Raw genomic sequence first — 227809 nt, forward strand, 5'->3', positions numbered from 1 at the left:
TGACCGGTAACAGTCATACTTGGGATTGACCTTCCTCTTGCGTCGATCGAAGCGTTGACGTACCGGGCAGGGCTTCCGATTTCAACACTCCAGAAGCCACGGGTTATCTAATAAGTCCCTAAAGCTTCAACGCGGAACCAAAAATGCTCTGGCCCTTCAATCGCTTCAAAAATTCTCAGGCCCCGTCGCGCGGCACCATTGAAGCCATCTATGGCATGATCGTGGCGCAGGCGCGACAACCGGACTTTTACGAAAGCCTCAACGTGCGCGATACGGTTAATGGCCGGCTGGATATGGTCATTCTCCATATGTGGCTGGTGCTGCGCCGTTTGCGGTCGGTGGAGGGGAGCGAACAGCTGGCGCAGGCCCTGTTCGATCATTTCTGCACCGATATGGACGACAATTTGCGTGAAATGGGGGTCGGCGATCTAACCGTGCCGAAAAAGATGCAGGCCTTTGGCGAGGCTTTCTATGGTCGATCCACCGCCTATGACATGGCGTTTGAGGCCGGGGACGAGGAGCTGACCAAGGCGCTGATGCGCAATGTCCTCAACGGTGAATTCCCGGACAGCGCCCGCGTCCTTGCAAACTATGTGCGGGAGGTCAGTGCGGCTCTCAATGCCGCGGAGCCCAAGGCTCTTTACTCGGGGGCGTGGACGTTTCCCAAGCCGATGCTTAATTCTTAAGTGTCGATAGCATGAGCAAAGCGGGCGAGATGACTGACAAGATGATTCCCTGGAGCTTCCTATTTGCGGTGGCTCAGCTGCCCGAGCAGGGCTCACATCAGACTTTGGAAACCTCGGCCGAGCAGCGTGCCGCGATCGCAGTCCTCGGGGACCTGCCTGCGGTGATGAAAGCGAGGGCCGAACTGAATTTGGCCCATGCGCCGGGTGGCCAGGTTCACGTCACCGGGCGCGTGCAGGGGCGTGTAGAACAGATCTGTGTGGTCACCCTCGATCCGGTCGAGAACGATGTCGATGAGCCGATTGATATCATGTTCGCGCCGCCCTCGCAGATCCCGGTGAGCGCGAAGGTCGTGCAGTCGGAAGAAGGGGAAGAGTTCGAGATTCCCGATCCGCCGGAGCCCATCGTCAACGGCTTTATCGATCTCGGCGTGTTGGCGACCGAGTTCCTGTTTCTAGGACTAGATCCCTATCCACGGAAGCCTGGGGCGGAGTTTGTCCCGCCGGAAGTTCCCGTGGACCCGGAGGAACACCCCTTCGCTGCCCTGAAGGCGCTTAAGGAGGCCGACCCAGGCTCCAAGGCCAAGAAGCCAAGGAAGAAGTGAAGAAACCGGGTATAGGGCCACTGACCGAACCGCTCCGCCCGGTCAAGGCGTTGTGTCAGACAACGAAAACGCTATTGTCGCTGCCCGGCTGGGGGCCGGTACCGTGTTTTGGTCCGCCTTTGCCTCAGGCCCAACCCGCGGTTCTTTAAGGCCGCAAAAATCAGGTTTCCAGGACGCCCATGCCGCAAAAGGTTCGAATCGCGCTTGACGCCATGGGCGGCGATTTCGGTGCGTCGGTGGTTGTCCCGGGGGCGGCACTGGCGCTGACGCGGCATCAGGATGTGGAATTCCTGCTGTTCGGCGATAGCACCCTGATCAATGCCCAGCTGGAGCAGCATCCGGCCTTGAAGGCGATTTCACGGGTGGTTCACGCGGACATCGCCATCAGCATGGATGAAAAGCCAAGTCAGGCGCTGCGGCGCGGCCGCAAGAAGTCCTCCATGTGGCTGGCGATCGATGCGGTCAAGAATGGCGAGGCGGATGTTGCCGTCTCGGCCGGCAACACCGGTGCACTCATGGCCATGGCCAGACTCAACCTGCGGATGCTGCCGGGAATCGATCGCCCGGCCATCGCCGCGGTGTGGCCGACGGTGCGCGGTGAATCGGTGGTGCTCGATGTCGGCGCGTCCATCGGCGGCGACGCACGCCATCTCGCGTCGCTTGCGGTCATGGGCGGTGCGATGGCCCAGGTGCTGTTCGATCTTGAGCGTCCGAGCGTCGGTCTGCTGAATATCGGCGTCGAGGAAGTGAAGGGCGTCGAGGAGGTTCGCGAGGCTGCGGATCTGCTCCGTGCCATGAACCTGCCTCAGCTTGATTTCATCGGTTTCGTCGAGGGCGACGGCATCGGCAAAGGTGCCGCCGACGTCATCGTGACCGAGGGCTTCACCGGCAATATCGCGTTGAAGACTGCTGAGGGCACCGCGCGTCAGATCGCGGAATATCTGCGCAGTGCGATGAGCCGGACCTGGCGCTCGAAGCTCGGTTATCTTTTTGCGCGCGGCGCCTTTAATGCGTTGCGCGACAAGATGGACCCTCGCAAGGTCAATGGTGGTGTTTTTCTGGGACTGAACGGTGTGGTCATCAAGAGTCATGGTGGCACCGACGCGGAAGGCTTCGCCTCTGCTGTCGATGTGGGTTACGACATGGTTCGCTACGATCTCCTGCCAAAAATCAATCATACACTTAACCGCGACGGCAACGCACTTTCCAAGGTGCCGAGCGCGCAGGAGGCTGTCTCGTGACTGTGATGCGTTCGGTTGTGCTTGGCTACGGCGCTTATCTGCCGGAGCGCATCCTGACCAATGCCGAATTGGCGACGATGGTCGACACCTCGGATGATTGGATTGTCCAGCGTACCGGCATCCAGCAGCGCCATATGGCGGCGGAGGGAGAGTTCACTTCGCACCTTGGTCTGAAGGCGGCACAGGCCGCGATCGCCAAAGCGGGGATCGATACACAGTCGATCGATCTGATCGTGCTCGCGACATCGACGCCGGACAACACCTTTCCGGCAACCGCGGTGGCGATCCAGAACGGGCTCGGCATCAACCATGGCGCCGCCTTTGACCTTCAGGCCGTCTGCTCGGGTTTTATTTTCGCACTTGCCACTGCGGACAACTTTCTCAGGAACGGCGCCTTCAAGCGTGCGCTGGTGATCGGCGCCGAAACCTTCTCGCGCATTCTGGACTGGAACGATCGCGGCACCTGTGTGCTGTTCGGCGACGGAGCCGGCGCGGTGGTGCTGGAAGCCCAGCCGCAGGCGGGAACTTCAGCCGATCGCGGCATCCTTACAACTCATCTGCGCTCTGACGGGCGCCACAAGGATAAGTTGTTTGTGGACGGCGGACCATCGACGACTCAGACCGTGGGGCATCTGCGGATGGAAGGGCGCGAAGTGTTCAAGCATGCGGTGGGCATGATCACCGACGTGATCGTCGATGCGTTCGAGGCAACGGGTACAACCGCAGAAGACATCGACTGGCTGGTTCCGCACCAGGCCAACAAGCGCATCATCGATGCATCTGCGAAGAAGTTGCATATTGCGCCGCAGAAGGTCGTGCTGACTGTTGATCGCCATGGCAACACGTCGGCGGCGTCGATTCCACTTGCGCTTGCAGCGGCCGCTGACGACGGACGCATTAAGCGGAATGATCTCGTGATGCTCGAGGCGATGGGTGGCGGCTTTACTTGGGGCTCCGCGCTATTGCGCTGGTAGGCATTTGTCTAAAATGCCGACCGTATTTTAGCTATAAACTTCATGCCGTTGCATTGATGAGCAAGGTTGACCCTCGCTCACTAAGCTCATAATTTCAGACTAGATTTTTTTCGCCGTGAGCGGGGCGGGCGATGACCGGAACCGGAAAGACAGTCACACGTGTGGACCTGTGCGAAGCCGTCTACCAGAAGGTAGGGCTGTCGCGCACGGAATCCTCTGCGTTCGTCGAATTGGTGTTGAAGGAAATCACTGACTGCCTTGAGAAGGGCGAGACAGTGAAGCTTTCATCGTTCGGTTCGTTTATGGTGCGTAAGAAGGGCCAGCGAATCGGCCGCAATCCAAAGACGGGAACGGAAGTTCCCATTTCTCCGCGTCGCGTGATGGTGTTCAAGCCTTCGGCAATCCTGAAGCAGCGGATCAACGGCAATCACAGCGCCGAAAGCGCCAATGGTTCCGACGACTGACTGAGCGGGACGGCCCTCAGCAAGGAGCATGCATTTGGACAAAGCGCCGGATGCATTTCGGACGATCAGCGAAGTCGCCGATGACCTCGACGTGCCGCAGCACGTCCTGCGTTTCTGGGAAACCCGGTTCAACCAGATCAAGCCGATGAAGCGGAGCGGCGGTCGCCGCTACTACCGCCCCGACGACGTCAACCTGTTGCGCGGGATTCGCCGGCTGCTGTACGGCGAGGGTTATACAATCCGTGGTGTGCAGCGCATCCTGCGCGAGCATGGCGTTAAATCTGTGCAGAACTTGACTGATGCATCGGAGCGGCCTCCCGCGCTGTTCGACGGACCGGCTCTTGTCGAGACGCTCCACGACGAGACAGCGCCCGAGGAGATGGACGGCGTTGAGGATGATGCGGTCCATGACGACGAGGATGGTGACGAAGAGGCCGGTCACGAGTCATTCCCGTCCACGTTCTCAGCTCTTGATCGCGGGGCCCGGCTGCGCGACGCTGCGGTCCTCCATGGCCCGGTATTGCCCAGCCCTGTCATTGCCAAACCTGTGCAGCCCAGCCCGTTGGGCAGCGGGCCGTCCGGCGCTGAGGCTTATGCCCCGCCAAGCATCCGAAACAGCAACAATGGCATTGGCGGTGTGAAGCCGTCCGATCGCGGCAAGCTGCAGGCCGCACTCGATGACCTGATCGGGGCGCGAGCTCTGATCGACGAGGTTCTGAAGGAGGGGTAGGGCTTAAGGGGCGGCGGATACACCCGGTCCCTTGATGGGGCAGGCGGCGTTCCGGATGAGGTTCTCTTGAAAAATCAATGGTCGGAGCGAGAGGATTCGAACCTCCGACCCCTAGTCCCCCAGACTAGTGCGCTAACCGGGCTGCGCTACGCTCCGAACCGTGCCAGACGGCACCGCTGCTGTACCGTCGTTCGCTCGTTCGCGCAAGGAGGCTGGCGCCCGGTTTTCTCGGTCTGTACACGGGACTCAGAAGGTCTCAATCCAGGTCCAATCGCTTACGCTTGTCCCAATTTCGAGGGGGCCGGATCAGAAAGCGTCATATCCTCAAGCCGGGCGGCATGGGTGATTTCGCTCAGCCGGTGGTGGAACTCCGGCGACGCCATATCGCAACTGAGCTCATCAAGGCCGTGCTTGTTCGCCAGGGAATTGATGATGTCGAGTTCCAGATCGAAGATGACGATCTCGGTGTTCTTCAGCTTCAAGACGCATTCGCTCCCCAAGCCTACACGGATTGGCCAGGCAGCAAATCAACGGGTATGGATTCACTTCGCAACGACCGACCGAGTGTTTTTTACACCAGGTTGACGACATTCCATCCCACAAATTGGATCACGCGCGATACTATTTTGGACCACGCGCGATACTTTTATCGAGCGAAGTACGGACCACAAACAAAGCTGGGCGTGATCGGGCTGCAGGACGTTCTGATTTCTTCAGTTCTAGATTATTGATTTCATGCGTCCCGACTTTCTTTTAACTTCGGGTTTTAAAAAACGCGCGGCAATCTGATTGCCGTTCAGCCGAACCATCTGACACCGGCGATAGGCCAGACCGGTTGACGACAACAGCAGAAAAAACTCCCTGATATCCAATCCGGCGACCGGATCCTTGATGATTAAAAGTACGCCGGAGGCGGACACGTCCTTCATCAGGCACTCGCGACGCCAAGTGCCATCAATCGCCATGATGTGGACGCCAATGCCGCTTTCAAAATCGACGCGCGTACAAACTCGCCGCTCGCTGCCCATTTCTACACCTTTCGCGGTGCTGGCTGCATCAACAAGGCCGGCAATTTTGCCGGGTACAGCAATTTCAACAACAAACTTCGCTAATTAATTTGGCGCCCACTCATTGATCGACGCCATGAGTTCGCACTTAAAGAGCCGCACTTAAAAATTTAATGGATTTATTCTACCGAAGGATATTGAAAATTCATTAAAGGCGGTGACGATATTTATTTCGCCTCCTGCAAAAAAAAACTAGCGCAGTTTTCCCCGCGCGGCAGTCGGCAAGATGCCGATAATCTCGTCACCGCGAACCATCACCACCTCGTCAGCCATGTTGACGACAACACACACGTGATTGGGCACGATGCGCACCACATCACCCACGGCTGGCCGGCTGTTGGTTGTCGACAGGTCCAGAAAACCGTGTTCTTCGGCAAAACGCGCGATCTTCGCTTCCGGATGTTCAAGGATCAGTCCGTAGCCATCGAGACCGCCGGAATCGGCGGTGAGAGTCTTGGAGCCGGCGTCGAGAATACCTCGCTCCGGTGCGGCACGGCTGACGACGGTGGAATAGACATGCAAAGCGCAGTCGTCCCATGTGGCAACGCCCGCGGCGACCTGCATGCGATCATTGTAAATGTAAGTGCCAGGCCGATGCTCCGTCGCGCCGTCGAGCTTTCCAACGTTCTTTAAATTTGGTGAGCCACCGGTCGATACAATTTCCGGATGAAGTCCGAGTTGCCGGACGCCGCTCAAGGCGTCGTTATAAAATTGTTGCGCCTCCTGCCATCCTGCCTCGGTCGGATACAGCATGAAGCCTGCGAAGGAGAGACCAGGTGTATTGGAGATCTGTCTGGCAAGACCGATCGCCTCTGCCGGTGTTTCGACGCCCGCGCGCTTGCGGCCGGTATCGCATTCGATCACGACAGGGAGAGGGCGTCCTGCGGCGATGCCTGCGTTCGATAATCCCGCGATCACGACAGGATTGTCCGCTGCCACGGTCACATTCGTCTTTGCCAGCAAGGCGCCAAGGCGAGCGATTTTTTCCTCGCCGATCAAGTTGTAGCTGATCAGGATGTTGTCGAGGCCGGCTTCCGCCATCACTTCGGCTTCGCCAAGCTTTTGGCACGTAATGCCCTGAGCGCCGGCCTGCATTTGAAGTTTCGCGAGGAAGGGACTCTTATGCGTCTTGATATGCGGCCGATTGGCGACGCCGGCCGTGTCACAGATGGCCTGGATGCGCGCGATATTCCGTTCGACGCGGTCCATATCGATGACAAGTGCAGGCGTGCCGTATTCTTTGGCGATTTTTGCGGCGAGCGGGGTGGTCACAACGTCTCCGTATCTCTCATGACATCAGCGGCTTGCGATCCTCGCCACGAGAGCGAGCCTAGCTTTATTCGCTAGTGGATTGAAGCCCGCTCCGGCCGGCTTCGGCATACGTCGTCCTAAATTCCACCTTCATTCTGAGCCGATCATGCCAAGGAGTTCGACGGCTCTTTAAAAGTGAAGAACCGCTCTTAACTCTATGTGGCCTGTGGATGGTGCAGGCCTTGGCAAATATGAGGCACAGATGTTTTCGTTTGGATCGGTCGGAAAAGGTGTGACAGCAGCGGCTGTTCTGGGATTGTCACTGGTTGCCACCGAATCTATGGCGCAGTCTTCGCAGCCATTCGCAGGAATGTCAGGCGTCTGGTCGGGAAGGGGCACGATTTCGCTGGAAGGCGGAGCCCGCGAAGCCATTCGTTGCCGGGCGACTTATGCAGTGAGAGGTGATGGCAACGGCTTGCAGCAAACCCTGCGTTGCGCGAGTGACAGCTATAAAATCGAGCTCTCAAGCAACGTCGTCGCAAGCGGCGGGCGACTGTCCGGGACCTGGAGCGAAGCGACGCGCAATATCAGCGGTGAGCTTCAAGGGACTGCATCGGGCGGCCGTTTCCAAGTGACTGTCAGCGCAGGGACATTTTCCGCGAATTTGAGTTTAACAACGCGTGGCAGTTCGCAGACTGTTGTGATCCGCTCCGATAGCAGCGAGTTCAGGGGGGCCAATATCACGCTGACCCGCACGTAAGCGCCCACGCCTGAGAGGCGATAGCCAGCGGATGCCGCCGATTGGTTGCGACAGGCCAATCGGTGGCGATCGTGAGGCGAGCAGTCGCGTTGATGAAGAAATATCTATAGAATTCAGTGATATAACAGCGGTTAGTTGTCTTGACGGTCCTCCGTCCGGGCTGTAACCGGGTGGCAGATGAAGGCAATCGACACCTACACCATTCGGACAACGCTGCTGGCGTTCCTGATGGTTCTCGTCTCCTTGACGGGGATCATCTGGGTGACGCAGGCTTTGCGCGGCATCGATTTGATGACCGGGCAGGGGCAGTCCGTCCTGGTGTTTCTTGGCGTCACGGGATTGGCCATTCCGCTCCTCGCCATGATCATCGCGCCGATCGCGTTGCTCATCGCGGTGATGCATTCGCTGAACAGGTTTGCGACGGATTCCGAAATCATCGTGATGAACGCTGCCGGATTATCACCGGTGCAGTTTCTTCGGCCGTTTCTGATTGCGACGTGCGCGGTGAGTGTGCTGGTCGCGGCGCTTTCGATCTACATCGCACCAGAGTGCCTGCGCGCGCTGAGGAAATGGCAGACCGAGATCGGCGCGGATGTCCTCACCAACATTCTTCGGCCGGGTGAATTCACGAAGCTGGGTCCGCTGACCATTCGCGTCGATGGCCGGCAGCCCGGCGGCGTTCTGATGGGTATATTTATCGATGACCAGCGAAATCCGGCCGAGCGAATAGATATCCTTGCCGATCGTGGAACCGTCCAAAAAAATGACAGGGGATCATTCCTGGTTTTGCAGGATGGCAATCTCCAGCGTTTTGAAGCCGGAAAGCGTGATCCTGCACTGGTCGCGTTCAAGAGCTATGCGTTCGATCTGTCGCAATTCTCGAACATGGCCCAGAACATCACATACAGTGCGCGCGAACGCTCCTTTGGTGAACTTCTCTCACCGCCGCTGGACGATCCGATGTATCAGCAGAGGCCAGGGGAGTTTCGCACGGAGCTGCACGACAGAATTATCGCGCCGATTTACCCGTTCGTCTTCGTGCTTATGGCGTTTGCAGCCCTTGGCGCTCCCCGTACGAACAGACAGAATCGCAATTTCGCGATCGCAGTGCTGATCGTCGGTATTCTGGTCGTGCGTATCGCGGGTTTTGGTTTTTCGACGGTGTCGGCAAAGGTGCCTACGGCGATCATGGGGCAGTACGCCATGCTCGCGCTTATTTGTGCCGGGAGCTTCTGGCTGATCGCGCGGGGCGTGATCATCGATGCCCCCTCCGGTCTTTTCGCGAGGGCGCAACGCTTGCTCAATCGCTTAGTGCCCGCGCGAGCGCAGGCGTCCTAGTGTCCCGATTCCGAAGTTCGCGCAGGCTTGTGGCTTGCTTCGATGCGAACTTCGGAATCAAAGAGGCACTAGCAAGCCTATAATTCTAGTGCCGCTTTAGATTTGAAGTTCTTCATCGCGCTTGCGGCTTCACTTGGAAGAACTTCAAATCCGCGGCACTAGATCGACGGCTTGTCGCTTCTGACGATCGAATGATGATCGTCTTATTCGTGATAATTATACGCCGTGAAACCTGCGCTCTGGACCAGTTGGTCGCGCTCAGCCGCAGTGAAGTCTTCCTTGACCATTTCTGCAACGAGTTCCTCGAAGCTGATCTTGGGTGACCAGCCAAGTTTCTCGCGCGCCTTCGTGGCATCGCCGAGCAAGCTTTCGACTTCCGCGGGCCGGAAATAACGCGGATCAACGGCGACAACGAGCTTGCCGTTGTTGTAGCCCTTTTCATCGATGCCTTTGCCCTTCCACGTGATATCGATGTCGAGCATACGTGCGGCCACCTCGACGAACTGGCGAACGCTGTATTGCACACCGGTTGCGATGACGAAATCTTCGGGGCGATCCTGCTGCAGCATCAGCCACTGCATCTCGATGTAGTCCTTGGCGTGCCCCCAATCGCGCAGGGCGTCGAGATTGCCAAGATAGAGAGTGTCCTGCAGCCCTAGCTTGATGCGGGCCAGCGCACGCGTGATCTTTCGCGTCACGAAGGTCTCGCCGCGCCTTGGTGACTCGTGATTGAACAGGATGCCGTTGCAGGCATAGAAGCCGTAGGCCTCACGGTAATTGACCGTGATCCAGTAAGCGTAAAGCTTCGCGACTGCATAAGGACTGCGGGGATGAAAGGGCGTTGTTTCCTTCTGTGGGGTTTCCTGCACCAGTCCATACAACTCGGAGGTCGAGGCCTGGTAGAATTTGGCCTTGTCCTTCAGCTTGAGAATCCGCATGGCCTCCAATAGCCGCAGCGTTCCCAGCGCATCAGAGTTCGCTGTGTATTCCGGCTCTTCAAATGACACTGCCACGTGGCTTTGGGCCGCGAGGTTATAGATTTCGTCTGGTGCGACGTCCTCCATGATCCGGATGAGCGAGGAGGAGTCGGTCAAATCGCCATGATGAAGCACGAAGTGCCGATGCTTCACCTCGGGGCCTTCGTAAATGTGGTCGATGCGATCGGTATTGAAAAGCGATGTGCGGCGTTTGATGCCATGCACCTCGTATCCCTTGGCGAGCAGAAATTCAGCCAGATACGATCCGTCTTGTCCGGTTACGCCGGTAATAAGTGCCTTCATTCGGTTCGACTCCAAGGGCAGCAGCTACGCCGGGGTGTGCGGCGAGGACTGATGATCGCCGGGAGGATAGTTTAGGCCACCCCTAACGGCTCGGGCCGGTGAAGGCAAGCTGCCGAACCCGTTCAGAAATCGCAAGAAAATGAGGCAAGCTTGCTACGTCTTACCGAACAAAACCGCATTTGGCACGTTACAGGACATTGGCGCCAATCCTTCTTCCTCCTAACGATTGGGTGTGGATTTGCTGCGACGCAAGAGCCTCTCCATTGGATTAGGGATATTTGCGGCGGTAGCCGCGGGAAGTCTTGTTGCCGGCCAGACGCCTCAAGGGCCGGCAACTCAGAATAAGCCGGGCGAGGTCCGGGATGCGGCGACAGAAACGACTGGGAGCGTTTCGCCATCCGCACAGACCCCGAAGTCTATAGAAGCGGCTACTCCTTCGGACGCAGCCAAGCCTCCGTCCTCGGACCAAAACTCCTCAAGCACGCCGCAGCCGTCAGAGACGACACCGCCGCCACTTTCACCGGCGGAGCAAAAAGCCGCGGACGCAAAAGCTGCGTTCGATCGGCTGATGGCCGAAGCCGGCGCTTTGAAAGCCAGTTACGAGGACTACAAGCGAGGCCGAAGCAAAACGCCGGTGTCGTTGTCCGCCTTCCGAAGCATGGAATTGAGGCTGATGATGGCAGCCGCCGCAGATCCCGCAAATACCCAGGCGCAGGCCATGGCTGGCGCCATGCGGATGGCGCAGTTCGAGATCCTCAGGCCCTCAGTGCAAATCGCCGCTATCGCCAATCGCCAACTCTATGCACATGCGATGGGCGAGCGGATGCGGGACGACGGCATGAAGGTCGAGGTCTCCGGACGGGACAACAGTACTGTCCGCTTCGTATCGCCGAATATGACAAGGCCAATGGCGATGCAGTTAGCCGACAGCGCGAAGATTCCTGAACAAGCGAAGTCTCTCCAGTTTAGCCGCGTGGTGTTCAGTAATGGCCGGCGCTCGTGGACATACAACGTTCGCAGAGAGCGATTCCGCTAAGATTTTTCTCGAAAGATAGAGCTCACAAAAAAAGCCGACCCGAAGGCCGGCTTTTCAATAGCATGTGTTTGTCGCTTACGCTTCGAGAACTGCAACGATCTCAAGCGTCCGCGGATTCACCACCACGATCTGTTCGTTGACGACGAAGAATTCATATCCGCGCCAATCAGGGTAAATCGTGACGACTTCAGCCGGGAGCGTATGGAATTCAACGCCGCTCCGCGGAACGCGGGTGCCAACCGAAATCGAGAAGTTGACGTTCGTCACCGACTTTACGTTCTGTTTAGTGATGACGCTTCGAACCTGGGTGCGTTGCTCGGTTGTGAGCTTGCCACCCGAGGCTGCCTGTCCCGTGGTCGTTCCGCTCTTTGCGTTATTGTCGGTTGCGTTCTTTTCGGTCTTCATGCCGTCTTTCGAACGATCCATCGTGCTGTCGGAGCGGCTCTTCTGATCGCCGCGCATATTATCCTGAGCACTCTTGTCCGGAGCGTTCTTGCCGGTCGCCCGCTCGTTGTCCTGAGCACTCTTGCCGGTTGCCTTTTCGCCCGGCTTCATTTGATCGGCCTGAGAGTCCCGCATACCACCCTCGGACTTCATGCCACTTTCCGAACCGCTGCGGCTCGGGGCTTGGCCTGTGGTCTCTCCGCGGTTCATCTGACCAGCGCCTGACGGCGCGCTAGGCGACGCAGATGGAGCTGATTGCGACGCGCCTCCTGCGCTTGGTGCGTTACCTGGCGATTGAGCCGTCGCGAAACCTGTCGCGCTGATCAACGCAGCCGTCGCAACTGAAATAAGAAGCTTCTTCCTCATTCTGTCCTCCTCGATGTCTGCCCGAACATCAACGAGAAGTGACCTCTGCCGTTCCGCAAACGTCAGTGTTTATTCGCAAAGGTCAGCGTTTATTTACTGAACGCTTGTTCATTGAGGAACAGAGAAAATCGAATTGCGCAAGCTATGTGGCGACGCTCGTTCGCGCGTGTCGTTGGCTGTATTGATAAGCGTGCACGGCCGCGAACATCGCCCACATCGCCCCTAACATCATCCAGAAATGACGCCAGTGATCGACGTCGATGATGAAGGCTTCGGCAACGGTGCCAAGGAACGCGGAGAACAGTGCAAGATACGTTCGTTGCCAGGGAACGCGGACGAAGATCAGTTTGAACCCACGAATCACAGTCATGAAGACGAGCGCCGGAAAGCAGATGCCTGCGATCCATCCGCCCGACATGAAGGCGTTCAGAAACGAATTGTGCGTATCTTCCGGGAAGTATTTCGTGAATTGAAGCGGGCCAATTCCAAGAGGCATCTCAAGAGCCATCTGGAAGCCGAGGACATGCCGTCCAAATCGTCCGAATCGCCCACTGTCGTAGGTTTGATTGAAGCTCGCGCGCTCCTTAAACAGATCGCCGATCGAGCTGAACGACAACAGAACCACCATCAACGAGGCCGCAATGACAACCCCGATAATCGCCATCGTCACGATACGCTGACGTTCTTTCGTCGATGGACTGGTGAGATACATCAAGATCAGCATGAAGGCCGAGCAAAGGACAAGCTGGCCCCAGGATGCACGTGAGAAGGCCAGCAGCACGGCAAGGCTGATGATGCCCAACGCCAGCACGCTGCGAATTGATTTCCACAAGGGCTCAGTTACGACAACCTGAAGCGTAAACATCGCGGGCAGGATGAGAAAGGCGGCGAGCACGTTTGGATCTTTGAAGGTGCCACGCGCTCGGCTGTAGAGGGTCAACAGGTCATCGCCGCCCGGCACCAGATGAAAATATCCTGCGACGCCTGAGGCTGATGCGATGACTGCTCCGACGATTAGGCCGCGGCGAAGGTACTCCAGCCTCTCGGCGGTGTCTTCGGATAGCACCATCGCGAAGAACAACACGGTGATCGCCATATACCAGGACGTCAGGATCCAGTTCATGATCGGCTGGTTTTCCAACAAATACGCAGCGCAGATGGTGTAGCCGAGATTTGTCAGAAACAGCAGGATTAGAAGCGGGATGAAAACAGGTCGCATCCGCAATCCCGTTGCGAAGAAGAAGATCAGCGCAGCGAGCGTTACAAGTTCGTAGGGGCTTGGTTCGATGAAGACGATCGCGCCACCTGCGCCGACGGCCCACATCAATCCGCGTTGAATCGAAGCGATGCGCGGCGGCGTCGCCGAGGTCGGGAGAGCATAATCTGCCGCGGCGGTTACCATGTGAACCGGGATCCTCTTCGCGTTAGTACGCGTTTTCACCCTTGATCAGGGCAAACGGAGTCTTGAAGAGGATGTAGAGATCGAAGAACACCGACCAGTTCTCGATGTAGTAGAGATCAAACTCGACGCGCTTTTGAATCTTCTCTTCGCTGTCCACTTCGCCACGCCAGCCGTTGATCTGAGCCCAGCCGGTGATGCCAGGCTTGACGCGATGGCGCGCGAAGTAGCCATCCACGGCTTCGTCGAACAGGCGGCTTTGTAGTTTGCCCTGCACGGCGTGCGGCCGGGGGCCGACGAGCGAAAGATTGCCCTTGAACACCACGTTGAAAAGCTGCGGCAGCTCATCAAGGCTGGATTTACGGATGAACCGTCCGACGCGCGTCACGCGCTTGTCGCCTTTGGTGACGACCTTGGACGCCAAAGGATCGGCCTGATCATGATAGAGCGAGCGAAACTTGAAGACGTCGATGCGTTCGTTGTTGAAACCGTAGCGCTTCTGCAGGAACAGCACAGGGCCGGGGCTGTCGAGCCTAACAGCGAGCGCGATCAGCGCCATAATCGGCGAAACGAGGAGAAGGATAATCGCGCCGACCACACGATCGAACACCGACTTCATCACCATGTCCCAGTCGGTGATCGGCTGTTCGAAGACGTCGAGGGTCGGTACCTCGCCGAGATAGGAATAGGAGCGGGGACGGAAGCGCAGCTTGTTGGTATGCGCGGAGAGCCGAATATCGACCGGCAGTACCCAAAGCTTCTTCAGCATTTCGAGAATGCGGGTTTCCGCTGAAATCGGCAGCGCGAACAGCACCAGATCGATGCGGGTGCGGCGGGCGAATTCGGGAATGTCGTCGATCTTGCCGAGCTTCGGCGCACCGGCACATGTATCCATCGCCCGCGAGTCGTTGCGGTCATCGAACACGCCCAGTATCTGAATGTCGGAATCACTCTGCGCGTTAAGGGCACGGATCAGATTCTCGCCATTCTCGTCCGAGCCGACAATAATTGTCCGCCGGTCGAGACGCCCATCGCGAGCCCAGCCTCGAACGAGCGAACGTAGCACCAGGCGCTCCGCGATCAGAGCAGCGAGGCCCGCAACGAAAAACGCAGCAAGCCAGACGCGCGAGACCGCGTCACCCACTTTTGCGAAAAATGATGCGCCGATGAACAGAAGGAAGACGAAGGACCAGGATGATATGATCCGAGTGAATTGGCGAAGCTGGCCGCGAAACACCTGCAGGTCGTAAATCTCGGCGGCCTGGAAGCTGATCACGGCGACCAGCGCAATCAAAAGGATGGCCTCGATGTACTCCCAAGAGAAGGAGAACCCGTCGAGCGGCCGCACGTATGTCAGATACAGTATGATGCCGATGGTGCTCAGCAAGAGAAAGTCAACGGCGCGGACCGCACCTGTGATAACGATGCTTGAATAAGCGCTTGGAACTTTCCGGTTGGCGACCGCGAGAGCCGCCGGGGAAAGTCTCTTGCGGCGTTCCACGCGTGGACCGCCATCAGCGGTGCTCGCGGCTGCTGCCGCAGCGGCTGCATTCATCATCGAGCGAGCGTCAATCGGTTCCACGAACGAACTTCCGTTGTTGCACGTCAGGTAGCGACGGAGTGGGGAACGTGAAGTCCCACTGCGCATGCCTTAGCGAACAAATCGGAAGATTTGGTTATCGTTGGTAAAGACCGGTTAACGCGAATTAAACGCGTCCCGATATCCGCTCATGACGCCGTCGACCATGGCGTTTTGTGAAAAATGCATGAAGACTCGTTCCCGCAGTTCCCTCGCGCGCTCGCGGGTCGCATTCATATCGGAGAGGGCCGTTTCCACAGCGTCAGCGATTGCGCCTGCGTCATTCGGGACAAACAGTCCGGAACTGAGAGGGCCGAATATCTCCGGGATGCCGCCGACATTGGCGGCGAGCATTGGGATGCCTGCGGCCGCAGCTTCGATCACCACATAGGGCATCGAATCGCCGCGGGATGGAACAATCAAGAGTTTACCCTTCGAGAATCCAAACCGGGCCTTGACGTGTCCAATGAAGCGGATCGCGTCTTCCAGCTTCAGCTTCTTGATCAGAGCTTTCAGCTTGTCGGTTTCTTCACCGTCCCCGGCAAGAGTGAGGGTCACAGATTTGCCGCGAGAGCGCAGCCGGCCGACAGCCTGGATCAAGAGGTCTGCGCCTTTGATCTCGCGGAACTCGCCGACGTAGACGAGATCGGTCGCATCTTCCACCGGCGTCACAGGATCGAATTCCGCCGCGGTGACACCATTGAACACGCAACGAACGAGTCCCTTGGTTGGCTTGCCGATCACGCGCTCATAGGTGTCGCGGGCAAAGGCGCTCTCAAACAGAAACAGTTCGGTCCGATCCATCAAAGCCCGCTCCATTTTTGCATAGAGCGCGCCCTTCAAGGTATTCGGCGGATAGTGCAGGGAGCCGCCATGGGGCGTGTAAACGCGGATTGTGTTCTTGGATTTTCCTCTGAGACGCACAAAGACGCCGGCTTTTGCGCCGTGTCCGTGCAGCACATCGAGATTGAGGGACTGAGCGATCTTCGCGAACTGCATCGCGGCCGTGGTGTCGGCGGGATGGGGCTCGCGCCGAATCGCAAGCCGATGAACGCCGAGTTTTAATTTCGGCGCCATCTCCTTGAGGGCAGCCTCGGCACGTTCTCCGCCGGTGAGGCTATCGGTTAGAATTCCGACCTCATGCCCCCGCTCAACCTGTCCGATGGCGAGATCAACGATGTGGCGAAAGATACCGCCGACGGGCGCGCGGACAGCATGAAGAATGCGCAGCGGAGAGCTCGCCGTCTCAGGCATCAGAACCACCGTTCGGTCACAACAACCGTATCGCCGGGTTTGAGGACTGTGCCGGGTGGCACGGTGGCGCGCTGGGTGCCAGCTTCGCCGGTGCGCGTGAGCTGGACGTCATTACGCTGGGCGCGGGGTGTGAAACCTCCGGCGATGGCAACTGCGCTCTCAACCGTCATGTTCGGAACGAAGGGATATTGCCCGGGCGCGGTGACCTCTCCAAGGATGAAGAAGGGGCGATAGCTTTCGACTTCGGCTGCGACGTAGGGTTCGCGCAGATAGCCTTTTTTAAGCTGAGCTGTAACCGCCGCGGCCAGTTCCGCAGGCGTCAATCCGCGCGCGCGGACCGCGCCGATCAACGGCATGGTGATCGAGCCGCCGGCACCAACCGTGTAGGTGTTGGTCAGGCCTTCCTGGCCATAGACGACAATACGCAGCCGATCTCCGGCATCCAGGCGATACGGCTCATCTTGCGGTGCATAGGCATAGGAGGCAGGGACTGCGACCTCGCGCGGCGGCTGATAGCCGCCGTAGGCAAGGGAATCCAAGCTGGTGGCGGGAGCAGTTGCTACCGGGCCAGGAGTCCTCATACAGCCCGACACCGCGAGCGCGAGGAGGAAAGAGAGAAATAGCGCTCGACTGCGCTGCATGGGGCAATCCAAGGTAAGTACGATTCCGATTAACTACTTTCATGGTTAACAAAGCGTAACGCCGCGTGTCCGGGCGTCGGAATCTTGCCTTAATTAACCGGGCAGCAACCTTAATGGACTGTAATCGCCTCCATCGATTGGGTTTTTAAGTCCGTGCAGTAAGTGGTCGGTGGAGAGAGTTGCATGCGTTTCGCGTTTCCGCGTGGATGGGTGAGCAAGACCTGGTCGAAGACCGTTGCGACCGTCGCTCCGCCCGTCGAGCCCGCTCCGGCGCCGCGACCGGCCCCTTCATCGGAAATAGGTGACATCGATCTGCGTGCCATTTGGCGGGAACTGGTGCGCAAGCGGGCTTGGGTGGTTGTTCCGACCGGGCTCGCGCTGGTGCTCTCGTTGATCGCCGTCAACATGATCACGCCGCGCTATAAGTCAGAGGCGCGCATCCTCATCGACGGTCGCGAGAACGTCTTCCTGCGCCCTAACGGTGAACGCAACGAGGAGCGGGGCAGCGTCGACGCCGAAGCCGTCACCAGCCAGGTTCAGTTGCTGTTGTCGCGCGACCTTGCGCGTGAAGTCATCAAGAAGAACAAGCTTGGCGACCTGGCCGAGTTTGATCCCGTCTTGCACGGCATCTCGCCGCTGCGGACGCTGCTGTCGCTGTTCGGCATCGCCAGGGATCCGTTCAACATGACCCCCGAGGAGCGGGTGCTTCAGGCGTATTCCGAGCGATTGACCGTGTATGCCGTCGAAAAATCGCGCGTCATTGTCGTGGAATTCCAGTCGCGCGATCCGGACCTTGCGGCCCGCGTGGCGAATTCTGTCGCTGATGAATATCTTATCTTTCAGCAAGCCGCCCGGCAGGATCAGGCGAAGTCTGCGTCGCAGTGGTTGCAGGGCGAGATTGAAGGCTTGCGCAAGAAGGTCGCGGAAGCCGAAGCCCGTGTCGAGGAATTCCGCGCGAAGTCCAATCTCTTCATTGGCACCAACAGCACGACATTGTCGAACCAACAACTGGGTGAGCTGAATTCTCAGGTCAACAACGCGCGCGCCTTGAAGTCGGATGCCGAATCGAAGGCGCGGTCGATCCGTGAGATGCTGCAGAGCGGCCGCCCCATTGAGGCTTCCGAAGTTCTGAATTCCGAACTGGTTCGCCGTCTGTCCGAGCAGCGGGTGACGTTGCGGGCGCAGCTTGCAGAGCAGTCCTCGACGCTGCTCGACGGCCATCCACGCATCAAGGAATTGAAAGCCCAGATCGCGGACATCGATCGCCAGATCCGGGAAGAGGCGAGCAAGATTTCCCGCTCACTCGAAAATGACGCGAAAATCGCCAATGCCCGTGTCGATGGTCTGAACGGAAGTCTTGACCAATTGAAGCGTCAGGCGACGTCGACCAATGGTCAGGACGTGCAGTTGCGCGCGCTTGAACGCGAAGCCAAGGCACAGCGTGACCTTCTGGAATCCTATCTGGCTAAATACCGTGAGGCGACGACCCGCGAGAACATCGATGCCGCGCCTGCGGACGGTCGCATCATTTCGCGCGCTATTATCTCGAACACGCCGGCGTTTCCGAAGAAGCTGCCGATCGTACTGATCGCGACGCTGGCCACGTTCATGCTCAGCGCGGGCTATATCGCGACCGGCGAGCTGCTGCGCATGACGGCACCACGTGTCATGGGCGAGCGCACAGCGCCTGTGTCTTTGCAGGAGACACCGTCTCGGGCGCCCGTACCAGCGCCTGGAATCACCGGCGAGATTGAACGGGTGGCCAGTTCGCTGCGGGCCGGAGGCGACGCGTCACGAAAGATCACGGTGATCGGCGCACATCAGAATGAGGGCGTCACGTTGACCGCCTTGACGCTGGCGCGCCTGCTTGCCCGCGGCTCCAAGGTTGTTCTGGTGGATATGGCGATGGCCTCGCCGACCCTGAGGGCGATGTCGTCCGATCCTGCCGCTCCGGGCCTGACGGACCTTATGCAGGGTGCGGCATCGTTTGGGCAGATCATCACCAAGGATCGGATGTCAGGCGCTCATCTGGTCGGCGCAGGGCGCGACGTGGGACAGCGGTCACTGCTGCAGCTACCACGCGTAAACCTCGCCATCGATGCGTTGCTGCGTGCCTACGATCATGTGGTGCTTGATGCCGGCACGGCGTCGGATCTGCCGGCTACGCTCATCGCATCACAGGCTCACGCCGTCATCATTCCGGATCCTGCCATTACGACAGACGCTCGGGATACGATGCGTAAGCAACTGCTGGCTTCGGGGTTCGTCGATGTGACGATCTTGAAAGCCGCCGTGCAATCGGCTGACGTCGCGGCTTCCAGCGATCGCATCGCTGCCGCGTAAGACGACTGGAGAAGTTTTAACGATGGATGGCGTTGCGCAACAGCTGCGCCATCTGCATCAGCGCCGGATTGTGCTTCACAAGGCGCTTGGCATGCGTGAGTGACGACATGCCCAAGGCGGCCAGCTTGCCACGCGCTGTCAATGGAATGAAGCTGTCGAAGATCGGCTCGTCTTCCTTGCAATACGTCATCTTGTAGTCGTCGGAGCCGACGCCGAAGTCGAGCGAGCTGTAGCCGAGGTCGCCGTAATAATCGATCATGTCCCGCAGCAGGATCAGGCCCGGGCTGTAACGAGCGTTCTCCGAGATCGTATACGTGTTGAACATAGTCGAGAAACGCTGGCCATCGGCCACGCATGCGAAAATCGAAATGATTTCGCTGTCGCATTCCAGCGCGTGTGTCGCGATGGCGCGTTCACCGTTTGGCAGATTCCTCAAGCAGGCCTCGCGAATGAAGGCTTGCGTAGCAGGATCTGCAAAGACGTTTGGAAGTTTGGAAAGCGCCATGCGCTGCGGCTTGATGATGAAGAAACCATCCAGCAGGCGGTTGATCTCGTCGTCGGAGGTTGCCACGAAATAGCGATAGCCGGGCAGAGCCTGAAGCTTGCGCTCTTTGTTCCGCAGACGGCGCCGGGTCGAAGTGCTCACGCGGTCCTCGGGCTTGCAGCCAGGCACCATCGTCATCATCGGACAACGGTTCGTCGATGGCTGTCCGCCGAAGAGCCCGAAGGGATTGGCAACGCCCTGCCATTGTTGCGGTTGTTGGGTGAAGGCAAGCACGTCAACGCGATTGCCGATCCCCGCAATCAGGGCGTCGATATCAGCCTTGGTTGCGGATGCCGCGAAGTCGCGCTGCCACAGGCCCATGTTGAACGTCGGATGCTTGCCACCGATAAAGCGCGCGACGAGTGCGCCGTTTTCACGACCCACCGTGAGCGGCAGAAGCAGCAGCGGCTGGTCGTGTTCGCCATAGGCAACGACGATGAATGGAGCAGAGCCTTCGTCCTGCCCAACGGTTCTCTGCCAGGCATCAAGCAGCTCGAAACGCTGATAGGGGGTCGAGAGGACATCCGGGCCTTCGAACTTGCGCCAGACCGCTTCGGCCCCCGCCATGTCGCGGATGACATCGACGCGGGCAATACGAGGGCCGCCGGAGCGCGACTGGCCATGTTCGGTTTGGCTTTGAAGCGCGGCAGCCATGGTCATCAGGGACCTTAATTTGTGATCTAAACCGGTCGATTGCGGTTTGGGCCGACCTTATTCAAACAAATGTCAATAAAGAGTAATGACAATGGTTTGCTGCGGATGATGGCGGGTAAGGATTAATGGTGCTGTCTTGGAAGCGAGCGCTGGCAAATTCCGCGCTGGAAGTCGCCTATTTCAGCGGTTTGGCTCGTGTCGCGGAGCGGAGAGCGCAGGGCTCGGGCGTTATTCTTAAATTCGAACATGTGCGGCCATCGTGCCGTGATGCGTTCCAGCCGTTGCGCAACCACGAAATCTCGCCTGAATTCCTTGATCGCGCCATCGATGTCTTGAAGCGCCGGGACTTTGACTTTCTGTCTATGGACGAGGTCGCGGAACGCGCCGCCTATCGAGGCGGGGCGCGGCGTTTCATTGCCCTGACGTTCGATGGGGCTTATTGCGATTTCATGACATCGGCCTATCCGGTCTTGTCGCGCCATCGCGTTCCGTTTGCACTGTATGTGCCGACCGGATTCGTTGATGGCATCGGTCAGGCGTGGTGGCTTGCCTTGCGCGATGTCATCGCGAAGACCACGCGGATTGCATTGGTCATGGATGGCGTCGAAAGGCGGTTCAGCGTTCCGGATCGTGCCGGCAAGTACGAACTCTATGCCGGATTGCATGCGTGGTTGTTGTCGTTGCCGCCGAATGACCTTGCGGTCGCGATAAACGATCTGTGCCGGCGTTACAGCGTCGATCTTTCTGCAGTCTCGAAAGACATCACCATGACGTGGCAGAGCCTCGCGGTGCTGGCGCGCGATCCGCTGGCGACCATCGGCTGCGCGACGGTGAACTATCCCAATCTGCGGCAGACCAAAGGGACCGCGGTGTTGCGGGAAATGGCCATGGGGCGGAAGGTCCTGGAAACGGCACTCGGGGTGCCATGCCGGCACTTCGCCTATCCCTTCGGAGACGCTGATACCTTCACACCGCGGGATGTGATGCTGGCGCGGGAAGCAGGATTCGCGACAGCCGTCTCCTCGAAGGCAGGCCTCATTGGCCGCGACGGCCAATCGGACTTGATGCAGTTACCTCGCATCGCCTGGGACGGGCAGCGAACGTCGCTCCGTGCTCTGCACGCGGTTCTTTCTGGCATCAGCATACGTCGCGGAAAGGCGCAGGCGGTGGAACCCGCAATTAATTACGGCTGAGGATCGGGCCGCGACATCCATGAAATCAGCGGCATGGCGGGAAGGACCCAGCCGAGTCCGGCCACCACATAGAAAATCGCCTGCGCGAGCTTTGAGGACGCCAGTAATGGGATCTGCGCAATCGCCATTCCGGTCAGCGACCAAATGACCACCAGCACGAGAAGTCCAACAGTTCCAATGAGTTTGCGGGTGCGGATTGTCATAACAGGATTGTGCTGGTGGTGGCTGGAGCGCGGCTTGCGCGATAAAGTGCCGGGACTATAAGGTCCGCGCGAATTCATTCAAGGCTGTGTTTTAAATGCTCTCTGCTGTGATCGATCGACCGGAAAAGCCCGTGGCAAGTCTGCGCGGGGTGCGCATTTGGCTGGTCTGCGTGGCCGCACTCATCGTGTGCACGCTGCTGGTTGGCGGCGCGACGCGTTTGACCGAATCCGGTCTATCGATCGTCGAGTGGAAGCCGGTCACGGGTATGATTCCGCCACTGACGGACGCGCAGTGGACCCAGCAATTCGAAGCCTACAAGACCATTCCGCAGTACCGCGAAATGAACGCGGGCATGTCGCTGTCCGAATTCAAGACGATCTTCTTTTGGGAGTGGGGCCATCGGCTGCTGGGACGGCTGATCGGTGCCGCCTTCCTGTTTCCGTTTCTCTGGTTTCTCTGGAAGGGCGCCTTTAACAGCGCCGAGGGATTGAAGCGCAGGCTCTGGATCATCTTCGCCATGGGCGGGCTGCAAGGGGCCGTCGGATGGTGGATGGTGAAATCGGGACTCACTGACCGTGTCTCGGTCTCGCAATACCGGCTCGCCTTACACTTCATGCTGGCGCTGTTCATTTTCTCAGCCATTGTCTGGACGCTGCGGCGTCTGGCGAAGCCTGAGGCCATCGTTGCGTCTGCCCGAGTGAAATTCACGAGCCGTCTGTTACTCGTACTGGTTTTCCTTCAGCTCTATTTCGGAGCGCTGGTGGCGGGGCTCCGCGCCGGCAAGGTGTTCAACACTTGGCCGCTGATCGACGGGGGCTTGATCCCGTCAGCCGAGCGATTGTTCTTCGAGCAGCCCTGGTGGCGCAATTTCTTCGATAACACGCTGACGGTTCAGTTCACTCACCGCATGATCGCCTACACGCTACTCGTGGTCGCGGCCGTGCATGCCATCGATGCGGTTCGTTCGCGTGCGAGTTCTGCTGTGGTGAGCGGCGCGGTGTGGCTGGCCGTCGCAATGATCGTGCAAGCATCGCTCGGCATCATCACGCTGCTCAATCAGGTGCCGATCGATCTCGGGCTGTCGCATCAGGCCATGGCAATCGTGGTCCTGACAATGGCGCTGTTTCAGACGGAGCGGCTCGGTGTGAGACTGCCGGCGACCACGTCGGCCAAGCTCAGCCTCGTGGTCAGCAATCCGAATTAAGTCGAGTTATTCTAAAGTATTGACACAAGCCAGAAATGCCCGATTTACGGGCATTATTCTTAGTTCGGCGGCTCTTCACAACTTAGTGCGTGGCGCACCCGCTTTCACTGCGCGAGGCCGGGGATTAGAACCACCACATTCCGAAGGGTGACGATTTCGAGTCCCGTTATGTCGAACGCATTTGTCCAAGCCGCTGTCATTCTGTTGCGCGAAGGGCTGGAAGCCATGCTCGTGATCGCTGCGCTGGCGGGCTACCTGCGCAAGGTCGGCGGCGGGCATCGTATCGCCGCGCTCTATGGCGGTGCGCTTGCGGCGGTTGGCTTCAGCCTCATCGCGGCCTGGCTGTTCGCGGTCTGGAATTCCGGCGAGCACAGCGACGTGCTGGAAGGATTCATCATTCTGGTTGCGGCCGGCCTGATGCTCTATGTCAGCGGCTGGCTGATGGTGAAGCAGGATCCGCGCGGCTGGCAGGATTATCTGGCCGCGAAGGCGAACAACGCGCTCGCGCAGGACACCTCGTGGGCAGTCGCTATGCTGGCGTTCTTTGCAGTCTTCCGTGAAGGCGCCGAGACGGTGCTGTTCATCAACGCGCTCGCCGCCACATCCGGCGGTTGGAGCGTCGGGCTGTTTGCAGGCCTTGGGGCTGCAACGCTTGGCCTGGTCGTGCTGTTCTACTTCATCAATCTGATTGCGAAGCGCATTCCGCTGCGGCCGCTGTTCATCATCACGTCGGCCTTCCTGTTCGCGATGGGCATCAAGTTCATCGGCGAGGCGATCCAGGAATTCCAGGAGCAGAGCATCGTGCCGTTCACCGAACTGAAGAGCTTCGGATGGCTCGGTTCTATTGGTCTCAATCCCACCGTCGAGGCGCTGTCGGCGCAGTTGCTGGTGATCCTGTTTGCGCTCGCGACCTTCTCGATCTTCCAGCGCAATGCGCGCCTGAGCCGCGAGGACAAGGCGTCGGCGTCACTCCGCGCTTCGAAATCCTGAATTTTTAAAAAAGTCCATTTGCTCTCTAAACTAAAAACGCGGCGCCAATCCCCGGCGCCGCGTTTGCTTTTGATATATTAGAAGCCGTTAGGACTTCATCGCCTGATCGAGATCGGCGATCAGATCTTCCTTGTCTTCGAGGCCGACCGACAGCCGCACCACGTCAACGCCTGCACCGGCCTGCGCCTTTTGTGCGTCGCTGAGCTGGCTGTGCGTGGTCGACGCCGGATGAATGATCAGCGAACGGGTGTCGCCGACATTGGCAAGGTGCGAGAACAGCTTCACGTTCGACACGAGATTGATGCCTGCGTCGTAGCCGCCCTTGAGGCCGAACGTGAACACCGCGCCTGCGCCCTTGGGCGAGTATTTGCGGGCGAGGTTATGATAGCGATCTCCCGGCAGACCGGCGTAGTTGACCCAGGCGACGGCGGGATGCGTCGACAGGAATTCGGCAACGGCCTTCGCGTTGTCGGAGTGCCGCTGTACGCGCAGCGACAAGGTTTCGATACCGGTCAGGATCAGGAAAGAATTGAACGGCGAGATTGCAGCACCAATGTCGCGCAAGCCGAGCACGCGGGCTGCGATGGCGAAGGCGAAGTTGCCGAAGGTCTCTTGCAACTTGATGCCATGATACTCGGGGCGTGGCTCGCTCAGCGCCGGATAGCGGCCGTCGCGCGACCAGTCGAACGTTCCGGCATCAACGAGAATGCCGCCCAGCGAGTTGCCGTGGCCGCCGAGGAACTTGGTCAGCGAGTGCACGACGATGTCGGCGCCGTGATTGATCGGCTGAATGAGATACGGCGAGGCGAGGGTGTTGTCGACGATCAGTGGGACGCCGGCATTGCGGGCAATGGTTGCGATGGCTTCGATGTCGGTAACGGTGCCGCCCGGATTGGCGATCGACTCGATGAAGATCGCCTTGGTCTTTGGCGTCACCGCGCGCTGGAAGCTCTGTACGTCGTCGGTGTCGGCCCACACCACATTCCAGCCGAAATTCTTGAAGGCATGGTTGAACTGGTTGATCGAGCCGCCGTATAGGCGCCGCGCCGCGATGAATTCATCGCCCGGCTGCAACAACGTGTGGAACACCAGCATCTGCGCGGCGTGACCGGACGCGCACGCGACCGCTGCCGTGCCGCCTTCAAGCGCCGCGACGCGCTCTTCCAGGACAGCGGTCGTCGGGTTGGTGATGCGGGTGTAGATGTTACCGAAGGATTGCAGGCCGAACAGGGACGCGGCGTGATCCGCATCATTAAAGACATAAGATGCGGTCTGATAGATCGGTGTGGTGCGTGCGCCGGTGGTCGGATCCGGTTGTGCGCCGGCATGAATAGAGAGCGTGGAAAATCCCGGTAGACGGTCAGTCATGTGAAATCCTTCATTCAGTGCCGTGAACCGGCACTCCACTAGATTGGAATCCTGCGGGTGCGCGTTGGATCAGTCAAGCGTTCAGCGGTGGTCGGCGTTAACACGAAAAGAAATTGGCCGGCTTCGTTGCAACCGTAACAAACGTGCTCCGAAATTACGACGTTATGAAACGTCGTTCTTGTCTTTCGCGACACGATCCGCCGCCGCGGTCGCGCCGCCGCTGACGCTCGCACGATTCAATGACAACCGCATGCTGCTTGTCGGAATCGGCGCACGTTTCGAACTCAGGGTGCGCGAGTTCACGCCCATCCACTGAATTTCGGATGTCAGGCGGCCATATTCGATTTTCGGGCAGCGATTCATCACCACCTTGATGCCGGCGGCTTCTGCTCTGGCTGCGGCCTCGTTGTTACGCACGCCGAGCTGCATCCAGATCACCTTCGGCAATGTCGGAAGCTGCAAGACCTCGTCAACGACCGGGCCCGCGTGATCGGAGTTGCGGAAGATGTCGACCATGTCGACCGGACGTCCGATCTCTTTCAGCGAACCGACGAAAGGTTTGCCGACCAGGCTTTTGCCGACCTGTCCCGGATTGATCGGAATCATGTCGTAGCCGCGCTCGGCAAGATATTTGAACGCGAAGTAGCTCGGGCGAACGTTGACCGGGGAGGCGCCGACCATGGCGATGGTTTTGACCCCGGTGAGAATGCCGCGGATGTAGGCGTCGTCGTATGAGTCGTGATTCATCTTAGGTTTCCGCCGGCGTTACCGGTCTTCCCACTTGGGTGTGCGCTTCTCGATGAAGGCGCCGATGCCTTCCTGGGCGTCGCGCGCCAGCATGTTTTCGGTCATCACCTGTGCCGTATAAAGATAGGCATCCGCAAGGCTCATTTCGGCCTGCCGGTAGAATGCCTCTTTGCCGACCTTGAGGGTGTAGGCCGATTTAATCGCGATTTTCTTCGCAAGATCGATGGCTGCCTGCCGCACCTCGCCGGCGGGGACGACGTCGTTGACGAGGCCAAGCGCCTCGGCCCGCTGTGCAGAAACCGGCTCGCCGGTCAGTAGCATGTGCATTGCGTGCTTGCGTGGGATGTTTCGTGACAGCGCGACCATCGGCGTGGAGCAGAACAGTCCGATATCGATGCCGGGTGTGGCGAATGTTGCTTGCTCGGAGGCCACCGCAAGATCGCACGTCGCAACCAGTTGGCAACCAGCGGCAGTGGCGAGACCCTGTACGGCGGCGACGACTGGTTTAGGGAGACGCACGATAGTCTGCATCATCGTGCTGCACGCCGTCATGATCTGCGCGAAATAAGCACGCCCATTGTCGGCGTCGCTACGGCGTGCGGTCAGCTCCTTGAGATCATGCCCCGAGGAAAACGCAGGCCCAACCGCAGCAATAACGACGGCGCGGATCGAATTGTCATCGCGGATCGCATCGAGTTGCGCCTGTATTGAGGCGAGCATCTCTTCCGACAGCGCGTTACGGGATTTGGGCGAGTCCAGTGTCAGCACGGCAATGCCGTCGATGGTTTCCCGCAAAAGGGGCGATGATTGAACCGGTGTCGCCGTTGCAGCCTGGATCGTCATGGCGATGTCCGTCGTTGCCTGAGAAGTTCACATTGCGCCGTTTGTAGGCGAGGGGGACGCCTATGTGAAATCTGTTTCCACTTTTGCTGATCGTCCTGTGTGTTACAAGGCCGTCATATAAGGGATGAGGCAGGGCAGACCACCCATGAATAAAGCTAAAATGACCGTGGCGGAGCTCCAGGCGTTCCTCCACAAGGAATTTCCGCAGGCTTTCGCCAGCGGTGAAATCCTGATCGAGAGCGCGGACGGGGCAACCAGTTTGCTGCGCCAGCCCTACAATGCGCGGATGCTTCGGCCGGGTGGAACGGTTTCAGGCCCTACGTTGATGGCTCTGGCTGATTTCGCCATGTACGTGGTGCTGCTGTCGGCAATCGGCCCCGTCGGGCTTGCGGTGACCACCAGTCTCAACATCAATTTCCTTCGAAAAGGGCAGCCGGGGCAGGACATCGTCGCCGCCGCCAAGCTCATGAAGCTTGGCAAGCGCCTTGCCGTCGGTGAAGTGATGCTGCTGTCGGGCACATCTCCGGACCCGATTGCACACGTGACGGCGACCTATTCCATTCCGAATGCTCAGTGATTTCGAAGGTACCAAAATACCATATTTATAAGATATTGATTTTTAACATCTATTTCTTGTGATGGGGCGTTGACGTGCGTCGCCCGGTTATTTAGAAACCGCAGCAGCTTTGGCGATTTGCGCCGAACATCAATTTCACGGATCTCTCACATGAAGACGTTTTCGGCCAAGCCAGCCGAGGTCAACAAGAAGTGGGTGCTGATCGACGCCAAGGGTCTGGTCGTCGGCCGTCTCGCTACTTTGGTTGCCATGCGTTTGCGCGGCAAGCACCTCCCGACTTACACCCCTCACGTTGATTGCGGTGACAACGTCATCATCATCAACGCTGCTGATGTCGTCCTCACCGGACGCAAGCGCGAGAACAAGGTTTACTACAAGCACACCGGCTTCATCGGTGGCATCAAGGAGCGCACTGCAAAGTCGATCCTGGAAGGCCGCTTCCCGGAGCGCGTTGTCGAGAAGGCTGTCGAGCGCATGATTCCGCGCGGACCGCTGGGCCGCGTCCAGATGGGCAACCTGCGTGTCTATGGTGGTGCCGAGCATCCGCATGAAGCACAGCAGCCCGAAGTCGTGGATGTTGCATCGATGAACCGTAAGAACACGAGGGTCGCATAATGTCCGATACCATGCAGTCCCTCGATCAGTTGTCGTCGCTCAAGACCGCGACCGCTGAAGGTCCCAAGTACGTCAAGAAGGTCGACAAGCTCGGCCGCGCTTATGCCACCGGCAAGCGCAAGGACGCGGTTGCCCGCGTTTGGATCAAGCCGGGCTCCGGCAAGATTGTCGTCAACTCGCGCGAAGTCGAAACCTATTTCGCTCGCCCGGTGTTGCGCATGATGATCCAGCAGCCGATCGTCGCTGCTGCTCGTCAGGACCAGTACGACGTTTACTGCACCGTTGCAGGCGGCGGTCTCTCCGGTCAGGCTGGTGCTGTGCGTCACGGCATTTCGAAGGCTCTCACGAACTTCGAACCTGAACTGCGCGGCGTCCTCAAGAAGGGCGGCTTCCTGACCCGCGACTCGCGTGTCGTTGAACGTAAGAAGTACGGCAAGGCCAAGGCCCGTCGCTCCTTCCAGTTCTCGAAGCGTTAATCGCAACGATCAAATTATCTGCAACTGCAGATTGGTTTCAAAGGGCGCCTCTTGGGGCGCCCTTTTTGCTGGTGTGCCGAATCCAAGGTTCGCCTCATCGCGCAGCGCGCTCCCCCGCGAACTTTATGATTCTAGTGTGATTTTAGAAGTTCGTTGAAAGGGTTCGCGGGAAAGTAGAGCGAGCACCATACGAGTTCCAGAAGGCGCGGAATTGCGGATAATTTTTTGCGAAAATTGTGTGACGGGCGCAAACGGAGTCCCAAGATACCGTCGCTAGCGTTTGATCGGCTGAGGGGGCTATTCCAGCTCCGTCTTTTTTTAAGAGCGCTACATTTAAGATGCCCGCTGGATCACATCTGTCGCTGGATATTTCCACGCTGTATCTCATTGCCACGCTAGCCGCCGCGCTTCTCGGGCTCATGCTGCTATTCTTCTGGCGGCAAGAGAAGATTCCGGCACTCGGATGGTGGGGCGCAGCCTATCTGTTAGGGGCGACCTCCATTGCGTTATGGATCGCGAGCGGAGATCAACTTGGCAAAGGGCTGTCGCTTGCGGTGAGCGCAGTCGGCTTCTTTGCCTGCGGCCTGGTCTGGGACGCGGCGCGTGTCTTTCACGGCCGCTCCCCGAATTGGATCGTGATCCTCGCTGGTCCGGCGCTTTGGGTTGGAGCGATGATCGCGCTCGATCCGCTCGATCCGGAACGGCGTATGATGCTGAGTGCGGGCATCGTCGCGGTCTATACGGCACTGACCGCGAGCGAGCTCTGGCGAGAGCGCCGCAAGAATTTGCGGGCGCGCTGGCCGGCGATCATCATCCCGCTCTTGCACGGCGCGGTGCTGGTGATGCCGATCGTGCTCGGGGACATGATGCGAGCCACCGGTGCCGCGATCAGCGTGGGCTGGGTCGCGGTCTTCGCAGGAGAACTGGTACTCTATGCCATCGGCACGGTATTCATCATCTTCATGCTGGTGTCAGAGCGGACTGTCAGTGCGCACAAGACCGCAGCTTCGATCGATCCGCTTACGGGCTTGCTGAACCGTCGCGGTTTTGGTGAGGCGACGTCGCGCATGATCGAGCGCGAAGCCAAAGCTGGCCGTCCTGTGACCGTGATGATTTTCGACATCGACCATTTCAAGTCGGTCAATGACCGCTTCGGTCACGCAGCCGGTGACGATATCCTGAAAGTATTTTCGCACTGCATCGTCACGTCCTTGCGTATCACCGATCTCGTTGGCCGGGTTGGCGGCGAGGAGTTCGCCGCGCTTCTGCCGTGCTCCATGGACGAAGCACTGCTTGCCGCAGAGCGCGTGCGCGAAGCGTTCGAAGCATCCGGCGTGTGCGTCGATGACGACCCGTTGGCAACGACCGTGAGTATCGGTGTCGCGGGTGGTCCCGCAAATACTGAACTCGAAGTGCTGATGGCATCAGCCGATACGGCGCTCTATCAGGCCAAGCGTGGTGGACGTAACCGCGTGGAGGCGGCTGCAGAACAACGTCCGCTGTCGCTCGGAGAGTCGCGTCGCAAGATGGCTGGTGCGTCGCACCATGCCATCCACCCAACCCCCGCCATGGAAATCCGCATCTGACGTTGCGGATCGCGTGAGAGGAGGGCTGCATCAAACGTCGATGCGGCCCGCAAAAGCGCGGCTGGTTCTTTTTTGGAAATCGACTAAAGCTCCCGCCGCAAAAGGATCCAGGGCGGGGAGTTCATGCTCGGTGCAATCTATGCGGCCTTGGCCGCGCTCACGTTCGCCATGAACAACACAGCGATGCGCCGAGGCGTGCTGACCGGCTCGGTCACGCAGGCCATGGCCATCACGGTGCCGTTGGGGGGAGTGGGCTTCGTGATCATGGCGGCTGTCACGGGCCAGCTCGGCTCTCTGTCCTCGTTTCCCCCCATCGCTTTGTCCTGGCTTATCGCTCAGGGCTGTCTGCATTTCCTGCTTGGACGGTACTTCAACTATCAAGCCAACAAGCTGGTCGGCGTGAACATCTCCGCGCCAGTGGTTCAGCTTCAAGTCCTGGTGACGATGTTGCTGGCCGTTGTGCTGATGAGGGAGCCCTTCACGGTGCTCCAATTGTTCGGCACGATCTTGATGCTGGCCGGGTCGTTCGCGACACAATTGCACTCGACGTTCGGAAAACGCGTTGTGCGCTCGGACAAAGCGGTGGCCATGGAGGCCGCGCCTGGTTCGGACAAGCCTATGTTCAAGCCGCAATACCTTCCGGGATTCTTAACCGCATTGGGTGCTGCCACATGCTACGGCATTTCACCGCTGATGGTGCGCATGGCGTTTGAAAGCATGCCGGTGAAGAGCCCCATGGCCGGAGGCGTGATCGCCTACACCGCGGCGACCATTGTGCTGTGCTTCCTGGTCCTGCCTTCGGCATCGATCCGCAAGGATGTTCTTTCGCTGAACCGCAACAATGCGATGTGGTTTGTGGGCTCAGCTATTCTCGTCGCGATGTCGCAGGGCTTTGTCTATGCGTCGCTCGCAATTGCGCCGCTCATGGTGGTGACGCCCATCCTGCAATTGTCACTGGTCTTTCGGTTGTTCCTGTCGCAGATGGTCAATCGCGAGGTTGAAGTGTTGAACACCGCCGTTGTCGTCGGAGCTTTCGTGACGATTATCGGCTCCGTCGTCGTTTCGCTGGACACCAACTATGTGCTGTCGCTGGTGGATCTGACGGGCCGCGTTGCCGACGTTCTGCGTTTCCGGCTCGACTGAATCCAGGGCGTTGCAATTCGCGCTAACGAACTGATCGCGCTTATACGCGCCTCAGACGAAGGACAGTTCTTCCGCTGACTCCAGAATTCGCCGCAGCTGGGTGAGGGCGCGCCGCAGATCGTTGTCGGTCTTCGGATGGCCGAGACAGATACGCACACCCAACGTACCGCGGTCCACCTGCTGCAATGCGCCAGGTGGGGCGAGCGTGATACCCGCCTGTGCGGCCTGAGCAACGAGAGCAATCAGAGTGCGTCCGGCAGGGATCGGCAGCCAGCGATGGAAGCCGGGGGTATCCGAGACAATGGGAAGCCAATTGCCCAGCACTTCGTCGGCAATCGCATTGCGGCGAACGGCTTCTGCACGCTTGAGCTGAACCTGGCGTTGCAGATCGCCGCTGTGAATGAGCCGAACGACCACTTCCGCCATGATGGGAGAAGCCATCCAACCGGTGGCACGCACCGCATTGATACAGCGATCGCGGAATTGATCCGGTGCAATCATCGCGGCAATGCGCAGGCCCGGTGCAAGGCACTTGGCGAAGCTGGTGACGTAGAAACTCCGCTCAGGCACCATCGATGAAATCGGCTTGGGCGGCGTCGTGAACAGGAATGCGTAAGCGTCGTCCTCCAGCAGGAAGCCGTCGTGCTTGCGAATGATGTCCGCGATTTCCTGACGGCGCTCGTTCGGCATCACCGTGCCCGTCGGGGTCTGCAGGGTGGGTGTGACAAACAACGCCCGTGCACCCGTCTCGGTAAACGCCCGGTCCAATGCATCTGGCAACAAGCCGTGTCGATCGCCGGCGACGCCGTGCAGCTGATAGCCGTTGAGCGCGGACAGCGCGATCATGCCCGAATAGCTGAAACGTTCGGTTAGCACCGTGTCATGCGGTGCTGCTACCATGTTCAGTGCGATGGAGAGCGCGTGCTGACCGCCGTGCGTGATGAACAGATGATCCACATCGGTCGTGATGCCGAGCTGAGCGAGCCATTCGGCCATCACGTTGCGATGATAGGGAAGTCCCTGATGGGGCAAATAGCCGAGCAGCGGCTTCAATGCACCGTCGGCAACGACTTCTTCCAGAACGGAAGCGATCAGCTCATCTTCGCCGGTGGACGGCGGCACGTTCAACGCGAGATTGACGGTCGTTGCTGCGGGGCCGCCATTGGCGGTTTGCGCGTGATGGCGTCGCCGCTGCACGAATGTCCCGCGTCCGACTTCTCCCGAAATGAGGCCGCGCGTTTCAGCCTCCGCATAGGCGCGTGAAATCGTCCCGACACTCAGCCCAAGCTGCGCGGCCATGTCTCGTTGCGGCAGCAGACGTGTGCCCGGCTTCAACGCACCGGATTCGATATCGCTCTCGAGCGACTGCACGAACGCGAGGTAACGCGGACCTGCAGCGTCGGCGAGAACCGGAATCCATTCTTTCGATGTGGTGTCTTGAGACACGGAAAATCCTCAAATCGGGTTGGTCACCGAATAGTACAATTATGACATTGTTGCAATCGTCTGATGCTTTCGAGCGATGAAAACCGAAGAAAATCCCAAAAATCATCTGAATTTGCCCTGATTTTCCAAATTGCTGCGGTGCAATCAGAGAATTTTGCCTAATTGAACTATAATAAGTTTGACAATGCTTCGGTCTTTGATTTTATCGCGCTCAATCGCTGAGCACTAAGGAGCCTGCATTGATTTACGAAATTCGCATCTACGAAGCCGCTGAAGGCAAAGCCGAAGCGATGAGGGCCCGGTTCAAGACCGAGGTGGTTCCAAGGCTCCCCAAGCATGGCATTGAACTGCTCGGCGTGTTCGAAGCGCCTGCCGAAGACGGCCGGATGACTTACATGACCCGCTTCAAGACTGAAGAGGATCGGACCAAGGCGTGGGCCGCTTTCGGTGCCGATGAGGAATGGCGCGCCATCAAGGCCGCAAGTGAAACCAACGGGCCTCTGCTGAAGAACCAGACCGTATCGGTTCTCTCGCCCAAGGTCGCCGGGTTGCTTCTCGGATAATTCGTTGTCGTCTCAGGGCGGCGGGGGCCGCGCTGAGACATGTGTCACACGTGGAAGGCAGAGCATTATGAAGCCAGCCCCTTTCGAATATGTCAGGCCGGAGACCATCGCAGAGGCCTGCGCACTGCTCGCAGCCGATGAGGATGCGCGCATCATCGCGGGCGGGCAGACCCTGATCCCGATGCTGGCAATGCGGCTCGCGCGGCCGGCAAAGCTTGTCGATATCTATCGCTTGCCTGACTTGAACGGCATTCGCACTAAAGGCGGCTTTGTCGTCATCGGTGCGACGACGCGTCAGGTGCAGGTGGAGAACAGCGCAACGACACGCAACGCTCTCCCGCTGCTGGCGAAGGCGCTGCCGTGGGTCGGCCATCCGCCGACACGTAACCGCGGTACCGTTGGCGGCTCAGTGTCCAATGCCGACCCGTCGGCGGAAATTCCGCTTGTTGCTGTCACGCTCGGCGCGGACATCGAGATCACGAATCCCGATGGTGTCTCCACGATGCCGGCCGATGATTTCTTCATCGGTCCGATGCTCACTTCTGTCATGCCCGGCGATTGCGTCAGCGCCGTGCGTTTCCCGGTCTGGTCGCACGCGAAAGTCGGAACGGGTTTCCACGAAGTCAGCGCACGCAAATCCGACTTCGCCTTTGTTGCTGCTGCTGCACAGGTTGCCCTCGATGACGACGGGCGCTGCCTTGATGTCGCGCTTGGCATCGGTGGCGTCGGCGATCGCGCGATCCGTCTCGATGTGTCCGGGCTGATTGGCGGCAAGCTCGACAAGGCGTCGATCGTTGATGCCGTTCGCGAGGCGACGACGGTGCTGGAACCAACATCAGATCTGCATGCGTCGGCGGAGTACCGCATGCGTGTTGCCAATGTTCTCGGAAGCCGTGCGCTTGAAGATGCAATTGCCGACGCGAAGTCGCCGGCGGCTCGGAGCGCTGCCGGAGTCGTGCAATGAAAGTGAATCTCAAAGTGAATGGCCGTTCCCGGACGGTCGATGTCGAACCGCGCAAGACCTTGCTGGATACTCTGCGCGAAGATCTCTCACTGGTTGGAAGCCACACAGGCTGCGAGCATGGCGTTTGTGGCGCGTGCACCATTCTGCTCGACGGTGCTCCGGTGCGCGCCTGCTTGATGTTTGCGGCTCAATCCGATGGATATGAGATCACCACCATCGAGGGGTTGGCGCCTGCGCCCGGTGAACTTAGCGTGATCCAGGATGCGTTCTGCGAAACCCATGGCCTGCAGTGCGGCTACTGTACGCCCGGCATGATCCTGACCGCTCATGCGTTGCTTGAGCGGGAGGAAAACCCCACCCGCGATGACATTGTCGAAGCCATCTCTGGCAACATCTGCCGTTGCACTGGATATGGACAGATCGTCGAAGCGATCGAATTCGCAGCCGATCGTCTGCGCAAGGCTAACGCGCCGCGACACCTCAAGGGATCGCACGCCAACGAGCCGGTGAAAGATCCGAACGCGAAAGCCGATGCGCCACAGCAGGGCGTCCTTGAAGCCGCGGAAACGGACACGCCCCACGGAGGACGCCCATGAGCGGTGAGCCGACAACCCTGAAATTCGTCTCTTCCAACCGGCGCGTTCGTGAAGACCGGCGCTTTGTCGCCGGCCATGGCAAATATGTCGCGGACATCACACTCGACGGTCTGCTGCATGTAGCCCTGGTGCCGTCGCAGTATCCGGCTGCGAAGATCAAGTCGATCGACACCAGCGCTGCGTTGAAGATGCCGGGCGTGGTTTACGCGCTGACCGGTGAAGAGCTCGCCAAGGCTGTCGATCCCCTGATGAACGGTCTCGATACGCCGAAGGTGCGGCGCTATCCGTTGGCTGTGAACCAGGTGCGCTATTCCGGCGAGTGGGTCGTGGCTGTGGTCGCGGAAACCCGCGCTCAGGCCGAAGACGCGACGGAAAAGGTCAAGGTTGAGTACGAACCCGTTCCGTATGTCATCGACGCTGAAGAGGCGATCACCGACGCAAGCCCCAAAGTTCATCCCGAGCACGGCACCAATGTGCTGCTCGACAAGCTGTTCGTCTGGGGCGAGGTCGACAAGCACTTCGCCGAAAGCCCGCGGCATCTGTCGTTCCGCGTGGTCTGGGGCCGCAATTCGACTGTGCCGATTGAGACATTCGGCGTGGTTGCGAAGTGGGATCCGTGGAGCGAAATGCTTGACGTCTGGGCCTCGATCCAGATGCCGAAGTATCCGGACCAGATCTCGCGCGCGCTTCGTATTCCGACCAACAATGTCCGCGTGCATCAAGACGTCGATGTCGGCGGCAGCTACGGCGTCAAGCGCGGCATCAAGCACACCGTGCTTGCTTCGCACCTCGCACGCATTCTCGGTCGCCCGGTTCGTCTGATCGAAGACCGTCTCGAAAACATGCGGGCAGGGGATGCCCATGGACCCGAGCGCATCTTCGACGTCGATATCGCGTTCAACGACGACGGCATCGTCAAGTCGATGAAGATGCGGGCGTTGGACAATGTCGGCGGTTATGCCGGCCGTTCGCCCTTCCAGCTCGGCAAGCCGATCGGTGCCATCGTCGGTCCCTACAAGATCGAGAGCGTGCAGTATCGCGCCATGGCGACGATGTCGAACAAGGCGGCGCAGGAGGCTGTGCGCGGCTTTGGCCAGGCGCCGACCAACTACGCGATCGAAACTGCCATCGACAAGGTGGCGGCTGCGGTCGGTCTCGACCGCCTCGAAGTCCGCCGCCGCAACTTCATCCGTAAGGAAGAATTCCCTTATCTGATCCCGAGCGGAACGCACTACGACAGCGGCGACTATCACACCGTCGTCGACAAGGTGCTCGCCACGGCGGATTACAAGGCAATGGTGAAGGAGCGCGATGCGTTGCGCGCATCGGGCATGATGGCGGGCATCGGTATTGCCGCCTGCCTTGAGCCGAGCGGCGGTAACTCGTCGTTCGAGCCATTGCTCAACGAGAAGAACACGACGTCCACGTGGATGGAGTCTATCCGCATCAATGTGGATGGCGTCGGATTCGTGACTGTGACCATTCACACGACGTCAGCCGGACAGGGCCATGAGACCCTTGCTTCGACGGTCGTCGGCGAAGTGCTTGAGATCGATCCCGACAAGATCCGGGTCGTGCGTCCGGATTCTTTGGCGAGCTTGCCGGGGAATACTCCGGTCGGTAGCCGGATGGCGATCATGATGGGCGGTGCGTGCTATCACGCTGCCCTCAAGCTCAAAGCCAAGCTGATGAAGATCGGCGCGCACCAATTTGGGCTCGGCGAAAACGACGTCGAGTATGCGGCCGGCGGCATCACCGATCCCAAGTCGAAGAAGTCGTTGTCCTGGGCTGACCTTGTGAACATCGGACACCGCCATTTTCATGCGTTGCCCGAAGGCATGGAGCCCGGCCTCGAGACGACGCATGTGATGCAGGTGCCGACAGGCGCCAAGCTGCCGGAGAACGGCCGCGTACAGATGTATCCATGCCATTCGTTCGAGTTTCACCTCGTTCTGTTGGCATTCGATCCGCAGATCGCGAAGCCTGAGATTCGGCGCTACATCATCGGGCACGACTGCGGCACGGTGATCAATCCTCACATCGTCAAGGGCATGACACTGGGTGGTATCGCCCACGGCATCGGCGCGGCGCTGTTGGAAGAGTTCGCCTATGACAGCGAGGGTCAGCTCCTGACCCAGAGCTTCATGGACTACCTGCTGCCGTCGTCGCACGAAGTCCCGCACGTCGAGATCGTGCACCACTGCACGCCGTCACCATTCACGGTGTTCGGCCAAAAGGGGTCGGGTGAAAGCGGTTACCTCGGCTCGCCTGCAGCGATTTCCGGCGCGATCAACGACGCAGTGTCGCCTCTCAACATCTCGTTCTCGAAGCTTCCAATCCGTATCGCGGCGATCAGTGATGCCATCGCTGCGGCACAAGAGACCAAGTAAGGACCAAGAATGATTATCGATTGCCACGCCCACCTTGTGCCTCCCAGCCTGCTTGACGCGATCCGCGCGGAGAAGGCAAAGTTTCCGTCGATCCGCCTGATCGAGGAAGGCGGCAGCATCGGCTTCTCGTTCGCCGGCAACAAGCCGACGCGCCCTGTGTCGAAGCCTCTCAGCGATATCGCTGGCCGTCTGCAGTGGATGGACACCAACAAGATCGAAAAGCAGGTCGTTGGTGGCTGGCTTGACATGTTCGCCAATGAGATTCCGGCGGAAGAAGGCACGCAATGGGCGCGGCTGATCAACACCCATCTGGCTCAGGCCGCGAAGGAACAGCCTCGCTTCATTCCGCTCGCGACCGTTCCGCTGCAGGACGGTGCGCGCGCAGCTGAAGTGCTGCGTGAGGCGCACGGTCAGGGCTTCAAGGGTGTGATGATCGGAACACAGCCGAAGGGCAAGGGCGGCGTGCTCGACGATCCGACGCTCACTCCATTCTGGGAAGCCGCCAACGAGCTCGGTTCGATCATCTTCATCCACCCGGTGTTCGAGAGCGGAGATGACCGCGTGCACGATTACGGCATGGCGAACGCCGTCGGCCGTATCACCGACACGCTGATCGCAATGTCGCGCCTGATCTATGCAGGCCACGTTACCCGCTATTCGGGCATGAAGGTTGTTGCGGGCATCGGCGGCGCCGCGCTGCCTTATGTGATCGGTCGTCTGCGCCGCAACTACTCGCTCGACAAAGAGAAGCTGGGCGATCCGGATGCCGCGCTCGCTGCAATGTACTACGACACCATCGTTCAGGATACGCGCGCGCTGCGCTACCTCGCGGATGTGGTCGGCGCGGACCGCATCATGATGGGGTCGGACATGCCGTTCCCGATCGGGGATCTCGCTCCGCTGAACATCGTCAAGGAAACCTCGTTCTCTGATAGCGAGCGCGCCTCCATCAATGGTGGTCTCGCGAAGCAACTGTTCGGTCTCTAAGGAGGCGACATGAAACTCGATATTGGCGGCAGCGAAACAGTTCCTGCGTCTGTGCAGCAGCTCTGGGTTGCGCTTAACGATCCCGCTGTGCTGACCCGGTGTATCCCGGGCTGCAAGACGATGACGGAAACCGCTCCGGACGCGTACAAGGTCGAGATGCAGCTCCGCGTGGCTGCAGTCGGCGGCTCGTTCGAAGGCGAAATCGCCTTGTCCGACAAGGACGCCCCGAAGTCGTGCAACATCAAAGTGTCCGGAGCGGGAACGCTCGGACATGGCACCGGTACGGCCCGTTTCGACATTGAGCCGGACGGCGAGGGTGCCAAGCTGATCTACAAGGGCAATGGTGAGATCGGCGGCCTGGTCGCGGGTGTCGGCCAGCGCATCCTGTCCAGCGTGTCCAAGCATCTGATCGGCCGGTTCTTCGTCGCACTTCGCAAGGAGTTCGAAGTACCGGTGCACGGCGCAGCGGAGTAAGCATGACCGTGTCGTCATCTCGCGTCGAACGAATTGAAGTTGAGCCGGGTGTGCGGCTGGCGGTGGAGGCTGCTCCGCCGTCGAGCAAGCCTGTCGTGATGCTGAGCAATTCGATCGGCGCCAGCATGACGATGTGGGACGAGTTCGTCGAACGCATGTCCGACAAGGTTCGTATCGTTCGATACGATACGCGCGGTCATGGGCAGTCGGATGTTCCCAAGGGGCCTTACTCGATCGATCAGCTCGGTCAGGATGCCGAAGCCATTCTCGCAGCGCTCGATATCCAGAGCGCCGTGTTCTGCGGCCTGTCGCTCGGCGGTCTGACAGGGATGTGGCTTGGTGCCGCACGTTCAAAGCGTGTCGCCGGGTTGATCCTTGCCAACACTGCGGCCAATTTCCCTCCCGCAACGATGTGGCAGGAGCGAGCGGCTGCGGTGCGTACCAACGGCATGCAATCACTGGTTGGAGCCACACTCGATCGTTGGTTCACCAAGTCCTATCACACAAGTCATCCAGATCGTCTCGCCGAACTCGGGCGGATGGTTGGAGCAACGCCGGCGGAAGGCTATGCCGGATGTTGCGAAGTGTTGGCTGCGGCCGATCTCAAGCCACGCCTAGCTAATGTCGCTTGTCCTGTTCGCGTGATTTGCGGGCAGCATGATCCGTCAACCCCTCCGGCGCGCGGCGAAGAGATTGTGGCTTCGATCGCAGGTAGCGACATGGTGGTTCTTGATGCGGCTCACATCTCATCGGTTGAAGCGCCGGACGCTTTTGCCGAAGCGGTGACCCAGTTCCTTTCCCGCGCGTTAAGCGCGGCAACATGATCATCGGGAGGAGACGTACTGTGAAAAAAATTGCATTCGCATTGGGACTGCTTTCTGCAGCCATCACCGCGTCGCCGCTGGCCGCGCAGGATTTGCCGAAGATCTCGATCGTCGTGTTCGGCGCACCTTCGCTCGGTGCGTTCCTGCCGCCCATCATCAAGGCGCAGAAGCTCGATGAAAAAAACGGGATCTCCGTCGATTTTCAGGAGCGGACGCCAGACGCCTATACGGCGCAATTCAACTCAGGCGAATTCCAGGTCGGCGGCAGCGCTTCGCTACTCACTGTCGGCCTTGCGGATGTTCGCGGCGTCAAAGTGACGTATCTCTTCAATCTGTTCGACTTCTGGGGCGCAGTCGTGACGTCGCGCCCGGAGGTCAAGACGCTCAAGGACCTTGAAGGCAAGGACCTTGCCGCAGCGAAGGGTACGACGAATTATGTGATGTTCGACTGGTTTGCCCGGCAGCTTCGTGCGGACACCAGCAAGTTCTCCGTCATCAACACCGCAACGCCGGGCCTTGTCGGCTATGCGCTTGCTGACCGCGCGACAGCTGTACAGCTCTGGGAGCCGGCCTACACGACGCTCCATGCCAAGAAGCCCACCATCCGGCTGCTGGATCTGAATATCACCGAGAGCTGGAAGAAATTCACGGGCAGCACCAACATTCCGTATCTCGGTGTGGCCGCTCACGTGGCGTGGGCTGAGAAGAACAAGGACCTCATTCCAAAGCTTTACACGGCCTACAAGCAGGCAGCCGAGTGGGTGGCCAAGAACCCGGACGACGCAGCCAAGCTGATTGCCGCCAAGGGCACGGAGGATGACCGCAAGGCGATTGCGGAACTCATCCGAGCCAATGATCGCCTCGGCATGAATCTGCGCACCGCGGCCGAGGTGAGCAAGGAAATCAAGTCTGTCTATGAAGCTGGAAAGTCGATTGCCTTCCTGCCGTCGGATCCAGCTGCGTCAACGATTTACGAAGGGCCGATGAAATGACGGCATCCGCAACACAAAGCGCGTCGGGAATTGCGAGTTTCGGTGCCGGCGCATTGCGCAAGGCGGCGACTTACGTGCTGCCTTTCGCGGTTCTCGCCGGATTGTGGCAGTTCGCGTCGCTGTTTTTTCCGCCGTTCCTATTTCCATCGCTGGTGGACGTCTTCTGGCGTTTCCTGAGCATCGTGACGGACTGGTCTCAATTCGTCGACGTCTTCGCGACCGTCATGCGAATTCTCGCAGGCCTCGCCGGTGCCTTCATCATCGGAGCGGCTCTCGCTGTGATCATGGCGAAGTCGCGCGCGGCGAATGACTTCCTGTCGCCGATCCTGACGCTGTTTCAGGGCATCCCGGCGCTGTCGTGGGTGGTGTTTGCGATCATCTGGTTCCACGGCATTGAGCCGCGCATCTTCTTCATTATGGTGATGACGACGCTTCCTGCATTTGCATTCCAGGTGCTAGGCGCGCTGCAGGCGATGTCGCGCGATCTGACCGAAATGGTGATGAGCTTCCGGCCCACCCGATACAAGCTGTTCAAGTCGATGATTTTCCCGGCGGTGCTGCCGGACATTCTCACGGCCTGGAAGGTCAACCTCGGTAATGCCTCGCGCGTGGTCGTGGTCGCTGAACTCGTCGGCGCCACTGGTGGCGTGGGCTATCAGCTTCTCCAGCAGCAGCAGGTCTTCGATATGGCCGGCGCGCTCGCGTGGACGCTGCAACTGGTGGTCTTCGTGCTGATCGTGCAGGCCATCCTGACGTTCATCGAGAACATTGCCTTCCGCTATCGTGCTGTTTCGGAGCGAACGCTATGACCAACGACACCCCGAAGGCTGCGATCAGCCTCGAGAAGGTCTCCAAGATTTTCGGCAAGGCCAAGTCGGAAGGATCGTATGTCGCGGTCGACAAGCTGAACCTTCAGGTGGCGCAGGGGCAGATGCTTGCGCTGCTCGGCAAGACCGGTTGCGGCAAGTCGACGATCTTCAACATGATCGCGGGCTTGACCGAGCCGACCGAAGGGAAGGTGACCGTCGATGGACGTGATCCGTTCCGCGAGTTCGATGCGTTTCGCGGCAAGATGGCGATCGTGTTTCAGAACGACCGGTTGTTGCCATGGCGCACCGCCATCGAGAATGTCGAGCTCGGTCTTGAGATTCTGAACATGTCGGCCGACGAGCGCAGGGCGCATGCCCAACGTTGGCTCGAGACGCTTGGTCTGCGTGGTCACGAAAACGATTACCCGCATGCACTGTCTGGCGGCATGCGGCAGCGTGTTTCCATCGCGCGCGCTTTCGCGACCAACGCTAACATCCTGCTGTGCGACGAGCCGTTTTCGGCGCTCGATGAAATGACCGGCAAGAAGCTGCGCGCGGAATTCGTCAAGCTGGTGAAGGAAAACGGCAAGACAGCTGTCTTCATTACCCACTCGATCAACGAGGCGCTGGAGATCGGAGATCGGATTGTCGTGCTAAAGCGGCCGGCAAATATCGCCGTCGACATTCCGCTGACGGCAACGACGACAGCCGAAAACAAGGAAGTGATCCGCGGGCAGATTCAGGGCGTCCTGGCTGCCTGAGACCAAACAAGACCAAAGAATACTTTAGGGGAGTGAAATCATGACGATCAAGATGACACGCCGCGGCGCAATTGCGGCGGGGATGACTGGTGCTGCTATGGCGGCAACGGGATTTGAGGCAGCGACCGCGCAACAGACAGCAAAAACCTTTGTGCTGGTGCATGGCGCCTGGCACGGGGGATGGTGCTGGCGTCGCGTGTCCGACTTGCTGGAAAAGCAGGGGCACAAGGCGTTCGCGCCCACGCTCACCGGGCTCGGCGAGCGCTCCCATCTTCTGACCAAGGATGTCAACGTCAGCACACATGTCACCGACATTGTGAATGTGTTGACGTTTGAAGATCTCAAGGACGTGGTGCTCGTCGGCCACTCCTACGGTGGACTGGTCATCAGCGGTGTTGCCGAGCAGGCCGGTGACCGGATTTCCTCGATCATCTTCCTCGATGCGTTCCTGCCGGAGAACGGCGACAGCTTTCTTGAGAAATCATCTCCTGGATTCAAGTCGGCGATTGAAGCAGCCCTTGGCCGCAACGAAGCGTCCTTCAAGGCGCCTCCGGCGGCGGCGTTCGGTGTCGTCGATGAGAAAGATCAGGCCTGGGTGAACTCGAAAACCACACCGCAGCCGATCGGTACTTATGGCGAGAAGGCGACCTATACCGGGGGCCGGGACAAGATTGCCAAGAAGGCCTATATCCGCGCCGAGGGATATAAGAGCCCGACCTTTGATGCCAACGTCGCCAAGGTGAAGAGCAAGTCGGATTGGAAGCTCGCTGAATTGCAAGTCGGGCACGATGTGATGGTCATTGCGCCGGAACAACTCGTGACGTTGCTGCAGCAGTTCGCGTAGGACGCTCCGACAAGGTTATCCCGACCGCTTCTGATTGGCGTTGGCAACCGCTGCAGCTGCGGTCCGGTTTTCAACGCCAAGCTTCGCGTAGATCTGCTCAAGATGCTTATCCACCGTCCTCGGGCTGAGCCCGAGGATCTGGGCAATGTCGCGGTTGGTTTTCCCCTTGCTGAGCCAGGACAGCACTTCACCCTCGCGGCTTGTCAGTCCCAGTTCCTGACTGAACTCGGCTGGCGATGCCGAACTGGTATCGCGCGCGAGTCTTAGAAGGAATTCATTGGTTCCGAGTCTGCCCATATATTGCAGGCGAAGCTGCTGATTTTCAGAAGAGGCGAGTGTCTCCGGCGGCTTGGTTTTGGTCTGGCCGCCGGCAGTCTGCTCCAGCCATTCGCGCCATGGTCGCGGCAGGGAGAAGTTGTCTCCCGAGCTGTCGGCAGATTGATCCTGCGCCAGAAGCTTTTGTGCCTGCGGCGTGGACCACATGATCTCTCCGGTCCGGTTGACGGCAAAGAGAGAACGCCCCGAGACATCGAGTGCGGCCCGCGCGCTTTGTGTGAGTCTCGCGTTCGCAAGATGTACCTTGATGCGCGCGAGCATTTCGGCGACCACGATTGGCTTGGTGACATAATCGACGCCACCGGCTTCAAGACCGCGAATGATATGCTCGGTGTCCGCGAGCCCCGTCATGAAGATCACTGGCACGTGGTCGAGGCCGGACGCGCGCTTCAGCCGCCGGCAGGTTTCGAATCCGTCGATCCCGGGCATGACGGCGTCGAGAAGAATGATGTCCGGAGTGATCTGCTCCACAATGCGCATTGCGGATGCTCCATCGAGCGCAACCATGACTGTCATGCCGGCATTGTCGAGCGCATCGGTCAAGAGCCGCAACGTATCAGGCGAATCGTCGACAACGAGCGCAACATCGCGCTTCTTTGAATCATTGCTCATGTGGCTCGAGTATTTTCAGCGTGGAGAGATATTGATTGAAATCAAACTGATCGATGAGCGCGCGCATGCGCGTAACGAAGGCGGCTTGCTCAGGATAATCGACGCTGAGCTGGTCGAGCTTTTGATGAATGGCTTTCACGTGCCCCATCTGTCCAAGGTCGATCAACTCAGCGACGTCATGAGCTGACGGGTATGCGCTCTTTCCGGGCGTCCAGACCGGCTCCGGACTGTCTTCGCTGGCATACTGCCATTCGATTTTCAGCAACTGGCCAATTTGTTCAAGCAGACGGGGGACATCGACAGGCTTCATCAGATAGCCGTCGTGATAAGGCTCGGCCAGCGGCATGCGATGCGCCTCGATAGCGCTTGCGGACACCATCAGGATGCGTGCCTGATGGTGGCCGGCAGCGCGCAGCGTCTTTGCCACTGTCCAGCCATCCATGCCGGCCATTGAAATATCCAGAAGAAAGAGATCTGGCTGGCAATGTTGTGCGAGCGTCAGGCAGGACGGGCCATTCTCCGCGCTGAGCATGATGAAGCCGAGCGGCGCCAGAATTTCGCGCATCAGTTCGCGTTGGGTTGGGTCATCGTCGGTGACAAGAATGGTCTTTCGCGGCCCGTGATAGCCAAACACGGGTTCTGCAATCGGCGCGATCCGCTTCGGATTCGTGACCTCCGACAACAGCAGCTTGACGCGGAGCGTGCTGCCTTTGCCGACGGTGCTGGACACCTTGATGTCGCCGCCCATGACGCCAGCCAGCAAGCGGCTAATGGTCAGGCCCAGTCCCGTCCCGGTGTGGGGCTGTGCCTCGCCCAGCGCACCGCGCTCGAACGGTGCAAAGATACGTTCGAGGTCATCCGGTTGGATTCCGGGACCGGTATCGGAGATCTCAAATTCCGCCACGGGGCTGCGATAGTGCATGACGAAGCGCACGCTGCCACGCGATGTGAACTTGATGGCGTTGGACAGAAGATTGATCAGGATCTGGCGGAGGCGCTTTTCATCAGTATAGACGACGGGTGGAAGGTTGCCGCGGCGCTGGAAAACGAACTCGATGTTCTTTGCTGCGGCTTGCAGGCGGAACATGCCGACCAGCTGATCGAGAAATTCACTGAGACGAACTTCGTCGCGCGAGAGATAAAGCCGTCCAGCTTCAATTTTCGAGATGTCGAGAATTCCGTCGATGAGGCCCGACAAGTGATCGGCGCTTCGCCGCATGACGCGGACTTGGTCGCGCGGCTTGTTCGGCAGGTTGGCATCCTGTTCAAGAAGCTGCGCATAGCCGCTGATGGCGTTGAGTGGCGAGCGAAGCTCATGGCTTAAACCCACCACGTATCGGCTCTTCGCCAGATTGGCGGCTTCGGCGACTTCCTTAGCCCGCTGCAGTTCCGCGTCGGTACGTTTGTGTGCGTCGATTTCCTGAATGAGGAGAGCGGTCTGTCGCTTTGTTTCGGCTTCAGCCGCGTGGCGGCTCTGCCGTGCAAGCACGAACAACCACGCCACAACGCCAATAATGATCGAGAGCGCAAAGAATACTTTCCACAGCACATCGGAAAGCGCGGCCTGATCGAATCTGATCGCGGCGGATGTCTGAAGATAGATCAGACCGAGCGTTAGTCCAACCAGCCCGGCGGAAACGGCGAACACGCCGAGATAATGCCCAAGCTGGGAGTTGAGGCGCGCATAAACGGTGTCGGGAAGCAGCTTGCCCAGCGTCTCTGCAAATTGTGCCGGCGCGCGCGCATGAGGTTTGCAGAGGTCGTGACATCGTGCGTCCAGGGAGCAGCACAGCGAGCAGATCGGGCCGGAATAGGCGGGGCATGACGCCATATCCTCAGGCTCGAATGAATGCTCACAGATGCAGCACTTGATGGTCTCCAGGTTTTGCCAGCTGCGCTTCGGCTTTCGCGCGATGTAGTATTTCCCCTTGGTGGCGTATGCGATGGCAGGCGCAGCGATGAATGCCGTCAGGAGCGCCACGAACGGCGCCAGCGCTTTCGCTGTCGTACCGAAGAATCCGTAGAATGCGCTGATCGACACAATGGTCGAAATGGCCATGGCGCCGACGCCGACGGGATTGATGTCGTAGAGATGCGCGCGCTTGAACTCCATTGTGGGCGGCCGCAGACCAAGTGGCTTGTTGACGATCAGGTCGGCGACCAGTGCGCCGACCCAGGCGATCGCAACGTTCGAGTAAAGCGCTAATGTTTGTTCGAGCGCCTTGTAGACGCCGATCTCCATCAGCAACAAAGCAACCAGCACGTTGAAGACCAGCCATACCACGCGGCCCGGGTGGCTATGAGTGAGGCGCGAGAAGAAGTTCGACCATGCGATGGAGCCCGCATAGGCATTGGTGACATTGATCTTCAACTGCGAGAGAATGACGAACGTGCCGGTCAGCGCGAGCGCGAGATCGGGTTGGGCAAGTACATACCGGAAAGCTTCCAGGTACATGTGAGACGGCTCAGCCGCATATTCTGGCGAGACGCCGTGCTTGAGCGCGAAGTAGGCAAGGAAAGAACCCGCCAGCAGCTTGACCGTGCCGGGGATGATCCATCCGGGGCCAGCGCTGATCATGGCGATCCACCATGATCGCTTCGATGTCCGGCGGTCGCGTGGAAGAAAGCGCAGGAAGTCGACCTGTTCGCCGATCTGCGCCACCAGTGAGAACACCACAGCCGCTGCAGTCCCGAACAGCAGGAGATCAAGCTGCCCTGACGGATCTCCGTGTTCGCCGGCAAACGCGCGCCATTCAGCAAACGATCCGGGGCTTTTGATCGCAATGGCTGCAAAGGGAAGGATGTGAAGGAGGATCCAGAACGGCTGAGTCCAGAGCTGGAAGCGGCTGATGAGCGTGATGCCGTGCGTCACCAGAGGAATAATGACGATGGCGCCGACCAGATAACCAATGGGACGGGGCAGGCCAAAGCACAGCTCCAGCGCCATGGCGAGGATAACTGCCTCGATGGCGAAGAATATGAAAGTAAAAGAGGCATAGATCAGCGAGGTGATCGTCGACCCGATATAGCCAAAGCCTGCACCGCGCGTGAGCAGGTCGATATCGACGCCATATCTGGCGGCGTAATAGGCAATGGGCAGACCACAGCAAAAGATAATCACACTGACGACTAAAATAGCGGCAGTGGCGTTGGTCACGCCGTAGTTCAGCGTGATGGTGCCGCCGATGGCTTCCAGTGCAAGAAATGAGATCGCGCCGAGCGCGGTGTTCGCCACGCGAGACGCGGACCAGCGCCGCGCGCTCTTGGCTGTAAACCGAAGTGCGTAGTCCTCAAGGGTTTGGTTCGCAACCCATTGATTATACTGACGCCTGACACGGTCTATGCGCTGACGACCGACCAAACCCGCACCTCCCGAGCATTCGTTAGAGCCGATTCAAAATCTACGTCGCGCTTTTGCGGTGCCGTATGCGCGATTTCGCGTATGCGTGCGTTGCACAAACCGGGCCATCCTCGACCCACCAAACCGTTGTTCAACGAAAAGGGGTGGCTATGTCGGACAAAAACGATCGAGGATTACAATCTCCATTCAGGCGTAAGATGTTGATGGGCATGGCGGCGTTGCCCGCGCTGTCGCTGATGTCGCGTCCATCATTCGGCGCGGGGCCGGCGACGTCCGCCGTCAACACGACCGGACTTGCCGTGACCGACACCGAAGTCACGGTCGGCATTCTGCACTCGGCGACCGGCACCATGGCGATTTCCGAGACCGGATCGATCGAAGCGGAAAAGCTCGCGATCGAGCAGATCAATGCCGCCGGCGGCGTGCTCGGGCGCAAAATCAAGTTCATTCAGGAAGACGGCGCCAGCGACTGGCCGACCTTCGCTGAAAAGGCGAAGAAGCTGCTGGTCAACGACAAGGTCGCCGCCATCATGGGCTGCTGGACCTCGGCCTCCCGCAAAGCCGTGCTGCCAGTCGTCGAGCAGTACAACGGCATGCTCTACTACCCGACCTTCTATGAAGGCCTCGAGCAGTCGAAGAACGTGATCTACACTGGTCAGGAAGCAACGCAGCAGATTCTTGCTGGCCTGAACTGGATCACGAAAGAGAAGGGTGCCAAGTCCTTCTACTTTATCGGATCGGATTACATCTGGCCGCGCACGTCGAACAAGATCGCGCGGAAGCACATCGAGAACTTCCTCAAGCTCAAGGTTGTCGGCGAAGAGTACTTCCCGCTCGGCCATACGCAGTTCAACTCGGTCATCAACAAGATCAAGCTGACCAAGCCGGACGTGATCTTCACCGACGTCGTGGGTGGCTCGAACGTGGCCTTCTACAAGCAGCTCAAGGCCGCCGGTATCGATCTGTCGAAGCAGACCCTGCTCACCATCTCGGTGACGGAAGACGAAATCGACGGCATTGGCGGAGAAAACATCGCGGGCGCCTACGCCTGCATGAAGTACTTCGAGTCGCTGAAGAACGACAACAACGCGAAATTCGTTCCTGCCTTCCAGAAGATGTGGGGCGAGAAGACCGTGATCGGAGACGTCACCCAGGCTGCTTACCTCGGCCCGTGGCTGTGGAAACTGACGGTCGAAAAGGCCCAGAGCTTCGATGTCGATAAAATTGCAGCGGCTTCACCTGGCGTTGAGTTCAAGGAGGCTCCGGAAGGTTACGTCCGGATCCACGAGAACCATCACCTCTGGTCGAAGACTCGCGTCGGTCGGGCTCGTCTCGATGGCCAGTTCGACGTGATTTACGAGACCGCTGACTTGGTCGAGCCGGATCCGTTCCCCAAGGGCTATCAATGATCGCGCATTCCTAGCGCACTTTCCCAGACAGAGCTCCCTGGCGGCGGCCATCAAAAGCCGCGCTCAAGACCCCGCGCCGCACTTGGTTTTGCGGCGCGGGATCCTTTCCCTGACGGAGGACGGATCGATGTTCGGCGACTATTCGATTGGTGATCTGGGCGCAATCTTCGCGATGCAGGGCTTCGCGGGACTGATCCTGTTTTCTGTGTACGTGCTGATGGCGTTGGGTCTGGCGATCATCTTCGGACAGATGGGCGTCATCAACATGGCTCACGGCGAGTTCATGATCCTGGGCGCCTACGTCACCTGGATGACGTCGAATTTCTTCCAGGCACATCTGCCGTCCTTGTTCGGAGGCTACTTCTTCGTTGCGATGATCCTGGCCTTTATAGCGTCAGGGGCGCTGGGGATGCTGGTCGAGTGGGGACTGATCAGACATCTCTACAAGCGGCCTCTGGATACGCTGCTCGCAACCTGGGGGCTGAGTCTCATCCTTCAGCAGGCCTATCGTTCGATCTTCGGCGCTCGCGAAGTCGGCGTCGAACTGCCGCAGTGGATGCTCGGATCGCTGCACGTCACCGACACGATCGAAGTGCAGATCAACGGCATCTTCGTGATGTGTCTGACCGTGCTCATCACGCTTGGAGTTTCCTACATCCTTTATTGGTCACGCTTTGGCCGGCAGGTTCGCGCGGTCGTGCAGAACCGCATCATGGCAGGTGCTGTCGGCATCAACACCGAGAAGGTGGACCGTTTCACCTTCGGTCTTGGCTGCGGCATTGCCGGTGTCGCCGGCAGCGCGTTCACCATGATCGGCTCCACGGGGCCGACATCGGGTCAGCTCTACATCGTCGATACGTTCCTGGTCGTCGTGTTCGGCGGCGCTGCAAGTCTGCTCGGCACCATCGCTTCGGCTTTCAGCATCTCGCAAACCCAGTCGACGCTGGAGTTCTTCCTGTCGGGATCGATGGCCAAGGTTATCACGCTGCTGTCCATCGTCGCGATCCTGATGGTTCGTCCGCAGGGCCTGTTCGCCCTCAAGGTCCGCAAGTGAGAGGGGCAGAAGCCATGATTAACAACACGCGCTTCGCAACCAAGTCAGAGCTGTTAGGCATCGCCGCACTCGCCTTGCTGCTGGTTGTCATCCTTCCGCTGACGCTCGACGTCTTCAGGTTGAACCTGGTGGCCAAATATCTGACCTACGCCTTCGTCGCACTGGGACTGGTGATCTGCTGGGGTTACGGCGGAATTCTCAGCCTCGGGCAGGGCGTGTTCTTCGGCCTCGGCGGCTACTGCATGGCGATGTTTCTCAAGCTCGAGGCATCGAGCGTCGAGAACACCAAGATCCAGTCGACGCCCGGCATTCCAGACTTCATGGACTGGAATCAGATCACGTCGCTGCCCTTCTTTTGGAAACCGTTCCATAGTCTGACGTTTACGATCATTGCGATCCTCGTAGTACCGGCTGTGTTCGCCTTCATCCTCGGTGCCGCGATGTTCAAACGCCGCGTCGGCGGCACGTATTTCGCCATCATCACGCAGGCGATCGCCGCGATCATGACCATCCTGATCATTGGTCAGCAGGGCTACACCGGCGGCATCAACGGTATGACGGATCTCCGCACCCTCAAGGGATGGGATATCCGGCCGGATCACGCCAAGGTCATTCTGTATTTCTTCGAAGTGGCTTGTCTGTTCGGATGCATCGCCATCGCGCAGTTCATTCGTCATTCGAAGCTGGGCCGCATTCTGGTGGCGATGCGCGAGAAGGAAGATCGGGTTCGGTTCTCAGGTTACAGCGTCGCGAACTTCAAGATCTTCGCCTTCTGCATCGCCGCCGTCTTCGCTGCGATCGGCGGCGCGATGTTCACGCTTGAGGTCGGGTTCATGTCGCCGTCCTTCGTCGGCATCGTGCCGTCGATCGAAATGGTGATCTACACGGCGGTTGGTGGTCGGCTGTCGATCCTCGGCGCCGTCTACGGCACGCTGCTGGTGAACTTCGCCAAGACAAGCTTCTCGGAATCCTTCCCGGAACTGTGGCTGTTCGGTCTCGGGGCCTTGTTCATCGCCGTCGTCCTCGCATTCCCAAATGGGCTCGCTGGGATCTGGCGCGATCACGTCCAGACTTACATCGACCGCTTCATTGCTGCCCGCAAGCCGAAGTCGAACGGCAAGAGCGGTTGGACCGGCGGCTCGGTCGCCGACGGCGCACCGGCAGAGTAGGAGGACTGAGATGCTTGTTGGTCATCAACCCCAAGACTTTCTGCTCGCAGTCGAAGGCCTCACGGTCTCCTTCGACGGGTTCAAGGCGGTCAACGACCTGTCGTTCTATGTGGATGAAAACGAAATCCGCGTCATCATCGGTCCCAACGGGGCCGGCAAGACCACGGTGCTCGATCTCATCTGCGGGAAGACGAAGGCGACGTCCGGTTCAATTCAGTTTCGCGGACAGGAGCTGACCAAGCTGAAGGAGAACCAGATCGTCCAGGCCGGTGTCGGCCGCAAATTCCAGACGCCATCGATCTACGACGATCTGACGGTGTTCGAGAACCTGGAGATCTCCTATCCGCGCGGACGCACCGTCTTTGGTGCGCTGACCTTCCAACGCGATGCTGCCGTACGTGAGCGGGTGGAGGAGGTCGCTGAGACGATCTTCCTGAAGGACAGGCTGAACATGAACGCCGAACTGCTCAGCCATGGGCAAAAGCAATGGCTCGAGATCGGCATGCTGCTCATTCAGGACCCGGATCTGTTGATGCTGGATGAGCCCGTTGCCGGCATGAGCGTCAGCGAGCGCGTCAAGACGGCGGAGCTGCTCAATCGCATCATCAAGGATCGTTCCGTGCTCGTCATCGAGCACGACATGAAGTTCGTCGAGGACATCGCGCACAAGGTCACTGTTCTGCATCAGGGCCAAATCCTGTCGGAAGGTTCGATGGATAAGGTGAAGAACGACCCCAAGGTCATCGAAGTCTATCTCGGTCACTGAGCCAAAAGGGAATACGCAATGCTGGCGATCTCCGATCTTCACGTCGCTTACGGTCAGAGCGAAGTTCTCCATGGCCTCAATGTCTCCGTGGCGCCCAATGAGATCGTTGCCATCATGGGTCGCAACGGTATGGGCAAGACCACGCTGATGAAGTCGCTCATGGGGATCGTCCCTACCAAGAGCGGTTCGGTGGCGATGGAAGGCACTGAGCTGAGCAAGCTTAAGAGCTATGAGCGCGTGGCCAAAGGGCTCGCTTATGTGCCGCAGGGCCGTATGATCTTTTCGACCATGACGGTGAAGGAGAACATCGAAACCGGCCTTGTTACGACGAAGGACAAGGAAGTGCCCGGCGACATCTATGAGCTGTTTCCTGTGTTGCTTGAGATGAAGGGCCGGCGCGGCGGCAATCTGTCCGGCGGTCAGCAGCAACAGCTTGCCATTGCGCGGGCTTTAGCCACCAAGCCGAAGGTTCTGCTGCTCGACGAGCCGACTGAAGGCATTCAGCCGTCGATTATTCGTGAGATGGCGCGCACGCTGAAACGCATTCGCGATGAGCGCGGTCTCTCAATCATAGTCTCTGAGCAAGTGCTCAGCTTCGCCCTCGACGTCGCCGATCGGGTTCTCGTCATCGAGAACGGCGAGATCGTCCAAGATGCGCCGCGCGAAGGCATCGATGCCGACCAGGTCGCGAAATATCTGTCGGTCTAAATCGTCAACACATCACGTCACTGTAACCAAGGGGAGAGCTTTTAAATGCCAGATACACTGATCAAGGTCGACCTGTCTCAGTCGGCTTATGAAAACGATAAGGTCCACAACCGCTGGCATCCTGACATTCCGATGGTCGAATGGGTTAATCCCGGCGACGATTTCATTATCGAGACTTATGACTGGACGGGCGGGTTCATCAAGAACAACGACTCCGCTGATGACGTTCGTGACATCGATCTTTCGATCGTCCACTTCCTGTCCGGTCCGATTGGCGTGAAGGGCGCGGAGCCCGGCGATCTGCTGGTCGTCGATCTGCTGGACGTCGGTCCAATGAAAGAGAGCCTGTGGGGCTTCAATGGCTTCTTCTCGAAGAAGAACGGCGGCGGATTCCTAACCGATCATTTCCCGCTGGCGCAGAAGTCGATCTGGGACTTCAAGGGCATGTACACGTCCTCGCGCCATATCCCGGGCGTCAACTTCGCCGGTCTGATCCATCCCGGCCTGATCGGCTGTCTGCCCGATCCCAAGCTGCTCTCCACCTGGAACGAGCGTGAGACGGCGTTGATTGCGACGAACCCGACGCGTGTTCCGGGCCTCGCCAATCCTCCGTTCGGGCCGACTGCGCATATGGGCCGGCTGAAGGGTGACGCGAAGGCAAAAGCAGCTTCTGAGGGCGCACGCACGGTGCCGCCGCGCGAGCATGGCGGCAACTGCGACATCAAGGATCTGTCGCGTGGCTCGAAGATCTACTTCCCGGTCTATGTGCCGGGTGGCGGTCTCTCGATGGGCGATCTCCACTTCAGCCAGGGCGATGGCGAAATCACCTTCTGCGGCGCAATCGAAATGGCCGGATGGCTCCACATCAAGGTGGATATCATCAAGGATGGTGTCTCGAAGTACGGCATCAAGAACCCGGTCTTCAAACCGTCGCCGGTGACGCCGAACTACAAGGACTATCTGATCTTCGAGGGCATCTCGGTCGACGAGCAGGGCAAGCAGCACTACCTCGATGTGCACATCGCTTATCGCCAGGCTTGTCTGAATGCGATCGAGTATCTCAAGAAGTTCGGATACTCGGGCGCGCAGGCTTACTCGATCCTCGGCACTGCGCCGGTTCAGGGGCATATCTCGGGCGTCGTCGACGTGCCGAACGCCTGCGCCACGCTGTGGCTGCCAACGGAGATCTTCGACTTCGACATCATGCCGTCGTCGGCAGGCCCGATCAAACACATCAAGGGCGGCATCGACATGCCGCTGTCTCCAGACAAGTGAGCGGGGGCGGCACGGGGCGGCGGTCTGCCGCCTCGTGCAAATTTGTTCGGCAAGCGCAGGGAGAGCATCGATGCCGGTTTACGAATATTTGTGTAACGACTGTGGGCCATTCACCGACATGCGGCCGATGTCCGAGTGCGACGATCCGCAGGATTGTCCGCAGTGTGCTGTGGAATCGCCGCGGGTCATTCTGACAGCGCCACATTTCGCCTGCATGCCGGCGGATCGACGCAAGGCGCACGCCACCAACGAGCGAAGTTCCAACGCGCCGAAGACGCTCAACGAATACAAAGCATCGCACGGCCCGGGATGCGGCTGCTGCTCGGGTAAGGCCTCACGCCTCGTCACCAAGACGCGCAGCGGCGCGAAGGGTTTCCCAACCGCGCGCCCCTGGATGATCAGCCACTAACGCGCAATCCCGAACATTCATCGAGAGGTTGTTCGTCGAAAATCGACGGCACGTTACAAATCAAAAGAAAGGCCAATCGCAATGCTTCACGGTGATATTTCCAGCAGCAACGACACAGTCGGCGTCGCCGTCGTCAACTACAAAATGCCGCGCCTGCATACCAAGGCCGAGGTACTCGATAACGCCCGCAAGATCGCCGACATGCTGGTGGGCATGAAGGCCGGCCTGCCGGGCATGGACCTCGTGATTTTCCCGGAATACTCCACCCAGGGCATCATGTACGACTCGAAAGAGATGTACGAGACGGCGTCGGCGATCCCGGGCCCCGAGACCGAGATCTTCGCTGAAGCGTGTCGCAAGGCCAAAGTCTGGGGCGTGTTCTCGCTCACCGGCGAGCGTCACGAGGAGCACCCGCACAAGGCACCCTACAACACCTTGATCCTGATGAACGACAAGGGTGAGATCGTTCAAAAATACCGCAAGATCATGCCGTGGGTGCCGATCGAGGGATGGTATCCGGGCAATTGCACATATGTGTCCGATGGCCCGAAGGGCATGAAGATTTCACTGATCATCTGCGACGACGGCAACTTTCCGGAAATCTGGCGTGATTGCGCCATGAAGGGCGCCGAGCTGATTGTACGCTGCCAGGGCTATATGTATCCGGCCAAGGAACAGCAGATCCTCATTTCCAAAGCGATGGCCTGGGCCAACAATGTCTATGTTGCTGTCGCCAATGCCGCCGGCTTTGACGGCGTCTATTCCTACTTCGGTCACTCCGCGATCATCGGCTTCGACGGTCGCACCCTGGGCGAAACCGGCGAGGAGGAATACGGCATCCAGTATGCCCAGCTATCGAAGAATCTGATCCGCGACGCGCGCCGTACCGGCCAGTCGCAAAACCACCTCTTCAAGCTGGTTCATCGCGGCTACACCGGCATGATCAATTCCGGCGAAACCGCGCGCGGCGTCGCGGCCTGTCCCTACGATTTCTACAAGAACTGGATCGCCGATCCTGAAGGCACCCGCGAAATGGTTGAGGCGATGACCCGTCCGACCGCGGGGACTGACGAATGCCCGATCGAAGGCATCCCGAATGAGTTAACGGCAACTAATTACTAGACGGTTGTCTGCTCTTTGCAGAGGCAGCAACGGACACGCCACCCAAAACAAAAGCCGCCGAACTTCGGCGGCTTTTTCTTCTGAGCGATACTTACGCGTCAGGCCAGCACTGAATTGTGTGGCGCGGTCCCGTCTGCCACTTCCTTGAGGCGACGTAGCTTGGCAGCCTCGAAGCCGTGCATTCCGGTCTGCCACTGAAATCCAACCACCAAGCCTTTTGTCGGTTGTAGCAGCCCGAGCGAACTGAACAGCGTGAGCGGCAACCATACCGCGAACTGTAGCCAGTAGGGCGGTGCATAGGCAGTCTCGACCGCGAGGATCAGCGGCACGATGATGTGTCCGACCACAACGATCACGAGATAGGCCGGGAAGTCGTCGGCGCGGTGATGGTGAAACTCTTCGTTACATACCTCGCAATGGTCCGCGACCTTCAGGAACTTGCCGAACAGATGTCCCTTGCCGCAGTTCGGGCACTTGCAGAGAAAGCCGCGCCACAGCGCTTGTGAGAGGGAAACTCGATCCTGGTTGTTCATGGCTGGCCTCCTTGACTGCCTGATGTCCATACAATAATTGTTTGTATGGAAACATCAAAGGAAAGTCGGGAAATTGCATGGATTGGATCCCTACAATCTCGGACGATGCAGGCCCGGTGTACCGGCAGATTTCCGATGCCATTGAAGCCGATGTTGCAAGCGGCCGGTTAAGGCGCGGCCAGCAATTGCCGACCCACCGCGCGCTGGCGCAGGCGCTCGGCATCGATCTCACGACGGTCACGCGCGCTTACAGCGACGCCAGGCATCGCGGCTTTATCGATGCGCGTGTGGGGCAGGGCACGTTCGTCTCCGAGACCACGACACGCGCAACGGCGGACGTCCCTCTGGCAGTCAAAATCGATCTGTCGATGAATGTGCCGCCGCAGCCGGTGGAGGCCAGTCTGGATGTGCGGATCGAGCGCGCGCTGACATCGATTCACAGACACGCCGGGATCTCTTCGTTCTTGAACTATCAGCAGCCGGGCGGCAGCGAAGAAGATCAGCATGCCGTTGCCAACTGGTTGCGCGCGCGCATGCCAAATGTCGCATCTGATCAGCTCGTCATTTATCCCGGCAGCCAGTCTGCCATCTTCAATATTTTGTTGTCCTTCGTCTCTCCGGGCGATGTCGTTCTCACGGAGGCAGTGACCTTTCCCGGCATGAAATCCGCGGCGGAAAAGCTCGGCGTTCGTCTTGTCGGCGTTGCCATGGACGGGCAGGGCATCTTGCCTGACGCGCTGTCAAAGGCCTGCAAACATCACAAACCAAAGGCCGTGTATCTCACGCCGACAATGCATAACCCCACAACCGCGACCATGAGCCGCGAGCGGCGGAAAGAGATTGCGGATGTTCTGCGCAAGGCCGGCACGTTTCTGATCGAGGACGATGCCTACGGCGCGCTCGAACCGTCGTTGCCGTTGCTGGCGGAGATGTTACCCAACCAGACGTTCCTCACCATCAGCCTGTCGAAATGCATCGCGCCGGCGCTGCGCGTTTCATTCCTTCTCGCGCCTGACACATCCGCAGCGCAGACGCTCAGGCACAGCCTGCAGGCAACGTCGCAAATGGCGCCGCCTCTCATGAGCGCTCTTGTGATGGAATGGCTTCGCACTGGTACGGCTGATCAGGTTATCGCGGCGATTAGGAACGAAGCCATCGGACGCCAGCAACTCGCAGCGCGAATTCTGAAAGATTATTCTTTCTCAGCCCATCCGAAAGGACATCATCTGTGGCTGCCGTTGCCCAGTCACTGGAACAGACTGGATTTCGTCAGCGAGTTGTTTCGGCAGGGCCTTGCGGTCGTCAGCAGTGAGGCGTTTGCCGTGGATCAGCGGCCGCCGCATGCTGTCCGTATTTGTCTTGGTGCGGCCCGTAACCGGGCAGAGCTTGGCACGGCGCTCCAGTTGCTCGTAAAAACACTTGGCATGCCGTCGGCCGCGAAGCAGGTCGTTTAGTTCCGGACCGCCTGTTATATCGTGTCACGATAAGTCTGTTACCGACCCCGATCGTCTCTGCGATCGTTGAAGGTGTTGCGCGAACTCAACAGCTCACCTAAATCCGGGGAGATTTCCGTTTAGTCCAAGTCAGTACCGTCCAGTCCAAGACGCCTCTTATGGTGGCTGGTACCCGGAGGTATCTGAGGATGGGCTACGGAAAATCATGCATAAAACAATTCTCGCCAGCGTTTCCATTGCCGCGCTCGGTGTTTCAACCGCGATGGCTGCTGACCTCAGCGCCATGCCGACCAAGGCTCCAAACTTCGTCGCGGCGCCTTCTTGGACAGGCTTTTATGTTGGTCTGAACGCTGGTTATGCGTGGGGCAATTCTGAAGGGACGGCCATTGAAACCAGCACGTTCAGCCGAGCGAATGGTTGGGGTTCGATGGCGATTCCGTCCCTCAAGCCGGAAGGATTCATCGGTGGCGGTCAGATCGGCTACAACTGGCAGAGCGGTTCATGGGTGTTGGGTGCCGAAGCTGATTTCAGCGGGATGAGCGCGAAGACCGATCAGAGCGTCAATCCTTTCTTTTCCGGCAAGTCCTTCTCTTCTGCCTCATATTCCAGCAAGTACGATTGGCTCGCCACCGCGCGGCTGCGCGCGGGCGTGACTCTCGCGCAGAACTGGCTGGTCTATGTGACCGGCGGTTTGGCGGTGACACGTGTGAGCGATTCCATTGCGGGAGCACCGCACGGGGCGGGAGCGTTGGACCTGCTGCTCCCCTATGCCGATTCAAAAACGCTCGTCGGCGGCACGGTCGGTGCTGGCGTGGAGTATGCGTTCGCACAGAACTGGTCCGTGAAGGCCGAATATCTTTACGCGAAATTCGAGAATACGACGCCGACCCTCACAGATACATCAAATTACGGCGCTGTCGGACCGATCGCGAGCTTCAAACATGATCTCAGCACGGCAAGGGCGGGGATCAATTACCGGTTCTAGCGAAGAGCCTACCAGTCGTTTGGCCAAGTGTTGTTCTTCGTCAAAGCCCGGCTTCATGCCGGGCTTTTTCATGTGGATGGGTTGATCAGTGCGTTCACCATCGGGCGTGTTGCGGAAATTCAACAACGCAACCAAATCCGGGAAGAGTTCCGTTTAAGACAAGTTAGTGCGCTATAGGCCAAGACGACTCTTTTGGTGGCTGATACTCGCAGGTATGTGAAGGTAGGGGCCACGAAAATCATGCTTAAAGCAATTCTCGCCAGCGCTTCCATTGCGGCGCTCGGTGTTTCAACGGCGATGGCTGCTGACCTTAACGCCATGCCAACCAAGGCTCCCGCCTTCGTGGCGGCGTCCTCTTGGACTGGCGCCTACGTGGGTCTCAATGCCGGTTACGGCTGGGGCAATTCGGATGGGGCGCCCTTAGGTAACGACCTTAATCCTCCGTTCATCGCTAATGTTCCTTCGCTCCGCCCCAAGGGCTTCATCGGCGGCGGACAGATTGGATATAACTGGCAGAGTGGTCCTTGGGTGCTGGGTGCCGAGCTTGACTTCAGCGGGATGGACGCCAAGGCCGAGCAAAGCGTCAATCCGTTTTTTATCGGCAAGGGCTCCGCGACATATACCACCAAGTACGACTGGCTGCTGACCGCGCGCGCGCGCGCAGGCATCACGTTCGCACAGAACTGGCTGCTGTATGTCACGGGCGGTCTGGCTGTGACCCAGGTGAAAGAGACCATTGCGGGCGGCAATGTGTTCGGCGGTGACTTCACCGTGTGGTCCGGTTCGAAGACGCTTGTGGGTGGCACGGTCGGTGGCGGCCTGGAATATGCTTTCGCACCAAACTGGTCGATGAAAGCCGAATATCTCTACGCAAAATTCGAGGACTCATCGCCATCGATGTCCTATTCATCGCCGCCTCCCCTTGCGGGGTTTGGAGCACGTGATGGCTTCGGGACGATCGCGAAGTTTAATCACGACCTCAATATCGTCAGGATTGGCGTGAACTATAAATTCGGCGGATAAATCGCCGCCCAACAATGCAGAAAGCTCCGGATGAATTATCCGGGGCTTTTTTGATTCAGCAACGCCGCCACATCATCAAGGCTTTCAACGCTGACGATCTCATCGGGATCCAGTGACCGGCCGATCCGCGCCTCAAGCGCCAGGATCAGGCGCAGGTGCGCGAGGCTGTCCCATTGCTCCGTTGAGCCCAATCGCGCGTCATCAGATAGGCTTGCGATGTCGATATTGATGGCATCTGCCAGAAGGGCTCTGGCCTGTTCACGTTCGGTCATGATGACTGCTTCGTTTTCAACGCGCGCCACTCGTCGCGCAACAATCCAAATTGAAATTGATCGAGCCGCGATCCATCGGCGACCGATCGGCACTGGCCGCGCAGTGTGCCTTCATGACGCCAGCCCTGCGCCTTGTAGTTAAAGATGGCAGGGAAGTTACGGGCAAGTGGCATGCCGCACGCTTTCTCCATCCCGCGTTGCTCGAAGAAATGGTTAAGCAATGCGTGGCGGACTTCGTTGACGACGCCTTTGCCCCACCAGCTTTTCTCGCCGATCACGATGTTGAAGGTGACGTGGAGATGCGTCTGGTCCGCATCGACCATGAAGAAGCCGATTTGGATTTTACTTTCCTTATCGAAAATACCGATCAGGTATCGCGTCGTGTTGTCTGACGTCGCAATGTAGTTCGCCAGGTCCTGCCACGTCATGCGCGTCACAGGCGCATTGAGCGGTCCCATCACTTCGGGATCTTTGGCCCAGCCAATCCAGCGCTCGGACGCATCAGAAGGCTTGAGGCTGCGAAGATTGAAACGCTCGGTCTGGAGTTCGACCGGCCGGCCTTTAGCGGGACCCATCAGGCATTTCCTTCATCAGCATGCGACGGACGGCATCGCGGCTGATCTTGCCGCGAGCGTTCTGCGGCAACTCGTCGACGATAAACCATTTCTCCGGGACGGCTTCACGACGCAATCGTTCCCGGCACCAATTCCGAAGATGATCGGCGTCGGTATGATCCGCGAGCTTGACAGCCACAGCAACGATTTCGCCACCGATCGGGTCAGCTATAGCAAACGCACAGGCTCGGGCAACGGCTGGATGGGCTTCGAGCAATCGGTCAATTTCAGCCGGCTGCACCTTGAATCCGGCGCGGTTGATTTCGTCCTTGAGGCGGCCGATCAGGTGGGTACTTCCATTCTCGCCAATGAGGCCATGATCGCCTGTTTTGTACCAGCCGCGATCCATGGCTGCTGCGGTCAGGTCATTGCGACCGAAGTAGCCGGACATCAGGGCAGGAGACTGCAGCACCAGTTCGCCTTCGCCCGTAGCCGTAATGGATCCATCTGCCTTCACGACGGCAACTGTGCCGCCCCAGGGCTTTCCTATCAGCCCGTCGACAATGCCATCGGTGCGTGAGGACGCGCCGGAAATCCAGTTGGTGGCTTCGGTGATGCCGTAGCAATTGACGACATCTGCGCGAGACCAGCGTGCGATGTCTGACCACAGATCCGCCGGTAGCGGTGCGGAGCCGACGTGCAGTCGCACGAGTGATTGCCCCGACGGCGGCGAGCTGAACTTCAACGCTATGCGCCACAGCGCAGGCACAGAGCTCATGAACGTGATCCGCTCGCCGTCGACGATGCTGCCGAGGTTTTTTGTCAGCGCCAGTCCGGGCGGATGGAGCACAATCTCGCCACCAGAGAGGAGCGGGGTCAGTGCGTTTCCAATCAGGCCGTGACCGAAGTGCGTGGGCAACGTCACAAGGGTTCGCGCCAACGTTGCGTTGCCGATGGCCTCGACATTCAAGGCAAGGCGCGCCTTCAGGGCCCCAAAGCTGAGGACCACACCTTTCGGATCGCCAGTGGTGCCGGATGTAAACAAGATCAAAGCGGGATCTGTTGCGTTGATGTCCGCAGCCATCGGAAACGCCGATCCGTGGTGCGAGATATCCGCAAGCTTCAAGATATCGACCGGCAGGTCAGGCGATAGGTCCTCGCTGTCTGCGAGAAGCGCCACCGGGTTGACCAAAGCGAGCACCGTTCGAAGTTCGGGATCGGTCAGTGTGCTGTCGAGGCAGACAGCGGTTGCTCCGAGCTGCCATGTCGCCAAGAGATCTGCAAAGAAGCGCGCGCTGCCGCCATGAACAATCGCAACCCTCGAGTTGCGGCCGATGCCCATCTTCGCGAGGAACGCCGCGCGGTGCCCAATCTCCTGCACAAGCCGAGGCGCATCCCACCGGACGCCTTTTCCAAGGTCGTTAATGCTGCCGAGCTGAGTGGATGGCAGAAGCATTCAATGGCTTTCGTGAGCAGGGAATGACCGACTGGCGGAATGAGGCGAGGGCTAGGGTGTATATAACGGCTGAGACGTATTTGATTAATTCGAAGCACGTCTGCCCACAATATCAGCGCAAGCCTGATTGAATTGTAAGCAATTTGATCAATGCGGTCTCTTCACGCGGTATCTGCGCGCGGCTTTGGGCTCGCCACCCGCCAAAATGCCCCGCTAGGGAACTGGAATAGACATTGCATAGCAGCAATTGAGGGCTGCCATGGCTGGGGGCTCGTCAATTTCAGCTGGGAGTTTCAAGCATGATCGATCGTCGCAAGTTTCTTATCGGTGCGGGCATTGCGACCGTCGCGGCCCCGTCCATTCTCCGTGCGGACGAGCCGGTCGTCATCAAGATGGGTGCACTCAAGCTCATTCATTCGATTGCGCCTTACTTCTACGATAAATTCACGCCGGCAGGGTATCGCGTCGACATCATTCCGTTCGAAAGCCCGACCGAGGGCAAGAACGCCGTCGTCACCAAAACCGTCGACTTCGGCATGTTCGGAATTGCAGCAGCAACGCTCGGTGCCGCAGCCGGTGAGCCGATCGTCGTGATCGCCAGCGCGTGCAACCGCGGCATGGCGGTCGTGGCGGGCAAGGACGCCAACATCAACTCGATCAAGGACCTAAAGGGCAAGAAACTGGCTATCTGGCCGGGATCAACGCAGGAAGTCTTTATTCTCGAGCGCCTGCGGATGGAGGGCATGTCGCTCAAGGACGTGACGCCGGTACGCGTGTCGTTTAGCGAAATGCATCTCGCGCTCTCGCGCGGCGATATCGACGCCTATGTCGGCGCCGAGCCAGGCCCCGGTGTGAGCCTCGCTTCGGGCATCGGCAAGATCGTCGAATATCCTTACGGCACCGCCATGGGATCGCTGAATATGGTGTTCGGCGCGCATCGCGATACGCTTGCGAACAATCCGAAGATCACCGCGGTGATCCTGGATATTCATCGCCAGGCCTCCGAATACGCCATGAAGAATCCCGATCAGATGGCGGCGATGGCGGTCGCCAAGCTCGGCCAGAAGAAAGAGGCGATCGAGAAATCCGTTCCGAATGTCGAGCTCACTTGGAAATTTGGCGACGAGGAAATCAAGCAATCGAAGACCTACGCCGAGCACATGCTTGAGCTCAAGCAGATCAAGCAGCTGCCCGACTTCGCGAATTTCTTCGATACGAGCTTTGTCAAGAAGATGGAGAAGCAAGCTTGAGCGCAGTGCTCGACACGCCACTTGAGCCGGTAACGGCGAAGGCTTCGACGAAGCCAGCGTGGATGGCTTCTATCTGGCAGCGGTCCAAAGGACCGCTGCTGGCAATCGTGTTTCCGCTTGTCATGCTGATCATCTGGCATTTCGCCACCTATGGGCGGAAGTACAGCTTGATCCCTCCGCCGAGCGAAGTTGCTCTCGCGATGTACGACCTCGCATTCGGCGGCATCAATGATGACGCTTACAGCGGGACGTTGCTAACCCATCTATTCGCATCGGTCGGCCGTGTTTACGGCGGCTTTGCCATCGCGGTCGCCGTGGCGATCCCGCTTGGGTTGATGATCGGGCGAATTACCCTCGTGCGTGGATTGCTTGATCCGACATTGCAGATCCTGCGGCCAATCCCGGTCACGGCGTGGCTACCGCTGGCGATGATCATGTTTGGCCTCGGGCCTCGCTCAGCATTCTTCCTTGTCTGCCTGGGCGCGTTCTATCCGGTGCTGGTCAACACCATCTTCGGCGTGCGGTCCGTCGATCCGCGATTGTTCGAGGCGGCGAGCATGCTCGGCTGTCAGGGCACCGCGCAGTTCTTCCGTGTCGTGCTGCCGGCGAGCCTGCCCGCGATCTTTACTGGCCTGCGGCTCGGGCTTGGCTTCGCATGGGTGGTGATCGTTGTCGGTGAAATGACGGGCGTGCAGACCGGGCTCGGTGCCATCATCATGGAAGCGCGGCAGCTGTCGCGGACTGAAATCGTCATCTCCGGTATGATCATCATCGGCATCGCAGGTTTCCTGTCCGACCGCGTGGTGGTCTGGCTGGGGCAACGTCTTCTTCGTTGGAGTCCGAACTTTGTCTAAGGCACCGGTTCCCATTCTCGATATTCGCGGCGTCAACAAGCAGTTCGAAATGCAGGGGCAGCGCATCGATGCCTTGCGTGATGCCAACCTCCGCGTCAACAAGGGTGAGTTCGTTTGCTTGATCGGAGCGTCAGGCTGCGGAAAGTCGACGCTGCTGCGCATCGTTGCCGGATTCGAGACGCCGACCCAGGGCGATGCCTTGATGTGGGATATGCCGATCGTGGGGCCGGGGCCCCAGCGCGGCATGGTATTTCAGGATTATGGGCTGTTTCCGTGGCTGACCGTTCGCGGCAACATCGCATTCGGGCCGACGTCGCGCGGACGTCCTTCGGAGGAGGTTCGTGAAACAGTCGAGCGTTTCATTGCGCTGGTCGGCCTGCAACGCTTCGCAGACGCTTATCCGCATCAACTGTCGGGTGGCATGAAGCAACGCGTGGCTATCGCACGCGTGCTGGCCAATGACGCCGAAGTTGTTTTGATGGACGAACCCTTCGGTGCGCTCGACGCGATGACGCGCGACCGCCTTCAGGACGAATTGCTGGACATCTGGCAGCGGACCGGTTTGACGGTGCTCTTTGTTACGCACTCGATCGAGGAAGCGATCTTTTTGGCCGACAGGATCGTCATCATGTCACCGGGGCCGGGGCGTATCGACAGCGAAATGCAGATCACGTTGCCGCGGCCCCGCGATGTGGTCTCATCGGATTTCAATGATATCCGCCGCGAATTGTCGCTTCGGCTGCACAGTCATCACGGGCGCAAGGCAGCTTAACGGAGGCTTTCGGCTTCATGAAAAGCGGTTCGGCTTATCGCTCCGTAGAACGGCCGAACCGTCCATTCATGCCGAGCCAAAAAGCACTCAGCATTTCGTGCATCCAGCGCATGTAGCGGTGTCGCGTCATGTGATTTGCCCTCGGACAAATCGTGGGCCGACTCGTTGCTGAACGCCAGTCCGATTTCCATGCATCGGGTGCGCACGAATTAGGCAGTCGCACAATGCGAAGGCTGTGCCGATATCGATCGCCCTGTCATGAAGCGTGAAATCGCGATGTTTTTGGGTGTTCATCGTGTGGCACGCCTCGTGCATCTCTTAGGACGAGTTGGCTGCTAGGGTTCCGATGTTGCGCAACGCAATGTGCTGGTCCGAGAGCGGCCGCTTGTGGGGGAGACATCCCCACGGGTGCACGGCGGGATAAAAGCCCGGGAGACCTCGTTAGCCAAGGGATTGGCGGAGCGATGGTCTGTCGCCATTCCCTTTTTGTAAGTTTTACAAGAGGGATCGGCATGAACACCTTCAAATCCTTTGTACGTTCTTTAGCCTTCGCATCAGCGCTAGCTGTTGCCGCGTTATCGGCAGCTGATGCCGCGCCGAAGAAAGACTTCAAGGTCGCTTGGTCGATCTATGTCGGCTGGATGCCGTGGGGCTATGCCGCGGACAATGGCATCGTCAAGAAGTGGGCCGACAAGTACGGCATCACCATCGAAGTGAAGCAATTCAACGACTACGTTGAATCGATCAACCAGTACACCGCTGGCGCCTATGACGCGGTGACCATCACCAACATGGACGCGCTGTCGATTCCGGCCGCGGGCGGCGTGGACACCACGGCTGTCATCGTGGGCGACTTCTCCAACGGCAATGATGCGGTGATCCTGAAAGGTGGTTCGGATCTCGCGGCTATCAAGGGCCAGAAAGTAAATCTCGTCGAATTCTCTGTCTCTCATTACCTGCTGGCGCGTGCGCTTGAGAGCAAGAAGATGGCGGAGAAGGACGTCAAGGTCGTCAATACCTCTGACGCGGACATGGCTGCGGCTTACAAAACGCCTGAAGTCACTGCGGTTGTGACCTGGAATCCCATCGTGTCGGAAATTCTCGCATCTCCCGACGCCAAGAAGGTCTTTGATTCCTCGCAAGTCCCGGGAGAGATCATCGACCTGATGGTGGCGAACACGGCTGTGATTAAGGAGAATCCAAATTTCGCCAAGGCTCTCGTTGGCATCTGGTACGAGACGATCGCGAAGATGAATGCCGCCGGCGCTGAGGGGAAGGCCGCAAAGGAAGCCATGGCTAAAGCGTCGGGCACCGATCTCGCCGGCTTCGAGAGTCAGCTCGCATCGACTCGTCTGTTTGACAAAGCGACCGACGCGGAAGCTTTCACAAAGGGCAAGACCGTCGGTACCACGATGGATCACGTGCGGAAATTCCTGTTCGAGAAGGAGCTCCTGGGTAAAGGCGCGAAATCGGCTGATGCGGTCGGTATCGAACTGGGCGACAAGTCGGTGCTCGGCGACAAGGCCAACGTGAAGCTGCGTTTCGATCCGACCTACATGGATGCCGCAGCCGCCGAAAAGCTTTGACGCAATCCACATAAGCCGTCGAACAGGAGCAGAGCCGTGCGCCTCGTGAATATCCGGCCGGGCAGGCAGACCAGATTTTATCTGGCCGCGCTGCCGTTCATATTGCTGGCGGTCGCTTATTTCGCGGGATCGAGCGCACGGCTTGCGGAAAATCCAAATGACAAGTTGCTGCCTGCACTGCCTAACATGGTGCAGGCGGTTAAGCAGATGGCCTTTCAGGTGGACACGCGGACCGGGACCTATCTGATGGCTTCCGATACGCTCGCAAGCCTTGGCCGATTGGGCTCCGCGCTGGCGATCTCGACGGCGGCGGCGTTGGTCCTCGGGATTGTGATTGGGCTGTTGCCGATCGCGAACGGACTGCTCGGTCCGTTCGTTTCGGTGATGTCCATGGTCCCGCCATTGGCGTTGTTGCCTATCCTCTTCATTGTGATGGGGCTCGGTGAAAATTCGAAGATCGCCTTGATCGTGATCGGGACGTTGCCCTGCATTATTCGTGATCTTGCCATGAAGGTGCAGGAGCTGCCGCGCGAGCAGTTGATCAAGGCACAAACGCTCGGTGCATCGACGTGGCAAATGGCAATCCGCGTGGTGACGCCGCAGATCTTGCCGCGATTGCTGGATTCCCTGCGGCTTCAGCTCGGGCCGGCATGGCTGTTTCTGATCGCGGCCGAAGCCATCGCTTCGGACTCGGGGCTGGGTTACCGGATCTTCCTGGTTCGCCGCTACCTCGCGATGGATGTGATCATTCCTTACGTCGTCTGGATCACTCTGCTGGCCTTCCTGATGGATACGGCCTTGCGTGTTCTGCAACGCAAGATGTTTCCATGGTTTGCTTCCGTGAGGGCGGAATGAGCGAGATCCTCTTCGATAACGTCTGGAAAGAGTACGGCGATCACATCGTGCTGGAGCAGATCTCGCTTTCGGTGGCGTCGCGGGCATTTGTTGCGCTTGTCGGGCCCTCGGGGTGTGGAAAAACAACTTTCCTGCGCATGCTGCTCGGTGAAGAAAGTCCGACGCGCGGCCGCATCCTTGTTGACGGCGTGCCGCTGATCCCGGAGCCAGATGCCGACCGGGGTGTGGTCTTCCAACGCTATTCAGTCTTCCCGCATTTGACCGTCCTGCAGAACGTGGTGCTGGGGCGCGAGCTGCAGCATGCAAAGTTCATGGGCAGGTTGTTCGGCACTGCACGTCGCGCTGCGGCTGACGAGGCGATGGCCTTGCTCGCGGAAGTGGGCCTTGCAGGCCATGAAAGCAAATATCCGGCTGCGCTTTCAGGTGGGATGCAGCAGCGCTTGGCGCTGGCCCAGGCCATCATGCGCAAGCCGAAGATATTGCTGCTCGATGAGCCTTTCGGCGCGCTCGACCCAGGGATCCGGGCTGACATCCATGTGCTGATGAAACGGCTTTGGAATGAGACCGAGCTGACTGTCGTGATGGTCACGCATGATCTGAGTGAGGCGTTTCGTCTGGCAACCCGTGTGGTTGCCTTCGAGCGGGATCGAAACCGACCGGAAGAGCGTGAGCGCTATGGCGCATCCATTTCGCGCGATCTGGAGATCTATCCGCGCCGCGTCGCCGACGCGAAACAATCCGCAACATTTCGCTCTGGCCGGGACGACCCGGCTGAACAGGGAGCATGAGCCGGGACGACCCGGCGCTTGTCTGAGAAAGGGCAAACCATGATCCTGACCGTAGAGCAGCAGGCCGAAGTCGCGGCCAACAGAAAGCGCTACGACGAGTTGAAGGCTGCGGGGCAGGGGCAGGCACCCCGCGCGCTGCCGCAGCCGACCGCGCGTGATGGCGCGCTTATTCCGGCAGATGCGGTCGTTCACCGCGAGATCATTCCCGGCGGCTGGTATTGGACCACGCGCCTCGATCGTGGAGAAGTTATTCGGCTTGTGAATACGCATGGGAATTCCTGCGTCAGCCTGCTGGCGTGGAATCGAGCCGACACGAGTGAGCGGCTGAACCATGCCGACACCATCAAGATCCAATGGGCAGCGGGCTTGCGCAAAGGCCGCGTCGTTCTCTCAGATATGGGGCGCGTGCTGTTCAGCGTGATCGAGGAGACGACGGGCGGCGCGCATGATGCCGTCACCGGCGCGTCGACCGCGGCAACCAATCAGCAACGCTATGGAGACAAGCCGCTCCGCAATACCCGAGACAACTTTCTTCTCGCAGCGGGCAAGCTTGGTCTCGACCGGCGGGACGTTCATCCATGCCTGAGTTTCTTCGCGCCGGTCGGCGTCGACACCAAGGGACGATTTGTGTGGCACGAAGACCAGCGTCATCCGGGCGACTTCATCGATCTGCGCGCAGAGATGGACCTGGTGATCGCTCTGTCCAACTGTCCGCACCCTCTTGATCCCTTGCTAACCTACAATCCTGGCGACGTGGAGATCATTCGCTATCGGGCCGAGGCGGCGGGCGATGGCGATCTATGCCGCACGGCCAGCGCGGAATCCATGCGCGCGTTCGAGAACAATGCGTTTTATCTCAACTCCAGCGTGGCGCGGTGAGCACAATGACCGTTCATTCCAATCCCGGACGCATTGTGTTTGACGCCGAAATCCCTTCGAACGCGCCATGGTCGGCGATCATCCGCAAGGGCCAGACGCTGCGGATCATCGACAGCCATGGCCAGCAGGCCGTCGATACGTTGTTCTACTGTGCTGACGACTATCAGGAGCGTTACAGCGGACAGGATACGCTACGCGCTCAGGGTTCAGCCTATGTCAGCACCGGCACGCGCATCATGTCCAACGAAGGGCGTGTCATGGTGCGCGTCACGGCGGACAGCTGCGGACTGCACGATACCTGCGCAGGTGCGTGTTCCTGCGAAAGCAATACGGTTCGCTTCGGTCATCAGACGAAGTATCAGCATGCCTGCCGGGAGAATTTCCTGATCGAAGCCGCCAAGCACGGCTTGTCCAAACGGGACATCGTTCCGAACCTGAATTTCTTCATGAACGTTCCGATCGACACGTCCGGCAACTTCACCGTGGTGGATGGTGTCTCCAAGCCCGGAGACTACGTCGAGATGGTCGCGGAAATGGACGTGCTCTGTCTGATTTCCAATTGCCCGCAGATCAACAACCCCTGCAACGGCTTCTTTCCGACGCCGATCCAGGTGGTGATCTTCGACCCGCAAGAGGGATGATGCCATGTTCAAAAAGGTCCTGATTGCCAATCGCGGCGAGATCGCCGGGCGGATTGGCAAGACGCTCCGCCGTATGGGTATTGCATCGGTTGCCGTCTATTCGGACGCGGATCGGTTCACGAGACCCGTTCTCGACGCAGATGAGGCGGTCCGCGTTGGCCCCGCGCCGGCGGCGGAGAGCTATCTCAACATCGATGCCATCATTGCCGCTTGTCTTCAGACAGGCGCTCAGGCAGTGCATCCCGGTTACGGCTTTCTATCGGAAAACCGTCTCTTCGCCGAGAAGCTTGCCCAGCACGGTATCGCCTTTATCGGTCCGCGGCCGGAGCATCTCGATGCGTTCGGGTTGAAGCACAAGGCGCGCGAGATTGCCCAACTCAGTCACGTTCCGCTGCTGCCAGGCTCGGGGTTGCTGGACACGATTGAGCAAGCACTGCCGGTGGCCGAGACTGTCGGCTATCCGCTAATGCTGAAGAGCACCGCGGGCGGCGGCGGGATCGGCATGCAGCTGTGCTACGACGCCGATGCGCTCCGTGAGCGTTTCGAGACGGTGCAGCGCACGGCGCGCGCGAGCTTTGGCGATGCGCGAGTTTATCTCGAACGTTTTGTGGCCGAGGCGCGGCATATCGAAGTTCAGATCTTTGGCGACGGCAAAGGCAACGTGATTGCCTTGGGCGAGCGCGACTGCTCGCTCCAGCGGCGAAACCAGAAGGTCATCGAGGAAACGCCGGCTCCCGGTCTCAGCGAAGAGATGCGCAAACGGCTCCATGAGTCTGCTGTCGCACTGGGAAAGAGTGTTGCTTACGAATCCGCCGGCACCGTGGAATTCATCTATGACGTCGAGCGGGCCGACTTCTATTTCCTAGAAGTCAACACACGCCTTCAAGTCGAACATCCCGTCACCGAGTCGGTCTTTGGTGTCGACCTCGTTGAGTGGATGATCCGGCAGGCGGCCGGCGAGGAGGTTCTGGCCAGCCAGCGCGATCTCAAGCCGAAAGGTGCTGCCATCGAGGTGCGGGTTTATGCCGAGAATCCCAACGCGGGCTTCCGGCCGAGTGCGGGACGATTAACCCATGTTGCGTTTCCTGACGATGTGCGGGTCGATGGTTGGATTGAAACCGGTGTCGAGGTGACGCCGTTCTATGACCCCATGCTGGTCAAGCTGATCGTCGCAGCCGACACACGCGATAATGCCATCGATAAGCTTGTTGGTGTGCTCGATAAAACCAGCATCGCTGGCATTGAGACAAATCTAGACTACGTTCACGCCATCGCAGACTCCGACGTGTTTCGCAGCGGTCGCGTGGCGACTAACGTACTGGCGAATTTCTCGTTCTCGCCGCGAACGATCGACGTGCTGGCGCCCGGCGCGCAATCCGGACTTCAGGAACTGCCGGGACGACTGCATCTGTGGCACGTCGGCGTTCCGCCGAGTGGACCGATGGATGAGCGATCTTTCCGTTTGGCCAATATCGTTGTCGGCAACGCGGAAACCACAGCCGCACTGGAGCTGACCGTTAACGGGCCAACGTTGCGTTTCAATACGAACGCAACGATCGGGCTTGCGGGGGCTCGGATGTCCGCCAAGCTGGACGGAGTGCCGGTGGCGCATCATGCACCGGTGACGGTACGCGCCGGTCAGACCCTCACCATCGGCAAGATCGAAGGGGGCGGACAGCGCTGTTATCTCGCTGTGCGGGGCGGCTTTGATGCGCCGGAGATCCTTGGTTCGAGGGCGGTATTTACCCTCGGCGCGTTCGGCGGACATGCCACCGGTGCGCTCAAGGCGGGAGAGGTGCTGCATGTCGGCAGTGAAACCGTACAGTTGCAAGGGCCTCGCGCTCTCATAGAAGCGGAGACGCCTGCGCTGCCCCGTGAATGGGAGATTGGCGTCGTTTATGGCCCGCACGGTGCCCCTGACTTCTTTCGCGATGAAGACATCGAGGCGTTGTTCAGCGCGGACTATGAGGTGCACTTCAACAGCGCGCGCACAGGGGTTCGGTTGATTGGACCGAAGCCACTCTGGGCGCGGTCCGACGGCGGCGAGGCAGGGCTGCATCCTTCCAATATCCACGATAATGCCTATGCCATCGGCGCGATCGATTTTACAGGCGATATGCCGATCATTCTGGGTCCTGATGGACCAAGTCTCGGCGGTTTCGTTTGTCCTGCGGTCGTGGCGCGTGATGAGCTTTGGAAAACCGGGCAGCTCAGACCGGGCGACAAGGTGCGCTTTGTCGCGGCTACGCGGGATAAGGATCCAGTCGCCGGACCATTGCCGCTGAAGACGAGTGTCGACCTCGGTGCTGCGATTGTCGGGCGCTATGACGATGGGCCCATTCCTGTCGTTTACCGCCGCGCGGGTGATGACAATCTGTTGGTTGAATATGGGCCGATGGAGCTTGATATCGCCTTGCGGCTGCGCGTGCATGTCCTCGCTGAAGCAGTCGCCAGCGCAAAGTTGCCGGGGTTGATCGATCTCACGCCGGGCATCCGTTCGTTGCAAATTCACTACGACAGTACAGTGCTTTCACGGCGGAAGCTGCTTGATGTTCTGCGGGAGCTTGAACGTAGCCTCCCGCCCATTGATGCGTTGAAGGTGCCAAGTCGCATCGTGCACTTGCCGTTGTCCTGGAACGATCCGCAGGCCGTTCTGGCGATGCAGAAGTATCAGGAACTGGTGCGCCCGGATGCGCCCTGGTGCCCGTCGAACATCGAGTTCATTCGGCGCATCAACGGTCTCGATAGCGAAGACGATGTGAAGCGGATCGTTTTCGATGCGAGCTATCTCGTGCTCGGTCTTGGCGACGTCTATCTTGGCGCGCCGGTTGCGACACCCGTCGATCCACGCCACCGGCTGGTCACCACCAAATACAACCCGGCGCGCACCTGGACGCCTGAGAATGCCGTCGGCATCGGTGGCGCTTACATGTGCATCTATGGCATGGAAGGGCCGGGCGGATATCAGCTGTTCGGCCGCACTATTCAGGTGTGGAATACATGGCGAACCACGCCTGTGTTCAAACCGGGCCACCCGTGGCTCCTGCGCTTTTTCGATGAAATTCGATTTTTCCCCGTCAGCGCCGAAGAGTTGCTGGAGGCGCGCGCTGCGTTCCCGCATGGCGGATATCCGGTGAAGATTGAAGAGACCGAATTTTCATATGCGGACTACGCGAGTGGTCTGCTTCGCAACCGGGACAGCATCGCGGCCTTCAAGAGCCGGCAGCAAGCCGCTTTCGAGGCGGAACGGCAACGCTGGAAAGACCTGAAGATCGACGAAGTTGTCGATGATCTCGATAGCGCGGCAGCGGCTCCCGCAGATATTCCCGATGGAAACACCGGCGTGTTTTCAGAAGTGCCGGGAAACGTCTGGAAGGTGTTGGTGGCAGAGGGAACGACTGTGGCGGCAGGCGATGCGCTGGCCATCATCGAGTCGATGAAAATGGAGATCAGTGTCCAGTCGCCGATCGCGGGTCGTGTTGCATCAATCCGCGTGAAGCCGGGACAGACGCTGCGCGCAGGGGATATCGTCGCGCTGATCGAGTAGGTCGGTGTAATCCCTCGAAAGGCAGAGCGCTCGTTTTCCGAGGCGCGACGTTTCTATGGGCGTCGCGCTTCGATGGTCTCTGTCGACACCTTTCCACTGGCGTCCGATTGACTGTTTTTTGTTGTTTGAATGACGATCGAATTCCCGGAGATTTTGACGTCACCCTGCCATCGATCGCCCAAGGTCACTTCACGTACGGTCGTCAAGTTCAGACGGTCATAGACCTTTCCGTCGGGGTCAAAAGCCTTTCCTGGTGCGAGATCCAAGATATGCAACGTATAGAAAGTGCCTGAACCACCACCATTGTAGCTGGTGACGACAATAAGCAGCTTGTTGGCCGTCGATCCGATGTAGTTGTACGCGGATGCCTCCGAGCCGTTGGCAACATCCTTGTTGGCTTTCTTTTGCTCGATCCATTTGCCGGATTTGTTGATGTCTTCGTAGTAGCGATTGCTGCCGATTGCGGCTTTCAGATCGACGGTAACAAGGATGCTCATGCCGTCCGCGATGTCGCCGTCTCCCAAGTCGCGGAAGATTTCGGGAGGAATGGGCTTGCCATCCAGCGTGAATGACTGCCGAACTTCGTTGATTGCTGCGTTCGCCGATTGAGGCGTTGTTGCTGGTTCCGCCTGTGCAAACGACAACATGAACCAGCTTGCAAGCGCGATTGCGGACAGGCGAGGCATCTGACGAAACTCCAATTGTTGTGGGGCGGCGATCCCGGGCGAAGGCATACATGACGGCCGGTGTTCGCGCAGCACTTTCGGCGCCCGCAGGAGTCCAATAAGGCGCAAATTCTGGGACTTCCCTCCAGTCCAAGCCGAAGTACCGTCCTGTCCAAGAATGCGGTGCAGCGTGACGCTATCATGATCCCGGCGACCAGTACTCGCGGATGTTCGCGACGTCTCGTCTGATTTGGAATTGCGCGCGGCCCATGACGGCATTCAGTTTTTCGACCGATGAATTCCCAGAGCACGAGAGAATTGCCGCCTGGCGGGAAATGTTTGGGGCAAAGCTCGTGAAGTTGGATATGGAGCCGCCTAAGGATCAGCCGTTCCAGGGACGTGTTACGATGAAGGTGTTACCTGATCTCGCCTTCGGAGTATTTGCGAGCACAGCCAATCGGGTCACGCGAACACCTGGCCTGATTGCCGACGGTGGTGACGATATCATGATTGGCGTAGCGCTGAATGGCACCGCCGCAGTATCGCAAGCCGGTCACGATGAAATCATCATCGGAAAGGGGGATGCAGTCGTCTGGTCCAATTCATCGGTCGGCCATAGTTTTTACAATGCGCCGGTTGAATTGCTGTCGGTGGCTGTTCCACGCTACGTTCTCGAACGAAATCGCATTCCCCCGGATCGGATGACCTTCGCATCCATTGCGCGTGATTCAGCTGCTTTGAGGCTGTTGACGAATTATGTGCAGGTTCTGCTGCGCGAACCCATTCCTCCGGAAACGCAAGCCATCGTCACGTCTCACATTCATGAGTTGATGGCGATCATTGTTGGGCGTGGCTCTGAGCACGATCCCAAACTCCGCAAGGGGAGCCTGCGGGCGATCCGCATGCAGGCGATCAAATCCGATATCGCCGCCAATGTGCGCAATCGACAGTTGACGATCAACGTCATTGCGGCACGACACGGGATTTCGGCGAGGTATGTCCGCGAATTATTCGCCGGCGAGAATACGACATTCACCGACTATGTGCTGGGTCTGCGGCTCACGCACGCGCACCAGCTTTTGACGGATCCACGGTTTGCTGATCACAACATCAGTGCGATCGCATTTGAATCGGGTTTCGGCGATGTGTCCCACTTCAACCACACATTCCGGGATCGCTATCAGTCGACGCCGACCGTCGTGCGGATCGCTGCGCTGAAGACGTGAGGACGCGATTGCAGCGTCAAATCTTTGCAGAAGAACAGCAAAGGAAATGCCTGCTCCGTCTCGCTAACGATCTGTTTACCATTCCAGCCATAGCATTCGTGTTATGTCCACTGCACGCATCAACGATTCCAAGACTCAACTCAGCGCTCTCGAAGCGGCTGCCGTGACAGCTCGTGCAGGCTTTGCCTGCATGTTCTCCACCTCCGATGAATACGAAAATGCATTGATCGCCGCGCGGCGTGCCGAAGGTCGCTATCAGGCGCCATTCGACTGGCAGCCGGTGGCGCTGATTGGTGCCGTGTTCATTCTGTCCGGATTGGTGCTGATAGCTCTGTCCTAAACCCCCGTGATGGTCTTAACGGCCAGCAAGGCTGATGAGCAGGGCGCTTAGGCGCCCTTTTTCTTTTCCTCTGTCTGCTTTTGCGCTACAGCCCTTTTGACTCACAAAAAGGCGGAAACACCATGATCACTGAAATTGCACAGATCGAGATCAAGCCGGGCAGCGAGAAGGATTTCGAGGCCGCCATCGTCAAGGCCGAGCCAATTTTCAAACGCTGCAAAGGCTGGAAGAGCTTCGAACTGCATCGCTCGATCGAAAAGCCGTCGCGTTACCGCCTGCACATCAAGTGGGAAACACTGGAAAATCACACGGTCGATTTCCGCGAGTCGGCGAATTTTACCGAATGGCGGGCGCTCGTCGGACCTTACTTTGCATCGCCTCCCGAAGTCGAGCACACCAATACGACGGTCAATTTCTAAATTCTGCGGAACGGCATTTAAGGAAAAGGCGCCTAATTCAGGCGCCTTTTTCGTTTCTAGCCGGCGGTTCTGCCGCTCACGCCACCATGAATTCCTGCGGCTTCTCTTCCTCGTGGCGGGCATAGTCGATAATGACCTTGACGATCGCCATCAGGGGAAGCGCGAGTGCTAATCCCCAGAGTCCGAACACCACACCCAGCAAGATCTGGACTGCGAACAACGTTGCGGGCGGGATATCGAGCGCCTGCCGCTGAATGATCGGGGTCAGGATATAGCTTTCGAGCGCATGGACGCCGAGAAAGAGCACGCAAGCGCTGGCGGCGGCGACCCAGCCGGATGCGAGGCTCGCCAGCACGATGATCAGGCCGCCGATCAACGCGCCAACCGTTGGAATGAAGGCCAGCAGGCCTGCTTGAATGCCCAGAATAAACGAGCTCTGAATGCCGATGACGGAGAGGCCGATCCAGGTCACCAGAAACACCGCAGCCATAGTGATCATCTGGGCGATCAGCCAACGTTCGAGGGTGTCGCCGATCCGGTCCACCACAGCGGTAACAGTGGCGCGGTGACGCACCGGGGCCATGTGCAGCAGCCCCTTTCGATAGACGCTCGGCTGCGCCGCGAACGTAAGACCGAGAAACAAGACGATGAAGAAGTTGCCGACGACGCTGACGGTCCCGAGCAGCAGTTTAAGCGTCTGGCTGACGATGGCGCCGCCGCTGGAAGCCAGGGCGCCTGCGCTCGGGAGATTGCGTGGCGTCGATGAAGACGCCGGCGCGGTCGTCTCCGAAGGTGTTGCGGTTGCATTCGCCGGAGTAGCCGGGGCCGGCGTCGTGCTGCCAAGCTCGAGATAGCTGGTGTCGACGCCATGCTTTTCGAGAAAGGCTTTGACGTTCACCAACTGAGACTTGAGGGTGTTGCTCAAGACAGTCGCCTGCTGCGCGATGGTCGATCCGCCAAGGAAAACCACACCGCTCAGCAGACCAGCGAGAATGACGCAGACGAGGGCCAGCCGAAGCGGATGCGGTCCGCCGATCACCCGCTGCAGCAGGTTGGTCATGGCATTGAGCGCGACGCCCAGCAGGATGCCTGAAAAGATCAGAAATAGCGTCGCTGCGAAGAACCAGGCGAACACCAGAAGGGCCGTAAAAGCCACGACACCGATGCCGCCCACGGCGATCGACCATGCCAGATCGGTGCGGGTCTGAACCCGGTTCTCGGGAAGTGTCACAATCGGCCCCTGTCGCTAACGACGATGAAGCACTCTTCACTGAAACAGAGGGCGGGATCAAGAGAGGATCATGCCCCAAGTCCCTGACCCGCCTCGCTTTGCCGCGGCTTCGAGGAAGCGGCTTTCAGACATGCGGCAACAAAAAAGGCGTCCCGGGAGGGACGCCTTTGAGATTTCGATGCAACGCGCCGTCAGGCGCGGGACATCATTGCGAATAGTACATTTCGAACTCGACCGGATGCGGGGTCATTTCGAACCGCTCGACTTCCGTCATCTTCAGCTCGATGAAGCTGTCGATGAAGTCGTCATCGAACACGCCGCCAGCCTTCAAGAATGCGCGATCCTTGTCGAGGTTTTCGAGCGCTTCACGGAGCGAGCCGCAAACGGTCGGGATCTGCTTCAGCTCTTCCTTCGGAAGATCGTACAGGTCCTTGTCCATCGCCGGGCCCGGATCGATCTTGTTCTTGATGCCGTCAAGACCAGCCATCAGCATCGCGGCGAAGCCGAGATACGGATTGGACATCGGATCGGGGAAGCGAACCTCGACGCGCTTGGCCTTCGGGTTGGTGGTGTAAGGAATGCGGCACGAGGCCGAACGGTTGCGCGCGGAGTAGGCGAGCAACACCGGCGCTTCGTAGCCCGGGACGAGACGCTTGTAGGAGTTCGTCGACGGGTTGGTGAAGGCGTTGATGGCCTTGGCGTGCTTGATGATACCGCCGATGTAGTGGAGGCAGGTTTCGGAGAGATCGGCGTACTTGTTGCCGGCGAAGGTCGGCTTGCCGTCCTTCCAGATCGACTGGTGCACGTGCATGCCCGAGCCGTTGTCGCCGTAGACCGGCTTCGGCATGAAAGTAGCGGTCTTGCCATAGATGTGCGCGACCTGATGGATGCAGTACTTATAAACCTGCATCTGGTCGGCCATATGGGTCAGGGTGTCGAACTTCATGCCGAGTTCGTGCTGGGCGGAAGCCACTTCGTGGTGGTGCTTCTCGACCTTGACGCCCATGCGGGCCATGGCGCCGAGCATTTCCGAGCGCATGTCCTGCACCGAGTCCTGCGGAGGCACGGGGAAGTAGCCGCCCTTGGTGCGGATGCGGTGGCCGAGGTTGCCGCCTTCATACTCGGTGTCCGAATTGGTCGGCAGTTCTGACGAGTCGAGCTTGAAGCCCGTGTTGTAAGGGGTGGTCTGGAAGCGCACGTCGTCGAACACGAAGAATTCCGCTTCGGGGCCGACGAAAACAGTGTCGCCCACGCCCATGGACTTCACCATGGCTTCGGCCTTCTTGGCGATGCCGCGCGGATCGCGGTTGTAGGGCTCGCCGGTGCTCGGCTCGAGAATGTCGCAAACGATGACCATGGTCGTTTCCGCAAAGAACGGGTCGATCGTCGCCGTCGTCGGATCTGGCATCAGCGTCATGTCGGATTCATTGATCGCCTTCCAGCCGGCGATCGAAGAGCCGTCGAACATGGTACCTTCGGCGAAAATGTCCTCGTCGATCATCGACACGTCGAAGGTGACGTGCTGCCACTTGCCGCGCGGATCGGTGAAACGCAGGTCGACGTACTTTACATCATTGTCCTTGATGGATTTGAGGACGTCCTTAGCGGTCTTCATGAATACCCCTTTTTGTCTTCTAGGTCTGGTCGTTGGTCGTTCGTGGTCGAGTTCTCGCCGTTATCTGGCGAGGCGCCCTTGCCCGTGGGCAAGGGCAGAGGATGGTCTGTGATTAAATGGCGTCGAGCCCGGATTCTCCGGTTCTGATGCGGATGGCTTCTTCGATATTCGAGACAAAGATTTTTCCGTCGCCGATACGGCCGGTCTGGGCGGCGCGTCGGATCGCATCGATCGCCTTTTCGATCAGATCGTCACCGACAACGATCTCGATCTTCACCTTGGGAAGGAAGTCCACAATGTATTCCGCTCCACGGTAGAGCTCAGCATGGCCCTTCTGACGGCCAAAGCCCTTCGCCTCGGTGACGGTAATGCCCTGGATTCCAACTTCCTGGAGCGCTTCCTTTACCTCGTCGAGTTTGAATGGCTTGATGATGGCCTCGATCTTTTTCACTGAACGTCTCCCGGCACTACGGCTGGCTGCACTTTTACTTCGGTTTGCGCGTTGATGCGCGGCTCAAGTGGTGTCGTCTAGGCGATTAACGTCTCAATGTGATTTCTCAACAGGTCAATCGCCGTCAAACAGGATGATCGCCGTGTGCGCCTTTATTTCGTTCGCGATCACAGCCTATCCATTTCAATCCCGTAAAAGCAGGGTCCATGCCAATTTTTAACGCGACAAGATTAGGTAGCGTTGTCAGATCGTTAAATCGACAAGGTGCCATCATTGATGAGGTCTGCTGAAAGGCAACGGTCCATAAAATAGGCAAATGGGCAAATAATAGGCAGGCAAGTTGCCTCAGGATGAGGCGAACCGAACAGGTAATCGGCATGGACGTTCTGACCGTCGAAGAAATGTACCGGGCCGACCAACTGACGATCGAGGGCGGCACCAGTGGCTTTGCCTTGATGGAGCAAGCAGGCCGCGCTGTCGCTGAGGTGGCCGATGCCATTGCCGAGGCAGGACCGATCCTGGTGGTGGCTGGTCGCGGCAACAATGGTGGCGACGGCTTCGTCGCGGCCAGCGAGCTGGTTACCCGCGGTCGCGAAGTCTCCGTCATTCTGCTCTGCGATCGGAATACGTTGAAGGGCGACGCGGCGCTTGCGGCGGAGCAATGGCAAGGCGTGGTTCTGCCCTGCGACCCCGCCGCCATCGGCAAGCCGGCCTTGATCGTCGACGCCCTGTTCGGCGCGGGTCTCAACCGTGTGGTGAAGGGCGATCCTCACGTGATGATTGAGGCGATGAACGCAAGTGGCGTTCCAATCCTCAGTGTTGACCTGCCGAGCGGCGTCAACGGCGATACGGGGGAGATCATGGGTGTCGCGGTCGAGGCCGCGGCCACCGTGACGTTCTTCCGTCGCAAGCCTGGGCACCTGCTGCTGCCGGGGCGGGTTCGGTGCGGTGAGGTCCACGTCGTGGACATCGGAATTGGAGACGGCGTACTCGATGACATCGCGCCGCGGACTTTCGAGAACGTCCCGGACCTGTGGGCCGACGTCTTTCCAGTCCCGCAGATCGACGGCCATAAGTATGCGCGCGGGCATGCGGTGGTAATGTCCGGCGATATGGCCTCGACCGGTGCGGCCCGTCTGTCGGCGCGCGGAGCGCTGCGAGCCGGGGCTGGACTTGTGACATTGGTCTCGCCGCATGATGCGCTTGCGGTCAATGCCGCGGCTTTGACGGCGGTCATGGTTCGCGCCGTCGATACACCGGAGCAATTCAAGGACTTCCTCGCGGACAAGAGGCTCAATGTCTGTGTGATCGGGCCGGGTGCCGGCGTAGGCCTGCGGACACGCGCATTTGTCGAAACAGTGGTGGGAGCCGGCCGGGTTGCCGTTCTGGATGCCGATGCATTGACGAGCTTTGCGGACGATCCGGAATCTCTCTTCCGAGCGATCAAGCAAAGCGATGATCCGCGGATTATCCTGACGCCCCATGAGGGAGAGTTCGCTCGACTCTTCAAAGTGTTGCCGGAAGGATGTTCGACGAAGCTCGAACGCGCCCGGTTTGCCGCCCGGCAGTCCGGCGGCGTTGTCCTGCTAAAAGGCGCGGACACAGTGGTGGCTTCGCCCGATGGCCGCGCGGCCATCACCGCCAACGCACCGCCCTGGCTCGCAACCGCCGGTGCCGGCGATGTGTTGGCCGGAATGATCGCGGGGATGCTGGCACAAGGCGTGCCGGCGTTCGAGGCAGCCTGCATCGGAGCGTGGATGCATGGTGAGGCGGCGCAGGAGTTCGGCCCGGGATTGATCGCCGAGGATCTTCCCGATGCTCTGCCTGCGGTGTTGCGCAATCTCTACGACGAGCTGGATATCGCTTACTAACGTCATTCGACCGCGTACCAGCGAACCAAGCGAGGCGCGGCCCAGTCGATCGGGATCGCTTCCATCAACCATCGCCCACCGTGTTCAGCGGCGAAGGCGATCCGCTGGGTTTGACCGGGCGTCAGAAGCAGGGTGTCGAGCCAGAACGGCTTCCAACCGTCGTCGAGACGGTCGAGCAGGCGGAAGTGATGGCCTTGCAGGCGGAATGTCACCGGTGCGGGCGTCGGATTGGTGATAGCCAGGACTGCGGTCCGCCCGCGCTTGACGCGGCAGGCGGGAGCCGACGTCGCCGCAAAGTCGGCCGGTGTGCTCCACGCTTTGGGATCGAGCGAGACATCCGAGCGGACCGCACCTTGAAGGTCGAGGCGTGCGGGCAGGCCGTTGGAAGGCAGAGGTCCGGCGGCGGGCAGCGGCGCCGGGCGAAGCGGGGCATCCTTCGAGACAGCAAGCCGGGCGATCGGTGTCGCGGCCGTTCCGTCGTGAAGCATGATCGACGAACTGGTGCCCGGCGTACCGGTCGCATCGATGAAAACGTCCACACGTGAACCGGGGGGCAGCACCACCTGACCATCCCGCGCGACGAACGGTTCAGCCGGTTGGCCGTCGATGGCCATGACGCGCACATCCAGATTTTCGACCTTGAGACCGATGGGCGCCCGCGGGCAGCCATTGATGAACCGCAGCCGTAGCCGTTCGTTCGCCCTGACAGTGAGATCGAGGTTTGGGCGGCCGTTGACGGTATAGGCCACGGTGGTGTCGTGGGTGGATGTGCCGGGCGCGATCGCACCGCCATCACGTCGCACGCGCCAGCTCTCGATCAGCAGCACCTCGTCGCGATCGACCGCGACCTTTTCGGCCTCATCGACGATCAGCGCGGAGGCCGGAGACGGGAGATCCTTGCCGTCGCCGAGTAGGAGAGGCCCCACCATGAACGTGCCGGCATGGCGCAGCGGAACGATCAGGTTAGCGCGTCCGCCTACCGGGATGGCTGCCTGTGCAGCCAGGGGAGCGGTCGCCTGCACGCCGTCGATACCGGCCCAGCTCAGGGCAGCTGGGGCGGAAACCTCATTCGCAAAAGCGACTTGCAGTTCGTCGTTACGTTTGAATCGCAGAATCGATCCTGGTGACCCGGCATCGAATGCCCAGATCGGGCTGGCAGACAGATTCGGCGCAAGATTCGCCGTTCCAGCGTAAAGACGAAGCGAAAGCGAGGGGCGGCCCTGAGCGGCGGCGGGAAGCCGTAGCGCCGATGTGACGGCGAGGCCGCCCAGTCCAGCCAGGAAAATTCGCCTGTGGGCCGAAAACAGTGGATTTGTCATGCGTTATGCCGATCACCTTCTATCCAGGATGTCCAGCGGACGTCTGGTCGCTGTGCGCTTAAGATCGCGTTGCAAAAGCCATTTTTTTGCTGCGAACCGGCCGCCCCATGCTATAAGCCCGCCGCTCGCGGCTGTGCCGCCTGACGATGAGCGCTGCGCGGGCGTGGCGGAACTGGTAGACGCGCTGGGTTTAGGTTCCAGTGACGAAAGTTGTGGGGGTTCGAGTCCCTCCGCCCGCACCAGCGCGATCTTCGTCTGCGCAAGAGATTTTGGAGGGAGCGTGCCATTGCCGGAACGCTTTCGCCGCACCACAGGCGTATGCTGAACGGCATCGTCCAATACATTGACAACGACCCGGCCGCCGGCCGGGCGAGACCGGAAGAAGATTGACGCCATGCAGGTCACCGAAACCCTTTCCGAGGGATTGAAGCACGAATTTCAGGTCAGCGTTCCAGCATCCGATATCGATGCCAAGGTCGATGCTCGTCTTGTCGATATGAAAGACAAGGTTCGCATGAACGGATTTCGTCCCGGCAAGGTTCCTGTCTCCCATCTCAAGAAGGTCTACGGCCGTTCGGTGGCCGCTGAGACGGTTGAGCAGCTGATCCGCGATACCAACGCGGGAATCTTCTCCGAGCGCGGCTTCCGCTTGGCGTCGGAGCCGAAGGTCACCATGCCGACGGAAGCGACGGAAATCGAAGCGATCCTCGAGGGCAAGTCCGATCTCAAGTACTCGGTCGCGATCGAAGTCGTGCCACCGATTGAGCTTGCCGATTTCAAGACCTTCAATGTCGAGAAGCCGGTTGCTGAAGTGACCGACGCTGACGTCGATGAAGCGCTGAAGCGTATCGCCGACCAGAGCCGTCCGTATGCGGACAAGGGCGAGGGCGCGAAGGCAGAATCCGGCGACCGCGTCACCGTGGCCTTCAAGGGTACGATTGATGGCGTGCCGTTCGACGGCGGCACCGGCGAGGGCATCCAGGTTGTGATCGGTTCGGGCACATTCATCCCGGGCTTCGAAGATCAGCTGATCGGCATTGCGTCTGGTGAGACCCGCACCGTCAAGGCGTCGTTCCCGAAGAACTATGCAGCTCCGAACCTCGCCGGCAAGGACGCGGAATTCGAGACCACCGCGAGTCTCATTGAAGCTCCGCAGGAGTCGAAGGTCGACGACGAGTTCGCCAAGACCCTCGGCATGGAATCGCTCGACAAGCTGAAGGAAGCGATGCGAGAGCGCCTCGTGATCGAATTCTCCGGCGCGTCGCGTCAGCGCGTGAAGCGCATCCTGCTCGATCGTCTCGACGAAACGCATCGCTTCGATCCGCCGCCGTCGCTGGTCGAGGAAGAGTTCAACCTGATGTGGAACTCGATCAAGGCGGAAATGGATTCCACCGGCAAGACATTTGCCGATGAGGACACCACCGAGGAAGCCGCGAAGGAAGAGTATCGCAAGATCGCCGACCGCCGCGTGCGCCTGGGTCTCGTACTCTCCGAGATCGGCGAAAAGAACAAGATCACCGTCACCGACGACGAAGTGAGCCGTGCGCTGATCGACCGTGCGCGTCAGTCGCCGGGCCGCGAAAAGGAAGTCTGGGACTTCTATCGCAACAACCCGCAAGCGCTCGCCCAGCTTCGCGCGCCGATTTACGAAGACAAGGTCGTCGACTTCATTCTTGAACTCGCCACCGTGACCGAGAAGAAGGTCTCGCGCGAGGACCTGATGAAGGAAGAGGACGATAAGACGGCCGCCTGATCCCTCAGGGGTTGAGCCCGCGTTAACGATACGATCCAAATGGGCGAAGCGGTGCGGCCGCTTCGCTTTCCGGGGCTGCTCGAATCAGCTTCAACTGATGCGACTTTAAGGCCCTGCGGGGATTGGGTTTGCCGGTCTTGTGATGGGGCCGCTGGCTCATATCTGTAGGGCCCATACGTTTTGCATCACAAGGCGTCCGTTTCCGCCAACCTTCAGGTGATAAATGCGCGATCCCGTTGAAACCTATATGAACCTCGTGCCGATGGTGGTCGAGCAGACCAACCGCGGCGAGCGGGCCTACGATATCTTTTCGCGTCTTCTGAAAGAGCGCATCATCTTCGTGACCGGTCCGGTCGAAGACGGCATGTCGACGCTCGTCGTCGCGCAGCTTCTGTTCCTCGAGGCCGAGAATCCGAAGAAGGAAATCTCGATGTACATCAACTCGCCCGGCGGCGTGGTGACATCGGGCCTCGCAATCTACGACACGATGCAGTTCATCCGTCCGCCGGTGCACACGCTGTGCACGGGGCAGGCTGCATCGATGGGCTCACTTTTGCTTGCCGCAGGTGAGAAGGACAATCGGTTCTCATTGCCGAATTCACGCATCATGGTTCACCAGCCCTCCGGCGGTTTCCAGGGCCAGGCGACCGACATCATGCTGCACGCTCAGGAAATCCTGAACCTGAAGAAGCGTCTCAACGAGATCTACGTCAAGCACACAGGCCAGACGTACAAAGCGATCGAGGATGCGCTCGAGCGTGACAAGTTCCTGACCGCCGACATGGCGAAGGAATTCGGCATTGTCGACAAGGTCATCGACAAGCGTACTGAGGACGCGACGCCGAAGGCGCTGTAAAAGCTCTGCCTCGACGCAAGTATTTCAAAGCGAACGCCGGTCCGGCGTTCGCTTTTTTTGTTAGCGTGGGCGGTCGGTGATCAGTCGCGGTAATATGGGACCATTCTAGCGTCCCGAATCCAAAGTCCGCCTCATCGTGCGCGTTGTCGCGATTGGAACACGTCGTGTACTATCTGCGCGCATGGCGGGCGGGAGATTTCAGAATGGGAATTTTGATGCGTGCGTGCGGCCTGGTTTGGGTCGCCGGCTTCATGCTCGCGGTTTCGGCCCACGCTTATGCCAATAATGTTTTGATCACCGAAGACGAAGCCAGATTGCCCCCACCGAAAGAGTCCTCGGACAAAACCCGCGGCATCACGCGCGGGCCACGCATCGAGCATCTCGCGGAGGGAAGCCCTGCGCGCGCTCCAATCCATTTCCGGGTGAAGTTTCAGTCGTTCGGAGGCGCGAAGATCGATATCGAGAGCTTGAAGGTGACGTACGTGAAGAATCCGGCTGTCGATCTCACACAGCGATTGAAACCGTTTACTGAAGCTTCGGGCATCGACATGCCGAACGCAGTGCTGCCGGCCGGCGATCATGTCTTGCGTATCGATCTCAAGGATTCGGACGGACGTGCAGCGGCGACCAGCTTCACACTGAAGATCGTGCCGTGAATGAACATCGCTCAGTGTGCACACTCTGCGTGACCTGCGACTACGATCTTCGGTGATCAAATGCATAGCTGGCATTTGGTACCGGAAATATCGTTGGCGGTCTGATCCCTGAAGATTATCGATAACAATGAATCAGGATGGCGTTTCAAAATGTGACTGGCATCTCGTATGTCGGGACAAACGTGCCGGAGAGGCGCAACCTCGACGCGGCGCGCGCATTGTCCAGGCTGTGGAGCGGTTCGCGTGCCGGGCTGAGAGGGGCGGTAAGCTGTTCCACAGGGTTAATCGGGGGTTCCGCGGGCCAGGAACACGTGTCATTCGCGCAACGCTGCAATGAATTCGCCCGGGTCTGGCCGTGAAAATGCACGAAATTCGGCTAGTATCCGGAAGTTTAATATCCCCCCGATTAGCGAATTCTTGATAGTCGGATGGCACCATGATTGGCTAGGCTATGTAAGGTTACGGTGATCGCGGGATTCGGCAGGCCTGCGATTCGTATGACAACTGAGGTGACAGGTCTTTTCTGGTACGGTTTTTGCTCCTATCTACACGTCATGCCGGCGTGTGTCGGGATGGGGCAATCCCTGGATAAGATCTGCTGCGGACGGAGACAGGAATGAGCAAGGTCGGTACGAGCGATTCCAAGAACACTCTTTATTGCTCGTTCTGCGGGAAGAGCCAGCATGAAGTCCGCAAACTTATCGCGGGCCCGACGGTCTTCATTTGCGATGAATGCGTTGAGTTGTGCATGGACATCATCCGTGAGGAAAATAAATCCTCGCTGGTGAAGTCGCGCGACGGCATTCCTACGCCAAAGGAAATCTGCAAGGTTCTTGATGATTACGTGATCGGTCAGCAGCACGCCAAGAAGGTGCTCTCGGTCGCGGTTCACAATCACTACAAGCGCCTCAACCATCAGACCAAGCACAACGACGTCGAGCTCGCGAAGTCGAACATCCTGCTGATCGGTCCGACTGGTTCGGGTAAGACGCTGCTTGCGCAGACGCTAGCGCGCATCCTCGATGTGCCGTTCACGATGGCGGACGCAACGACGCTCACTGAAGCGGGCTACGTCGGCGAAGATGTCGAGAACATCATTCTGAAGCTGTTGCAGGCGGCCGACTACAATGTTGAGCGCGCTCAACGCGGCATCGTCTACATCGACGAAATCGACAAGATCTCGCGCAAGTCCGACAACCCGTCGATCACGCGCGACGTGTCGGGTGAGGGCGTGCAGCAGGCTTTGCTGAAGATCATGGAAGGCACCGTTGCCTCGGTTCCTCCGCAGGGCGGCCGCAAGCATCCGCAGCAGGAATTCCTGCAGGTGGATACGACCAACATCCTCTTCATCTGCGGTGGCGCGTTCTCCGGCCTCGAGAAGATCATCTCGTCGCGCGGTCGGACCACGTCGATCGGCTTCGCCGCCCAAGTGCTTGCTCCCGAAGATCGCCGCACTGGCGAAATTTTCCGGGAAGTCGAGCCCGAGGATCTGTTGAAGTATGGCTTGATACCTGAGTTCGTCGGACGTCTGCCAGTGGTTGCAACGCTGGAAGACCTCGACGAGGCATCGCTCAAGAAGATTCTGGTCGAACCAAAGAACGCGCTGGTGAAGCAGTACCAGCGGCTGTTCGAAATGGAGAACATCGAGCTGACATTCGCCGATGAAGCGCTTGGCGCGGTGGCTCGCAAGGCCATCGAGCGCAAGACCGGTGCACGCGGCTTGCGTTCGATCCTCGAAAGCATCCTCTTGGAGACCATGTTCGATCTTCCAGGCCTCGAAGGGGTTGAAGAAGTTGTGATCTCCCGTGAAGTCGTCGAGGCGACGGCCCGTCCGCTGTACATTTATGCGGATCGGTCAGACCGCGCCTCAGAAACCAGCGCCAGCGCCTGATTTCAGTCGCTGGAAGGTGAGAGGTTCCGTTCAAAAGGCTGCCGGATTAAACCGGCAGCCTTTTGTTTTTGAGGAAGTTGTGGGTTGGAATAAGCCTACAACCACTGGGGTTTTCCGTTCACTTGACACCCCGCTAAGCCATCGCCACCTAATGTCAGGCTGCGGAGCTTGGCCTTCGAGATTCGCTGCAAATCTACCCGGGCAGGTGAGAGGCCGCGTTAGCGGCCGTTGGCTCAAAAGAGCTCTTTCCTTTCCGGCACACACGGCACCTTGTGGTGGTTGCGTCTGAACGGCGGACTGCGTGCAAGGGGGCGCAACATAAGGAATATGGGCATGACTGCCTCAAAGCCTCGTCCAACCATCGTTCACGGCGAAAGCCATTCCTACCCAGTATTGCCGCTTCGCGACATCGTCGTTTTCCCGCACATGATCGTGCCGCTGTTCGTCGGCCGCGAGAAATCGATCAAGGCGCTCGAAGAGGTGATGAAGAACGATGCTCTGATTTTCCTCGCGACGCAGAAGAACGCGTCCGATGACGATCCGACACCGGATTCCATTTATGAGATCGGCACGCTCGCAAGCGTGTTGCAGCTCCTGAAGCTGCCTGACGGCACCGTCAAGGTGCTGGTCGAAGGTCTGGAGCGCGCCAAGGCTGACAAGTATTCCGATCGGACTGACTTCTATGAAGCCAGCGCGGTTGCGCTCGCCGATGTCGATGCCAGCAGCGTCGAAGCGGAAGCCTTGTCGCGTTCGGTCGTCTCCGACTTCGAAAGCTACGTGAAGCTGAACAAGAAGATTTCCGCCGAAGTGGTGGGTGTCGTTCAGCAGATCACGGATTTCGCGAAGCTGGCGGATACCATCGCCTCGCACCTCGCCGTGAAGATTTCCGATCGCCAGGCGATCCTGGAAACGCTGTCCGTCTCCCAACGCCTTGAGAAGGTGATGGGCCTGATGGAGAGCGAGATCTCTGTGCTGCAGGTCGAGAAGAAGATCCGCTCGCGCGTCAAGCGCCAGATGGAGAAGACCCAGCGCGAGTATTACCTGAACGAGCAGATGAAGGCGATCCAGAAGGAGCTCGGCGACGACGAAGGTCGCGACGAGTTGGCTGATCTGGAAGAGAAAATCGCCAAGACCAAGCTCTCGAAGGAAGCTCGCGAGAAGGCTCAGCATGAATTGAAGAAGCTGCGGCAGATGTCTCCGATGTCCGCCGAAGCAACGGTCGTGCGCAACTACCTCGACTGGCTGTTGTCGATCCCATGGGGCAAGAAGTCCAAGGTCAAGAAGGACCTCGTTGCCGCGCAGGAAGTTCTCGACAGCGATCACTACGGGCTTGAGAAGGTCAAGGATCGCATCGTCGAGTATCTCGCCGTGCAGTCCCGTGCCAACAAGCTGACCGGTCCGATTCTGTGCCTCGTTGGCCCTCCGGGCGTCGGCAAGACCTCGCTCGGCAAGTCGATCGCGAAGGCGACCGGACGTGAGTTCGTGCGCGTGTCGCTGGGTGGTGTGCGTGACGAAGCGGAAATCCGTGGTCACCGCCGCACCTACATCGGCTCGATGCCTGGCAAGATCATCCAGTCGATGCGGAAGGCGAAGACGTCGAACCCGCTGTTCCTGCTCGACGAGATCGACAAGATGGGGTCCGATTTCCGTGGCGATCCGTCGTCGGCTTTGCTCGAGGTCCTCGACCCTGAGCAGAACGCGACGTTCAACGATCACTACCTGGAGATCGACTACGACCTGTCGAACGTGATGTTCATCACGACCGCGAATACGCTGAATATTCCCGGCCCGCTGATGGACCGCATGGAGATCATCCGGATCGCCGGCTACACGGAGAACGAGAAGGTTGAGATTTCGCGCAAGCACCTCATCCCGAGCGCAATCTCCAAGCACGGTTTGAACTCGAAGGAGTTCTCGATCGATGACGGTGCGCTGTTGCTGATGATCCGCCGCTACACCCGTGAAGCGGGTGTGCGTAACCTCGAGCGTGAACTTTCGACGCTGGCCCGCAAGGCCGTGAAGGAGTTGATGATCTCGAAGAAGAAGTCGGTGAAGGTGACGGAGGAAGTCCTTGAGGAATTCCTCGGCGTGCCGAAGTATCGCTTCGGCGAGATCGAGCAGGACGATCAGGTCGGTGTCGTGACCGGTCTGGCGTGGACGGATGTCGGCGGCGAGTTGCTCACCATTGAAAGTGTCATGATGCCCGGCAAGGGCCGCATGACCGTGACGGGCAACCTGCGCGACGTGATGAAGGAGTCGATCTCGGCTGCTGCATCTTACGTCCGCTCACGGGCGATCACTTACGGCGTTGAACCGCCGCTGTTCGATCGTCGTGACATCCACGTGCACGTGCCGGAAGGCGCGACGCCGAAGGATGGACCGTCGGCCGGTGTTGCGATGGCAACCACCATCGTCTCGGTGCTGACGGGCATTCCGATCCGGCATGATGTCGCCATGACCGGCGAGATCACGCTGCGGGGCCGCGTGCTGCCGATCGGCGGTCTGAAGGAGAAGCTGCTTGCTGCTGCCCGTGGCGGCATCAAGACGGTCTTCATTCCTGAGGACAACGCCAAGGACCTGACGGAGATTTCCGACGCCATCAAGGGCGGTTTGGAGATCATCCCGGTCTCGCGAATGGACGACGTCTTGTCCAAGGCGTTGGTGCGGGCTCCGACACCGATCGTCTGGGAAGAGGATACGGCCGTGCCGACCAAGTCCGACACGTCGGACGAGGGTTCGGGGCTGACCGCGCACTGACGCGAACAAGAGAGTGAACGGAAACGGCGCCTTCGGGCGCCGTTTTTGTTTGGATCTTTCGAGCGATTGGCCGCGATCGACACGCTAATCGAAGAAACCGTTCGCCGCGCGATATAGCGGGGATGGGTTCGCGGTCACAAGAACCACGTTGAAGCCGGCTGCGCCATCCTCGTGCCAGACGGCCACGAAAACCTGGGCAGGAGGTTCGTCGTCTCCCGGGCGCGTGTAGGTTCTCACCATGGATTTGTCCACAAGGCGGCTTTCAGGAAGCAGGGCGTTATTGCCGCCTTCCGAGACATTGCTCCATCCACGTTTGCGAAGCTGCGTATCGAAGAAGGCCTGGATCTCCGGCACTGACTTCCAACCCTGGGTTTCTGGATAGGCTGTTCCCACCTCACGGTGCACCCAGAGAGTGCCGGTGACGTGGGCGTAGCCGAGGGATGAATATTGCTTCTCCCGCCAGAAGTCGCCGCCGCTTTCCTGGGGGGTAACCGGAATCCGCAAGTCGATGTAGTGAGGCAGGGTCATCCATACCGCAATCGCTGCGGCAATGAGGAGCGGGGTGGCGACTGCGAGTGCAAGCGCAAACCACTTTTTCATAGGCGTTCTCGAAACGGGAAAGTCCGTCCCGGTTTGACGCGATGAAATTGAAAGTGGTTCAAGGGGATGGTAGGCGGTGAGAGATTCGAACTCCCGACCCTCTCGGTGTAAACGAGATGCTCTAACCAGCTGAGCTAACCGCCCTCCAGAGCTTGTATTTGCACTGCCGCGCAAATCTGCGCAAGCCTTAATACGGTTTGTCACGGCTCCGCCATTTTAGCGAACTAGACATCCCCGCCCGGCATTGCGGCGGGCAGCTTTCAAGTGTCTTCAGTGAGCATGGTTGTGTCCGATGAAGTATTTCCTGTGCCGTTTCGTTCCGCCTGCGCCCGATTTCATCAGGACCATGACACCGGACCAGAAGTCACTCATGAAAGAGCACGGGGAGTTCCTGCAGCGCTTGCTGGAAAAAGGAAATCTTGTTGCGCATGGACCGGTCGCTGATCCGGCCGGCGGATGGGGCATGTCCCTGTTCGTCGCAAATGATGACCAGAATGCCGAGGACGTTCAGGCAACCGTTTCCGATGATCCCATGATCAAGGCCGGCATCGGCGCCAGGTACGATGTGCTGCCCATGCTTCAGTTGCGCATGCGCGCCTGAGAAGAAATTTTCAGCCAGGGGTGCTGTCATCCAGCCGATGCTGGCAGCGGCGTGGTCGGCTTTGGCGTGCGGTTGATCAGAAGTTTGGTCAGATAGCGTCGGCTGGGGTTTTCAATCAGCCGGAACGAGACGCGGCCGAGGATCAGGACCAGCAGCGAAGCCCCGAGTGCCAACGACACCTGCGCGGGGAGGCCGATGGATTTCGAGATGCTCGAAATCAGGATCATGCCGACAGCGTAGTGAAAGAGGTAGATCGAGTAGCTGCACTCGCCGACCCAGACCAGCGGTTTCGCCTGTAGAATGTTGATACGCCCGTTCTTCGCGATCAGCAGCCAGAATGTCGCGATGAAGAGAAGCGCAATGCCGCTTGCGACCACCGGATTTCGGCTGATGATCGCGTAGTGAGTGCTGCTGATGCAGATCGGGATGAACACAGCCACGAGCAGCGCGAAGGCGAGCTGCTGTGAAATCCGGTTTTGATACAGCTCGTAGAATAAGGCGCCGGCCGCAAACCACGGCATGAACTCAGGCACTAAAGCTATGTCGTAGAGTTCTCCAGCGTGCAGGGAAAAAAGCCTGATCAAGAACCAGATGCAGCAGTCCACCAACGCGAAGATCGTCAGATTGCGCGCGAAGTTCTTGCCTGAAAGCCCCCAGAACAGGAGGGCCGCAATCAAATAGAAGCGAATTTCCACCACCAGCGACCAGTAAACCCCCGTTACGAAATCGACGTGGGGAAACGCGCCGGACCACAGAACGGTCGGCGTCAATGTCAGTGAAGGGAGGAAGTTCGGCCACATCTGCCGGCGCGTAAGAGCAAAGGGCGCATCAGACCAATTGAGTAAGAAGAACGTGACCACCGCGGAGAACAGCAGCGCAGGCCATATGCGCACGAACCGGCGCAGCAGAAATTCAAGCGGCGAGCCGGACTTCTCCAGCGTCAACGCAATGACGAATCCCGAGATGATGAAGAACAGCTCAACGCCGAGATAGCCGTACTTGAATAACGGAACACCGGTGAAGGTCTCTCCGTAGGGATAGAGGTGCGATTTATAGTAGGCGGATTCGAGATGGTAGAAATAGTGAAAGCCCATCACCAACAGGATGGCGACACCCCTCAAGCCGTCCAAGGCATCTAACCGTTTGTCAGTCATTACGCGTCCAGCGCAGCTACCAGCACCGGGTGTAATCTAGCATCGCGATCGGGAAAGTTAAGCGATGCGGACCTTTATGGGGCGACGTTGTCCCATTCCGTAGTTGCAGAGCGGACATCTGCGGGGTGAGCGATACCAGGTTTCAGGCCGGCGATGGCTTCGGGGAGAGTATGGCTGAAGATGCCTGTTTTCAGGCCAGCCAGCGTGCGGACCATTTCGCGTCTCAGATAAGGGATGACCTTCAAGTGGTTGAAAGACACATCCCTCAGTGCCGAAAACGTGAGTGAATCGGACTGAAAGAATGGCGTCATGATCGCACTCGCCATTTGATAGAAGCGGACATGGCCGCGCCGCGTTTTCGCGTATGCCGACAACGCAATATCAAGATCATCGTTGTCTGCAAGGGCGTCGTTCAGAGCCAATGCATCGAGCAATCCATTGTTGGCGCCTTGGCCAAGCTGAGGCGATGTCGCATGAGCGGAATCGCCCACAAGGACGACAGGGCCCTTGAACGGACGCCGGGCTGTAAAATGTGTGTAGCTCGCCAGCGTGAGGTCGTCGGGACCGGCAAGCCGCGTGATAGCCGGCGTCAGTTCAGGCCAGAGTGCAATGACACACTCGCGCCAGTGCTCGAAGTTTTCCCGCCAAGTCTGATACTCGGCTGGCTTCAGGCTCCAGAACAACGCGGCAAGAGGTGGTCCTTCGCTGGTGACACGGCCAATCGGCAGATAACCGACCATCTCCCTTGCTGCGACATAGCGCTGGGACAGGGAGCCGGGTGCAATGCCGATGTCGGGGATACTTGCCCAGACCGCGCCGTAGGTGAACTGATGCGCCGCATCGGGAGTGACAAGTGCGCGCAGCGCGGAATTTGCTCCCGAGGCATCGACGACAAGATCAAAGGTGCCGTTGATGACGCCCGCGCTGGTTTTCAGCTTGACCCTTGAGTCCGATTGCAGTTCGAAGCCGCTAATCTGTCGTCCCGTTTCAAGGGCCGCGCCACTGGTCTTGAAGTTCTCCCAGAGCACACCGTGCAGCAACGCACGGTGGACCGCGATGGCGTAATAGGCCGGGTCGAGGTCTGCATAGGCGAGATCAAAGATCTGTGTGCCTTTGTCGGTCGCGCCATACAAGCGCTCGATGCGGTGCCCGAGCGCTTCGATGGTGTGCCGCAGGCCCATCCGTTCCAGTACGGCGAGGCCTGTCGGCTGCAGCATCAGGCCTGAGCCGAGCGGCAGTGACGTGGAGAACCGTTCGAAGACGACAACGTTGTGCCCGGCCATCTTGAGCATCGCCGCAGTTGCGAGCCCAGCCACACCGGCGCCGACAACTGCAATATCAATCGATCGGCGCATGCACGTCCGCACTATAAGGGATTGGACCGCATGTCCGCGAGATCACGCGCGCTCTTCCCAGACCATCGCCAGGTGCACGATGGTCCGCACCGCAGCTTCCATGTCCTGGACACTGACCCATTCCAGCCGGGAATGAAACGCGTGCTCGCCGGCGAAGATGTTCGGGCAGGGCAGCCCCATGAAGGACAATCGTGAGCCGTCAGTTCCGCCGCGAATGCTGCTTTTGATAGGCGAGAGCCCGGCGCGGCGGATCGCTTCGATCGCGTTGTCGACGACCTCGGGATTCCGATCGAGAACCACCTTCATGTTGCGGTACTGCTGCTTGACCTCGAACTTGTAGGACGACCGCGGAAAGTCGGTCATGACATTCCGGACGATCTGCTCGAGCAGAGCTTCCTTTTGCTTGAGACCTTCTTCTGTGAAGTCGCGCACGATCAGCGCCAGCGTCGCGCTGTCGAGGCCGCCGTTCAGACCGGTCGGGTGCAGGAAGCCCTCGCGCCCTTCGGTCGTTTCAGGGGCGAGATCTTTCGGCAGACGATCGATGATGCGCGCTGCGATCTTGAGCGCATGCTCCATCTGGCCTTTAGCAAATCCGGGGTGAACGCTGACGCCCTGGATGGTGATGATGGCGGCATCCGCGGAAAAGGTCTCGTCCTCCAGATGACCGGCGCTTTCGCCATCCATGGTGTAGCCGAATTGGGCGCCGAGCTTCTTCAGGTCGACCTTGTCGGCGCCGCGGCCGATTTCCTCGTCAGGCGTGAAAAGGATCTTGATGGTGCCATGCCTGATCTGTGGGTTGGCGAGCAGGAACTGAGCGGCATCCATGATCTCTGCCACGCCCGCCTTGTTGTCGGCGCCGAGCAGGGTGGTGCCGTCGGTCGTGACGATGTCATTGCCGATCTGGTCGGCGAGGGCCGGATTGTCGGCGGCGCGGATGATTTGGGATGGATCGGCCGGCAGCACGATGTCGCCGCCCTGATAGTTGCGGACGATCTGTGGCTTCACATCCTTGCCGGTGCAGTCCGGCGAAGTGTCCATATGCGAGCAGAAGCAGATGACCGGAACAGTCTTGTCGGTCGTGGCCGGGATCGTCGCATAGACATAGCCATGCTCGTCCATGTGGGCGTCCTTCAATCCGAGGTCCTGCAGCTCCTTGGCGAGAAGGCGGCCCAGGTCCTTCTGCTTGGCCGTGGAGGGGCAGGTGGGCGATTCCGGATCGGATTGGGTGTCGATGCGGACGTAGCGCAGGAAGCGGTCGGTGACGCTGTGTGTGAATGTGATGGAGCTCATGGGGACATCATGCTGACGGACAGAGATATTTTCGCGCGGCCGGCCGAGTCCGACGTTGCGATCTATAGGCAGCCTATCCTCGGCGTCTGAAGCAGGCCACAAATGAAAACGCCACCCCGACCATGAAGGCCGGGATGGCGCAAATCAGGAAAGCCTTGGATCGAAACGATCAGACCGCTTCCTTCAGCTCCTTGGCGGCGCGGAAGGCGACCTTCTTGCTGGCCTTGATTTGGATCTGTTCGCCGGTGGCGGGGTTGCGGCCCATGCGGGCAGCGCGCTTGCGGACCTGGAGGATGCCGAGGCCGACGATGCGGATGCGCTCGCCCTTCTTCAGGTGCTTGGTGATTCGGGTCACGAGGTCGGTCAGAATCGCCTCGGAGGCCTTCTTCGACAATTCATGATCTTCAGCGAGCGCGGCGGCAAGGTGCTTGAGGGTGACAGTAGCTGGGGTAGCTGCGGCTTTTTTCGCCATATTTGGCTCTCCTCGGTGGTGCTGGCTCAAGAAAATACGATGTATCAGGGCTTAGTTGATTCTGACGCTATCTGACTACGCTGTTTTGCCCGTAAACAGCCGGTTAATCGCATCAACAGGTAAAAAGCAGCCAATGTGCAAGGTGTTTCGCAACGTCCTTGACTTGGAATGTTCAGCCCTTTAAGTCCCACCACCTGCACGGATCACATCCGATCTGCGCGGGAGTAGCTCAGTTGGTTAGAGCGCCGGCCTGTCACGCCGGAGGTCGCGGGTTCGAGCCCCGTCTCTCGCGCCACTTACGCGATCATCCCCAAAATTCAGAGACTTAGGATCGGAACTCGCCAGCGGGCGATCGGGCATTGAGCCATGTTCCGCGTTCAAGCGGGCTTCCCTCCCATTGCCCCTTTCAGGTTCGGCGGACACTCCTGTAAAGCTACGGGGCGCCGCGCCCCGCGTTCGGGCGCGCCCAATGAGAATCAGCTTCAGGCGAGGGACGACCGTATGTCGACGAATAAGACCAACAGAACCTACAGGCTTGCGGTGATCCCGGGAGACGGGATCGGCAAGGAAGTCGTCCCGGAAGGACTGCGCGTGCTGGAGGCGGCGGCGAAGAAGTTCAACTTCAACCTGCAGCTTGATGAATTCGACTTTGCCTCCTGCGATTACTACCAAAAGCACGGCAAGATGATGCCGGACGATTGGAAGGCCCAGATCGGCGGCCATGACGCGATCTTTTTCGGCGCGGTCGGTATGCCGTCGATTCTGCCCGACCACATCTCGCTATGGGGCTCGCTGATCCAGTTTCGAAGGGAGTTCGACCAGTACGTGAACCTGCGGCCGGTTCGCCTGATGCCGGGCGTCAAGTCGCCGTTGGCCGGGCGCAAGCCGGGCGATATCGATTTCTTCGTGGTCCGTGAAAATACCGAGGGTGAGTACTCCTCAATCGGCGGCCGGATGTTCCCAGGCACCGAGCGCGAGGCTGTGATTCAGGAAACCGTGATGTCGCGGGTCGGTGTGGATCGGATCCTGAAATTCGCATTCGAACTGGCCCAAAGCCGCCCGAAAAAGCACCTGACCTCGGCAACCAAGTCGAACGGTATTTCCATCACAATGCCGTACTGGGATGAGCGCGTGGAGGAGATGGCCAAGAACTATCCCGGCGTGAAGTGGGACAAGTACCATATCGATATTCTGGCCGCGAACTTCGTGCTGCATCCCGACTGGTTCGATGTCGTCGTCGGCTCGAACCTGTTCGGCGACATCCTCTCCGACCTGGGCCCGGCCTGCACCGGCACCATCGGCATAGCCCCCTCGGGAAGTCTCAATCCGGAACGGAAGTTTCCGTCGCTGTTCGAGCCGGTTCATGGCTCGGCGCCGGACATCGCCGGGAAGGGAATCGCTAACCCTGTGGGGCAGATCTGGTCTGCGGCGATGATGCTTGATCATCTCGGGGAGCCGGAAGCCGGCAAGGCGATCGTCACTGCGATCGAAACGATCTTGGCGCAAGAAAAACTGCGGACGCGAGATCTCGGCGGTCAGGCCGATACGGTGGGTTGCGGTACCGAGATCGCACGCGCCTTGTCGTAACGGTGGATGCAGTTTTCGCTTGGTTTTACGGGTTCCGGCACAACGCCGGGACCCGTTCCCTTTTCATCACCTGGAAGTCACTCTCTCCGTGCAGGATGCCGCTCGACGGAAGAGGGATAGCGGCTATGCAGGGATGTTGAGGGCGCAAAAACGTTAGAATAGCTTGGCTTGCCCTTGCTGTTGCGCTGCGCTATGCCCTCAGAACCATTCCAAACTGGCGCGAATCTTCGCAAGCCGATTGGACAGGATTGAGGGTCGCCGATGGGCGGAATCTTACAGAACTATCTGCCACTTGTGGTGTTTATTGGGGTAGCGACCGTCATAGGTCTCGCATTGCTGGTGGCGCCTTTCCTCGTCGCCTACCAACAGCCCGACCCTGAGAAACTTTCAGCCTACGAATGTGGCTTCAATGCATTCGACGATGCGCGCATGAAGTTCGATGTGCGTTTTTATCTGGTCGCCATCCTTTTCATCATCTTCGATCTTGAGGTCGCGTTCCTATTTCCATGGGCGGTCGCATTCGGAAAGCTCGGCGCGGCCGGCTTCTGGTCGATGATGGTATTCCTCGGCGTGCTGACGATCGGATTTGCTTACGAGTGGAAGAAGGGAGCCCTGGAATGGGATTGAGCCCCGTGCTGCAGCCTGCTGTTTCGCAGCCATCCACAGGAATCATCGATCCGCGTACCGGTCAGCCGATCGGCGCGGACGACAAGTTTTTCCTCGAAGTGAACCACGAGCTGTCCGACAAGGGCTTCTTCGTCGCCGCCGCCGATGACCTGATCACCTGGGCCCGCACCGGTTCGCTGATGTGGATGACCTTCGGCCTCGCATGCTGCGCCGTCGAGATGATGCAGGTGTCGATGCCGCGCTACGACGTTGAGCGATTCGGCTTCGCGCCGCGCGCGTCGCCGCGCCAGTCGGACGTCATGATCGTCGCCGGCACCCTGACCAACAAGATGGCGCCCGCGCTTCGCAAGGTCTACGACCAGATGCCGGAGCCGCGTTACGTCATCTCGATGGGCTCGTGCGCCAATGGCGGCGGCTACTATCACTATTCGTATTCGGTGGTGCGCGGCTGCGATCGCATCGTGCCCGTCGATATCTATGTCCCGGGCTGTCCGCCCACGGCGGAAGCGCTGCTGTACGGCGTCCTGCTGTTGCAGAAGAAAATCCGGCGCACCGGAACGATTGAACGGTAATCCTCATGGATGACGCGAAACTCGACGCTCTCGGTCAAACGATTGTTGCCGCCTTGCCCGGCGCGGCACTCGGCCATGCCGTTGCGTTCAACCAGCTGACCATCAACGTCAATATCGAGAAGATCGTCGAGATCGTGCGCACGCTGCGCGATGATCAGCGGTTTCGCTTCGTGAATTTCACGGATGTGACCGCGGTGGATTACCCCGGCCGCGAGAACCGTTTTGACGTGATCTATCACTTCCTGTCACCGATCCTGAATGCACGCGTTCGGCTGCGCGGGGAAGCGAACGAGACCACGCAGGTGCCGTCGATCATCGATGTGTTTCCGGGCTCTGACTGGTTTGAGCGCGAGACCTACGATCTCTATGGCGTGATCTTCACCGGGCATCCGGACATGCGCCGCCTGCTGACCGACTACGGCTTCGAAGGTCATCCGCTGCGCAAAGACTTCCCGACGACCGGTTTCGTCGAGGTCCGCTACGACGACCAGGAAAAGCGTGTTGTGTACGAGCCGGTCCGGCTCAATCAGGAATTCCGCAAGTTCGATTTCCTCTCGCCATGGGAAGGCGCGGATTACCCGCTCCCGGGTGACGAGAAAGCGAAAGCCGACGCGAAGCCTGCGCCGAAGGTGGGTGGCTGATGAACGAAGCACCGGGAATGCGCAATTTTACGATCAACTTCGGACCGCAGCATCCGGCGGCGCACGGCGTGTTGCGCCTCGTGCTGGAGCTGGACGGCGAAGTGGTTGAACGCGTCGATCCGCATATCGGCCTGCTTCACCGCGGCACCGAAAAGCTGATCGAGCAAAAGACCTATCTGCAGGCGATTCCTTACTTTGATCGGCTCGACTACGTCGCGCCGATGAATCAGGAACATGCGTTCTGCCTCGCGGCCGAAAAGCTGCTTGGCATCTCGGTGCCGCGCCGCGGACAGCTGATCCGCGTGCTCTACTGCGAAATCGGCCGCATCCTGTCGCACATCCTCAACGTTACCACGCAGGCGATGGACGTCGGTGCTCTGACGCCGCCGCTGTGGGGCTTTGAAGAGCGCGAAAAGCTGATGGTGTTTTATGAGCGCGCCTCGGGTTCGCGCATGCACGCCGCGTTCTTCCGCGTCGGCGGCGTCCACCAGGACCTGCCGCCGCAACTCATCGACGACATTGAAGCGTGGTGCGATCCGTTCCTCCAAGTGGTGGACGATCTGGAAACGCTGCTCACAGACAACCGCATCTTCAAGCAGCGCAACGTCGATATCGGCGTCGTGACGCTGGAGCAGGCGTGGGAGTGGGGCTTCTCGGGCGTGATGGTTCGCGGCTCGGGCGCTTCATGGGATCTGCGCAAGGCGCAGCCTTACGAGTGCTACGACGAGATGGAATTCGATATCCCAATCGGCAAGAACGGCGACTGTTACGACCGCTACTGCATCCGCATGGAAGAGATGCGTCAGTCGGTCCGCATCATGAAACAGTGCATCCAGAAGCTGCGCGAACCGGAAGCGCAGGGCCCGGTTTCGTTTCAGGACAACAAGATCGTCCCGCCGAAGCGCGGTGAGATGAAGCGTTCGATGGAAGCGCTCATCCATCACTTCAAGCTCTACACCGAAGGTGTTCACGTTCCGGCCGGCGAAGTTTATGCGGCTGTCGAGGCGCCGAAGGGTGAGTTTGGCGTGTTCCTTGTCTCCGACGGCAGCAACAAGCCATACAAGTGCAAGATCCGCGCGCCGGGCTTTGCCCATCTGCAGGCAATGGACTTCATCTGCAAGGGCCACCTGCTGGCTGACGTGTCGGCCATTCTCGGTTCGCTCGATATCGTGTTCGGCGAGGTGGATCGCTGATGCCTCAGCCGCCTATCCAGTTTGACCGTGTCACCGGTGACATGCGCGGGGCAACGCCCTGGGAGCGCACCATCGGTTTCGCGCTGTTGGCTGGATCGAAGGTTGGCGCCTACATCTCGCATCGCGGTTACAACACATGCGCCAACATGTTGAAGACGTTGCTTCCCGAGCGTGACATCAACGTCATGCTCAGTCCGGACGCGGCGTTTTCGTTCCCGTATGGCGACGGTTACTGGAGCAAGCTGCTCAACCGTACGTTCAAGTACGAAGATGAGCTTGAGCTGCTTCTGCTTGATTCAAAAGACGTCGACTACACGCTGATCGATTGCGGCGCCAACTACGGCTACTGGTCGGTGATGGTGTCGAGCAAGCGCTTCGGATCGCATAAGTCGATCGCCATGGAGCCCTCGTCGAGGAATTTTCCGCGTCTTGCGCATAACGCCAAGATCAACGGCAGCCGCTTCTACCCGATCAATGCTGCAATTGGTTCGGTGCGGGGGACGGCCCGTCTGTCCGGAACTCGCCATGAGGCCTTCAGTATCGCAGACGCGCCGGATGCCGGCGGCGAGGAAGTCGCAGTGCTCGCGCTCGACAATCTGATCGAGGACGGCAGAATCCCGGCGCAAGGCAAATACATCGTCAAGCTCGACGTCGAAGGCGTCGAGATCGATGCGATGAAGGGCGGCAAGCGTCTCCTCGAAACCGACTCCGTGGTGATTTGCGAGGAGCACGGCAACGATCCGACCCACGCCGTCTCGCGTTACATTCTTGAACACACGCCGATGAAGGCGATCATTCATGATCCGGCAACGGATCGCTTCGAGCCGCTGACGCAGCTTTCGACGCTCGACCGCATCAAGGTCGCGTCGCACGTCGGTTACAATGTCTTCGCTACGTCAAGTGCGTTCTGGGAACAGCGCATCTACGGCTTGAATTCTGGCAACACGCGCCGCGCAATGGCGCAATGAAAGATTGAGAGACGTCTCCGATGGCTGTTCGCCGTTTGGCTCCGAAAGAAAAGCAACCTGCCAGCTTCACGTTCACTGAGGAGAACCTCGCGTGGGCGAAGAAGCAGATCGAGAAGTATCCGCCGGGCCGTCAGGCTTCGGCTGTGATTCCGGTCTTGTGGCGAGTGCAGGAGCAGCATGACGGCTGGGTGTCAGAAGTTGCGATCCGCGCCGTCGCTGACCTGCTTGGCATGCCTTATATCCGCGTGCTTGAGATCGCGACCTTCTACACGATGTTCCAGCTCGAGCCGGTCGGCAAAAAAGCGCACGTGCAGGTTTGCGGCACCACGCCGTGTATGCTGCGCGGCTCCAAGGACCTGATCGAGGTCTGCAAGCACCGCATCCATCACGATCCTTTCCACGTCTCGGACGACGGCAATTTCAGCTGGGAAGAGGTCGAGTGCCTCGGCGCATGCGTCAACGCACCGATGGTCATGATCTGGAAGGACACCTACGAGGATCTGACGCCCGAGACCCTGAACAAGGTGCTCGATGGTTTCGCGTCGGGTAATCCGCCGAAGCCTGGTCCGCAGGACGGTCGGCAGTACGCAGCACCCGCTGGCGGACCGCGCGTGCTGAAGAAGCAACCGGGAGGCGCATAATGACGGGCGAAGTTCTTCGTTACATCGTTCTGCACGCAGCCGGTGCGGCGGCGTTCATCTTTATTCTCAACTACTACATCCTCAAGACAGAGCTTCAGTCTGCGGTGTTCTGGGCCATCGGGTTCGGCGCTATGGCAGCCGGGCTCGCTTACCAGCAATCCAAACGCTGATCCTCGGGACGCGACCAACATGCTCGACGACAAGGACCGCATCTTCCGCAACCTCTACGGCCTCGACGACTGGGGCCTCGAGGGCGCGCGCCGTCGGGGGGCCTGGGATGGCACCAAGGCGATCATCGACAAGGGCCGCGACTGGATCATCAATGAGATGAAGGCGTCGGGCCTGCGCGGCCGCGGCGGGGCAGGTTTTCCGACCGGCATGAAATGGTCGTTCATGCCGAAGGACAACGCGGACGGACGCCCGAGCTACCTGGTGGTCAACGCCGACGAGTCCGAGCCCGGCACCTGTAAGGACCGCGAGATCATGCGGCATGATCCGCATCTGCTCGTGGAAGGCTGCCTGATCGCCAGCGCCGCCATGGGCGCGCATGTTTGCTACGTCTATGTTCGCGGCGAATTCATCCGCGAGCGTGAGCATCTTCAGGCTGCGGTCGATCAGGCTTACGAAGCCAAGCTGATCGGCAAGGACAACATCCACGGCTATCCGTTTGATCTTTATGTCCATCACGGCGCCGGCGCTTACATCTGCGGTGAAGAGACCGCGCTGCTTGAGAGCCTGGAAGGCAAGAAAGGCCAACCGCGGCTGAAGCCGCCATTCCCGGCCAACGTCGGTCTCTATGGTTGCCCGACCACCGTGAACAACGTCGAGTCGATCGCGGTTGCGCCAGATATTCTGCGCCGCGGCGCGGCCTGGTTCGCCAGTATCGGCCGTGCCAACAACGTCGGTACCAAGCTCTACGGCATCTCCGGTCACGTCAACACGCCTTGCGTCGTCGAAGACGCGATGAGCATTCCGTTCAAGGAACTCATCGAGAAACACGGCGGCGGCATTCGCGGCGGCTGGGATAATCTTCTGGCGATCATCCCGGGTGGCGCCTCGTGCCCGCTGATTCCGGCCGCGGATTGCGAAGAGCTGATCATGGATTTCGACGGCACCCGAGCCGTGAAGTCGAGCTTCGGCACCGCCGGTGTGATCGTGATGGACAAGTCGACTGACGTCGTCGCCGCCATCGCCCGCATCAGCTACTTCTTCAAGCATGAGAGCTGCGGCCAATGCACGCCGTGCCGCGAAGGCACCGGCTGGATGTGGCGCGTTCTCAGCCGCATGGTGGAAGGCCGCGCGCATCGTCGCGAGATCGACATGCTGCTCGAAGTGACCAAGCAGGTGGAAGGCCACACGATCTGTGCGTTGGGCGACGCTGCGGCCTGGCCGGTTCAAGGCCTCGTCCGTGCCTTCCGGCCGGAGATTGAACGGCGCATCGATGCGTTCTCACGCAATGCGGACAGGGATGACATGGGCATTCTCGATCCCGCTCACATGGTCGCTGCGGCGGAGTGAATGCGATGACCAAGATTCTGATCGACGGAAAAGAAATCGACGTCCCGGCGGAGTACACGCTGATCCAGGCGTGCGAAGCGGCGGGCGCTGAAATTCCGCGCTTCTGCTATCATGAGCGGCTGTCCATCGCGGGCAACTGCCGCATGTGCCTGGTCGAGGTGGCTGGCTCGCCGAAGCCGGTCGCGAGCTGCGCATGGGGCGTGCGTGACTGCCGTCCGGGTCCGAACGGCGAATTGCCGTCGGTCAAGACCAATTCTCCGATGGTCAAGAAGGCACGCGAAGGCGTGATGGAGTTCCTGCTCATCAACCATCCGCTCGATTGCCCGATCTGCGACCAGGGCGGCGAGTGCGATCTGCAGGACCAGGCGATGGGCTATGGTGTCGACACCAGCCGCTTCGCCGAAAACAAGCGCGCCGTTGAAGACAAGTACATCGGTGCGCTGGTCAAGACCTCGATGACCCGCTGCATCCAGTGCACCCGCTGCGTGCGCTTCACCACGGAAATCTGCGGCGTGCCTGAGATGGGCCTGACGGGGCGCGGCGAGGACGTTGAGATCACCACGTATCTCGAAAGCGCGCTGACCTCGGAACTGCAGGGCAATCTTGTCGATATCTGCCCGGTCGGTGCGCTGACCTCGAAACCATATGCTTTCGCTGCGCGTCCCTGGGAGCTCGGCAAGACCCAGTCCATCGACGTGATGGATGCGGTCGGCTCAGCGATCCGCGTCGATACCCGTGGCCGTGAAGTGATGCGCATCCTGCCGCGCGTCAACGAGGCGGTGAACGAAGAGTGGATTTCGGACAAAACGCGGCATGTGGTCGACGGCCTGCGGACACAGCGCCTGGATCGCCCCTACATCCGCGAGAACGGCAAGCTGCGCGCAGCGAGCTGGAATGAAGCCTTTGCCGCGATCGTCGCGAAGACCGCTTCGCTGAACGGCAAGCGGATCGGCGCGATTGCGGGTGATCTGGCTGCGGTCGAAGACATGTTCGCAGTGAAGGAACTGCTGGCGAAGTTCGGCTCGACGAACACAGCTATGCAGAACGGCGGCGCTTTCGATCCGAAGGCGGGCCGCGCGTCCTACATCTTCAATCCGACCATTGCCGGCATCGAGCAGGCTGATGCACTCTTGATCGTGGGTTCCAACCCGCGCAAGGAAGCGACCGTCCTCAACGCGCGTATCCGCAAGCGTTGGCGTACCGGTCAGCTCAAGATCGCGGTGATCGGCGAGAAGGCCAATCTCACTTACGATTACGACTATCTGGGCGCAGGCACCGACACGCTGAGCGACCTCGCTGCTGGCAAGCATTCGTTTGCCGACGTGCTGAAGAACGCCAAGCACCCGATCGTGCTGGTCGGCGCAGGCGCAAATTCGCGTCACGACGGCGCAGCTGTGCTGTCGATGGCGGCGAAGCTCGCGTCCGATTTCGGTGCGATCAAGGATGGCTGGAACGGCTTCGGCGTGCTGCACAATGCGGCATCGCAGGTCGGCGCGCTCGATATCGGCTTTGTGCCGGGTGAGGGCGGCCTGAACGTCACCGAAATGACCACGTTCGGCACGCTGGATGTGCTATTCTCCCTCGGCGCGGATGAGATCAAGGTGCCGGACAGCACGTTCGTGGTCTACATCGGCACCCACGGTGACCGTGGCGCGCATCGCGCGGACGTCATCCTGCCTGGCGCGGCCTACACCGAGAAGTCGGGCATTTACGTCAACACCGAAGGCCGGGTGCAGATGGCCAACCGCGCCGCGTTCCCGCCGGGCGAAGCCCGCGAGGACTGGGCGATCATCCGTGCATTGTCCGAGGCTCTGGGCAAGAAGCTGCCTTACGACTCGCTCAGTGCGGTGCGTCAGGCGATGTTCAAGACGGCACCGCACCTGATGCGGATCGATCAGATCGAGGCAGGCGACGTTGCAGGCGTTAAGACCCTTGCGGCGCGCGGCGGAACGGTCGAGAAGGCTGCGTTCAAGAGCCCGGTCGAGGACTTCTACCTGACCAACCCGATCGCACGCGCGTCCGCCATCATGGCTGAATGTTCGCGACTGGCGTCCGGGCAAATTCTGACGGCGGCGGAGTGAGCGTGATCCGATGACCGAATTCTTCGCAAGCACCTTCTGGACGGGCTTCCTGTGGCCATTGATCATCATGGTCGCGCAGAGCCTGTTGCTGCTCGTCGTGCTGCTGATCGCGATCGCCTACATCCTGCTGGCCGATCGCAAGATCTGGGCGGCGGTACAGATCCGTCGCGGCCCTAACGTGGTCGGCCCGTGGGGCCTGCTGCAATCCTTCGCGGACTTGCTGAAGTTCGTGCTGAAGGAACCGATCATCCCGGCCGGCGCAAACAAGGGTGTATTCCTGCTGGCGCCCCTGGTGAGCTGCGTGCTCGCGCTTGCGGCGTGGGCGGTGATCCCGGTCAACCTCAACTGGGTGATCGCGGACATCAACGTCGGCATCCTCTACATCTTCGCAATCTCTTCGCTGTCGATCTACGGCATCATCATGGCCGGCTGGTCGTCGAACTCGAAGTATCCGTTCCTCGCCGCACTCCGCTCGGCGGCGCAGATGGTCTCCTACGAAGTCTCCATCGGCTTCGTGATCATCACCGTTCTGCTTTGCGTCGGCTCGCTGAACCTGACCTCGGTCGTCGAAGCGCAGCACACGCGGGGACTGGCGAGCCTGATCGGCTTGCCGTGGCTGACGTTCCTGAATTGGTACTGGCTGCCGCTGCTGCCGATGTTCGTGGTCTTCTACGTCTCGGCCCTGGCGGAAACCAACCGTCCGCCGTTCGATCTCGTCGAAGCGGAATCCGAACTGGTCGCCGGCTTCATGGTCGAGTACGGATCGACGCCGTACCTGCTGTTCATGCTTGGTGAATACGTCGCCATCGCCACGATGTGCGCACTCGGCGCGATCCTGTTCATGGGCGGCTGGCTGCCGCCGGTGGATCTGCCGCCGTTCAACTGGGTGCCGGGCGTCATCTGGTTCGTGCTGAAATTGTTCTTCATGTTCTTCCTGTTCGCGATGGCGAAGGCGATCGTGCCTCGCTACCGCTACGACCAGCTGATGCGGCTGGGCTGGAAGGTTTTTCTCCCACTATCGCTGGTGATGGTCGTGATCGTTGCCAGCGTGCTGCAATTCGCGGGGCTTGCACCGAAATGAGGACGTCATGGGAATAGCAAGCACAGCCAATTCGCTTCTGCTCAAAGAGTTCGTCTCGGCGTTCTTTCTCGCCATGCGCTATTTCTTCAAGCCGAAGCCGACCTTGAACTATCCGTTCGAGAAGGGACCGATCTCGCCGCGCTTCCGTGGTGAGCATGCGCTGCGCCGTTATCCGAACGGTGAAGAGCGCTGCATCGCCTGCAAACTGTGCGAAGCGATTTGCCCGGCGCAGGCCATCACCATCGAGGCCGGTCCGCGCCGCAATGACGGCACGCGCCGCACGGTTCGCTACGACATAGACATGGTGAAGTGCATTTATTGCGGGCTTTGCCAGGAGGCGTGCCCGGTGGATGCGATCGTCGAAGGTCCGAACTTCGAGTTCGCGACCGAGACGCGCGAGGAGCTCTACTATGACAAGGCGAAGCTGCTCGCCAATGGCGACCGCTGGGAGCGCGAGATTGCGAAGAATATCGCACTCGACGCGCCGTACCGGTGAGGTGAGGGCATGATCGGTCCCGCACTTTTCTTCTATCTCTTCGCCTGCGTGTGCGTGGCGTCCGCGATCATGGTCGTGACCGCGCGCAATCCCGTGCACTCGGTGCTGTTCCTGATCCTGGCCTTCGTCAACGCGGCCGGGCTGTTCATGCTGCTCGGCGCCGAATTCCTGGCGATGATCCTCATCGTCGTCTACGTCGGCGCCGTCGCGGTGCTGTTCCTGTTCGTGATCATGATGCTTGACGTGGACTTCGCCCAATTGCGGCAAGGCTTCATTGAATACCTGCCGGTCGGTCTCCTGATCGGCGCGGTATTCCTGGCAGAGCTGCTGCTGGTCGCAGGCGGCTGGGCCATCAACCCGGCGATCACCAAGGCGATCACGGCGCCCATTCCGGGCAACATCAGCAACACCGAAGCGCTGGGCCTCGTGCTCTATACGAAGTACCTGCCGTACTTCCAACTGGCTGGCCTCGTGCTGCTGGTCGCAATGATCGGCGCCATCGTGCTCACGCTGCGCCACAAGCCAAGCGTCAAGCGCCAGAGCATTCCGGTGCAGAACGCGCGGACCAAGCAGGCCGCGATGGACGTGCGCAAGGTGCCGTCGGGGCAGGGTCTTCAGGACTCGGATGCCGGGGAGTGGGTGCGATGACGATCGGTCTTGGTCACTATCTCGCCGTCGCCGCCATTTTGTTCACGATCGGCATTCTCGGTATTTTCCTGAACCGCAAGAACGTCATCGTCATCCTGATGTCGGTGGAGCTCATTCTGCTCGCCGTGAATATCAATCTCGTGGCGTTCTCGTCGTTTCTCAACGACATCGTGGGGCAGGTTTTCGCACTGCTCGTTTTGACGGTTGCTGCCGCTGAGGCTGCGATCGGACTTGCTGTGCTCGTGGTGTTCTTCCGCAATCGTGGATCGATCGCGGTCGAGGACATCAATCTGATGAAGGGCTGATGGGGACCATGATTCAGGCTATCGTATTCCTGCCGCTCATCGGCGCACTGATCGCGGGTGCGGTCGCGCTCATTGGCGCACATGGCCGCAACCCGAGCGGCGACGAAATGGATCATGCCCATGGGCATGATGCCCACGCACATGCCCATACCGCGCATGACGATCACGGTCATGGTGATCATAGCCACGACGACCATGCCCACGACGATCACGGCCCGGTGGAGCCGGCGGCCATGGGGTCGCGCCTCGCTGAAGTCCTGACCACGACGCTGCTGCTAGTCTCAGCTGCGCTGTCGTGGATGACCTTCGTCGACGTCGGCTTCATGCATCACGATGTCCGCGTCCAGCTGTTCCAGTGGATCGGCTCCGGCGACCTCGTCGTGAACTGGACGCTGCGGGTTGATACGTTGACCGCCGTGATGCTGGTGGTGGTGACGACAGTGTCGTCGCTCGTTCACCTGTATTCGATCGGCTACATGCACGAAGACCCGAACCGTCCGCGGTTCATGGCTTACCTCTCGCTGTTCACCTTCGCGATGTTGATGCTGGTCACGGCGGATAACCTGGTGCAGCTGTTCTTCGGCTGGGAAGGCGTCGGTCTCGCGAGCTACCTGCTGATTGGTTTCTGGTTCCAGAAGCCTTCGGCCAATGCCGCCGCGATCAAGGCGTTCGTGGTCAACCGCGTCGGCGACTTCGGCTTCGCGCTCGGTATCTTCGCCATCTTCATGCTGGTCGGCTCGACCGATTTCGAGACGATCTTCGGCAGCGCGCCGGGCCTTGTCGGCAAGACCATCCATTTCTTCCGTTGGGATGTGGATGCCCTGACGCTGACCTGCCTTCTGTTGTTCATGGGCGCGATGGGTAAGTCGGCGCAGTTCCTGCTGCACACCTGGTTGCCGGACGCGATGGAAGGCCCGACCCCGGTATCGGCACTCATCCACGCAGCGACCATGGTCACCGCCGGTGTGTTCATGGTGGCGCGCCTGTCTCCGTTGTTTGAACTCGCACCGAATGCCAAGGCCTTCGTGATGTTCATCGGCGCGACCACGGCGTTCTTTGCGGCGACTATTGGTCTCGTCCAGAACGACATCAAGCGCATCGTCGCTTACTCGACCTGTTCGCAGCTCGGCTACATGTTTGTGGCAATGGGAGCGGGGGCTTACTCTGTCGGTATCTTCCACCTGTTCACCCACGCTTTCTTCAAAGCGCTGCTGTTCTTGGGCTCCGGCTCGGTCATCCACGCGATGCATCACGAGCAGGACATCCGCAACATGGGCGGCCTGAAGGATCGGATCCCGTACACCTTCGCCGCAATGACTATCGGTACGCTCGCGCTCACGGGCTTCCCGCTGTTTGCCGGATACTTCTCGAAGGACGCGATCATCGAGTCCGCATTCGTCGCGCATAACCCGTTCGCGCTTTATGCGTTCCTCTCGACGGTGATCGCGGCCGGCCTGACGTCGTTCTATTCATGGCGCCTGATCTTCAAGACGTTCTTCGGAGAGCCCCATGATCGGCATCACTACGAGGCCGCGCATGAAAGCCCGTGGACGATGATGATCCCGCTTGCCGTGTTGTCGGCCGGCTCGATCCTTGCAGGCTTCCCGTTCAAGGAGCTGTTCGCGGGGCACGGCATCGAGGAGTTCTTCCGCGACTCGCTCAAGATGAGCCCGCATATCATCGAAGAGATGCACCACATCCCTGAGACGATTGGCTTCTTGCCCACCGTCATGATGGTCATCGGCTTCATCGTCTCCTGGCTGTTCTACATCCGCCGGCCGTATCTGCCGGTCGAACTCGCGAACCAGCATCAGGGCCTGTATCAGTTCCTGCTGAACAAGTGGTACTTCGACGAGCTGTACGATGTCCTCTTCGTACGGTCAGCGAAGTGGCTCGGCCGTTTCCTCTGGAAGAAGGGCGATGGCTACATCATCGACGGCTTCGGTCCTGACGGCGTGTCAAAGGGCGTGCTCGACGTGACGCGGAACGTCGTGAAGCTGCAGACCGGTTATCTTTATCATTATGCCTTTGCCATGCTGATCGGCGTCGCTGGCCTGATCACCTGGTTCATGTTCGGTCTTGGGGGCCAACAATGACGACCTGGCCCGTTCTCTCCGTAGTTACGTTCCTGCCGGTTGTCGGCGCTCTGCTGGTCTATCTTCTGGCACGGGGCGGCGACGAAGCGGCTGCGCGGAACGCGCGCTGGATCTCGCTTTGGGCCACGATCGTCACCTTCGCGGTGTCGCTCATTCTGGTGGCACGGTTCGATCCGTCCCAGACCAGCTTCCAGTTCGTCGAGAAGGCGCCCTGGATCGGGGGTACGATCAACTACCACATGGGTGTCGATGGCATTTCGCTGCCCTTCGTCATCCTGACCACGGCTTTGATGCCGTTCTGCATCCTGGCGAGCTGGAAATCGGTTCAGTTCCGGGTGCGCGAATACATGATGGCGTTCCTGTTCCTGGAAACGCTGATGATCGGCACGTTCTCCGCGCTCGATCTCGTGCTGTTCTACCTGTTCTTCGAAGGCGGCCTCATCCCGATGTTCCTGATCATCGGCATCTGGGGCGGTCCGCGCCGGGTCTACGCCAGCTTCAAGTTCTTCCTCTACACGTTCCTCGGTTCGGTGCTGATGCTGCTGGCCATCATGGCGCTGTACTGGAACGCGGGGACAACCGACATCCCGACCCTGATGCAAACCGCCGTGCCGCGCAGCCTGCAGACGTGGGCGTGGCTGGCGTTCTTCGCGTCGTTCGCAGTCAAGATGCCGATGTGGCCGGTACACACCTGGTTGCCGGATGCGCACGTCGAAGCGCCGACGGCTGGTTCGGTCGTGCTGGCGGCTATTTTGCTGAAGATGGGCGGCTACGGCTTCCTGCGCTTCTCGCTGCCGATGTTCCCGCTGGCCTCGCATGACTTCGCGCCGCTGGTGTTCACGCTCTCCGCGATTGCGATCGTCTACACGTCGCTCGTCGCGCTGATGCAGGAAGACATCAAGAAGCTGATTGCATACTCATCCGTCGCGCACATGGGCTTCGTGACCATGGGCATTTTCGCGGGCACCACGCAGGGTGTTGCGGGCAGCGTCTTCCAGATGATCTCGCATGGCATCGTCTCCGGCGCGCTCTTCCTCTGCGTCGGTGTGGTCTACGACCGCCTGCACACACGCGAAATCAAGGCTTACGGCGGTCTGGTCAATCGCATGCCGCTGTATGCGTGCGTCTTCATGGTCTTCACCATGGCGAATGTCGGCTTGCCAGGCACCTCCGGCTTCGTCGGTGAATTCCTGACGCTGCTCGGCACGTTCAAGACCAGCATTCCGACGGCTACGTTTGCGACGCTCGGCGTGATCCTCTCGGCGGCCTACGCACTGTGGCTGTACCGCAAGGTCGTGTTCGGTGTACTCGACAAGCCGTCACTGGCCGGCATCAAGGACCTGACGCTGCGCGAGGTGGTTATTCTCGCGCCGTTCGTGATCCTCACCATTTTGTTCGGCGTCTATCCGAAGCCGGTGCTGGATATGTCGGCAGCCTCGGTGCAGCACGTCGTCACCAATTTCAATACAGCCGTCACCGCCGTGAAAGCGGCGGCGCTGGTTCACTAAGCAACGGGCAGGACAGGACGTTATGGCTTTCGACGTTTCAGGCTACTCGCTGCTCCCGGTCGTACCGGAACTGGTGCTCGCGATCGGCGCGATGGCACTGTTGATGCTCGGTGCGTTTCGTGGTGAGCAGACCACGCCGATGGTGACCAGCATTGCGGTGATCCTCCTCGTTGTCACAGGTCTTCTCGAACTGTTTTGGCTGCCGGCCGGCAAGCTCGCGACATTCAACGGCAGCTTCATTGTCGACGACTACGCACGCTTCCTGAAGATTCTTGCCCTGATCGGTTCGGGCGTCACGCTGATCCTGTCGCGCAGCTTCCTCGCCGAGCAGGCCAAGATTTTCGAATACGCGATCCTGGTCATGCTCTCCACCGTCGGCATGATGGTGCTGATCTCGGCAGCCGACCTGATCATGCTCTACCTCGGCCTGGAGCTGATGAGCCTTGCGCTCTACGTCGTGGCGGCCAGCCATCGCGACAACACCAAGTCCACCGAAGCAGGCCTGAAGTATTTCGTGCTTGGCGCATTGTCGTCAGGCATGCTGCTCTACGGCGCGTCGCTGATTTACGGCTTCACCGGCACGGTGAACTTCGCCGGCATCGCGACGGAAGCGAAGAGCGGCAGCATCGGCATTCTATTCGGTGTCGTGTTCCTGCTTGCGGGTCTGTGCTTCAAGGTCTCGGCGGTGCCGTTCCATATGTGGACGCCTGACGTTTACGAGGGCGCTCCGACCCCGGTGACCGCGTTCTTTGCCTCGGCTCCGAAGGTAGCTGCACTGGCAGTCTTTACGCGTGTCGCGCTGACTGCCTTCCCGGGCATCGTCTCGGAGTGGCAGCAGATCGTCGTCTTTGTATCCATCGCATCCATGGCACTTGGCTCGTTCGCGGCCATCGGCCAGCGCAACATCAAGCGCCTGATGGCTTACTCGTCGATCGGTCACATGGGCTTCGCGCTTGTTGGTCTGGCCGCTGGCACCCAGCAGGGTGCACAGGGTGTGCTGGTCTACATCGCGATCTATGTGGCGATGACGCTGGGAACGTTCTCCGTCATCCTTGCGATGAAGCGGAACGGTCAGGCCGTTGAGACCATCAGCGATTTCGCGGGCCTTTCCCGCACCAATCCGCTGCTGGCCTTCGTCTTCGCCATGCTGCTGTTCTCGCTGGCCGGCGTTCCGCCTCTCGCGGGCTTCTTCGGCAAGTTCTATGTCTTCCTCGCTGCGGTCCAGTCGGGCCTGTTTGCGCTTGCCGTGATCGGCGTGCTCTGCAGTGTGGTGGGTGCGTTCTATTACCTGTCCATCGTCAAGGTGATGTACTTCGACGAGCCGGCGGGTGCAGTCGAGCCGATGGGGGCTGAGCTGCGCACCGTTCTGACGATCGCCGGCGCCTTTAACCTGCTGTTCTTCGTCTATCCGGCGCCGCTGGTGAGCGCGGCCACCGTTGCCGCGAAGTCACTGTTCTGAAATGGCATTTGCGCTCGGTCCACGGGCTAAATCTCAAGGGTATCGTCTCACAGCGTTCGACAGTATCGGTTCGACCAATACCGAGGCACTGGAGCAGGCGAGAGGCGGAGAACGCGGACCGTTATGGCTGGTCACGGACCTGCAGACGGCAGGCCGTGGTCGCCGCCAACGGGCCTGGATCTCTCCCCGGGGAAATCTCGCGGCAACCGTCCTGGAAACCATGGACGTACCACCCTCTATCGCGGCAACATTAGGTTTTGCTGCGGGGCTCGCGCTTGAAGCGGCGTTGCAGGCAGTGAGCTTGGAATCCGTGATGCGCTCAGGTGGATCAGCAGTCAGCTATCGTTTGAAGTGGCCCAATGATGTTCTCGCGGGCAGCGAGAAATTGTCCGGCATCTTGCTGGAGGCGGAGATCGTCAACGGCGGGCTCGCGGTCGCGGTCGGAATGGGCACGAACATCGTGGCGTCACCGGAAGGAACGCCGCATCCCGCGACCTGCCTGTCGAAGCTCGGTGTGAACGCCAACGCGGGTGATCTCTTTATGGCGCTGTCCGACTCCTGGGCCGAACTTCGCGGCATCTGGGACAACGGAAAAGGGTTCGGCGAAATTCGCCGCCGATGGCTGGAGCGTGCTGCGGGCCTTGGGGAGGCGGTGTCGATCCAATCAAACGACACGGTCATTGAGGGCGTCTTCGAAACCATTGACGACAACGGCTGCATGATCGTGGCCAGCCATGACGGTAAGCGCAGGCCTATTGCCGCTGGGGACGTTTATTTTGGGTCCGCCAAATCATCCGGAGCAACTTGATGGCGCGACCTGACGAATTGACTTTCGCGCCGCTCGGCGGTGTCGGCGAGATCGGCATGAACCTGTCGATTTACGGCCTTGGCAATCGCCACCAGCGCAGCTGGCTCGCGATTGATCTCGGCGTATCGTTCGGCAACGAAGAGCATCTTCCAGGCATCGATGTGGTGATGCCGGATATTCGCTTCCTGGTGAAGGAGCGGAAAAATCTCATGGGCCTTGTGCTAACGCATGCCCACGAGGATCACTTCGGCGCAATCATCGATCTGTGGCCGCAGCTTGAGTGCCCAATCTATGCGACGCAGTTCAGCGCGGCGTTGTTCGAGGCGAAGTGCGCTGCTGAACGCAATGCGCCCAAAATCCCGGTAACCATTATCGAGTCAGGTGGCCGGGTCGACATCGGTCCATTCAACGTCGAATTTATTCCTGTCGCGCACTCGATTCCGGAATCCCATGCGCTTGCGATCCGCACGACGGTCGGAACGGTGCTTCACACCGGCGACTGGAAGATCGATCCGACGCCGATCATCGGCAAGCCGACGGACGAGAAGCGCCTGCGCGAAATAGGCGACGAAGGCGTGCTGGCGCTGGTCGGGGATTCGACCAACGCGGTGCGCGAAGGGCGTTCACCGTCCGAACGCGAAGTCGCCAGAACCATGGCGGAGCTGATCAAGGCGGCGCGCGGGCGCGTGGCTGTGACCACGTTTGCGTCCAACGTCGCACGCGTTCGCGCCATTGCGGAAGCCGCAAAAGCCGCCGACCGTGAGGTCGTGCTCGTCGGACGCGCCATGGAGCGCGTGGTACAGGTCGCGCGTGAGACAGGCTACCTGGACGGCGTGCAGAATTTTCGCAGCGCCGATCTCTACGGACATTTCCCGCCGGACAAAGTGCTGGCGCTTTGCACAGGAAGCCAGGGCGAGCCTCGCGCCGCGCTGGCACGCATCGCGAACGATGATCACCCGCTGGTAACGCTCAACAAGGGCGACACGGTGATTTTCTCCTCGCGAACCATCCCCGGCAACGAGAAGGCGGTTGGATCGATCATCAACGGCCTGATTATGCAGGGCGTGGAGATCATTACGGATCGCAACCATCTCGTGCACGTCTCCGGACATCCGCGGCAGGACGAGCTGCGTGACATGATCTCGTGGGTGCGGCCTCAGTTGTTGATCCCGGCCCACGGCGAAGCGCTGCATCTGTCGGAGCACGCCAAGCTCGCGCGCGCCTGCGGCGTGCCAAAGGTATTGATCTGCAAGAACGGTGATCTGGTTCGGCTAGGACCGGGCGATCCTGCGATTGTCGATGAGATTCCCGCCGGCCGTATCTACAAGGACGGCAATCTGCTGGAAGATCAGAACGCCCGCGCGGTCGTCGAGCGGCGGCGGATGGCTTTCGCAGGCTGTGCTTTCGTCGCGATCGCGATGACGGACAAGGGCGAACTCGCAGACGATCCGGAAGTTGATCTCGCAGGCATTCCGGAAAAGAATGCGAATGGTGAGGATATCGCCGACGAGGTCTTCGATCTCGTGGTCTCGACCGTTGAGAATCTGCCGCGCGCGCGGCGTCGCGATCCTGACGCGGTGGCGGAATCCGTCCGGCGCGCGGTTCGTGCCGGGATCAATGAGCAATGGGGCAAGAAGCCGCTTTGCTATGTTCACGTATTGATGGTTTGAGTTCGCGCGGAGGACAACCATGCTGGGCCGGCTGAATCATGTTGCGATCGCGGTGAAGGACGCCGAGAAGGCCGCCAAGATCTATGGCACGGCTTTTGGCGCGGGCATTTCCGACGCGGTGCCGTTGCCGGAACATGGCGTCATCACGGTGTTTGCCACGCTGCCGAACACAAAGATCGAATTTATCCAGCCGCTCGGCGATAACTCGCCGATTGCGAAGTTTCTGGAGCGCAATGCCGACGGCGGCATTCACCACATCTGCTACGAGGTGCCGGACATCATCGCCGCGCGCGATACGCTGATCGCAGAGGGCGCACGCGTCCTCGGTGACGGCAATCCGCGGATCGGCGCCCACGGCAAGCCGGTGCTGTTTCTGCATCCGAAGGATTTTTCCGGCGCGCTCGTCGAAATCGAACAGGCCTGAGCCGCGATGGCCTACACAATCTCAACCATGTTCGCGATCTACTTTGTCATATGGTGGGTCGTGTTGTTCCTGACGTTGCCGTTCGGAGTGCGCAGTCAGCATGAGGAAGGCGAGGCCGCCCCCGGAACCGATCCCGGCGCACCGGTGATGCCGCGCATGGCGCGCAAGCTGCTGTGGACCACGATTATCTCGGCGGTGCTTTTCGCCGCTGGCCTGGCCGCGCAGAAGGCCGGCTATCTAAATGTCGAAAATCTCAGCAAGCTGATGGGCTTTCCGCTCTAGTACCGCCGATTTGAAGTCCTTGCATCAGGTGCGGCGATCTCTTTCAGGGACTTCAAATCGAAGGCGGTACTAGAATCTTAGGGTTGCTAGTACCCTTTGCTTTCCGAAGTTCGCAAAGTGGTTACTGCGACGTGTCACGAACTTCGGAAAGCGGGTACTAGGGCTTCGGATTAAATCAGAACCGAAGCGCTTAATTCTTGTTTTAAACGCGTTGACCGATCGCGAATAAAAAAAAGCAGGGCCAAAGCCCTGCTCAAAAAATGTGTCGACCCTATTTCCCCGAATGTGTTGGATCTATCTTTGCTTAGACGGGGCGACGCTGCTTTTGCGCGCCAGGGACTCCTCCCGAGACTTGGACCACCAGATGATGCGGCGAACAACGCATCTGTCTGACATCAAATTTGTAACTCAGTGATTTTGAGTTGTCACCTTTTTCAGCAATAAATGTCTATTTTTGCGGCGCTGCACCATAAGTCGGAAAATCGCGAAAACCCAATAAAATGTGGGTTTTCGCGATATGTTTCTGGCATGCCAGCAAAAGATTTTTTCACCAGCGCACGCGCATGCCTGCATAAACCGCACGACCGTTCCCCGGCTCGAAAAGCGGGGAGTTTTGAGTCGCCTGGTTGATGATGCTGGCGCTGGCAATGTACGCCTTGTTCGCGATGTTCCGGGCTTCGAGATAGAACGAATACTTGCCGTCATCGACGCCGGCTTTCAGTCCCCAGATCGCATAGGCCTGTGTGCCGAGCGTGTTGGCGCTGTCGACGTAGTAGGATAGCGGCACCCATTCGATGTTCGGGCCGATGTAGAAGCCGTTCGGGTGTTTGTAGAGCAACTCGCCGCGCAAAAAGTGGCGCGGCGCGCCGGGCAACTGGTTGTTGTGGTACGTCGGATCGTTATCGAAGCGAAAATCGTTGAAGGTGTAGGCGAGGTTGACCCAGAGTTTGTCGGCGCCATCGCCCTGCACGAAGATGTTCTTGAAGATGGCAGCGCCGAGCCCTGCCTCGATGCCTTGATGGATCGTGCGGTCCGCGTTGGTGACGTTGCAGTTGCCGAAGGTGCTGTAGAAGCACAGCAGTTCGTTCTGGATGTTGGCGCGGTATCCGGTGAGTTCCCAAGTCAGGTCAGGGCGCTTGCCACGTGTGCCAATCTCATACGTCGTGGCGGTTTGTGCCTTGATGTCGAAGAACGGAATGTTGGGAAAGGTCGGTGTCGCGCTGGAGGGGGCCACGTTTTCGCCGAAGCTCGGCACCTCAGCGCTCCGTGAAATGTTGCCGAACACTTGCCACGTCGGATCGACCTCCCAGAGGAGCCCTGTCTTTGGGCTCCACAGGCTGAAGGTACTGCGGCCATTGGGGTCGCCATTGAGCGAGAAGTTCACCTGCTGGTCGCGAACCGCAAACAGGTATTGCGTGCCGGCAATGAACGCGACATTCGGCAAAAAGTAGAACGAGTTCTCGGCATAGCCCGCGTAGTTCTCTGGCTTCTGCACCAGGGACGACATCGGCGCGCCCTTATACCCGCCGATGTTTACATATTGCTGCGCATCGATGGTGCCATTGAGGATGTTGATGCCGGCGACGAACTTGTTCCGGTACCCGTTAATGACCCGATCATCGGTCGCGCGGACGAAGCCGCCATAGTCGTGGTAGCGATAGTCGAGCCACTGGAAGATCGGATGCATCAGGTGCCGGTCGACACCGAACGCGCCGAACTCGACAGTCGTCGTATCAAACCGCATGGTGGTCTTGTTGGCGATGCGGACGGTGTCGATGTTTCGCTGCCAGTCGTTGGCGACATTGACCGGCGCGGCCGCCGCCGGGTCTGTCAGCGCTGATGTTCTGGTCACCGAGCCGGGGATGCGCTGCCGCACATCGTTGGCGTCGATATAGAAGCGTGTCTCGAAATCAGGCGAGAATTGATAGCCGATGTTGCCGCTGGCGCGGGTGTCATGGCCGTAGCTGTGATCGCGAAAGCCCTGCGACTGCTGGTTGGACGCGGTGAAGAAGCCATCCCACGGTCCATTCGACCCGCCGACGTTGCCTTGGAAGCGGCGGTATCCGAACGATCCCATATCAATGCCAGCGCTGTTGATATTGGCGTCCCGGCCGGTCGGGGTCACGAAGTTGATGGCGCCGCCGAGCGAGTTGGCACCGAAGCGCAAGGCGTTGGCGCCCTTCCAGACTTCGGTGAACTTGTACGCGGTCGGATCGATCTCCTGGAAATCGCCGTAGCCGTCGGACGTGTTGATCGGGATACCGTCCATGTAGAGCTGGACGCCCCGCAGGTGGAAATTGCGCGAGAGACCGGATCCCCGAATGGAGAGGCGGGTATCGTCGCCGAATTTCGGCTGAGCAAACACGCCGGGGACATAGTCGAGAATGTCCTTGATGGTGCTCGTGACCGAGCTGTTTCTGTAGGCGTCCGCCGGCACGACCGCCACGCCGCCGGGCGTCTGCTGGATTTCACGCAGCGCCTGTTCGGCGGTCTGCACGGCCAGCGAAGGCGGAATGGTCGAATTTGGACTTGGATTTGGACTTTGTTTTTCGGCTGCCACATCGAGCGTGGGCAGGGTTTGACCGGCGGTCTGTGCGGTCGCGGACATAACCGACGCCAGCAATAAGGCGGATGCACACCAGAGACGTTGCGCTGTTGCGTTGTGCGACGCTAAGCGCCGCAGCCGTGGATACACGGGTAACATGGATAGGTTCTCACCAGGCGAATTGACGAAAAAGCGGGCGCGCGACGGCGCAGGTCGTCAACCGAGGTGAGGCGGACCACGAGGCTGGTGATCGTCGACCGTTAACGGGGCAACGAAAGATTCAGCGGGTGGAAATTCGTAGAGGACGTCGAACGCAATGCGGATCGCGAGCGCCGGAGGTGGCGGCGGTATATTTGCCATCGCGGCGCCGAACGCGCACAACGGACAATGGATGATCGGCTTGGCCGGATTGCCGTTGTCGTCAGTGGTTTGTCCGGAGGAAGTGCCGTTTAGGCAGAACTCGTGGATGTCGTTCAGCTTGAGTGGGGAGATTGAGGCGAGAAGTGTGCCGGTCAGCATCACATTGAAGACAAGCGCGTAGGCTGCGACGAGCGTCGCTAACCGACCGATCTTCTTGATGCGCGACGAAAAGGTCACAGGTTCGACCCCAAATCCTGTCCGTTTGTTAACATGACGCCCAGAAGCCGGAAAGCGAGATTTGACCCTATAACTGCCTCAGCTGACCGCTTTCACTTGTCTTTTCACAGCCGATCCGGTTTGACTAGCGACCCAACAGCACCCCCGATTCCACCAGTTTCAAGCCAAAGTCAGAGTACCCCCATGCGACTCACGCGCTTCTTTTTGCCCATCCTCAAGGAGACGCCAAAGGAGGCCGAGATCGTGTCGCATCGCCTGATGCTGCGCGCCGGCATGCTCCGTCAGGAAGCCGCGGGTATCTATGCCTGGTTGCCGCTCGGTTTCCGGGTACTCAAGAAGATCGAGAAGATCGTCCGGGAAGAGCAGGACCGTGCAGGCTCTATCGAGCTTTTGATGCCGACGCTCCAGTTGGCGGACCTGTGGCGGGAGAGCGGGCGCTATGATGCCTACGGTCCGGAGATGCTGCGCATCCAGGACCGGCATAAGCGCGAGCTGCTGTACGGGCCGACCAACGAAGAAATGATCACGGAAATCTTCCGTGCCTACGTGAAGTCTTACCGGAGCCTTCCGCTCAACCTCTATCATATTCAATGGAAATTCCGCGACGAGCAGCGTCCGCGCTTTGGTGTGATGCGCGGCCGCGAGTTTCTGATGAAGGATGGTTATTCCTTCGACGTGGACGAGGCCGCCGCGCGCCTGTCCTACAACCGGATGTTCGTGGCTTACCTGCGCACATTCGCGCGGATGGGGCTCAAGGCCATCCCGATGCGCGCCGAGACCGGCCCAATCGGCGGTGACCTCTCGCATGAGTTCATCGTGCTGGCGGAGACAGGTGAGTCGGCGGTGTACTGTAACAAGGATGTCCTCGATCTCCCGGTGCCCGGCGCAGATGTGGACTACAGCGGCGACCTCACACCCATCATCAAGCAGTGGACCGAACTCTATGCGGCGACAGAGGATGTTCACGATTCCGCGCGCTATGACAGTGAAGTCCCCGAAGATAAGCGGGTGCAGACCCGCGGCATCGAGGTTGGGCAGATCTTCTATTTCGGCACGAAGTACTCGGACACCATGAAGGCCATGGTCAACGGTCCGGATGGTAGCGAGCAACCCATCCATGGCGGGTCGTATGGCGTTGGCGTCTCGCGTCTGGTTGGTGCGATCATCGAAGCCTGCCACGACGAGAACGGCATCAAGTGGCCGGAAGAAGTCGCGCCCTTCCGCGTTGCGATCCTGAACTTGAAGCAGGACGACGCCACGACGGGCGAGGCTTGCGAGAAGATCTACAAGGCGTTGACCGCCAAGGGCGTCGATGTTCTCTACGATGACACCGATCAGCGTCCCGGCGGTAAGTTTGCGACCGCCGATCTCATCGGCATTCCATGGCAAGTTCTGATCGGTCCGCGCGGATTGGCTGAAGGCAAAGTTGAGATCAAGCGCCGTAGCGATAATTCACGCGAGTTCATGAGCCTCGACGACGCAATTAATCGTTTCGTCCACTAATTTATATTTGGTGCTGTCACAGTCGCTGACGCACTGGACTAGAATTAGCCCGATTCGTGTGAAAATCCGGACAGTGGAACAGACATGAGCGAGCCAGTTCGGACACCACCTTTTGCGCCCTTCGAGTGGCTGCTCTCGACCCGTTATCTCCGGGCGAGGCGCAAGGAAGGGTTCATTTCGGTCATCGCAGGATTTTCGTTTCTCGGCATCATGCTTGGCGTTGCGACGCTGATCATCGTGATGGCGGTGATGAATGGATTCCGGAAAGAGTTGCTCGACAAGATTCTCGGCCTCAACGGTCACTTGCTTGTTCAGCCACTGGAATCGCCGCTGACCGACTGGCGCGATGTTGCCGAGCGGATCGCTGCTGTTGACGGCATCCGGCTTGCTGCGCCGATCGTTGAGGGGCAGGCGCTTGCGTCCTCGCCGTTCAATGCCTCCGGCGTCTTGGTGCGCGGCATCCGTTCAGATGACTTGAACAAGCTCACCTCGATTGCGAAGAACATCAAGCAAGGCACGCTGGAAGGCTTCGATGAGGGACAAGGCGTTGCCATCGGCCGCCGTCTTGCGGATCAATTGTCGCTGCGGGCCGGTGACAGCATCACGCTGGTTGCGCCACGGGGCGCGATCACACCTATGGGCACCACGCCACGGATCAAGCCTTACAAGGTGGCAGCAGTCTTCGAGATCGGCATGTCGGAGTACGACTCGTCGTTTGTCTTCATGCCGTTACCTGAGGCGCAGGCCTACTTTAATCGCGCCAACGATGTGACCTCGATCGAGATATACACCGACAATCCTGACAAGGTGGACACCTATAGGAAAGCGGTTACCGAGGCGGCGCAACGACCGATCTTCCTGATCGACTGGCGACAGCGCAATTCCACCTTCTTTAACGCCCTTCAGGTCGAGCGGAACGTGATGTTCCTGATCCTGACCCTGATTGTTCTCGTGGCGGCGTTGAACATCGTGTCGGGCCTCATCATGCTGGTGAAGGACAAAGGCAGCGACATCGCCATTCTCCGAACCATGGGGGCCAGCCAAGGTTCGATCATGCGGGTGTTCCTGATCACGGGAGCCGCCATCGGTGTGGTCGGCACGCTGGTCGGGTTTCTGCTGGGTCTGTTGATCTGCCTGAACATCGAGTCCATCCGGCAGTTCATTTCGTGGGTGACCAATACGGAATTGTTCTCGCCCGAGCTTTATTTCCTCTCGAAGCTGCCGGCTGAGGTCGACGTGGGCGAAACCGCTGCGGTCGTCATCATGGCGTTGACCTTGTCCTTCCTGGCAACGCTCTACCCATCGTGGCGGGCGGCTCGTCTCGATCCCATCGAAGCTCTCAGGTACGAGTGAGCACGGGGATGGAGCAAGAGGAGAAGGAAGTCCCGGTCGTTTACCTGCATGATGTCCATAGACGCTACAAGCAGGGTGAGGGGACACTGACGATCCTCGACGGCGCCACGTTGGCGCTGTGGGAAGGGCAGTCTGTCGCGCTGGTTGCGCCGTCCGGCACCGGAAAGTCGACGCTTCTCCATATTGCCGGTCTGCTCGAACACGCCGACGAAGGCGAGGTCTATATTGGCGGTGCCGCCACATCGAGCCTGTCCGACGCGGCGCGCACCCAGATCCGTCGCACCGACATCGGATTCGTGTATCAATCGCACCGGTTGCTTCCGGAGTTCTCGGCCCTTGAGAACGTGATGATGCCGCAGATGATCCGCGGTCTGTCGCGCAAGGAAACGGTGAAGCGTTCGCAGGAGATCCTTTCGTATCTCGGTTTGTCCGAACGCATCACCCACCGGCCTGCCGAGTTGTCCGGCGGTGAGCAGCAGCGTGTCGCGATTGCGCGCGCGGTCGCCAATGCACCGCGTGTTTTGTTTGCCGACGAGCCGACTGGAAATCTCGATCCCCACACCGCGGATCACGTATTTCAGGCGCTCATGCAGCTGGTGCGGGCGACGCGGGTGGCGATGCTGATCGCAACCCACAACATGGAGCTCGCCTCTCGTATGGATCGACGGGTGTCCATCGAGGACGGCAAGGTCGTCGAGCTCGACTGAACTGACCCGTTTCACATCGCGAAACGATGGTTCCGGCAACTCCTCTGATAGTTCCTTTTCTTATCAATAGCTTAGCTGATATTAGGAATTTATTAAGCCAGTCGCTTCGCGGCGCTTTGGACTTGCTTGACTTCGAGAACAAAAATAGAACAATGTTCCTATTATGTTCTTAGTGGAGTCGATCCATGCTGAAGACATTCGTTGAAGAAGCTGCTGCGCTGGCCTCGGTCGTGCTGTTCGTCGGAATGATCGCGATCTGGGCCCAGGTCATTCCTCAGCTGTAGAATCCTGTTTGACGCGTTTTCTTCACGCGAACCGGTAGCCACTTCGCTCGAAAACGCTTTGGGTTCCCCAGTCCCGACCAGGGACTGGGGAAAAGGATGATGAGCCCGTTTGTCGGCGTCTTGAACGTGGACACCTGTGGGCCGAAGCACCACCATCGGCCCTGCTGAGTCGGTCGCTCTGTTCCCATCGCCGCAGGTGAGGGAGCAGAGACATCCAAGGGTTGCAGGTTGCCATGTCGAACGTCGTATCATCGAAATTGGCCGGATCGGACGCAGGATTCGTGCATCTGCACGTCCATTCCGCTTATTCGTTGCTGCAGGCGTCGATCACAATCGCGAAGTTGGCTGCTCTGGCGAAGGCCGATCATCAGCCGGCTCTGGCGTTGACCGACAACGACAACATGTTCGGTTCGTTGGAATTCTCCGAGAAGCTGGCTGGGTCCGGCATCCAGCCGATCACGGGATGTGCCGTGACGGTTGATTTCGGCGATCAGGATCCCAACGCCCGCAATGCGCTGGCGCCTGCGCGCATCGTGCTGTTGGCGATGCGTGAGGAAGGTTATCGCAGCCTGATGCGGCTGAACTCCCGCGCGTTTCTTGAGACGCCGACCAACGAGACTGTGCATATCAAGGCCGAATGGCTGGAAGGTGAGAGCGCTCACCTGATTGCGCTCACGGGTGGAGCAGAAGGCCCTGTCGCACAAGCGATCATCGCCGATCAGCCTGCATTGGCGGAAGCTCGGTGCGACCGGCTTGTGCAATTGTTTGGTGACCGCCTGTACATCGAATTGCAGCGTCACGGTCTCGATAATGAGCGGAAGTGCGAGTCCGCCCTGATCGATCTTGCCTATGCGAAGGGGCTGCCGCTCGTCGCAACCAATGCGGCGCATTTTGCCACCGCGGACGATTACGAAGCGCACGATGCTTTGCTGTGTATCGCTGGCGGCCGACTCGTGTCGGAGAGCGATCGCCACCAGCTCACACCGGATCACCGGTTCAAGTCCCGCGCCGAGATGGCGGTGTTGTTTGCGGATCTGCCGGAGGCATTGGCCTCGACTGTCGAAATCGCGCGACGCTGCGCATTTCGTCCGCGGACGCGCAAGCCGATCCTGCCGCGCTTCACAGTCGGAAGCGATAACGCGGCCGATGCGGAGGCAGCTGAAGGCGCGGAGCTGCGGCGTCAGGCCGAGGAAGGATTGAAGCGCAGGCTCACCACGCACGGTCTGTCGCAAGGGATTACGGAAGAGACTTACAGCAAGCGTCTCGCCTTCGAACTCGATGTTATCACCCGCATGAACTATTCGGGTTACTTCCTGATCGTGTCGGACTTCATCAAGTGGGCCAAGTCGCAGGGCATTCCTGTCGGACCGGGCCGCGGCTCCGGTGCAGGCTCGCTGGTCGCCTATGCGCTGACGATTACAGACCTTGATCCGATCCGTTTCGGCCTGCTGTTCGAGCGCTTTCTCAATCCAGAACGCGTGTCGATGCCGGACTTCGACATCGACTTCTGTCAGGACCGCCGCGGCGAAGTGATCCGCTATGTGCAGGAGCGTTACGGTCGCGATCAGGTCGGACAGATCATCACATTCGGTACGCTGCAGGCGCGCGGCGTGTTGCGCGACGTCGGCCGTGTGCTGCAGATGCCTTATGGTCAGGTCGATCGCCTGACGAAACTTGTGCCGCAAAACCCGGCCGCGCCCGTCACGCTTGCCGCCGCGATCGAGAGCGAACCGAAACTCCAGGCCTTCCGTGATGAAGATCCGGTGGTCGCGCGCGCGTTCGACATCGCGCAGCGCCTTGAAGGATTGACACGCCACGCATCGACCCACGCCGCAGGCATCGTGATCGGCGACCGGCCGCTGAGCGAGCTGGTGCCGATGTACCGAGATCCGAAATCGGACATGCCGGTCACGCAGTTCAACATGAAGTGGGTTGAGCCTGCTGGCCTCGTCAAGTTCGACTTCCTCGGCCTCAAGACGCTGACGGTGCTTGATGTCGCCGTGAAGCTCTTGAAGCAGCGCAATGTCCATGTCGATCTCGCGACGCTGCCGATTGACGACAAAGACAGCTACGACATGCTGGCACGTGGCGAAGTGGTCGGCGTGTTCCAGGTGGAAAGCCAGGGCATGCGGCGCGCGCTCATCGACATGCGCCCCGACCGTTTCGAGGACATCATCGCGCTGGTGGCGCTCTACCGCCCGGGCCCGATGGCGAACATCCCGACCTATTGCGCGCGCAAGCATGGCGACGAAGAACCCGAATACCTGCATCCCATTCTGGAGCCGATCCTGAAGGAAACCTTCGGCGTCATTATCTACCAGGAACAGGTGATGCAGATCGCGCAGGTGATGGCCGGCTACTCGCTCGGCGACGCTGACCTGCTGCGTCGTGCTATGGGTAAAAAGATCCGCGCGGAGATGGAGAAGCAACGCGAGATCTTTGTTGCGGGCTCGGTCAAGAACGGTATCCCCAAGGGGCAGGCCGACACGATCTTCGAATTGCTCGCGAAGTTCGCCGACTACGGCTTCAACAAGAGCCACGCTGCGGCCTATGCGCTGGTGTCCTATCAGACCGCCTACATGAAGGCGCACTATCCGGTGGAGTTCATCGCAGCGTCGATGACGCTTGATATGAACAACACCGACAAGCTGTCCGAATTCAGAGCGGAAGCGCTGCGCCTCGGCAAAAAGGTCGAGCCGCCGTCCATCAATCGGTCCGGTTCGACATTCGAGGTGAGCGACGACACGATCTATTACGCATTGGCTGCGCTCAAGGGAGTCGGCGGTCAGGCCGTGGACATGATCGTCGAAGCGCGACGCGAAGGCAGGTTCACGTCGCTAGCGGATTTCGCCTCCAAAGTGAATCCGCGCGCCATCAACAAGCGCGTGCTTGAAAGTCTTGCTGCGGCCGGTGCGTTCGACACTCTCGATTCCAATAGGGGGCGCGTATTTGCGGGGGCCGACGCAGTTCTTGCCGCGTGCCAGCGCAGTCATGAAGCGTCGACCTCAGGACAGAACGATATGTTCGGCGGCATGGCTGATGCACCGAGCATTGTACTGCCGAACATTGAGCCATGGCTGCCCGCGGACCGGTTGAGACGCGAATACGATGCGATCGGCTTCTTCCTGTCGGGCCATCCGCTGGATGATTACGCGACCGCATTGAAGCGTCTGCGCGTGCAGTCGTGGAGCGAGTTCTCGCGTGCGGTGAAGAGTGGTGCGACGGCAGGTCGTGTCGCGGCCACGGTCGTTTCTCGCATGGAACGCCGCACCAAGACCGGCAACAAGATGGGCATCATCGGCCTGTCCGATCCGACCGGGCACTTTGAAGCGGTGTTGTTCTCCGAGGGGCTTGCGCAATATCGCGATGTACTCGAGCCGGGCACTGCGGTGCTCCTGCAGCTCGGCGCCGAACTGCAGGGTGAAGATGTACGTGCGCGCATTCTTCATGCCGAGCCGCTCGACGATGCCGCCGCGAAGACGCAAAAGGGTCTTCGCATCTTTGTGCGCGACGACAAGCCGCTCGACTCCATCGCGAAGCGGCTCGAGGGTCATCAGACATCGACTGCAAGCAGCTCGAACGGAATCCCGACAGTAAGGTCCGCGCCTCTGCAGTCCGGCGGCGACGGCGAGGTGACGCTGATCATGATGCTCGACCTGCAGACGGAAGTGGAGATGAAGCTTCCTGGCCGGTTCCGGGTCTCGCCGCAGATCGCGGGAGCCTTGAAGGCTGTTGCCGGCGTGGTCGACGTTCAGACGCTTTAACAACGTCGCCTAGCGATCACGCGGTAAGCGATGTCGCAAACGCTCTTACGCTTGCGACATTGCGTCGCGATATAAGGCGTTGATGTGTTCTGCCTTGTTTCCACTGTGTTTCATTCAAACTCTATTCATGCGGTGAGGAATCCACTCGTCGCTCACGTTTGGATGGGACACTTCGCATGCGCAGAATTGCCAGGCTCTTAGGTGTTGCGACGCTTTTTCTCTTTGCAGCCGGTGTTCCAGCATCGCACGCGCAAGAGCAGGAGAAGCGCATCGCGTTGGTGGTCGGTAACGGCAACTACGCGAGTTCACCTCTGGCGACCGCGGCGAACGATGCGGGCCTGATCGCGCAGACGCTGCAGGCTGCGGGCTTCGACGTCGTCGGTGCACGCGACCTCGATGGCGAAACGTTGCGCCAGACGTTCCGCGACTTCATCCAGAAGGCGCAATCCTCGGGACCTGGAACCGTGGCGTTTGTTTATCTCGCCGGCTACGGCGTGCAGCTTGCGGGCGAGAACTATTTTCTACCGGTCGATGCCAATGCGCAGCGCGACACGGACATTCCGGTCGAAGGGCTACGCGTGGGCGACTACATGCGCCAGCTCGCGGCGTTACCGCTGAAAGCCACGGTGTTTGTCCTCGACGCTGCGCACGCGCATCCGTTTGCGAAAGAAGGTCAGCCACTGGCCGGCGGCCTTGCGTTGATCGAGCCTGAACCGAAAGGGCTTGTGGCATTCAACGCGACGCCCGGCACTGTTGGGCCGAATGAGACCGGATCGTACGGCGCCTATGCGCAGGCCCTGGCGGAAATGATCCGCGCAGGCGGCATCGCACTGCCGGAGGTTTTCAATCGCGTGCGGCTGCGCGTGAACGAAGTAACCAAGGGCGCGGAAGTGCCATGGGACGCGCAAAAGCTCGACGGACAGTTCCTGTTTTTTGAGCGTGCATCCGATGCGCCGGCCGTGGCTGCAGACCAGGATGCGGCTCAGCGCTCGAAACCTATTCGCGAACTGGATGCGAAAGACGCCTACACCGCGGCGCTCGAGCGGGACACGCTGGCCGATTACGAAAGCTTCCTTGCCGCGTACCCGGACGATCCGATGGCAAAACGGGTAAGGGCGATCGTTGCTGCACGCCGTGAAGCCATCACGTGGCGGCGAACCTACAACGCCGATACATCGCAAGCCTACTGGTCGTATCTGAAACGTTATCCGCGCGGTCCGCACGCCGCCGACGCGCGTCGCCGGCTTGCGATCATTGCGGCCGCGACTGAGCCGCCGCCAAGCTTCGACGAGTATGCCTATGATGTCCCGCCACCGCCGCCGGACGAACTCGCTTATTTCGACCAGCCGGTGCTGATGTTCGGCGATCCGGCGTATGATTTCGCACCACCGCCTCCGCCAGCGGTGTTTTTCCTGCCGCCACCGCCGGATGACTTTGTCACGCTTGAGCCGCCACTTGTGGTGGACAGCGGCATCTTCTATCTGCCGCAACCGGTGTTCGTGCCGATCCCGGTCTTTGTGCGTCCGCCGATTTATGTGCGGCCACCGATCAACCGCTTCCTATTCACCAACATCCACAACCGCGCGGTCATCACCAACATCATCAATCGCAGGTCGCTTCCGGGGAACAGAGGGGGATTCAGACCGGTTCCCCAAGGAAATGTCGCAACTGCTCTGCAGCGACCTGCATTTGCTCCCGGCCTGCCGCCTTCGGCAACGCGCAGGGCCAACTTGATCAGTCGAGGACGCGTGACAGCTCCGGCGGGCGTGATTCCTGGCCGAGGCCGTCCTGGGGGACCGGGACAGCCGGCAGCGGTCGGTGCACGCCCCGAACGGGCGCTTCCCGGGCAGCAGCCGGCCTTGCCCAATGCCAATGTGACTCCTGGCCGGCCACTGCCGGGAGCTGACAGGCGGGATGTGCCCAGGGCGAACACACTGCCGGTACCAGGCGCGACGGGTGCGCCACCCGCAGCAGCAGTCGGACGTGAGGGACTACAACGCGGCCAGGGACCGGACCGTGGCGCCCGCGCTCCTTCTTCAGGCCCTGGCCCCGGTTCCAGACCCGATATGCAACAACTCGATCGTCGTAGGGGCGGGCCGGACGGTCGGCCCTCGCCGCAGATCCAGGCTCGGCCGCCTCAACGTCCCGAGGCGGCTCCGCGTCCCCAGTTCCAACGGCCGGCGCAGGCCCCAAGACCTCAGATTGCACCTCGGCCGCAGCCGCAAATCCAGCGTCCCGCCATGGCACCGCGGCCCCAAATAGCTCCGCAAGCGGCGCCCCGGCCTCAGATGGCACCTCGACCAGCCGCGCCTCCGCAAATGGCGCCCCGTCCCCAGATGGCTCCTCGCCCTCAAATGGCACCACGTCCAGCCGCTCCACCTCGTCCGGCAGCTCCCGCACGTCCGGCTCCGGCGGCCCAAAAGCCTCCGGGGCAGTAGAGGGCGCGGGATCTGGCTGTAAGGAGAACGGCTGAAAAGCCGCTGGAATCGCTTGCTTAACGGCAGTCGGGTGGTTATAAGCCGCGCATCTCACACGGAAACATGGCTCTCAAAGGCCGTCCGGTGGCAAGCCGGCCGCAAGGCAATTCTGCTTTAGAAGGCGCGTCTTGCTCACACGTTTCCGGAGGAACCAACCGGAGAATACATCAATGGCGCTACCTGAATTTTCTATGCGTCAGCTTTTGGAAGCTGGCGTGCACTTTGGTCACCAATCTCACCGATGGAATCCGAAAATGGCGGATTACATCTTCGGTGCCCGCAACAACATTCACATCATCGATCTCGCCCAGACCGTGCCGATGCTTCATCGCGCGCTGCAGGCTGTCAGCGACACCGTCTCCAAGGGCGGTCGCATTCTGTTCGTCGGCACCAAGCGCCAGGCGCAGGATGGCGTGGCGGAAGCCGCGAAGCGCTCCGCGCAGTATTTCGTCAACTCGCGCTGGCTCGGCGGTACGCTGACCAACTGGAAGACCGTCTCCGGTTCGATCAAGCGTCTGCGTCAGCTCGATGAGATGCTGAACTCGGGCGAAGGTGCCCAGTACACCAAGAAAGAGCGCCTGACGCTGCAGCGTGAGCGCGACAAGCTCGACCGCTCGCTCGGTGGCATCAAGGACATGGGCGGATTGCCTGACCTGATATTCGTGATCGACACCAACAAGGAAGACATCGCGATTCAGGAAGCCCAACGGCTCAACATTCCGGTCGCGGCGGTTGTCGATACCAACTCCGATCCGAAGGGCATCACCTACGTGATCCCTGGCAACGACGACGCTGGCCGTGCAATCTCGCTGTATTGCGATCTGATCGCTCGCGCAGCCATTGATGGCATCTCTCGCGGTCAGGGTGATTCAGGCATCGACATCGGTGCTTTGGCCAACCCGACGCCTGAAGCCGTACCTGCGAAGTCTGCTGGCTTCCAGGGGCTTGCTGGTCCGCGCGGCGTGGCCGACGACCTCAAGAAGCTGACCGGCGTGTCCGGCGCGATCGAGAAGAAGCTGAACGATCTTGGCGTCTTCCACTTCTGGCAGATTGCCGAGCTCGACCACGACACCGCTCACAAGATCGGCGACGAAGTCGGTCTGCCGGCACGTGTGGACGGCTGGGTTGCCCAGTCCAAGGCGCTTACTGCAGAAGCAGAATAAGCGGCAAAGCGATCTCGCGGCCGGGTCACCCGGCCGCGATATTTCCAGAGTAGAAAAATCCTGCGCGTCGATCCCGGCTTGCCAGCACTTCGCTGCGCCGCACGGCCCGCACAGGCAAAGGATATCCGACGATGGCAACGATCACAGCAGCAATGGTCAAGGATCTGCGCGAGAAGACCGGCGTAGGCATGATGGATTGCAAGCAGGCTCTCAACGAGAATAACGGCGACATGGAAGCGGCGGTCGATTGGCTGCGCAAAAAGGGTCTGTCGAAGGCCGCCAAGAAGGCCGGTCGCGTTGCTGCGGAAGGTCTGATTGCGGCTGTCGTGTCCGACACCAAGGGCGTTGTTGTCGAAGTGAACTCCGAGACCGACTTCGTTGCGCGCAACGAGCAGTTCCAGGGCCTCGTCAAGATGATCGGCCAGGTCGCCCTCAAGGCCGGTGCCGATGTCGAGGCGATCAAGGCTGCCAAGGTCGGCGATATCACGGTCGAGCGCGCCATTCAGGACGCGATCGCAACCATCGGCGAAAACATGACGTTGCGCCGCGCGGCTTCGCTTTCGGTCAACAGCGGCGTGATCGCCAGCTATGTCCACAACGCGGTCATCGATGGCCTCGGCAAGTTGGGTGTGCTTGTGGCGCTCGAATCCACCGGCTCGAAGGACGAACTCGCAGCCCTCGGCCGCCAGATCGCCATGCACGTTGCCGCGTCAAACCCGCAGGCGCTCGACGCCGCGAGCCTCGATCCGGAAGCGGTGCGCCGCGAGAAGGACGTTATGGCTGACAAGTACCGTCAGCAGGGCAAGCCGGATGCGATGATCGAGAAGATCGTCGAATCGGGCCTGAAGACCTACTACAAGGAAGTCACCCTGGTGGAGCAGGCCTTCATTCATGACAACGCCAAGAGCGTTGGACAGGCCGTGAAGGACGCCGAGGGTAAAGTCGGCGCGCCTATCAAGCTTGCTGGATTTGTGCGCTATGCTCTCGGCGAGGGAATCGAGAAGCAGGAATCGGACTTTGCTGCTGAAGTCGCAGCCGCTGCCGGGCAGGGCTGACGACACGGCGCATCGGCCGGAACACTGCTCTGGAATGCGCTCAACTCGATAGATAGGGCGATCGCATTATGGGTGAACCGGCTTACAGACGGGTCGTTGTCAAACTCTCCGGCGAATATCTCGCCGGAGATCAGGCCTTTGGCATTCATCAGCCGACCATCGACCGTATCGCCGGCGACCTGATCAAGGCGCGCGAGCTCGGAGTCGAAATCGCAGTCGTCGTCGGCGGCGGCAATATCTTTCGCGGTGTGGAAGTCTCCTCTCGCGGCGTTTCGCGAACGACCGGCGACACCATGGGGATGCTCGCCACAGTGATGAATTGCCTGGCGCTGGAATCCGCATTGGGCCGCAAGGGCCAATCCGCACGCGCGCTGTCCGCATTCGTCATGCCGCAGGTCTGCGAGTTGTTCACGCGTAGCGCCGCACACCGATACCTGGCTGAAGGCCGGATCGTGCTGCTCGCTGGCGGTACCGGTAATCCATATTTCACCACTGATACGACGGCGGTGCTGCGCGCGGCAGAGATTGGTGCGCAGGCGGTGCTGAAGGCCACCAATGTTGACGGCGTCTACAGCGCGGACCCGAAAAAAGATAAGACCGCGACCCGGTTCGAACGACTGAGCCACTCACAGGCCGTCGAAGGTGGCTATAAGGTGATGGATGCGACAGCCTTCGCGCTTGCCCGGGAAACGTCATTGCCTATCATCGTCTTCTCGATTGCGGAGCCAGGGTCGATCGGCGCGATCCTGAGCGGGAAGGGCAAGGGGACGATCGTCTCTGGTTAGTATATCACATGATCTCCGAGATGACCTCGGGAAAGATCGTGCGAAAACAAGAAGATATGCGGCACAGCTCATCCTTGATCAGCGTGTCGGATGAAGAAGGAGCAGCATCGCATGACGACCGGGAATTTTGATCTCAACGACTTGAAGCGTCGTATGGAAGGCGCGGTCAGCTCGTTGAAGCACGAGCTGGGCGGATTGCGTACCGGACGTGCCGCAATTTCGATGCTTGAGCCGGTGCAAGTGGATGCCTATGGCAGCCACATGCCGCTAAATCAGGTGGCGACGGTGAGCGTGCCTGAGCCGCGGCTGTTGTCGGTTCAGGTCTGGGATAAGTCGATGGTCAAGGCCGTCGAGACCGCGATCGTCAATTCCAACCTCGGCCTCAGCCCGGCCACGGAAGGACAGGTGATCCGGTTGCGTATCCCCGAGCTCAACGAGGAGCGCCGCAAGGAACTGGTGAAGGTTGCGCATAAATATGCGGAAGCTGCGCGCGTCGCCGTTCGTCACGTTCGCCGTGACGGTCTTGATGTCGTCAAGAAGCTCGAAAAAGATCACAAGATCTCCGAAGACGACCAGGAGCGTCACTCGGGTGAGGTTCAAAAGGCCACCGACGCCACCATCGCTGACATCGACAAGCTGCTGGCCACCAAGGAAAAAGAAATTCTCACTGTTTAAGAGCTTCCTCGATGTCCAATGGCGCCATGCCCAAGACCGATGGACCGGCTAGATCCGGCGGCCCGCGGCATGTTGCAATCATCATGGATGGCAATGGCCGATGGGCCGCGGCGCGCGGACTTCCGCGTGCTGAGGGGCATCGCCGTGGTGTCGAAGCCTTGCGCAGGGTCGTGCGTGCATCGCACGAACTCGGCATCTCGTATCTGACGATTTTCTCATTCAGCTCGGAGAACTGGTCGCGGCCTGCGAGCGAGATCGGCGATCTGTTCGGTCTGCTGCGGCGCTTCATCCGCAACGACCTCGCAACACTGCATGCCGACGGCGTGCGCGTACGTATTATTGGTCAGCGCGAGGGTCTCGATCCCGATATCTGCGCATTGTTGAAAGAAGCCGAAGATCTGACCCGCAACAACGATCGCCTCACGCTTGTGGTCGCGTTCAATTACGGATCGCGGCAGGAGATTGCGAGCGCGGCGCAACGCCTTGCGCGGGAAGTCGCGGAAGGCAAGCGTGATCCGTCGACGATCACGGCAGAGACCTTGGGACAGCATCTCGATGCGCCGGACATTCCGGACCCCGATCTGATTATCCGTACCAGCGGCGAACAGCGTCTGTCGAACTTCCTGATGTGGCAGGCGGCTTACAGCGAGCTGGTGTTTGTGCCCGTTCATTGGCCCGATTTCGATAAAGCGGCGCTTGAAGGTGCGATTGCCGAATACGCGACTCGTGAGCGCCGTTTTGGCGGCTTGGTCGCGAAGACCGGATCGTAAGCGGCGTGACGCCGGACACCCCAATGACGCCAGATGTACCCCGCGGCGCGAGCAATCTGTTCATGCGGGTCGTCGCGGCGCTCGTGCTGGCGCCGCTGACCATCGCAATCGCCTGGATTGGTAGCTGGTTGTGGCTTCTGCTCGTGATGGCGGCAGCGGCTTTGCTGTATTTTGAATGGCTGATGATCGTCGGCGCCTCGCGGAACTGGCCGATCGTCGGCGTGGGCGTGGCGGCGCTGGTGGCGGCCGGATTGTTACTTGCGCTTGGCAAGCCGGGTCTGATGCTGGCGGTTCTCGCGGTTGGTCTAATCCTGTCCGCGCTTCTTGCACAAGAACAGCGCCGGTGGACCTCGAGCGGGCTCGCTTACGCGGCCGCTGCTCTTGTCGCGGCGGTGCTGATGCGTGCTGATCCCGATATGGGGTTCGTTGCGCTGATGTTTGTTTTGCTCGTGGTTTGGGTGACCGACATCGGCGGTTACTTTGCTGGGCGTGGCATCGGCGGGCCGAAACTCTGGCCACGCGTCAGTCCAAAGAAGACCTGGGCCGGTGCCATTGGTGGGCTGGTTTTAAGCCTGGTGATTGCCGCGGCATTCGCGCTTCTCGGCTTCGGCCGGATGTTTCCGCTGCTGATGCTCGGAACGGTACTCTCCGTGGTGTCTCAGCTTGGCGATCTGTTCGAGTCTGCAATCAAGCGCCGGTTCGGCGTCAAGGATTCGAGCCAGATTATTCCCGGTCACGGCGGTTTGCTCGACCGGCTCGACGGTTTCGTTGCGGCGATTGTTTTCGCTGCGTTGATTGGCTTTATGCGCGGCGGCCTTGATGGCGTTGCCCGCGGTTTCATGGTTTGGTGATGTGATGAATGCTGTTCCTCTGAATAAGAATCAACATGCGTTGACGAAGGATCGTGTCGTCACGATTCTTGGTGCAACAGGCTCCATTGGTCAGAGCACGGTTGATCTGGTGCGCCGTTCATCGGGCAAGTTTCGCGTCGAAGCCGTCACCGCGCACAGCAACGTCGTCGAGCTGGCCAAGCTCGCGCGCGAACTGAACGTGAAGTTCGCGGCCGTTGCCGATGAGAAACATTACGCCGATCTGAAGGATGCGCTGTCCGGCTCCGGCATCGAGGCAGGCGCGGGTGAGGCGGCTCTTGTCGAAGCAGCACTTCGCCCGGCCAACTGGGTGATGGCCGCGATGAGCGGCGCTGCCGGGCTTAAGCCGGCCATGGCCGCCGCCGGCCGCGGGGAGGTCGTCGCTTTGGCCAACAAGGAATGCCTTGTTTGTGCCGGCGAAGTTTTTATGCGTCATGCTGCGGCAAATGGAACGACGGTTCTGCCGGTCGATTCCGAGCACAACGCATTGTTTCAGGCCATGGGTGCTGGCCGCCGTGAAGATCTCGTGCGTGTGATCTTGACCGCATCGGGAGGACCTTTCCGCTCGGCAACGCTGGCGCAGATCGAGAACGCGACCGTCGAGCAGGCACTCAAGCATCCGAACTGGAGCATGGGACGAAAGATCACCATCGACTCCGCGACCATGTTCAACAAGGCACTCGAAATCATCGAGGCCTATCATCTGTTCGAATTGAAGGCCGACCAGATCGATGTGCTGGTGCATCCCCAATCGATCATTCATGGCTTGGTCGAATTCTGCGACCGTTCGGTCGTCGCGCAGATGGGAGCGCCCGACATGCGCACGCCGATCGCGCATTGTCTTGCATGGCCCGAGCGGATTGATGGTCCGGCGAACAAGCTCGATCTCGCACAGATCGGTCAGCTGACCTTTGAAGCCCCAGATCCAGTCCGCTTCCCGGCGCTACGTCTTGTGCAGGAAGCCCTGGTTGCAGGTGGTGCTGCGCCGACTATTTTGAATGCTGCAAATGAGGTCGCGGTGGCTGCCTTCCTCGATCGGAAGATCGGTTTTGGCGGCATTCCGCGGCTGGTCGAGGCCACGATGAACGCCATGGCTCGCCAAAGTAACAACAAGGCCCCGGCCAGTGCGGATGACGCACTGAATGTTGACCATAATGCACGAAATCTTGCGGGAACCCTCTTGCCTCAAATAGCCTTAAAGGCATCCTAGACGATTGGGGACCGCGTTTCAGACTGGCCGGTGAGGGATTTAATTGTGGACTTTTTACTCCATAGTTTCAGTACGTTAAGTCATGGCCTGATCGGCTACATAGTCCCGTTTCTGTTTGTTCTCACCATTGTCGTCTTCTTCCATGAGCTCGGGCACTTTCTTGTCGCCCGCTGGGCCGGCGTCCGGGTGTTAACGTTCTCGCTCGGGTTCGGGCCTGAGCTCTTTGGATTCAACGATCGTCACGGCACACGCTGGCGGGTCTCGGCGATCCCGCTCGGTGGTTACGTCAAGTTTTTCGGCGACGACTCCGAGGCGAGCACGCCGTCCTCAGACGCTCTGACCAAGATGAGCGATGAGGAGCGGGCGGTCAGCTTCCACGGCAAGAAGGTTGGTCCGCGCGCGGCCATTGTTGCTGCGGGGCCGATCGCCAATTTTCTTTTGGCCATCGTTATTTTCGCGACGTTGTTCACCTTCTTTGGCAAGCCCAACCAGAGTGCGCGGGTCGACACAGTTCAGGAAAGCAGTGCGGCGGCGGCGGCCGGTTTCAAATCCGGCGACGTGGTGACGGCGATCGACGGCAAGACCGTCGAGAACTTCACCGACATGCAGCGAATCGTCAGCTCCTCGGCAGGCGTTCCGATGACCTTTACGGTCAAGCGTGCCAGCGAGATCGTGACTCTGCATGCAACGCCGGAACTGCGCGAGGTGACGGACAACTTTGGCAACACCCATCGGATGGGGGTTCTCGGCATCACCCGGGCAACGTCGCCTGAGGATGCCGCTGCCGTTCAACGCGTCGATCCTGCAACCGCAGTCTGGCTCGGCGTCAAGGAAACCTGGTTCGTGGTGGACCAGACGCTGTCATATATCGGCAAGGTGCTCGTGGGCCGTGCCAGTACCGACCAGATCGGTGGCCCGGTACGAATCGCCCAGATATCGGGACAGGTCGCGACCCTTGGTCTGGTGCCTCTCATCCACCTCGCGGCGGTGCTTTCGGTCTCAATCGGTCTGCTGAACCTGTTTCCAGTCCCGCTTTTGGACGGCGGGCACCTTTTGTTCTATGCGGTTGAGGCGCTCAAAGGCACCCCAATGTCGGACCGGTCGCAGGAGTTCGGCTTCCGCGTTGGGCTGGCGCTGATTCTGATGTTGGTAGTCTTTACGTTCTATAATGACGTGCACCAGGTACCTTGGCTCAAGAGTTTGCTTGGATAAACGTGGCCGATCAGCAACGTCTTGTTGGGAAATTGGAATTGCGCTGCGAAAGGACATTTGCCCGCTGGTTAAAATTAGCTACAAGCGGGCAACAAGTGGGAATCTCCCGGCTGGAATCAGTCGGCAAAAGAATGATAAGGGCGCCTGGCGCATGATGTTTGGATTGCGAGTGCTACGGGGTGGGTTAGCCGCCGCCCTCATCATGTGTGCGTTGCCAGTTGCGGCAGTAACGACTGCGTCGTTTGTGTCGTCCCCAGCGTTTGCCCAGACCGTCGCGTCTATTGGCGTTGAGGGTAACCGGCGCATCGAAGCCGATACCATTCGTTCCTATTTCAAGCCTGGCCCCAGCGGTCGCCTTGATAGCGTGCAAATCGATGACGGCCTGAAGGCCCTGATCGAGACTGGTCTGTTCCAGGACGTGAAGATCAACCAGGCCGGCGGCCGGTTGGTGGTTGTGGTCGTCGAAAACCCGGTGATCAACCGAGTGGCCTTCGAAGGCAACAAGAAGGTCAAGGACGAGCAGCTGCAGGCGGAAGTTCAGTCCAAGGCTCGCGGCACCTTGTCCCGCGCCATGGTTCAGTCCGATACCTCGCGCATTTCCGAAATCTATCGCCGCAACGGCCGTTACGACGTTCGTGTTGAGCCTAAGATCATTGATCAGCCGAACAACCGCGTCGATCTGGTGTTCGAAATCACCGAAGGTGCGAAGACCGGCGTCAAGGTTATCGAGTTCATCGGCAATCAGGCCTATTCGACCTATCGCTTGAAGGACGTGATCAAGACTCGTGAATCCAACTTCCTGAGCTTCCTCGGAGGCAACGACGTCTATGACCCGGACCGTGTCGAAGCGGATCGTGACATTCTGCGTCGTTTCTACCTGAAGAATGGCTACGCCGACGTTCAGATCGTCGCCGCGTTGACTGAGTATGACCCTGAGCGCAAGGGCTTCATCGTCAGCTTCAAGATCGAGGAAGGTCAGCAGTACCGTGTGGGTTCGGTGGAGTTCCAGTCCTCGATTCCGACCCTAGACGGCAATTCATTCCGCAGCCTGTCGCGTGTCAGCGTCGGATCTGTCTACAACGCCGAAGCGGTCGAGAAGTCCGTTGAGGAAATGACGATTGAAGCCTCGCGCCGTGGCTATGCGTTCGCAACCGTGAAGCCACGTGGCGATCGCAACTTCGAAGCGCACACCGTTTCGATCGTGTTTGCAGTGGAAGAGGGGCCGCGGACTTACATTGAGCGGATCAACGTTCGCGGCAACACGCGAACCCGCGACTATGTCATCCGTCGCGAATTCGATATTTCGGAAGGCGATGCGTATAACCGCGCGCTGGTTGATCGCGCCGAGCGCCGCCTGAAGAACCTCGACTACTTCAAGACCGTAAAAATTGGCACGGAGCCAGGATCTTCGAACGACCGCGTTGTTCTCAACGTTGACGTTGAAGAAAAGTCCACTGGCGACTTCTCGGTTTCGGGCGGTTACTCGACTGCCGACGGTCTGCTGGGTGAAGTCAGCGTCTCTGAGCGTAACCTGCTTGGCCGTGGCTTGTTTGCGAAGGCGTCGGTTCAATACGGCCAGCGCACGCAGGGCTACTCGCTGTCCTTCGTCGAACCGTATTTGCTGGGTTACCGCGTCGCTCTGGGTCTCGACTTCTATCAGCGCAAGCAGCTCGCTTCGAGCTATGTGTCCTACGACACGTCAACGCTGGGCTTCAGTCCGCGCCTTGGCTTCCAACTGCGTGAAGACCTGAACTTGCAGGTGCGTTACTCGATCTCGCAGCAGAAGATCACGCTGCCGGATTATCTGACCAACTGTCAGAACAATCCTGGGCCGAACTTCTTCCCAACCCCGGCTTTTGTTGCGGCGAATCCTAGCGCTGTCGGACCCTTCCCCGGTGCAGTTCAGCCCGGACCGTTTAGTTCAGCTATCGGCGGCAACAACTGCTTCATCGACGGCGAAGCCTCTCTCGCAGTTCGTAAGGAACTGGCCAACGGTGCTGCGCTGACCTCGGCGGTCGGCTACTCGCTGGCCTACAACACGCTCGATAACAACAAGGATCCAACGCAGGGTATTCTCGCGACCCTGAACCAGGATTTCGCAGGTGTCGGCGGCGATGTGAGCTACCTCAAGACCACTGGCGACATTAAGGCCTACACCCCGATCGTGTCTGACATCGTCGGATTGCTCCATCTTCAGGGCGGTATCCTGAACGAGACGGGCAAGGATATCCGCATGCTGGATCACTTCCAGATGGGACCAAACCTTGTTCGTGGTTTTGCCCCGCTTGGTATCGGTCCACGCGACATTACGCCGGGTACATATAACGACGCCCTCGGCGGTACGAAGTACTGGGGCGCATCGGTCGAATTGCAGATGCCGTTCTGGTTCCTGCCCAAGGAAGTCGGCTTGAAAGGCGCTGTCTACGCGGATGCTGGTTCGTTGTTTGACTACAAGGGACCGACCTGTTGGGCTGTGACCAACGAATGTCTCACCATCGGTGCAGATAATGGATTGGTTCGTACTTCGGTTGGTGTGGGCTTGATCTGGCAGTCGCCATTCGGACCGTTGCGCTTCGACTACGCAGTGCCGGTTACGAAGAGCAAGTACGATCAGGTTCAGGAATTCCGGTTCGGCGGCGGAACGTCGTTCTAAGCCGGCAAGTGGATCTAAAGGCAAAGCGGGTATCGGGTCAGCCGGTACCCGCTTTGTTGTTGTATAGTCAGCTTTTTCTGCCGATGCAGGCTCGTATTACACGCGAAAAAGCCTTACACCGAGACAAAGGCCCCATGGATTTGACAGGCTCAAATCAGCGGGACTTGGCATTTTCCGTCAGCGAGTTGAGGATCACGTCGCGGGAAAGTGGTTTTCCCTCATCGCGGCGGGTGAAATGACGCAGCCGACGTTCTTTAAACGCCCTCAGCCCACAACGCTGGCGGATTTGGCGACACTGACCGGGGCCCAGCTGGCCGATGCCTCCCTCGGGGGGCGTGTGGTTACCGGAACGGCGGCGCTGGACCGGGCGGGGCCAATCCATCTGACATTCTGCGAGCAGAAGAAATACGCCGACCAGCTGGCGCGGACCCATGCAGGGGCCATTCTGGTGAACGAGCTTTTGGAAGCCTCCGTGCCGCCTCATGTCGCGGTTCTGAAGGTGGCCAGCCCGTATCGCGCGTTTATCACGGCGATGCGTCAGCTTTACCCGGACGCGCTGCGGCCTGCTTCCTGCTTCGACCATAGCCAGATAGCAGATTCTGCCGTCATCCACCCCACAGCCTGGCTTGAGGAGGACGTGGTTGTCGATCCACTGGCTGTGATTGGGCCGGATGTGGAAATCGGTTCAGGAACGGTGATTGGAGCCGGCGCGGTGATCGGGGCCGGGGTCAGGATCGGCCGCGACTGCAGTATCGGCGCATCCTCAACCGTGCTCTACGCCCTGATCGGGAACGAGGTTATTATTCATCCCGGCTGCCGGATCGGCCAGGACGGGTTCGGTTATCTGCCTGGGGCCAAGGGGCACCTTAAAATCCCACAGACCGGACGGGTGATCATCCAGAACGCCGTCGAAATCGGTGCAGGCACCACGGTCGATCGGGGCGCCCTGAACGACACGGTGATCGGGGAAGGCAGTAAGATCGACAATCTGGTCCAGATCGGCCACAACGTGATCATTGGGCGGAATTGCATTGTCGTTAGCCAAAGCGGTATCGCGGGCAGTTCCACCCTGGGCGACGGCGTCATCCTCGGCGCGCGCATTGGCGTGAGCGACCATGCAACGATTGGCGATGGTGCGCAGATTGCCGCGCGCAGCAGCGTCGTCGGTGAGGTGCCGGCCGGAGCGAAGTGGGGCGGGTCACCGGCCAAGCCGATCAAGCAGTTCTTCCGCGAATTGTTCGAGGTCGAACGTCTGGGCCGGGAAGGAAGTCAGAAAACGAAATCGAAGCCGTCCGCTGCGGGCGACAAGGGGCAGACATAATGGAAGCGCAGGCGCCAATCACCATCGAAACGGTCGACATCGGGACGATTCTCAAAACGTTGCCGCATCGTTATCCGTTTTTGCTCATCGATCGGGTGATCGAGGTTCGCAGCGATTTCAGCGGCATCGGCATCAAGAACGTGACGATGAACGAGCCTCAGCTTGCCGGTCATTTTCCAAATCGACCGATCTATCCAGGCGTCTTAATGATTGAAGGCATGGCGCAGACGGCGGGCGTCATTGGCATGCTGTCCACTGAAACCGACCGGCCGACGGCGGTGTATTTCCTTACTGTCGACAAGTGCAAATTCCGCAAGCCCGCGGGGCCTGGCGATGTCATCCACTACCACATGAACCTCATCACACGCCGCAAGGAGATGTGGTGGTTTCACGGAGAAGCGCGCGTCAATGGCAAGGTCGTCGCGGAAGCCGATGTCGGGGCTATGCTGGCGGATTAAAGCTACGGCGGAAGGACGAATTGGTCTTTCGTCATCATGCGTAACAATTCATGACCACATGAAATGTCTTGCATCGCCTAAGTAGAAGTGGCGTTCGCACGAAAGAGACTGACAAGAGGAGTTGATGAGCAAGATCGATCCAACAGCGCGGATTGAAGACGGTGCAGTGATTGGAGACGACGCTTCAATTGGTCCTTACTGCATCATTGGGCCTAACGTTACGATAGGTCCGAACTGCAAGCTCATCGCTCACGTGCACGTTTCCGGAGAAACCACGCTGGGCGCTGGCTGCACAGTCCATCCATTCGCTTCGCTCGGATCAGCTCCTCAATCGTTGGGCTATCGCGGTGAGTCGACAAAGCTGGAAATCGGAGCCGGCTGCACCATTCGAGAATCTGTGACGATGAATATCGGCACAGTGAATGGAGGCGGGATCACGCGCGTCGGCGAGCGTGGATTTTTCATGGCCTATAGTCATGTCGGTCATGATTGCATCGTCGGAAACGACGTTGTTTTCGCGAATTCGGCGACGTTAGGTGGCCATTGCGAAGTCGGAGACTACGTTTTCTTTGGTGGATTGTCTGCAGCACACCAATACGTCCGCATCGGACCGCAGGCTATGATTGGTGGCGTTTCCGGCCTCCGCCATGATGTGATTCCCTATGGGCTTGCCAGTGGTCAGTTCGCTTACCTCGAGGGCCTTAATGTCGTCGGCATGCGACGTCGGGGTTTCACGCATAAGCGACTTCAGGTGGTGCGCGAATTTTATCAAAGGCTCTTTCACGGCGGCGGAATTTTTGCTGAGCGGCTTGAGGCTCTTCGGCCAATGGCAAGCGCAGATCCGGCGATCACGGAGATTTTGACCTTCATCGGAGACGGCATCAAACGCCCGCTCTGCATGGCCCACAATAATCCCACCAGGTCTACAGAACGCTCTAACCTCAACGCCCCATGACCACGGCGTCCTCCCTTTCCGCAACTGTTGGTATTGTTGCCGGGAGCGGCGTCTTGCCGTTTTCAGTTGCGGAATTGCTGAAGGCGCGGGGGATCAAACCGTTTGTCTTTGCGATCCGCGGTTTCTGCGATCCGGCTCAGGTTGAGCGCTTTCCTCATCATTGGATAGCGCTTGGCCAGGTTGGACGGTTGACACGTCTCATGCGTGCGGAAGGGTGCCGGGACATCGTCTTCATTGGCGGACTGGTGCGGCCGGCGCTGTCGGAAATTCGCCTCGACTTCGGAACGCTGCGCGCGATTCCCGCCATCGCTGCGGCATTGCGCGGCGGCGATGATCATCTTCTGTCGGGCATCAGCAATATCTTTGCGCGTCATGGATTTCGGGTCGTCGGCATTCAGGATGTCGCTCCTGAACTATTGATGCCGGAAGGCAGCATCACGCGCCGAACACCCGACGAAGGTGAGAAGGTTGATATCGCGCAAGGCCGCGATCTGATGCACGCTTTAAGCCCGTTCGATGTCGGTCAGGCGGTCGTCGTCATCGACGGCCATGTCGTTGCGATCGAAGATATCGAAGGCACCGACGGGCTGCTGGCGCGGGTCGCGCGTCTGCGGACCGAAGGGCGTGTACGCGCCAAGCCAGGGCGTGGCGTGCTGGTGAAGATGCCCAAGACCACACAGGATCTGCGCTTCGATCTTCCAACCCTCGGGCCAAGGACCATCGATGGCGTTATCGGAGCCGGTCTCGCCGGCGTTGGCATTGTCGCCGGTCGCACCCTTGTCGCGGAAGCCGACGTGATGACCGCGAAGGCTGATCGGGCAGGTGTTTTCGTCATCGGGTTGCCTGCGTGATGCTGGATCGCACAGCGCTACCCCAAAAAGTGTTTCTGATCGCGGCTGAAGAGTCGGGCGATCGGCTCGGCGCTGGCTTGATCAAGGCTCTGCGGGCTCGTCTCGGTTCTCGTATTGAGTTCGCGGGCATCGGCGGTCATCGGATGGCCGAGCAGGGACTGACATCTCTGTTTCCGACCGAAGAACTGTCGATTATCGGTTTCGCCGCGATCCCGAAGCGGTTGCCAGTGATCCTGCGCCGCATTCGCGAGGCAACCGAGGCTGTGCTGAAGGCACATCCCGATGTGTTGGTCATTATCGACAGCCCCGACTTTACCCATCGCGTGGCGCGGCGTGTCCGTGCCCGCGATCCGTCGATACCCATCGTCGACTATGTCTCGCCGACCGTTTGGGTTTGGCGGCCGCACCGCGCCAAGGCCATGCGCGCCTATGTCGATCGTTTGTTGGCGGTGCTGCCGTTCGAGCCGGAGGTTCACCGCAAACTCGACGGGCCGCCATGCACTTACGTTGGACATCCGCTGCTCGAGGATATCGGCGTCCTGCGGCCGGATCCGAACGAGCTGGCGCGCCGCTCTGCATCACCACCATTGCTGCTGGTCCTGCCGGGGAGCCGCCGCAGCGAGATCAAGCGCAACATGGTGGCATTCGGCGAAACGCTGCGATTGCTTCGCGGGCAGGACATCGCGTTTGAACCGGTCTTACCGACCGTGCCGCATCTGCTCGAAAGCGTTCGCCTTGCGGCCGCGGACTGGCCGATTCAGCCGAAGATCGTGGTCAACGACGACGACAAGAAAGCCGCATTTCGTTCGGCCCGTGCAGCCTTGGCGAAATCAGGCACTGTGACATTGGAGCTGGCGCTCGCCGGCGTGCCGATGGTGACGGCCTATCGGGTGACGCCGGTGGAAGCCTTTGTCGCGCGCCGCGTGATCCAGACGTCATCGGTTATTTTGGCGAACTTGATTATTGGCGAGAATGTCATTCCCGAATTTCTTCAGGAAGATTTTACGCCGGAGAATCTCTCCAAGGCCTTGAAGGATATCTTGAGCGATACACCAGCACGTCAGCGCCAGATCGATGCGTTCGCTCGTCTGGAAGACATTATGTCCACCGATGGCAAGCCTCCCAGCGAACTCGCGGCGGAAGGGGTGATCGCGTTTCTGCCACCGTCTTCTTGAAGCGATTGGATCCATCCAAAAAGAAAAGGCCGGTGCGATGCACCGGCCTTTTTATGTTGAGATAGGGATCGATTACTTGCGCTTGTCCGTCGGGACGTAGTCGCGGCGCGTTTCGCCCGAGTAGAGCTGGCGCGGACGACCAATCTTCTGCTGCGGGTCCTGGATCATTTCGCTCCACTGGCTGATCCAGCCGACGGTACGAGCGACGGCGAACAGCACGGTGAACATCGAAGTCGGGAAGCCCATCGCCTTCAGGGTGATGCCCGAATAGAAGTCGACGTTCGGATAGAGCTTGCGCTGGATGAAGTATTCGTCGTGCAGCGCGATCTTCTCGAGCTCCATGGCGACTTGCAGGAGAGGGTCGTTTCCGTGACCGGTTTCTGCCAGCACCTTGTGGCACATCTGCTGCATGATCTTCGCGCGCGGATCGTAGTTCTTGTACACGCGGTGGCCGAAGCCCATGAGGCGGACGTTGCTGTTCTTGTCCTTCACCTTGGCGATGAACTCAGGAATCTTGTCGACCGTGCCGATTTCCGCGAGCATCTGCAGCGCGGCTTCGTTGGCGCCACCGTGGGCAGGGCCCCAGAGGCAGGCAATACCGGCCGCGATACAGGCAAACGGATTGGCACCGGACGAGCCAGCGATACGGACCGTTGAAGTCGATGCGTTCTGCTCGTGGTCGGCGTGGAGGATGAAGATCTTGTCCAGCGCTTCCGCCATCACCGGGTTGATCTTGTATTCCTCGCATGGCACCGCGAAGCACATGTTGAGGAAGTTGGCTGCAAAGCCGAGCGAGTTCTTCGGATAAACGAAGGGCTGGCCGACGTTGTACTTGAAGGCCATCGCTGCGAGGGTCGGGATCTTCGCGATCATGCGCATGGACGCAATCATGCGCTGTGTCGGATCGGAGATGTCCGTGGAGTCGTTGTAGAACGCGGCGAGGGCGCCGACCGACGCGACCATGACGGCCATCGGGTGAGCGTCGCGGCGGAAGCCCTGGAAGAAGCGGGCCATCTGCTCGTGGACCATCGTGTGACGGGTCACGCGATTGTCGAAGTCTTCCTTCTGCTCCTTGGTCGGCAGCTCGCCGTACAGCAGCAGGTAGCAGGTTTCGAGGAAGTCACCCTTCTCGGCAAGCTGTTCGATCGGATAACCGCGATAGAGCAGGACGCCTTCGTCGCCGTCGATGTAGGTGATCTTCGACTCGCAGCTTCCCGTAGAGGTGAAGCCTGGGTCGTACGTGAACATTCCGGTCTGGGCGTAAAGCTTGCCGATGTCGATGACATCCGGCCCCACGGTGCCGCTCAAAATCGGGAAATCGACAGTCTTCCCTTCGACTGTCAGCGTTGCTTTCTTGGTGTTGGTTTTCGCGTCCATCGTGAAGTCCCCGATGAGAGTGTTGCGCAGGGCAGACAGGACCTGCAACACCATATGGCGACGCAGGCACTTTATGCCAGAATTGGCGCCCGAATGGGTAGCTTATTGCCGTGTGCGCTGCAAGATCGCCCGTACCCCGACCAAAGTTCGGGCAGCCCTGCGTTATCGTTTGGCCTTCGTTTATCGCCCTTTAAGCTTGGTCCTGTAGGCGATTCAGGCAGGTCTCCCGGCCAAGCACGCCGAGCACATCGAAAATGCCCGGAGAAGTGGTGCGACCCGTCAAAGCCACACGCAAAGGCTGGGCGATGGCGCCGAGTTTCAGGCCGTTTTGTTCCGCGAATTCGCGCATGGCGGCTTCAGTGGTCGTGGCATTCCATGGATCGACTTTTTCCAAGGCTTCGCGGAGCTTCACGATCAATTGACGCGTCTCAGTGGTTAGAACCGCGGCGGCCTTGGGCTCAAGCTGCAGCGGTCGATCGGCAAAGATAAAGTTCGCGCTGTCGATCAATTCCACCAGTGTCTTCGCGCGCTCCTTGAGGCCCGGCATGGCCTGCAGCAACTGGGCACGGGTCTGGTCGTTCAGCTTGGCCTGGATGGCCTCGCCGCCGGGGAGAAACTTCAGCACATCCTCAAAGCTCGCCACCAGCGCCTTGTCGTCGGCATGGCGGATGTAGTGGCCGTTCAGGTTCTCCAGTTTGGCAAAATCGAACCGCGCGGCGGAGCGCCCGATCGCGGGAAGGTCGAAGGCTTCGATCATTTCCTGCGTGGAGAAGATTTCCTGGTCGCCGTGGCTCCAGCCCAACCTGACGAGATAGTTGCGCAGTGCTTCCGGCAGGTAGCCCATCGCGCGGTAGGCATCGACGCCGAGGGCGCCGTGGCGCTTGGAGAGCTTCGATCCATCGGGACCATGGATCAGCGGAATGTGGGACATCGAAGGGACATCCCAGCCCATGGCATCGTAGATGTGCTTCTGGCGTGCGGCATTGATGAGGTGATCGTCACCGCGGATAACATGCGTGACGCCCATGTCATGGTCGTCGACCACAACGGCGAGCATGTAGGTCGGGGTTCCGTCGGAGCGCAGCAACACGAGGTCGTCGAAATTCTCGTTCTGCCAGACCACGCGTCCCTGCACCTGATCCTCAATCACGGTCTCGCCGCTCTGGGGAGCTTTGAGGCGGATCACCGGTTTGACGTCGGCGGGAGCCTCAGACGCAGCGCGGTCGCGCCAGCGGCCGTCGTAGCGCATCGGGCGGCCCTCGGCCTTGGCAGCAGCCCGCATCTCCTCGAGCTCCTGCTGGCTGGCATAGCAGTAATAGGCATTGCCTGCCGCGAGCAGCTGTTCGGCAACCTCGCGGTGCCGCGCGGCGCGCGCAAACTGATAGATCGTCTCGCCATCCCAATCGATGCCGAGCCATTTCAAACCGTCGAGAATGGCGCCGATGGCGGCCTCGGTCGAGCGCTCCCGGTCAGTGTCCTCGATCCGGAGCAGCATCTTGCCGCCACGGCCGCGCGAATAGAGCCAGTTGAACAAGGCTGTTCTGGCACCTCCGATATGCAGGAATCCGGTCGGAGAGGGCGCGAAGCGGGTGACGACGGGTTGGGTCATGGATTGGTCAATCGGCCTTTCAGGAGAGTTTTGCGGGCGTGTATCACAATGGCAGAAATCTGCCACGAGAATGGTGGCTTATACCGAAATCGCGCTGCCTACTTAAGCCATGACGAAGCCCGGAACCGTGGTCCGGCACTTGGCGCGGCACTCTAGATTTGGCACATAGACCCTCGTGTGTCCTTTCGAATCCGAAGGCCGCAGCATGGTGAGGCGCACTTCGGATTCAGGACATTCGCTTGAAAGGTAAACAATGACTGACGAATCGGTGCTGGACGAGGGCCGCGATTTCATCCGCGACATCGTCGCTGCGGATCTTGCTGCTGGAAAACATACCGGTGTGGTGACGCGGTTTCCGCCGGAGCCGAACGGCTATCTGCATCTCGGCCACGCCAAATCGATCTTCCTGAACTTCGGCCTCGCCCAAGAGTTCGGCGGACGCTGCCACCTGCGGTTCGACGACACCAATCCGGCCAAGGAAGAGCAGGAATATATCGACGCGATCGAACGCGATGTACGGTGGCTGGGCTTCGACTGGGGCAAGCACCTCTATTACGCATCCGACTATTTCGAGCAGCTCTACGCCTGGGCGCAGGATCTGATCCGCGCCGGCAAGGCCTATGTGGACGACCAGTCCCAGGCTGAAATCCGGCTGACCCGTGGCACGCTCACCGAGCCTGGCCAGAACGGCCCGTTCCGAGACCGCTCGGTCGATGAGAACCTCGATCTGTTCGCGCGGATGCGCGCCGGCGAGTTTCCGAACGGCACGCGCGTGCTGCGCGCCAAGATCGATATGACGTCGGGCAACATCAACATGCGCGACCCGGTGCTGTATCGCATCCTGCACGCGCATCATCCGCGCACCGGCCGTGCCTGGAATATCTATCCGAGCTACGATTTCGCCCACGGCCAGTCGGATGCCATCGAGAACATCACGCATTCGATCTGTACGCTGGAGTTTGCCGATCACCGACCGCTTTACGACTGGTTCCTGGATAACCTTCCGGTGCCGTCACATCCGCGCCAATACGAGTTCGCGCGCCTCAACGTCACTCATACCTTGCTGTCGAAGCGTGTGCTGACGCAGCTGGTGCGAGACGGTCATGTCTCCGGCTGGGATGATCCCCGCATGCCGACGCTGGCAGGTCTGCGCCGACGTGGCGTGCCGGCCGAAGCGCTCCGCGAATTCGTCAAACGCATCGGTGTGGCCAAGGCCAACAGCACCGTCGACATCGGCATGTTCGACTTTGCCATTCGCGAGACCCTTAACAAGACAGCGCAGCGCCGTATGGCCGTGCTGAAGCCGGTGAAGGTCGTGATCGAGAACTATCCTGAGGGGCAGTCGGAAGTGCTTGAGGCGATCAATCATCCCGACGATGCGTCGTTGGGTGTGCGCCAGATTCCGTTCGGTCGCGAGCTCTACATTGAGCAAGACGACTTCATGGAGAATCCGCCGAAGAAGTTCTTCCGCCTCTCGCCCGGCCGCGAAGTGCGGTTGCGTTACGCTTATTTCATCACCTGCAAAGAGGTGATCAAGGACGCGAGCGGCAATGTTGTCGAGCTGCGTTGTACGTATGATCCGGCAACCCGCGGCGGCAATGCACCTGACGGCCGCAAGGTGAAGGCAACGATCCACTGGGTCAGCGCAGCCGAGGCTATGCCCGCCGAAGTGCGACTCTATAACCTCCTGTTTTCGGCGCCGCAGCCGGATGCCTCGAACTTTGCCGAGCAGATCAATCCGGAGTCGCTGGAAGTGCTCACCGGATGCATGGTCGAACCGGCGCTTGCGGAGGGCAATGATCCCGCTCCAATGCAGTTCGAGCGGCAGGGCTATTTCTGTCGCGATCGCGACTCCACGCCGGGCAAGCTGGTGTTCAATCGCACGGTGGGCCTGCGCGACACCTGGGCCAAGGTCGCTTCGGAAGGTTAGCAGAGCCACGGCACTAACGGATTCCGCATCCGTTCACGGTTTCTGTCGCCCCATCCTCGGGTAGCATCCCCTGAGGAATGTGTGGGTAGGGTGGCGTGGCGTCCGGGTTGGATCAGAAGGATCGGCGCATGCAAGGCCGGGTCATCACCTGGCCTGCGCACAATCCGGCATTGCCCGGTGCGGCGCGTTCTTTTGGCATCGATCTCTGGACGAACATCGGATCGGTTCTGCGCACGTGGCTTGGTGCGGAGGCGGGGCCGGGGCGGCTGTTGCCGTGGGTGCCGGTCGCATTCGGTGCGGGCATCGCGGCCTACTTTGCCGCCGAGCGGGAGCCGGTCGCGTGGGTCACTGTTATCGTCGCCGTTGCGCTCTGTGTGAGTGCGTTTGTGGCGCGGAAGCATCGCGCCTTTCCAGTGGTCGTGCTGGTTGCAGCGGTTGCTACCGGCTTTGCCACAGCCACAGTGAGGACCGTGCGCGTCGCGCACACCGTCCTTGCGGCGCCTGCGTTCTCTGTCGCCATCAAGGGATTTGTCGAAACCCACGAGGAACGCGAGCGCACGGATCGTTTCATTCTGCGCGTGGAGGAGATGGACGCGGCGCGCAACCAGACCAAGCTCGAGCGTGTGCGGCTGTCGGTCAAGAAAGGCACCGCGCCCGCCGTCGGCAGCTTTGTCGAACTGAAGGCGCGATTGATGCCGCCCATGTCCCCGGCGCGGCCAGGTTCTTACGACTTTGGCCGCGACATCTATTTCCAGGGCATCGGCGCATCGGGCTTCGTCATGGGTGCGATCAAGACGGTGGAGCCGCCGCGCGCGGGCGGAATTTATCTCCGATACGTGACCGCGATGCAGGACATGCGCGATGCCATCGATAGCCGGATACGTACCGTCCTGAGCGGAGACGCGCGCGCCATCGCCACTGCACTTCTGACAGGGCGGCGTGATGCCATTTCCGGTCCTGTCAACGATGCGATGTTCATCTCCGGGCTGGGACATGTGTTGTCGATTTCCGGCTATCACATGGCGGTTGTGGCCGGCGTCGTGTTCTTCGCCGTGCGTGCGCTGCTCGCGCTGTTTCCATCGTTGACCGTCTCGTTTCCTATCAAGAAATGGTCTGCGGCCGCGGCGCTGATTGCCGCTGCATTCTATCTGCTCTTGTCGGGCGCTGAAGTTGCCACACAACGATCGTTCTTCATGACGGCGGTGGTACTGATCGCGATCATGGTCGATCGCCGAGCCGTGACGTTTCGGACGCTCGCTGTCGCCGCGATGATCGTGCTCATTGCGGCGCCCGAAGCCCTTGTTCATCCAAGCTTTCAAATGTCTTTCGCCGCGACCCTCGGTCTTGTCGCACTGGTGCAGATCGGCATGCCGAAGCTTTTCTCGGCGGCGGATAATTCACGCGTTGCACGTGCCGCGCTATGGGGTGGGCGCGAGGTGATGGTGCTGGCCTTGGCGTCGTTCATCGCCGGACTTGCGACGATGCCTTACGCGGCATTCCATTTTCACCGCATCACGCCCTATGGCGTGCTGGCAAATCTCGCAGCGATGCCCGTGGTGTCGGCATTGGTCATGCCTGCCGGATTGCTTGGCCTGATCGCCATGCCATTCGGGTTTGACGGCGTGTTCTGGCGGCTCATGGACTTTGGCATCGGCTGGATGATTACCGTGTCGCAGTGGGTGGCCGCACTTCCCGGTGCCATCGGCCGCATGGCGGCATTCGGGACCGGACCGTTGCTGGTCATGAGCGCCGGCATCATCATGATGGGATTGCTGCGGTCGCCCTTGCGCTGGGCTGGAGCAGCACTTGTGGTACTCGCGTCCGTCAGTGCTGTGATGGCGCCGCGGCCGGATATCCTTGTCTCGAACGATGGTCATACTGTCGGTGTTCGTGGCAAAGATGGACAGCTCCATCTCATGCAAACCCGCAAGGATGCCTTCCTCGTCCGCGAGTGGCTGACGGCGGATGCCGACGCGCGAACCGCAGGCGAGTCCTCGACCGCGGAGGGCGTGTCGTGCGACGAAGCCGGTTGCGTCGTTCAAACGGGTGAGGGTGCCTTTGTTGCTCTGACTAAGTCACCGGAGGCTTTCGCAGATGATTGTGCGCGGGCGGCCGTCATTGTGACCACGCGGCAGGCGCCGCAGGACTGCAAGGCGCTGGTGCTCGATCGGAACATTCTGCAACGGCAGGGACCGCTTGCGCTCCAAAGAACGCAAAACGGTTTCAGCATCACTGCTGCAAAACCGCGCGGCACAGATCGCCCGTGGTCGCCTGCGGTGCCAGAGGTTGAATCAGACACTCAAGCCCCTTCAAGGCCAACATCAGGACGGCCTACGTCTGTCGACGCCACTCCGGCCGAGAGTGATCTGCGGCCGGACGACTGACGCCATCCAGCTCAGTATTTCCGGTAAAGCCCGATCAGCTTGCCCTGGATGCGCACTCGGTTCGGCGGAAGGATGCGCACCTCGTAGGCCGCATTCGCTGGCTCCAGCGCGATCGACGCGCCACGGCGCCGGAACCGCTTGAGCGTGGCTTCTTCTTCATCGATCAGCGCCACGACGATGTCACCGGTATCCGCGCTTTCGTTGCGTTGGATGAGCACGGTGTCGCCGTCGAGAATGCCTGCTTCCACCATGGAGTCTCCGCGAACTTCCAGCGCATAGTGTTCGCCGGTGCCAAGCATGTCGGGCGGAACGCTGATGGTATGGCTGCGGGTCTGTAGCGCCTCAATGGGCGTACCTGCTGCGATACGGCCCATGACGGGCACAGCCACCGGAAAGTTCGTGTCGTCTTCGCCGCTCGATGGGGTGCTGGTGCGGACCTTGCCGAGGTTGCCCTCGATGACGCTGGGCGTGAAGCCGCGTCGTGCGCCGCCGCCGCCATTGGCGCCCAGTTCAGGAAGCTTGATGACTTCAATGGCGCGGGCGCGATTGGCGAGGCGCCGGATGAAGCCTCGCTCTTCCAGCGCCGTGATCAGGCGATGGATGCCCGACTTGGAACGCAGATCCAGCGCATCCTTCATTTCGTCGAAGGAGGGAGGAACCCCGGCCTCTTTCAGCCGCTCATTGATGAACCGCAAAAGCTCATACTGTTTGCGCGTCAGCATCTGAATGCTCCCCAAATATCCCGTGATCGGAGTGGCTCGTTGTTCTTCATTTCAAGCGAGTCACTCGAAACAAATCATGAACGAACACTATATGTTCCATATGTGTTCTGCAATCGTTAATTTTAGGTCAACGAAGTAAAGAACCCATCTTACAAGGGACATTGTGGAGGTGCTGAACCGCCTTTGGCGGCAGTGATGGGCAGAATCGCCCGCAGGACACCGGGAGATTCGCGGCCCGCCGGTTCACGCGTCTATACGCGAGTCGCTTACGCGGATGCTGAAGTATTCCTTGTTGTGCGGAACACGCGCCAAATGAAAAGGACAAGGAACTCCAGAACAACGAGAGCTGTCATCAATAGAAATGCCGAGGAGGCCGCAACATCGGAGCCTTGTCCTTGCAGGACGTAGCCCGCGATCAACAGCGGCCCGCTCCAGGCAAGGCTGCCGATCAGAATGGCGATGGTGAAGTGCGTGATCGCAAGATTGATCACGCCTGCTGGGATCGACAGATAGACACGTACCGCAGGAATGGTTTGCCCGACAACCGTGACCCAGAAGTGATTGCGGCGATAGGCGTCCGCCATACGCGGATAGAAATCAGGTTTCAAGAAAAGATAACGACCGAAGCGCGCGACGAAAGATTCGCTGCGCTTTGCTCCCAGGGCGAAGCCGAGGCCATACCAACACAGCGAGCCAATCGTCGAACCGATCGCGGCTGCGGCAACGGTCGTCGTCAAATCACCATGTCCCAGCGCGACCGCCATGCCGAGCAATACAAACACAAGATACGATGGGATGACCGGAAAGATCTTTTCCGCGATGGCTATTCCCACAATGCCGACAGGGCCGGCAGCGACCATAAACGATACGAATGCGTGAGGGTCCATCGTCATGAGCCCTGCGCCAATTTGGAAGGTTTGCGGCGGGTGATGCGATAGACCGAGGCGGGCGGAACGTTGAGAAACACGCGGCCCAAGCACGTTGCTTTGAGGCCAAGGCGATTGAGAAGCGGCTTGGGGATCGGGCACTGCATGCCATACGTGAATTGATAGTACGCACCGCCGGGCTTCAGATTACTGAAGGCACCGGTAAGAATGGCCATGACCTTCTTCGGAGACATGTTGAGAAGCGGCAGCCCGCTGACGACGGCGCCGAAGGTTTGATCTTTGAACAGATCGTGCGAGATGATCCACGAGGCATCCATCCAGAGCACGCGTGCTCGCGGAAAGCGCATTTGAAGCAGCCTCATGAAATCGGAGCCGTATTCGATCAGCGTCAGATCGGATTCTTCCACGCCACGTTCGAGCAGGGCGTCGGTGAAAATACCAGTCCCGGGACCAAGCTCGAGAACTGGTCCGGATGCAGCAGTAATTTCACTCGTGATGAGGTTTGCGAGATTGGGACCAGATGGAGCGATCGCTCCTACAGTCCGGGGATTCGAGGCCAGCGCGCGGAAGAAGAGAAGGACATCGCGTGTCGTCATGTCGGAGAATCATCCATCCAGTCAGAGCGAAATGCCGAGATCGGCATGGCGCAATGTGTGAGGGATGGACGTTGTGTGAACATTGCGACCCGCAGCGTGTCGCAAGATTTTCAATCGACGATGGCGAGCCGCAGTCGTGCGGACTCTACGCAACGTGTGGCGTCGACGGGAAGGTTATTCGCACACGCGCTCCACCTTCTGGACCATCGAGCATGGCAATCTGGCCGTCATGCAGCCGTACGATTTCCTGAACAAGATTGAGGCCAAGGCCTGCACCGCGATCGAAGCCATGCAGGCGATAGAATGGCTCGAAGATACGCTGCCGTTGCTTGAGCGGTACGCCAGGACCCTGATCGGTGACCGAGATTGTCGCGGGCTCATCAACGCGTACGGTGATGACGCCTTTGCGGCCACCATATTGGATTGCATTCTGGATCAGGTTGGTGAGCGCGCGCTCCAGCGATCCCTCGTCTCCGCGGATATCGGCACGTTCGGATTCGGCCTCGAATGACAACTCGTAACCTGCAGAGATGGCGAGAGGCGCGAGATCGCCGACGACCTTTCTGCCGAGCGATACGAGATCCACGTCGGTGAATTGATTGGTGAGTTGACCGATGCGCTGGAGATCGAGGAGTTGGTCCGCCAGAATCGAGAGGCGAGCCACATCCTCAAGCACACGAGCAACCTCAGGGCTGGGCGGCAGCGATTCCAGCCGGGTTTGCAGAATGGCGATGGGTGTTCGCAATTCGTGAGCGGCATCGACCAGAAATCTTTTGTGCCGCTGATAGCCTTCATCAAGACGGCGCAGGGCGTCGTTCATCGCGGAGACGAGAGGGACGATCTCGGTTGGCACATCCTGCAGCGGCAGTCGCGTGCCGCGCTTGTCGATATCGATCTTTGCAGCGTGGGCTGCTGCCTGACCCAATCCTTCAAGAGACTTGCGAACGACGATCGGCGTGGCCAGCAATGTGGCGAGCGCCATCATCAGTACGGCGGGCGCGACAACGCTGAGAAACAATGTCGATGTTGCAGCAGCGACGCGTCGCCACGATACGTTGCCGCCCGGTCCGGTCATGATTTGAATATCGCCGCTCGGTGCGCTGACCCATTTCACCCTTGCCGTGGGACGCGGCGCATCGCCGATGCTCCAGCCCAGCCGTGCCTGACCGACGCTATCGAGGGCGTCACCGATTTTGGCGAATGGCTCCGGTACTGAGCCTTGAGACACCGTATGGCCCAAGCGGTCTCTGACCACAAACCAGAGATCGGGCAATGTTGCGCGCTGCCGAACAAGGGCAGGCGTGTCCTGCACGCTAATCTGCCCGTCCGCGCTGCGATGGATGGCATTGCGAACAATCTCGATCGTGTCGTCATCAGGTTCGAGCGAAACCAGATAACCGCCGGCCCATAGTCCCCCGACAACGAGCAACACGATCGCCGTCAGCATGCCGGCCTGCAGCGCCACCAGCCGGCGGATCAGGTGCCATCGCAAGGAATGCGTGTTTGTCTGCGTCATGAGGAGCGCTTGAGCAAGTAACCGACACCGCGAATAGCGTGGATTTCAATGCCCGCATCAGCGTCCGACAATTTGCGCCGAAGCCGGGAGACGTGGGTGTCCAGCGCATTGGACTGAATTTCATCGTCGAAATTGTACACCGCGTCTTCGAGCGCAGATCTTGGAACCGTGCGTCCCATGCGACGTAGCAAGGTTTCCAGAACCAGAAGCTCGCGGCGGGGCAAGTCGAGCGCCTTGCCGTCAACGCTGGCCTCGCGGTTGCTCGCGTCGAAGGATAGCCGGCCAAGTGTCACCGTTTCCGACGGTAAGTCGGCAGGCCGCCGCAACACCGCGCGCAGTCGCGCCAGAAGTTCCTCGATGGCGAATGGCTTGCCGAGATAGTCATCGGCGCCGGTGTTCAGTCCGGTCACGCGGTCGGCGAGGTCGCCGCGTGCCGTCAACACGATGACCGGCGTGGTTGTGCCGCGTGCGCGCAGTTTGGGAATGAATGTCAGTCCATCGCCGTCGGGCAATTGCCTGTCGAGCAGGATCGCGCTGTAGGCGGCGGCGGCTACGGCTTCATCCGCATCCGCGAGGCACGACACATGGTCGACCAGGATGTCGTAGCCTTTGAGCGCGGTGGACAGCGCAGACGCCATCTCCGGTTCATCCTCCACAAGCAATACCCGCACCGTCCCAACCTCACAAATGGCTTGTCGTGGCTTTAAGCCCCCAACATTGCGCCAAAGTTGCGCCGCGTTGGAAGAGGATCAGCCGGGGAGCCTGAGAATGGTGCAGGGCGAGCCTTTGGCGGCCGCCGCGGCAAAGGGTGGCCTGATGATGAGTGCATTGGCCGACGACAGATTGGCGACCAGAGAGCTGTCCTGATGCCCGATGGCGACCGCGGTAGAGAGACCGGTGTTGTCGGTTGTGAGCCGGGCCCGAAGGTAGTCTTGCCGTTTGTCGTTCGCAGGCAGGTCGTGACCGAGCGTCGCCGTCTCGAAGTGGTGATCAACCGTCGTGCGGCCCGAGAGGGCGCGGATCAACGGCACCAGAAAAAGGTAGGCGCAGATATAAGATGAGACGGGATTGCCTGGCAGCCCCAACACCCGCATCGACCCGAGCCGGCCATGCATCATTGGCTTGCCTGGACGTAGTGCGATTTGCCAGAAGGCCATGTCAGTGCCTTCCGCATCGAGTGCGCGTTTGACGACGTCATGATCGCCGACGGACGCTCCGCCCGTGGTGATCAGAACATCGACGCCCAAATCCCGTGCACGTCTGATACCGGTTGTGGTCGACTCCAATGTGTCGTGGGCGATACCGAGATCAATCGCCTCGGCGCCTTCACTGCGAATGAGCGCACGCAACGCGAAGCCGTTCGAGTAGACGATCTGTCCCGGCGCAGGGACGGTGCCCGGCATCACCAGCTCGTCGCCGGTCGCGAGGATCGCGACTTTCGGGCGGCGCCGCACCGGAAGCTTCGGATGGTTCATACTGGCGGCCAGCGAAAGATCGCGATCCGTGAGCAGGGCACCGCCTTTCAGCAGCACGTCGCCTTCGCGAAAATCGATACCCGCTTTCCGGATGTTCTTTCCGGTGTCGATTGCCTCATTGATCGCGACGATGTCGCCATCACGCGTGGTATCTTCCTGGATCACCACGGCATCGGCGCCATAGGGAACGACACCGCCCGTGAAGATGCGGGCCGCTTCGCCGGTCGCAAGGCCCCCATTCAACGGCCGCCCGGCGGCGACTTCGCCAATGACTTTGAGGCGAGCGCCAAGTACAGCGTCCGCCGCACGGACGGCATAGCCATCCATGGCGGACATCGCGGCAGGCGGCTGTGTGCGCAGGGAAGGCACGTCGCGGGCGAGGGTGCGGTGATGGGCTTCTTCAAGCGGCACGAGTTCTTCTGGAAGTGCGTCGGCGCCCTTGAGAACGGCTGCATACGCATCCGCGACCGGCATCAGTGCCATTGTGTGATCCTTACGCTCCGGCTGATACGAATGTCAGAATCAGGACACTAGGTAGTGGCCGGACTTTCCACCCTTTTTCTCGACGAGGTGGATGCCTTCGATCCGCATCCCTCGTTCTACCGCTTTGACCATATCGTAGATCGTCAGGCATGTGACGGAAACGGCGGTCAGCGCTTCCATTTCCACGCCGGTCGGGCCTTTGACCTTCACGGTAGCGCGGACGCGACAGCCGGGCAGTTTGGCGTCAGGTTCGATCTCGACCACGACTTTGGACAACGCAAGCGGATGGCACAGCGGAATGAGCTCGGATGTGCGTTTTGCCGCCATGATCCCGGCGATGCGCGCAGTGCCGAGTACATCGCCCTTGGCCGCGTTGCCCTTGACAATAAGGTCAAGGGTTTTGCGGGTCATGATGACGCGGCCTTCGGCAACCGCGACGCGCTCGGTGTCCGGCTTGGCGGACACGTCAACCATACGTGCCTCGCCTTTGGCGTCGATGTGGGTGAGGCCAGAGCTTTTCTTCGAAGCGTTGTCTGACGTCTTTGCCACGTTTCAGCGTGTCCCGGTTGCGCGTTGAGCGGTGTCGCGCGCAAGCAAAGCCCGCGTTGCCGCAGTGACGTCATCCTGACGCATCAGGCTTTCACCGACAAGAAAGGTCGACATGCCGACCTTCGCGAGCCGCGACAGGTCTTCCGGCGTGAAGATTCCGCTTTCGCCGACCATGATCCGCTCTTGCGGGATCATCGGCGCCAGTTGTTCACTGGTCGCAAGTGTGGTCTCGAAGGTGCGAAGATTCCGGTTGTTGACGCCGAGCAGCGGTGAACGCAGCTTCAACGCACGGTCGAGCTCTTCCTTGTTGTGGACTTCGAGCAACACATCCAAGCCATAGGCGAATGCTGCATCCTCGATGTCCTTCGCAGCTGCATCGTCAAGGGCAGCCAGGATGATGAGAATGCAATCGGCGCCATGGGCGCGGGCCTCGGCCACCTGATAGGTGTCGTACATGAAGTCCTTGCGCAGCACGGGCAGCGACACGGCGGCACGCGCGGCCACCATGAAATCGAGATGCCCCTGAAACGAAGGCGTGTCGGTCAACACGGACAGACAAGCCGCACCGCCGGCTTCATACGCCTTTGCGAGCAGCGGAGGATCGAAGTCGGCACGGATCAGGCCCTTCGAGGGCGAGGCCTTCTTGATCTCCGCGATCAGCGCGTACTCGCCCTGCGCGTGCTTCTTGCGAATGGCGTTGACGAATCCGCGTGGCGGAGGCGCCGCCTTTGCGCGGGCTTCAACATCGGCGAGGGGATGCGCGCGTTTGGCGACGGCAATTTCCTCGCGCTTATAGGCTTCGATCTTTGTCAGGATGTCGGACAAGGGGAGTTGCTCCTCAAGCATTCGAGACAGCAATGAGGCGCTTCAGCTTGTCAGCTGCCGCGCCGCTGTCGAGAGACTTTGCACCAATTGCAACGCCTTCCTTGAGGTCTTTCGCCTTTCCGGCGACCACAAGGGCGGCGGCGGCGTTGATTAGAGCAACATTGCGGTATGCGCTGGGCTTGCCTTCGAGAACACCGAGAAGTGACTTCGCATTAGCATCCGCATCGCCCCCCTTCAGATCCGCACTGGTTGCGCGCGGTAAGCCTGCATCTTCCGGTGTGACTTCGAACGAGCGGATGGTGCCGTTCTCGAGCGCAGCCACGGAGGTGGGGCCGGTGAGGGTGATCTCATCGAGCCCGTCCGAACCATGAACAACCCAGACGGAGTCCGCACCGAGGTTCTTCAGCACCTGTGCGAGAGGTTGCACCCAGTGCTTTGAAAAGACGCCAACCATCTGGCGCTTCACGCCGGCTGGATTGGACAGCGGCCCCAGCAGATTGAAAATCGTACGGGTGGCCAACTCGACGCGCGTCGGGTTGACGTTTTTCATCGCAGGATGATGTGTCGGTGCGAACATGAAGCCGATGCCGGCTTCGTTGATGCAGCGGCCGACATCATCGGGTGTGATGTCGATCTTGATGCCAAGCGCTGCCAGCACGTCCGCGGCGCCGGATTTCGACGACAGAGCGCGATTGCCGTGCTTGGCGACAGGCACGCCGGTGCCCGCGAGAATGAATGAGGCACACGTCGAGACATTGACCGATCCGGAGCCATCGCCGCCGGTGCCGACGATGTCGACCGCGTCGGCAGGCGCCTTGACGGGCAGCATCTTGGCCCGCATGGCCGACACCGCGCCGGTGATTTCGTCGACCGTCTCGCCACGAACGCGCAACGCCATCAGGAGAGCGCCCATCTGAGAGGGCGTCGCCTCGCCGGACATCATGCAGTCAAAAGCGGTCGCGGCTTCATCTCGTGACAGGGCCGCGCCAGTGGCGACCTTTCCGATGATGGCTTTGAAGTCGTTCATGTGACTTTCACTTGAAGCTATTGCGCGGATGCTGCGCCGGTGGCCACGGCGAACGCGTTCTGGTTGATCGTCGTGCCAACCTCCGATTCAAGTTGGGTCACGAACTGCGAGATCTGTTCTTCGCTCAGACCGCTTTGAAGGGTGTCTTTAAGCTTCTTCACGTCGTCCGACGCCATGTCGACCGTCGGCGTGATCACGTCAGTGACCTTGAACACGATCCAATCGGTGCTGTTGGCACCTTCGGTCTGACCAACACCATCCTTCGGCGTGCGGAACGCTGCTGCGATCAGGCGTTCCGGTACGTCCTTGACCTGCGCATCACGCTTGAAGGCGGTCGCAGTTTCAACTTTGACGCCAAGTGCGGCAGCCTCGGCGTCAAATTTGGCGCCTTTCTCCAGCTTCTCGATCAGTTCGGCTGCCTTGGCTCGCAGACGCTTTGAAACCTCTTCCGCGCGCCAGCGTTTCTCGACCTGATCCTTGACCTCTTCGAGCGTGCGATCCCGCGACGGTGTGACGCCAAGCACGTCGAACCAAAGTTCGCCGCCATTGAATTGCACCGTATCGTTCTCAACGCCGACATTGCTCGCGAAGGCAGGGGAGATGACGTCGATGCCTTGCGGCAGACCTACGACGGGCTTGCCGTCCGGACCGCGGCCGGAGCGATCGACGGCCTCAATGGTGATGGCCTTCAGTCCCAGCTTTTGCGCAGCTTCGGCGATGTTGGCGCCGCCGCCACGCTCGTCTTCGATCTTGTTATGCAGATCCTGAAGCTGCGAACGTGCGCGCTCCGTCGCGACCTCGCGCTTGATGACGTCCGCGAGGCTTTCATAGCTCGGGTTCGCGCCGGGCTCGATCTTGGTGACCTTCACCAAGGCGGTCACGAGTGCGCCCTTCACGGGCTCGCTGACCGTATCGGGGGCGAGCGAAAAAGCGGCGTCGGCAATTGCAGGATCAATGGCGCCCTTGGTGACGACGCCGAGATCAATGTCTGACGGCGTCAGCTTGCGCTCTTTCGCGATGTCTTCGAAGGACGTGCCTGCCGCGATCTTCTCGCGGGCAGCCTTTGCCTCTTCCATGGTCGGAAACGCGATCTGATAGACTTGGCGGCGTTCCGGAGTGGTGTAGCGGTCGCGCTGCTGCTCGAAGATCTTCTTGGCGTCTTCGTCGGACACAGTGATCGATTTCGCAAGTTCGTCAGGGGTCAAAGTGAGCACCGCGAGCTTGCGATATTCCGGCGCACGGAACAGCGGCTTGCGGTCCTCGAAATAAGCAGCCAGCGCCTCAGGCGAGGGCGGGTCGATCGTTCCGGCCTGAGCCTCGGTCAGATTGACGAATTCAACCGAGCGCTGCTCGTTCTGGAAACGGATCAGGGCTTCGAGCTGGGTCTTGGAGGGCTCTGCTCCAGAGGCGACTGTGCCGGTGAGCTGACGGCGCAACGATACGCGCCGCTGCTCTGCAATATAGCGCTGTTCGTTGTAGCCGAACTGCCGGATCAATGCATTGAAGCGATCGGGGTCGAACTTGCCATTAAGGCCCTTGAAGTTCGGGTCTTCGGAAATCGCCCGGACGACATCTGCATCCGACTGTCCCAAGCCCATGCGGCGTGCGCCTTCATCGAGGGCGGCTTCAGCGATCACCTGCTGCAGCACCTGACGATCGAGACCGAATGCACGGGCCTGCTCCGAAGTGATCGGCCGGCCGAACTGGCGGCCGATCTGCTGCAGCTTGTCGGTGTAGAGATTACGGAATTGCTCCGTGGTGATTTCGGTGTTGCCGATCTTGGCAAGGCTCGATTGTCCGAATCCTTTGAAGATATCGGCGATACCCCAGATACCGAAACTAACGATCAGGATGCCGAACATGACAGACATGATCGTCTTGCCGAGCCAGTTCGATGAGGCTTTGCGCATTCCTCGGAGCATGGGGCCAACTTGCTTGATGTTTCAGGAGAGGAGCGGTTCGCCAACATCACTGAAGGGCGTTACCGCATTGTTCTGCCGACATATAAAGGGGTGGTAGTTCCCTAGCAACCTTGCTGACGGCGACGCTTCAGCGCGGTTAACAATAGGCAATGGGAACTGGCGCGGAGGCGCCCCCTCTGATAGGCCGCGAATAGTGCCATTTGCCGAGTGAGATCAATCATGACCGACAAGCGCCGCCCGCTGATTGCGGGGAACTGGAAGATGAATGGGCTCAAAACGTCACTGAACGAGCTCGCGGCCATTGGTCAGGGGGCCGGTCATGTTTGGCAGAAGGCCGATCTGCTGATCTGTCCGCCGGCGACCTTGGTGTTCAGCGCCGCGGCCGCCGCAATCGGATCAAAAGTTGCGATCGGTGGGCAGGATTGCCACCCCAAAGGCTCCGGAGCCCATACGGGTGATATTTCAGCCGAAATGCTGGCGGATGCAGGCGCGACGGCCGTGATTGTCGGCCATTCGGAACGCCGGACGGACCACCATGAAAGCGATGATTTGGTGCGTCTCAAGGCGGAAGCAGCCTGGCGCGCCGGCCTTGTGGCTATCGTCTGCGTCGGTGAGACGCGGGAGCAACGGGATGCCGGCCGGGCTCTCGATGTGATCGGGACCCAGCTCGCCGGATCGCTGCCGGATGGCGTGACGGCGTCGAATACCGTCGTGGCCTATGAACCGGTCTGGGCGATCGGCACAGGACTGACTCCGACGACCAAAGATATCGAGGAAGTTCATGGGTTTATCCGCGCCAAGCTGGAAGATCGCTTTAGCAGCGAAGGGGCCCGGGTCCGCATTCTTTACGGCGGCTCGGTCAAGCCTTCGAACTCAGCCGAATTAATGGCTGTCGCCAATGTGGACGGGGCGCTGGTTGGCGGTGCCAGTCTTAAGGCCGCCGACTTCCTTGCGATTGCGGCCGGATGCCCTTAAGTCCTTGGTAGTGCTGGACCGTAGTCAGGGGTGACAATCACCCCCGCAATCGTGTACAGACCGCGCAACTTCAACCCCCGCAAGCTTCAGTGCGACCGGCTGCCCGGTCCCGATGGCTTGTGACGGAAGGTCACGATGCAAACCGTCATTATCGTCATCCATCTCATGATTGTTGCCACGCTGATCGGTGTGGTGCTGCTTCAGCGCTCCGAAGGCGGGGGACTGGGCATTGGCGGCGGTGGCGGCTTTATGTCGAGCCGGGGCACGACCAACCTTCTGACGCGGACGACCGCGATTCTGGCGGCTGGCTTCTTTGTGACCAGCCTGTTCCTGTCGTGGTGGGCCAGCTACGAGCGCAAGCCTGTCTCGATCATCAACACCAGCCCGGCTCCAATCTCTCAGCCAGGAACTCCATCGGCTCCGGCTGGCGGTCTTCTGGACTCGCTGAAGAAGCCTGAAGCACCTGCCGTACCGCAGGCTCCGCAGTCGAAATAACACCTATGCGGATAAAAGATTTGCAGATATGCGCGGAATGCTTATCTGCAGGTCTTAAGGTGTTCCCCCAACTCATTGACTGACTTCGCCTTTTGAAGTCACCCACAGCGTCACGATTTGTCGGCGTGCGCGTGGTGTTTAGTTTTGCGAATCGGGCCGGCGGCGTTAAAGGTTGATTCCCATGGCGCGGTACATTTTCATCACCGGCGGCGTGGTTTCCTCGCTCGGCAAAGGTTTGGCATCAGCTGCACTCGGTGCGCTGCTGCAGTCGCGAGGCTACAAGGTCCGTCTTCGCAAGCTTGATCCCTATCTCAACCTCGATCCGGGGACGATGTCGCCGTATCAGCACGGCGAAGTGTTCGTCACCGACGACGGCGCCGAGACAGATCTCGATCTCGGGCACTACGAACGGTTCACCGGTCATCCGGCGACCAAGGCCGACAACATCACCACTGGCCGAATCTACCAGGACATTCTCACCAAGGAACGGCGGGGCGATTACCTCGGCGCGACCATTCAGGTCATTCCCCATGTGACGAACGCCATCAAGGACTTCATCCTCAACGGCAACGATGGCTACGACTTCGTGCTGTGCGAGATCGGCGGCACGGTCGGTGACATCGAAGGTCTGCCGTTCTTCGAGGCCATTCGTCAGATCAAGAACGATCTGCCGCGCGGCGACGTGATCTATATCCACCTCACGCTGCTCCCCTACATCCCGAGTGCGGGTGAGTTGAAGACCAAGCCGACACAGCATTCGGTCAAGGAACTTCGTTCGATCGGCATCCAGCCCGACATTCTGCTGTGCCGCTCGGATCGCGAGATCCCGAAGGAAGAGCGCCGCAAGCTGGCTCTGTTCTGTAACGTGCGCGAAAGCGCCGTGATCGAAGCGCTGGACGTCGACAACATCTACGCGGTGCCGGAAGCGTATCATGCGGCTGGCCTCGACGATGAAGTGCTGGCAGCCTTCGGCATCAAGCCGAAGACGCCGCCCGCTCTGGACAGCTGGCACGTCATTAACGAGCGCGTCCGCAATCCCGAAGGCCAGGTGACCATTGCCATTGTCGGCAAGTACACCGGCATGAAGGACGCCTACAAATCGCTGATCGAGGCGTTGTCCCACGGCGGCATCGCCAACAAGGTGAAGGTCAATCTCGACTGGATCGAGTCGGAGGTCTTCGAAAACGAAGACCCGGCGCCGTTCCTCGAGCACGTCAACGGCATCCTGGTGCCGGGCGGATTTGGCCAGCGCGGTGCGGAGGGCAAGATCAAGGCGGCGCAATTCGCCCGCGAGCGCGATGTTCCGTATTTCGGGATTTGCTTCGGCATGCAGATGGCAGTGATCGAAGCCGCGCGTAATCTTGCCGGTATCACCGACGCCAACTCCACCGAGTTCGGTCCGACCAAGGAGCCGCTGGTCGGATTGATGACCGAATGGCTGCGCGGCAACGAACTCGAAAAGCGCACCAAGGCCGGTGACCTCGGCGGCACCATGCGGCTCGGCGCGTACCCCGCGATGCTCAAGAAGGGCAGCCGTGTCTCGAAGGTCTATGGCGATGCGCTGGAGATCTCAGAGCGTCATCGTCATCGCTATGAAGTCAACACAGCCTACAAGGACCGGCTCGAGCAGCACGGCCTGCGGTTCTCCGGTCTATCACCCGATGGTGTGCTGCCGGAGATCGTCGAGTACGAGGATCATCCGTGGTTCATCGGTGTGCAGTATCATCCGGAGCTGAAGTCGCGTCCGTTCGAACCGCATCCGCTGTTCGCCTCGTTCGTGCAGGCAGCGATGGTGCAAAGCCGTCTCGTGTAATCGACTGCGATAACGAACGTTTTTATTTCTGTCACCGGTTTGGTGGATAGTTATGTCCCTGCAGGCTCTCTGGAGAGGGCGTTCTGTTGCGTCGGCGTGCGTTGTTGCATCCGTCGTTATTTTTCAGACAATTTTCACAGCGAGTGCTGAGCAGGTGATGTCCCAGCAGGCAAGTCCGGTCACTTTCCCATGGAAGGGATCGCCGGACGATGAAATCACTGCGAACCTGGCGATCGGCAGTTTGCGCGAGTCGCTGTTGATGTGGCTCAAGACCGAGCGCGGAATTCACGTCGAGACACTTCTGGTTTCGATCGGCGCGCTTGCAGGTTATTCGGCGCAAAATGCGGTGTGGGCGAGGCTTGGCAAGCGCGATGTTCCAATGCCTGATGCCGCGACTGCGGCTCCGGAGGCCTTGAGTGAATACCTGCGCCTCAAGGGGCTGCTCGTTATCGTGACGACGAAGTCCGGTGAGAATCTCTATTTTGGCGATCTCATCAACGGCTATCTCGTGCCGCAGGCCGCCAGCAAATATCCCACCACGTTATGGGGAATGGTCGCTGCGAGTGCTCTGGCGAACGGCGTGCCGCAGACTGATCTGCCGGATATCAATCTCATGTTCAGGCACGTGTCCGAGACGGCGGGTACGCCTGAGTTCGGCGTACCCACGGTCGGCAAAGAACATCAGCCACACATCGACGCACGCCAGTTGCTCAATATATTCTGGCCTCGTGCGAGATTCATTCTCACACGCACCGACGGGCCGGGGCCAGCCAAGGGCCGCAGCGTCGCGCCCGAATACTGGCCGCTGATTTGCGCGGAAGTTGCCAACCAGCTTTTCCGCCAGACGAAGGATACGCTTGATCCGCGTATCGGCCTAAAGCTGGTGATGGAATCGGCCATCGCGATGTCGAAGGTCGATCCGAAGTCAGTTCCGAAGGAGCTTCCCGAAAAAGACAAACCTCGGGATAATCAGTAGATCGGGGTGGGGGTTGATCGCCGGACAGCATGCTGCTGGAGATCGTCGAGTGCGGAACTGCGACCAGGTCGGCCATGAATCGCGACAACAAATCTGAAACAGACGCGCCGCTCCGGCCATGGGGCCAACCGCCGGCCGATCACCCGCCGCAGCAATCCCATGTGGCGCTGCCGATTGCACCCGTCCGTCGCGCTCTGTTCAATCGCAGTTCTCTGATTTCCTTGCTGTTCGTGATTGCGATCGTAGGGCTTTATGGGACGCGCGCTTATCAAGACCTCTCCACACCGCAGGCTTGGTCCTATTGGAAGGATCTGTATTTTTCCCACTCAATGACCGCGTCAGTCGTGACTGTTGATGGCTTGGGACAATCAAATCGCGCACTCGCAGTGAAGGGGGAGATCGGAGCCGCAACTGCCAGCGTATTTCGTGCGCAACTGGATGATGCCAAGCTTGTCGCTGGCGACACTGTGATCCTGTCGTCGCCGGGTGGCCGGGTCGATCAGGCGCTCATCATGGGCGAGATCATCCGCTCGCGCGGGCTGAGAACGCTGGTCGGCTCGGTGGATTCCGAGGGGCGAATGAAGCCCGCGTATTGCGCCAGCGCCTGCGTGCTGGCCTACGCTGGCGGAACGGTCCGCACCCTTGTGCCTGGCTCCCGGCTGGGCGTGCACCAGTTCACGGCCGAGGTGCCGAAAGAGGACACCCGTAATTGGGACGGTGTCGCGTATGCCCAGAAAACGGCGGGAATAATCCTCGAATACATGACCCGAATGGGCGTCTCGCCATCGATCCTGCAGCAGATGTCGGCGAGCAAAGAGATTCGCTGGCTCAGTGAAAAAGACGCAGTTGATCTGAATCTTGTGACGAAGCGTTTCGGTGCCGGCTGAGCTTAGCGCGGGCATCCCGAGGTCTGATCGCCACTGCGGGCGGCGGGCTTACCATTGATGAATACGCCTCCACCGCCGCCAACCACGACGCCGCCGCAACTGGTCTTGTCGCTGGTGACCGCCGCCGGCTTGCCGTTGATGAAGACGTTCTTCGAGCCTTCGACGACGACGTTGCCGCCGGTGGTCGTATCACCTTGGCGCGCCGCGGGCTTCCCCCCGATCGAAACGCTCTCGCTGCCATTTGATATCACGCCGGGTGTGCCAGGTCGTTCCTGAGCGGAGACGGGAAGCGACGTGGCAAAAATCAGGGAAAGAACCAGACCAGACAACATTCGCATGGGGAGCTCTTCAAGGCAGACCTGTGGGTGCGGGTGCTTGATCAGCTTACCGCGAGCCGACTATACCTCGACGATTGGAACTGGCATACGCCATAACGACCAAACTATCGCGAACAAGAAAAAACAGGGGAGATTGATGAGCAAAATCTACGAAATGCGCGTGTATCGTTGCATCCCGGGACGCCTTCCAAATCTGCTCAAGCGGTTCGAGACGATTACGCTCGATATGTGGAAGAAGCACGGCATTCGGCCGGCGGGCTTTTTCACGACGCTTGTTGGCGAGTCGAACCAGGAACTGACCTATCTCCTTGAATGGGATTCGTTGGCCGAGCGTGAGCAGAAGTGGAACGCCTTCCAGGCCGATCCGGCGTGGATCTCGGCCCGTGCGGAGACCGAGAAGGACGGCCAGATTGTCAACAACATCACCAACCAGTTTCTGCAGCCGACTGCCTTCTCGTCGGTGAAGTAAAGGGCGCTTTAGCGCGTTGAGCCATGCCTCGCGGTCTCGATCATATCGTCCACGCCGTTCGCGATCTTGATGCAGCGGCGGAGTTCTACCGCCGCGCCGGCTTCAAGGTCGGCGCGCGCAACAAGCACCCCTGGGGCACGCACAATCACGTCGTCCAGTTTCCGGGTTTCTTCATCGAAATCCTGACGGTCGCTGAACCGGAGAAACTGGTCGGCGAGGGACTGGCGAAGATCTTTGGTGTTGCCAATCGCGATGCGATCGCGCGCGGTGACGGCTTTTCCATGTTGATACTGGAAAGCGTGGACTCTGAGGCGGATGTTGCGGACTTCTCACGCCTTGGTATCGGCGCTTCGCCTTCACTGCCGTTTTCCCGTGAGGCGAAGCTGCCGGACGGAAGCACGACAACGGTCGGGTTCTCGCTGGCTTTCGCGCGAGACGCGCTGTCTCCGCACACAGGGTTTGCAACCTGCCAGCAGCACAATCCGGCAGCCTTCTGGAAAACGGACTATCAGCAGCATCTCAACGGTGCGAGCGGCGTGCTCGGCGCTGTGCTGGTCGCTGACAACCCGACCGACCATCACATCTTTCTCAGCGGTTTTACCAATGTGCGCGAGCTTCATTCAAGCTCGATGGGCGTCACCGCGCCGACGCCACGCGGCGATGTCGAGATTATTGAGGCGGTCGCGTTCCGCGATCAGTTCGGCATCGCGCCGAAGGTCGATGGACAGGGGGCATCGCTCAAAGGCTTGCGATTGTCGGTTCCATCGATTGATGAGGTTGAGCGGCAATTGCGCAACAACGGTATTGCATCTCACCGTCATATCGGGCGCCTGATCGTGCCCGCCGAGACGGCTTTTGGTGCAACCCTGATATTCGAACCTTCAACCGCCACTTGATCCCGCACCTCCAGACCGGCATGGTCGTTCGGCATTTGGTGTTTGGCACCACGGCTTTATGCGCCGATTTGCTTCAGACAAAGGATAAGCCTTGAACGCTCAGCTCTCTGCGGCACCGATCGTCTCTGCCGGTTCAGTCAAATTCGGCAACGCGCTGCCGCTGGCGGTGATTGCCGGGCCTTGCCAATTGGAGAGCCGTGCGCATGCACTTGAAGTCGCATCAGCGCTGAAAGAGATCGCTGCCCGTCTCAAGATTGGGCTCGTCTACAAGACGTCGTTCGACAAGGCCAACCGCACCAGCGCGTCCGGCGCACGGGGAATTGGCCTCGAGAAGGCACTTCCGATTTTCGCAGAGATCCGCTCGACACTCGGAATGCCCGTGCTGACCGACGTGCACGAAATCGAGCAATGCGCGCCCGTAGCGGAAGCGGTCGATATTCTGCAGATCCCTGCATTCCTGTGCCGTCAGACCGACCTCCTGTTGGCCGCTGCGGCGACCGGTAAGATCGTGAACGTAAAGAAGGGCCAGTTTCTCGCACCGTGGGACATGGCCAATGTGGTCGGCAAGGTCGTCGGCGGCGGCAATCCCAACGTGCTGGTGACCGAACGCGGTGCGTCGTTCGGCTACAACACGCTGGTATCGGACATGCGGGCGCTGCCGATCCTTGCGCGCACGACCGGTGCGCCGGTGATTTTTGACGCGACGCATTCGGTGCAGCAGCCCGGCGGCAAGGGGACATCGTCCGGCGGCGAACGTGAATTCGTGCCGGTATTGGCGCGGGCGGCTGTGGCGGTCGGTGTTGCCGGCGTGTTCATCGAGACGCATCCCGATCCGGACAAAGCCCCGTCTGACGGACCTAATATGGTGCCGCTCAAGGACTTCGAAGCCCTGGTTAAGAACCTGATGGCATTCGACGCGCTCGCAAAGGGCGAAACACGCTGATGATCCCATCGGGAGCGGAATTCGAGGAGCGATCAGTCTCCTGATGCTCCCGATCCTCAATGTGATCGCTGCAACGACATTTGCTGCCGCGCTGTCGTCGCGCTCGATGGAGCCGGTACTGCCGCTGGTGGCGAATGAGCTCGGCGTGACCATCGCAACTGCTGCAAGTCTGTCGGCCGCTGTCGCCCTCACATTTGCAATTGTGCAGCCGCTCCTGGGAGCCGCAGCCGATATGTTCGGCAAGGCGCGGCTGATGATTATCTGTCTCGCAACGCTTGGTGCGGCCAACATCATCGGCGCGATGGCGACGTCCTTCGAGACGCTGTTTCTGTCGCGCATCCTGTGCGGCATCGCAGCCGGGGGCACGTTTCCGGTCGCAATGGGGCTCGCGAGCGATCTTGTCCCGACGGCGCACCGACAGGTCGCGCTTAGCCGGGTGCTCGCGGGCGCGATGACCGGAAATCTGCTCGGCTCTTCTGCCGCCGGCGTGATCGGTGATTTTCTTGGATGGCGTGGTGTTCTGACCGTTCTCGGCCTGTTGATGATCGGCGCCTCGATCGCGGTGTGGATCGGGTTTCGCCGTGGCGGTGTCACCAGCACCACACGGGGCGTGGATTTCGCCACGCTGAAGCACGGTTATCGGACGATCCTGAAAAATCCCAACGCGCGCGTCTGTTTCTCGGCGGTGTTCGTCGAGGGGCTTTGCGTCCTTGGGCTGTTTCCATTTATCGCGGCATTTCTGTTCGAGCTGGGTGAAACCCGCTCGTCGATTCCGGGCGTCGTGATCGCGGCTTTTGCCGTGGGTGGTCTGCTCTACACCATGAGCGTATCGCGACTGTTGCCGCGCATCGGCGTCCGGGGCTTGATGATCGCTGGCTCGGTGGCGGTTGGATTGCAGATCGGGGCAATCGCGTTCGGCCCTCGCTGGGAAGTGCAGGCGCTCTGCTTCCTGATTATGGGCTGGGGATTCTACTGCCTGCATGGCTCGTTGCAGGTGTTTTCAAGCGACCTCGCACCAGAGGCGCGCGCGTCTGCACTGTCGCTGCATGCGTTCTGCTTCTTCATGGGGCAGGCCGTTGGCCCGATTGTTTACGGCTTTGCGCTCGCACACGCCGGCAAACTGCCGACGCTTAGCGTGAGCGCCGCAATGATCATGGTGCTTGGGATCGTGGCTGCGCGCTTGCTCAATCGGAAACCGGCGAAGCCGGCTTAGGCTTAGCCCGATCAGCCGCGGCCGCGGTAGGGTGGGACACCCTGATCCGGCATCCAAACATTCGACGGCGGCTTTCCGGCCTGCCAGAACACGTCGATCGGCATGCCGCCGCGCGGATAGAAATATCCGCCAATGCGCAGCCAGCGCGGCGCCAGCAGTTGCGTGAGCCGCTTGCCGATGGACACCGTACAGTCCTCGTGGAACGAGCCGACATTGCGGAAACTGTTGAGGTAGAGCTTGAGCGACTTGGACTCGACCAGCCATTTGTTCGGCACATAGTCGATCACCAGGATGGCGAAGTCCGGCTGGCCGGTGACCGGGCAGATCGAGGTAAACTCCGGCATCGTGAAGCGTGCGACGTAGTTCGTGTCCGTATGTGGGTTGGGCACGCGGTCGAGCTGCGCGCGATCCGGCGAGGCGGGGGCTTCCACCTGCTGACCAAGTTGCAATGGGACGTGTGCAGGCGTGGTGGACGCCTTGCGAGGCTTTCGTGACATGGGTTTCTCCGTTGGCGCCTCTGTAACCAATCTAATGGCCCGATCCTAGCATTCGCATCGCCGTCCCAGTGCGCCCGCGGCCTTTTCCCGTCGCCAGCCTTCCTGTAGAAGCACCCCAATTGTTGACCCGTAGAAGTGAAGGGACCGTCATGACCGCTATCGTTGACATCATCGGCCGCGAAATTCTCGACAGCCGTGGAAATCCGACCGTCGAAGTCGATGTGGTGTTGGAAGACGGCTCCCTCGGACGGGCTGCGGTGCCGTCGGGTGCCTCCACCGGAGCCCATGAGGCCGTCGAGCTGCGCGATGGCGACAAGAGCCGGTATCAGGGCAAGGGCGTCTTGAAGGCGGTCGAGGCCGTCAACGGCGAGATCTTCGATGCCGTGGGCGGCATGGAAGCCGAGCAGCAGGTCCAGATCGACGAGGTCATGATCGGCCTCGATGGAACCCCGAACAAGAGCCGCCTCGGCGCCAACGCGATTCTCGGCGTCTCGCTCGCGGTAGCCAAGGCAGCGGCTGAATCGCTTGGCATGCCGCTCTATCGCTATGTTGGTGGAACCTCGGCGCGGACCCTGCCGGTGCCAATGATGAACATTATCAATGGCGGCGTACACGCTGATAATCCAATCGATTTCCAGGAAATCATGATCATGCCGACGGGCGCGAGGAGCTTCTCCGAGGGGCTTCGCTGTGGCGCCGAGATTTTCCACACGCTGAAGTCCGAACTGAAGAAGGCCGGCCACAACACCAACGTCGGCGATGAGGGCGGCTTCGCACCGAACTTGCCGTCGGCGGACGCTGCGCTTGATTTCGTCATGAGCGCCATCGGGAAGGCGGGCTACAAGGCCGGCGACGACGTCATGCTGGCGCTGGACTGCGCTTCCACCGAATTCTTCAAGGACGGCGCTTACGTCTATGAAGGTGAAAAGAAAACCCGCTCGCGCTCTGAGCAGGCCAAGTATCTGGCCGATCTCGTCTCGCGCTATCCGATCGTCTCGATCGAGGACGGCATGGCGGAAGACGATATGGACGGCTGGAAAGAGCTGACCGATCTGATCGGCCGCAAGTGCCAACTCGTGGGTGACGACCTGTTCGTGACCAACGTGAAGCGCCTCGCCGAAGGCATCAAGGCAGGGCGCGGCAACTCAATCCTGATCAAGGTCAACCAGATCGGCACGCTGACCGAGACCCTTGCGGCCGTCGAAATGGCGCACAAGGCGGCCTACACGGCTGTGATGTCGCATCGCTCCGGTGAAACGGAAGACGCCACCATCGCCGACCTCGCGGTTGCGACCAACTGCGGACAGATCAAGACAGGCTCGCTGGCACGCGCCGACCGGACCGCGAAGTACAACCAGCTGCTGCGCATCGAGCAAGAGTTGGGTTCGCAGGCGGTTTACGCCGGCAGGTCAGCACTTAAGGCGCTGGCGTAAAACACGCCGCACCGGAAGGCTCAAGGCAGCATTTCTGGTGTTCAGTTTCGCGCGGGGCAAGTCCTTGCCCCCGCGGGTGCTTCGCGGTTTGACTGCCCCGTAAACGGAATCAATTCGGACGGGAGCGAAGCGAATGGACGGGCCACTCAAGGGCATCAGGGTCATCGAGATCGGGCAGGCGCTGGCCGGTCCACTGGCTGGTGCAATCCTGGCCGATATGGGTGCCGACGTCATCAAGGTGGAGAAGCCGGATGGCGGCGATGACGCGCGCGGGTGGGGGCCGCCATTCGTCGAAGAGGCATCGATCATGTTTCATGTCACCAACCGCAACAAGCGGTCGGTGACGCTAGATATGAAGAGCGCCGACGGCGTGGCGAAGCTGAAAGATCTCGTGCGCGATGCCGATATCCTGATCCAAAATCTGCGTTCGGGTGTCGTGAGCGATCTCGGCGTCGGTCCCGAGGACATGACAGCGATCAATCCGCGTCTGATCTACTGCTCGATCTGGGCTTTCGGCTCGCGCGGTCCGCTGTCAAAAGCACCGGGGTTCGATCCGTTGTTGCAGGCTTATAGTGGTGTGATGATGCAGACCGGCCGCCACGGCGATCCGCCGACTTTCTGCGCGCCAGCCATCAACGACAAGGCGACCGCGCAATGGTGTGTGATCGGGGCGCTGGCTGCACTTCAGCAGCGGAACGTCACCGGCAAGGGATGCGTCATTGATACCTCATTGCTCGATAGTGCCGCGTCGTGGGTGGATTCTTCGCTTGCGACCTATCATGTCACGCAGGAGCTCTCGCCGCGAACCGGTACGGCCGCGTCTGCCATCGTGCCGTATCAGGTGTTCGAGACCGCCGACAACCCGATGGTGATCGCCGCCGGATACGATCGGTTGTTTCACAAGTGTGCAGCTGTGCTCGGCTTCCCGGAGTGGGCGACCGATCCGCGCTTTGCGCGAGGACGAGACCGATTTCTCAACCGTGACGTGCTGATCGATCTCATGTCGGTCGTGTTGCGCACGAAAAGCCGCGCGGAGTGGATCGCAGCATTTGAAGCAGTCGGCGTCCCCTGCAGTCCGGTGAACACCATCGTCGAACTCTCGCAGACCGAGCAATTCAAGGCCGCCGATTTGGTTCGGACGTTGCCCAGCAGCGGTCTGCCCGTGATTGGGCTGCCGATTTCATTCGACGGCCAACGGCCACATCCGCATTCCGGCGCGCCTAAACTCGGTGAGCATAATGACGAACTGCTGAACTGATGTGATCACGGATCGCAGCGCACGAAAACAAGACTCAAATGCACCGCGCTAATGGCATTCATGAATTGAATGCACTTGCATCTTTTCGGGGGCGAGGCTAACTGCGGGCGCTCGATTTGTTCCGTCCCTGAAAGGATCGTTTTGTGGCCCACACCGTTTCCGTCATCGTCGGCAGCCTTCGCAAAGAATCGTTTTCGCTGAAGATTGCCAATGCACTCACGAAGCTTGCCCCGTCATCGCTCAAGCTCAACGTGGTGACGCTTCACGGATTGTCGTTCTTCAACCAGGACCTCGAAGCCAATCCGCCGGCTGATTGGGTGGCGTTCCGGGAGACGCTGCAGAATTCCGACGCCGTTCTGTTCGTGACGCCTGAATACAACCGCTCGATTCCCGGTGTGCTGAAGAACGCCATCGACGTAGGCTCGCGTCCTTACGGCAAGAGCTCGTTCAATGGCCGCCCGGCCGGCATCATCAGCAATTCGCCAGGACCGCTGGGCGGCGTCTGCGCAGCGATGAACCTGAAGCAGATCCTTCCGGGATACACCGGCCCAATCATGCAGCAGCCGGAGACCTATCTGGTTGGCGTTGGCGATGCATTCGATGACAAGGGCAACCTGACCAAAGAAGCACTTGAGAAGGTGCTGAAGCAGTACCTCGATGCATTCGCCGCCTGGGTCGAACAGCACAAGAAGTAATTCACGACCGCGGTGGCCCGGTTAGCAATCGATTAACCGGGCTATCGCATCATTCGGAATGGTTTCACGATCCCGCCTTAAAGCTATTATGACCGGCCTCGCGTTGTACGCGATTGCGGCCGCGATGATTGCCTATTTCGGCGTCAATGCGTACACGGGCAAGTACGGCCTGAATGCGCAGCAAGAACTCGATCATGAAATTGTGGCGCTCACGACAGAGCTCGCGCGCCTGAAAGCCGAGCGAGCGGCAGCCGAACAACGCGTGTCATCACTACGCTCAGACCGAGTCGACCCCGACATGCTCGATGAGCGCGCGCGCTATCAGCTCGATTATGCACACCCGCGTGATCTGGTGCGCATGATTGCTCCGAACTGAGTTTCAAATTTCAAAAAACATCGCGTTTGGATTTTAAAATTACGTTCGCTGCATTGCGTCATAGACGCGAGATTTAGTAGCGCACGCAATGCTTTCATGGCGATGTGAGTTAGAGTAGAGAGGACTGATATACGCTCTCCGCTCTCTCATTCGGACCCGTCATGGCATCAGCGAAGAAGACCGCCGCGCAGGAAACTGGCAATGGCTCCCGCCACCCATCAAATTTTGCCTTCACAAAAGAACAAGAACTTCATGCATTTCGCGAGATGCTGCTGATCCGGCGCTTCGAGGAAAAGGCTGGTCAGCTTTACGGCATGGGCGCGATCGGCGGCTTCTGCCATCTCTACATCGGTCAGGAAGCGATCGTCGTCGGCATGCAGCTCGCGCTGAAGCCTGGCGACCAGATCATCACCGGTTACCGTGATCACGGCCACATGCTGGCCACCGGCATGGATCCGAACGGTGTGATGGCTGAATTGACTGGACGCGCCGCCGGCTATTCGAAGGGCAAGGGCGGCTCCATGCACATGTTCAGCAAGGAGAAGGCCTTCTACGGCGGTCACGGTATCGTCGGTGCACAGGTGCCGCTTGGAACCGGCCTCGCTTTCGCCAACCAGTATCGTGGCAATGACCATGTCAGCGTTGCTTACTTCGGCGACGGCGCCGCCAACCAGGGCCAGGTCTACGAAAGCTTCAACATGGCGGAGCTTTGGAAGCTTCCCGCCATCTACGTCATCGAGAACAACCGTTACGCCATGGGCACGTCGGTGACGCGCTCGTCGGCCCAGACCGATTTCTCCAAGCGTGGCGTTTCGTTCAACATCCCAGGCGAGCAGGTCGACGGTATGGATGTGCGGGCGGTGAAAGCTGCCGGCGACAAGGCCGTGCAGTGGTGCCGCGAAGGTAACGGCCCTTACATCTTGGAGATGCAGACTTACCGCTATCGCGGTCACTCCATGTCAGACCCTGCGAAGTACCGGACTCGCGAGGAGGTCGACAAGGTTCGCCATGATCAGGACCCGATCGAACAGGTGCGCTTGCGTTTGCTCGACATGAAGGTCAGCGAGCAGGAGCTCAAGGCGATCGACGCCGAAGTGCGCGACATCGTCAACGCATCCGCCGATTTCGCACAGCGCGAACCGGAACCAGATGTGTCCGAGCTCTACACCGACATTTACCGCTAAGCGCAGACCTATAGATTAGTCCGGAGCGATCATGCCGATTCAAGTTCTTATGCCTGCGCTTTCGCCGACCATGGAGAAAGGCAATCTTTCGAAATGGCTGAAAAAGGAAGGCGAGGCCATCAAGTCCGGCGATGTCATTGCCGAAATTGAAACCGACAAAGCCACGATGGAAGTCGAAGCGACCGATGAAGGGACGCTCGGCAAGATTCTGGTAGCCGAAGGCACCAACGACGTCGCGGTCAATACGCCGATCGCAACCATCTTGAGCGATGGTGAAAGCGCCGCCGACCTCGATAAGGCACCGGCCGCAGCCAAGGCGCCTACTGAGTCACCAAGCGTTCAGCAGGAAGTTCAAGAGTCCCGAGCCCCAGTCGGCGAAGGCAAGCCACAGATCAGCGCACCGCCGGTCGTCGCCGCACCTGCTGCGCCGGTCGAGCCGGATCCCGAGGTGCCCGCCGGCACCGAGATGGTGAAGATGACCATGCGCGAGGCGCTGCGCGACGCCATGGCCGAGGAAATGCGCCGCGATGGCGACGTCTTCGTCATGGGCGAAGAAGTTGCCGAGTATCAAGGCGCCTACAAGGTGACGCAGGGGCTGCTGCAGGAGTTCGGTGCCAAGCGCGTGATCGACACGCCAATCACCGAACATGGTTTTGCCGGTGTTGGCGTCGGCGCGGCGATGGCTGGCCTGAAGCCGATCGTCGAGTTCATGACCTTCAACTTCGCCATGCAGGCGATGGACCAGATCATCAACTCGGCAGCCAAGACCCTTTATATGTCTGGCGGCCAGATGGGCTGCTCGATCGTCTTCCGTGGTCCGAACGGTGCGGCGGCGCGGGTTGCAGCCCAGCACAGCCAGGATTACTCGTCCTGGTATTCGCAAATTCCGGGTCTGAAAGTGGTCTCACCTTATTCGCCGGCCGATGCGAAGGGCTTGCTCAAGGCAGCGATCCGCGATCCGAATCCAGTGATCTTCCTTGAAAACGAAATTCTCTACGGTCACACGGGCGACGTCCCGAAGTTGGACGACTATGTCATTCCAATCGGCAAGGCCCGCATCGTCCGCTCCGGTCGCCATGTCACGTTGATCTCCTGGTCGCATGGCATGACCTATGCCCTGCAGGCGGCGGAAGAACTCGCCAAAGAAGGCATCGAGGCCGAAGTCATCGATCTGCGCACCTTGCGTCCGATGGACACCGAAACGTTGATCGAGTCGGTGAAGAAGACCGGCCGTGCTGTGGTGGTCGAAGAAGGCTGGCAGCAGTCCGGCGTTGGCGCCGAGATCGCCGCGCGGCTGATGGAGCATGCGTTCGACTATCTCGACGCACCAGTGGCGCGCGTATCCGGCAAGGACGTGCCGATGCCTTACGCGGCCAACCTCGAGAAGCTGGCTTTGCCGACTGCGGTCGAAGTCGTCGCCGCAGCCAAAGCTGTTACGTATCGCTAAGAGAGCAGGGCCAGGATCATGCCGATCAATATTTTGATGCCCGCGCTTTCGCCCACCATGGAAAAGGGCAACCTGTCCAAGTGGCTCAAGAAGGAAGGCGACAAGGTCAAGTCTGGCGACGTGATCGCCGAGATCGAGACCGACAAGGCGACGATGGAAGTCGAAGCCGTCGACGAAGGAACGATTGCCAAGATCCTCGTGCCGGAAGGCACGCAGGATGTTCCGGTCAATAACGTGATCGCTGTCCTCGCCGCCGACGGCGAGGACGTGAAGGCTGCCGGAGCAGGGGCTGCATCCGCCGCACCGCCTAAATCGGAAGCTCCACCGGCCGCACCGGCACCGAAAGCGGCGGCTCCTGCTGCGACGCCTGCACCAACACCGGCGCCTGCCGCCGCTGCACCCGCACCTACGGCGCCACCGAAGGCTGCACCGGCCGCGGCCAGCAACGGTGCGCGTGTGTTCTCGTCTCCGCTTGCACGCCGTTTGGCAAAGGAAGCCGGGATTGATCTGTCGCGTGTCACCGGATCAGGCCCGCATGGCCGCGTCGTTGCCCGCGATATCGATCAGGCGAAGTCGGGGCAGGGCCTCAAGCCCGCTGCGGCTGCGGCCCCCGTTGCTGTCGGCCCGTCGGATCAGCAGATCCGTGCGCTGTTCAAGGATGGCGAGTACGAGGCCGTTCCGCACGACGGCATGCGCAAGGTCATCGCGCAGCGCCTGTCGGCGTCGGATCGCGACATTCCGCAATATTATCTCACAGCGGATTGCGACATCGGCAAGCTCGTCGCTGCGCGTGAAGAGATCAATGCACTCGCGCCGAAGGACAAGGAGGGCAAGCCGGCCTACAAGCTCTCGGTCAACGACTTCGTCATCAAGGCGCTGGCGATGGCCCTGCAGCGTGTGCCGGACGCCAATGTCACCTGGACGGAAGAGGCGATGCTGCACCACAAGGTGTCGGACATTTCCGTCGCGGTCTCCATTCCGACCGGCTTGATCACGCCGATCATCCGCAATGCGCACAGCAAGTCGGTGTCGCAGATTTCTGCCGACATGAAGGATCTCGCTGCTCGCGCCAAGGCGCGCAAGCTGAAGCCGGAAGAGTATCAGGGCGGCTCCACTGCAGTATCGAACCTCGGCATGTACGGCATGAAGCAGTTCACCGCCGTGATCAATCCGCCGCAAACGTCAATCCTTGCGGTCGGCATGAGTGAAGAACGTGCAGTGGTCCGCAACGGCAAGATCGAAATCGCCAACATCATGACGGTCACGCTGACGTGCGACCATCGTGCGATGGACGGCGCCCTTGGCGCACAGCTCCTGAGCGCGTTCAGGCTTTTGATCGAAAATCCTGTGATGATGGTGGTGTAACCGGCATTGGGGGGCGAGGCCGTGCGGCTTTTTCTCACGGCATTGGTTGCCGTAGGCGCGTCCTTCGTCGTTGGATTTGGAGTCATGCTCGCAAGCTCGGCAATCGTCCCTTGCCGCAGCGATCCCGCCGGATGTGGAATGGCCAGCGCCTATCAGGCGCTGATCATCCCGGTGGAAGTTCTGGTCGTTGCGGTTGCCAACGTCATCTCCGCGCTCAGGCGACAGCGAGAGCTGGCGCTTCGGCGCTGTTTCCTCACGCTGATGCTCGTACCGATCTGTCTGCTCGTGCTCGGCTTTGCATCCGACCTTTCAAGCGGACGGCAAACCCAGATGGCGGACGTGCTTGGATTGTTGCAGGGCACCTTGCCGTTCTGGGCGATCGTGCTTGTGCAATGGCTGTTGTTCCGCAGAATCCTTGCTCGGCAAGACGCGGCGCAGGAGACGCAAGCGGGATGATCGGAATGAGATTGCGCGTTCAATCGTTTCTGCAATCAGGTCGCCGGAATTCGGTGACGGACAAGTATTTCTTGAGAACGCGCCTTTGGGCGCACGGAGCGTTACATGGCTGATACATCTTTCGACGTCGTTGTCATCGGTTCAGGGCCAGGCGGTTATGTGACGGCCATCAGAGCCGCGCAGCTCGGCTTCAAGACCGCGATTGTCGAGAAGGCTTTCCTCGGCGGCATCTGCAACAACTGGGGCTGCATCCCGACCAAGGCTCTGCTGCGTTCGGCCGAAATCTATCACTACATGAAACACGCCAAGGACTACGGGCTGTCGGCGGACAACGTGTCGTTCGATCCGAAAGCAGTGATCGCGCGCTCGCGCGGCGTCGTGAAGCGCCTCAACGGTGGCGTCGAGTTCTTGATGAAGAAGAACAAGATCACGATCATCTGGGGTGAGGCGACCCTCGAGGGCTCCGGTAAGTTCAGCGTGAAGAAATCGCAGGCCGAAGCGCCGAAGGGGTCGCTGGGCGAGGGCAGCTATCAGGCCAAGCACATCATCGTCGCCACCGGCGCGCGGCCGCGCGTGCTACCGGGCCTCGAGCCGGATAAGAAGCTGGTCTGGACCTATTTCGAGGCGATGAACCCGGACAAGATGCCGAAGTCGCTGCTGGTGGTCGGCTCCGGCGCCATCGGTATCGAGTTCGCCTCGTTCTACCGCACCATGGGGGCGGAGGTGACCGTGGTCGAAGTGTTGCCGCAAATCCTCCCGGTCGAGGATGCGGAGATTGCAGGTTTCGCCCGCAAGCAGTTCGAGAAGCAGGGCATCAAGATCCTCACCGGTGCCAAGGTCACCAAGCTCGACAAAAAGGCCGACAGCGTCACGGCGACCATCGATGACGGGAAGGGCGGCACGCAGTCGCTGACCGTTGATCGGGTGATCTCGGCGGTCGGTGTTGTCGGCAATATCGAAGGTTTCGGGCTTGAGAAGCTTGGCGTGAAGACTGACCGCGGCTGCATCGTCATCGACGGCTACGGCAAGACCAACGTGCCGGGCATCTACGCCATCGGCGACGTGGCAGGCCCCCCGATGCTCGCCCATAAGGCGGAGCATGAGGGCATCATCTGCGTCGAAGCTATCAAGGGCATGCATCCGCATCCCATGGACAAGAGCCTGATCCCGGGCTGCACCTATTGCCACCCTCAGGTTGCGTCTGTCGGCCTGACGGAAGCCAAGGCCAAGGAAGCCGGCAAGGACATCCGCGTCGGCCGCTTCCCATTCGCCGGCAACGGTAAGGCCATCGCGCAGGGCGAGGACCAGGGCATGGTGAAGGTGGTCTTCGACAAGAAGACCGGCCAGCTTCTCGGCGCCCATATGGTCGGCTCCGAGGTGACCGAACTGATCCAAGGCTTCGTCGTGGCCATGAATCTGGAGACCACGGAAGAGGAGCTGTTCCACACCATCTTCCCGCATCCGACCATCTCGGAGACGATGAAGGAAGCCGTGCTCGACGCCTATGGCCGCGTCTTGAACATGTAAGAACGCTTTCGGTGCGGGCGGCAAATAAGCCCGCATCGTCATCGGGATGCGGCAAATTTATGCGACACTTGTTGATGTCTTAGTTGCCCACTTGGAAGGAGAGTCCGATGAATGACGCTCAAGCGTTTTTGAGCCAACCGGGAGTCGGATTTTTCACCATGATCCTGATCGGCGCCATCGCCGGTTGGATTGCCGAACGGGTCACCGAGTCCAACCACGGCATCTTCACTAACATTCTGGTGGGAATCGCTGGGTCATTCGTCGGCGCTAAACTCGCCGAGATCGCGCAAGTCCCGGTGTTCGGCTTCACGCGCACGCTGATTTCAGCTTCGATCGGTGCTATCCTGATCTTGTTTGCATGGCGCTCTTTGCGCGGCCGCCGTTAAGGCAAGCCGACCAACGTCAGACCTTCCTCGGGCCGCTTGCCTTCAGCCGCTTGTGTCGAAGAGCGACACTTCCCTCGTTGCTCTGCAGCAACGGATGTGGCGAGGTCGCAACACTTGGTGAACATTTAACCGTCGCCGCATGAAGCTCTTGCGTGCGCCGCGATTTGGCCACACGCCTCAATGAAATCGTATCTTCGTAAGTACAGGGCCTCAGTGCTCGCGAAGATACTGGAAATTCCGGCCTTTTGGGAATTTCGGTTTTGGCGGGTGGCTGAGGGCGAAGGTTCACGATGGACGCGAAGACCAACATCAAAAGCAGACTGCCGAGCCGTCATGTGACGGAGGGGCCGTCGCGCGCGCCACACCGGTCGTACCTCTATGCCATGGGCCTGACCACCGAGCAGATCCATCAGCCTTTCGTCGGCGTGGCGTCCTGCTGGAATGAGGCCGCTCCCTGCAACATCTCCCTGATGCGTCAGGCTCAAGCCGCGAAAAAGGGCGTCGCCGCGGCCGGCGGTACCCCGCGCGAATTTTGCACCATTACCGTGACCGACGGTATCGCTATGGGCCATGAGGGCATGCGGTCGTCGCTGCCATCGCGCGAGACTATTGCCGACTCCGTCGAGCTCACCGTCCGTGGCCATGCGTATGATGCGCTGATCGGTCTGGCCGGCTGCGACAAGTCCCTGCCTGGCATGATGATGGCGATGCTGCGTCTCAACGTGCCGTCGATCTTCATCTATGGCGGCTCGATCCTGCCGGGTAATTTCCGGGGCCAGCAGGTCACCGTCCAGGACATGTTCGAGGCGGTCGGCAAGCATTCTGTCGGCCAGATGTCCGACGAAGACCTCGATGAAATCGAGCGAGTGGCGTGTCCTTCAGCAGGCGCCTGCGGTGCCCAATTTACAGCCAACACTATGGCGACGGTCTCTGAGGCGATCGGTCTAGCGTTGCCTTATTCGGCTGGCGCACCTGCGCCTTACGAAATCCGTGACGCTTTCTGCGCGGCGGCGGGCGAAAAGATCATGGAGTTGATCGCGTCCAACATCCGTCCGCGCGACATAGTGACACGTAAGTCTTTGGAGAACGCTGCTGCCGTGGTTGCAGCGTCCGGCGGCTCGACCAACGCGGCGTTGCATCTGCCGGCGATGGCGCATGAGTGCGGAATTGAATTCGACCTGTTCGACGTCGCCGAAATCTTCAAAAAGACACCGTATGTCGCGGATTTGAAGCCAGGTGGCCGCTATGTCGCCAAAGACATGTTCGAGGCTGGCGGCATTCCGCTCTTGATGAAAACGTTGCTGGATCACGGCTACCTGCACGGCGACTGCCTGACAGTCACGGGCCGCACGATCGCCGAAAATCTCAAAAACGTGAAATGGAATCCCCATCAGGATGTAGTGCGCTCCGCCGATAACCCTATTACGTTGACGGGCGGCGTGGTGGGAATGAAGGGTAATCTCGCGCCAGACGGCGCGATCGTAAAGGTCGCCGGCATGTCCGTCCTTAAGTTCACTGGCCCTGCGCGTTGCTTCGATTGCGAAGAGGACGCGTTTGAGTGCGTGAACACCAAGGCCTACAAAGAAGGCGACGTCATCGTCATTCGCTACGAGGGCCCCAAGGGTGGCCCCGGCATGCGGGAGATGCTCCAAACCACCGCAGCACTGACCGGCCAGGGGATGGGCGGGAAGGTTGCCCTCATCACCGACGGACGTTTCTCCGGAGCCACCCGCGGCTTCTGCGTCGGCCATGTCGGTCCTGAGGCGGCCGTCGGCGGCCCGATCGGGCTCATCCGCGACGGCGATATCATCGAACTCGATGCGGTTAATGGCACACTCGACGTCAAATTGACGGACGCCGAGTTGGCCGAACGCAAAAAAGCCTGGAAGCCACGCGAGATGCGGGTTGGATCAGGTGTGCTCTGGAAATATGCCCAGCAGGTTGGACCGGCGGTTAAAGGCGCCGTCACCCATCCGGGTGGGTCGGCCGAGAAATCCTGTTATGCGGATATTTGAGCGCATTGCCGTCGTTACTGCCCTGACGGCCACGGTTTGCGTGGCCTGGCCGGCTGGCGCCTTTGACGGGACGACAGCAGGCAGCCGGGAAGACGCAACTTTGCCCGTCGTTGCCGCTCCTAGTGGCGTTGCGATTCTCAAAAAGCCGGTCCCTCCGGGAAATGTGCCACAGCAGAGCACGTTCGCCGCTCTCAAATATGCCGCTGAAGGTGGCCATCCGGTCGCCCAGTGGAAGCTCGGGCGCATGTACGCCAACGGTGATGGCGTCGCGCAGGACGATCTCCAAGCCTATGATTATTTCAGCAAGATCGCCAACGCCCATGCTGACGACAGCCCATCGGAGCCTCAGGCGGCCATTGTCGCCAACGCGTTCGTCGCACTCGGCAAATACTATGTTTCTGGAATTCCGAACACCCGCGTGAAGGCCGACCCGGAGCGGGCCCGGGAGATGTTCTCCTATGCGGCCTCTTACTTCGCCAACGCCGAGGCCCAGTACAATCTGGCGCGGATGTATCTCGATGGCGTTGGCATGCCGCAGGATGTCAAATACGGCATTCGCTGGTTGGGTCTCGCGGCCCGGAAAGGTCAACATCAGGCTCAGGCGCTTCTCGGTCAGATGCTGTTCAATGGCGACAAGTTGCAGCGGCAGTCTGCGCGCGGCCTCATGTGGCTGACCCTTGCGCAGGACAGCGCGTCGCCCGAAGAGATCTGGATCAAAGACAGCTATAAGAACGCGCTTGCCAAAGCCTCGGATGACGACCGGGCCATGGCGTTGAAAATGCTCGAGCGCTGGGTTCAGGGCCGCCGGGACTAAGACCGGCTTGGGGGCAACGTCGCCTCCGGGGCGAGTTTCTATTTCAGATCAAGGTCGACCCACACCGGCACGTGGTCGGACGCCTTTTCCCATCCCCTGACATGCCGGTCGATGCCGACGTCCACTAAATGGTCAGCGGCCTGCGGCGACAGCAGGAGATGGTCAATCCTGATGCCGTTGTTCTTCGGCCAGGCCCCGGCCTGATAATCCCAGAACGTATATTGGTTCGGCTGGTCTGACACTGCGCGGAAAGCGTCGGTCAGGCCAAGATTGAGCAGGGCGCGAAATCGCTCCCGGGTCTGGGGCAAGAACAGTGCATCCCCTTGCCAAGCGACTGGATCGTGGACGTCATCTGGCGTCGGGATCACATTGAAATCGCCGGCCAGCACGAAGGGGGTTTCGCTCTTCAGTTGCTCCTTTGAATAATTAAGGAGCCTGTTCATCCAATTGATTTTGTAAGGATACTTATCCGTGTTCGGCGGATTTCCGTTAGGTAGATAGAGGCAGGCGATCCGCAACGATCCACTGCTGTGCGACACGACACCTTCCAGAAAGCGGGCGTGAAGGTCTTCTGGATCACCGGCGAGGCGCGGCGTGGTTTCGTCAAACCGGTAGCGTGACAGCAGGGCGACGCCGTTGAACGTCTTCTGGCCGTGGGTCACAACGTTGTAGCCGAGCGCCTCAAGGGGTTCGCGCGGAAACGCTTCATCCACGCACTTGATTTCCTGCAGGCAGACGATGTCCGGCGAGGTTTCCTTAAGCCACGCCTGCAGATGGTCGAGCCGCTGGCGGACCGAGTTGACATTCCACGTTGCAATTCGCACGGCTTGGTTTCCCTTTATCGGAGGTGAGGGGTATCCCAAAAGAGCCCGTGGAGATACCCCAGCTGGGGATATCCCCCGAACCTGTGTCGTGCGTCCGCGTGCTTAATTCGCCTTGCTGGGGTCGCTGATGCGACCCGCGAACAGGATCGCGCCGGTGTTGTCGTCGGTAATGTAAAATAGAAACGGCCGATCGACCGTGAATAGTTCTGGTCGCGGCCTCTCGGCGCTTGTTATTTCGACGAGCGATGTTGCAGTCGCTGCCGCAGCTTCGGTGCCCACTTCCGTCACATCAATGGTCGTCCGATGCAAGATCTTGTCGATCCAAGCCTTCACCTCTTCCTTCGGAACACCAGTCATTCCAGAGAAGTCAGCGCGGTCCTCGTCAAACGGCTTTATCAATCCGAGCTGCTGATATCTGCTTTTAAGTTCGGCCGTGAAGCTGGTTTTGAAGCGCGGTAGCGATAGAGTGGCGTAGACCTCTCTCTCCCTAAAGGCGACAGACAGCTTGGTGAGCTCGCTCGCGTCGAGCCGCTGGGCCAACGCAGTCGTACCATCAACAGTATCGGGTAAAATGACCATCATGGAGAGCGACTCCACCGAATACGGCAGCCGGATCGCACGGAAGCCGGGTCGCGACACCATGGCGAAATAACCGCGCTGATGCATTGTCGCGACCTTGATCGCAGTGTTGGCCGTCAGGTGAAAATCGTCATTTGTTGTGGTGGCACGGGTAAACGGCATCCGCCACGCTTGATTGAAATAGACCGCATTGATCAGAACAATTCCTCTCTTAGGGAGGCTGTCGATGATGTGGTCAATCGTGCCCTCGGTCATGCGGCCGACCCAACCATTGACCTGCTCAAGTCGCGCATTCCGAAAGACCTGGGCCGCGTAGTCATGCTCCAACCGCCTGACGTAGATGTCCGACGCGATGGCGTCCTTTGTAAGCATCAAGGCGTTGGCAACACGAAGACTCGCCGAGCGACGGTTGATTGGTGTCGCTACGCAACGATTGCCTTGGCTGTAAGCCATATCCGGACATCCTTGGTCCGGCCGTTTGACGCTCTCACAGCGATTTACAGTCAGGGACATGCCGTCCGGGCATGTAAGCGCTACCTGTGGCGTGCTGTAATCTTTGAGGATCGCCAAAACTTTGGCATTGGCGGCATCCGTTCGATCATGGTCGAGCTGCTGATGCAGCACTGAAGCCATTTCGGTGGCTGTATCGCCCGCTGCGCCGCTGGATACCATGGCCATGGCCGAGCCGATCGAATAGGGCGAGAACACAACATTCCCGGGCGCGGCGACGAACTTATTAAACAAGTCATAGCCTGAACTGTTGAAGGACGTCACAAGGGGACGATTGTCAGCTTCCTCGCAAAAGGCTGAAGTCGATGCCAACGCCAGGACCAGCGCAAACCCTGCTTGTCCGAACCGCGCCATCCGCTCCCTCGAAAAGTATCCAAGTCCGCGGAGGCTCCAACCGGCAATTTGTGAGAGGTAACGGATTCCACGAACTTCTTTTTTGGGGAAGCGCACTGACTGCATTTTCAAACTTTTTCCTTTAACGTCCATCTCTGCGGCCATTTTCAGAATGCCGTGGTTGGACCGGAAACCAGCATATTCATCCGCAGCTTCTTTCGCATGACCTGTCCAAGTCATGACGTCCGCTGCATTCTTCGCTGCCAAAGACGTTGCGCGGAAGCATCGCAGCGCACGACATCGATCCTGCCCCAATGAATGCTGCAAATATGGGTGGGCGTCCTGGGCGCACTATTTCGCGGTGCACAATACCATGTGGCAATACGCATCCGACGGCCTCGCGCCGCTTCAGTTATATTATTTCCCCGTGCATCCTTATGGCGGGAGCGCCTATGATAAGGCGTAATACAATAATGCCGGTAAACAGGCGTCTTAATTGAGGAAATGCCGATCGTCCCTTTTGTGGATGATCCATGCGCGAGTCGAGATGGCACAAAATCTATATAAAAAACGGACTTTGTTCATTGCAGGCGCAGTCGCGCTTGCGGCGGTGGCTTACGGTAGCAAAGCTACCTGGCTTGGTGGCAGCACGACAGCGCAGACGCCGCCACGTCCGCGGCCGGTATCCGTCGAGATTGCGCGGGCCGAGAAGAAGTTAGTCCCGGTCGATGTAGATGCGATCGGTACCGTAACGCCGATTTCAAGCGTTGCCCTGAAATCCCGGGTTGAGACCACCATCGTCGATGTGCATTTCGAGGATGGTGCGCGGGTCAAGGAAGGCGACCTTCTGTTCACGCTCGACGCGCGCCAGATCGACGCCCAGATCGCGCAGGCGGAAGGCACCCTTGCCAGGGACAAGTCGCAGCTTGCATTGGCCGAGCGCGATCTCAAGCGTTACTCGGAACTGATCGGCAAGGGCGCGACCACCCAGGTCAACGTCGACAACGCCCAAACCGCGGTCGATACCGCGATTGCGAACATTCAAGCCAATCAGGCCAATCTGGATAATCTGCGGGTTCAGAAGAGCTACACACTGATCAAGGCGCCGATCAGCGGGCGCATCAGTGCGGCCTCGGTCAAGGTCGGCAATTTCGTGCGGCCGGCGGATACATCGCCGCTTGCGACTATCAATCAGATGGCGCCCGTCTATGTGACGTTTGCGATCCCCCAGCGGGTTCTTAGCGACCTGCATGAAGCGATGAAGACCAAGCAGTCCTCCGTGCTGGCGACTATTCCGGGCAGCGGCAAATCGGAAACCGGCGCCATTGCCATGGTCGAGAATTCAGTCGATCCGACGACCGGGATGGTCACCGTCCGCGGGATCATGGGCAACGAGAGGGAGCTGCTGTGGCCAGGAATTCTGGTCAACACCACACTCACGGTACGCAGCGAAGACGCGGTCACTGTTCCATCGGTCGCCGTACAACGCAGCCAGACCGGCAATTTCGTGTTCGTCATCAAGGACGGCAAGGCGCTGGTGCAGCCTGTTACCGTTAGCCGCACATTCCAGGGCAACTCCGTGATCGACAGTGGATTGGAGGGCAGTGAGGATGTCGTGATCGACGGTCAGTTGCTGTTGTCCAATGGGTCGCCCGTCGAGCCCCGCGCGCCCAAGGCCGGAGCCTGACCGATGAACCTGTCGGAACTCTGCATCCGCAGACCGGTGATGACGACGCTGATGACGGCGACGATCATCGCTTTCGGCGTGTTCGGCTTTCGGCTGCTGCCGGTTTCCGCACTTCCAAAGGTCGATTTCCCGACAATCTCGGTGACCGCGACGCTTCCCGGCGCAAGCGCCTACACCATGGCGGCGTCCGTCGCGGGCCCAATCGAGCGGCAGCTCTCAACGGTTGCCGGCATTTCGTCGATGTCGTCGAGTTCCTCGCAGGGAACGAGCGTCATCACAATCCAGTTCGACCTCAACCGCAACATCGACGGCGCAGCTCTGGACGTGCAGACGGCGCTGACGATTGCGCAGCGGCGCTTGCCGGTGGAAATGCTGATCCCGCCGAGCTTCCGCAAAGTGAACCCTGCTGACTTCCCGGTTCTGTTCATCTCGCTGAGTTCGGAGACACTGCCGCTGTCGGCCGTCAACGAGTACGGCGACATCACCGTCGGCCAGACGCTCTCCCAGATTCCCGGCGTGGCGCAGGTTTTGATCTACGGCACGCAGAAGTTCGCCATCCGTGTGCAGGCCGATCCGGAGGCCGCCGCGGCACGTGGGCTGTCCCTTGAGGATATCCGAGCCGCCGTCTCTCGCGCGAACTCCTCCACGCCGGTCGGCACTATCAACGGGCCGAAGCAAGACATCGCGCTTCAGGCTTCCGGGCAGTTGGACAAGGCCGCCGACTACCGGCAGGTCGTGGTCGCGTGGCGCAACGGCTCTCCGGTCAAACTAGAAGAAGTCGCCAAGGTCTATGACAGCGTCGAGAACGACAAGGTCGCGACCTGGTTTAACGGCACGCGCTCCATCGTGCTCGCGATCCAGAAGCAGCCGGACGCCAACACCGTGGCGGTTGTCGATGCCGTCCGGGCCAAGCTGCCGTCCTTGCGTGCGCAGATCCCGCCGTCGGTCACCATGGACGTTACCCTTGATCGCTCCGTGTCGATCCGTGAATCCGTGGCCGACGTGGAAGAGACCCTGCTGATCGCCGTTGGTCTCGTGATCGTCGTCATCTTCCTGTTTCTGCGCTCGGCTTCTGCCACGTTCATTCCAGCGCTTGCTGTCCCGATCTCGGTGCTGGGCACCTGCGCCGTCATGTATGCGCTGGATTACTCCATCAACAACATGACGCTGCTCGCGCTCACGTTGTCCGTGGGATTCGTAGTGGACGACGCTATCGTCATGCTCGAGAACATCGTCCGCTATATCGAGCAAGGTATGAAGCCTTACGAAGCGGCGCTGAAGGGCGCGCGGGAGATCGGCTTTACCATTTTGTCGATCACGTTCTCGCTGATCGCGGTGTTCATTCCCGTATTGCTGATGGGCGGAATCGTCGGCCGCGTGTTCCGCGAATTCGCCGTTACCATTTCGGTCGCCATCATCGTTTCAGGTTTTGTGTCGCTGACGCTAACACCGATGCTCTGCGCCCGTGTGCTGAAGGCTCATGATCCGAACCATCGGCCAAATGTCGTGCTGCGCTGGTTCGAGGCCATGTTCGACTCGTGGCTCAAGGCTTACGAGTGGGCGCTCGATCGCGTGCTGGCTTTCAAGTTCGTCACGCTGATGGTAACGCTCGCGACGCTGGCAGCCACGGTCTGGCTCTACATCATCGTCCCGAAAGGTTTCTTCCCGCAGGAAGACACGGGATTCCTGACTGGGACAACTGAGGCCGCGACTGATACCTCCTTTGATGCGATGAGCGCACGCCAGAAACTGCTGGCGGATATATTACGCACCGATCCGGCGGTTGAATTCGTCAACAGCACAGTGGGGTCTGGCGGCCCGAATCCAACGGCGAACTACGGACGGCTATTCATCGGAATGAAGCCGAAGGACGAGCGTGATCCCGCGCCGGTTGTGATGGCGCGGCTGCGGCAGAAGGCGCTTCAGGTGCCTGGCCTGCAAGCCTTCTTCCAGAGCATTCAAAACCTGAACATTGGCGGGCGCCCATCGAAGAGCCAGTATCAATACACGCTGCAAAGCGGAGATACCGATACGCTGTATCGCGTCGCGCCGGAGATGCGTGACAAGATCGCGAAGGTCCCCGGGCTGCAGGACGTCACCACGGACCTCTATATCAAGAACCCGCAGCTCACGGTGGAGATCGATCGCGAGAAGGCCGCCGTCTACGGCGTGACGGCGGATCAAATCCGCAATCAGCTCTTCAATGCTTACGGGGCGCGTCAGGTCGGCACCATCTACATGCCATCGAATGACTATCAGATCATTCTGGAGGTGCAGCCGAAATTCCGCGTCGATCCGACCGATCTGTCCAAGCTCTATGTGAAGACGACCAACAACCAGACTATTCCGCTCGAAGCGGTGGCGAAGATGGTGCCCTCAGTCGGTCCGCTGCAGATCAATCACCAGGGCCAGCAACCGGCGGTGACAATCTCGTTCAACCTCGCGCCCGGCACGTCGCTCGGCTACGCGGTCGATGAGATCACCAAGATCGAGCAGGATTCCAATCTGCCGGCGACGATTGCCACCGGCTTCTCCGGAACGGCGCAGGTGTTCCAGGATTCGCTGCGCGGGCAGGGCGTCCTGATCCTCGCGGCTGTTTTCGCGGCCTTCGTGATCCTCGGCATTCTCTACGAGAGCTTCATCCATCCGATCACCATCATCTCGGGTCTGCCGTCCGCGGGTATCGGCGCGATCCTGACGCTGATGCTGTTCAAGATGGAGCTGTCGGTGATCGCGATGATCGGCATCGTGATGCTGGTCGGCATCGTGAAGAAAAATGCGATCATGATGGTCGATTTCGCCATCGAGCGGCGCACAGTGGGACTGAGCGCGGAGCACGCCATTCGTGAAGCGGCGCTGCTGCGCTTCCGTCCGATCATGATGACGACCTTTGCCGCGATCTTCGGCACGTTGCCGATCGCGATCGGCGCAGGAGCGGGTGCCGAGCTGCGTCAACCACTCGGCGTATCGGTTGTCGGCGGCTTGTTGGTGTCGCAATTGCTGACGCTGTTCATCACGCCGGTGATCTACATCTACCTCGATCGCATTGACCGCCGTCTCAAGAAGCGTCTCGATCCGACCTTGCAGGAACGCTCGGACGTCGAACCGCCGCGCGTCGCTGCGGCCGAGTAGGGTTTCCGGTCATGATGATGAACAAGATCGGCTGGTGTCGTGCGATGGCTGTCGCGGCGCTGCTGTTCAACGCCGTGCCAGCCGTTGCGGCAGAGGAGCCGATCGAGATTTTCGATGCTCACCTGCATTACAACTGGGAGCCGAAGCCGCTTCATCAGCTGGACGAGGTGCTGGCGCTGTTCAAGAAGAACCGCGTCACGGGCATTCTGGCGACGAGCCGCCCTAACATCGGCACCCATGCCCTTATGGACGCAAAAGCCGAAGGCCTCTGGGTCGTGCCGTTTATCCGGCCTTATCGGATTCGCTCGGATATCCAGACGTGGTTCAACGATCCCACGATCTTCGATCTGGTTCAGGACGAGTTCAAGCGCGGCTATTATCGCGGCATCGGTGAGTTTCATCTCACTGGAAAAGCGGCGGCTACTGAGTGGGTGAAGAAGACCGTCGACTTCGCTGTTGCGCATGATCTCTATCTTCACGCACATGCGGACGATGAAGCCGTCGAAATTCTGATGGGTCACAATCCGCGCGCCAAGATCATCTGGGCGCATACCGGATTTGGTCTGGCCCCAGATCGCGTGTCGGACATGCTCACCAAGTATCCGAAACTGTGGGGCGAGCTGTCGTATCGCAGCGGCATCACCGGCGCTGGCGGCAAGCTGACGCCTGAATGGCGCACGCTGTTCGAGCGCTACCCCGATCGCTTCCTGCTCGGTTCGGACACCTGGATCAACGAGCGCTGGGTCAGCTACAGCGACATCATGGCCGGCTATCGCGGATGGCTGGCGCAGCTTCCACCGGCGATCGCGAACCAGATCGCGCACGGCAATGCGCGACGGCTCTTCGCTGCCAAATAGAGCAGTTTGATTTAGATCGAGAAGCTGGTGCCACAGCCGCAGGACGCGGTTGCGTTCGGATTGACCACGCGAAACGAGGCGCCGATCAGGTCATCGACGAAGTCCACTTCCGAGCCTGCGAGGAAGGGCACCGAGGACGGGTCCACCAGCACCACGGCGCTGTCACGGGAAATCACGAGATCGTCGTCCGCTTTGGTGCGGTCAACATCAAATTTGTACTGGAAACCGGAGCATCCGCCGCCTTCGACGCTGATGCGCAACATGGCCCCGTCACCTTCGGATTTCAGAATGGCGCCGATTCGCTTGGCTGCGCGTTCCGAGATGGTAACGCGGCCGACAGGGGCGATATCGGTGGCAGTGGCTGTCATGACGGTCTCCAGATAGGTCGCAGGAAGCAACCCGCGAAGCATATTTGTAAGACTCCGCATGCCATAGTTAAGTACCCGGGGCCGCAGAATCAAACGCCGAAAAGTAGAATAACTCGTATGTCCGTTGGAATGGCAGCCCCCCGAAAGCCCTATGGCTCCGACCCTGGCCAGAGCCGCGGCCGGCGATTTGATGAGCCGCCAAGCCTGCGGCGGAGCGACTTCCGACGCGATTGTGACCGCGTCATCCATTCCACGGCTTTCCGGCGGCTCAAGCACAAAACCCAGGTCTTCGTGTTTCACGAGGGCGACCACTACCGCACCCGGCTGACCCATACGCTGGAGGTTGCGCAGATCGCCCGCTCCTTGGCGCGGCAGCTTGGTCTTGACGAGGATTTGACCGAAGCGCTCGCGCTGGCCCATGACCTTGGTCATCCGCCGTTCGGCCACGCAGGAGAACGGGCGCTTGATGAGTGTCTGCGGGACTATGGCGGCTTCGATCACAATGCGCAGAGCCTGCGTGCGGTGACATTGCTGGAACGCCGCTATCCCGAATTCGATGGACTTAATCTGACGTGGGAAGCGTTGGAAGGCATCGTTAAACACAACGGCCCGCTGACGGACCGCCGCGGTCACGCCATTGGCCGTTACAAGGAGTACGGCGTTCCCGTCGGGATTTCGGACTACATCGCCCAGCACGACCTTGAACTCTGGAGCTTCGCGTCGCTGGAAGCACAGGTGGCCGCAATTGCCGACGACATCGCTTATGACGCGCACGACATCGATGACGGTTTGCGGGCAGGCTTGTTTACGGTCGATGACCTCGATGCAATGCCGCTGGTCGCGGCCATCAACGCCAAAATCAGATTGCGCTATCCCGATCTCGAAGAGGTCCGGCGCGGCGCAGAACTGGTTCGCGAACTGATCGCTTACTTGATCGAAGACGTCATCCTGGAAACCGAGCGGCGGCTGGAGATCGTCAAACCCGCGTCAGTCAACGAGGTGCGCGCTCACACCGGCGTGCTCGTCGGTTTTTCGGGGGAGGCAACCCAGGCTGAAACCGAAATCAAAAGGTTCCTCAAGGCCCGGATGTACCGCCATGAGCGCGTCATGAACGTGATGCGTGATGCGGAAGCTGTGGTGCGTAACCTCTTTACCCGTTATCAGGCTGCGCCTGAGGATCTGCCGGCGGAATGGGTGCGTCATGCCGGAGAGGACACCCCAGCCAGCCGGGCGCGCAGGATCGGCGATTTCATCGCCGGAATGACCGATCGCTATGCCATTGTGGAGCACCAGCGGCTTTTTGACTCGACCCCGGATTTGCGTTAGGCGGCGGCTTCACACCCCAAATATATGCGTAGCAAGGACTTTTCGATGACTTCGCCTGTGCCATCCCTTCACCTGTTCGCCGATGTGCTGACGCGTGTCCACGCGGTCTGCGGCGCGCTGGAGCGCGAGGGGGGCTTGCCCGCCAATATTGACCTGTCGCGGGTGGTGGTCGAGCCGACCAAAGACGCGGCTCATGGCGATATGGCAACCAACGCGGCCATGGTGTTGTCGAAAGAAGCCAAGGCAAAGCCACGGGACCTTGCAGAGAAGATTGCAGAAAAGCTGCGCGCCGATCCGCTGGTCGAGCGCGTCGAGATCGCGGGACCCGGCTTCATCAATCTCACACTGAAGCCGTCTGCATGGTTCGGCGCGCTGCTGGCGGTCCTGGAGCAGGGCAACGGCTATGGCCGCAGCCGAATCGGGACGGGCGAGAAGGTCAACGTCGAGTATGTCTCGGCCAATCCGACCGGGCCGATGCATGTCGGCCACTGTCGTGGCGCGGTGTTTGGTGACGCTCTGGCGAGCCTGCTGTCGTTTGCCGGCTATGACGTCACCAAGGAATATTACATCAACGATGCTGGTGCACAGGTGGACGTGCTCGCGCGGTCCGCGTTCCTGCGTTACCGCGAGGCGCTCGGCGAGAACATCGGCGAAATTCCCGAGGGGCTTTACCCGGGGGATTACCTAAAGCCGGTCGGTGAAGCGCTCGTGCGCGAACATGGCGACAAGCTCTTAAAGCAGAACGAGAAGTGGCTGCCGATCGTCCGCGCCAAAGCGATCGCCATGATGATGGAGATGATTAAGGGCGACCTCGCCGCGCTCAACATCAAGCACGATGTCTTCTTCTCGGAGCGATCGCTGATCGAGGGCGGCAAGGATCAGGTCGGCGAGACTATCGCGGGCTTGCGCGCGAAGGACGACGTCTATGAAGGCCGCTTGCCGCCACCTAAAGGCGCACCGGTCGAAGATTACGAGGATCGCGAGCAGACGTTGTTCCGGGCGACCGCGTTCGGCGACGATGTTGACCGGCCGCTGAAGAAGTCCGACGGCTCGTACACCTATTTCGCGTCCGACATCGCCTACCACAAAACCAAGTTCGACCGCGGCTTCCTCAACATGGTCGACGTCTGGGGCGCGGACCACGGCGGTTACATCAAGCGCGTGCAGGCGGCCATCAAGGCGGTGACCGAAGACAAGGCGACGCTCGACGTCAAGATCGTGCAGCTCGTGAAACTGCTGCGGAACGGCGAGCCAGTGAAAATGTCGAAGCGCTCGGGCGACTTCGTCACCTTGCGTGAAGTCGTTGATGAAGTCGGCTCCGACGCCGTGCGCTTCATGATGCTGTTCCGGAAGAACGATGCGGTGCTCGACTTCGACCTCGGCAAGGTGATCGAGCAGTCGAAGGACAACGCGGTGTTCTACGTTCAGTACGGACACGCGCGCGGCCATTCGATCTTCAAGAATGCACGCGAGACAGTTCCTGCTTTGCCCGAGGACGCCACGGCGCGCCTTGCATTTCTGCGCGACGCCAAGGTCGAGCGGTTGAACGATCCGGTTGAATTAAATTTAATTCGACAAATTGCGCTCTACCCACGAATAGTTGAAGCAGCGGCCCTGGCCCACGAACCGCATAGAATCGCTTTTTATCTCTATGACTTAGCCAGCGAGTTTCATGCACTTTGGACGAAGGGGCGCGACATGCCTCATTTACGCTTCATTATCCAGAATGATGCAGAAATCACATTCGCGCGACTTGCCTTGGTTCAGGGCGTCGTCTCGGTTCTGGCATCAGGTCTCGCCGTACTTGGCGTGCATGCTCCGGACGAGATGCGGTAGCGCAAGGGGGATTGTGGCCGTTTACGTATGGGGATGCGTGACGGCGTTGAGTAGCGTTCGCTTCGTCTGAAACGGCGGATGGACAGCTTTCCCGAAGGGGATGCAACATCACGATGGCAGATCGATATCGCGACAGGCTTTTTTCCGCGGACGACAATTACGCCCGGGAGAGCCGTAGTGCGCCACAGCAGCCCAGCCCCCCGGATGATCCGCTGGCTGAGCTTGCACGCTTGATCGGGCAGGCCGATCCGTTCTCGAATTATGGACGTGAGCAGCGGCCTGCACAGCCGAGCACGCCTCAGCACGAGGCGCATCAGGCTGAAGAGCCGGCGGCTTACGACGAAGAACCGGCAAGGCCGTCATGGCTGCAAAATCTTGCTTCGGCGCGACAATCGCGCGAGCAGGCGTATGACCCACAGTCGTACGATCAGCGAGCGTACGGCCATCAGGAGCCGTCGTTCGACCACCAACCGCAGTCTTATGGACAGGACGAGCAGCAGTACGATCATCGCTACGCTGATCCGCTCGGCCATGATCCGCATCACGCTAATCATGATCACCATGCCGCCGAGCCGCGCTTTGACCTGGCTCCGCACGCGGACATGGCGCCGCAACGCTACGAGCGACAGAATTTCAGTGTGCCGCAGGCTCCCCAGGAGCAGGAGTGGGGCAGCCAGCCGCTGCCCGACAGCGCAAGGTATGACAACGTGCTGTATGGTCAGCCGGATCAAGATCACGGGACGCCGTTTGCCGTTCACGATGACTATGGCGAAGGTTACGGCGATCAGTCTTACAACGAGGATGAGGAGCCGCCGCGCGCACGCCGGGGCGGCACCACGACTGTTGTGGTGGTGTTGCTGCTCGCCGTGGTCGGGACTGCCGGGGCTTTTGCCTACCGGACACTCGTTGGGTCGCCGCGTAGTGGCGAGCCGCCGATCATCAAGGCAGATGCTGGACCCAACAAGATCATTCCACCTGGCCAGGGCACCGATAACGGCAAACAAATCAATGACCGGGTCGGTGACAAGACCACAGAGCGCGTGGTGCCGCGCGAGGAGCAGCCGGTCGATCTGAACGCCCGGACATCGCCACGCGTGGTGTTTCCGCCGCTGACCCAGAACAACAATCCACCGACGGTCGCAAGCGCATCGCCTAACGTCCGGCCGACGGGTGTGGGGGTCGGCAATGGGACGCTTGGTGGCGAGGAGCCCCGCAAGATCCGTACGCTGAGCATCCGTCCGGGTGAACAGGATGCGCCGTCACCGGCCGCTCCGGCGCCGCAGGCTCGTGGCGCCGCTCAGCCTGCGCCGCAACGAGCGGCATCGGCGCCAACGACGACTGCCTCGACACCTGCGTCCAACGCTCCGGTTTCCTTGGCTCCTCAGGCCCAGCCACCTCAGGCGTCCAAACAGATGGCCTCGCTGGGGCAGTCCGCAGGCGCTGTTGCCGCAGGCTCCTACGTGCAGGTGTCCTCGCAAAAGACTGAAGCCGATGCGCAAGCGTCGTTCAGGGCTTTGCAGGCCAAGTATTCTGGGATCCTTGGTTCCCGTAGCTCCACGGTTCGGCGCGCGGATCTGGGTCCGAAGGGTGTCTTCTACCGCGCCATGGTCGGCCCTTTCGGGACGACCGAGGAGGCCACACAGTTCTGCTCCAGCCTGAAATCGGCTGGCGGACAGTGCGTCGTCCAAAGGAATTAACGGCGGTTTCCTTGACCCTGGCGTCATACGCGGGCTAATCGCCCGGTATGACCGTGCAAGCCTTCATTACCGGCGTTTCCGGCCCAGTCCTGACCGACGATGAGCGCGCATTTTTGCGCGCCCATCCGCCGTGGGGCTTCATTCTCTTCAAACGGAATATTGAAAACCCGACTCAAGTGGCTGCACTGGTTCGAGAATTTCGGGAGATCGCCGGGCGCTCGGATGCCCCGGTCCTGATCGATCAGGAAGGCGGACGAGTCCAGCGGCTGTCGCAGCCGCACTGGCCGGTCTATCCGGCGGGCGCTGTCTTCAGTGCACTTTACGATCAGGACAGGGACATCGGGCTCGAGGCGGCAAGGCTGACCGCGCGGCTCATTGCCGCCGATCTCGACGAACTTGGCATCAACGTGGACTGTCTGCCGCTGGCGGACGTTCCCGTGGCCGGTGCGAATGCCGTCATTGGGGATCGCGCCTATGGCACGGTTCCGGACAAGGTCGCGGCCATTGCCCGGGCGGTCACCGATGGCCTGGACCAGGGGGGCGTGCTGCCGGTCCTGAAACATATTCCAGGTCATGGGCGGGCCACGGCCGACAGCCATATCGGGTTGCCAACGGTGAATACGCCTGTGGGGGAACTCACCGCGACGGACTTTGAGGCATTCAAACCGTTGGCGGACCTGCCGATGGCCATGACTGCACATGTTGTGTTTAGCGCGCTCGATGCCGCCAAACCTGCGACCACTTCTGCGACAATCATCAATCAAGTGATTCGCGGAACGATTGGGTTCCAAGGCCTCCTGATGAGTGATGACGTTTCGATGAACGCCTTGCAGGGATCGATCGCAGAACGGACGCGCGACATCGTCGCGGCGGGCTGCGACATGGTCCTGCATTGCAACGGGCAGCTCGACGAGATGCGGCAGGTCGCTGGCGAAACGCCGGTGCTGGCAGGTGAAGCCTTGGCGCGCGCTGAACGCGCGCTTGCATCGCGCCGTTCGCCGCAACCATTCGACAGCAAGAGCGCGCGGATCAGGCTCGATGAATTGATTGGCCGGGCAGGGAGCCTGATGTCATGACAGCGGAAATTCTTTCGTTTGAAACCGGACTGCCCACGGCGGCGGCAGAGCGGGCCGAAGACGAGCCCTCGCTCGTCGTTGACGTTGAGGGATATGAAGGCCCGCTTGATCTGCTGCTCGCGCTTGCGCGGCAACAGAAGGTCGATCTCGCCAAGATTTCCATCCTGGCTTTGGCCGATCAGTACCTCGTGTTCATCGAGGCCGCGCGCAAACTGCGTCTGGAATTGGCCGCCGATTATCTCGTGATGGCGGCCTGGCTTGCCTATCTCAAATCACGCTTGCTGCTTCCCGAGCCGCCCGAAGCGGAGGGGCCGAGCGCCGAGCAGATGGCGAATGCGCTGGCTGAACGGTTGCGACGCCTCGAACAGATTCGCGAAGCGTCCAACCGCCTGATGACGCGGCCGCAGTTGCGCCGTGACATTTTCCCGCGCGGTCAGCCCGAATCCATCGCCCAGATCAAGCAGCAGCGATGGACCGCGACGCTGTACGACCTGCTGACGGCCTATGCGACGCAGCGCCAACAGCGTGTGCTTGCCACCGTGCACATGAGCAAGCGCACCGTCTGGTCGTTGGCAGAAGCACGCGCATCGCTTGAGCGATTGATAGGGATTACCGAGGATTGGTCCAGCCTCGACGAATACCTCATGACTTACGTGATCGATCCTTCGCAAAAAGCCACGGTATTCGCATCCAGCTTTGCGGCTGCGCTCGAGCTGGTGCGTGAAGGCACCCTCGATTTGCACCAAAAGGAAGCTTTTGCGCCTTTGTATTTTCGTAAGCCACCGGCGCACTTGCCCCCCGACGCTCATGCAGCGCCGGAAGTGTCGGCAGAGTAATTGGAAGAAGGAGACCAGGCCATGCCAAGTCCCGCACGTGTACACCACCTCGCTCCGGTAGAGGATATTTCGATGGACGAGACTGAGGCCCGAACCTCTGAGGCTCAGGTCTCGGCCGAAGAAACCTCCGCTGTTGAGCATGACGCCGCTGACGCCGAGTCAGAAGTCGCCGAAGCTGAGCTGGAAGTTGCCGCTGATGCTGAGGACGTGATCGCTGAAGACGTGACGTCTGAGGATTTTGTGGCTTTGACCGATGATGAAGCTGCAGAGGATGAGTCTGCGACGGAGATGGAATCCGCCGAGATTGTTGCGCCCGAGGAAGACGTTGTTGAAACATCCTCAGCGGACGATGAAGTCATTTCAGTTGCGGATCAAATCGCGGCGGACGAAATTATTGCGGACGACAGCACATCGGTTGGCGAAGTCTCAGCAATTGCTGATGAACCTGCCTCCGTTGGGGAAGAAGCACTGGTCGCGGATGAAGCCGTCCCAGCCGTGGATGAAGCGCCGGCGCTTGATCCGGCTGCGCGCCCTGAGGAATTGCGCCTGCTGGAAGCCATGTTGTTCGCCGCCACCGAGCCGCTCGACGAGGCTTCGCTCGCGAAGCGCATGCCCGATGGCGTCGACATTAAGGCTGCGCTCGCCAGCTTGCAGGACGATTACTCGCTGCGCGGCGTGAACCTCGTTCGGGTCGCCAGCAAGTGGACATTCCGGACCGCCAGCGACCTGTCGTGGCTGATGACGCGCGAGAGCGTCGAAACCCGCCGTCTGTCCCGTGCGGCGATTGAGACACTGGCGATCATTGCCTACCACCAGCCGGTGACGCGCGCCGAGATTGAAGAAATCCGCGGTGTCGTGACCTCGAAGGGAACGCTCGACGTCCTGCTGGAAACCGGCTGGATCCGTCCTCGTGGACGCCGCAAGACGCCGGGCCGGCCGCTGACGTTCGGCACGACCGAACAGTTCCTTTCACAGTTCAGCCTCGAGGCGCTTGGAGACTTGCCGGGACTGGAAGAACTGAAGGGATCGGGATTGTTGGATACCCGTCTGCCGACAGGTTTCACTGTTCCGTCGCCCTCAGATGATCCTGTCTTGCGCGAAGACGAGGATCCATTGGAGCCGGGCGATCTGGATCTGGGCCTGGCACCTGCAGTTGAGCCCGAAAAAGACGGCGAAAGCTGATTTTTCAGGCAAGAAGAGCCAGTCCCGTTCTGCCATTAACGCTTGCGTGAAGGCGTTGCTTCAAGCCGTCGCGGGAACGACTTAAGTCCTTGTTTTTGCCAACCCCTGAGCCTACTTTCCGGTCAAGATTGGCTGGCAGAGCCGGCCGCGTATTTGGAGGACGACCGTAATGGGTTCGATGAGTATTTGGCACTGGATCGTCGTCATTGGCGTCGTCCTGCTGTTGTTCGGTCGTGGCAAGATCTCCGACCTGATGGGTGATGTTGCTCAGGGCATCAAAGCCTTCAAGAAGGGCATGGCTGAGGACGACAAGACCGCCGAGAAGTCAGAGCCGGTGAAGACGATCGACAGCGCTCCGCAAGCGGCACAGCGTTCGGACGTCGGCAGCAAGGTCTGATATTACGGTCTGCGGCTAGTAATCGGACCACTAGGTCTGCGCCATCACTGACGGAGGCGGGGCCAGACCTCGCAGGCGGAATTTCCTATGTTCGATATCGGGTGGAGTGAACTGGTCGTTATCGGCGTCGTTGCGCTGATCGCCATCGGCCCGAAGGAGTTGCCCGGCGTGTTACGCATGGTCGGGCAATGGATCGGCAAGGCGCGCCGCATGGCTTCTGAATTTCAGGGCCAGTTCAACGAAGCGATGCGCGAAGCCGAAATGGCCGACATCAAGAAGCAGTTCGATGATGTCTCGGCCGCTGCCAAGGACATGTCGCCGACCAATCTTCTGACGTCCATCAGCAAGGACGTTGAAGATTCTGTGAAGCTCGACCCGCCGGCGCCCACAACGCCCGCATCGCCGACACCCGCGAATTTCGCTGAAGCCGAGGCCCATGCGCCTGCGCCGGACGTGCAGTCTCCCAGTGCGCCGTCTCCCGATGTGCCGCCTTCAAACGTACCGGACGCCAAAGCGTCATGAGTGTCGAAGACATCGAAGCCACCAAAGCCCCGTTGATGGAGCACCTGATCGAGCTGCGGTCGCGGCTGATCAAGGCGCTGCTCGCGTTCGCGGTGGCTTTCGTGATCTGTTTCTTCTTCGCAAAGCAGATCTACAACGTTTTGGTGTGGCCGTTCGTCTGGGTTGCTGGCCCTGAGAACTCCAAGTTCATCTATACGGCGCTGCTGGAATACTTCCTCACACAATTGAAGCTCGCGATGTTCGGCGCGGGATTCATCTCATTTCCAGTCATTGCGGCGCAGATTTACATGTTCGTTGCGCCCGGTCTCTACAAACACGAGCGCGGCGCGTTTCTGCCTTACCTGATTGCGACGCCGGTCTTTTTCACACTCGGTTCGCTGCTGGTTTATTTCGTTGTGCTGCCGATGCTGATCCGCTTCTCGCTGGGCATGCAGCAGGCGGGCGGGGTTGAGACGGCGCAGATCGCTCTGCTGCCCAAGGTCGGCGAATATCTATCGCTGATGATGTCGTTGATTTTTGCCTTCGGCATCGCCTTCCAGTTGCCGGTGATCCTGACGTTGCTGGGGCGCATCGGCATCCTGACGTCGCAACAATTGCGTGACAAGCGACGCTATTTCATCGTCGTCGCGTTTGTCATCGCTGCCGTACTGACCCCCCCGGATGTGATCAGCCAGGCGTCCCTCGCGATCCCGTTGATGATCCTCTACGAGGGCTCGATCATCGCGGTGGCCATGGTGGAGAAGAATGCCGCCAAGCGCGCGGCCGATACATCCGGCACGCCGCCGTCAGCACCTCCGACACCCCCGGCAACCACGCCTGCGGAGTAAGCCTCTGTGTCCCGATCCTGAAGTTCGGGCCACATTTCGCTATCATTGCAGCCAAGCCTCTCGATTCGTGGTTTCCGGGCTTGACCCGGGTGTCCGCGACTTGTTCTAACCCACGCAGAACGCCTGCCGATGGCCCGACACCCGCGGGTCATGGCGAGAAATTGCAAGAAACCGCCATGCACGACATTAGATGGATCCGCGAAAACCCCGAGGCTTTTGACAAGGCGCTAAAACGGCGCGGGTTGGAGCCATTGTCGAAGCCGCTGATTGCGCTGAACGAAAAACGCCGGACGGCGATCGTCGCGGCCGAGCAGGGACTGGCGCGGCGCAACGCGGCCTCCAAGGAAATCGGCGAGGCCAAGAAGACCAAGGATGAGGCTCGCGCCAACGCGTTGATGGCCGAAGTCGGCGAACTCAAGACCAGGCTGCCGGAGCTTGAGACCGCCGCCAAGCAGTTCGAAGACGAGCTGAAGAAAGAGCTTTCCGGAATTCCAAACCTGCCGCTCGACGAGGTACCGGACGGTGCCGACGAGCACGGCAACGTCGAGCATCACCACTTCGGCGCCAAGCGCACCTATGCGTTCAAGCCAAAAGAACACGTCGAGCTTGGCGAAGGTCTCGGCTTCATGGATTTCGAGGCTGCAGCCAAGCTTTCAGGCGCGCGCTTCGTGGTGACCAAGAAGAGCCTTGCGCGGCTTGAGCGTGCCATCGGCCAGTTCATGCTCGATCTGCACACCGGCGAGCACGGCTACACCGAAATCAATCCGCCGCTGCTGGTGCGCGACGATGCGATGTTTGGTACTGCGCAGTTGCCAAAGTTCAAGGACGATCAGTTCTCGGTGTATGCAGGACCTGCGCAGGCTGATGCGTCGAATTATTGGCTCATCCCCACGGCCGAAGTTCCGCTGACCAATCTTGTTCGCGAATCCATTCTCGACGAAAAAGAATTGCCGATGCGCTTGACCGCGCTGACGCCTTGCTTCCGCGCGGAGGCGGGCGCAGCCGGGCGTGATACGCGCGGCATGATCCGCCAGCATCAGTTCACCAAGGTGGAGTTGGTGTCCGTCACGGCGCCCGAGCAGAGCAGGGACGAACACGAGCGCATGCTTGCCTGCGCCGAGGAAGTGCTGCGTCGCCTCGAGCTGCACTACCGTGTGATGACGCTGTGCACCGGAGATATGGGCTTCGCGTCACAAAAGACTTACGACATCGAAGTCTGGATGCCGGGTCAGGGCGAGGGCGGCATGTACCGCGAGATTTCGTCCTGCTCGGTCTGCGGTGATTTTCAGGCGCGGCGCATGGACGCGCGCTCGCGCGGTCCTGACGGCAAGCCGCGTTTCGTCCATACACTAAACGGCTCCGGCACCGCCGTTGGACGTGCGCTGATCGCCGTTATGGAAACGTATCAGCAGGACGACGGTTCGATTGCCGTGCCGACAGTGTTGCAGCCTTATATGGGCGGCCTCAAAGTGATTTCGAAGGATCAATAACGCGATGCGAATTCTCTGCACCAACGACGACGGCATTCATGCGCCAGGCCTGAAGATCATCGAAGAGATCGCACGAAAGATTTCCGATGACGTCTGGGTGGTGGCGCCCGAACTTGATCAGTCCGGGGTGTCGCACTCGCTCTCCTTGAACGATCCGCTGCGTTTGCGCGAGGTTGGCCCGCGCCACTTCGCGGTGCGTGGCACACCGACTGATTGTGTCATTATGGGATCGCGCCACATCCTCGGCGACAAGGGGCCAGACCTCGTGCTGTCCGGCGTCAACAAAGGCCGCAACGTCGCGGAAGACGTGGTTTACTCCGGCACCATCGCGGGCGCGCTCGAAGGCACCATTCTCGGTCTGCCGTCGTTCGCGCTGTCCCAGGAGTTCAGCATGGAGACCCGCAACAAGCCGTTGTGGGAGACCGCGCTGGCATTCGGCCCTGACATCATCCGCAATGTGATGAAGCTCGGCGTTCCGCGCGATACGGTGATCAACGTCAACTTCCCGTCATGCATGCCGGATGAGGTGAAAGGCGTTCTGATCACCAAGCAAGGTAAGCGCAATCAGGGCTTCCTGCGCGTGGACGGCCGTCGCGACGGACGCGGAAATCCATATTACTGGATCGGCTTTGAGAGGCTCGCGGTCGTCGATGCGCCAGCGGAAGGGACCGATCTTGCGGCGCTCGCCGCGAATTTCGTTTCGGTCACGCCGCTGCGGCTCGACCGCACCGATGTTGTGTTTTCGGAAAAGCTCAAGGACGTTTTGAAATAAGCAAAGCGTTTTCGAGCGAAGTGGGTACCGGTTCGCGTGAAGAAAACGCGTCAAAACAAAAATCGAGACAGATTCTCGGTTACGCCGCGATCCCCTTGAGCGCGTTCTCGATGGCGCGCGCCAGCGTTTCCAATTGGAATGGCTTCTCAAGCGCCGGACGATCGCGGAATTTTTCAGGCAGCCCCTGCGCGCCATAGCCCGTGGCAAACACGAACGGTCGGCCACGCATCTGAACCGCCTCGGCGACGGGGGAGATCACCTTGCCGTTGACGTTGACGTCGAGGATCGCGAGATCGAAATCCGTTGCCTGTACCAGCCGAATGGCTTCATCGATATCGCCGGCTTCACCGGCAATCGTATAGCCAAGCTCCTCCAGCATGTCGGCGACCATCATGCGGATCATGACTTCGTCTTCAACCAGCAAGATGGAGCGGCGAGGTGATCCCGCTGTGGCAGTGCCCGACATTTGCCCCCCATGGCAATTTTGGACCGTATGATGCTGAACCAACATAATTGTTCAGCGCATAACTTGCATCGAATGTTTAGGTTCCATCTAATGGAACCTGCTAGGTAGAAAAGTTGATGGGACAGCGCCCGTCAAATTTAAATTGGGTCAGGATCGTTCGATTCCAGCTGGAAGTTATCTTTGAAGTGCCATGATGCAGACTAATCCTTTGCCGAGTGAAAAGATGATGTTTCAGCTCAATCTCAGGCGGCGAGGTATCAGCGATCAGGCGGTCCTGAAGGCGATGGAAGACATCCCGCGCGAGCTCTTCGTCAGCCCGGCGGACCGCGACTACGCTTATCGGGATACGGCTCTGGGGATTGATTGCGGCCAGACCATCAGTCAGCCCTTCGTGGTGGCCTATATGACCGAGCAACTCCAAGTGCGTCCGGAGCATCGGGTGCTGGAAATCGGGACCGGGTCCGGTTACCAAGCGGCGATCTTGTCCAGATTGAGCCGGGAGGTCGTGACCATTGAACGGTTTCGGACATTGGCCGACCGCGCCCGTCAGGTTCTCGCCAAGCTCGATTGCAGCAATGTCGATGTTGTTCTCGGCGATGGCCTGAACCTGCCCGAAACGCTCGGAACCTTCGATCGCATCATGGTCACGGCGGCCATGGAAGAGGTGCCGCCATCGCTGCTGAACCGTCTTGAACCGGATGGGATGCTCATCGCCCCGGTTGGGCCGCTTGAGGGCAGCCAGATGCTCACGCGATTTCAAAAGACCGGTGAAGACTTCCCGTCGCAGGAACTCGTCGCTGTTCGTTTCGTGCCGACGCTGCCGGGAGTGGCCCGCGAGCTCTGACGAGTGTGGCGCGCACCCAAACTACCACACGAGTCAATTCATCGTGTTATTCGTTAAGACGAACCGCGCGGGCTTAAGCAGTTATTTACTCCGGATGTGTTTACTCAAATTTGTGCCAGTTGCGTACAAGTGTGAGTAACCATGTCCCGCTTTGCCGAGTTGATCAGCTCGCGCCGCGTTCCGCATTTTGCGGTCCTGGCGCTCGTTTCAGTGGGGTTCGGAGGCTGTAGCGCGGATACATCGACGCGCTTCTCCGACAACTCGTTCTCTAATCCTTTTGCTTCGAGGGGGGCGCCGGAGTCTACGGGCTCGGTCCATCAGGGCTACCCTCAGCAAAATTACCAGCAACAGAATTACCAGCAGCCTGGGTACCAACAGCAACAGCCCGGCTATCAGCAGCAGGGTTATCAGCAGGGCTACCCGCAGCCGCAGCGAGAGCTGCCGCAGTATGCGCGTCCTCGTCCTGCACCGGTGATTTCGGCCCCGCTGTCCGCGCCCAGCAGCACACCAACATCAGGTGGCGGACGCGGCATGGCATCGTACGCGCCGCCATCATCGCCATCGCCGATCGAACACACCGGCAGCACGCCTGCACCGCGCTCGATTGCCGCGACGCCAGAACCGATCCGCGAAGGTGGAACGAAGATCATCGTCGGCACCTCCGATACGCTCGACGTGATTTCACGCCGATATAATGTGCCAGCGGCCGAGATTCTCCGTGCGAACGGCTACAGCGGACCGCGCGTTCTTCAGCCGGGTCAGCAACTCATTATTCCTCACCGCACTGCTCAGGCGCAGCCGCCTGCATTGTCACCCGCGCCGGGCACGAAGGTCGCCGCTGGGCTACCCGCCAGTGTGCACGTTGCCAAGAGCGGCGACACACTGATGAGTTTGTCTCGCCGTTATCACATTCCTCCGGCTCAGCTGGCTGCTGCGAACAACATCCCGGTGACGACGCAGCTCAAGATCGGCGACAAGGTCAATATCCCTGGCGGAAAGGGCGCGCATGTTGCTGCGGCCGCCGTACCGGCACCAACGCTCGCGTCCGAGACTCCGAAGCCTGCAGCTGTGGCCCAAGCGCCAGCTCCGGCGGCCAAGCCTGTCGCAGTTGCATCCGCGGAGCCCGTGCAGAAAGCCCGCCTTGCTTCTGAGGCACCGGATATTCCGGAAACACAGTCACCGGTGAAGGCCGCCGAGACGACCAACGCATTGCCGACTTTCCGCTGGCCGGTGCGTGGCCGTGTGATCGGCACTTACGGTTCAAAGATCAACGGAAAGCAGAATGACGGTATCAATCTCGCCGTTCCTGAAGGTACGCCGGTCAAGGCTGCCGAGGATGGCGTCGTTGCTTATTCCGGTAGTGAACTGAAGGGGTACGGCAATCTGATCCTGGTGAGGCATTCCAACGGCTACGTCACCGCATATGCCCATGCAAGTGAGCTGATGGTGAAGCGCGGCGATACAATCAAGCGCGGCCAGGTCATCGCCAAATCAGGTCAGTCCGGCGAAGTGGGATCGCCGCAGCTACACTTCGAGATCCGAAAAGGATCGAACGCGATCGATCCTCTGCAATTCCTCAACGGCGCATAAAGCGTTTTCGAGCGAAGTGCCAAAACAAGAGCTCTAAGCATATTGGGTCCTGATTAAGTCAGGACCCAATTTCTTTTAAGCACCGTTTTGATTTCTAGCGCGCAACTTCGAGCATGAAGTCGATAAAGGCGCGGACCTTCGCCGGGACATGCTGCCGCGAAGGGTAGAACGCGTAGAGCGGGAAGGTCTCGCCATTCCATTCCGGGAACAGGACGACGAGTTGTCCGCGCGCAATGAAGTCGCGGACCGCGTTTTCAGTCACCTGCGCGATACCTGTTCCGGCAATGCATTCCGTCAGCAGTGCGTTGCCATCGCTTAAGGTGAGGCGGCTTGGCACCTCGACCGTCAGAACCTTGCGTCCTTTATGAAATTCCCAATCGAAAGCTTGTCCAGTCGCGGGATCGCGGAAGTGAATGCATGAATGATGCTTGAGGTCGTTCGGGTGAGCCGGTCTGCCGTGGCGTTTGAGATAGGCGGGCGAGGCGACGGTCAGGATGCGGGCATCGAGCAGCTTGCGCGAGACAAGTGACGGTGCGGCTTGATCGCCAAAGCTGATCGCGACATCGATACCCTCAGGAACGAGATCGCCGGTCTTGTCTTGCGTGATGATTTCAACCGAGAGCTCTGGGTAGCGTGCCAAAAATTCGCCGAGCCGACCCGCAAGCACGCTGGTCGTCACGAGGATGGCCACGCGGGCACGAAGGCGGCCGCGGACCACATTGGTGGCGCCGGAGGCATGGACAGCAGCTTCCTCGATCGCCGCAAGCGACGGTTTGACCCGCTCATAGAACCGGCGGCCTTCCTCGCTCAGGCTGACCGCGCGCGTGGTACGATCCAGCAGCCGCACGCCGACCCGCGCCTCCAGACGGGCTATCGCACGGCTGACACCTGACGCTGTTATGCCGAGCGCATCGGCGGCTCGCACGAAGCTGCCACCTTCCACAACAGCAGTCAGCACGCTGACGCCCGTCAACAATCGTCCATCGAATGACACAGGTCAATTCCTGACTAAATGTCACGAATGATGTGACATAACCGCACTTAAGTCAAAGTGCTTCCCGCGCGATAAGAGCCGCCGTTGGATCTGGAAACAGTCAGATCATCGAAGGCTCAGTTGCGCTGGTGAGAGATGCAAATACGGGGCTGGCGTGAAGGCGAGCAGTGAGCGAAATCGACGATCGGACAATGAAGTTCAGAACCGGAGAATACCTAATGGATAGCATCGAGACCCAAGGCATTCGCTTGCCGCGGCTTGGATTTGGCACGTTTCGCTTGACGGGCGACGCCTGTCGTGTTGCGACGGAGAGCGCATTATCGCTGGGCTATCGCCATATCGACACCGCCGAAATGTACGCCAATGAAGATGCTGTCGGCGATGCGATCTCTACTTCCGGGATCAAGCGTGGCGATTTGCATGTGACCACGAAGGTTTGGCACGAAAATCTCGCACCTGATGCGATCCAGCGGGCGTTCGACACCAGTCTCAAGAAGCTGAAACTCGATTTCGTCGATCTCTATCTGATCCATTGGCCGTCGAAGACCATGGACTTGCCGCGCACATTGGAGATTCTGATGCGTCTGCGCGAGGAGGGACGGACGCGCGCGATCGGTGTCGCCAATTTCACGCTGCCGCTGTTGAAGACGGCGATTGAAACTGTCGGCGCTCCGATTGCCTGCAATCAAGTCGAGTATCACACCTTCCTCGATCAATCGCTGCTGCTCAAATATCTCGGCGCAAAGAGCGTGCCTCTTGTGGCCTACGCGCCGCTTGCACAAGGCACAGTTGCCGACAGCGCTGAACTGCAGGCGATTGGCCGCAAGCACGGCGTATCCGCCGCTCAGATCGCGATTGCCTGGTTGCTCGACCAGAAGAATGTTGTCGCTATTCCCAAAGCTCAAAGCCCCGCCAGCCAGCAGGCCAATCTCGATGCGCTGGCGGTGAAGCTCGACAATGAAGACCGGCACACAATCGCCGCCCTGCGTAAGGACGAGCGACGGGTGAAGCCGGCTTTTGCCCCCGAGTGGGATGCACCCGCGGGATAACACCCCGCGCAGCGTTCCGCTTCTCCTGACGCGTTTTCTTCACGCAAACGCGTTCTAACTCAGAAAAGAGTCGATCATGTACGCCATCACTGGAATCACAGGCCGGGTGGGCGGCGCGGCTGCGCGCGCGCTTCTCGGCCGCGGCGAGAGCATTCGTGCCATCGCCCGCAGCACTGATAAAGGCAAGGTCTGGTCGGAGAAGGGCTGCGATGTGGCTTTGGCCACCATCGATGACTCGGAAGCGCTGACAAAAGCATTCACCGGCGCCGATGGCGTCTTCCTGATGACGCCGTCGAACTACGATCCGGAGCCAGGCTTTCCGCAGACGCGCAAAATACTGAATGCAGTAAGTGCCGCGATCAAGACTGCACGCCCGGGCCGGGTTGTTTTCATGTCGACAGTCGGAGCGCAAGCAAAGGAGGAAAACCTGCTGACAAACGCCACGATCATGGAGGAGGGGCTGCGCGCGCTGCCGGTACCGATGGCGTTGCTACGACCGGCGTGGTTCATGGAGAACTCCGCGTGGGATGTTGCAGCGGCACGAAGCGGACATCTGCCGTCCTATCTTCAGCCGCTCGATCATCCGATCCCGATGATTGCAACCGCGGACATCGGCGTTGTTGTCGCCGATCTCCTGCAACAGACCTGGACGGGCACGCGGATTGTCGAACTTGAAGCTGCACGTCGCTATTCAGCGAACGATATCGGACGCGCATTTGCCGAAACCATCGGCCGTCAGGTACAAGTTGAAGCCGTTCCGCGCGAAACGTGGGAGACGACGTTTCGCTCGCAGGGCATGAAGCATCCGATGCCGCGGATGCGGATGATTGACGGATTCAATGAAGGGTGGATCGATTTCGAAGGCGGCGCTGCCGAGCATTCGACGGCTCAAACGCCGCTTGAGGCGGTGATCCGTGACCTCGTAAGGGCGGCGGGCCCGGAAATTTAAAATCCGGGCCCGATCGCATTAATTGCTGGCGGTCAGCTGGACACCCATCCGGCCCGCCAGTTCTTGCGTAAACTGCCAGGCCACGCGGCCCGATCGCGATCCACGCGTGGTGGCCCACTCAAGCGCCTCTCGTTCGAGATCGCTCTCAGCGATCTTCACGCCGAAGTGGCGGCAATAGCCTTTCACCATGTCGAGATATTCGTCCTGGCTGCACTTGTGGAAGCCGAGCCACAGGCCGAAGCGATCCGACAGCGAGACTTTCTCCTCCACGGCTTCGCCGGGATTGATCGAGGTCGAGCGCTCGTTCTCGATCATGTCACGGGCGAGCAGGTGACGGCGATTGGACGTCGCATAGAGGATGACGTTTTCCGGTCGGCCTTCGATGCCGCCTTCCAGCACGGCCTTCAGCGACTTGTAGGACGCATCATTACCGTCAAATGACAGGTCATCGCAGAACACGATGAAGTGGAAGTCCGACTCCCGCAGCAGTGACATCAGGCTCGGCAGGCTTTCGATGTCCTCGCGATGAATCTCGATCAGCTTCAGCCGGCCGTTCACCTCGGGCATGGCGTTAACAGTTGCGTGAGCGGCCTTCACCAATGAAGATTTGCCCATGCCCCGCGCCCCCCAGAGCAGGGCATTATTCGCCGGCAGTCCCGTGGCGAACCGCTCGGTGTTCTCGATCAAAATGTCGCGCATCCGGTCCACCCCCTTTAGCAGGCCGAGCTCGACGCGGTTAACCCGCGGAACCGGCGTCAGCCGCCCATCGGGGTGCCAGATAAAGGCGGCCGCTGCCTTGAAGGAATCTGCCGTGGTTGGTTTGGCCGCCGAGGCCGAGAGGCTGGCGGCGATGGCTTCAAGCGCCTTGGCGATCCGTTCATCGGCGCTGGGGGCAGCAACGGACGCTGGGCGTTTTGTCGCGGGCTTGGAGGTCTTCTTCTGAGTCGCCTTTTTAGCGCTGGCGAGGCTTGTTTTACGTGACTTTTTCGACATGTTTCCACTTCCTTGCGCCGCACCCTATGCGAGGCTTGCAGGCTGCCGCAACCCGCCCAAATGGAAGGCCTGCCCGCCGTTGCAATTGGGGCAATGGCCGCTATAGTCCGCGCAAATTTGGGCCAAAACGGCCTAATGCCAACGGCTTGCCGTGGCATGCACCCCACGAGGATCTTTCGATGCTGATTACCCCTGCCTTTGCCCAGGCTGCCGGTGCTGCCGGCGACACCAACAGCATGCTGATGTCGCTGCTGCCGTTCGCGTTGATCTTCGTCATCATGTACTTCCTGATCCTCCGGCCCCAGCAGAAGAAGCTGAAGGATCACCAGGAATTGGTGAAGAACGTCCGGCGGGGTGACACCGTTATTACCAATGGCGGTCTGGTTGGTAAGGTCACCAAGGTGGTGGATGACGACCAGATCGAGGTGGAAATCGCCGATGGTGTCCGCATCCGCCAGATGCGCGCGATGATTACCGGAGTCCGCACCAAGGGCGAGCCGGCGAAGGATTCCAAGGAAGAATCCGCCGCGAGCTGATGCTTTCGGCCCTCGCTTTTACGTTTCTGATCTGACAGGTCATCTCGATGTTATATTTCTCGCGGTGGAAGGCGCTGGCGATCATTCTGACCGCCGTGATCGTTTGCCTTTTCGCTGTCCCGAACTTCTTTCCAGAAGCGACGGTCAAGAGCTGGCCAAAATGGGCCCAGCGTCACGTCGTGCTTGGTCTCGACCTGCAGGGTGGTTCTCACCTTCTGCTGGAAGTCGATTCCAACTCGGTCAAGAAGGACAAGCTGGAGCAGGTACGCGACGATGTCCGGCGGACATTGCGCGACGCCAAGATCGGCTACACCGGCCTTGCCGTGCGCAATGACAACGTCGAGGTTCGCGTCAAGGATACCGATCTGACCAATGCGCTCGCGAAGCTGCGTGAATTGTCGCAGCCGCTAGGCGGCATTCTTGGATCGAGCGGCCAGCGCAGCGTGGAAGTCAGCGATGCCGGCGGCGGCTTGATCCGGCTCAATGTACCGCCAGCCGCGATCACCGAACGCATCCGTCAGACGGTCGAGCAATCGATCCAGATCGTTGAAAAGCGCATCAACGAACTCGGCACGGTTGAGCCGCTGATCCAGCGCCAAGGTGTTGACCGTATTCTGGTGCAGGTGCCCGGATTGCAGGATCCGACGCGCGTGAAGGAAATCGTTGGCAAGACCGCGAAGATGGAATTCCGGATGGTGGACTCCTCGGTGTCGCCCGAGCAAGCCCAACAGGGCCGGGTGCCGCCGGAATCCGAAATCCTGATGAGCGCGTCTGCACCAAAAATTCCTTACGTGATCAAAAAGCAGGTGCTGGTGCCGGGCGCGGATTTGACCGACGCACAGCCGGGCTTTGACCAGCGAAGCGGCGAGCCAATCGTCACTTTCCGCTTCAACACCTCCGGTGCGCGCAAGTTTGCGCAGGCGACACTCGAAAATGTCGGCCAGCCATTCGCGATCGTCCTCGACAACGAGGTGATTTCGGCACCTGTGATCCGTGAACCGATCACGGGGGGCTCCGGACAGATCTCCGGCAACTTTACCGTGCAGGGTGCGAACGACCTCGCGATTCTGCTGCGTGCAGGTGCGCTGCCTGCGCCGCTGACAGTCATCGAAGAGCGGACCGTTGGACCTGGTCTTGGACAAGACTCGATTGCGGCTGGTGAGCTGGCGTCTTACGTCGGCTCGGTGCTGGTCATCGTCTTCATGCTGCTGACCTACCGGCTGTTCGGCTTCTTCGCCAACGTGGCGGTTGCCATCAACGTCGCGATGATCTTCGGTATCCTGTCGCTGTTGAACGCGACGCTGACGCTGCCGGGCATCGCTGGCATCGTTCTGACCGTCGGTATCGCGGTGGACTCCAACGTGCTGATCTACGAGCGTATCCGCGAGGAGGTGCGCAACGGCCGCACAGCGATCTCGGCGATCGATGCCGGGTTCAGCCGCGCGCTGGCGACGATCATGGACTCCAACATCACCACGTTTATCGCAGCGGCTGTATTGTTTTACATCGGCACGGGCCCGGTCCGCGGCTTTGCTGTCACGCTCGGCATTGGCATCATCACCACCGTGTTCACGGCGTTCACTGTCACGCGGCTGATCGTCGCGATGTGGGTGAGCTGGAAGCGGCCAAAGACCGTTCCGATTTGAGGTAGTTGGCTGTGACTCATACGATCATTATCGCTCTCGCTATCTTCATCGTCGTCCTGACGGTGCTGAGCATCTACGGCGTCATTCCAGCCCTTCGTATCGTGCCTGACGATACGAAGTTCGATTTCATGCGCTTTCGCCGGATCAGCTTTCCGATCTCGGCGGCGATGTCGATCCTGGCGATTACGCTGTATTTCACCCACGGCCTGAATTTCGGTATCGATTTCAAAGGCGGCACGCTGCTCGAAATCAAGACCAAGTCCGGTCCTGCTGACATCGCGGCGTTGCGCACCCAATTGGGCACGCTCAATTTCGGTGATGTCCAGCTTCAGCAATTCGGCGCTCCGGATGAGGTGCTGATCCGCATTGCCGAACAGCCGGGCGGTGATCAGGCACAGCAGGAAGCTGTGCAGAAGGTGCGTCAAATGTTCGGCGACACCGTCGATTATCGCCGTGTCGAAGTCGTCGGTCCTCGCGTGTCGGGCGAACTGCTCGCCTATGGCACGATCGGCCTGATGCTCGCGATCTTCTCGATCCTGCTCTATCTATGGTTCCGCTTCGAATGGCAGTTCGCGCTAGGCGCGATGATCGCCAACGTCCACGATATCGTGCTGACGCTGGGCTTTATGTCGGTGACGCAGATCGAGTTCGATCTGACCAGTATTGCGGCGCTGCTGACTATTCTTGGTTATTCACTCAACGATACCGTCGTCATCTACGATCGTATTCGCGAAATGCTGCGGCGCTACAAGAAGATGCCGATGCCTGAGTTGCTCAATGAGTCGATCAATTCAACGCTGTCGCGCTCGATCATCACCCACGTGACCGTGACGCTGGCGTTGCTCGCGCTGCTGCTGTTCGGCGGCAAGGCGATCCACAGCTTCACTGCGACGATGATGTTCGGCGTGGTGCTGGTTGGCACCTATACGTCGATCTTCATCGCGGCGCCGATCTTGATCTATCTCGGCGTCGGCGCCAATCGGCATGGCGGCGCGGAAGACGACGACACGCAGGCGAAAGAAAAATCGTCGAAGAAGTGATGAGTCAGAGGCGATCCAGCGCGTTGTGCAGGCTTGCGCTGGATCGTACTCCTAACTGAAGGGCGCCTGATCTTGTCGCCAGACCGCTCCCACATTGGCGGATCATCCGAAACAGACGGGCTGCACCTTCCTCGATCCGCGTTGATCGATGCTTATGGCAACGGTGGCTTTCGCTTCGCCGATATGTCGCATCGCGGTTCGCTGCTGTGTCTGCCGAATGCCATCTGGGCATGGCCGGTGTCAGCACCGGAGGAGATCACCGAGGCATCACTGCTGCGTGTGTTTGAACAGTCTGTAGACATCGACACACTGTTGATCGGGACGGGGGCAGGTGTCTGGTTGCCGCCAGCGAGCCTGCGCGAAGCGCTGCGGCGCGTGAAAATCGTGCTCGACACGATGCAGACCGGTCCTGCGATCCGCACCTATAATGTCATGATGGGCGAGCGCCGGCGCGTCGCGGCCGCATTGATTGCCGTGCTATGACGGCTTCAGCTTCCGGCGACGCCGCATTTTGTGCCGACCTCGTGCGCTCGCGCGATTTCACAAGCTATGCCGCGAGCCTGTTCGTGCCGCCCGCGCCACGCCGAGCGTGGCTGGCGCTCGCAGCTTTCAGCAGCGAAGTCTCTCATGTCCGCGATCATGTCAGCCAGGCTCTAACCGGCGAGATCCGCCTGCAATGGTGGCGCGATGCCCTGACGGGACACGCCGGTGGAAGCGTGCAGGGCGATGTCACGGGTAATCCGGTGGCCGCCGAGCTGTTGCGGGCGATCAAGGAATACAAGCTACCCGTCGAGAGCTTCATCCGCTTGATCGACGCGCATGTGTTCGACGTCTACGATGATCCGATGCCGGACATCGCTGCGCTCGAGGCACACTGTCGCGACACCTCCGCAGCGCTCTATGCATTGCGCGCCCGTACGCTGGGCGTAACCTCGCCTGAGGTTGCGCGGATATCTGATCACGCCGGCATTGCCGAGGGATTGGTCGATGTGATGCTTGCATTGCCTCGGCACAGTGCACGGCGGCAGCTCTATTTGCCCGCCGATCTCATGAACCTTCACGATGTGATCGCAGAAGACGTATTCATGCAGAAGTCAGATGAGCCATTGCGGCAAGCACTGGCCCATCTGCGCCAAGAAGCACGGAAGCAACTGGACACCGCTTTCGCGCTGATGGGAAATGCACCGGCCGCTGCTCGGCCGGCATTCCTGCCCTTGGTGATGATGCAGCTGATCTTGTCGAAGCTTGAAGCATCGAGTCCGTTCAATCCGCCTTCGATGTCGCGTTTGGCGACGCTCTGGACAATCTGGCGTGCGGCAAGCCGATCGCCATTCAGAAACTGATCCGTTGTAATCGGATCAGGCAGCGTTGGACACGCGCAGCGTGTCAGAGATCCAGTGGTCGAGATCGACCAAGGCGCGCGCGCTGATCGCCTGCTTCTTCGCGATGGTCTTCTCATTACCGCGCAGCCGTGTGCCGTCAGGCTTTTTGGTCGGCGGCGATGCCAGCGGCGGAAACAATCCGAAATTGATGTTCATCGGCTGGAATGAGCGCGGCCCGGCGTCGATCGTCTCGATGTGTCCACCCGTGATGTGGCCAAGTAATGCGCCGAGTGCCGTGGTGGGCGGCGGTGGCGCAATCGCTTCTTGTCGCACATCCGCTGCAGCAAAGAGACCTGCAAGCAACCCAATTCCGGCGGATTCGACGTAGCCCTCGCAACCGGTCATCTGGCCAGCAAAGCGCAGGCGCCGTTGCGCGTGCAGCCTCAATTGCGGATCGAGCAGTTTCGGCGAGTTGAGGAATGTGTTGCGATGGAGACCGCCGAGACGCGCGAACTCTGCGTTCTGCAGGCCTGGGATCATGCGAAGCACCTGCGTCTGCGCACCGTACTTCAGCTTGGTCTGGAATCCGACGATGTTGTAGAGCGTGCCGAGCTTGTTGTCTTGACGCAGTTGCACGATGGCATAGGGCTTAACCGTGGGATCGCGCGGGTTGGTCAGACCGACCGGCTTCATCGGGCCATGACGCAGGGTTTCGCGGCCGCGTTCAGCCATCACTTCGATCGGCAGGCAACCGTCGAAATACGGCGTGTTGGCTTCCCACTCCTTGAAGTCGGTCTTTTCCCCGCTGATCAGCGCATCGACGAATGCGTCGTATTGCTCGCGTGTCATCGGGCAATTGATGTAATCAGCACCGTTGCCGCCCGGACCGACCTTGTCGTAGCGCGACTGAAACCAGGCGATCGACATGTCGATGGAATCGCGATGTACGATCGGCGCGATCGCATCGAAAAAGGCGAGGGCACTCTCTCCCGACAGCGCGCGGATGGCCTCCGCGAGCGGAGCCGATGTGAGTGGGCCGGTTGCAACGATGACGTTGTGCCATTCTTCGGGAGGCAGGCCGGCAATTTCCTCACGCCGGATTTCGATCCTCGGGTGAGCCGTGAGCGCCGCATTGACGGCGGCGGAAAAGCCGTCGCGATCGACCGCCAGTGCGCCGCCAGCCGGCACCTGATTGGCGTCGGCACTGCGCATGATCAGCGAGTTCAGCTTGCGAAGTTCGGCATGAAGTAGGCCGACAGCATTGTTCGCTGCATCGTCGGAGCGGAACGAGTTTGAACAAACGAGTTCAGCAAGGCTATCGGTGCGGTGCGCGTCGGTTGTGCGGACGGGCCGCATTTCATGAAGGACAACGTTCACACCGGCATTGGCGACCTGCCAAGCAGCCTCAGACCCCGCGAGGCCTCCGCCAATAACGTGAACGGTATCCGTGGACGCAGCTTTGTTTTCAATTGTCATGGGCTCACAACTAGTGTGGTGGTTTAGAAGTTCGCGCAGATTTTTCTGCGAGCCGCTGTCAGCGAACTTCTAAACCTAAACCACACTAGAATTATAGCTTACAAGTGTCCTCTCGAATCCAAAGTCCGCTGCGGAGCGCGCGGCAAAATGAGGCGGACTTTGGATTCGGGACACTTGAGCTCACAGGTGGCTGGTGCAACGGGCACGACAGCTCGACCGGGACAATTAAAGACCCATATACACGAGAACGCCCGCAAGAGGCGGGCGTAATCCGTTAGTTCGTCAACTTCGGCTGATTAGCCGTTGTAGGCGCCAGCAGCGACGCGGCGAATGTCCGAGCGATCAAGCCCGATGTCAGCCAGTTCGCGATCGCTGAGCTGCGACAGTTCGGCGACATTGCGCTGATATTCGCGAAACGCCTGAATAGCGCGGATAAACGAGAGCAACATGATAATCTCCTTCGAATTCTCGATTCAGCTCTTGAAAGCAGCTTCATCGTTGAAGTGAATATAGGGGAGGTTTCCGCGCTGCAACACAGCAAATGTTGCGATGCAGCTAGTCTAAAAATGCATGCCTTGTTAAGAAGTGATTAATCTTTCAGCTAAGAATTGAATGGGCGGCCAAAGATTTAGGCGAGATCTGATGCTGATTTCGGCTGTTTATCAAAGCTTTGGCGGAATGCGGAACCATCGGACCCACCCGGCGGGTCAATCACGGGAAGGAGAGCTATGCTTTCCCGGGCGTCAACGGTCGAATTGTTCCACTGAATGCTGATTCCCGAAATATTCTACTCAAAACTGTGAATTATTGTTCATTGTCAGCTCTCACGCAGCGTTGCGTAGTCTAATTGGGAGAATCATGGACGTGTGAAGGTGAGCGTGGCATAGCCGCGCGATGCAGAAATATTCCTCCATGCGCCGTCTCGGTTTGACCTTGCTGCTCTCACAGGCACTGGCGATCCAGGCTCTTGTCGTTGCGTGGAGTGGCGCCCAAGCGGCGGTGCCGGATGCAGCCGCATTCGCGTTGATCTGTCAGGGCACCCAGTCGGACGGTAAGACGGGCGATCCTGCTCGGAATCCTAACCACGGCTTGCACCATGATTGTCTTTCAGTCTGCGCGAGCGGTCTCTCTGCATTGGAGCCGCAGCAGTCTGGTCTGATACTGGCAGGGCATGCCCCGTCTCGCTCCACCGAGATCCTGCACGATACGGGAACGCATGTTGCGTTCACAACGCAGGTCTTTTCGGCGCGTGCCCCTCCAAAGCTAGCTTGAGAAACTAAACGTCGAACTTTCTCAATCAGCTTTCGAGGACACCATGACTACTTCTCTCTACAACCCGCTGAGGTTGCTTGCAGGCGCTGGCGTTACGGCCCTGTCGATTATCGCATCGCAATCGAGCGCATTTGCGCACATCACACTCGCAACCGGCGAGACGCGCGCCAACACCTATTACAAAGCCGTACTGCAGGTGCCGCACGGCTGCGACGGACAGGCGACACAGAGCATCCGTGTTCAGATTCCGGAAGGCGTGATCAGCGTGAAGCCGATGCCCAAACCGGGCTGGACGCTAAATATCACGCGCGGTGCCTATGCCAAAACCTATCAAAGCCATGGCAACGCCGTCACGGAAGGACCAAAGGAAATCGTGTGGTCCGGCGGTTCGCTGTCCGATGACAACTACGACGAGTTCGTGTTCACGAGCTTTATCTCAGGGGATTTCCAGCCTGGGCAGGCGATCTATTTCCCAACCACGCAAAAGTGCGCGAGCGCAGAAATCAGCTGGTCTGAGATTCCGGCAGCCGGACAAAGCCCGCATGCGTTGAAGGCTCCGGCTCCCGGGCTGCGGATCTCCAGCGACACCACAACAATGGCGCAGATGGACCATGGCAGCATGGACCACATGCACATGGATATGGCCGCGCCCGCCGCGACAGGCGGCGATACGTTCAAGGTCGGTGATCTCGTGGTGACGTCACCGTGGACACGCGCGACGCCCGGTGGCGCCAAGATCGCCGGCGGCTACCTGAAGATCACCAACAACGGCAAGACAGACGATCGGTTGGTGAAAGCGACGGCAACCATTTCCGATCGTGTCGAAGTCCATGAAATGTCGATGAATGACGGCGTGATGAAGATGCGCGCTGTTCCAGAAGGGCTGACGATCAAGCCGGGCGAGACGGTCGAACTGAAGCCGGGCGGCTTCCACATGATGTTCCTGGACATCAAGCAGCCGCTCAAGCAGGGCGATACGATGAAGGCAACATTGACATTTGAGAAGGCCGGCAGCGTTGATGTGAACTTCAACGTCAGTTCGATCGGCGCGACGTCAGAGCCTGCTCACAAGCACTAAGCGCGCCTCACGACTTCACGGTGCAGTGGTCAGTCGCTGCACCGTGAAATCGAATTGGCTTTGACGCTATCGGCCAAGTGACGCGGCAAATGCCGCGCCGTCTTTCAGCCCGAGTTCGAACGCGTTTCTGATGCCGTCGGGATTACGGATGTCGAACTGTTTGACATCGATCTTCCGCGAGGGCTGCGCATAGATGCGGCCATTGACGGCCGGCACCGATTTATAGACCCGCGTCAGCAACACCAGCGTACGGCCGCCGGCGGCTTCGATCGGCTTGATCGGTTCGACCGGGACATTGTCCACGAGGCCGCCGTCGAATGCCGGTCGACCATTGACCTCTGTCACCGGCATGAACGGTGGCACGCCGCTCGTCGCCATCAAGGCATCGCGAAGCTGTTGCGGAGATTGCATCTCGCGGGTGGCGACAAACTCGGGATGAAATCCGAGCGCGCGGCCAAATCGTGGATGCACCGGATGAAACAATTGTTTCTCGAGTTGATAGGCACCGATGCCGATAGCCGCGCCGAGCGGTGGAGAGAGGCCGCGCGGCAGCCGCGACACTGCAATCTGCAAATCCGTCATTGCCTGCAGGCGCGAGAGTGCGTCGGCGTCGACAGTCTGTGCAAGCAGTTCAGCGTACATCGGGCCAACGGGGCAGAGGGGCTGACCGGAACGCCACGCAGCGAAATCGAAATTTCTCAGTTGCGGATGACAAGCGCCAATCACCCGTGCGCGCGTCGTAGGCCCCATTTCGAGAAGTGAATAGGTCGCAGCAAACGCGCCTGCGCTGGCGCCCACAACCAGCTTTGGCGCGAGGCCGATCCGTGACGCGGCAGCCTCATAGAAGCCACCTTGCCAGTAACAGCGGTTGCCACCGCCCGCGAAAACGACCGCGTCGAACATGAAGGATATATCCGTATTGGATTGCCTTCATGCCCAACCGCGGTCCGATAAGCAACTCGCTGCGAGCTAGTGTCCTTTGCGTCCCCACATGAAGAGGCTGACCGGGAATTCAGCCGCATAGCGGTGCACTTTGTGCTTTTCAGGCTCCACATATGGCGTGGCTGGAGGTTCGACCACCTTGCGGTAAAGATGCCATGTCGCGTGGCCAAGCACAGGGATTACGACCGTCAAGCCTAAGAAGAATGGTATCGTCCCGATCACCAGCAGGCCCGCGACGATCAGACCCCAGATGGCCATCTGAACCGGGTTTTGTGCCACAACGCGCAGTGACGTGAGAACAGCATCCGCAGCGCTGGCGTGACGATCCAGCATCATGGGGAACGACACCACACTGATGCAAAGCGCCACGAGCGCAAACAGGAAGCCAACGCCACAGCCGATGACAATCAGACTGAGCCCTTTGGGCGTCATCAGCACCTCGTTGAGAAAATTCGGAATGCTGGATGCAGGTGCGTAGCCGAATATCGAGTTGTAGATGGATTGCGCCGCAGTGAGCCAGACCAGGAACAGGATAAGCAACGCTCCACCAAGCCCCAGCATCGCCCCGATCGACGGCGACGACAGCACGCCGAGCGCATGGGATGCGGTGGCATCTTCGCCGGTCTCGCGACGCCGGCTGAGATCATAGAATCCGAGCGCAGCGAAGGGGCCCAGCAACGCAAAGCCAGCCGCCAGAGGGAACAGCAATGGAAGGATCGAGTAGCCCAACGTGGCGCGCGCGAGGACGAGACCTAACACCGGATAGATCAGTGCCAGCATGATGGCGTGCGTCGGAACGGCCTTGAAGTCTTCCCAGCCGAGCCGCAGCGCATCCTTGAGATCGGCGACGGAGATTTTGCGAACGACAATCGCCGAGGAGGACGATGATGCGGGAGGCGATTGAACAGCGCCTGTAACGGGAGTGCTCATGATGGCTGCCTCTTGATCGCGCAGCGCCTTGCAACGCTGCGGTTGCTATGGTGACACTTGGTTGACAGTATCACGATCCGGTCGATGACGAATGGAAAACTTCTGCATCTGAATTTCCCAACCGCGTGAACCGATCTGAACCAACCGCGTTGGTGTGTTCGGCCCTTTTATTTCGCGTAGCAGCGTGAGGAGCGCGAATGCGTCATGTTGCAGCTTTTTGACGGAATTGACTCAAATACCTGTTCCGCACGCGTGCAGTCTTACATTGGCAAGTCATGAGCCCGTGTTTACACTGTTCCACGACCGGCGCGGCGCTGCCGGAAAGACTTGAGGAAGCAGCGCTCAAATCCAAATCAATCCATCCGGATTATCGGGAGTTTGAACAATGAGCATTTTCGGAAAAATCATGGGCGCGATCTTTGGCACCAAGGCAGAAGCTGCAGAGCCCGCAGGTGGTGCCGGCACAGCAGCAGGTGCTCCGGCATCGTCTGGCGCAGCAGGAGCTGGCGCAACTGTACAGATGGTGGATGTCGCCCCAATCCTCGACAAGGCTGTTGCGGCTAAGGGCGAGAAGCTGGAGTGGCGTACGTCGATTGTCGACCTGATGAAAGCGCTCGATATCGACTCGAGCCTGAGCGCACGCAAGGAACTCGCCAAGGAGCTCCATTATGATGGCGACACGAATGACTCCGCCAAGATGAACATTTGGCTGCACAAGCAGGTGATGACCAAGCTCGCGGCCAATGGCGGCAAATTGCCGGCTGATATGAAAACCTGAGCTCTTCGCATTTTATCATGTTCTTGAAGGCCCGCTTCGGCGGGCCTTTTTGCTGCGCTGCACAGTCAGATATTTGACCTTTGCGTGACTATCCAAATCGCCGTCAGAGGAATACAGAATGCCAGCGAGGAATATCGCTGTGCCAACGTTGTTTGGCGAAGTGGTACTGTCTCAACAACATCAGAAAACTGTCACCGTGAAACTCGAGGAAGGAAAAATCCATGACCGATCTCAACCGTAGAACCGTCCTGGCGGGTGGCGCTGCGGCCCTCGCCGGAACCGCCGCACTGACCGAAGCAGCGCAGGCGCAAGTCGGCGTCAAGACCATTTTCCCCGTCGGACAGACGACAATTCCTGTGGTCGGTATCACCGAGGTTTTCCCGGTTCGGCGAATTTACTGCATCGGTCGCAATTATGCGGCGCACGCGATCGAGCGCGGTTCGGACCCGACACGTGAACCGCCGTTCTTCTTCCAGAAGCCGACCGACGCTATTCAAGTCGTCGCCATCGGCACGGTGGCTGATCACCCATATCCGTCGCTCACCAAGAACTATCACCATGAGGTTGAACTGGTGGCCGCGCTGAGGTCGGGTGGCACGAATATCCCGGTCGATAAGGCGCTGGATTGTGTCTACGGCTATACCCTCGGCCTCGACATGACGCGCCGCGACCTGCAGAACGCCATGGGCAACGAGAAGAAGCCGTGGGAAATCGGAAAGAGCTTCGACCACTCGGCAGTGCTCGGACCGCTTCATCCGGTGAGCAAGACCGGGCACTTCACCAAGGGCGCGATCTCGCTCGCTGTGAATGGCACGGTGCGGCAGAATTCGGATCTGACGAAGATGATCTGGAGTGTCGCCGAGCAGATTTCGAAGCTGTCGGAAGCCTTCGAGCTGAAAGCCGGCGATCTGGTTTACTCGGGCACGCCGGAGAATGTCGGCCCGGTGAACAAGGGCGACGTGCTGTTGTGCAAGCTGGAAGGCTTGCCGGACATGTCGATCAAAATCGTCTGACGATTTTCTCCTGCAGTTTCGCAAACAAAAGCCCGCCATTGGCGGGCTTTTTTCATAATGACGAAATGACCTCAGGCCGTGATGTCGGCATATTCCGGGTGTTTTTGTAGGTAATCGACGACAAACCCGCAGCCTGCAACGACCTTGAGATCATTGGCGCGGATTTGCTCCAGCGCACCGTGCACCAATTTGGATGCGATGCCGCGGCCACGGAGCGCCAACGGCGTTTCAGTGTGGGTGATGATCACTCTCCCGGGGGCAAGGCGGTAGTTCGCGAACGCGATCGCGCCATTCACATCCAGTTCGTAACGGCTTAACGCTGCGTTGTTGCGAACGGTTGTCGTTTCTTGACTCGTTTCTTGGCTCATCGCGTGTGCCTTTGTCGCTTTGGGAGAGTGGACAGATTCACTTCAGCAGATCGGCATATTCCGGATGCTTGCCGATATAACCTTTCACGAACGGGCATTGCGGTACGACTTTGAGACCACTGGCGCGGACTTGGTCGAGCGCTCCCTTGACCAATCTTGATCCTATGCCTTTGCCCTCGAGTTCCTTCGGCACTTCCGTGTGAGTGAACGTGATGATATCGCCGGACAGCTGATAGTAAGAGGCCGCGATATGCCCTTCGACCTCGAGTTCGTAGCGGTGTTTTGCTGGATTATTTTGCACGACTTCAGTCATCGATATTTCCAGTTATCTTGAAGCTTTAGTTCTTGAGCGAGCGCGTCAGCAGGGCGCGGAGTGACCACGGTTTGCCGTCGACCGCCCCGCGGATATCATCGATCTTCCAGTGCCCGCCGTCGCGCACGAAATCATAGCGCACCACGTCGTCAGCCGGATTGCGCGGCTGGGCATATCCTGTGGTCATTTTGACGGCGATCGCTGCTGTGCCGCTGTCGAGCTTTTCTGTTGTGACCGTGAAGGATTTTACGCTCGGATCCTGAGAGTTTGTGACCGGGTCGAAATCGATGACGATATCCCCCTCGGGGGTGTGGGCGTCCGACTTTGCCCACAAGGCAACCAGGGATTTCGACAAATATTTCGCCCTGACGGCTTTGTCTTGGATGACGAAGCTCCCATCCGCTTCACCGTTGTCTTTGACGACGCGTTCGTAAATGGAATTGATGATGCCGGGCGGGTCGAAGGAGGAGGGCGTCTTCGCCTGTGACCAGGCCTGTCCAGAGATGAGAAGAGTGGAGGCGATCAAAGCTCCTGCAAACAGCCGCCGGGTTATCATTCGTATGCTCCTGTAAGGTCTTCAAGGTCTGCGCCACTGTCCCGGAGGCGACAATCAATCCATCCATCCGCACAAAATCCTTCCCATCTCCTCTTGTAAAGACTGGTGTGTCTCATACGTCCGTTGCAGGACATATTTGATGCGGCCGGACGGTCGTCTTCGTCCTCCACGATCGAGCCGCTGGCCGCCTCGCTTTTAGGGAGGTTCGTAAAATGTTCGGCCCTGGCTTTCTCAACACGCATCGGACATGGGAAGATTGGTTCGGTATGGCGTTAGGCATGCTGGTCGTGCTGTCGCCCTGGTTAACCGGAGAAGCCAATCACGGCCTCGGTGCAGAGCCTGAACCGCGCTACGTGATCCTGGCCACGATGCTGATCGGCATTCTCGTGTTTGGCCTCGCCCAGATGGAATACGTTGCCCTCCGGCGTTGGGAAGAGGGATGCGAGATGGCGCTCGGCGTCTGCCTGATCGCGCTGCCGCATATCCTCGGCTACACCGGCGAGGGTGCTCTTCGATTGTGGCACACGAGCCTCGGTGGAGCGATCGTTCTGCTGGCCATGCTGAAGCTTTGGCAGGATTGGGACCTGACGGATCAGGAGCTGACCGGACACGGTCAGTAACAACCAAGTTCAGCGCTTTTTGACCGTCGCATAAGAAAGCCGCCGGCCCGGGATTGGACCGGTGGCTAAATTATTCCGCCGCCTCTTTCGTCGGCCGTTTCTTCGGTTTTCCTGCCTTCGCTAGGACCGGCGCGAGGAATTTACCTGTGTAACTGCGCGGCGCCTTGATGATGTCTTCCGGCGGTCCCCAGGCAACAATTTCGCCGCCGCCATCGCCGCCTTCCGGACCAAGATCAATCACCCAGTCCGCCGTCTTGATGACTTCGAGGTTGTGCTCGATCACCACCACGCTGTTGCCCTGCGACACCAGTTCGTGGAGCACTTCAAGAAGTTTGGCGACATCGTGGAAATGAAGTCCCGTGGTCGGCTCGTCGAGAATGTAGAGCGTGCGGCCGGTGGCGCGCTTGCTCAATTCCTTTGCGAGCTTCACGCGTTGTGCTTCACCGCCGGACAATGTCGTCGCCTGCTGGCCAACGTGGATGTAGCCAAGGCCGACGCGTTGGAGCGTCTTGAAGGTCTCCCGCACACGAGGCACGGCCTTAAAGAAGTCGGCTGCTTCATCGACCGTCATGTCGAGGACGTCGGCGATGCTCTTGCCCTTGAACAGGACTTCCAGCGTCTCGCGGTTGTAGCGCTTGCCCTTGCAGGTGTCGCAGGTGACGTAGACATCCGGCAGGAAGTGCATCTCGATCTTGATCAGGCCGTCGCCTTGGCAGGCTTCGCAACGACCGCCTTTGACGTTGAACGAGAAGCGGCCCGGCTCATAACCGCGCGCCTTGGATTCCGGCAGACCCGCAAACCACTCGCGGATCGGCGTGAAGGCGCCGGTATAGGTCGCCGGGTTCGAGCGAGGCGTGCGGCCGATCGGTGACTGGTCGATGTCGATAATCTTGTCGATATGCTCCAGCCCCTCGATGCGGTCATGTGGAGCAGGGCCTTCCGACGCATTGTTGAGCTTGCGCGCGATCGCCTTGTACAACGTGTCGATCAGCAGCGTGGACTTGCCCCCGCCTGAGACGCCAGTGACGCAGGTGAATAGTCCGAGAGGAATCTCGGCAGACACATTCTTGAGATTGTTGCCGCGTGCGTTGATCACCTTGAGGGTCCGCCGATGGTTCGGCGGTCGCCGTTCTTCGATCGGCACAGACAGCTCGCCGGTCAGATATTTGCCGGTCAGCGACTTTGGGTTCGACTTGATTTGCTCCGGTGTCCCCTGGGCGATAATGCTGCCGCCGTTGACGCCCGCGCCGGGACCCACGTCCACGACATAATCTGCGGTCTCGATGGCATCTTCATCATGCTCAACGACGATCACCGTATTGCCGAGATCGCGCAACCGCCGCAGCGTATCGAGCAGGCGGGCATTGTCGCGCTGATGCAGGCCGATCGACGGCTCGTCGAGCACGTACAGCACGCCCGTCAGACCGGAGCCGATCTGCGACGCGAGGCGGATGCGCTGGCTCTCACCGCCGGACAGGGTGCCGGACGAGCGGGACAGCGTCAGATAGTTCAAGCCGACGTCGAGCAGGAACGACAGCCGCTCACGGATCTCCTTTAAAATCCGCACTGCAATTTCGTTCTGCTGCTTGTTCAGCGTCTTGGGGACGGACTCGAACCACTCGCCCGCGCGAAGAACGGAGAGTTCTGAAATCTCGCCGATATGCTTGCCGCCGATCTTGACGCAAAGCGCCTCGGGCTTCAGGCGGTGGCCGTGACAGGCCTCGCACGGGATGTCGCTAAAATACTTGCCAAGCTCTTCGCGCGCCCACTCGCTTTCGGTCTCGCGGAAGCGGCGTTCGATATTGGTGACGACGCCTTCGAACGGCTTCTTTGTGTCGTACGACCGGACGCCGTCCTCGTACGAAAACTTGATCTCTTCATCGCCTGAGCCAAACAGGATCGCGCTCTGCGTTTTCTTCGGCAGATCCTTCCACTTGGTATCAAGCGTGAACTTGTAGAACTTGCCGAGCGCCTGCAACGTCTGGATGTAATAAGGGGAGGACGACTTCGCCCATGGCGCAATCGCTCCCTTGCGCAGCGTCTGCTCCTTGTCGGGAATGACCAGATCAGCGTCGATGTGCTGCTCGACACCGAGGCCGCCGCACTTCGGGCAGGCACCATAAGGATTGTTGAACGAGAAAAGCCGCGGCTCGATCTCGGGGATCGTAAAGCCGGAAACCGGGCAGGCGAACTTCTCCGAGAACAGGATGCGCTCGGGCCCGCTCTTGTCGTGGATCTTCGCCGTCTTCTTTTCAGGCTTCTTGTCGGCTGCGGTGTCACTTGCGGCAGCAGGCGCATCCGCGAATTCGACCACGGCAAGGCCTTCTGCCAGCTTCAGCGCGGTTTCGAACGATTCCGCCAGGCGCTGCCCCATGTCAGGACGCACAACAATGCGGTCGACTACGACATCGATGTCGTGCGGGAATTTCTTATCGAGGGTCGGCGCATCGGCGAGTTCATAGAACTTCCCATCGATCTTGACGCGTTGGAAGCCCTTCTTCAGGTACTCTGCCAGCTCCTTTTTATATTCGCCCTTGCGGCCGCGCACGACGGGGGCCAGCAGATAGAGGCGGGCGCCTTCCGGCAGCGCGAGCA

212 protein-coding genes, 4 tRNA genes, 1 pseudogene and 1 riboswitch (2 of these 218 running past the window's edge) are annotated in these 227809 nt (G+C 59.6%); of the genes and pseudogenes, 152 read left to right on the forward strand and 65 right to left on the reverse strand.

The annotated features are described in order from the left end of the window. A protein-coding gene (locus ACZ5C3_RS14120; protein WP_464030622.1) for an outer membrane protein assembly factor BamE crosses the window boundary here: on the reverse strand, positions 1-17 show its start. 469 nt of this gene lie to the left of the window's left edge; only the first 17 of its 486 coding nucleotides appear in the window; it begins with the start codon at positions 15-17; its stop codon lies off the left edge, out of view. A 126-nt stretch (positions 18-143) separates the two neighbouring features. Here ACZ5C3_RS14120 and ACZ5C3_RS14125 point away from each other — a divergent pair, with 126 nt between their 5' ends. The 6 genes from ACZ5C3_RS14125 to ACZ5C3_RS14150 all read left to right on the forward strand — a co-directional run bounded on the left by ACZ5C3_RS14125 (position 144) and on the right by ACZ5C3_RS14150 (position 4697). Then, entirely contained in the window at positions 144-686 is a 543-nt protein-coding gene (locus tag ACZ5C3_RS14125) for a ubiquinol-cytochrome C chaperone family protein (RefSeq protein WP_464030624.1), read from the forward strand. Positions 687-697: 11 nt separating this feature from the next. Further along, complete coding sequence (locus ACZ5C3_RS14130) at positions 698-1288, forward strand: YceD family protein (RefSeq protein WP_464030626.1); 591 nt, start codon at positions 698-700, stop codon at positions 1286-1288. Positions 1289-1467: 179 nt separating this feature from the next. Then, positions 1468-2529, forward strand: coding sequence for a phosphate acyltransferase PlsX (gene plsX / locus ACZ5C3_RS14135; RefSeq protein ID WP_464030627.1), 1062 nt, complete (start codon positions 1468-1470; stop codon positions 2527-2529). Beyond that, the gene (locus tag ACZ5C3_RS14140; protein WP_464030629.1) at positions 2526-3503 is read left to right on the forward strand and encodes a beta-ketoacyl-ACP synthase III; all 978 of its coding nucleotides are present in this window, start codon (positions 2526-2528) and stop codon (positions 3501-3503) included. Before plsX ends, ACZ5C3_RS14140 begins: the two co-directional genes overlap by 4 nt. A gap of 131 nt (positions 3504-3634) precedes the next feature. Then, positions 3635-3967: an integration host factor subunit alpha gene (locus ACZ5C3_RS14145; RefSeq protein WP_464044112.1), complete on the forward strand. Its 333-nt coding sequence runs from the start codon at positions 3635-3637 to the stop codon at positions 3965-3967. Between the two features lie 34 nt (positions 3968-4001). Next, positions 4002-4697, forward strand: coding sequence for a MerR family transcriptional regulator (locus ACZ5C3_RS14150; protein WP_464030631.1), 696 nt, complete (start codon positions 4002-4004; stop codon positions 4695-4697). 78 nt (positions 4698-4775) lie between these two features. On the opposite strand, the gene ACZ5C3_RS14155 is transcribed toward ACZ5C3_RS14150, so the two are convergent. The 4 genes from ACZ5C3_RS14155 to ACZ5C3_RS14170 form a co-directional block, all read right to left on the reverse strand. Beyond that, positions 4776-4853, reverse strand: a tRNA-Pro gene (locus ACZ5C3_RS14155). Positions 4854-4972: 119 nt separating this feature from the next. Then, complete coding sequence (locus tag ACZ5C3_RS14160; RefSeq protein WP_464030633.1) at positions 4973-5179, reverse strand: hypothetical protein; 207 nt, start codon at positions 5177-5179, stop codon at positions 4973-4975. A gap of 237 nt (positions 5180-5416) precedes the next feature. After that, on the reverse strand, positions 5417-5725 hold the full coding sequence (locus ACZ5C3_RS14165; protein ID WP_464030635.1) for a PilZ domain-containing protein: 309 nt from the start codon (positions 5723-5725) through the stop codon (positions 5417-5419). 231 nt (positions 5726-5956) lie between these two features. Further along, positions 5957-7036 (reverse strand): D-TA family PLP-dependent enzyme, encoded by a 1080-nt coding sequence (locus tag ACZ5C3_RS14170; RefSeq protein ID WP_464030637.1) that lies wholly within the window; start codon positions 7034-7036, stop codon positions 5957-5959. A gap of 241 nt (positions 7037-7277) precedes the next feature. On the opposite strand from ACZ5C3_RS14170, the gene ACZ5C3_RS14175 reads away from it, so the two are divergent. Next, on the forward strand, positions 7278-7775 hold the full coding sequence (locus ACZ5C3_RS14175; protein ID WP_464030639.1) for a hypothetical protein: 498 nt from the start codon (positions 7278-7280) through the stop codon (positions 7773-7775). 177 nt (positions 7776-7952) lie between these two features. Continuing rightward, positions 7953-9113, forward strand: a complete 1161-nt coding sequence (gene lptF / locus ACZ5C3_RS14180) for an LPS export ABC transporter permease LptF (RefSeq protein ID WP_464030641.1) — start codon at positions 7953-7955, stop codon at positions 9111-9113. Positions 9114-9316: 203 nt separating this feature from the next. Here the strand turns inward: lptF and gmd are convergent, their stop codons facing one another. Beyond that, positions 9317-10393, reverse strand: coding sequence for a GDP-mannose 4,6-dehydratase (gene gmd, locus ACZ5C3_RS14185; protein WP_464030643.1), 1077 nt, complete (start codon positions 10391-10393; stop codon positions 9317-9319). 568 nt (positions 10394-10961) lie between these two features. On the opposite strand from gmd, the gene ACZ5C3_RS14190 reads away from it, so the two are divergent. After that, complete coding sequence (locus ACZ5C3_RS14190; protein ID WP_464030645.1) at positions 10962-11429, forward strand: hypothetical protein; 468 nt, start codon at positions 10962-10964, stop codon at positions 11427-11429. A 75-nt stretch (positions 11430-11504) separates the two neighbouring features. Here the strand turns inward: ACZ5C3_RS14190 and ACZ5C3_RS14195 are convergent, their stop codons facing one another. The 5 genes from ACZ5C3_RS14195 to ACZ5C3_RS14215 all read right to left on the reverse strand — a co-directional run bounded on the left by ACZ5C3_RS14195 (position 11505) and on the right by ACZ5C3_RS14215 (position 17112). Continuing rightward, positions 11505-12239 (reverse strand): DUF1236 domain-containing protein, encoded by a 735-nt coding sequence (locus ACZ5C3_RS14195; RefSeq protein ID WP_464030647.1) that lies wholly within the window; start codon positions 12237-12239, stop codon positions 11505-11507. A 142-nt stretch (positions 12240-12381) separates the two neighbouring features. Next, positions 12382-13641 (reverse strand): O-antigen ligase family protein, encoded by a 1260-nt coding sequence (locus ACZ5C3_RS14200; RefSeq protein WP_464030648.1) that lies wholly within the window; start codon positions 13639-13641, stop codon positions 12382-12384. Positions 13642-13663: 22 nt separating this feature from the next. Further along, the gene (locus ACZ5C3_RS14205; RefSeq protein ID WP_464030650.1) at positions 13664-15220 is read right to left on the reverse strand and encodes an undecaprenyl-phosphate glucose phosphotransferase; all 1557 of its coding nucleotides are present in this window, start codon (positions 15218-15220) and stop codon (positions 13664-13666) included. Between the two features lie 114 nt (positions 15221-15334). Next, positions 15335-16471: a glycosyltransferase gene (locus ACZ5C3_RS14210; protein WP_464030652.1), complete on the reverse strand. Its 1137-nt coding sequence runs from the start codon at positions 16469-16471 to the stop codon at positions 15335-15337. After that, entirely contained in the window at positions 16471-17112 is a 642-nt protein-coding gene (locus ACZ5C3_RS14215) for a polysaccharide biosynthesis/export family protein (protein ID WP_464030654.1), read from the reverse strand. Before ACZ5C3_RS14215 ends, ACZ5C3_RS14210 begins: the two co-directional genes overlap by 1 nt. Positions 17113-17295: 183 nt before the next feature. On the opposite strand from ACZ5C3_RS14215, the gene ACZ5C3_RS14220 reads away from it, so the two are divergent. Beyond that, positions 17296-19455 (forward strand): GumC family protein, encoded by a 2160-nt coding sequence (locus ACZ5C3_RS14220; protein ID WP_464030656.1) that lies wholly within the window; start codon positions 17296-17298, stop codon positions 19453-19455. A gap of 16 nt (positions 19456-19471) precedes the next feature. On the opposite strand, the gene ACZ5C3_RS14225 is transcribed toward ACZ5C3_RS14220, so the two are convergent. After that, positions 19472-20659 (reverse strand): GNAT family N-acetyltransferase, encoded by a 1188-nt coding sequence (locus ACZ5C3_RS14225; protein ID WP_464030658.1) that lies wholly within the window; start codon positions 20657-20659, stop codon positions 19472-19474. A 119-nt stretch (positions 20660-20778) separates the two neighbouring features. Here ACZ5C3_RS14225 and ACZ5C3_RS14230 point away from each other — a divergent pair, with 119 nt between their 5' ends. After that, positions 20779-21846, forward strand: a complete 1068-nt coding sequence (locus ACZ5C3_RS14230; RefSeq protein ID WP_464030660.1) for a polysaccharide deacetylase family protein — start codon at positions 20779-20781, stop codon at positions 21844-21846. On the opposite strand, the gene ACZ5C3_RS14235 is transcribed toward ACZ5C3_RS14230, so the two are convergent. Continuing rightward, entirely contained in the window at positions 21837-22049 is a 213-nt protein-coding gene (locus tag ACZ5C3_RS14235; protein WP_464030661.1) for a DUF2842 domain-containing protein, read from the reverse strand. The two genes, ACZ5C3_RS14230 and ACZ5C3_RS14235, sit on opposite strands and share 10 nt — an antisense overlap. 95 nt (positions 22050-22144) lie before the next feature. Here ACZ5C3_RS14235 and ACZ5C3_RS14240 point away from each other — a divergent pair, with 95 nt between their 5' ends. Then, on the forward strand, positions 22145-23254 hold the full coding sequence (locus ACZ5C3_RS14240) for a COX15/CtaA family protein (RefSeq protein ID WP_464030662.1): 1110 nt from the start codon (positions 22145-22147) through the stop codon (positions 23252-23254). 168 nt (positions 23255-23422) lie between these two features. Next, a complete protein-coding gene (locus tag ACZ5C3_RS14245) occupies positions 23423-24244 on the forward strand; it encodes an FTR1 family iron permease (protein WP_464030664.1) in 822 nt (273 codons plus the stop codon). Positions 24245-24331: 87 nt separating this feature from the next. Here ACZ5C3_RS14245 and ACZ5C3_RS14250 read toward each other — a convergent pair whose 3' ends face one another. The 3 genes from ACZ5C3_RS14250 to ACZ5C3_RS14260 all read right to left on the reverse strand — a co-directional run bounded on the left by ACZ5C3_RS14250 (position 24332) and on the right by ACZ5C3_RS14260 (position 27202). Continuing rightward, positions 24332-25612, reverse strand: coding sequence for an O-acetylhomoserine aminocarboxypropyltransferase (locus tag ACZ5C3_RS14250; protein ID WP_464030665.1), 1281 nt, complete (start codon positions 25610-25612; stop codon positions 24332-24334). Between the two features lie 162 nt (positions 25613-25774). Continuing rightward, positions 25775-26359 carry a CoA-binding protein gene (locus ACZ5C3_RS14255; RefSeq protein ID WP_464030667.1) on the reverse strand — a complete coding sequence of 195 codons (585 nt, stop codon included), beginning with the start codon at positions 26357-26359 and terminating at the stop codon, positions 25775-25777. Between the two features lie 18 nt (positions 26360-26377). Then, the gene (locus ACZ5C3_RS14260; protein ID WP_464030669.1) at positions 26378-27202 is read right to left on the reverse strand and encodes an enoyl-CoA hydratase; all 825 of its coding nucleotides are present in this window, start codon (positions 27200-27202) and stop codon (positions 26378-26380) included. Between the two features lie 145 nt (positions 27203-27347). Between ACZ5C3_RS14260 and ACZ5C3_RS14265 the strand changes: the two genes are divergently transcribed. The 5 genes from ACZ5C3_RS14265 (at position 27348) to ACZ5C3_RS14285 (ending at position 31599) form a co-directional block, all read left to right on the forward strand. Continuing rightward, positions 27348-27779, forward strand: coding sequence for a PaaI family thioesterase (locus tag ACZ5C3_RS14265; RefSeq protein ID WP_464030671.1), 432 nt, complete (start codon positions 27348-27350; stop codon positions 27777-27779). A gap of 150 nt (positions 27780-27929) precedes the next feature. Then, positions 27930-28394, forward strand: a complete 465-nt coding sequence (rplM, locus tag ACZ5C3_RS14270; RefSeq protein WP_464030673.1) for a 50S ribosomal protein L13 — start codon at positions 27930-27932, stop codon at positions 28392-28394. Next, a complete protein-coding gene (gene rpsI, locus ACZ5C3_RS14275; RefSeq protein ID WP_464030675.1) occupies positions 28394-28870 on the forward strand; it encodes a 30S ribosomal protein S9 in 477 nt (158 codons plus the stop codon). Before rplM ends, rpsI begins: the two co-directional genes overlap by 1 nt. Before the next feature lie 338 nt (positions 28871-29208). Further along, positions 29209-30456, forward strand: a complete 1248-nt coding sequence (locus tag ACZ5C3_RS14280) for a GGDEF domain-containing protein (RefSeq protein ID WP_464030677.1) — start codon at positions 29209-29211, stop codon at positions 30454-30456. 123 nt (positions 30457-30579) lie between these two features. Next, complete coding sequence (locus ACZ5C3_RS14285) at positions 30580-31599, forward strand: DMT family transporter (RefSeq protein ID WP_464044113.1); 1020 nt, start codon at positions 30580-30582, stop codon at positions 31597-31599. Between the two features lie 51 nt (positions 31600-31650). Here ACZ5C3_RS14285 and ACZ5C3_RS14290 read toward each other — a convergent pair whose 3' ends face one another. After that, positions 31651-33045, reverse strand: coding sequence for an aminotransferase-like domain-containing protein (locus ACZ5C3_RS14290; protein WP_464030683.1), 1395 nt, complete (start codon positions 33043-33045; stop codon positions 31651-31653). A 239-nt stretch (positions 33046-33284) separates the two neighbouring features. Between ACZ5C3_RS14290 and ACZ5C3_RS14295 the strand changes: the two genes are divergently transcribed. From ACZ5C3_RS14295 to ACZ5C3_RS14345, 11 genes and pseudogenes are all read left to right on the forward strand, one after another. Then, entirely contained in the window at positions 33285-33608 is a 324-nt protein-coding gene (locus ACZ5C3_RS14295; RefSeq protein WP_464030684.1) for an NIPSNAP family protein, read from the forward strand. A 67-nt stretch (positions 33609-33675) separates the two neighbouring features. Beyond that, positions 33676-34572, forward strand: a complete 897-nt coding sequence (locus ACZ5C3_RS14300) for an FAD binding domain-containing protein (RefSeq protein ID WP_464030686.1) — start codon at positions 33676-33678, stop codon at positions 34570-34572. Next, positions 34569-35027, forward strand: a pseudogene (locus ACZ5C3_RS14305) ((2Fe-2S)-binding protein); the annotation flags it as partial. The gene ACZ5C3_RS14300 and the pseudogene ACZ5C3_RS14305, both read left to right, overlap by 4 nt. 137 nt (positions 35028-35164) lie before the next feature. After that, positions 35165-37558: a xanthine dehydrogenase family protein molybdopterin-binding subunit gene (locus ACZ5C3_RS14310; protein WP_464030688.1), complete on the forward strand. Its 2394-nt coding sequence runs from the start codon at positions 35165-35167 to the stop codon at positions 37556-37558. Positions 37559-37567: 9 nt separating this feature from the next. After that, positions 37568-38545: an amidohydrolase family protein gene (locus tag ACZ5C3_RS14315; protein ID WP_464030689.1), complete on the forward strand. Its 978-nt coding sequence runs from the start codon at positions 37568-37570 to the stop codon at positions 38543-38545. Between the two features lie 9 nt (positions 38546-38554). Then, positions 38555-39019, forward strand: coding sequence for an SRPBCC family protein (locus tag ACZ5C3_RS14320; protein WP_464030691.1), 465 nt, complete (start codon positions 38555-38557; stop codon positions 39017-39019). A 2-nt stretch (positions 39020-39021) separates the two neighbouring features. Further along, positions 39022-39843 carry a 3-oxoadipate enol-lactonase gene (pcaD, locus tag ACZ5C3_RS14325; protein WP_464030692.1) on the forward strand — a complete coding sequence of 274 codons (822 nt, stop codon included), beginning with the start codon at positions 39022-39024 and terminating at the stop codon, positions 39841-39843. Positions 39844-39863: 20 nt separating this feature from the next. Continuing rightward, on the forward strand, positions 39864-40835 hold the full coding sequence (locus ACZ5C3_RS14330; RefSeq protein WP_464030693.1) for an ABC transporter substrate-binding protein: 972 nt from the start codon (positions 39864-39866) through the stop codon (positions 40833-40835). After that, positions 40832-41644 (forward strand): ABC transporter permease, encoded by an 813-nt coding sequence (locus tag ACZ5C3_RS14335; RefSeq protein WP_464030694.1) that lies wholly within the window; start codon positions 40832-40834, stop codon positions 41642-41644. The genes ACZ5C3_RS14330 and ACZ5C3_RS14335 overlap by 4 nt, the downstream gene beginning before the upstream one ends. Further along, positions 41641-42405: an ABC transporter ATP-binding protein gene (locus ACZ5C3_RS14340; RefSeq protein ID WP_464030695.1), complete on the forward strand. Its 765-nt coding sequence runs from the start codon at positions 41641-41643 to the stop codon at positions 42403-42405. The genes ACZ5C3_RS14335 and ACZ5C3_RS14340 overlap by 4 nt, the downstream gene beginning before the upstream one ends. A 40-nt stretch (positions 42406-42445) precedes the next feature. Then, entirely contained in the window at positions 42446-43249 is an 804-nt protein-coding gene (locus ACZ5C3_RS14345; protein WP_464030696.1) for an alpha/beta hydrolase, read from the forward strand. Positions 43250-43264: 15 nt separating this feature from the next. On the opposite strand, the gene ACZ5C3_RS14350 is transcribed toward ACZ5C3_RS14345, so the two are convergent. Both ACZ5C3_RS14350 and ACZ5C3_RS14355 read right to left on the reverse strand, forming a co-directional pair. Beyond that, positions 43265-44197, reverse strand: a complete 933-nt coding sequence (locus ACZ5C3_RS14350) for a response regulator (protein ID WP_464044114.1) — start codon at positions 44195-44197, stop codon at positions 43265-43267. After that, positions 44187-47558 carry a hybrid sensor histidine kinase/response regulator gene (locus ACZ5C3_RS14355; RefSeq protein ID WP_464030697.1) on the reverse strand — a complete coding sequence of 1124 codons (3372 nt, stop codon included), beginning with the start codon at positions 47556-47558 and terminating at the stop codon, positions 44187-44189. Before ACZ5C3_RS14355 ends, ACZ5C3_RS14350 begins: the two co-directional genes overlap by 11 nt. 149 nt (positions 47559-47707) lie before the next feature. Here ACZ5C3_RS14355 and urtA point away from each other — a divergent pair, with 149 nt between their 5' ends. The 8 genes from urtA (at position 47708) to ACZ5C3_RS14395 (ending at position 55470) form a co-directional block, all read left to right on the forward strand. Continuing rightward, the gene (gene urtA, locus ACZ5C3_RS14360; protein ID WP_464030698.1) at positions 47708-48967 is read left to right on the forward strand and encodes an urea ABC transporter substrate-binding protein; all 1260 of its coding nucleotides are present in this window, start codon (positions 47708-47710) and stop codon (positions 48965-48967) included. 127 nt (positions 48968-49094) lie between these two features. Continuing rightward, on the forward strand, positions 49095-50021 hold the full coding sequence (gene urtB / locus ACZ5C3_RS14365) for an urea ABC transporter permease subunit UrtB (RefSeq protein ID WP_464030699.1): 927 nt from the start codon (positions 49095-49097) through the stop codon (positions 50019-50021). Positions 50022-50035: 14 nt separating this feature from the next. Next, a complete protein-coding gene (urtC, locus tag ACZ5C3_RS14370) occupies positions 50036-51190 on the forward strand; it encodes an urea ABC transporter permease subunit UrtC (RefSeq protein ID WP_464030700.1) in 1155 nt (384 codons plus the stop codon). Positions 51191-51200: 10 nt separating this feature from the next. Beyond that, positions 51201-51956 carry an urea ABC transporter ATP-binding protein UrtD gene (gene urtD / locus ACZ5C3_RS14375; RefSeq protein WP_464030701.1) on the forward strand — a complete coding sequence of 252 codons (756 nt, stop codon included), beginning with the start codon at positions 51201-51203 and terminating at the stop codon, positions 51954-51956. 18 nt (positions 51957-51974) lie between these two features. Beyond that, the gene (gene urtE, locus ACZ5C3_RS14380; protein WP_464030702.1) at positions 51975-52664 is read left to right on the forward strand and encodes an urea ABC transporter ATP-binding subunit UrtE; all 690 of its coding nucleotides are present in this window, start codon (positions 51975-51977) and stop codon (positions 52662-52664) included. A 45-nt stretch (positions 52665-52709) separates the two neighbouring features. After that, complete coding sequence (gene fmdA, locus ACZ5C3_RS14385) at positions 52710-53939, forward strand: formamidase (protein WP_464044115.1); 1230 nt, start codon at positions 52710-52712, stop codon at positions 53937-53939. A 70-nt stretch (positions 53940-54009) separates the two neighbouring features. Then, positions 54010-54348 carry an FmdB family zinc ribbon protein gene (locus ACZ5C3_RS14390; RefSeq protein ID WP_464030704.1) on the forward strand — a complete coding sequence of 113 codons (339 nt, stop codon included), beginning with the start codon at positions 54010-54012 and terminating at the stop codon, positions 54346-54348. Between the two features lie 81 nt (positions 54349-54429). Then, complete coding sequence (locus tag ACZ5C3_RS14395; protein WP_464030706.1) at positions 54430-55470, forward strand: aliphatic amidase; 1041 nt, start codon at positions 54430-54432, stop codon at positions 55468-55470. Between the two features lie 98 nt (positions 55471-55568). Here the strand turns inward: ACZ5C3_RS14395 and ACZ5C3_RS14400 are convergent, their stop codons facing one another. Next, on the reverse strand, positions 55569-56033 hold the full coding sequence (locus tag ACZ5C3_RS14400; RefSeq protein WP_464030707.1) for a DUF983 domain-containing protein: 465 nt from the start codon (positions 56031-56033) through the stop codon (positions 55569-55571). Positions 56034-56080: 47 nt separating this feature from the next. Here ACZ5C3_RS14400 and ACZ5C3_RS14405 point away from each other — a divergent pair, with 47 nt between their 5' ends. The 3 genes from ACZ5C3_RS14405 (at position 56081) to ACZ5C3_RS14415 (ending at position 59465) form a co-directional block, all read left to right on the forward strand. Continuing rightward, positions 56081-57457, forward strand: a complete 1377-nt coding sequence (locus ACZ5C3_RS14405; protein WP_464030709.1) for an aminotransferase-like domain-containing protein — start codon at positions 56081-56083, stop codon at positions 57455-57457. Positions 57458-57662: 205 nt separating this feature from the next. Beyond that, positions 57663-58442 (forward strand): outer membrane protein, encoded by a 780-nt coding sequence (locus tag ACZ5C3_RS14410; protein WP_464030710.1) that lies wholly within the window; start codon positions 57663-57665, stop codon positions 58440-58442. 240 nt (positions 58443-58682) lie between these two features. Then, positions 58683-59465 (forward strand): outer membrane protein, encoded by a 783-nt coding sequence (locus tag ACZ5C3_RS14415; protein WP_464044116.1) that lies wholly within the window; start codon positions 58683-58685, stop codon positions 59463-59465. A gap of 35 nt (positions 59466-59500) precedes the next feature. On the opposite strand, the gene ACZ5C3_RS14420 is transcribed toward ACZ5C3_RS14415, so the two are convergent. From ACZ5C3_RS14420 to ACZ5C3_RS14430, 3 genes are read right to left on the reverse strand one after another with little or no spacing between them, the layout of a single operon-like run. Beyond that, positions 59501-59767, reverse strand: a complete 267-nt coding sequence (locus ACZ5C3_RS14420; protein WP_464030714.1) for an acyl carrier protein — start codon at positions 59765-59767, stop codon at positions 59501-59503. Further along, positions 59734-60312 carry a GNAT family N-acetyltransferase gene (locus ACZ5C3_RS14425; RefSeq protein ID WP_464030716.1) on the reverse strand — a complete coding sequence of 193 codons (579 nt, stop codon included), beginning with the start codon at positions 60310-60312 and terminating at the stop codon, positions 59734-59736. Before ACZ5C3_RS14425 ends, ACZ5C3_RS14420 begins: the two co-directional genes overlap by 34 nt. Continuing rightward, complete coding sequence (locus ACZ5C3_RS14430; protein WP_464030717.1) at positions 60299-61747, reverse strand: class I adenylate-forming enzyme family protein; 1449 nt, start codon at positions 61745-61747, stop codon at positions 60299-60301. The genes ACZ5C3_RS14425 and ACZ5C3_RS14430 overlap by 14 nt, the downstream gene beginning before the upstream one ends. A gap of 299 nt (positions 61748-62046) precedes the next feature. Here ACZ5C3_RS14430 and ACZ5C3_RS14435 point away from each other — a divergent pair, with 299 nt between their 5' ends. The 9 genes from ACZ5C3_RS14435 to uca all read left to right on the forward strand — a co-directional run bounded on the left by ACZ5C3_RS14435 (position 62047) and on the right by uca (position 72919). Beyond that, positions 62047-62997, forward strand: a complete 951-nt coding sequence (locus tag ACZ5C3_RS14435) for an ABC transporter substrate-binding protein (RefSeq protein WP_464030719.1) — start codon at positions 62047-62049, stop codon at positions 62995-62997. 62 nt (positions 62998-63059) lie between these two features. Continuing rightward, positions 63060-63851 (forward strand): ABC transporter permease, encoded by a 792-nt coding sequence (locus ACZ5C3_RS14440; protein WP_464038342.1) that lies wholly within the window; start codon positions 63060-63062, stop codon positions 63849-63851. A gap of 49 nt (positions 63852-63900) precedes the next feature. Next, entirely contained in the window at positions 63901-64623 is a 723-nt protein-coding gene (locus ACZ5C3_RS14445; protein ID WP_464038343.1) for an ABC transporter ATP-binding protein, read from the forward strand. Between the two features lie 324 nt (positions 64624-64947). Next, positions 64948-65060: riboswitch (guanidine-I (ykkC/yxkD leader) on the forward strand. A gap of 75 nt (positions 65061-65135) precedes the next feature. Then, positions 65136-66209: a putative urea ABC transporter substrate-binding protein gene (locus ACZ5C3_RS14450; protein ID WP_464030721.1), complete on the forward strand. Its 1074-nt coding sequence runs from the start codon at positions 65136-65138 to the stop codon at positions 66207-66209. A gap of 36 nt (positions 66210-66245) precedes the next feature. After that, entirely contained in the window at positions 66246-67064 is an 819-nt protein-coding gene (locus tag ACZ5C3_RS14455) for an ABC transporter permease (protein WP_464030723.1), read from the forward strand. Continuing rightward, positions 67061-67852 carry an ABC transporter ATP-binding protein gene (locus ACZ5C3_RS14460; RefSeq protein ID WP_464030725.1) on the forward strand — a complete coding sequence of 264 codons (792 nt, stop codon included), beginning with the start codon at positions 67061-67063 and terminating at the stop codon, positions 67850-67852. The genes ACZ5C3_RS14455 and ACZ5C3_RS14460 overlap by 4 nt, the downstream gene beginning before the upstream one ends. A gap of 39 nt (positions 67853-67891) precedes the next feature. Then, a complete protein-coding gene (locus ACZ5C3_RS14465) occupies positions 67892-68731 on the forward strand; it encodes an urea amidolyase associated protein UAAP1 (RefSeq protein ID WP_464030727.1) in 840 nt (279 codons plus the stop codon). A 5-nt stretch (positions 68732-68736) separates the two neighbouring features. Next, positions 68737-69372, forward strand: a complete 636-nt coding sequence (locus ACZ5C3_RS14470; RefSeq protein ID WP_464030729.1) for an urea amidolyase associated protein UAAP2 — start codon at positions 68737-68739, stop codon at positions 69370-69372. Between the two features lie 4 nt (positions 69373-69376). Continuing rightward, complete coding sequence (gene uca, locus ACZ5C3_RS14475) at positions 69377-72919, forward strand: urea carboxylase (RefSeq protein ID WP_464030730.1); 3543 nt, start codon at positions 69377-69379, stop codon at positions 72917-72919. 53 nt (positions 72920-72972) lie between these two features. On the opposite strand, the gene ACZ5C3_RS14480 is transcribed toward uca, so the two are convergent. Beyond that, positions 72973-73605: a hypothetical protein gene (locus ACZ5C3_RS14480; protein WP_464030732.1), complete on the reverse strand. Its 633-nt coding sequence runs from the start codon at positions 73603-73605 to the stop codon at positions 72973-72975. 248 nt (positions 73606-73853) lie between these two features. Here ACZ5C3_RS14480 and ACZ5C3_RS14485 point away from each other — a divergent pair, with 248 nt between their 5' ends. The 3 genes from ACZ5C3_RS14485 (at position 73854) to ACZ5C3_RS14495 (ending at position 75569) form a co-directional block, all read left to right on the forward strand. Continuing rightward, positions 73854-74810 (forward strand): helix-turn-helix transcriptional regulator, encoded by a 957-nt coding sequence (locus tag ACZ5C3_RS14485; RefSeq protein ID WP_464030733.1) that lies wholly within the window; start codon positions 73854-73856, stop codon positions 74808-74810. A gap of 103 nt (positions 74811-74913) precedes the next feature. Next, positions 74914-75150, forward strand: coding sequence for a hypothetical protein (locus ACZ5C3_RS14490; RefSeq protein ID WP_464030735.1), 237 nt, complete (start codon positions 74914-74916; stop codon positions 75148-75150). Positions 75151-75272: 122 nt separating this feature from the next. Then, positions 75273-75569 (forward strand): antibiotic biosynthesis monooxygenase family protein, encoded by a 297-nt coding sequence (locus tag ACZ5C3_RS14495; protein WP_464030736.1) that lies wholly within the window; start codon positions 75273-75275, stop codon positions 75567-75569. Positions 75570-75645: 76 nt separating this feature from the next. Here ACZ5C3_RS14495 and ACZ5C3_RS14500 read toward each other — a convergent pair whose 3' ends face one another. From ACZ5C3_RS14500 to ACZ5C3_RS14515, 4 genes are all read right to left on the reverse strand, one after another. After that, on the reverse strand, positions 75646-76800 hold the full coding sequence (locus tag ACZ5C3_RS14500; protein WP_464030738.1) for an AI-2E family transporter: 1155 nt from the start codon (positions 76798-76800) through the stop codon (positions 75646-75648). 205 nt (positions 76801-77005) lie between these two features. Further along, positions 77006-78415 (reverse strand): type I glutamate--ammonia ligase, encoded by a 1410-nt coding sequence (gene glnA / locus ACZ5C3_RS14505; protein WP_464030740.1) that lies wholly within the window; start codon positions 78413-78415, stop codon positions 77006-77008. Between the two features lie 112 nt (positions 78416-78527). Next, complete coding sequence (locus ACZ5C3_RS14510) at positions 78528-78866, reverse strand: P-II family nitrogen regulator (protein WP_464030742.1); 339 nt, start codon at positions 78864-78866, stop codon at positions 78528-78530. Positions 78867-78990: 124 nt separating this feature from the next. After that, positions 78991-79245: a hypothetical protein gene (locus ACZ5C3_RS14515; RefSeq protein ID WP_464030743.1), complete on the reverse strand. Its 255-nt coding sequence runs from the start codon at positions 79243-79245 to the stop codon at positions 78991-78993. On the opposite strand from ACZ5C3_RS14515, the gene ACZ5C3_RS14520 reads away from it, so the two are divergent. Further along, positions 79244-80737 carry an NAD(P)H-hydrate dehydratase gene (locus ACZ5C3_RS14520; protein WP_464030744.1) on the forward strand — a complete coding sequence of 498 codons (1494 nt, stop codon included), beginning with the start codon at positions 79244-79246 and terminating at the stop codon, positions 80735-80737. The two genes, ACZ5C3_RS14515 and ACZ5C3_RS14520, sit on opposite strands and share 2 nt — an antisense overlap. Positions 80738-80739: 2 nt before the next feature. On the opposite strand, the gene ACZ5C3_RS14525 is transcribed toward ACZ5C3_RS14520, so the two are convergent. Beyond that, the gene (locus tag ACZ5C3_RS14525; protein WP_464030746.1) at positions 80740-82056 is read right to left on the reverse strand and encodes a multicopper oxidase family protein; all 1317 of its coding nucleotides are present in this window, start codon (positions 82054-82056) and stop codon (positions 80740-80742) included. 157 nt (positions 82057-82213) lie between these two features. Here ACZ5C3_RS14525 and ACZ5C3_RS14530 point away from each other — a divergent pair. The 6 genes from ACZ5C3_RS14530 to lon all read left to right on the forward strand — a co-directional run bounded on the left by ACZ5C3_RS14530 (position 82214) and on the right by lon (position 89969). Beyond that, positions 82214-82298 (forward strand) — tRNA-Leu (locus tag ACZ5C3_RS14530). Between the two features lie 152 nt (positions 82299-82450). Then, on the forward strand, positions 82451-83809 hold the full coding sequence (tig, locus tag ACZ5C3_RS14535; protein WP_464030748.1) for a trigger factor: 1359 nt from the start codon (positions 82451-82453) through the stop codon (positions 83807-83809). A gap of 223 nt (positions 83810-84032) precedes the next feature. Further along, positions 84033-84665, forward strand: coding sequence for an ATP-dependent Clp protease proteolytic subunit (locus ACZ5C3_RS14540; RefSeq protein WP_464030749.1), 633 nt, complete (start codon positions 84033-84035; stop codon positions 84663-84665). A 203-nt stretch (positions 84666-84868) separates the two neighbouring features. Continuing rightward, complete coding sequence (locus ACZ5C3_RS14545; protein WP_464030751.1) at positions 84869-85321, forward strand: hypothetical protein; 453 nt, start codon at positions 84869-84871, stop codon at positions 85319-85321. A 616-nt stretch (positions 85322-85937) separates the two neighbouring features. Beyond that, a complete protein-coding gene (gene clpX / locus ACZ5C3_RS14550) occupies positions 85938-87212 on the forward strand; it encodes an ATP-dependent Clp protease ATP-binding subunit ClpX (protein ID WP_464030752.1) in 1275 nt (424 codons plus the stop codon). 333 nt (positions 87213-87545) lie between these two features. Continuing rightward, positions 87546-89969: an endopeptidase La gene (lon, locus tag ACZ5C3_RS14555; protein ID WP_464030754.1), complete on the forward strand. Its 2424-nt coding sequence runs from the start codon at positions 87546-87548 to the stop codon at positions 89967-89969. An 84-nt stretch (positions 89970-90053) separates the two neighbouring features. Here lon and ACZ5C3_RS14560 read toward each other — a convergent pair whose 3' ends face one another. Then, entirely contained in the window at positions 90054-90569 is a 516-nt protein-coding gene (locus tag ACZ5C3_RS14560) for a hypothetical protein (RefSeq protein WP_464044117.1), read from the reverse strand. 67 nt (positions 90570-90636) lie between these two features. Next, positions 90637-90713, reverse strand: a tRNA-Val gene (locus ACZ5C3_RS14565). A 148-nt stretch (positions 90714-90861) separates the two neighbouring features. Between ACZ5C3_RS14565 and ACZ5C3_RS14570 the strand changes: the two genes are divergently transcribed. After that, a complete protein-coding gene (locus ACZ5C3_RS14570; RefSeq protein ID WP_464044118.1) occupies positions 90862-91170 on the forward strand; it encodes a YciI family protein in 309 nt (102 codons plus the stop codon). A gap of 26 nt (positions 91171-91196) precedes the next feature. Here ACZ5C3_RS14570 and ACZ5C3_RS14575 read toward each other — a convergent pair whose 3' ends face one another. From ACZ5C3_RS14575 to ACZ5C3_RS14590, 4 genes are all read right to left on the reverse strand, one after another. Beyond that, positions 91197-92324 carry an acyltransferase family protein gene (locus ACZ5C3_RS14575; RefSeq protein ID WP_464030758.1) on the reverse strand — a complete coding sequence of 376 codons (1128 nt, stop codon included), beginning with the start codon at positions 92322-92324 and terminating at the stop codon, positions 91197-91199. Positions 92325-92398: 74 nt separating this feature from the next. After that, positions 92399-93679, reverse strand: a complete 1281-nt coding sequence (locus ACZ5C3_RS14580; protein ID WP_464030759.1) for an FAD-dependent oxidoreductase — start codon at positions 93677-93679, stop codon at positions 92399-92401. Positions 93680-93721: 42 nt separating this feature from the next. Beyond that, on the reverse strand, positions 93722-94969 hold the full coding sequence (gene pepT, locus ACZ5C3_RS14585; protein WP_464030761.1) for a peptidase T: 1248 nt from the start codon (positions 94967-94969) through the stop codon (positions 93722-93724). 169 nt (positions 94970-95138) lie between these two features. Continuing rightward, complete coding sequence (locus tag ACZ5C3_RS14590) at positions 95139-95441, reverse strand: HU family DNA-binding protein (RefSeq protein WP_464030762.1); 303 nt, start codon at positions 95439-95441, stop codon at positions 95139-95141. Between the two features lie 218 nt (positions 95442-95659). Between ACZ5C3_RS14590 and ACZ5C3_RS14595 the strand changes: the two genes are divergently transcribed. From ACZ5C3_RS14595 to ACZ5C3_RS14700, 22 genes are all read left to right on the forward strand, one after another. Continuing rightward, positions 95660-95736: transfer RNA gene (locus ACZ5C3_RS14595), tRNA-Asp, on the forward strand. Positions 95737-95942: 206 nt separating this feature from the next. Continuing rightward, positions 95943-97028, forward strand: a complete 1086-nt coding sequence (locus ACZ5C3_RS14600; RefSeq protein ID WP_464044119.1) for a tartrate dehydrogenase — start codon at positions 95943-95945, stop codon at positions 97026-97028. Positions 97029-97289: 261 nt separating this feature from the next. Beyond that, positions 97290-97655 carry an NADH-quinone oxidoreductase subunit A gene (locus ACZ5C3_RS14605; RefSeq protein ID WP_424631162.1) on the forward strand — a complete coding sequence of 122 codons (366 nt, stop codon included), beginning with the start codon at positions 97290-97292 and terminating at the stop codon, positions 97653-97655. Next, positions 97646-98227, forward strand: coding sequence for a NuoB/complex I 20 kDa subunit family protein (locus ACZ5C3_RS14610; protein WP_464030764.1), 582 nt, complete (start codon positions 97646-97648; stop codon positions 98225-98227). Before ACZ5C3_RS14605 ends, ACZ5C3_RS14610 begins: the two co-directional genes overlap by 10 nt. A gap of 5 nt (positions 98228-98232) precedes the next feature. Then, positions 98233-98868, forward strand: a complete 636-nt coding sequence (locus ACZ5C3_RS14615) for an NADH-quinone oxidoreductase subunit C (RefSeq protein WP_464030766.1) — start codon at positions 98233-98235, stop codon at positions 98866-98868. Beyond that, positions 98868-100061 (forward strand): NADH-quinone oxidoreductase subunit D, encoded by a 1194-nt coding sequence (locus ACZ5C3_RS14620; RefSeq protein ID WP_464030768.1) that lies wholly within the window; start codon positions 98868-98870, stop codon positions 100059-100061. The genes ACZ5C3_RS14615 and ACZ5C3_RS14620 overlap by 1 nt, the downstream gene beginning before the upstream one ends. Next, positions 100061-101029 carry an FkbM family methyltransferase gene (locus ACZ5C3_RS14625; protein WP_464030769.1) on the forward strand — a complete coding sequence of 323 codons (969 nt, stop codon included), beginning with the start codon at positions 100061-100063 and terminating at the stop codon, positions 101027-101029. The genes ACZ5C3_RS14620 and ACZ5C3_RS14625 overlap by 1 nt, the downstream gene beginning before the upstream one ends. Positions 101030-101049: 20 nt before the next feature. After that, positions 101050-101670 carry an NADH-quinone oxidoreductase subunit NuoE gene (nuoE, locus tag ACZ5C3_RS14630; protein ID WP_464030770.1) on the forward strand — a complete coding sequence of 207 codons (621 nt, stop codon included), beginning with the start codon at positions 101050-101052 and terminating at the stop codon, positions 101668-101670. Then, positions 101670-101840: a hypothetical protein gene (locus tag ACZ5C3_RS14635; protein ID WP_464030772.1), complete on the forward strand. Its 171-nt coding sequence runs from the start codon at positions 101670-101672 to the stop codon at positions 101838-101840. The genes nuoE and ACZ5C3_RS14635 overlap by 1 nt, the downstream gene beginning before the upstream one ends. 19 nt (positions 101841-101859) lie before the next feature. After that, positions 101860-103188 carry an NADH-quinone oxidoreductase subunit NuoF gene (nuoF, locus tag ACZ5C3_RS14640; protein ID WP_464030773.1) on the forward strand — a complete coding sequence of 443 codons (1329 nt, stop codon included), beginning with the start codon at positions 101860-101862 and terminating at the stop codon, positions 103186-103188. 5 nt (positions 103189-103193) lie between these two features. After that, entirely contained in the window at positions 103194-105269 is a 2076-nt protein-coding gene (gene nuoG / locus ACZ5C3_RS14645) for an NADH-quinone oxidoreductase subunit NuoG (protein WP_464030774.1), read from the forward strand. Between the two features lie 10 nt (positions 105270-105279). Continuing rightward, positions 105280-106350, forward strand: coding sequence for an NADH-quinone oxidoreductase subunit NuoH (gene nuoH, locus ACZ5C3_RS14650; RefSeq protein ID WP_464030776.1), 1071 nt, complete (start codon positions 105280-105282; stop codon positions 106348-106350). Positions 106351-106357: 7 nt separating this feature from the next. Continuing rightward, complete coding sequence (gene nuoI, locus ACZ5C3_RS14655; protein WP_424631172.1) at positions 106358-106846, forward strand: NADH-quinone oxidoreductase subunit NuoI; 489 nt, start codon at positions 106358-106360, stop codon at positions 106844-106846. Positions 106847-106855: 9 nt separating this feature from the next. Next, a complete protein-coding gene (locus ACZ5C3_RS14660) occupies positions 106856-107494 on the forward strand; it encodes an NADH-quinone oxidoreductase subunit J (protein ID WP_464030777.1) in 639 nt (212 codons plus the stop codon). Next, positions 107491-107799 (forward strand): NADH-quinone oxidoreductase subunit NuoK, encoded by a 309-nt coding sequence (gene nuoK / locus ACZ5C3_RS14665; RefSeq protein WP_424631174.1) that lies wholly within the window; start codon positions 107491-107493, stop codon positions 107797-107799. The genes ACZ5C3_RS14660 and nuoK overlap by 4 nt, the downstream gene beginning before the upstream one ends. Positions 107800-107807: 8 nt before the next feature. Next, positions 107808-109895 carry an NADH-quinone oxidoreductase subunit L gene (gene nuoL, locus ACZ5C3_RS14670; protein ID WP_464038344.1) on the forward strand — a complete coding sequence of 696 codons (2088 nt, stop codon included), beginning with the start codon at positions 107808-107810 and terminating at the stop codon, positions 109893-109895. After that, positions 109892-111403, forward strand: coding sequence for an NADH-quinone oxidoreductase subunit M (locus ACZ5C3_RS14675; RefSeq protein ID WP_464030779.1), 1512 nt, complete (start codon positions 109892-109894; stop codon positions 111401-111403). The genes nuoL and ACZ5C3_RS14675 overlap by 4 nt, the downstream gene beginning before the upstream one ends. A 22-nt stretch (positions 111404-111425) precedes the next feature. Beyond that, positions 111426-112862, forward strand: coding sequence for an NADH-quinone oxidoreductase subunit NuoN (gene nuoN, locus ACZ5C3_RS14680; protein ID WP_464030781.1), 1437 nt, complete (start codon positions 111426-111428; stop codon positions 112860-112862). 1 nt (position 112863) lies between these two features. Next, positions 112864-113670 carry a biotin--[acetyl-CoA-carboxylase] ligase gene (locus ACZ5C3_RS14685; RefSeq protein WP_464030783.1) on the forward strand — a complete coding sequence of 269 codons (807 nt, stop codon included), beginning with the start codon at positions 112864-112866 and terminating at the stop codon, positions 113668-113670. Beyond that, the gene (locus ACZ5C3_RS14690; RefSeq protein ID WP_464030785.1) at positions 113670-115340 is read left to right on the forward strand and encodes a ribonuclease J; all 1671 of its coding nucleotides are present in this window, start codon (positions 113670-113672) and stop codon (positions 115338-115340) included. Before ACZ5C3_RS14685 ends, ACZ5C3_RS14690 begins: the two co-directional genes overlap by 1 nt. Before the next feature lie 19 nt (positions 115341-115359). After that, complete coding sequence (gene mce / locus ACZ5C3_RS14695) at positions 115360-115764, forward strand: methylmalonyl-CoA epimerase (RefSeq protein ID WP_464030787.1); 405 nt, start codon at positions 115360-115362, stop codon at positions 115762-115764. A 6-nt stretch (positions 115765-115770) separates the two neighbouring features. Then, positions 115771-116046, forward strand: a complete 276-nt coding sequence (locus ACZ5C3_RS14700) for a DUF1467 family protein (RefSeq protein WP_464030788.1) — start codon at positions 115771-115773, stop codon at positions 116044-116046. 547 nt (positions 116047-116593) lie between these two features. Here the strand turns inward: ACZ5C3_RS14700 and ACZ5C3_RS14705 are convergent. After that, complete coding sequence (locus tag ACZ5C3_RS14705; RefSeq protein ID WP_464030790.1) at positions 116594-118654, reverse strand: TonB-dependent receptor family protein; 2061 nt, start codon at positions 118652-118654, stop codon at positions 116594-116596. A gap of 153 nt (positions 118655-118807) precedes the next feature. Beyond that, the gene (locus ACZ5C3_RS14710) at positions 118808-119188 is read right to left on the reverse strand and encodes a DUF2946 domain-containing protein (RefSeq protein WP_464030792.1); all 381 of its coding nucleotides are present in this window, start codon (positions 119186-119188) and stop codon (positions 118808-118810) included. A 183-nt stretch (positions 119189-119371) separates the two neighbouring features. On the opposite strand from ACZ5C3_RS14710, the gene proS reads away from it, so the two are divergent. From proS to lpxB, 19 genes are all read left to right on the forward strand, one after another. Further along, complete coding sequence (gene proS / locus ACZ5C3_RS14715; RefSeq protein WP_464030794.1) at positions 119372-120691, forward strand: proline--tRNA ligase; 1320 nt, start codon at positions 119372-119374, stop codon at positions 120689-120691. An 84-nt stretch (positions 120692-120775) separates the two neighbouring features. Next, the gene (locus ACZ5C3_RS14720; protein ID WP_464030796.1) at positions 120776-122044 is read left to right on the forward strand and encodes a lipoprotein-releasing ABC transporter permease subunit; all 1269 of its coding nucleotides are present in this window, start codon (positions 120776-120778) and stop codon (positions 122042-122044) included. A gap of 8 nt (positions 122045-122052) precedes the next feature. Beyond that, on the forward strand, positions 122053-122751 hold the full coding sequence (locus ACZ5C3_RS14725; protein ID WP_464030797.1) for an ABC transporter ATP-binding protein: 699 nt from the start codon (positions 122053-122055) through the stop codon (positions 122749-122751). A gap of 517 nt (positions 122752-123268) precedes the next feature. Further along, complete coding sequence (gene dnaE / locus ACZ5C3_RS14730; RefSeq protein ID WP_464030799.1) at positions 123269-126799, forward strand: DNA polymerase III subunit alpha; 3531 nt, start codon at positions 123269-123271, stop codon at positions 126797-126799. A 176-nt stretch (positions 126800-126975) separates the two neighbouring features. Continuing rightward, on the forward strand, positions 126976-129237 hold the full coding sequence (locus ACZ5C3_RS14735) for a caspase family protein (protein WP_464030801.1): 2262 nt from the start codon (positions 126976-126978) through the stop codon (positions 129235-129237). A gap of 209 nt (positions 129238-129446) precedes the next feature. Next, complete coding sequence (locus ACZ5C3_RS14740; RefSeq protein WP_464030803.1) at positions 129447-130439, forward strand: 30S ribosomal protein S2; 993 nt, start codon at positions 129447-129449, stop codon at positions 130437-130439. 131 nt (positions 130440-130570) lie between these two features. Beyond that, positions 130571-131494: a translation elongation factor Ts gene (gene tsf, locus ACZ5C3_RS14745; RefSeq protein ID WP_464030804.1), complete on the forward strand. Its 924-nt coding sequence runs from the start codon at positions 130571-130573 to the stop codon at positions 131492-131494. A 68-nt stretch (positions 131495-131562) separates the two neighbouring features. Further along, positions 131563-132279: a UMP kinase gene (gene pyrH / locus ACZ5C3_RS14750; protein ID WP_464030805.1), complete on the forward strand. Its 717-nt coding sequence runs from the start codon at positions 131563-131565 to the stop codon at positions 132277-132279. Between the two features lie 111 nt (positions 132280-132390). After that, positions 132391-132954 carry a ribosome recycling factor gene (gene frr, locus ACZ5C3_RS14755; protein ID WP_464030807.1) on the forward strand — a complete coding sequence of 188 codons (564 nt, stop codon included), beginning with the start codon at positions 132391-132393 and terminating at the stop codon, positions 132952-132954. Between the two features lie 11 nt (positions 132955-132965). Next, positions 132966-133724, forward strand: a complete 759-nt coding sequence (locus ACZ5C3_RS14760; RefSeq protein ID WP_464030809.1) for an isoprenyl transferase — start codon at positions 132966-132968, stop codon at positions 133722-133724. Positions 133725-133747: 23 nt separating this feature from the next. Next, entirely contained in the window at positions 133748-134575 is an 828-nt protein-coding gene (locus tag ACZ5C3_RS14765; RefSeq protein WP_464044120.1) for a phosphatidate cytidylyltransferase, read from the forward strand. Positions 134576-134579: 4 nt separating this feature from the next. Further along, the gene (gene dxr, locus ACZ5C3_RS14770) at positions 134580-135803 is read left to right on the forward strand and encodes a 1-deoxy-D-xylulose-5-phosphate reductoisomerase (RefSeq protein WP_464038345.1); all 1224 of its coding nucleotides are present in this window, start codon (positions 134580-134582) and stop codon (positions 135801-135803) included. A 42-nt stretch (positions 135804-135845) separates the two neighbouring features. After that, entirely contained in the window at positions 135846-137015 is a 1170-nt protein-coding gene (gene rseP, locus ACZ5C3_RS14775) for an RIP metalloprotease RseP (protein WP_464038346.1), read from the forward strand. A gap of 151 nt (positions 137016-137166) precedes the next feature. Next, positions 137167-139668 carry an outer membrane protein assembly factor BamA gene (bamA, locus tag ACZ5C3_RS14780; RefSeq protein WP_464044121.1) on the forward strand — a complete coding sequence of 834 codons (2502 nt, stop codon included), beginning with the start codon at positions 137167-137169 and terminating at the stop codon, positions 139666-139668. A 235-nt stretch (positions 139669-139903) separates the two neighbouring features. Beyond that, a complete protein-coding gene (lpxD, locus tag ACZ5C3_RS14785) occupies positions 139904-140989 on the forward strand; it encodes a UDP-3-O-(3-hydroxymyristoyl)glucosamine N-acyltransferase (RefSeq protein WP_464030813.1) in 1086 nt (361 codons plus the stop codon). After that, positions 140989-141447: a 3-hydroxyacyl-ACP dehydratase FabZ gene (fabZ, locus tag ACZ5C3_RS14790; protein ID WP_464030815.1), complete on the forward strand. Its 459-nt coding sequence runs from the start codon at positions 140989-140991 to the stop codon at positions 141445-141447. The genes lpxD and fabZ overlap by 1 nt, the downstream gene beginning before the upstream one ends. A gap of 124 nt (positions 141448-141571) precedes the next feature. Further along, entirely contained in the window at positions 141572-142402 is an 831-nt protein-coding gene (lpxA, locus tag ACZ5C3_RS14795) for an acyl-ACP--UDP-N-acetylglucosamine O-acyltransferase (protein ID WP_464030817.1), read from the forward strand. Beyond that, positions 142399-143253 (forward strand): LpxI family protein, encoded by an 855-nt coding sequence (locus ACZ5C3_RS14800; RefSeq protein WP_464030819.1) that lies wholly within the window; start codon positions 142399-142401, stop codon positions 143251-143253. Before lpxA ends, ACZ5C3_RS14800 begins: the two co-directional genes overlap by 4 nt. Beyond that, positions 143253-144428, forward strand: coding sequence for a lipid-A-disaccharide synthase (lpxB, locus tag ACZ5C3_RS14805; protein WP_464030820.1), 1176 nt, complete (start codon positions 143253-143255; stop codon positions 144426-144428). The genes ACZ5C3_RS14800 and lpxB overlap by 1 nt, the downstream gene beginning before the upstream one ends. A 72-nt stretch (positions 144429-144500) precedes the next feature. Here lpxB and gltA read toward each other — a convergent pair whose 3' ends face one another. After that, entirely contained in the window at positions 144501-145805 is a 1305-nt protein-coding gene (gene gltA, locus ACZ5C3_RS14810; RefSeq protein WP_464030822.1) for a citrate synthase, read from the reverse strand. 190 nt (positions 145806-145995) lie between these two features. Next, positions 145996-147414 carry a glutamate--tRNA ligase gene (gene gltX / locus ACZ5C3_RS14815; RefSeq protein ID WP_464030823.1) on the reverse strand — a complete coding sequence of 473 codons (1419 nt, stop codon included), beginning with the start codon at positions 147412-147414 and terminating at the stop codon, positions 145996-145998. A 253-nt stretch (positions 147415-147667) separates the two neighbouring features. Between gltX and ACZ5C3_RS14820 the strand changes: the two genes are divergently transcribed. Both ACZ5C3_RS14820 and ACZ5C3_RS14825 read left to right on the forward strand, forming a co-directional pair. Further along, complete coding sequence (locus ACZ5C3_RS14820; protein ID WP_464030824.1) at positions 147668-149344, forward strand: glutamine--tRNA ligase/YqeY domain fusion protein; 1677 nt, start codon at positions 147668-147670, stop codon at positions 149342-149344. A 128-nt stretch (positions 149345-149472) separates the two neighbouring features. After that, a complete protein-coding gene (locus ACZ5C3_RS14825; protein ID WP_464030826.1) occupies positions 149473-151728 on the forward strand; it encodes a ComEC/Rec2 family competence protein in 2256 nt (751 codons plus the stop codon). A gap of 11 nt (positions 151729-151739) precedes the next feature. On the opposite strand, the gene lexA is transcribed toward ACZ5C3_RS14825, so the two are convergent. The 10 genes from lexA to ACZ5C3_RS14875 form a co-directional block, all read right to left on the reverse strand. Next, complete coding sequence (gene lexA / locus ACZ5C3_RS14830; protein WP_464030828.1) at positions 151740-152450, reverse strand: transcriptional repressor LexA; 711 nt, start codon at positions 152448-152450, stop codon at positions 151740-151742. A gap of 266 nt (positions 152451-152716) precedes the next feature. Further along, positions 152717-153343, reverse strand: a complete 627-nt coding sequence (locus ACZ5C3_RS14835) for a DedA family protein (protein ID WP_464030830.1) — start codon at positions 153341-153343, stop codon at positions 152717-152719. After that, positions 153340-153933: a class I SAM-dependent methyltransferase gene (locus ACZ5C3_RS14840; RefSeq protein ID WP_464030831.1), complete on the reverse strand. Its 594-nt coding sequence runs from the start codon at positions 153931-153933 to the stop codon at positions 153340-153342. Before ACZ5C3_RS14840 ends, ACZ5C3_RS14835 begins: the two co-directional genes overlap by 4 nt. Before the next feature lie 145 nt (positions 153934-154078). Further along, positions 154079-155449: a sensor histidine kinase gene (locus ACZ5C3_RS14845; RefSeq protein WP_464030833.1), complete on the reverse strand. Its 1371-nt coding sequence runs from the start codon at positions 155447-155449 to the stop codon at positions 154079-154081. Then, the gene (locus tag ACZ5C3_RS14850; protein ID WP_464030835.1) at positions 155446-156120 is read right to left on the reverse strand and encodes a response regulator transcription factor; all 675 of its coding nucleotides are present in this window, start codon (positions 156118-156120) and stop codon (positions 155446-155448) included. Before ACZ5C3_RS14850 ends, ACZ5C3_RS14845 begins: the two co-directional genes overlap by 4 nt. 78 nt (positions 156121-156198) lie before the next feature. Then, a complete protein-coding gene (locus ACZ5C3_RS14855; RefSeq protein ID WP_464030837.1) occupies positions 156199-157407 on the reverse strand; it encodes a molybdopterin molybdotransferase MoeA in 1209 nt (402 codons plus the stop codon). 39 nt (positions 157408-157446) lie between these two features. After that, positions 157447-157956: a cyclic pyranopterin monophosphate synthase MoaC gene (moaC, locus tag ACZ5C3_RS14860; RefSeq protein WP_464030839.1), complete on the reverse strand. Its 510-nt coding sequence runs from the start codon at positions 157954-157956 to the stop codon at positions 157447-157449. 3 nt (positions 157957-157959) lie between these two features. After that, positions 157960-158781: an indole-3-glycerol phosphate synthase TrpC gene (trpC, locus tag ACZ5C3_RS14865; RefSeq protein WP_464030840.1), complete on the reverse strand. Its 822-nt coding sequence runs from the start codon at positions 158779-158781 to the stop codon at positions 157960-157962. A gap of 13 nt (positions 158782-158794) precedes the next feature. Beyond that, positions 158795-159808 carry an anthranilate phosphoribosyltransferase gene (trpD, locus tag ACZ5C3_RS14870; protein WP_464030842.1) on the reverse strand — a complete coding sequence of 338 codons (1014 nt, stop codon included), beginning with the start codon at positions 159806-159808 and terminating at the stop codon, positions 158795-158797. A 17-nt stretch (positions 159809-159825) separates the two neighbouring features. Continuing rightward, a complete protein-coding gene (locus ACZ5C3_RS14875; protein ID WP_464030843.1) occupies positions 159826-161730 on the reverse strand; it encodes a peptidylprolyl isomerase in 1905 nt (634 codons plus the stop codon). 219 nt (positions 161731-161949) lie between these two features. Here ACZ5C3_RS14875 and tpiA point away from each other — a divergent pair, with 219 nt between their 5' ends. From tpiA to ACZ5C3_RS14900, 5 genes are all read left to right on the forward strand, one after another. Next, on the forward strand, positions 161950-162705 hold the full coding sequence (gene tpiA, locus ACZ5C3_RS14880; RefSeq protein ID WP_464030845.1) for a triose-phosphate isomerase: 756 nt from the start codon (positions 161950-161952) through the stop codon (positions 162703-162705). A 135-nt stretch (positions 162706-162840) separates the two neighbouring features. Beyond that, positions 162841-163200 (forward strand): preprotein translocase subunit SecG, encoded by a 360-nt coding sequence (gene secG / locus ACZ5C3_RS14885; protein ID WP_464030847.1) that lies wholly within the window; start codon positions 162841-162843, stop codon positions 163198-163200. A 181-nt stretch (positions 163201-163381) separates the two neighbouring features. Continuing rightward, the gene (locus ACZ5C3_RS14890; protein WP_464030849.1) at positions 163382-165013 is read left to right on the forward strand and encodes a CTP synthase; all 1632 of its coding nucleotides are present in this window, start codon (positions 163382-163384) and stop codon (positions 165011-165013) included. Between the two features lie 157 nt (positions 165014-165170). Then, complete coding sequence (locus tag ACZ5C3_RS14895) at positions 165171-165989, forward strand: hypothetical protein (protein ID WP_464030851.1); 819 nt, start codon at positions 165171-165173, stop codon at positions 165987-165989. A gap of 74 nt (positions 165990-166063) precedes the next feature. Further along, positions 166064-166876 (forward strand): COG3904 family protein, encoded by an 813-nt coding sequence (locus ACZ5C3_RS14900; RefSeq protein WP_464044122.1) that lies wholly within the window; start codon positions 166064-166066, stop codon positions 166874-166876. 2 nt (positions 166877-166878) lie between these two features. Here the strand turns inward: ACZ5C3_RS14900 and ACZ5C3_RS14905 are convergent, their stop codons facing one another. Beyond that, positions 166879-167208 carry a PAAR domain-containing protein gene (locus tag ACZ5C3_RS14905; RefSeq protein ID WP_464044786.1) on the reverse strand — a complete coding sequence of 110 codons (330 nt, stop codon included), beginning with the start codon at positions 167206-167208 and terminating at the stop codon, positions 166879-166881. Between the two features lie 142 nt (positions 167209-167350). Between ACZ5C3_RS14905 and ACZ5C3_RS14910 the strand changes: the two genes are divergently transcribed. The 4 genes from ACZ5C3_RS14910 (at position 167351) to ACZ5C3_RS14925 (ending at position 170735) form a co-directional block, all read left to right on the forward strand. Further along, positions 167351-167683, forward strand: coding sequence for an NIPSNAP family protein (locus ACZ5C3_RS14910; RefSeq protein WP_464030853.1), 333 nt, complete (start codon positions 167351-167353; stop codon positions 167681-167683). Positions 167684-167706: 23 nt separating this feature from the next. Continuing rightward, entirely contained in the window at positions 167707-168579 is an 873-nt protein-coding gene (locus ACZ5C3_RS14915; protein WP_464030855.1) for a VOC family protein, read from the forward strand. A gap of 91 nt (positions 168580-168670) precedes the next feature. Further along, entirely contained in the window at positions 168671-169522 is an 852-nt protein-coding gene (gene kdsA, locus ACZ5C3_RS14920) for a 3-deoxy-8-phosphooctulonate synthase (protein ID WP_464030857.1), read from the forward strand. Positions 169523-169565: 43 nt separating this feature from the next. After that, a complete protein-coding gene (locus ACZ5C3_RS14925) occupies positions 169566-170735 on the forward strand; it encodes an MFS transporter (protein ID WP_464044123.1) in 1170 nt (389 codons plus the stop codon). An 11-nt stretch (positions 170736-170746) separates the two neighbouring features. Here ACZ5C3_RS14925 and queF read toward each other — a convergent pair whose 3' ends face one another. Further along, complete coding sequence (gene queF, locus ACZ5C3_RS14930; RefSeq protein ID WP_464030859.1) at positions 170747-171232, reverse strand: preQ(1) synthase; 486 nt, start codon at positions 171230-171232, stop codon at positions 170747-170749. 149 nt (positions 171233-171381) lie between these two features. On the opposite strand from queF, the gene eno reads away from it, so the two are divergent. The 12 genes from eno (at position 171382) to ACZ5C3_RS14990 (ending at position 184188) form a co-directional block, all read left to right on the forward strand. Next, positions 171382-172665 carry a phosphopyruvate hydratase gene (gene eno, locus ACZ5C3_RS14935; RefSeq protein WP_464030860.1) on the forward strand — a complete coding sequence of 428 codons (1284 nt, stop codon included), beginning with the start codon at positions 171382-171384 and terminating at the stop codon, positions 172663-172665. 133 nt (positions 172666-172798) lie between these two features. Next, the gene (locus ACZ5C3_RS14940; protein WP_464030862.1) at positions 172799-173923 is read left to right on the forward strand and encodes a CaiB/BaiF CoA transferase family protein; all 1125 of its coding nucleotides are present in this window, start codon (positions 172799-172801) and stop codon (positions 173921-173923) included. A gap of 143 nt (positions 173924-174066) precedes the next feature. Continuing rightward, entirely contained in the window at positions 174067-174618 is a 552-nt protein-coding gene (locus ACZ5C3_RS14945) for an NADPH-dependent FMN reductase (protein WP_464030864.1), read from the forward strand. Positions 174619-174676: 58 nt separating this feature from the next. Then, a complete protein-coding gene (locus ACZ5C3_RS14950) occupies positions 174677-174994 on the forward strand; it encodes an FtsB family cell division protein (RefSeq protein ID WP_464030866.1) in 318 nt (105 codons plus the stop codon). A gap of 161 nt (positions 174995-175155) precedes the next feature. Further along, positions 175156-176178: a pyruvate dehydrogenase (acetyl-transferring) E1 component subunit alpha gene (gene pdhA / locus ACZ5C3_RS14955; RefSeq protein WP_464030868.1), complete on the forward strand. Its 1023-nt coding sequence runs from the start codon at positions 175156-175158 to the stop codon at positions 176176-176178. Positions 176179-176209: 31 nt separating this feature from the next. Beyond that, positions 176210-177625, forward strand: a complete 1416-nt coding sequence (locus tag ACZ5C3_RS14960; RefSeq protein ID WP_464030870.1) for a pyruvate dehydrogenase complex E1 component subunit beta — start codon at positions 176210-176212, stop codon at positions 177623-177625. An 18-nt stretch (positions 177626-177643) separates the two neighbouring features. Further along, positions 177644-178990 (forward strand): pyruvate dehydrogenase complex dihydrolipoamide acetyltransferase, encoded by a 1347-nt coding sequence (locus tag ACZ5C3_RS14965; RefSeq protein WP_464030872.1) that lies wholly within the window; start codon positions 177644-177646, stop codon positions 178988-178990. 21 nt (positions 178991-179011) lie between these two features. Continuing rightward, entirely contained in the window at positions 179012-179446 is a 435-nt protein-coding gene (locus tag ACZ5C3_RS14970) for a hypothetical protein (protein ID WP_464030874.1), read from the forward strand. Between the two features lie 105 nt (positions 179447-179551). Continuing rightward, positions 179552-180973 carry a dihydrolipoyl dehydrogenase gene (gene lpdA, locus ACZ5C3_RS14975; RefSeq protein WP_464030875.1) on the forward strand — a complete coding sequence of 474 codons (1422 nt, stop codon included), beginning with the start codon at positions 179552-179554 and terminating at the stop codon, positions 180971-180973. Between the two features lie 107 nt (positions 180974-181080). Continuing rightward, a complete protein-coding gene (locus ACZ5C3_RS14980) occupies positions 181081-181359 on the forward strand; it encodes a GlsB/YeaQ/YmgE family stress response membrane protein (RefSeq protein WP_464030877.1) in 279 nt (92 codons plus the stop codon). Between the two features lie 290 nt (positions 181360-181649). Beyond that, positions 181650-183374, forward strand: a complete 1725-nt coding sequence (gene ilvD / locus ACZ5C3_RS14985) for a dihydroxy-acid dehydratase (RefSeq protein ID WP_464044124.1) — start codon at positions 181650-181652, stop codon at positions 183372-183374. Continuing rightward, entirely contained in the window at positions 183361-184188 is an 828-nt protein-coding gene (locus ACZ5C3_RS14990; RefSeq protein ID WP_464030878.1) for a tetratricopeptide repeat protein, read from the forward strand. The genes ilvD and ACZ5C3_RS14990 overlap by 14 nt, the downstream gene beginning before the upstream one ends. A 38-nt stretch (positions 184189-184226) precedes the next feature. Here the strand turns inward: ACZ5C3_RS14990 and xth are convergent, their stop codons facing one another. Continuing rightward, positions 184227-185012, reverse strand: coding sequence for an exodeoxyribonuclease III (xth, locus tag ACZ5C3_RS14995; protein WP_464044125.1), 786 nt, complete (start codon positions 185010-185012; stop codon positions 184227-184229). 102 nt (positions 185013-185114) lie between these two features. Further along, entirely contained in the window at positions 185115-186701 is a 1587-nt protein-coding gene (locus ACZ5C3_RS15000) for a serpin family protein (protein WP_464044126.1), read from the reverse strand. Positions 186702-186981: 280 nt separating this feature from the next. Here ACZ5C3_RS15000 and ACZ5C3_RS15005 point away from each other — a divergent pair, with 280 nt between their 5' ends. The 3 genes from ACZ5C3_RS15005 to ACZ5C3_RS15015 are packed head-to-tail and all read left to right on the forward strand — an operon-like array spanning position 186982 to position 192110. Next, a complete protein-coding gene (locus tag ACZ5C3_RS15005; protein WP_464030881.1) occupies positions 186982-188121 on the forward strand; it encodes an efflux RND transporter periplasmic adaptor subunit in 1140 nt (379 codons plus the stop codon). 3 nt (positions 188122-188124) lie between these two features. Next, positions 188125-191253, forward strand: a complete 3129-nt coding sequence (locus tag ACZ5C3_RS15010; protein WP_464044127.1) for an efflux RND transporter permease subunit — start codon at positions 188125-188127, stop codon at positions 191251-191253. 11 nt (positions 191254-191264) lie between these two features. Then, positions 191265-192110: an amidohydrolase family protein gene (locus ACZ5C3_RS15015; protein WP_464044128.1), complete on the forward strand. Its 846-nt coding sequence runs from the start codon at positions 191265-191267 to the stop codon at positions 192108-192110. 11 nt (positions 192111-192121) lie between these two features. On the opposite strand, the gene erpA is transcribed toward ACZ5C3_RS15015, so the two are convergent. Beyond that, positions 192122-192478 (reverse strand): iron-sulfur cluster insertion protein ErpA, encoded by a 357-nt coding sequence (gene erpA, locus ACZ5C3_RS15020; protein ID WP_464030885.1) that lies wholly within the window; start codon positions 192476-192478, stop codon positions 192122-192124. Between the two features lie 117 nt (positions 192479-192595). Here erpA and ACZ5C3_RS15025 point away from each other — a divergent pair, with 117 nt between their 5' ends. From ACZ5C3_RS15025 to surE, 11 genes are all read left to right on the forward strand, one after another. Next, positions 192596-193804, forward strand: coding sequence for a deoxyguanosinetriphosphate triphosphohydrolase (locus ACZ5C3_RS15025; RefSeq protein ID WP_464044129.1), 1209 nt, complete (start codon positions 192596-192598; stop codon positions 193802-193804). A 45-nt stretch (positions 193805-193849) separates the two neighbouring features. After that, the gene (gene argS / locus ACZ5C3_RS15030) at positions 193850-195640 is read left to right on the forward strand and encodes an arginine--tRNA ligase (RefSeq protein ID WP_464030888.1); all 1791 of its coding nucleotides are present in this window, start codon (positions 193850-193852) and stop codon (positions 195638-195640) included. 113 nt (positions 195641-195753) lie between these two features. Then, positions 195754-197337 carry an SPOR domain-containing protein gene (locus ACZ5C3_RS15035; RefSeq protein ID WP_464030889.1) on the forward strand — a complete coding sequence of 528 codons (1584 nt, stop codon included), beginning with the start codon at positions 195754-195756 and terminating at the stop codon, positions 197335-197337. Between the two features lie 47 nt (positions 197338-197384). Next, entirely contained in the window at positions 197385-198413 is a 1029-nt protein-coding gene (gene nagZ / locus ACZ5C3_RS15040) for a beta-N-acetylhexosaminidase (RefSeq protein ID WP_464030890.1), read from the forward strand. Further along, the gene (locus tag ACZ5C3_RS15045) at positions 198410-199249 is read left to right on the forward strand and encodes a segregation and condensation protein A (RefSeq protein ID WP_464044130.1); all 840 of its coding nucleotides are present in this window, start codon (positions 198410-198412) and stop codon (positions 199247-199249) included. Before nagZ ends, ACZ5C3_RS15045 begins: the two co-directional genes overlap by 4 nt. 495 nt (positions 199250-199744) lie before the next feature. Further along, on the forward strand, positions 199745-200431 hold the full coding sequence (gene scpB, locus ACZ5C3_RS15050) for an SMC-Scp complex subunit ScpB (RefSeq protein ID WP_464038348.1): 687 nt from the start codon (positions 199745-199747) through the stop codon (positions 200429-200431). Positions 200432-200600: 169 nt separating this feature from the next. Continuing rightward, positions 200601-200828 (forward strand): twin-arginine translocase TatA/TatE family subunit, encoded by a 228-nt coding sequence (locus ACZ5C3_RS15055; RefSeq protein ID WP_464030892.1) that lies wholly within the window; start codon positions 200601-200603, stop codon positions 200826-200828. Positions 200829-200915: 87 nt separating this feature from the next. Then, positions 200916-201350 carry a Sec-independent protein translocase protein TatB gene (gene tatB, locus ACZ5C3_RS15060; protein ID WP_464044131.1) on the forward strand — a complete coding sequence of 145 codons (435 nt, stop codon included), beginning with the start codon at positions 200916-200918 and terminating at the stop codon, positions 201348-201350. Continuing rightward, positions 201347-202177, forward strand: a complete 831-nt coding sequence (tatC, locus tag ACZ5C3_RS15065) for a twin-arginine translocase subunit TatC (RefSeq protein ID WP_464044132.1) — start codon at positions 201347-201349, stop codon at positions 202175-202177. Before tatB ends, tatC begins: the two co-directional genes overlap by 4 nt. 176 nt (positions 202178-202353) lie before the next feature. Beyond that, complete coding sequence (serS, locus tag ACZ5C3_RS15070) at positions 202354-203667, forward strand: serine--tRNA ligase (protein ID WP_464030895.1); 1314 nt, start codon at positions 202354-202356, stop codon at positions 203665-203667. Positions 203668-203671: 4 nt separating this feature from the next. Continuing rightward, positions 203672-204439 (forward strand): 5'/3'-nucleotidase SurE, encoded by a 768-nt coding sequence (gene surE / locus ACZ5C3_RS15075; RefSeq protein ID WP_464030897.1) that lies wholly within the window; start codon positions 203672-203674, stop codon positions 204437-204439. A 79-nt stretch (positions 204440-204518) separates the two neighbouring features. Here surE and ACZ5C3_RS15080 read toward each other — a convergent pair whose 3' ends face one another. Continuing rightward, positions 204519-204905 (reverse strand): response regulator, encoded by a 387-nt coding sequence (locus tag ACZ5C3_RS15080; RefSeq protein ID WP_464030898.1) that lies wholly within the window; start codon positions 204903-204905, stop codon positions 204519-204521. Positions 204906-205098: 193 nt separating this feature from the next. Between ACZ5C3_RS15080 and ACZ5C3_RS15085 the strand changes: the two genes are divergently transcribed. After that, positions 205099-205749 (forward strand): protein-L-isoaspartate(D-aspartate) O-methyltransferase, encoded by a 651-nt coding sequence (locus ACZ5C3_RS15085; protein WP_464030900.1) that lies wholly within the window; start codon positions 205099-205101, stop codon positions 205747-205749. 141 nt (positions 205750-205890) lie between these two features. After that, on the forward strand, positions 205891-207339 hold the full coding sequence (locus ACZ5C3_RS15090; protein WP_464030902.1) for a peptidoglycan DD-metalloendopeptidase family protein: 1449 nt from the start codon (positions 205891-205893) through the stop codon (positions 207337-207339). A 94-nt stretch (positions 207340-207433) separates the two neighbouring features. Here ACZ5C3_RS15090 and ACZ5C3_RS15095 read toward each other — a convergent pair whose 3' ends face one another. Then, positions 207434-208333 (reverse strand): LysR family transcriptional regulator, encoded by a 900-nt coding sequence (locus tag ACZ5C3_RS15095; RefSeq protein ID WP_464030904.1) that lies wholly within the window; start codon positions 208331-208333, stop codon positions 207434-207436. Between the two features lie 218 nt (positions 208334-208551). Between ACZ5C3_RS15095 and ACZ5C3_RS15100 the strand changes: the two genes are divergently transcribed. Continuing rightward, positions 208552-209382, forward strand: coding sequence for an aldo/keto reductase (locus tag ACZ5C3_RS15100; protein ID WP_464030906.1), 831 nt, complete (start codon positions 208552-208554; stop codon positions 209380-209382). A gap of 76 nt (positions 209383-209458) precedes the next feature. Next, positions 209459-210331, forward strand: coding sequence for an NmrA family NAD(P)-binding protein (locus ACZ5C3_RS15105; protein ID WP_464030907.1), 873 nt, complete (start codon positions 209459-209461; stop codon positions 210329-210331). Positions 210332-210349: 18 nt separating this feature from the next. Here ACZ5C3_RS15105 and ACZ5C3_RS15110 read toward each other — a convergent pair whose 3' ends face one another. Further along, positions 210350-211324 (reverse strand): ATP-binding protein, encoded by a 975-nt coding sequence (locus ACZ5C3_RS15110; RefSeq protein ID WP_464030908.1) that lies wholly within the window; start codon positions 211322-211324, stop codon positions 210350-210352. 179 nt (positions 211325-211503) lie between these two features. Between ACZ5C3_RS15110 and yajC the strand changes: the two genes are divergently transcribed. The 5 genes from yajC to ACZ5C3_RS15135 all read left to right on the forward strand — a co-directional run bounded on the left by yajC (position 211504) and on the right by ACZ5C3_RS15135 (position 215889). After that, positions 211504-211860: a preprotein translocase subunit YajC gene (yajC, locus tag ACZ5C3_RS15115; RefSeq protein ID WP_464030910.1), complete on the forward strand. Its 357-nt coding sequence runs from the start codon at positions 211504-211506 to the stop codon at positions 211858-211860. A 47-nt stretch (positions 211861-211907) separates the two neighbouring features. Then, positions 211908-213506 (forward strand): protein translocase subunit SecD, encoded by a 1599-nt coding sequence (gene secD, locus ACZ5C3_RS15120; protein WP_464030912.1) that lies wholly within the window; start codon positions 211908-211910, stop codon positions 213504-213506. Positions 213507-213517: 11 nt separating this feature from the next. Beyond that, positions 213518-214546 carry a protein translocase subunit SecF gene (gene secF, locus ACZ5C3_RS15125; RefSeq protein WP_464030913.1) on the forward strand — a complete coding sequence of 343 codons (1029 nt, stop codon included), beginning with the start codon at positions 213518-213520 and terminating at the stop codon, positions 214544-214546. 72 nt (positions 214547-214618) lie between these two features. Continuing rightward, positions 214619-215029 (forward strand): Mth938-like domain-containing protein, encoded by a 411-nt coding sequence (locus ACZ5C3_RS15130; RefSeq protein ID WP_464030915.1) that lies wholly within the window; start codon positions 214619-214621, stop codon positions 215027-215029. Then, positions 215026-215889 carry a phytoene/squalene synthase family protein gene (locus ACZ5C3_RS15135; RefSeq protein ID WP_464030917.1) on the forward strand — a complete coding sequence of 288 codons (864 nt, stop codon included), beginning with the start codon at positions 215026-215028 and terminating at the stop codon, positions 215887-215889. The genes ACZ5C3_RS15130 and ACZ5C3_RS15135 overlap by 4 nt, the downstream gene beginning before the upstream one ends. A 15-nt stretch (positions 215890-215904) precedes the next feature. Here the strand turns inward: ACZ5C3_RS15135 and trmFO are convergent, their stop codons facing one another. Next, positions 215905-217344, reverse strand: a complete 1440-nt coding sequence (trmFO, locus tag ACZ5C3_RS15140) for a methylenetetrahydrofolate--tRNA-(uracil(54)-C(5))-methyltransferase (FADH(2)-oxidizing) TrmFO (RefSeq protein ID WP_464044133.1) — start codon at positions 217342-217344, stop codon at positions 215905-215907. Between the two features lie 296 nt (positions 217345-217640). Beyond that, positions 217641-217793 carry a DUF1127 domain-containing protein gene (locus tag ACZ5C3_RS15145; RefSeq protein ID WP_464030919.1) on the reverse strand — a complete coding sequence of 51 codons (153 nt, stop codon included), beginning with the start codon at positions 217791-217793 and terminating at the stop codon, positions 217641-217643. Between the two features lie 463 nt (positions 217794-218256). Here ACZ5C3_RS15145 and ACZ5C3_RS15150 point away from each other — a divergent pair, with 463 nt between their 5' ends. After that, complete coding sequence (locus ACZ5C3_RS15150; RefSeq protein ID WP_464030920.1) at positions 218257-218616, forward strand: hypothetical protein; 360 nt, start codon at positions 218257-218259, stop codon at positions 218614-218616. Positions 218617-218659: 43 nt separating this feature from the next. Next, positions 218660-219694 carry a DUF1775 domain-containing protein gene (locus tag ACZ5C3_RS15155; protein ID WP_464030922.1) on the forward strand — a complete coding sequence of 345 codons (1035 nt, stop codon included), beginning with the start codon at positions 218660-218662 and terminating at the stop codon, positions 219692-219694. Between the two features lie 66 nt (positions 219695-219760). On the opposite strand, the gene ACZ5C3_RS15160 is transcribed toward ACZ5C3_RS15155, so the two are convergent. Then, entirely contained in the window at positions 219761-220597 is an 837-nt protein-coding gene (locus tag ACZ5C3_RS15160; RefSeq protein WP_464030924.1) for a patatin-like phospholipase family protein, read from the reverse strand. Between the two features lie 66 nt (positions 220598-220663). Beyond that, positions 220664-221566: a DUF2189 domain-containing protein gene (locus ACZ5C3_RS15165; protein WP_464030926.1), complete on the reverse strand. Its 903-nt coding sequence runs from the start codon at positions 221564-221566 to the stop codon at positions 220664-220666. A 385-nt stretch (positions 221567-221951) separates the two neighbouring features. Here ACZ5C3_RS15165 and ACZ5C3_RS15170 point away from each other — a divergent pair, with 385 nt between their 5' ends. Together ACZ5C3_RS15170 and ACZ5C3_RS15175 are read left to right on the forward strand one after the other, a co-directional pair. After that, positions 221952-222344, forward strand: a complete 393-nt coding sequence (locus tag ACZ5C3_RS15170) for a DUF3597 domain-containing protein (RefSeq protein WP_464030928.1) — start codon at positions 221952-221954, stop codon at positions 222342-222344. 221 nt (positions 222345-222565) lie between these two features. Continuing rightward, entirely contained in the window at positions 222566-223357 is a 792-nt protein-coding gene (locus ACZ5C3_RS15175; RefSeq protein ID WP_464030930.1) for a fumarylacetoacetate hydrolase family protein, read from the forward strand. A gap of 71 nt (positions 223358-223428) precedes the next feature. Here the strand turns inward: ACZ5C3_RS15175 and ACZ5C3_RS15180 are convergent, their stop codons facing one another. The 3 genes from ACZ5C3_RS15180 to ACZ5C3_RS15190 are packed head-to-tail and all read right to left on the reverse strand — an operon-like array spanning position 223429 to position 224564. Then, positions 223429-223725, reverse strand: a complete 297-nt coding sequence (locus ACZ5C3_RS15180; RefSeq protein WP_464030931.1) for a GNAT family N-acetyltransferase — start codon at positions 223723-223725, stop codon at positions 223429-223431. 37 nt (positions 223726-223762) lie between these two features. Continuing rightward, positions 223763-224038 carry a GNAT family N-acetyltransferase gene (locus ACZ5C3_RS15185; protein WP_464030933.1) on the reverse strand — a complete coding sequence of 92 codons (276 nt, stop codon included), beginning with the start codon at positions 224036-224038 and terminating at the stop codon, positions 223763-223765. Positions 224039-224063: 25 nt separating this feature from the next. After that, positions 224064-224564 carry a DUF3828 domain-containing protein gene (locus tag ACZ5C3_RS15190; RefSeq protein ID WP_464030935.1) on the reverse strand — a complete coding sequence of 167 codons (501 nt, stop codon included), beginning with the start codon at positions 224562-224564 and terminating at the stop codon, positions 224064-224066. A gap of 242 nt (positions 224565-224806) precedes the next feature. Here ACZ5C3_RS15190 and ACZ5C3_RS15195 point away from each other — a divergent pair, with 242 nt between their 5' ends. Beyond that, the gene (locus ACZ5C3_RS15195) at positions 224807-225214 is read left to right on the forward strand and encodes an SPW repeat domain-containing protein (RefSeq protein WP_464030936.1); all 408 of its coding nucleotides are present in this window, start codon (positions 224807-224809) and stop codon (positions 225212-225214) included. Positions 225215-225284: 70 nt separating this feature from the next. Here the strand turns inward: ACZ5C3_RS15195 and uvrA are convergent, their stop codons facing one another. Further along, positions 225285-227809: the 3' portion of an excinuclease ABC subunit UvrA gene (gene uvrA / locus ACZ5C3_RS15200; RefSeq protein WP_464030938.1), read on the reverse strand. It continues 466 nt past the right edge of the window; the window shows 2525 of its 2991 coding nt (coding positions 467-2991); its start codon lies off the right edge, out of view; it ends in the stop codon at positions 225285-225287.

The organism is Afipia dichlorophenoxyacetatis (assembly GCF_055386385.1).

What these genes read in the sequence shown, in the direction of transcription:
- ACZ5C3_RS14560 (WP_464044117.1), bottom strand. Translation starts at nt 90,569, where the DNA reads ATGAAAAAGTGGTTTGCGCTTGCACTCGCAGTCGCCACCCCGCTCCTC.
- pyrH (WP_464030805.1), top strand. Translation starts at nt 131,563, where the DNA reads ATGGGTGAACCGGCTTACAGACGGGTCGTTGTCAAACTCTCCGGCGAA.
- uca (WP_464030730.1), top strand. Translation starts at nt 69,377, where the DNA reads ATGTTCAAAAAGGTCCTGATTGCCAATCGCGGCGAGATCGCCGGGCGG.
- trpD (WP_464030842.1), bottom strand. Translation starts at nt 159,808, where the DNA reads ATGAACGACTTCAAAGCCATCATCGGAAAGGTCGCCACTGGCGCGGCC.
- ACZ5C3_RS14430 (WP_464030717.1), bottom strand. Translation starts at nt 61,747, where the DNA reads ATGCTTCTGCCATCCACTCAGCTCGGCAGCATTAACGACCTTGGAAAA.
- pdhA (WP_464030868.1), top strand. Translation starts at nt 175,156, where the DNA reads ATGGCATCAGCGAAGAAGACCGCCGCGCAGGAAACTGGCAATGGCTCC.
- ACZ5C3_RS14200 (WP_464030648.1), bottom strand. Translation starts at nt 13,641, where the DNA reads ATGGTAACCGCCGCGGCAGATTATGCTCTCCCGACCTCGGCGACGCCG.
- ACZ5C3_RS14705 (WP_464030790.1), bottom strand. Translation starts at nt 118,654, where the DNA reads ATGTCCGCGACCGCACAGACCGCCGGTCAAACCCTGCCCACGCTCGAT.
- ACZ5C3_RS14195 (WP_464030647.1), bottom strand. Translation starts at nt 12,239, where the DNA reads ATGAGGAAGAAGCTTCTTATTTCAGTTGCGACGGCTGCGTTGATCAGC.
- argS (WP_464030888.1), top strand. Translation starts at nt 193,850, where the DNA reads ATGACTTCGCCTGTGCCATCCCTTCACCTGTTCGCCGATGTGCTGACG.
- pcaD (WP_464030692.1), top strand. Translation starts at nt 39,022, where the DNA reads ATGACCGTGTCGTCATCTCGCGTCGAACGAATTGAAGTTGAGCCGGGT.
- ACZ5C3_RS14610 (WP_464030764.1), top strand. Translation starts at nt 97,646, where the DNA reads ATGGGATTGAGCCCCGTGCTGCAGCCTGCTGTTTCGCAGCCATCCACA.
- ACZ5C3_RS14855 (WP_464030837.1), bottom strand. Translation starts at nt 157,407, where the DNA reads ATGGCACTGATGCCGGTCGCGGATGCGTATGCAGCCGTTCTCAAGGGC.
- ACZ5C3_RS14600 (WP_464044119.1), top strand. Translation starts at nt 95,943, where the DNA reads ATGTCGACGAATAAGACCAACAGAACCTACAGGCTTGCGGTGATCCCG.
- ACZ5C3_RS14300 (WP_464030686.1), top strand. Translation starts at nt 33,676, where the DNA reads ATGAAGCCAGCCCCTTTCGAATATGTCAGGCCGGAGACCATCGCAGAG.
- ACZ5C3_RS14980 (WP_464030877.1), top strand. Translation starts at nt 181,081, where the DNA reads ATGAATGACGCTCAAGCGTTTTTGAGCCAACCGGGAGTCGGATTTTTC.
- ACZ5C3_RS15165 (WP_464030926.1), bottom strand. Translation starts at nt 221,566, where the DNA reads ATGAGCACTCCCGTTACAGGCGCTGTTCAATCGCCTCCCGCATCATCG.
- ACZ5C3_RS14960 (WP_464030870.1), top strand. Translation starts at nt 176,210, where the DNA reads ATGCCGATTCAAGTTCTTATGCCTGCGCTTTCGCCGACCATGGAGAAA.
- ACZ5C3_RS14685 (WP_464030783.1), top strand. Translation starts at nt 112,864, where the DNA reads ATGGCATTTGCGCTCGGTCCACGGGCTAAATCTCAAGGGTATCGTCTC.
- dxr (WP_464038345.1), top strand. Translation starts at nt 134,580, where the DNA reads ATGAATGCTGTTCCTCTGAATAAGAATCAACATGCGTTGACGAAGGAT.
- ACZ5C3_RS14700 (WP_464030788.1), top strand. Translation starts at nt 115,771, where the DNA reads ATGGCCTACACAATCTCAACCATGTTCGCGATCTACTTTGTCATATGG.
- ACZ5C3_RS14895 (WP_464030851.1), top strand. Translation starts at nt 165,171, where the DNA reads ATGTCCCAGCAGGCAAGTCCGGTCACTTTCCCATGGAAGGGATCGCCG.
- ACZ5C3_RS14925 (WP_464044123.1), top strand. Translation starts at nt 169,566, where the DNA reads ATGCTCCCGATCCTCAATGTGATCGCTGCAACGACATTTGCTGCCGCG.
- ACZ5C3_RS14340 (WP_464030695.1), top strand. Translation starts at nt 41,641, where the DNA reads ATGACCAACGACACCCCGAAGGCTGCGATCAGCCTCGAGAAGGTCTCC.
- nuoG (WP_464030774.1), top strand. Translation starts at nt 103,194, where the DNA reads ATGACCAAGATTCTGATCGACGGAAAAGAAATCGACGTCCCGGCGGAG.
- ACZ5C3_RS14520 (WP_464030744.1), top strand. Translation starts at nt 79,244, where the DNA reads ATGGACGTTCTGACCGTCGAAGAAATGTACCGGGCCGACCAACTGACG.
- ACZ5C3_RS15195 (WP_464030936.1), top strand. Translation starts at nt 224,807, where the DNA reads ATGTTCGGCCCTGGCTTTCTCAACACGCATCGGACATGGGAAGATTGG.
- ACZ5C3_RS14460 (WP_464030725.1), top strand. Translation starts at nt 67,061, where the DNA reads ATGAGCGAGATCCTCTTCGATAACGTCTGGAAAGAGTACGGCGATCAC.
- fabZ (WP_464030815.1), top strand. Translation starts at nt 140,989, where the DNA reads ATGGAAGCGCAGGCGCCAATCACCATCGAAACGGTCGACATCGGGACG.
- ACZ5C3_RS15090 (WP_464030902.1), top strand. Translation starts at nt 205,891, where the DNA reads ATGTCCCGCTTTGCCGAGTTGATCAGCTCGCGCCGCGTTCCGCATTTT.
- ACZ5C3_RS14265 (WP_464030671.1), top strand. Translation starts at nt 27,348, where the DNA reads ATGAATAAAGCTAAAATGACCGTGGCGGAGCTCCAGGCGTTCCTCCAC.
- lpdA (WP_464030875.1), top strand. Translation starts at nt 179,552, where the DNA reads ATGGCTGATACATCTTTCGACGTCGTTGTCATCGGTTCAGGGCCAGGC.
- urtE (WP_464030702.1), top strand. Translation starts at nt 51,975, where the DNA reads ATGCTGGCGATCTCCGATCTTCACGTCGCTTACGGTCAGAGCGAAGTT.
- ACZ5C3_RS14240 (WP_464030662.1), top strand. Translation starts at nt 22,145, where the DNA reads ATGCTCTCTGCTGTGATCGATCGACCGGAAAAGCCCGTGGCAAGTCTG.
- ACZ5C3_RS15185 (WP_464030933.1), bottom strand. Translation starts at nt 224,038, where the DNA reads ATGACTGAAGTCGTGCAAAATAATCCAGCAAAACACCGCTACGAACTC.
- ACZ5C3_RS14720 (WP_464030796.1), top strand. Translation starts at nt 120,776, where the DNA reads ATGAGCGAGCCAGTTCGGACACCACCTTTTGCGCCCTTCGAGTGGCTG.
- ACZ5C3_RS14605 (WP_424631162.1), top strand. Translation starts at nt 97,290, where the DNA reads ATGGGCGGAATCTTACAGAACTATCTGCCACTTGTGGTGTTTATTGGG.
- ACZ5C3_RS14800 (WP_464030819.1), top strand. Translation starts at nt 142,399, where the DNA reads ATGACCACGGCGTCCTCCCTTTCCGCAACTGTTGGTATTGTTGCCGGG.
- ACZ5C3_RS15135 (WP_464030917.1), top strand. Translation starts at nt 215,026, where the DNA reads ATGACGGCTTCAGCTTCCGGCGACGCCGCATTTTGTGCCGACCTCGTG.
- ACZ5C3_RS14310 (WP_464030688.1), top strand. Translation starts at nt 35,165, where the DNA reads ATGAGCGGTGAGCCGACAACCCTGAAATTCGTCTCTTCCAACCGGCGC.
- ACZ5C3_RS14575 (WP_464030758.1), bottom strand. Translation starts at nt 92,324, where the DNA reads ATGACTGACAAACGGTTAGATGCCTTGGACGGCTTGAGGGGTGTCGCC.
- nagZ (WP_464030890.1), top strand. Translation starts at nt 197,385, where the DNA reads ATGACCGTGCAAGCCTTCATTACCGGCGTTTCCGGCCCAGTCCTGACC.
- ACZ5C3_RS14635 (WP_464030772.1), top strand. Translation starts at nt 101,670, where the DNA reads ATGACGGGCGAAGTTCTTCGTTACATCGTTCTGCACGCAGCCGGTGCG.
- ACZ5C3_RS14615 (WP_464030766.1), top strand. Translation starts at nt 98,233, where the DNA reads ATGGATGACGCGAAACTCGACGCTCTCGGTCAAACGATTGTTGCCGCC.
- ACZ5C3_RS14940 (WP_464030862.1), top strand. Translation starts at nt 172,799, where the DNA reads ATGGACGGGCCACTCAAGGGCATCAGGGTCATCGAGATCGGGCAGGCG.
- lpxD (WP_464030813.1), top strand. Translation starts at nt 139,904, where the DNA reads ATGACGCAGCCGACGTTCTTTAAACGCCCTCAGCCCACAACGCTGGCG.
- nuoN (WP_464030781.1), top strand. Translation starts at nt 111,426, where the DNA reads ATGGCTTTCGACGTTTCAGGCTACTCGCTGCTCCCGGTCGTACCGGAA.
- tatB (WP_464044131.1), top strand. Translation starts at nt 200,916, where the DNA reads ATGTTCGATATCGGGTGGAGTGAACTGGTCGTTATCGGCGTCGTTGCG.
- queF (WP_464030859.1), bottom strand. Translation starts at nt 171,232, where the DNA reads ATGTCACGAAAGCCTCGCAAGGCGTCCACCACGCCTGCACACGTCCCA.
- urtB (WP_464030699.1), top strand. Translation starts at nt 49,095, where the DNA reads ATGTTCGGCGACTATTCGATTGGTGATCTGGGCGCAATCTTCGCGATG.
- ACZ5C3_RS14760 (WP_464030809.1), top strand. Translation starts at nt 132,966, where the DNA reads ATGTCCAATGGCGCCATGCCCAAGACCGATGGACCGGCTAGATCCGGC.
- ACZ5C3_RS15145 (WP_464030919.1), bottom strand. Translation starts at nt 217,793, where the DNA reads ATGTTGCTCTCGTTTATCCGCGCTATTCAGGCGTTTCGCGAATATCAG.
- ACZ5C3_RS14235 (WP_464030661.1), bottom strand. Translation starts at nt 22,049, where the DNA reads ATGACAATCCGCACCCGCAAACTCATTGGAACTGTTGGACTTCTCGTG.
- lexA (WP_464030828.1), bottom strand. Translation starts at nt 152,450, where the DNA reads ATGCTGACGCGCAAACAGTATGAGCTTTTGCGGTTCATCAATGAGCGG.
- surE (WP_464030897.1), top strand. Translation starts at nt 203,672, where the DNA reads ATGCGAATTCTCTGCACCAACGACGACGGCATTCATGCGCCAGGCCTG.
- ACZ5C3_RS14890 (WP_464030849.1), top strand. Translation starts at nt 163,382, where the DNA reads ATGGCGCGGTACATTTTCATCACCGGCGGCGTGGTTTCCTCGCTCGGC.
- ACZ5C3_RS15085 (WP_464030900.1), top strand. Translation starts at nt 205,099, where the DNA reads ATGCAGACTAATCCTTTGCCGAGTGAAAAGATGATGTTTCAGCTCAAT.
- ACZ5C3_RS14875 (WP_464030843.1), bottom strand. Translation starts at nt 161,730, where the DNA reads ATGCTCCGAGGAATGCGCAAAGCCTCATCGAACTGGCTCGGCAAGACG.
- ACZ5C3_RS14280 (WP_464030677.1), top strand. Translation starts at nt 29,209, where the DNA reads ATGCCCGCTGGATCACATCTGTCGCTGGATATTTCCACGCTGTATCTC.
- fmdA (WP_464044115.1), top strand. Translation starts at nt 52,710, where the DNA reads ATGCCAGATACACTGATCAAGGTCGACCTGTCTCAGTCGGCTTATGAA.
- ACZ5C3_RS14660 (WP_464030777.1), top strand. Translation starts at nt 106,856, where the DNA reads ATGATCGGTCCCGCACTTTTCTTCTATCTCTTCGCCTGCGTGTGCGTG.
- ACZ5C3_RS14220 (WP_464030656.1), top strand. Translation starts at nt 17,296, where the DNA reads ATGCGTTTCGCGTTTCCGCGTGGATGGGTGAGCAAGACCTGGTCGAAG.
- ACZ5C3_RS14470 (WP_464030729.1), top strand. Translation starts at nt 68,737, where the DNA reads ATGACCGTTCATTCCAATCCCGGACGCATTGTGTTTGACGCCGAAATC.
- ACZ5C3_RS14255 (WP_464030667.1), bottom strand. Translation starts at nt 26,359, where the DNA reads ATGAATCACGACTCATACGACGACGCCTACATCCGCGGCATTCTCACC.
- ACZ5C3_RS14840 (WP_464030831.1), bottom strand. Translation starts at nt 153,933, where the DNA reads ATGACGACACGCGATGTCCTTCTCTTCTTCCGCGCGCTGGCCTCGAAT.
- ACZ5C3_RS14590 (WP_464030762.1), bottom strand. Translation starts at nt 95,441, where the DNA reads ATGGCGAAAAAAGCCGCAGCTACCCCAGCTACTGTCACCCTCAAGCAC.
- ACZ5C3_RS14820 (WP_464030824.1), top strand. Translation starts at nt 147,668, where the DNA reads ATGACTGACGAATCGGTGCTGGACGAGGGCCGCGATTTCATCCGCGAC.
- plsX (WP_464030627.1), top strand. Translation starts at nt 1,468, where the DNA reads ATGCCGCAAAAGGTTCGAATCGCGCTTGACGCCATGGGCGGCGATTTC.
- ACZ5C3_RS15080 (WP_464030898.1), bottom strand. Translation starts at nt 204,905, where the DNA reads ATGTCGGGCACTGCCACAGCGGGATCACCTCGCCGCTCCATCTTGCTG.
- ACZ5C3_RS14545 (WP_464030751.1), top strand. Translation starts at nt 84,869, where the DNA reads ATGGGAATTTTGATGCGTGCGTGCGGCCTGGTTTGGGTCGCCGGCTTC.
- ACZ5C3_RS14580 (WP_464030759.1), bottom strand. Translation starts at nt 93,679, where the DNA reads ATGCGCCGATCGATTGATATTGCAGTTGTCGGCGCCGGTGTGGCTGGG.
- ACZ5C3_RS15055 (WP_464030892.1), top strand. Translation starts at nt 200,601, where the DNA reads ATGGGTTCGATGAGTATTTGGCACTGGATCGTCGTCATTGGCGTCGTC.
- ACZ5C3_RS15110 (WP_464030908.1), bottom strand. Translation starts at nt 211,324, where the DNA reads ATGTCGAAAAAGTCACGTAAAACAAGCCTCGCCAGCGCTAAAAAGGCG.
- ACZ5C3_RS14525 (WP_464030746.1), bottom strand. Translation starts at nt 82,056, where the DNA reads ATGACAAATCCACTGTTTTCGGCCCACAGGCGAATTTTCCTGGCTGGA.
- ACZ5C3_RS14260 (WP_464030669.1), bottom strand. Translation starts at nt 27,202, where the DNA reads ATGACGATCCAGGCTGCAACGGCGACACCGGTTCAATCATCGCCCCTT.
- ACZ5C3_RS15175 (WP_464030930.1), top strand. Translation starts at nt 222,566, where the DNA reads ATGACCGATCTCAACCGTAGAACCGTCCTGGCGGGTGGCGCTGCGGCC.
- ACZ5C3_RS14190 (WP_464030645.1), top strand. Translation starts at nt 10,962, where the DNA reads ATGGCCGAAGCCGGCGCTTTGAAAGCCAGTTACGAGGACTACAAGCGA.
- nuoF (WP_464030773.1), top strand. Translation starts at nt 101,860, where the DNA reads ATGCTCGACGACAAGGACCGCATCTTCCGCAACCTCTACGGCCTCGAC.
- proS (WP_464030794.1), top strand. Translation starts at nt 119,372, where the DNA reads ATGCGACTCACGCGCTTCTTTTTGCCCATCCTCAAGGAGACGCCAAAG.
- ACZ5C3_RS14515 (WP_464030743.1), bottom strand. Translation starts at nt 79,245, where the DNA reads ATGCCGATTACCTGTTCGGTTCGCCTCATCCTGAGGCAACTTGCCTGC.
- tsf (WP_464030804.1), top strand. Translation starts at nt 130,571, where the DNA reads ATGGCAACGATCACAGCAGCAATGGTCAAGGATCTGCGCGAGAAGACC.
- ACZ5C3_RS15150 (WP_464030920.1), top strand. Translation starts at nt 218,257, where the DNA reads ATGCGCCGTCTCGGTTTGACCTTGCTGCTCTCACAGGCACTGGCGATC.
- ACZ5C3_RS14950 (WP_464030866.1), top strand. Translation starts at nt 174,677, where the DNA reads ATGGTTTCACGATCCCGCCTTAAAGCTATTATGACCGGCCTCGCGTTG.
- ACZ5C3_RS15025 (WP_464044129.1), top strand. Translation starts at nt 192,596, where the DNA reads ATGTCCGTTGGAATGGCAGCCCCCCGAAAGCCCTATGGCTCCGACCCT.
- dnaE (WP_464030799.1), top strand. Translation starts at nt 123,269, where the DNA reads ATGTCGAACGTCGTATCATCGAAATTGGCCGGATCGGACGCAGGATTC.
- ACZ5C3_RS14845 (WP_464030833.1), bottom strand. Translation starts at nt 155,449, where the DNA reads ATGACGCAGACAAACACGCATTCCTTGCGATGGCACCTGATCCGCCGG.
- erpA (WP_464030885.1), bottom strand. Translation starts at nt 192,478, where the DNA reads ATGACAGCCACTGCCACCGATATCGCCCCTGTCGGCCGCGTTACCATC.
- ACZ5C3_RS14425 (WP_464030716.1), bottom strand. Translation starts at nt 60,312, where the DNA reads ATGGGTCCCGCTAAAGGCCGGCCGGTCGAACTCCAGACCGAGCGTTTC.
- ACZ5C3_RS14900 (WP_464044122.1), top strand. Translation starts at nt 166,064, where the DNA reads ATGAATCGCGACAACAAATCTGAAACAGACGCGCCGCTCCGGCCATGG.
- tatC (WP_464044132.1), top strand. Translation starts at nt 201,347, where the DNA reads ATGAGTGTCGAAGACATCGAAGCCACCAAAGCCCCGTTGATGGAGCAC.
- ACZ5C3_RS15010 (WP_464044127.1), top strand. Translation starts at nt 188,125, where the DNA reads ATGAACCTGTCGGAACTCTGCATCCGCAGACCGGTGATGACGACGCTG.
- ACZ5C3_RS14145 (WP_464044112.1), top strand. Translation starts at nt 3,635, where the DNA reads ATGACCGGAACCGGAAAGACAGTCACACGTGTGGACCTGTGCGAAGCC.
- tpiA (WP_464030845.1), top strand. Translation starts at nt 161,950, where the DNA reads ATGACCGACAAGCGCCGCCCGCTGATTGCGGGGAACTGGAAGATGAAT.
- ACZ5C3_RS14690 (WP_464030785.1), top strand. Translation starts at nt 113,670, where the DNA reads ATGGCGCGACCTGACGAATTGACTTTCGCGCCGCTCGGCGGTGTCGGC.
- urtC (WP_464030700.1), top strand. Translation starts at nt 50,036, where the DNA reads ATGATTAACAACACGCGCTTCGCAACCAAGTCAGAGCTGTTAGGCATC.
- ACZ5C3_RS14835 (WP_464030830.1), bottom strand. Translation starts at nt 153,343, where the DNA reads ATGACGATGGACCCTCACGCATTCGTATCGTTTATGGTCGCTGCCGGC.
- ACZ5C3_RS14740 (WP_464030803.1), top strand. Translation starts at nt 129,447, where the DNA reads ATGGCGCTACCTGAATTTTCTATGCGTCAGCTTTTGGAAGCTGGCGTG.
- ACZ5C3_RS15180 (WP_464030931.1), bottom strand. Translation starts at nt 223,725, where the DNA reads ATGAGCCAAGAAACGAGTCAAGAAACGACAACCGTTCGCAACAACGCA.
- tig (WP_464030748.1), top strand. Translation starts at nt 82,451, where the DNA reads ATGCAGGTCACCGAAACCCTTTCCGAGGGATTGAAGCACGAATTTCAG.
- ACZ5C3_RS14440 (WP_464038342.1), top strand. Translation starts at nt 63,060, where the DNA reads ATGGCTTCTATCTGGCAGCGGTCCAAAGGACCGCTGCTGGCAATCGTG.
- ACZ5C3_RS15045 (WP_464044130.1), top strand. Translation starts at nt 198,410, where the DNA reads ATGACAGCGGAAATTCTTTCGTTTGAAACCGGACTGCCCACGGCGGCG.
- ACZ5C3_RS14675 (WP_464030779.1), top strand. Translation starts at nt 109,892, where the DNA reads ATGACGACCTGGCCCGTTCTCTCCGTAGTTACGTTCCTGCCGGTTGTC.
- ACZ5C3_RS14390 (WP_464030704.1), top strand. Translation starts at nt 54,010, where the DNA reads ATGCCGGTTTACGAATATTTGTGTAACGACTGTGGGCCATTCACCGAC.
- ACZ5C3_RS14490 (WP_464030735.1), top strand. Translation starts at nt 74,914, where the DNA reads ATGTCCACTGCACGCATCAACGATTCCAAGACTCAACTCAGCGCTCTC.
- yajC (WP_464030910.1), top strand. Translation starts at nt 211,504, where the DNA reads ATGCTGATTACCCCTGCCTTTGCCCAGGCTGCCGGTGCTGCCGGCGAC.
- ACZ5C3_RS14320 (WP_464030691.1), top strand. Translation starts at nt 38,555, where the DNA reads ATGAAACTCGATATTGGCGGCAGCGAAACAGTTCCTGCGTCTGTGCAG.
- bamA (WP_464044121.1), top strand. Translation starts at nt 137,167, where the DNA reads ATGATGTTTGGATTGCGAGTGCTACGGGGTGGGTTAGCCGCCGCCCTC.
- ACZ5C3_RS14915 (WP_464030855.1), top strand. Translation starts at nt 167,707, where the DNA reads ATGCCTCGCGGTCTCGATCATATCGTCCACGCCGTTCGCGATCTTGAT.
- ACZ5C3_RS14315 (WP_464030689.1), top strand. Translation starts at nt 37,568, where the DNA reads ATGATTATCGATTGCCACGCCCACCTTGTGCCTCCCAGCCTGCTTGAC.
- ACZ5C3_RS14415 (WP_464044116.1), top strand. Translation starts at nt 58,683, where the DNA reads ATGCTTAAAGCAATTCTCGCCAGCGCTTCCATTGCGGCGCTCGGTGTT.
- urtA (WP_464030698.1), top strand. Translation starts at nt 47,708, where the DNA reads ATGTCGGACAAAAACGATCGAGGATTACAATCTCCATTCAGGCGTAAG.
- ACZ5C3_RS14335 (WP_464030694.1), top strand. Translation starts at nt 40,832, where the DNA reads ATGACGGCATCCGCAACACAAAGCGCGTCGGGAATTGCGAGTTTCGGT.
- ACZ5C3_RS14625 (WP_464030769.1), top strand. Translation starts at nt 100,061, where the DNA reads ATGCCTCAGCCGCCTATCCAGTTTGACCGTGTCACCGGTGACATGCGC.
- ACZ5C3_RS15155 (WP_464030922.1), top strand. Translation starts at nt 218,660, where the DNA reads ATGACTACTTCTCTCTACAACCCGCTGAGGTTGCTTGCAGGCGCTGGC.
- nuoL (WP_464038344.1), top strand. Translation starts at nt 107,808, where the DNA reads ATGATTCAGGCTATCGTATTCCTGCCGCTCATCGGCGCACTGATCGCG.
- ACZ5C3_RS14465 (WP_464030727.1), top strand. Translation starts at nt 67,892, where the DNA reads ATGATCCTGACCGTAGAGCAGCAGGCCGAAGTCGCGGCCAACAGAAAG.
- rplM (WP_464030673.1), top strand. Translation starts at nt 27,930, where the DNA reads ATGAAGACGTTTTCGGCCAAGCCAGCCGAGGTCAACAAGAAGTGGGTG.
- ilvD (WP_464044124.1), top strand. Translation starts at nt 181,650, where the DNA reads ATGGACGCGAAGACCAACATCAAAAGCAGACTGCCGAGCCGTCATGTG.
- ACZ5C3_RS15015 (WP_464044128.1), top strand. Translation starts at nt 191,265, where the DNA reads ATGATGATGAACAAGATCGGCTGGTGTCGTGCGATGGCTGTCGCGGCG.
- ACZ5C3_RS14620 (WP_464030768.1), top strand. Translation starts at nt 98,868, where the DNA reads ATGAACGAAGCACCGGGAATGCGCAATTTTACGATCAACTTCGGACCG.
- ACZ5C3_RS14165 (WP_464030635.1), bottom strand. Translation starts at nt 5,725, where the DNA reads ATGGGCAGCGAGCGGCGAGTTTGTACGCGCGTCGATTTTGAAAGCGGC.
- glnA (WP_464030740.1), bottom strand. Translation starts at nt 78,415, where the DNA reads ATGAAGACCGCTAAGGACGTCCTCAAATCCATCAAGGACAATGATGTA.
- nuoK (WP_424631174.1), top strand. Translation starts at nt 107,491, where the DNA reads ATGACGATCGGTCTTGGTCACTATCTCGCCGTCGCCGCCATTTTGTTC.
- ACZ5C3_RS14570 (WP_464044118.1), top strand. Translation starts at nt 90,862, where the DNA reads ATGAAGTATTTCCTGTGCCGTTTCGTTCCGCCTGCGCCCGATTTCATC.
- ACZ5C3_RS14765 (WP_464044120.1), top strand. Translation starts at nt 133,748, where the DNA reads ATGACGCCAGATGTACCCCGCGGCGCGAGCAATCTGTTCATGCGGGTC.
- trmFO (WP_464044133.1), bottom strand. Translation starts at nt 217,344, where the DNA reads ATGACAATTGAAAACAAAGCTGCGTCCACGGATACCGTTCACGTTATT.
- ACZ5C3_RS14965 (WP_464030872.1), top strand. Translation starts at nt 177,644, where the DNA reads ATGCCGATCAATATTTTGATGCCCGCGCTTTCGCCCACCATGGAAAAG.
- lon (WP_464030754.1), top strand. Translation starts at nt 87,546, where the DNA reads ATGACTGCCTCAAAGCCTCGTCCAACCATCGTTCACGGCGAAAGCCAT.
- ACZ5C3_RS14215 (WP_464030654.1), bottom strand. Translation starts at nt 17,112, where the DNA reads ATGCAGCGCAGTCGAGCGCTATTTCTCTCTTTCCTCCTCGCGCTCGCG.
- ACZ5C3_RS15105 (WP_464030907.1), top strand. Translation starts at nt 209,459, where the DNA reads ATGTACGCCATCACTGGAATCACAGGCCGGGTGGGCGGCGCGGCTGCG.
- secG (WP_464030847.1), top strand. Translation starts at nt 162,841, where the DNA reads ATGCAAACCGTCATTATCGTCATCCATCTCATGATTGTTGCCACGCTG.
- frr (WP_464030807.1), top strand. Translation starts at nt 132,391, where the DNA reads ATGACGACCGGGAATTTTGATCTCAACGACTTGAAGCGTCGTATGGAA.
- secD (WP_464030912.1), top strand. Translation starts at nt 211,908, where the DNA reads ATGTTATATTTCTCGCGGTGGAAGGCGCTGGCGATCATTCTGACCGCC.
- lpxB (WP_464030820.1), top strand. Translation starts at nt 143,253, where the DNA reads ATGCTGGATCGCACAGCGCTACCCCAAAAAGTGTTTCTGATCGCGGCT.
- ACZ5C3_RS14285 (WP_464044113.1), top strand. Translation starts at nt 30,580, where the DNA reads ATGCTCGGTGCAATCTATGCGGCCTTGGCCGCGCTCACGTTCGCCATG.
- ACZ5C3_RS15005 (WP_464030881.1), top strand. Translation starts at nt 186,982, where the DNA reads ATGGCACAAAATCTATATAAAAAACGGACTTTGTTCATTGCAGGCGCA.
- ACZ5C3_RS14345 (WP_464030696.1), top strand. Translation starts at nt 42,446, where the DNA reads ATGACGATCAAGATGACACGCCGCGGCGCAATTGCGGCGGGGATGACT.
- ACZ5C3_RS14125 (WP_464030624.1), top strand. Translation starts at nt 144, where the DNA reads ATGCTCTGGCCCTTCAATCGCTTCAAAAATTCTCAGGCCCCGTCGCGC.
- ACZ5C3_RS15035 (WP_464030889.1), top strand. Translation starts at nt 195,754, where the DNA reads ATGGCAGATCGATATCGCGACAGGCTTTTTTCCGCGGACGACAATTAC.
- pepT (WP_464030761.1), bottom strand. Translation starts at nt 94,969, where the DNA reads ATGAGCTCCATCACATTCACACACAGCGTCACCGACCGCTTCCTGCGC.
- ACZ5C3_RS14825 (WP_464030826.1), top strand. Translation starts at nt 149,473, where the DNA reads ATGCAAGGCCGGGTCATCACCTGGCCTGCGCACAATCCGGCATTGCCC.
- eno (WP_464030860.1), top strand. Translation starts at nt 171,382, where the DNA reads ATGACCGCTATCGTTGACATCATCGGCCGCGAAATTCTCGACAGCCGT.
- ACZ5C3_RS14910 (WP_464030853.1), top strand. Translation starts at nt 167,351, where the DNA reads ATGAGCAAAATCTACGAAATGCGCGTGTATCGTTGCATCCCGGGACGC.
- lpxA (WP_464030817.1), top strand. Translation starts at nt 141,572, where the DNA reads ATGAGCAAGATCGATCCAACAGCGCGGATTGAAGACGGTGCAGTGATT.
- ACZ5C3_RS14410 (WP_464030710.1), top strand. Translation starts at nt 57,663, where the DNA reads ATGCATAAAACAATTCTCGCCAGCGTTTCCATTGCCGCGCTCGGTGTT.
- ACZ5C3_RS14435 (WP_464030719.1), top strand. Translation starts at nt 62,047, where the DNA reads ATGATCGATCGTCGCAAGTTTCTTATCGGTGCGGGCATTGCGACCGTC.
- ACZ5C3_RS14400 (WP_464030707.1), bottom strand. Translation starts at nt 56,033, where the DNA reads ATGGACATCAGGCAGTCAAGGAGGCCAGCCATGAACAACCAGGATCGA.
- nuoH (WP_464030776.1), top strand. Translation starts at nt 105,280, where the DNA reads ATGACCGAATTCTTCGCAAGCACCTTCTGGACGGGCTTCCTGTGGCCA.
- ACZ5C3_RS14540 (WP_464030749.1), top strand. Translation starts at nt 84,033, where the DNA reads ATGCGCGATCCCGTTGAAACCTATATGAACCTCGTGCCGATGGTGGTC.
- lptF (WP_464030641.1), top strand. Translation starts at nt 7,953, where the DNA reads ATGAAGGCAATCGACACCTACACCATTCGGACAACGCTGCTGGCGTTC.
- serS (WP_464030895.1), top strand. Translation starts at nt 202,354, where the DNA reads ATGCACGACATTAGATGGATCCGCGAAAACCCCGAGGCTTTTGACAAG.
- ACZ5C3_RS14445 (WP_464038343.1), top strand. Translation starts at nt 63,901, where the DNA reads ATGCAGGGGCAGCGCATCGATGCCTTGCGTGATGCCAACCTCCGCGTC.
- ACZ5C3_RS14495 (WP_464030736.1), top strand. Translation starts at nt 75,273, where the DNA reads ATGATCACTGAAATTGCACAGATCGAGATCAAGCCGGGCAGCGAGAAG.
- urtD (WP_464030701.1), top strand. Translation starts at nt 51,201, where the DNA reads ATGCTTGTTGGTCATCAACCCCAAGACTTTCTGCTCGCAGTCGAAGGC.
- ACZ5C3_RS14225 (WP_464030658.1), bottom strand. Translation starts at nt 20,659, where the DNA reads ATGACCATGGCTGCCGCGCTTCAAAGCCAAACCGAACATGGCCAGTCG.
- ACZ5C3_RS15160 (WP_464030924.1), bottom strand. Translation starts at nt 220,597, where the DNA reads ATGTTCGACGCGGTCGTTTTCGCGGGCGGTGGCAACCGCTGTTACTGG.
- clpX (WP_464030752.1), top strand. Translation starts at nt 85,938, where the DNA reads ATGAGCAAGGTCGGTACGAGCGATTCCAAGAACACTCTTTATTGCTCG.
- ACZ5C3_RS14480 (WP_464030732.1), bottom strand. Translation starts at nt 73,605, where the DNA reads ATGCCTCGCCTGTCCGCAATCGCGCTTGCAAGCTGGTTCATGTTGTCG.
- ACZ5C3_RS14130 (WP_464030626.1), top strand. Translation starts at nt 698, where the DNA reads ATGAGCAAAGCGGGCGAGATGACTGACAAGATGATTCCCTGGAGCTTC.
- ACZ5C3_RS14485 (WP_464030733.1), top strand. Translation starts at nt 73,854, where the DNA reads ATGACGGCATTCAGTTTTTCGACCGATGAATTCCCAGAGCACGAGAGA.
- ACZ5C3_RS15100 (WP_464030906.1), top strand. Translation starts at nt 208,552, where the DNA reads ATGGATAGCATCGAGACCCAAGGCATTCGCTTGCCGCGGCTTGGATTT.
- gltA (WP_464030822.1), bottom strand. Translation starts at nt 145,805, where the DNA reads ATGGACGCGAAAACCAACACCAAGAAAGCAACGCTGACAGTCGAAGGG.
- nuoI (WP_424631172.1), top strand. Translation starts at nt 106,358, where the DNA reads ATGGGAATAGCAAGCACAGCCAATTCGCTTCTGCTCAAAGAGTTCGTC.
- ACZ5C3_RS14230 (WP_464030660.1), top strand. Translation starts at nt 20,779, where the DNA reads ATGGTGCTGTCTTGGAAGCGAGCGCTGGCAAATTCCGCGCTGGAAGTC.
- gmd (WP_464030643.1), bottom strand. Translation starts at nt 10,393, where the DNA reads ATGAAGGCACTTATTACCGGCGTAACCGGACAAGACGGATCGTATCTG.
- ACZ5C3_RS14210 (WP_464030652.1), bottom strand. Translation starts at nt 16,471, where the DNA reads ATGCCTGAGACGGCGAGCTCTCCGCTGCGCATTCTTCATGCTGTCCGC.
- ACZ5C3_RS14905 (WP_464044786.1), bottom strand. Translation starts at nt 167,208, where the DNA reads ATGTTGTCTGGTCTGGTTCTTTCCCTGATTTTTGCCACGTCGCTTCCC.
- ACZ5C3_RS14990 (WP_464030878.1), top strand. Translation starts at nt 183,361, where the DNA reads ATGCGGATATTTGAGCGCATTGCCGTCGTTACTGCCCTGACGGCCACG.
- ACZ5C3_RS14245 (WP_464030664.1), top strand. Translation starts at nt 23,423, where the DNA reads ATGTCGAACGCATTTGTCCAAGCCGCTGTCATTCTGTTGCGCGAAGGG.
- ACZ5C3_RS14450 (WP_464030721.1), top strand. Translation starts at nt 65,136, where the DNA reads ATGAACACCTTCAAATCCTTTGTACGTTCTTTAGCCTTCGCATCAGCG.
- nuoE (WP_464030770.1), top strand. Translation starts at nt 101,050, where the DNA reads ATGGCTGTTCGCCGTTTGGCTCCGAAAGAAAAGCAACCTGCCAGCTTC.
- ACZ5C3_RS15170 (WP_464030928.1), top strand. Translation starts at nt 221,952, where the DNA reads ATGAGCATTTTCGGAAAAATCATGGGCGCGATCTTTGGCACCAAGGCA.
- ACZ5C3_RS14250 (WP_464030665.1), bottom strand. Translation starts at nt 25,612, where the DNA reads ATGACTGACCGTCTACCGGGATTTTCCACGCTCTCTATTCATGCCGGC.
- ACZ5C3_RS14350 (WP_464044114.1), bottom strand. Translation starts at nt 44,197, where the DNA reads ATGAGCAATGATTCAAAGAAGCGCGATGTTGCGCTCGTTGTCGACGAT.
- ACZ5C3_RS14725 (WP_464030797.1), top strand. Translation starts at nt 122,053, where the DNA reads ATGGAGCAAGAGGAGAAGGAAGTCCCGGTCGTTTACCTGCATGATGTC.
- ACZ5C3_RS14405 (WP_464030709.1), top strand. Translation starts at nt 56,081, where the DNA reads ATGGATTGGATCCCTACAATCTCGGACGATGCAGGCCCGGTGTACCGG.
- gltX (WP_464030823.1), bottom strand. Translation starts at nt 147,414, where the DNA reads ATGACCCAACCCGTCGTCACCCGCTTCGCGCCCTCTCCGACCGGATTC.
- rpsI (WP_464030675.1), top strand. Translation starts at nt 28,394, where the DNA reads ATGTCCGATACCATGCAGTCCCTCGATCAGTTGTCGTCGCTCAAGACC.
- ACZ5C3_RS14735 (WP_464030801.1), top strand. Translation starts at nt 126,976, where the DNA reads ATGCGCAGAATTGCCAGGCTCTTAGGTGTTGCGACGCTTTTTCTCTTT.
- mce (WP_464030787.1), top strand. Translation starts at nt 115,360, where the DNA reads ATGCTGGGCCGGCTGAATCATGTTGCGATCGCGGTGAAGGACGCCGAG.
- ACZ5C3_RS14395 (WP_464030706.1), top strand. Translation starts at nt 54,430, where the DNA reads ATGCTTCACGGTGATATTTCCAGCAGCAACGACACAGTCGGCGTCGCC.
- ACZ5C3_RS14175 (WP_464030639.1), top strand. Translation starts at nt 7,278, where the DNA reads ATGTTTTCGTTTGGATCGGTCGGAAAAGGTGTGACAGCAGCGGCTGTT.